This window comes from Motilimonas thetidivivens, from assembly GCF_046452435.1.
In the GTDB taxonomy this organism is placed as follows: domain Bacteria; phylum Pseudomonadota; class Gammaproteobacteria; order Enterobacterales; family CBDFNC01; genus Motilimonas.
In genome coordinates this window covers 173,014-403,699 of record NZ_JBKFDK010000001.1, presented here as the reverse complement: position 1 = coordinate 403,699, position 230,686 = coordinate 173,014, and the positions used below count along the sequence as shown (strand labels likewise).

At 44.5% G+C, this 230,686-nt stretch carries 216 protein-coding genes, 17 tRNA genes, 1 pseudogene and 1 other annotated feature (2 of these 235 running past the window's edge); of the genes and pseudogenes, 98 read left to right on the top strand and 136 right to left on the bottom strand.

Annotated elements, in window-relative coordinates:
- From ccoP to ttcA, 8 genes are all read left to right on the top strand, one after another.
- On the top strand, positions 1–225 hold the 3' portion of the coding sequence (gene ccoP / locus ACK8OT_RS02015) for a cytochrome-c oxidase, cbb3-type subunit III (RefSeq protein WP_410194825.1). 747 nt of this gene lie to the left of the window's left edge; 225 of the gene's 972 nt are visible here — the last part of the coding sequence; its start codon lies beyond the left edge, outside the window; its stop codon occupies positions 223–225.
- 92 nt (positions 226–317) lie between these two features.
- Positions 318–800: a FixH family protein gene (locus tag ACK8OT_RS02010; RefSeq protein ID WP_410194824.1), complete on the top strand. Its 483-nt coding sequence runs from the start codon at positions 318–320 to the stop codon at positions 798–800.
- Complete coding sequence (locus ACK8OT_RS02005) at positions 787–3,180, top strand: heavy metal translocating P-type ATPase (protein WP_410194823.1); 2,394 nt, start codon at positions 787–789, stop codon at positions 3,178–3,180. The genes ACK8OT_RS02010 and ACK8OT_RS02005 overlap by 14 nt, the downstream gene beginning before the upstream one ends.
- Entirely contained in the window at positions 3,177–3,386 is a 210-nt protein-coding gene (gene ccoS, locus ACK8OT_RS02000) for a cbb3-type cytochrome oxidase assembly protein CcoS (RefSeq protein ID WP_410194822.1), read from the top strand. The genes ACK8OT_RS02005 and ccoS overlap by 4 nt, the downstream gene beginning before the upstream one ends.
- Positions 3,383–4,063: a sulfite exporter TauE/SafE family protein gene (locus ACK8OT_RS01995; protein WP_410194821.1), complete on the top strand. Its 681-nt coding sequence runs from the start codon at positions 3,383–3,385 to the stop codon at positions 4,061–4,063. Before ccoS ends, ACK8OT_RS01995 begins: the two co-directional genes overlap by 4 nt.
- A 207-nt stretch (positions 4,064–4,270) precedes the next feature.
- Entirely contained in the window at positions 4,271–5,020 is a 750-nt protein-coding gene (fnr, locus tag ACK8OT_RS01990; protein WP_410194820.1) for a fumarate/nitrate reduction transcriptional regulator Fnr, read from the top strand.
- Positions 5,021–5,146: 126 nt separating this feature from the next.
- Entirely contained in the window at positions 5,147–6,079 is a 933-nt protein-coding gene (gene uspE / locus ACK8OT_RS01985) for a universal stress protein UspE (protein ID WP_410194819.1), read from the top strand.
- Between the two features lie 102 nt (positions 6,080–6,181).
- Positions 6,182–7,096, top strand: a complete 915-nt coding sequence (gene ttcA / locus ACK8OT_RS01980) for a tRNA 2-thiocytidine(32) synthetase TtcA (protein WP_410194818.1) — start codon at positions 6,182–6,184, stop codon at positions 7,094–7,096.
- 55 nt (positions 7,097–7,151) lie between these two features.
- On the opposite strand, the gene ACK8OT_RS01975 is transcribed toward ttcA, so the two are convergent.
- The 13 genes from ACK8OT_RS01975 to ACK8OT_RS01915 form a co-directional block, all read right to left on the bottom strand.
- The gene (locus ACK8OT_RS01975; RefSeq protein ID WP_410194817.1) at positions 7,152–7,826 is read right to left on the bottom strand and encodes a DUF2987 domain-containing protein; all 675 of its coding nucleotides are present in this window, start codon (positions 7,824–7,826) and stop codon (positions 7,152–7,154) included.
- The gene (locus ACK8OT_RS01970; RefSeq protein ID WP_410194816.1) at positions 7,801–8,607 is read right to left on the bottom strand and encodes a DUF2189 domain-containing protein; all 807 of its coding nucleotides are present in this window, start codon (positions 8,605–8,607) and stop codon (positions 7,801–7,803) included. The genes ACK8OT_RS01975 and ACK8OT_RS01970 overlap by 26 nt, the downstream gene beginning before the upstream one ends.
- Positions 8,608–8,784: 177 nt before the next feature.
- Positions 8,785–9,519, bottom strand: coding sequence for a Sir2 family NAD+-dependent deacetylase (gene cobB, locus ACK8OT_RS01965; RefSeq protein ID WP_410194815.1), 735 nt, complete (start codon positions 9,517–9,519; stop codon positions 8,785–8,787).
- 305 nt (positions 9,520–9,824) lie between these two features.
- On the bottom strand, positions 9,825–10,121 hold the full coding sequence (gene ihfA, locus ACK8OT_RS01960; protein ID WP_410194814.1) for an integration host factor subunit alpha: 297 nt from the start codon (positions 10,119–10,121) through the stop codon (positions 9,825–9,827).
- A gap of 3 nt (positions 10,122–10,124) precedes the next feature.
- The gene (gene pheT, locus ACK8OT_RS01955; RefSeq protein ID WP_410194813.1) at positions 10,125–12,512 is read right to left on the bottom strand and encodes a phenylalanine--tRNA ligase subunit beta; all 2,388 of its coding nucleotides are present in this window, start codon (positions 12,510–12,512) and stop codon (positions 10,125–10,127) included.
- A gap of 14 nt (positions 12,513–12,526) precedes the next feature.
- Positions 12,527–13,507, bottom strand: a complete 981-nt coding sequence (pheS, locus tag ACK8OT_RS01950; protein WP_410194812.1) for a phenylalanine--tRNA ligase subunit alpha — start codon at positions 13,505–13,507, stop codon at positions 12,527–12,529.
- Positions 13,508–13,713: 206 nt separating this feature from the next.
- Positions 13,714–16,611, bottom strand: coding sequence for an EAL domain-containing protein (locus ACK8OT_RS01945; RefSeq protein ID WP_410194811.1), 2,898 nt, complete (start codon positions 16,609–16,611; stop codon positions 13,714–13,716).
- Between the two features lie 252 nt (positions 16,612–16,863).
- Positions 16,864–17,223 (bottom strand): 50S ribosomal protein L20, encoded by a 360-nt coding sequence (rplT, locus tag ACK8OT_RS01940; RefSeq protein WP_233070151.1) that lies wholly within the window; start codon positions 17,221–17,223, stop codon positions 16,864–16,866.
- Positions 17,224–17,237: 14 nt separating this feature from the next.
- Complete coding sequence (gene rpmI, locus ACK8OT_RS01935) at positions 17,238–17,435, bottom strand: 50S ribosomal protein L35 (protein ID WP_410194810.1); 198 nt, start codon at positions 17,433–17,435, stop codon at positions 17,238–17,240.
- A 98-nt stretch (positions 17,436–17,533) separates the two neighbouring features.
- Complete coding sequence (gene infC / locus ACK8OT_RS01930; protein ID WP_410194861.1) at positions 17,534–18,076, bottom strand: translation initiation factor IF-3; 543 nt, start codon at positions 18,074–18,076, stop codon at positions 17,534–17,536.
- Positions 18,077–18,079: 3 nt separating this feature from the next.
- The gene (gene thrS / locus ACK8OT_RS01925) at positions 18,080–20,005 is read right to left on the bottom strand and encodes a threonine--tRNA ligase (protein WP_410194809.1); all 1,926 of its coding nucleotides are present in this window, start codon (positions 20,003–20,005) and stop codon (positions 18,080–18,082) included.
- 151 nt (positions 20,006–20,156) lie between these two features.
- Complete coding sequence (locus ACK8OT_RS01920; RefSeq protein ID WP_410194808.1) at positions 20,157–21,797, bottom strand: flagellar assembly protein A; 1,641 nt, start codon at positions 21,795–21,797, stop codon at positions 20,157–20,159.
- Positions 21,798–22,134: 337 nt separating this feature from the next.
- Positions 22,135–23,457: a DEAD/DEAH box helicase gene (locus ACK8OT_RS01915; RefSeq protein WP_410194807.1), complete on the bottom strand. Its 1,323-nt coding sequence runs from the start codon at positions 23,455–23,457 to the stop codon at positions 22,135–22,137.
- 162 nt (positions 23,458–23,619) lie between these two features.
- On the opposite strand from ACK8OT_RS01915, the gene ACK8OT_RS01910 reads away from it, so the two are divergent.
- The 4 genes from ACK8OT_RS01910 (at position 23,620) to fabA (ending at position 28,547) form a co-directional block, all read left to right on the top strand.
- On the top strand, positions 23,620–25,563 hold the full coding sequence (locus ACK8OT_RS01910; RefSeq protein WP_410194806.1) for an exoribonuclease II: 1,944 nt from the start codon (positions 23,620–23,622) through the stop codon (positions 25,561–25,563).
- Between the two features lie 199 nt (positions 25,564–25,762).
- Positions 25,763–26,155, top strand: coding sequence for a glycine zipper family protein (locus ACK8OT_RS01905; protein WP_410194805.1), 393 nt, complete (start codon positions 25,763–25,765; stop codon positions 26,153–26,155).
- A gap of 148 nt (positions 26,156–26,303) precedes the next feature.
- A complete protein-coding gene (locus ACK8OT_RS01900) occupies positions 26,304–27,932 on the top strand; it encodes a S16 family serine protease (protein WP_410194804.1) in 1,629 nt (542 codons plus the stop codon).
- An 84-nt stretch (positions 27,933–28,016) separates the two neighbouring features.
- Positions 28,017–28,547, top strand: coding sequence for a 3-hydroxyacyl-[acyl-carrier-protein] dehydratase FabA (gene fabA / locus ACK8OT_RS01895; protein ID WP_233070143.1), 531 nt, complete (start codon positions 28,017–28,019; stop codon positions 28,545–28,547).
- Positions 28,548–28,604: 57 nt separating this feature from the next.
- Here the strand turns inward: fabA and rmf are convergent, their stop codons facing one another.
- From rmf to rlmKL, 5 genes are all read right to left on the bottom strand, one after another.
- Complete coding sequence (rmf, locus tag ACK8OT_RS01890; protein WP_410194803.1) at positions 28,605–28,781, bottom strand: ribosome modulation factor; 177 nt, start codon at positions 28,779–28,781, stop codon at positions 28,605–28,607.
- Positions 28,782–28,942: 161 nt separating this feature from the next.
- Positions 28,943–30,781, bottom strand: coding sequence for a DUF3466 family protein (locus ACK8OT_RS01885; protein ID WP_410194802.1), 1,839 nt, complete (start codon positions 30,779–30,781; stop codon positions 28,943–28,945).
- A gap of 7 nt (positions 30,782–30,788) precedes the next feature.
- The gene (gene uup, locus ACK8OT_RS01880) at positions 30,789–32,705 is read right to left on the bottom strand and encodes an ATP-binding cassette ATPase Uup (protein WP_410194801.1); all 1,917 of its coding nucleotides are present in this window, start codon (positions 32,703–32,705) and stop codon (positions 30,789–30,791) included.
- Between the two features lie 3 nt (positions 32,706–32,708).
- On the bottom strand, positions 32,709–32,924 hold the full coding sequence (locus ACK8OT_RS01875; RefSeq protein ID WP_410194800.1) for a glutaredoxin family protein: 216 nt from the start codon (positions 32,922–32,924) through the stop codon (positions 32,709–32,711).
- Entirely contained in the window at positions 32,918–35,038 is a 2,121-nt protein-coding gene (gene rlmKL, locus ACK8OT_RS01870) for a bifunctional 23S rRNA (guanine(2069)-N(7))-methyltransferase RlmK/23S rRNA (guanine(2445)-N(2))-methyltransferase RlmL (protein ID WP_410194799.1), read from the bottom strand. Before rlmKL ends, ACK8OT_RS01875 begins: the two co-directional genes overlap by 7 nt.
- Before the next feature lie 340 nt (positions 35,039–35,378).
- Here rlmKL and ACK8OT_RS01865 point away from each other — a divergent pair.
- From ACK8OT_RS01865 to ACK8OT_RS01850, 4 genes are all read left to right on the top strand, one after another.
- Positions 35,379–35,455, top strand: a tRNA-Met gene (locus ACK8OT_RS01865).
- Positions 35,456–35,598: 143 nt separating this feature from the next.
- A tRNA-Met gene (locus ACK8OT_RS01860) sits at positions 35,599–35,675 on the top strand.
- Positions 35,676–35,790: 115 nt separating this feature from the next.
- Positions 35,791–35,867: transfer RNA gene (locus ACK8OT_RS01855), tRNA-Met, on the top strand.
- Positions 35,868–35,989: 122 nt separating this feature from the next.
- Positions 35,990–36,066 (top strand) — tRNA-Met (locus ACK8OT_RS01850).
- Positions 36,067–36,599: 533 nt separating this feature from the next.
- Here the strand turns inward: ACK8OT_RS01850 and ACK8OT_RS01845 are convergent.
- The 4 genes from ACK8OT_RS01845 to ACK8OT_RS01830 form a co-directional block, all read right to left on the bottom strand.
- The gene (locus tag ACK8OT_RS01845) at positions 36,600–37,160 is read right to left on the bottom strand and encodes a hypothetical protein (RefSeq protein WP_410194798.1); all 561 of its coding nucleotides are present in this window, start codon (positions 37,158–37,160) and stop codon (positions 36,600–36,602) included.
- 465 nt (positions 37,161–37,625) lie between these two features.
- Positions 37,626–38,093, bottom strand: coding sequence for a YcgN family cysteine cluster protein (locus ACK8OT_RS01840; RefSeq protein ID WP_410194797.1), 468 nt, complete (start codon positions 38,091–38,093; stop codon positions 37,626–37,628).
- An 88-nt stretch (positions 38,094–38,181) separates the two neighbouring features.
- Positions 38,182–39,138, bottom strand: a complete 957-nt coding sequence (locus ACK8OT_RS01835; protein WP_410194860.1) for a lytic murein transglycosylase — start codon at positions 39,136–39,138, stop codon at positions 38,182–38,184.
- Positions 39,139–39,153: 15 nt separating this feature from the next.
- The gene (locus ACK8OT_RS01830; protein WP_410194796.1) at positions 39,154–39,432 is read right to left on the bottom strand and encodes a YcgL domain-containing protein; all 279 of its coding nucleotides are present in this window, start codon (positions 39,430–39,432) and stop codon (positions 39,154–39,156) included.
- A gap of 111 nt (positions 39,433–39,543) precedes the next feature.
- On the opposite strand from ACK8OT_RS01830, the gene minC reads away from it, so the two are divergent.
- Genes minC through minE form a run of 3 tightly spaced genes read left to right on the top strand, consistent with a single transcriptional unit; the run spans position 39,544 to position 41,375 of the window.
- Positions 39,544–40,287: a septum site-determining protein MinC gene (gene minC, locus ACK8OT_RS01825; RefSeq protein WP_410194795.1), complete on the top strand. Its 744-nt coding sequence runs from the start codon at positions 39,544–39,546 to the stop codon at positions 40,285–40,287.
- Between the two features lie 19 nt (positions 40,288–40,306).
- On the top strand, positions 40,307–41,116 hold the full coding sequence (gene minD / locus ACK8OT_RS01820; protein ID WP_410194794.1) for a septum site-determining protein MinD: 810 nt from the start codon (positions 40,307–40,309) through the stop codon (positions 41,114–41,116).
- A gap of 1 nt (position 41,117) precedes the next feature.
- On the top strand, positions 41,118–41,375 hold the full coding sequence (gene minE / locus ACK8OT_RS01815; protein WP_410194793.1) for a cell division topological specificity factor MinE: 258 nt from the start codon (positions 41,118–41,120) through the stop codon (positions 41,373–41,375).
- A gap of 52 nt (positions 41,376–41,427) precedes the next feature.
- On the opposite strand, the gene rnd is transcribed toward minE, so the two are convergent.
- The 7 genes from rnd to ACK8OT_RS01780 form a co-directional block, all read right to left on the bottom strand.
- Complete coding sequence (gene rnd, locus ACK8OT_RS01810) at positions 41,428–42,540, bottom strand: ribonuclease D (RefSeq protein WP_410194792.1); 1,113 nt, start codon at positions 42,538–42,540, stop codon at positions 41,428–41,430.
- 65 nt (positions 42,541–42,605) lie between these two features.
- Positions 42,606–44,297, bottom strand: a complete 1,692-nt coding sequence (fadD, locus tag ACK8OT_RS01805; protein WP_410194791.1) for a long-chain-fatty-acid--CoA ligase FadD — start codon at positions 44,295–44,297, stop codon at positions 42,606–42,608.
- A gap of 93 nt (positions 44,298–44,390) precedes the next feature.
- Positions 44,391–45,263, bottom strand: a complete 873-nt coding sequence (locus tag ACK8OT_RS01800; RefSeq protein WP_410194790.1) for an alpha/beta fold hydrolase — start codon at positions 45,261–45,263, stop codon at positions 44,391–44,393.
- Positions 45,263–45,538, bottom strand: coding sequence for a hypothetical protein (locus tag ACK8OT_RS01795; protein ID WP_410194789.1), 276 nt, complete (start codon positions 45,536–45,538; stop codon positions 45,263–45,265). The genes ACK8OT_RS01800 and ACK8OT_RS01795 overlap by 1 nt, the downstream gene beginning before the upstream one ends.
- Before the next feature lie 176 nt (positions 45,539–45,714).
- A complete protein-coding gene (gene tsaB / locus ACK8OT_RS01790; protein WP_410194788.1) occupies positions 45,715–46,437 on the bottom strand; it encodes a tRNA (adenosine(37)-N6)-threonylcarbamoyltransferase complex dimerization subunit type 1 TsaB in 723 nt (240 codons plus the stop codon).
- Between the two features lie 2 nt (positions 46,438–46,439).
- Complete coding sequence (gene yoaA, locus ACK8OT_RS01785; protein WP_410194787.1) at positions 46,440–48,350, bottom strand: DNA repair helicase YoaA; 1,911 nt, start codon at positions 48,348–48,350, stop codon at positions 46,440–46,442.
- A 128-nt stretch (positions 48,351–48,478) separates the two neighbouring features.
- Positions 48,479–48,700 carry a hypothetical protein gene (locus ACK8OT_RS01780; protein WP_410194786.1) on the bottom strand — a complete coding sequence of 74 codons (222 nt, stop codon included), beginning with the start codon at positions 48,698–48,700 and terminating at the stop codon, positions 48,479–48,481.
- Between the two features lie 182 nt (positions 48,701–48,882).
- Positions 48,883–49,012: a sequence feature (His leader region), on the top strand.
- Positions 49,013–49,041: 29 nt separating this feature from the next.
- On the opposite strand from ACK8OT_RS01780, the gene hisG reads away from it, so the two are divergent.
- From hisG to hisIE, 8 genes are read left to right on the top strand one after another with little or no spacing between them, the layout of a single operon-like run.
- The gene (hisG, locus tag ACK8OT_RS01775) at positions 49,042–49,941 is read left to right on the top strand and encodes an ATP phosphoribosyltransferase (protein ID WP_410194785.1); all 900 of its coding nucleotides are present in this window, start codon (positions 49,042–49,044) and stop codon (positions 49,939–49,941) included.
- Positions 49,942–49,943: 2 nt separating this feature from the next.
- Entirely contained in the window at positions 49,944–51,254 is a 1,311-nt protein-coding gene (hisD, locus tag ACK8OT_RS01770; protein ID WP_410194784.1) for a histidinol dehydrogenase, read from the top strand.
- Entirely contained in the window at positions 51,251–52,306 is a 1,056-nt protein-coding gene (gene hisC / locus ACK8OT_RS01765; RefSeq protein WP_410194783.1) for a histidinol-phosphate transaminase, read from the top strand. The genes hisD and hisC overlap by 4 nt, the downstream gene beginning before the upstream one ends.
- A 58-nt stretch (positions 52,307–52,364) precedes the next feature.
- Positions 52,365–53,438, top strand: coding sequence for a bifunctional histidinol-phosphatase/imidazoleglycerol-phosphate dehydratase HisB (gene hisB, locus ACK8OT_RS01760; RefSeq protein WP_410194782.1), 1,074 nt, complete (start codon positions 52,365–52,367; stop codon positions 53,436–53,438).
- Positions 53,438–54,034: an imidazole glycerol phosphate synthase subunit HisH gene (gene hisH, locus ACK8OT_RS01755; RefSeq protein WP_410194781.1), complete on the top strand. Its 597-nt coding sequence runs from the start codon at positions 53,438–53,440 to the stop codon at positions 54,032–54,034. The genes hisB and hisH overlap by 1 nt, the downstream gene beginning before the upstream one ends.
- Positions 54,035–54,781 carry a 1-(5-phosphoribosyl)-5-[(5-phosphoribosylamino)methylideneamino]imidazole-4-carboxamide isomerase gene (hisA, locus tag ACK8OT_RS01750; RefSeq protein ID WP_410194780.1) on the top strand — a complete coding sequence of 249 codons (747 nt, stop codon included), beginning with the start codon at positions 54,035–54,037 and terminating at the stop codon, positions 54,779–54,781.
- A gap of 1 nt (position 54,782) precedes the next feature.
- Positions 54,783–55,556, top strand: coding sequence for an imidazole glycerol phosphate synthase subunit HisF (gene hisF / locus ACK8OT_RS01745; RefSeq protein WP_410194779.1), 774 nt, complete (start codon positions 54,783–54,785; stop codon positions 55,554–55,556).
- Positions 55,553–56,185, top strand: coding sequence for a bifunctional phosphoribosyl-AMP cyclohydrolase/phosphoribosyl-ATP diphosphatase HisIE (hisIE, locus tag ACK8OT_RS01740; protein WP_410194778.1), 633 nt, complete (start codon positions 55,553–55,555; stop codon positions 56,183–56,185). Before hisF ends, hisIE begins: the two co-directional genes overlap by 4 nt.
- A gap of 122 nt (positions 56,186–56,307) precedes the next feature.
- On the opposite strand, the gene ACK8OT_RS01735 is transcribed toward hisIE, so the two are convergent.
- The 14 genes from ACK8OT_RS01735 to yghU all read right to left on the bottom strand — a co-directional run bounded on the left by ACK8OT_RS01735 (position 56,308) and on the right by yghU (position 66,983).
- Positions 56,308–57,048 (bottom strand): hypothetical protein, encoded by a 741-nt coding sequence (locus ACK8OT_RS01735; protein ID WP_410194777.1) that lies wholly within the window; start codon positions 57,046–57,048, stop codon positions 56,308–56,310.
- 474 nt (positions 57,049–57,522) lie between these two features.
- Entirely contained in the window at positions 57,523–58,065 is a 543-nt protein-coding gene (locus tag ACK8OT_RS01730) for a hypothetical protein (RefSeq protein WP_410194776.1), read from the bottom strand.
- A 167-nt stretch (positions 58,066–58,232) separates the two neighbouring features.
- On the bottom strand, positions 58,233–59,195 hold the full coding sequence (locus ACK8OT_RS01725) for a hypothetical protein (RefSeq protein ID WP_410194775.1): 963 nt from the start codon (positions 59,193–59,195) through the stop codon (positions 58,233–58,235).
- Between the two features lie 125 nt (positions 59,196–59,320).
- Entirely contained in the window at positions 59,321–59,884 is a 564-nt protein-coding gene (locus ACK8OT_RS01720; protein ID WP_410194774.1) for a hypothetical protein, read from the bottom strand.
- Positions 59,885–59,996: 112 nt separating this feature from the next.
- A complete protein-coding gene (locus ACK8OT_RS01715) occupies positions 59,997–60,623 on the bottom strand; it encodes a hypothetical protein (RefSeq protein WP_410194773.1) in 627 nt (208 codons plus the stop codon).
- The gene (locus ACK8OT_RS01710; protein WP_410194772.1) at positions 60,613–61,185 is read right to left on the bottom strand and encodes a hypothetical protein; all 573 of its coding nucleotides are present in this window, start codon (positions 61,183–61,185) and stop codon (positions 60,613–60,615) included. Before ACK8OT_RS01710 ends, ACK8OT_RS01715 begins: the two co-directional genes overlap by 11 nt.
- A 116-nt stretch (positions 61,186–61,301) precedes the next feature.
- The gene (locus ACK8OT_RS01705; protein WP_410194771.1) at positions 61,302–61,526 is read right to left on the bottom strand and encodes a hypothetical protein; all 225 of its coding nucleotides are present in this window, start codon (positions 61,524–61,526) and stop codon (positions 61,302–61,304) included.
- Positions 61,516–62,088: a hypothetical protein gene (locus tag ACK8OT_RS01700; protein WP_410194770.1), complete on the bottom strand. Its 573-nt coding sequence runs from the start codon at positions 62,086–62,088 to the stop codon at positions 61,516–61,518. The genes ACK8OT_RS01705 and ACK8OT_RS01700 overlap by 11 nt, the downstream gene beginning before the upstream one ends.
- A 932-nt stretch (positions 62,089–63,020) precedes the next feature.
- Positions 63,021–63,308, bottom strand: a complete 288-nt coding sequence (locus ACK8OT_RS01695; protein WP_410194769.1) for a hypothetical protein — start codon at positions 63,306–63,308, stop codon at positions 63,021–63,023.
- A 93-nt stretch (positions 63,309–63,401) separates the two neighbouring features.
- Complete coding sequence (locus ACK8OT_RS01690; RefSeq protein WP_410194768.1) at positions 63,402–63,548, bottom strand: hypothetical protein; 147 nt, start codon at positions 63,546–63,548, stop codon at positions 63,402–63,404.
- Positions 63,549–63,822: 274 nt separating this feature from the next.
- Complete coding sequence (locus ACK8OT_RS01685; RefSeq protein WP_410194767.1) at positions 63,823–64,506, bottom strand: hypothetical protein; 684 nt, start codon at positions 64,504–64,506, stop codon at positions 63,823–63,825.
- 110 nt (positions 64,507–64,616) lie between these two features.
- On the bottom strand, positions 64,617–65,378 hold the full coding sequence (locus ACK8OT_RS01680) for a hypothetical protein (protein ID WP_410194766.1): 762 nt from the start codon (positions 65,376–65,378) through the stop codon (positions 64,617–64,619).
- Between the two features lie 162 nt (positions 65,379–65,540).
- Positions 65,541–65,966 (bottom strand): hypothetical protein, encoded by a 426-nt coding sequence (locus ACK8OT_RS01675; RefSeq protein WP_410194765.1) that lies wholly within the window; start codon positions 65,964–65,966, stop codon positions 65,541–65,543.
- A gap of 156 nt (positions 65,967–66,122) precedes the next feature.
- Complete coding sequence (yghU, locus tag ACK8OT_RS01670; protein WP_410194764.1) at positions 66,123–66,983, bottom strand: glutathione-dependent disulfide-bond oxidoreductase; 861 nt, start codon at positions 66,981–66,983, stop codon at positions 66,123–66,125.
- A gap of 202 nt (positions 66,984–67,185) precedes the next feature.
- On the opposite strand from yghU, the gene ACK8OT_RS01665 reads away from it, so the two are divergent.
- The 7 genes from ACK8OT_RS01665 (at position 67,186) to mnhG (ending at position 73,933) form a co-directional block, all read left to right on the top strand.
- A complete protein-coding gene (locus tag ACK8OT_RS01665) occupies positions 67,186–68,121 on the top strand; it encodes a universal stress protein (RefSeq protein ID WP_410194763.1) in 936 nt (311 codons plus the stop codon).
- Between the two features lie 235 nt (positions 68,122–68,356).
- Positions 68,357–71,023 carry a hydrogen gas-evolving membrane-bound hydrogenase subunit E gene (gene mbhE, locus ACK8OT_RS01660; RefSeq protein WP_410194762.1) on the top strand — a complete coding sequence of 889 codons (2,667 nt, stop codon included), beginning with the start codon at positions 68,357–68,359 and terminating at the stop codon, positions 71,021–71,023.
- The gene (locus ACK8OT_RS01655; protein WP_410194761.1) at positions 71,023–71,376 is read left to right on the top strand and encodes a Na+/H+ antiporter subunit C; all 354 of its coding nucleotides are present in this window, start codon (positions 71,023–71,025) and stop codon (positions 71,374–71,376) included. Before mbhE ends, ACK8OT_RS01655 begins: the two co-directional genes overlap by 1 nt.
- On the top strand, positions 71,373–72,872 hold the full coding sequence (locus ACK8OT_RS01650) for a proton-conducting transporter transmembrane domain-containing protein (RefSeq protein ID WP_410194760.1): 1,500 nt from the start codon (positions 71,373–71,375) through the stop codon (positions 72,870–72,872). The genes ACK8OT_RS01655 and ACK8OT_RS01650 overlap by 4 nt, the downstream gene beginning before the upstream one ends.
- A complete protein-coding gene (locus ACK8OT_RS01645) occupies positions 72,869–73,345 on the top strand; it encodes a Na+/H+ antiporter subunit E (RefSeq protein WP_410194759.1) in 477 nt (158 codons plus the stop codon). The genes ACK8OT_RS01650 and ACK8OT_RS01645 overlap by 4 nt, the downstream gene beginning before the upstream one ends.
- Complete coding sequence (locus ACK8OT_RS01640) at positions 73,338–73,622, top strand: cation:proton antiporter (protein WP_410194758.1); 285 nt, start codon at positions 73,338–73,340, stop codon at positions 73,620–73,622. The genes ACK8OT_RS01645 and ACK8OT_RS01640 overlap by 8 nt, the downstream gene beginning before the upstream one ends.
- On the top strand, positions 73,619–73,933 hold the full coding sequence (gene mnhG / locus ACK8OT_RS01635) for a monovalent cation/H(+) antiporter subunit G (protein WP_410194757.1): 315 nt from the start codon (positions 73,619–73,621) through the stop codon (positions 73,931–73,933). The genes ACK8OT_RS01640 and mnhG overlap by 4 nt, the downstream gene beginning before the upstream one ends.
- A 23-nt stretch (positions 73,934–73,956) precedes the next feature.
- Here the strand turns inward: mnhG and ACK8OT_RS01630 are convergent, their stop codons facing one another.
- From ACK8OT_RS01630 to ushA, 5 genes are all read right to left on the bottom strand, one after another.
- Complete coding sequence (locus tag ACK8OT_RS01630) at positions 73,957–74,529, bottom strand: MiaE family protein (protein ID WP_410194756.1); 573 nt, start codon at positions 74,527–74,529, stop codon at positions 73,957–73,959.
- A 102-nt stretch (positions 74,530–74,631) separates the two neighbouring features.
- A complete protein-coding gene (locus tag ACK8OT_RS01625; RefSeq protein ID WP_410194755.1) occupies positions 74,632–75,279 on the bottom strand; it encodes a sulfotransferase in 648 nt (215 codons plus the stop codon).
- A gap of 73 nt (positions 75,280–75,352) precedes the next feature.
- A complete protein-coding gene (locus ACK8OT_RS01620) occupies positions 75,353–75,904 on the bottom strand; it encodes a GNAT family N-acetyltransferase (RefSeq protein WP_410194754.1) in 552 nt (183 codons plus the stop codon).
- Between the two features lie 89 nt (positions 75,905–75,993).
- Positions 75,994–76,752: a substrate-binding periplasmic protein gene (locus ACK8OT_RS01615; RefSeq protein ID WP_410194753.1), complete on the bottom strand. Its 759-nt coding sequence runs from the start codon at positions 76,750–76,752 to the stop codon at positions 75,994–75,996.
- A 156-nt stretch (positions 76,753–76,908) separates the two neighbouring features.
- The gene (gene ushA, locus ACK8OT_RS01610) at positions 76,909–78,666 is read right to left on the bottom strand and encodes a bifunctional UDP-sugar hydrolase/5'-nucleotidase UshA (RefSeq protein ID WP_410194752.1); all 1,758 of its coding nucleotides are present in this window, start codon (positions 78,664–78,666) and stop codon (positions 76,909–76,911) included.
- Positions 78,667–78,980: 314 nt separating this feature from the next.
- On the opposite strand from ushA, the gene ACK8OT_RS01605 reads away from it, so the two are divergent.
- On the top strand, positions 78,981–81,344 hold the full coding sequence (locus ACK8OT_RS01605) for a fatty acid cis/trans isomerase (RefSeq protein WP_410194751.1): 2,364 nt from the start codon (positions 78,981–78,983) through the stop codon (positions 81,342–81,344).
- A 300-nt stretch (positions 81,345–81,644) separates the two neighbouring features.
- Here ACK8OT_RS01605 and ACK8OT_RS01600 read toward each other — a convergent pair whose 3' ends face one another.
- On the bottom strand, positions 81,645–82,082 hold the full coding sequence (locus ACK8OT_RS01600) for a GNAT family N-acetyltransferase (RefSeq protein ID WP_410194750.1): 438 nt from the start codon (positions 82,080–82,082) through the stop codon (positions 81,645–81,647).
- Positions 82,083–82,232: 150 nt separating this feature from the next.
- Here ACK8OT_RS01600 and ACK8OT_RS01595 point away from each other — a divergent pair, with 150 nt between their 5' ends.
- Together ACK8OT_RS01595 and ACK8OT_RS01590 are read left to right on the top strand one after the other, a co-directional pair.
- Positions 82,233–82,850: an SEC-C metal-binding domain-containing protein gene (locus ACK8OT_RS01595; RefSeq protein ID WP_410194749.1), complete on the top strand. Its 618-nt coding sequence runs from the start codon at positions 82,233–82,235 to the stop codon at positions 82,848–82,850.
- Positions 82,851–82,999: 149 nt separating this feature from the next.
- A pseudogene (locus tag ACK8OT_RS01590) lies at positions 83,000–83,275 on the top strand (fatty acid cis/trans isomerase); the annotation flags it as partial.
- A 55-nt stretch (positions 83,276–83,330) separates the two neighbouring features.
- On the opposite strand, the gene ACK8OT_RS01585 reads toward ACK8OT_RS01590, so the two are convergent.
- Positions 83,331–84,971 carry a methyl-accepting chemotaxis protein gene (locus ACK8OT_RS01585; protein ID WP_410194748.1) on the bottom strand — a complete coding sequence of 547 codons (1,641 nt, stop codon included), beginning with the start codon at positions 84,969–84,971 and terminating at the stop codon, positions 83,331–83,333.
- Positions 84,972–85,222: 251 nt separating this feature from the next.
- Here ACK8OT_RS01585 and ACK8OT_RS01580 point away from each other — a divergent pair, with 251 nt between their 5' ends.
- From ACK8OT_RS01580 to ACK8OT_RS01570, 3 genes are all read left to right on the top strand, one after another.
- A complete protein-coding gene (locus ACK8OT_RS01580) occupies positions 85,223–85,981 on the top strand; it encodes a transporter substrate-binding domain-containing protein (RefSeq protein ID WP_410194747.1) in 759 nt (252 codons plus the stop codon).
- A gap of 136 nt (positions 85,982–86,117) precedes the next feature.
- On the top strand, positions 86,118–86,753 hold the full coding sequence (locus ACK8OT_RS01575) for an SEC-C metal-binding domain-containing protein (protein WP_410194746.1): 636 nt from the start codon (positions 86,118–86,120) through the stop codon (positions 86,751–86,753).
- A complete protein-coding gene (locus tag ACK8OT_RS01570) occupies positions 86,750–87,970 on the top strand; it encodes a protein kinase domain-containing protein (protein WP_410194745.1) in 1,221 nt (406 codons plus the stop codon). Before ACK8OT_RS01575 ends, ACK8OT_RS01570 begins: the two co-directional genes overlap by 4 nt.
- Positions 87,971–88,122: 152 nt before the next feature.
- Here the strand turns inward: ACK8OT_RS01570 and mukB are convergent, their stop codons facing one another.
- The 3 genes from mukB to mukF are packed head-to-tail and all read right to left on the bottom strand — an operon-like array spanning position 88,123 to position 94,733.
- A complete protein-coding gene (gene mukB / locus ACK8OT_RS01565; RefSeq protein ID WP_410194744.1) occupies positions 88,123–92,586 on the bottom strand; it encodes a chromosome partition protein MukB in 4,464 nt (1,487 codons plus the stop codon).
- A 2-nt stretch (positions 92,587–92,588) separates the two neighbouring features.
- Positions 92,589–93,317: a chromosome partition protein MukE gene (mukE, locus tag ACK8OT_RS01560; protein WP_410194743.1), complete on the bottom strand. Its 729-nt coding sequence runs from the start codon at positions 93,315–93,317 to the stop codon at positions 92,589–92,591.
- A gap of 57 nt (positions 93,318–93,374) precedes the next feature.
- On the bottom strand, positions 93,375–94,733 hold the full coding sequence (mukF, locus tag ACK8OT_RS01555; RefSeq protein ID WP_410194742.1) for a chromosome partition protein MukF: 1,359 nt from the start codon (positions 94,731–94,733) through the stop codon (positions 93,375–93,377).
- 210 nt (positions 94,734–94,943) lie between these two features.
- On the opposite strand from mukF, the gene ACK8OT_RS01550 reads away from it, so the two are divergent.
- Entirely contained in the window at positions 94,944–95,675 is a 732-nt protein-coding gene (locus tag ACK8OT_RS01550; protein WP_410194741.1) for an ElyC/SanA/YdcF family protein, read from the top strand.
- Between the two features lie 154 nt (positions 95,676–95,829).
- Positions 95,830–96,585, top strand: coding sequence for a triose-phosphate isomerase (tpiA, locus tag ACK8OT_RS01545; protein ID WP_410194740.1), 756 nt, complete (start codon positions 95,830–95,832; stop codon positions 96,583–96,585).
- 165 nt (positions 96,586–96,750) lie between these two features.
- Here tpiA and ACK8OT_RS01540 read toward each other — a convergent pair whose 3' ends face one another.
- Together ACK8OT_RS01540 and ACK8OT_RS01535 are read right to left on the bottom strand one after the other, a co-directional pair.
- Positions 96,751–97,641 carry a fructose bisphosphate aldolase gene (locus tag ACK8OT_RS01540; protein ID WP_410194739.1) on the bottom strand — a complete coding sequence of 297 codons (891 nt, stop codon included), beginning with the start codon at positions 97,639–97,641 and terminating at the stop codon, positions 96,751–96,753.
- 329 nt (positions 97,642–97,970) lie between these two features.
- Positions 97,971–98,213 carry a DUF3297 family protein gene (locus ACK8OT_RS01535; protein WP_410194738.1) on the bottom strand — a complete coding sequence of 81 codons (243 nt, stop codon included), beginning with the start codon at positions 98,211–98,213 and terminating at the stop codon, positions 97,971–97,973.
- Between the two features lie 234 nt (positions 98,214–98,447).
- On the opposite strand from ACK8OT_RS01535, the gene ACK8OT_RS01530 reads away from it, so the two are divergent.
- The gene (locus ACK8OT_RS01530; RefSeq protein WP_410194737.1) at positions 98,448–98,579 is read left to right on the top strand and encodes a hypothetical protein; all 132 of its coding nucleotides are present in this window, start codon (positions 98,448–98,450) and stop codon (positions 98,577–98,579) included.
- Between the two features lie 28 nt (positions 98,580–98,607).
- Here the strand turns inward: ACK8OT_RS01530 and uvrB are convergent, their stop codons facing one another.
- Positions 98,608–100,602 (bottom strand): excinuclease ABC subunit UvrB, encoded by a 1,995-nt coding sequence (gene uvrB, locus ACK8OT_RS01525; protein WP_410194736.1) that lies wholly within the window; start codon positions 100,600–100,602, stop codon positions 98,608–98,610.
- Between the two features lie 994 nt (positions 100,603–101,596).
- On the opposite strand from uvrB, the gene ACK8OT_RS01520 reads away from it, so the two are divergent.
- From ACK8OT_RS01520 to gloA, 12 genes are all read left to right on the top strand, one after another.
- A tRNA-Asn gene (locus ACK8OT_RS01520) sits at positions 101,597–101,672 on the top strand.
- A 27-nt stretch (positions 101,673–101,699) separates the two neighbouring features.
- Positions 101,700–101,775: transfer RNA gene (locus ACK8OT_RS01515), tRNA-Asn, on the top strand.
- Positions 101,776–101,797: 22 nt separating this feature from the next.
- Positions 101,798–101,873: transfer RNA gene (locus tag ACK8OT_RS01510), tRNA-Asn, on the top strand.
- 161 nt (positions 101,874–102,034) lie between these two features.
- Positions 102,035–103,894, top strand: coding sequence for an EAL domain-containing protein (locus tag ACK8OT_RS01505; protein ID WP_410194735.1), 1,860 nt, complete (start codon positions 102,035–102,037; stop codon positions 103,892–103,894).
- Positions 103,895–104,052: 158 nt separating this feature from the next.
- On the top strand, positions 104,053–104,634 hold the full coding sequence (gene rsxA / locus ACK8OT_RS01500) for an electron transport complex subunit RsxA (RefSeq protein WP_410194734.1): 582 nt from the start codon (positions 104,053–104,055) through the stop codon (positions 104,632–104,634).
- Between the two features lie 17 nt (positions 104,635–104,651).
- On the top strand, positions 104,652–105,197 hold the full coding sequence (gene rsxB, locus ACK8OT_RS01495) for an electron transport complex subunit RsxB (protein ID WP_410194733.1): 546 nt from the start codon (positions 104,652–104,654) through the stop codon (positions 105,195–105,197).
- A gap of 1 nt (position 105,198) precedes the next feature.
- Entirely contained in the window at positions 105,199–107,691 is a 2,493-nt protein-coding gene (gene rsxC, locus ACK8OT_RS01490) for an electron transport complex subunit RsxC (RefSeq protein WP_410194732.1), read from the top strand.
- Positions 107,692–108,747 (top strand): electron transport complex subunit RsxD, encoded by a 1,056-nt coding sequence (gene rsxD, locus ACK8OT_RS01485; RefSeq protein WP_410194731.1) that lies wholly within the window; start codon positions 107,692–107,694, stop codon positions 108,745–108,747.
- A complete protein-coding gene (gene rsxG, locus ACK8OT_RS01480) occupies positions 108,744–109,391 on the top strand; it encodes an electron transport complex subunit RsxG (protein ID WP_410194730.1) in 648 nt (215 codons plus the stop codon). The genes rsxD and rsxG overlap by 4 nt, the downstream gene beginning before the upstream one ends.
- Positions 109,388–110,077, top strand: coding sequence for an electron transport complex subunit E (locus tag ACK8OT_RS01475; RefSeq protein WP_410194729.1), 690 nt, complete (start codon positions 109,388–109,390; stop codon positions 110,075–110,077). Before rsxG ends, ACK8OT_RS01475 begins: the two co-directional genes overlap by 4 nt.
- Before the next feature lie 6 nt (positions 110,078–110,083).
- Positions 110,084–110,722: an endonuclease III gene (gene nth / locus ACK8OT_RS01470; RefSeq protein ID WP_410194728.1), complete on the top strand. Its 639-nt coding sequence runs from the start codon at positions 110,084–110,086 to the stop codon at positions 110,720–110,722.
- 89 nt (positions 110,723–110,811) lie between these two features.
- Positions 110,812–111,222 (top strand): lactoylglutathione lyase, encoded by a 411-nt coding sequence (gene gloA, locus ACK8OT_RS01465; RefSeq protein WP_410194727.1) that lies wholly within the window; start codon positions 110,812–110,814, stop codon positions 111,220–111,222.
- A gap of 112 nt (positions 111,223–111,334) precedes the next feature.
- Here the strand turns inward: gloA and ACK8OT_RS01460 are convergent, their stop codons facing one another.
- The 4 genes from ACK8OT_RS01460 to ACK8OT_RS01445 all read right to left on the bottom strand — a co-directional run bounded on the left by ACK8OT_RS01460 (position 111,335) and on the right by ACK8OT_RS01445 (position 113,126).
- Entirely contained in the window at positions 111,335–111,580 is a 246-nt protein-coding gene (locus ACK8OT_RS01460) for a Rho-binding antiterminator (protein WP_410194726.1), read from the bottom strand.
- 85 nt (positions 111,581–111,665) lie between these two features.
- Positions 111,666–111,995 (bottom strand): hypothetical protein, encoded by a 330-nt coding sequence (locus tag ACK8OT_RS01455; RefSeq protein ID WP_410194725.1) that lies wholly within the window; start codon positions 111,993–111,995, stop codon positions 111,666–111,668.
- Between the two features lie 79 nt (positions 111,996–112,074).
- Positions 112,075–112,395, bottom strand: coding sequence for a hypothetical protein (locus tag ACK8OT_RS01450; RefSeq protein WP_410194724.1), 321 nt, complete (start codon positions 112,393–112,395; stop codon positions 112,075–112,077).
- Positions 112,396–112,571: 176 nt separating this feature from the next.
- Positions 112,572–113,126, bottom strand: coding sequence for a hypothetical protein (locus ACK8OT_RS01445; protein ID WP_410194723.1), 555 nt, complete (start codon positions 113,124–113,126; stop codon positions 112,572–112,574).
- A 686-nt stretch (positions 113,127–113,812) separates the two neighbouring features.
- Between ACK8OT_RS01445 and ACK8OT_RS01440 the strand changes: the two genes are divergently transcribed.
- Both ACK8OT_RS01440 and ACK8OT_RS01435 read left to right on the top strand, forming a co-directional pair.
- On the top strand, positions 113,813–114,787 hold the full coding sequence (locus ACK8OT_RS01440; RefSeq protein WP_410194722.1) for a DUF1852 domain-containing protein: 975 nt from the start codon (positions 113,813–113,815) through the stop codon (positions 114,785–114,787).
- Positions 114,788–114,815: 28 nt separating this feature from the next.
- The gene (locus ACK8OT_RS01435) at positions 114,816–115,847 is read left to right on the top strand and encodes a methionine synthase (RefSeq protein WP_410194721.1); all 1,032 of its coding nucleotides are present in this window, start codon (positions 114,816–114,818) and stop codon (positions 115,845–115,847) included.
- 161 nt (positions 115,848–116,008) lie between these two features.
- Here the strand turns inward: ACK8OT_RS01435 and ACK8OT_RS01430 are convergent, their stop codons facing one another.
- The 4 genes from ACK8OT_RS01430 to ACK8OT_RS01415 form a co-directional block, all read right to left on the bottom strand.
- Positions 116,009–116,839 carry a sulfite exporter TauE/SafE family protein gene (locus ACK8OT_RS01430; protein WP_410194720.1) on the bottom strand — a complete coding sequence of 277 codons (831 nt, stop codon included), beginning with the start codon at positions 116,837–116,839 and terminating at the stop codon, positions 116,009–116,011.
- A gap of 219 nt (positions 116,840–117,058) precedes the next feature.
- On the bottom strand, positions 117,059–117,793 hold the full coding sequence (locus tag ACK8OT_RS01425; RefSeq protein WP_410194719.1) for a hypothetical protein: 735 nt from the start codon (positions 117,791–117,793) through the stop codon (positions 117,059–117,061).
- Positions 117,756–117,932 carry a hypothetical protein gene (locus ACK8OT_RS01420; RefSeq protein WP_410194718.1) on the bottom strand — a complete coding sequence of 59 codons (177 nt, stop codon included), beginning with the start codon at positions 117,930–117,932 and terminating at the stop codon, positions 117,756–117,758. The genes ACK8OT_RS01425 and ACK8OT_RS01420 overlap by 38 nt, the downstream gene beginning before the upstream one ends.
- Before the next feature lie 208 nt (positions 117,933–118,140).
- On the bottom strand, positions 118,141–118,479 hold the full coding sequence (locus ACK8OT_RS01415; protein WP_410194717.1) for a zinc ribbon domain-containing protein YjdM: 339 nt from the start codon (positions 118,477–118,479) through the stop codon (positions 118,141–118,143).
- A 320-nt stretch (positions 118,480–118,799) separates the two neighbouring features.
- Between ACK8OT_RS01415 and ACK8OT_RS01410 the strand changes: the two genes are divergently transcribed.
- Both ACK8OT_RS01410 and ACK8OT_RS01405 read left to right on the top strand, forming a co-directional pair.
- Positions 118,800–120,155 (top strand): DEAD/DEAH box helicase, encoded by a 1,356-nt coding sequence (locus tag ACK8OT_RS01410; RefSeq protein ID WP_410194716.1) that lies wholly within the window; start codon positions 118,800–118,802, stop codon positions 120,153–120,155.
- Between the two features lie 199 nt (positions 120,156–120,354).
- Entirely contained in the window at positions 120,355–120,768 is a 414-nt protein-coding gene (locus tag ACK8OT_RS01405) for a BLUF domain-containing protein (RefSeq protein ID WP_410194715.1), read from the top strand.
- Here ACK8OT_RS01405 and ACK8OT_RS01400 read toward each other — a convergent pair.
- From ACK8OT_RS01400 to ACK8OT_RS01365, 8 genes are all read right to left on the bottom strand, one after another.
- A complete protein-coding gene (locus ACK8OT_RS01400; RefSeq protein WP_410194714.1) occupies positions 120,765–121,388 on the bottom strand; it encodes a fumarylacetoacetate hydrolase family protein in 624 nt (207 codons plus the stop codon). The two genes, ACK8OT_RS01405 and ACK8OT_RS01400, sit on opposite strands and share 4 nt — an antisense overlap.
- Before the next feature lie 51 nt (positions 121,389–121,439).
- Positions 121,440–121,733, bottom strand: coding sequence for a hypothetical protein (locus ACK8OT_RS01395; protein WP_410194713.1), 294 nt, complete (start codon positions 121,731–121,733; stop codon positions 121,440–121,442).
- A gap of 92 nt (positions 121,734–121,825) precedes the next feature.
- The gene (locus ACK8OT_RS01390; RefSeq protein ID WP_410194712.1) at positions 121,826–122,857 is read right to left on the bottom strand and encodes an extracellular solute-binding protein; all 1,032 of its coding nucleotides are present in this window, start codon (positions 122,855–122,857) and stop codon (positions 121,826–121,828) included.
- 47 nt (positions 122,858–122,904) lie between these two features.
- Positions 122,905–123,675 carry a spermidine/putrescine ABC transporter permease PotC gene (gene potC / locus ACK8OT_RS01385; protein ID WP_410194711.1) on the bottom strand — a complete coding sequence of 257 codons (771 nt, stop codon included), beginning with the start codon at positions 123,673–123,675 and terminating at the stop codon, positions 122,905–122,907.
- On the bottom strand, positions 123,659–124,531 hold the full coding sequence (gene potB, locus ACK8OT_RS01380) for a spermidine/putrescine ABC transporter permease PotB (protein WP_410194710.1): 873 nt from the start codon (positions 124,529–124,531) through the stop codon (positions 123,659–123,661). Before potB ends, potC begins: the two co-directional genes overlap by 17 nt.
- A complete protein-coding gene (gene potA / locus ACK8OT_RS01375) occupies positions 124,515–125,621 on the bottom strand; it encodes a spermidine/putrescine ABC transporter ATP-binding protein PotA (protein WP_410194709.1) in 1,107 nt (368 codons plus the stop codon). The genes potB and potA overlap by 17 nt, the downstream gene beginning before the upstream one ends.
- 330 nt (positions 125,622–125,951) lie before the next feature.
- Positions 125,952–127,034 carry a TFIIB-type zinc ribbon-containing protein gene (locus ACK8OT_RS01370; RefSeq protein WP_410194708.1) on the bottom strand — a complete coding sequence of 361 codons (1,083 nt, stop codon included), beginning with the start codon at positions 127,032–127,034 and terminating at the stop codon, positions 125,952–125,954.
- Positions 127,035–127,047: 13 nt separating this feature from the next.
- Positions 127,048–128,193 (bottom strand): SPFH domain-containing protein, encoded by a 1,146-nt coding sequence (locus tag ACK8OT_RS01365; protein ID WP_410194707.1) that lies wholly within the window; start codon positions 128,191–128,193, stop codon positions 127,048–127,050.
- A gap of 218 nt (positions 128,194–128,411) precedes the next feature.
- On the opposite strand from ACK8OT_RS01365, the gene ACK8OT_RS01360 reads away from it, so the two are divergent.
- The gene (locus ACK8OT_RS01360) at positions 128,412–128,858 is read left to right on the top strand and encodes a hypothetical protein (RefSeq protein ID WP_410194706.1); all 447 of its coding nucleotides are present in this window, start codon (positions 128,412–128,414) and stop codon (positions 128,856–128,858) included.
- A 101-nt stretch (positions 128,859–128,959) separates the two neighbouring features.
- On the opposite strand, the gene adk is transcribed toward ACK8OT_RS01360, so the two are convergent.
- The 18 genes from adk to ACK8OT_RS01270 all read right to left on the bottom strand — a co-directional run bounded on the left by adk (position 128,960) and on the right by ACK8OT_RS01270 (position 140,682).
- Positions 128,960–129,604, bottom strand: coding sequence for an adenylate kinase (gene adk, locus ACK8OT_RS01355; protein WP_410194705.1), 645 nt, complete (start codon positions 129,602–129,604; stop codon positions 128,960–128,962).
- A 118-nt stretch (positions 129,605–129,722) separates the two neighbouring features.
- On the bottom strand, positions 129,723–131,789 hold the full coding sequence (locus ACK8OT_RS01350; protein WP_410194704.1) for a sensor domain-containing diguanylate cyclase: 2,067 nt from the start codon (positions 131,787–131,789) through the stop codon (positions 129,723–129,725).
- A gap of 238 nt (positions 131,790–132,027) precedes the next feature.
- A complete protein-coding gene (gene htpG, locus ACK8OT_RS01345; RefSeq protein WP_410194703.1) occupies positions 132,028–133,938 on the bottom strand; it encodes a molecular chaperone HtpG in 1,911 nt (636 codons plus the stop codon).
- A 107-nt stretch (positions 133,939–134,045) separates the two neighbouring features.
- The gene (gene recR, locus ACK8OT_RS01340; protein WP_410194702.1) at positions 134,046–134,648 is read right to left on the bottom strand and encodes a recombination mediator RecR; all 603 of its coding nucleotides are present in this window, start codon (positions 134,646–134,648) and stop codon (positions 134,046–134,048) included.
- Between the two features lie 28 nt (positions 134,649–134,676).
- A complete protein-coding gene (locus tag ACK8OT_RS01335; RefSeq protein ID WP_410194701.1) occupies positions 134,677–135,606 on the bottom strand; it encodes an autotransporter domain-containing protein in 930 nt (309 codons plus the stop codon).
- Positions 135,607–135,702: 96 nt separating this feature from the next.
- Positions 135,703–135,778, bottom strand: a tRNA-Gly gene (locus ACK8OT_RS01330).
- Between the two features lie 147 nt (positions 135,779–135,925).
- Positions 135,926–136,012 (bottom strand) — tRNA-Leu (locus ACK8OT_RS01325).
- A 10-nt stretch (positions 136,013–136,022) separates the two neighbouring features.
- Positions 136,023–136,096 (bottom strand) — tRNA-Cys (locus ACK8OT_RS01320).
- 25 nt (positions 136,097–136,121) lie between these two features.
- Positions 136,122–136,197: transfer RNA gene (locus ACK8OT_RS01315), tRNA-Gly, on the bottom strand.
- A gap of 222 nt (positions 136,198–136,419) precedes the next feature.
- Positions 136,420–136,506 (bottom strand) — tRNA-Leu (locus tag ACK8OT_RS01310).
- A 10-nt stretch (positions 136,507–136,516) separates the two neighbouring features.
- Positions 136,517–136,590 (bottom strand) — tRNA-Cys (locus ACK8OT_RS01305).
- A 25-nt stretch (positions 136,591–136,615) separates the two neighbouring features.
- Positions 136,616–136,691: transfer RNA gene (locus tag ACK8OT_RS01300), tRNA-Gly, on the bottom strand.
- A 71-nt stretch (positions 136,692–136,762) separates the two neighbouring features.
- A tRNA-Leu gene (locus tag ACK8OT_RS01295) sits at positions 136,763–136,849 on the bottom strand.
- An 11-nt stretch (positions 136,850–136,860) separates the two neighbouring features.
- Positions 136,861–136,936, bottom strand: a tRNA-Gly gene (locus ACK8OT_RS01290).
- A 315-nt stretch (positions 136,937–137,251) separates the two neighbouring features.
- Entirely contained in the window at positions 137,252–137,794 is a 543-nt protein-coding gene (gene pgsA, locus ACK8OT_RS01285; protein WP_410194700.1) for a CDP-diacylglycerol--glycerol-3-phosphate 3-phosphatidyltransferase, read from the bottom strand.
- 36 nt (positions 137,795–137,830) lie between these two features.
- Positions 137,831–139,663 (bottom strand): excinuclease ABC subunit UvrC, encoded by a 1,833-nt coding sequence (gene uvrC / locus ACK8OT_RS01280; RefSeq protein WP_410194699.1) that lies wholly within the window; start codon positions 139,661–139,663, stop codon positions 137,831–137,833.
- 64 nt (positions 139,664–139,727) lie between these two features.
- Entirely contained in the window at positions 139,728–140,372 is a 645-nt protein-coding gene (gene uvrY, locus ACK8OT_RS01275; RefSeq protein ID WP_410194698.1) for a UvrY/SirA/GacA family response regulator transcription factor, read from the bottom strand.
- Between the two features lie 219 nt (positions 140,373–140,591).
- Positions 140,592–140,682: transfer RNA gene (locus ACK8OT_RS01270), tRNA-Ser, on the bottom strand.
- A gap of 417 nt (positions 140,683–141,099) precedes the next feature.
- Here ACK8OT_RS01270 and ACK8OT_RS01265 point away from each other — a divergent pair.
- The 4 genes from ACK8OT_RS01265 to ACK8OT_RS01250 all read left to right on the top strand — a co-directional run bounded on the left by ACK8OT_RS01265 (position 141,100) and on the right by ACK8OT_RS01250 (position 146,087).
- A complete protein-coding gene (locus ACK8OT_RS01265; protein ID WP_410194697.1) occupies positions 141,100–141,756 on the top strand; it encodes a Bax inhibitor-1/YccA family protein in 657 nt (218 codons plus the stop codon).
- A 98-nt stretch (positions 141,757–141,854) separates the two neighbouring features.
- Positions 141,855–144,056, top strand: a complete 2,202-nt coding sequence (gene yccS, locus ACK8OT_RS01260) for a YccS family putative transporter (protein WP_410194696.1) — start codon at positions 141,855–141,857, stop codon at positions 144,054–144,056.
- 9 nt (positions 144,057–144,065) lie between these two features.
- Positions 144,066–144,395, top strand: coding sequence for a TusE/DsrC/DsvC family sulfur relay protein (locus ACK8OT_RS01255; RefSeq protein ID WP_410194695.1), 330 nt, complete (start codon positions 144,066–144,068; stop codon positions 144,393–144,395).
- A gap of 36 nt (positions 144,396–144,431) precedes the next feature.
- Positions 144,432–146,087, top strand: coding sequence for a mechanosensitive ion channel family protein (locus ACK8OT_RS01250; RefSeq protein WP_410194694.1), 1,656 nt, complete (start codon positions 144,432–144,434; stop codon positions 146,085–146,087).
- Positions 146,088–146,156: 69 nt separating this feature from the next.
- Here the strand turns inward: ACK8OT_RS01250 and serS are convergent, their stop codons facing one another.
- The 6 genes from serS to lrp form a co-directional block, all read right to left on the bottom strand.
- Positions 146,157–147,443, bottom strand: coding sequence for a serine--tRNA ligase (serS, locus tag ACK8OT_RS01245; protein ID WP_410194693.1), 1,287 nt, complete (start codon positions 147,441–147,443; stop codon positions 146,157–146,159).
- 19 nt (positions 147,444–147,462) lie between these two features.
- Positions 147,463–147,846: a fluoride efflux transporter CrcB gene (gene crcB / locus ACK8OT_RS01240; protein ID WP_410194692.1), complete on the bottom strand. Its 384-nt coding sequence runs from the start codon at positions 147,844–147,846 to the stop codon at positions 147,463–147,465.
- Positions 147,839–149,167: a replication-associated recombination protein A gene (locus ACK8OT_RS01235; protein WP_410194691.1), complete on the bottom strand. Its 1,329-nt coding sequence runs from the start codon at positions 149,165–149,167 to the stop codon at positions 147,839–147,841. The genes crcB and ACK8OT_RS01235 overlap by 8 nt, the downstream gene beginning before the upstream one ends.
- On the bottom strand, positions 149,167–149,787 hold the full coding sequence (gene lolA, locus ACK8OT_RS01230) for an outer membrane lipoprotein periplasmic chaperone LolA (protein ID WP_410194690.1): 621 nt from the start codon (positions 149,785–149,787) through the stop codon (positions 149,167–149,169). Before lolA ends, ACK8OT_RS01235 begins: the two co-directional genes overlap by 1 nt.
- Before the next feature lies 1 nt (position 149,788).
- Positions 149,789–152,410, bottom strand: a complete 2,622-nt coding sequence (locus ACK8OT_RS01225; RefSeq protein ID WP_410194689.1) for a DNA translocase FtsK — start codon at positions 152,408–152,410, stop codon at positions 149,789–149,791.
- Between the two features lie 76 nt (positions 152,411–152,486).
- A complete protein-coding gene (gene lrp, locus ACK8OT_RS01220; protein WP_410194688.1) occupies positions 152,487–152,981 on the bottom strand; it encodes a leucine-responsive transcriptional regulator Lrp in 495 nt (164 codons plus the stop codon).
- Positions 152,982–153,135: 154 nt separating this feature from the next.
- On the opposite strand from lrp, the gene ald reads away from it, so the two are divergent.
- The 6 genes from ald to infA all read left to right on the top strand — a co-directional run bounded on the left by ald (position 153,136) and on the right by infA (position 158,449).
- Positions 153,136–154,254 (top strand): alanine dehydrogenase, encoded by a 1,119-nt coding sequence (gene ald, locus ACK8OT_RS01215; protein WP_410194687.1) that lies wholly within the window; start codon positions 153,136–153,138, stop codon positions 154,252–154,254.
- A 190-nt stretch (positions 154,255–154,444) separates the two neighbouring features.
- Positions 154,445–155,401: a thioredoxin-disulfide reductase gene (gene trxB, locus ACK8OT_RS01210; protein ID WP_410194686.1), complete on the top strand. Its 957-nt coding sequence runs from the start codon at positions 154,445–154,447 to the stop codon at positions 155,399–155,401.
- 13 nt (positions 155,402–155,414) lie between these two features.
- Complete coding sequence (locus ACK8OT_RS01205; RefSeq protein ID WP_410194685.1) at positions 155,415–156,677, top strand: diguanylate cyclase; 1,263 nt, start codon at positions 155,415–155,417, stop codon at positions 156,675–156,677.
- 86 nt (positions 156,678–156,763) lie between these two features.
- Complete coding sequence (gene aat, locus ACK8OT_RS01200) at positions 156,764–157,453, top strand: leucyl/phenylalanyl-tRNA--protein transferase (protein ID WP_410194684.1); 690 nt, start codon at positions 156,764–156,766, stop codon at positions 157,451–157,453.
- On the top strand, positions 157,417–158,145 hold the full coding sequence (locus tag ACK8OT_RS01195; RefSeq protein ID WP_410194683.1) for an arginyltransferase: 729 nt from the start codon (positions 157,417–157,419) through the stop codon (positions 158,143–158,145). Before aat ends, ACK8OT_RS01195 begins: the two co-directional genes overlap by 37 nt.
- Positions 158,146–158,230: 85 nt before the next feature.
- Entirely contained in the window at positions 158,231–158,449 is a 219-nt protein-coding gene (infA, locus tag ACK8OT_RS01190; RefSeq protein ID WP_119910160.1) for a translation initiation factor IF-1, read from the top strand.
- An 83-nt stretch (positions 158,450–158,532) separates the two neighbouring features.
- On the opposite strand, the gene clpA is transcribed toward infA, so the two are convergent.
- Together clpA and clpS are read right to left on the bottom strand one after the other, a co-directional pair.
- Entirely contained in the window at positions 158,533–160,791 is a 2,259-nt protein-coding gene (clpA, locus tag ACK8OT_RS01185) for an ATP-dependent Clp protease ATP-binding subunit ClpA (RefSeq protein WP_410194682.1), read from the bottom strand.
- A gap of 44 nt (positions 160,792–160,835) precedes the next feature.
- Entirely contained in the window at positions 160,836–161,153 is a 318-nt protein-coding gene (gene clpS / locus ACK8OT_RS01180; RefSeq protein ID WP_410194681.1) for an ATP-dependent Clp protease adapter ClpS, read from the bottom strand.
- 218 nt (positions 161,154–161,371) lie between these two features.
- On the opposite strand from clpS, the gene cspD reads away from it, so the two are divergent.
- The 7 genes from cspD (at position 161,372) to ACK8OT_RS01145 (ending at position 167,431) form a co-directional block, all read left to right on the top strand.
- The gene (gene cspD, locus ACK8OT_RS01175; RefSeq protein WP_233073133.1) at positions 161,372–161,584 is read left to right on the top strand and encodes a cold shock domain-containing protein CspD; all 213 of its coding nucleotides are present in this window, start codon (positions 161,372–161,374) and stop codon (positions 161,582–161,584) included.
- A 298-nt stretch (positions 161,585–161,882) separates the two neighbouring features.
- A complete protein-coding gene (locus ACK8OT_RS01170) occupies positions 161,883–162,449 on the top strand; it encodes a pseudouridine synthase (RefSeq protein WP_410194680.1) in 567 nt (188 codons plus the stop codon).
- A complete protein-coding gene (locus ACK8OT_RS01165) occupies positions 162,442–162,900 on the top strand; it encodes an NUDIX hydrolase (protein WP_410194679.1) in 459 nt (152 codons plus the stop codon). Before ACK8OT_RS01170 ends, ACK8OT_RS01165 begins: the two co-directional genes overlap by 8 nt.
- A gap of 142 nt (positions 162,901–163,042) precedes the next feature.
- The gene (gene mnmA, locus ACK8OT_RS01160; RefSeq protein WP_410194678.1) at positions 163,043–164,164 is read left to right on the top strand and encodes a tRNA 2-thiouridine(34) synthase MnmA; all 1,122 of its coding nucleotides are present in this window, start codon (positions 163,043–163,045) and stop codon (positions 164,162–164,164) included.
- Positions 164,157–164,780: a high frequency lysogenization protein HflD gene (gene hflD / locus ACK8OT_RS01155; RefSeq protein WP_410194677.1), complete on the top strand. Its 624-nt coding sequence runs from the start codon at positions 164,157–164,159 to the stop codon at positions 164,778–164,780. The genes mnmA and hflD overlap by 8 nt, the downstream gene beginning before the upstream one ends.
- 55 nt (positions 164,781–164,835) lie before the next feature.
- Entirely contained in the window at positions 164,836–166,203 is a 1,368-nt protein-coding gene (gene purB, locus ACK8OT_RS01150) for an adenylosuccinate lyase (protein WP_410194676.1), read from the top strand.
- Positions 166,204–166,297: 94 nt separating this feature from the next.
- Complete coding sequence (locus tag ACK8OT_RS01145) at positions 166,298–167,431, top strand: JmjC domain-containing protein (RefSeq protein ID WP_410194675.1); 1,134 nt, start codon at positions 166,298–166,300, stop codon at positions 167,429–167,431.
- A 1-nt stretch (position 167,432) separates the two neighbouring features.
- On the opposite strand, the gene ACK8OT_RS01140 is transcribed toward ACK8OT_RS01145, so the two are convergent.
- Entirely contained in the window at positions 167,433–168,284 is an 852-nt protein-coding gene (locus tag ACK8OT_RS01140; protein ID WP_410194674.1) for a PA4780 family RIO1-like protein kinase, read from the bottom strand.
- Positions 168,281–169,357, bottom strand: coding sequence for a peptidase M42 (locus ACK8OT_RS01135; protein WP_410194673.1), 1,077 nt, complete (start codon positions 169,355–169,357; stop codon positions 168,281–168,283). Before ACK8OT_RS01135 ends, ACK8OT_RS01140 begins: the two co-directional genes overlap by 4 nt.
- A gap of 519 nt (positions 169,358–169,876) precedes the next feature.
- On the opposite strand from ACK8OT_RS01135, the gene ACK8OT_RS01130 reads away from it, so the two are divergent.
- The 7 genes from ACK8OT_RS01130 (at position 169,877) to ACK8OT_RS01100 (ending at position 178,984) form a co-directional block, all read left to right on the top strand.
- On the top strand, positions 169,877–171,595 hold the full coding sequence (locus ACK8OT_RS01130; protein ID WP_410194672.1) for a dipeptide ABC transporter ATP-binding protein: 1,719 nt from the start codon (positions 169,877–169,879) through the stop codon (positions 171,593–171,595).
- A 241-nt stretch (positions 171,596–171,836) separates the two neighbouring features.
- The gene (locus ACK8OT_RS01125; protein ID WP_410194671.1) at positions 171,837–173,393 is read left to right on the top strand and encodes an ABC transporter substrate-binding protein; all 1,557 of its coding nucleotides are present in this window, start codon (positions 171,837–171,839) and stop codon (positions 173,391–173,393) included.
- A 145-nt stretch (positions 173,394–173,538) separates the two neighbouring features.
- The gene (locus ACK8OT_RS01120; protein ID WP_410194670.1) at positions 173,539–174,513 is read left to right on the top strand and encodes an ABC transporter permease; all 975 of its coding nucleotides are present in this window, start codon (positions 173,539–173,541) and stop codon (positions 174,511–174,513) included.
- 4 nt (positions 174,514–174,517) lie between these two features.
- Complete coding sequence (locus tag ACK8OT_RS01115) at positions 174,518–175,462, top strand: ABC transporter permease (RefSeq protein WP_410194669.1); 945 nt, start codon at positions 174,518–174,520, stop codon at positions 175,460–175,462.
- A 208-nt stretch (positions 175,463–175,670) separates the two neighbouring features.
- Positions 175,671–177,269: a methyl-accepting chemotaxis protein gene (locus ACK8OT_RS01110; protein WP_410194668.1), complete on the top strand. Its 1,599-nt coding sequence runs from the start codon at positions 175,671–175,673 to the stop codon at positions 177,267–177,269.
- A gap of 123 nt (positions 177,270–177,392) precedes the next feature.
- A complete protein-coding gene (locus ACK8OT_RS01105) occupies positions 177,393–178,145 on the top strand; it encodes a hypothetical protein (RefSeq protein WP_410194667.1) in 753 nt (250 codons plus the stop codon).
- A gap of 353 nt (positions 178,146–178,498) precedes the next feature.
- The gene (locus ACK8OT_RS01100) at positions 178,499–178,984 is read left to right on the top strand and encodes a hypothetical protein (RefSeq protein WP_410194666.1); all 486 of its coding nucleotides are present in this window, start codon (positions 178,499–178,501) and stop codon (positions 178,982–178,984) included.
- A 20-nt stretch (positions 178,985–179,004) separates the two neighbouring features.
- Here the strand turns inward: ACK8OT_RS01100 and ACK8OT_RS01095 are convergent, their stop codons facing one another.
- The 4 genes from ACK8OT_RS01095 to prmB all read right to left on the bottom strand — a co-directional run bounded on the left by ACK8OT_RS01095 (position 179,005) and on the right by prmB (position 184,783).
- Positions 179,005–179,448, bottom strand: a complete 444-nt coding sequence (locus ACK8OT_RS01095) for a hotdog fold thioesterase (RefSeq protein ID WP_410194665.1) — start codon at positions 179,446–179,448, stop codon at positions 179,005–179,007.
- A gap of 92 nt (positions 179,449–179,540) precedes the next feature.
- Positions 179,541–182,591 carry a D-2-hydroxyglutarate dehydrogenase YdiJ gene (ydiJ, locus tag ACK8OT_RS01090; RefSeq protein WP_410194664.1) on the bottom strand — a complete coding sequence of 1,017 codons (3,051 nt, stop codon included), beginning with the start codon at positions 182,589–182,591 and terminating at the stop codon, positions 179,541–179,543.
- A 161-nt stretch (positions 182,592–182,752) separates the two neighbouring features.
- A complete protein-coding gene (gene aroC, locus ACK8OT_RS01085) occupies positions 182,753–183,838 on the bottom strand; it encodes a chorismate synthase (RefSeq protein WP_410194663.1) in 1,086 nt (361 codons plus the stop codon).
- A 21-nt stretch (positions 183,839–183,859) separates the two neighbouring features.
- Complete coding sequence (gene prmB / locus ACK8OT_RS01080; protein WP_410194662.1) at positions 183,860–184,783, bottom strand: 50S ribosomal protein L3 N(5)-glutamine methyltransferase; 924 nt, start codon at positions 184,781–184,783, stop codon at positions 183,860–183,862.
- A 63-nt stretch (positions 184,784–184,846) separates the two neighbouring features.
- Between prmB and smrB the strand changes: the two genes are divergently transcribed.
- Positions 184,847–185,416 (top strand): endonuclease SmrB, encoded by a 570-nt coding sequence (gene smrB, locus ACK8OT_RS01075; RefSeq protein WP_410194661.1) that lies wholly within the window; start codon positions 184,847–184,849, stop codon positions 185,414–185,416.
- 264 nt (positions 185,417–185,680) lie between these two features.
- On the opposite strand, the gene ACK8OT_RS01070 is transcribed toward smrB, so the two are convergent.
- Entirely contained in the window at positions 185,681–185,890 is a 210-nt protein-coding gene (locus tag ACK8OT_RS01070; protein WP_410194660.1) for a DUF1107 family protein, read from the bottom strand.
- Between the two features lie 96 nt (positions 185,891–185,986).
- Positions 185,987–186,460: a phosphohistidine phosphatase SixA gene (gene sixA / locus ACK8OT_RS01065; RefSeq protein ID WP_410194659.1), complete on the bottom strand. Its 474-nt coding sequence runs from the start codon at positions 186,458–186,460 to the stop codon at positions 185,987–185,989.
- 222 nt (positions 186,461–186,682) lie between these two features.
- Here sixA and ACK8OT_RS01060 point away from each other — a divergent pair, with 222 nt between their 5' ends.
- A complete protein-coding gene (locus tag ACK8OT_RS01060) occupies positions 186,683–189,454 on the top strand; it encodes an insulinase family protein (protein WP_410194658.1) in 2,772 nt (923 codons plus the stop codon).
- Between the two features lie 410 nt (positions 189,455–189,864).
- On the opposite strand, the gene ACK8OT_RS01055 is transcribed toward ACK8OT_RS01060, so the two are convergent.
- The 5 genes from ACK8OT_RS01055 to dusC all read right to left on the bottom strand — a co-directional run bounded on the left by ACK8OT_RS01055 (position 189,865) and on the right by dusC (position 194,932).
- Positions 189,865–190,194, bottom strand: coding sequence for a YbaB/EbfC family nucleoid-associated protein (locus tag ACK8OT_RS01055; RefSeq protein WP_410194859.1), 330 nt, complete (start codon positions 190,192–190,194; stop codon positions 189,865–189,867).
- Positions 190,195–190,267: 73 nt separating this feature from the next.
- Complete coding sequence (gene dnaX / locus ACK8OT_RS01050; RefSeq protein WP_410194657.1) at positions 190,268–192,943, bottom strand: DNA polymerase III subunit gamma/tau; 2,676 nt, start codon at positions 192,941–192,943, stop codon at positions 190,268–190,270.
- 6 nt (positions 192,944–192,949) lie between these two features.
- Positions 192,950–193,495 (bottom strand): adenine phosphoribosyltransferase, encoded by a 546-nt coding sequence (gene apt / locus ACK8OT_RS01045; protein ID WP_410194656.1) that lies wholly within the window; start codon positions 193,493–193,495, stop codon positions 192,950–192,952.
- Between the two features lie 95 nt (positions 193,496–193,590).
- Positions 193,591–193,950, bottom strand: coding sequence for a YbaN family protein (locus ACK8OT_RS01040; RefSeq protein WP_410194655.1), 360 nt, complete (start codon positions 193,948–193,950; stop codon positions 193,591–193,593).
- A 28-nt stretch (positions 193,951–193,978) separates the two neighbouring features.
- A complete protein-coding gene (gene dusC / locus ACK8OT_RS01035; protein WP_410194654.1) occupies positions 193,979–194,932 on the bottom strand; it encodes a tRNA dihydrouridine(16) synthase DusC in 954 nt (317 codons plus the stop codon).
- Positions 194,933–195,132: 200 nt separating this feature from the next.
- On the opposite strand from dusC, the gene ACK8OT_RS01030 reads away from it, so the two are divergent.
- The 5 genes from ACK8OT_RS01030 (at position 195,133) to ACK8OT_RS01010 (ending at position 199,376) form a co-directional block, all read left to right on the top strand.
- The gene (locus ACK8OT_RS01030; protein ID WP_410194653.1) at positions 195,133–195,522 is read left to right on the top strand and encodes a TraR/DksA family transcriptional regulator; all 390 of its coding nucleotides are present in this window, start codon (positions 195,133–195,135) and stop codon (positions 195,520–195,522) included.
- A gap of 230 nt (positions 195,523–195,752) precedes the next feature.
- Positions 195,753–197,819 carry an ATP-dependent DNA helicase DinG gene (dinG, locus tag ACK8OT_RS01025; RefSeq protein WP_410194652.1) on the top strand — a complete coding sequence of 689 codons (2,067 nt, stop codon included), beginning with the start codon at positions 195,753–195,755 and terminating at the stop codon, positions 197,817–197,819.
- Entirely contained in the window at positions 197,819–198,604 is a 786-nt protein-coding gene (locus ACK8OT_RS01020) for a sulfite exporter TauE/SafE family protein (RefSeq protein ID WP_410194651.1), read from the top strand. The genes dinG and ACK8OT_RS01020 overlap by 1 nt, the downstream gene beginning before the upstream one ends.
- Positions 198,598–199,164 (top strand): primosomal replication protein PriC, encoded by a 567-nt coding sequence (priC, locus tag ACK8OT_RS01015; protein WP_410194650.1) that lies wholly within the window; start codon positions 198,598–198,600, stop codon positions 199,162–199,164. The genes ACK8OT_RS01020 and priC overlap by 7 nt, the downstream gene beginning before the upstream one ends.
- A 44-nt stretch (positions 199,165–199,208) precedes the next feature.
- Complete coding sequence (locus ACK8OT_RS01010) at positions 199,209–199,376, top strand: DUF2496 domain-containing protein (protein WP_410194649.1); 168 nt, start codon at positions 199,209–199,211, stop codon at positions 199,374–199,376.
- A gap of 9 nt (positions 199,377–199,385) precedes the next feature.
- On the opposite strand, the gene ACK8OT_RS01005 is transcribed toward ACK8OT_RS01010, so the two are convergent.
- The 17 genes from ACK8OT_RS01005 to ACK8OT_RS00925 form a co-directional block, all read right to left on the bottom strand.
- Positions 199,386–199,844: an HIT family protein gene (locus tag ACK8OT_RS01005; protein ID WP_410194648.1), complete on the bottom strand. Its 459-nt coding sequence runs from the start codon at positions 199,842–199,844 to the stop codon at positions 199,386–199,388.
- 264 nt (positions 199,845–200,108) lie between these two features.
- The gene (locus ACK8OT_RS01000; protein WP_410194647.1) at positions 200,109–200,567 is read right to left on the bottom strand and encodes a hypothetical protein; all 459 of its coding nucleotides are present in this window, start codon (positions 200,565–200,567) and stop codon (positions 200,109–200,111) included.
- Positions 200,568–200,771: 204 nt separating this feature from the next.
- Complete coding sequence (locus ACK8OT_RS00995; RefSeq protein WP_410194646.1) at positions 200,772–201,269, bottom strand: DNA topology modulation protein; 498 nt, start codon at positions 201,267–201,269, stop codon at positions 200,772–200,774.
- 208 nt (positions 201,270–201,477) lie between these two features.
- A complete protein-coding gene (locus tag ACK8OT_RS00990; protein WP_410194645.1) occupies positions 201,478–202,251 on the bottom strand; it encodes an NERD domain-containing protein in 774 nt (257 codons plus the stop codon).
- Positions 202,252–202,577: 326 nt separating this feature from the next.
- Positions 202,578–203,036 (bottom strand): GNAT family N-acetyltransferase, encoded by a 459-nt coding sequence (locus ACK8OT_RS00985; protein ID WP_410194644.1) that lies wholly within the window; start codon positions 203,034–203,036, stop codon positions 202,578–202,580.
- A gap of 93 nt (positions 203,037–203,129) precedes the next feature.
- Positions 203,130–204,254 (bottom strand): threonine ammonia-lyase, encoded by a 1,125-nt coding sequence (locus tag ACK8OT_RS00980; RefSeq protein ID WP_410194643.1) that lies wholly within the window; start codon positions 204,252–204,254, stop codon positions 203,130–203,132.
- Positions 204,251–204,574 carry a DUF1493 family protein gene (locus tag ACK8OT_RS00975; RefSeq protein WP_410194642.1) on the bottom strand — a complete coding sequence of 108 codons (324 nt, stop codon included), beginning with the start codon at positions 204,572–204,574 and terminating at the stop codon, positions 204,251–204,253. Before ACK8OT_RS00975 ends, ACK8OT_RS00980 begins: the two co-directional genes overlap by 4 nt.
- A gap of 123 nt (positions 204,575–204,697) precedes the next feature.
- Positions 204,698–205,087 (bottom strand): hypothetical protein, encoded by a 390-nt coding sequence (locus tag ACK8OT_RS00970; protein WP_410194641.1) that lies wholly within the window; start codon positions 205,085–205,087, stop codon positions 204,698–204,700.
- Positions 205,088–205,119: 32 nt separating this feature from the next.
- The gene (locus ACK8OT_RS00965; RefSeq protein ID WP_410194640.1) at positions 205,120–205,542 is read right to left on the bottom strand and encodes a hypothetical protein; all 423 of its coding nucleotides are present in this window, start codon (positions 205,540–205,542) and stop codon (positions 205,120–205,122) included.
- 107 nt (positions 205,543–205,649) lie between these two features.
- Positions 205,650–206,117 carry a hypothetical protein gene (locus tag ACK8OT_RS00960; protein ID WP_410194639.1) on the bottom strand — a complete coding sequence of 156 codons (468 nt, stop codon included), beginning with the start codon at positions 206,115–206,117 and terminating at the stop codon, positions 205,650–205,652.
- A 98-nt stretch (positions 206,118–206,215) separates the two neighbouring features.
- Positions 206,216–206,707 (bottom strand): hypothetical protein, encoded by a 492-nt coding sequence (locus ACK8OT_RS00955; protein ID WP_410194638.1) that lies wholly within the window; start codon positions 206,705–206,707, stop codon positions 206,216–206,218.
- A 127-nt stretch (positions 206,708–206,834) separates the two neighbouring features.
- Positions 206,835–207,278 (bottom strand): hypothetical protein, encoded by a 444-nt coding sequence (locus ACK8OT_RS00950; RefSeq protein ID WP_410194637.1) that lies wholly within the window; start codon positions 207,276–207,278, stop codon positions 206,835–206,837.
- Positions 207,279–207,829: 551 nt separating this feature from the next.
- Positions 207,830–208,699 carry a DUF6279 family lipoprotein gene (locus tag ACK8OT_RS00945; protein WP_410194636.1) on the bottom strand — a complete coding sequence of 290 codons (870 nt, stop codon included), beginning with the start codon at positions 208,697–208,699 and terminating at the stop codon, positions 207,830–207,832.
- A 319-nt stretch (positions 208,700–209,018) separates the two neighbouring features.
- On the bottom strand, positions 209,019–210,044 hold the full coding sequence (gene rluF / locus ACK8OT_RS00940; RefSeq protein WP_410194635.1) for a 23S rRNA pseudouridine(2604) synthase RluF: 1,026 nt from the start codon (positions 210,042–210,044) through the stop codon (positions 209,019–209,021).
- Between the two features lie 62 nt (positions 210,045–210,106).
- Positions 210,107–211,060 (bottom strand): 1-aminocyclopropane-1-carboxylate deaminase/D-cysteine desulfhydrase, encoded by a 954-nt coding sequence (locus ACK8OT_RS00935; protein WP_410194634.1) that lies wholly within the window; start codon positions 211,058–211,060, stop codon positions 210,107–210,109.
- Positions 211,051–211,347: a BolA family protein gene (locus ACK8OT_RS00930; RefSeq protein WP_410194633.1), complete on the bottom strand. Its 297-nt coding sequence runs from the start codon at positions 211,345–211,347 to the stop codon at positions 211,051–211,053. Before ACK8OT_RS00930 ends, ACK8OT_RS00935 begins: the two co-directional genes overlap by 10 nt.
- Before the next feature lie 89 nt (positions 211,348–211,436).
- Entirely contained in the window at positions 211,437–211,895 is a 459-nt protein-coding gene (locus ACK8OT_RS00925) for a methyltransferase family protein (RefSeq protein ID WP_410194632.1), read from the bottom strand.
- 396 nt (positions 211,896–212,291) lie between these two features.
- On the opposite strand from ACK8OT_RS00925, the gene purE reads away from it, so the two are divergent.
- The 4 genes from purE to pyk all read left to right on the top strand — a co-directional run bounded on the left by purE (position 212,292) and on the right by pyk (position 216,733).
- A complete protein-coding gene (gene purE / locus ACK8OT_RS00920; protein ID WP_410194631.1) occupies positions 212,292–212,777 on the top strand; it encodes a 5-(carboxyamino)imidazole ribonucleotide mutase in 486 nt (161 codons plus the stop codon).
- 1 nt (position 212,778) lies between these two features.
- Entirely contained in the window at positions 212,779–213,915 is a 1,137-nt protein-coding gene (locus tag ACK8OT_RS00915) for a 5-(carboxyamino)imidazole ribonucleotide synthase (protein ID WP_410194630.1), read from the top strand.
- Between the two features lie 448 nt (positions 213,916–214,363).
- The gene (locus ACK8OT_RS00910) at positions 214,364–215,215 is read left to right on the top strand and encodes a MurR/RpiR family transcriptional regulator (RefSeq protein WP_410194629.1); all 852 of its coding nucleotides are present in this window, start codon (positions 214,364–214,366) and stop codon (positions 215,213–215,215) included.
- A gap of 81 nt (positions 215,216–215,296) precedes the next feature.
- The gene (gene pyk / locus ACK8OT_RS00905; protein WP_410194628.1) at positions 215,297–216,733 is read left to right on the top strand and encodes a pyruvate kinase; all 1,437 of its coding nucleotides are present in this window, start codon (positions 215,297–215,299) and stop codon (positions 216,731–216,733) included.
- Between the two features lie 55 nt (positions 216,734–216,788).
- Here the strand turns inward: pyk and ACK8OT_RS00900 are convergent, their stop codons facing one another.
- The 5 genes from ACK8OT_RS00900 to ACK8OT_RS00880 form a co-directional block, all read right to left on the bottom strand.
- Complete coding sequence (locus ACK8OT_RS00900; RefSeq protein WP_410194627.1) at positions 216,789–219,062, bottom strand: acyl-CoA dehydrogenase; 2,274 nt, start codon at positions 219,060–219,062, stop codon at positions 216,789–216,791.
- A 225-nt stretch (positions 219,063–219,287) separates the two neighbouring features.
- A complete protein-coding gene (gene glgC / locus ACK8OT_RS00895) occupies positions 219,288–220,607 on the bottom strand; it encodes a glucose-1-phosphate adenylyltransferase (protein ID WP_410194626.1) in 1,320 nt (439 codons plus the stop codon).
- 242 nt (positions 220,608–220,849) lie between these two features.
- The gene (locus tag ACK8OT_RS00890) at positions 220,850–221,314 is read right to left on the bottom strand and encodes a hypothetical protein (RefSeq protein WP_410194625.1); all 465 of its coding nucleotides are present in this window, start codon (positions 221,312–221,314) and stop codon (positions 220,850–220,852) included.
- Between the two features lie 184 nt (positions 221,315–221,498).
- Positions 221,499–224,141 carry a type I DNA topoisomerase gene (topA, locus tag ACK8OT_RS00885; protein WP_410194624.1) on the bottom strand — a complete coding sequence of 881 codons (2,643 nt, stop codon included), beginning with the start codon at positions 224,139–224,141 and terminating at the stop codon, positions 221,499–221,501.
- Positions 224,142–224,308: 167 nt separating this feature from the next.
- Positions 224,309–224,539 carry a hypothetical protein gene (locus ACK8OT_RS00880; protein WP_410194623.1) on the bottom strand — a complete coding sequence of 77 codons (231 nt, stop codon included), beginning with the start codon at positions 224,537–224,539 and terminating at the stop codon, positions 224,309–224,311.
- A gap of 105 nt (positions 224,540–224,644) precedes the next feature.
- Between ACK8OT_RS00880 and astB the strand changes: the two genes are divergently transcribed.
- The gene (gene astB, locus ACK8OT_RS00875) at positions 224,645–225,973 is read left to right on the top strand and encodes an N-succinylarginine dihydrolase (protein WP_410194622.1); all 1,329 of its coding nucleotides are present in this window, start codon (positions 224,645–224,647) and stop codon (positions 225,971–225,973) included.
- Positions 225,974–226,021: 48 nt separating this feature from the next.
- Here astB and ACK8OT_RS00870 read toward each other — a convergent pair whose 3' ends face one another.
- The gene (locus ACK8OT_RS00870; protein WP_410194621.1) at positions 226,022–227,221 is read right to left on the bottom strand and encodes a methyltransferase; all 1,200 of its coding nucleotides are present in this window, start codon (positions 227,219–227,221) and stop codon (positions 226,022–226,024) included.
- Between the two features lie 73 nt (positions 227,222–227,294).
- On the bottom strand, positions 227,295–228,257 hold the full coding sequence (gene pfkA, locus ACK8OT_RS00865; protein ID WP_410194620.1) for a 6-phosphofructokinase: 963 nt from the start codon (positions 228,255–228,257) through the stop codon (positions 227,295–227,297).
- 654 nt (positions 228,258–228,911) lie between these two features.
- Between pfkA and ACK8OT_RS00860 the strand changes: the two genes are divergently transcribed.
- A complete protein-coding gene (locus tag ACK8OT_RS00860) occupies positions 228,912–229,037 on the top strand; it encodes a hypothetical protein (RefSeq protein WP_410194619.1) in 126 nt (41 codons plus the stop codon).
- A gap of 132 nt (positions 229,038–229,169) precedes the next feature.
- On the opposite strand, the gene ACK8OT_RS00855 is transcribed toward ACK8OT_RS00860, so the two are convergent.
- A complete protein-coding gene (locus tag ACK8OT_RS00855) occupies positions 229,170–230,048 on the bottom strand; it encodes an META domain-containing protein (RefSeq protein WP_410194618.1) in 879 nt (292 codons plus the stop codon).
- A gap of 188 nt (positions 230,049–230,236) precedes the next feature.
- Between ACK8OT_RS00855 and ACK8OT_RS00850 the strand changes: the two genes are divergently transcribed.
- On the top strand, positions 230,237–230,686 hold the 5' portion of the coding sequence (locus ACK8OT_RS00850) for a hypothetical protein (protein ID WP_410194617.1). The gene runs 192 nt beyond the window's last position; only the first 450 of its 642 coding nucleotides appear in the window; its start codon is at positions 230,237–230,239; its stop codon lies beyond the right edge, outside the window.

The following is a 230,686-nucleotide window of genomic DNA, read 5'->3' as shown; positions in this document are numbered from 1 at the left end:
GGTACCTGTATGGGCTGTCATGGCGCCGATGGTACGGGTATGCAAGCACTTGGCGCACCTAACCTAACTGATAACATTTGGTTATACGGTGGATCACGTAAAGCGGTTGAAGATACCTTACTTCACGGTCGTAACGGTGTGATGCCTGCTTGGAAAGACATTTTGGGTGAAGATAAAGTTCATATTATCGCAGCTTATGTTTACTCGCTGTCTAACCCACAATAATAAATATTAATTCTTACTCAAAACCCCGAATTTTCGGGGTTTTTTTTTGCCTTTTTGTTACAATTCGCAGGTTCACATTAAGGAGTAATGCAGTGAAAAATAAATGGTATCAACAAAGCTCGGTTTGGCTCATTATCCTCTTACCTATGGCGGCTGTGATTGCTGGTATCAGCACCGTTATGATTGCTCATGACAATAAAGTCGACCTCGTTGCCGAAGATTATTACAAGACAGGTAAGGCCATAAATGCCGACCTATCAAAATTAAATAATGCCCTTAATTTAGGCATTACCGTCTCATTAAATATGGATGGTGATAACGGCACCGTCGCCATTGCAAGTGGTGATGTTCCGGCAAATAAAGCCCTTAAAATCAGTTTTTACCATGCCACCTTATCTGGCCGCGACTTTACAACCATGCTCTCGGCTGATGCTTCTGGGAACTATCGATTTACTTTCCCAAGCCAGATCGAAGGAAAATGGGCAGTTAGAGTTGAGCCTTTTGATGCCAGTTGGCGCGTACAAGAAAATGTAACCTTCCCTATCACGCAGGTGATACTCGATGGCAAACAATAGTTTTTCTGGCTGCTTTCATTGTGGCGAGCCCATCCCGCCCAATAGCCAATTTTCTATTACCTTTAATGGTGAAAACAAACGTATGTGTTGCCCCGGCTGTGAAGCCGTGGCACAAACCATTATTGATAGCGGGTTAGCCTCTTATTACACCCACCGTACCGAGCCTGCACAAAAAGTTGAAGGACTGGTGCCCGCTGAGCTAAATTCCCTTAATTTGTATGATCTCGAAGAAATTCAAAATGATTTTGTACAGCACAATAAATCGCTGCAAGAGGTTATGGTGTCCATTGATGGCATCACCTGTGCAGCTTGCGCTTGGTTGATTGAACGTCAATTGCGGGTGTTGCCTGGACTGGCGTTTATCAATGTGAATACCACCTTGCACCGTGCAATTATTCGCTGGGATCCCGAGCAAATAAAACTCAGTGATATTTTAAAGGCCATTGCTCAAGTGGGCTATCGCGCCCTTCCCTTTCAAGCTGACGAGCAAGAAAAACAATATCGCGAACAAGTACGCAGTTACATGAAACGTGTGGGGCTGGCAGGTATTGCCACCATGCAAGTAATGATGTTTGCAGTCGCCTTGTATGCGGATCTCTTCACCGGTATGGAAGAGGAGTTTCGTCAATATTTCCGCTGGGTAAGTATGATTTTGGCAACGCCTGTATTGCTTTACAGCGCACAGCCTTTTTATTTTAACGCCCTTCGCAACATTCGAAACCGCACCTTGGGCATGGACATCCCAGTCTCCATTGCTTTATTAGGCGCTTATATTGCATCTACCTATGCCACCATCACGGGTACCGGTGAAGTCTTTTTTGAATCCATCTCCATGTTCACTTTCTTTTTGCTTATCGGACGCATGCTCGAGTTAAGAGCAAGGCGTAAAGCATCCGAGAGCGGCAACAATTTAGCAAAATTAATGCCCAAAATGGCTTGGCTAAAAGTAGGCGATTCGGTTGAGCATATACCGGCTAAACTACTGCGCGAAGAACAACTCGTGCTAGTAAAACCAGGTGAAACCATCCCAGCCGATGGCATTATCGTCAATGGTAAATCCTCCATTGAAGAGTCGATGTTAACAGGCGAGCATATGCCCGTTATTAAAGCTTTGGATGAGCCTGTTTACGCCGGAACAATCAATCTTGAAAGCCCAATTACGATGATCGTCAAACAGACGGGTCAAGCGACCTTAATTGCCGATATCATCCGAATGCAAGATCTGGCTCAAGCCGAAAAACCCCGAATTCAGGTTGTAGCAGATCATGTCTCGCGTTATTTTGTCGGTGCGCTACTCATTTTTTCGGCCATTACTTACACCGCTTGGCTTTATGTTGCGCCCGAGCATGCATTTTGGGTCACCTTATCGGTATTGGTAGCAACCTGCCCCTGTGCTCTGAGTTTAGCGACCCCAACGGCGCTGACCTGCTCCACGGCAACACTCAATAAACTAGGGATTTTAATCCGAAAAAACCACGTTTTGGAAACCTTGGCGAAAGCCAACTTGTTTGTGTTTGATAAAACAGGAACCTTAACTCAGGGCAAATTTTCGGTCGCTAATACTCATGTTTTTTCAGCACAAAATAAAGCTCAGTCCCTCGCACTGGCAGCCGCATTAGAGCAACACTCTGAACATCCCATTAGCCGCGCATTTGCGCCCTACAAGCAAGCAAATATTAAGGTCGATCAGGTCACTAATGTTCCTGGAGAAGGCTTATATGGCCAATTCCAAGGGCAAACTGTACGGTTAGGTAATCCTGACTATTGCGGCGTTTCTGTGCCAGTTGAATCGCGCTTACTCTTGATTGTCATGACTATCAATGACGAATTGGTGGCTGCGTTTGAACTCACCGATGAACTACGGGAAGATGCCAAAGCAACATTTAGCCACTTTAAACAACAAGGGGTTAATACCGCAATGTTGACCGGGGATGGCTCGGCTCAAGCGCAAATCGTTGCTGACCAATTAGGCATCAAAACCGTAATTTCTGGCGTTACACCTGAGCAAAAGCGCGAAGCGGTGCAACAATTCCAGCATGAAGGTAGTATTACCTTAATGGTCGGTGACGGTATTAACGATGCACCCGTTTTATCTCAAGCTCATGTGTCGGTCGCCATCGGCAGCGGCACCGATGTGGCAAAGAACTCAGCCGACGTGATTTTGATTGGTGATTCGTTACGCAAATTGGCGAAGGCGCGTCATCTTGCTAGACAGACACGCGATGTAATTAGGCAAAACTTAGCCATTTCCTTGGGTTATAATTTGTTTATTCTACCCTTGGCTGCCACCGGTCATGTGCCTCCCTATATGGCCGCACTGGGGATGTCATTAAGCTCGGTTGTGGTAGTAACCAACTCATTGAGGTTGTTAAAGAAATGAGCATAATTTTCATGCTAATACCTATCGCTATCTTGTTTGTAGCCATAGCGATTGGTCTGTTTTTTTGGGCAGTACGCTCCGATCAATTTGAAGATTTAGATCGCGAAGGCGTTAACATATTGTTTGATGAAGATGACTCGCAGGCTCGCAATCAAGCCAACTCAGCATCAGAAGTTCATTGCGATAAGCCTAATACGCCCAAATGACGGATTTCTATGCTGCTTTCTTCATTGGTCTACTAGGCGCAGGTCATTGCTTAGGTATGTGCGGTGGCGTTGCCAGTGCCATGACCTTCTCTGTCGACCCCAAGGCCGGCAAGTCTCAACAGTGGCTAACCTTGCTGCTCTATAATCTAGGACGTTGCTTGAGCTATGTTTTCGCTGGAGCTTTGATTGCAGGGGGAGCAGCGGCACTCAGTCAGCTATTTGATGTAAAACAAGCACTCATCTTACTTCGCTTGCTGGCCGCTATCATGATGTTGCTATTAGCCCTATATATCAGTCGCCTGTGGTTGGGTTTGCAAAGCATCGAAAAAGCGGGTCAACATATTTGGCGCAGGATCCAGCCCATCGCGCAGTTTTTTTTACCCCTCAAGCATCCGTTTTATGCTTTACCTCTTGGCATGGTATGGGGCTGGCTACCGTGTGGTTTGGTCTATTCAAGCCTTTCTTGGGCTGCAGTGAGCGGCAGTGCCGTAAATGGGGGGTTAATCATGGCTGGATTTGCCTTAGGCACCCTGCCCGCCATGGCCACCATTGGTTTACTCAGCCATTCAATTGGGCGAGTCATCCAATCTAACTGGTTTAGATATAGCGGCAGTGCATTATTGGCACTCTATGCCATTCACACTGGCTACATCGCAATTAAACAACTGATTTATTAATTATAAATCTATTTTTAATAGACATATAACTAGCCTTTCTCACTCTGACTCGACTTAATTTCATTGCTAAAGCAAGTTTATTTTCGCATTTTTAAGGCGTTATCACTTTTTGGCTTTCAATTCACCTTCTGCGGTTATTCTGCTATTTAAACTCAGGCAATAAATGTTACAATATTGATATATATCAAGTGGAGATTTCGGGTAAGTATGAAGTCCGAGAATAAAAATACCAGACGCATCCAGTCAGGTGGCTGTGAAATACACTGTCAAGATTGCAGTATCAGCCAACTTTGTATTCCTGTTAGCCTTAATGAAACTGAGCTTGATCAGCTCGACAACATCATAGAGCGAAAAAAGCCAATTCAAAAGGGTGAAGAGCTGTATAAAGCTGGCGAAGATATGCGAGCATTGTATGCCATTCGTTCTGGTACCGTTAAGTCCTATACCATTACCGAACAGGGCGACGAACAAATTACCGGTTTTCATCTAGCTGGCGATCTTGTTGGTTTTGATGCCATCAACACCGGCCGTCATCCAAGTTTCGCGCAGGCCCTCGAAACCTCGATGATTTGTGAAATCCCATACGATACCTTGGATGATTTATCGGGCAAGATGCCTAAGCTGCGTCAGCAAATCATGCGCATGATGAGTAATGAGATCGTTGGCGACCAAGAAATGATTTTATTATTGTCTAAGAAAAATGCGGAAGAACGTTTAGGCGCCTTTATTTATAGCCTGTCACAACGCTTCTCTGAACGTGGATTCTCACCTCGTGAGTTTCGTTTGTCGATGACTCGAGGCGATATCGGTAACTACTTAGGCCTTACCGTAGAAACCATCAGTCGTTTACTCGGTCGGTTCCAAAAAAGTGAAATGATCGCCGTTAAAGGTAAATACATTACCATTATCGATCATCAACAATTAGCTGAAGTTGCTGGCGCGACTAAAGCCGAATAACTACCAGCGCGGTGGAATTAATCAATTGAAAAATAAAATAATTGATCACCATCGCGCAATATCACATCATTTTGAGCTAAATTAAGACTAGGAACGTGGAATATTATCAGTAACCCGGAGGGGTGTATGGTTAAATATCGCAACATCTTAGTCGTCATTGATCCTACCAAAGAAGAACAAACGGCCCTTTCTCGCGCCGCCTACATATGTCAACGCGAAGAGCATGCCAAATTAAAGCTGTTTCTTTCTGTCTATGACTTTTCTTTTGAAATGACCACCATGCTTTCGCTTGAAGAGCGTGAAGCAATGCGCGCCAGCGTGATACAACAACAGACGGCATGGCTTGAAGAGCTGGCTGCCCCATATCGAAGCCAAGGTTTGTTTATTGATACCAAAGTGCTCTGGCATAACCGTCCATTTGAGAGCATTATTCAAGAAACCTTAGACTTTGGCCATGATCTCGTCGTCAAAGGCACCCATCATCATCCTAAGCTTCAATCCGTTATTTTCACTCCCACCGATTGGCATTTATTACGTAAATGTCCGGAGCCATTGTTGTTGGTTAAAAATCATGATTGGCCTGAAAACGGCACTATTTTGGCTGCTATTCATGCGACAGCCGAAGATGATGAACACATGGCGTTAAACGATAAGATCACCCATGAAGCCCTCGACATGGCTAAAATGATCAATGCTAATGTCAGTTTGATCAATGCCTTCCCCAGTACACCAGTGAATATTGCCTTAGAGCTTCCCGACTTTAACCCTATTGAATACAGTGATGCAGTACAAAAACGCCATGTCGATATGCTTACCGAACATGGCAACAAGCATGGGATTCCAGCAGAGCGGCAGCACGTGGTTGAAGGCTTAGCGGAAGACGTAATACCACAAGTCGCAAAAGAGCTTGATGCAGAGCTGGTTGTGCTTGGTACGGTTGGTCGAACCGGTATCAGCGCTGCACTCATCGGCAATACCGCCGAGCATTTGATTGACAGTCTGGATTGCGACCTACTTGCATTGAAACCGATAGATTACATTTCTCCCTTACAACAATAAGCATTATTGCGGCCAAGCAATTGGCCGCACTCCCACCGCCTTACTTGCTTGGAACATTCTTGACGCTATAATACGCAGACTTTTTTTGCTGTGGATAGAACTATGGGTACACCGACGGCTGAGGCCAAAGCACAATACAACCAGAATAAATTGCATAAACGTTTACGTCGTGAAACAGGTAAAGCCATTGCCGACTTTAATATGATTGAAGAAGGCGACAAGGTAATGGTTTGCTTAAGTGGCGGTAAAGACAGTTATGCCCTACTTGATATTCTGATGCACTTGAAAGCCCATGCACCTATCCAGTTTGATATTGTTGCGGTTAACCTTGACCAAAAACAGCCTGGCTTCCCCGAGCATGTTTTACCCCAATACTTAACCCAAATTGGCGTGGACTTTGAAATTGTCGAAGAAGATACCTACTCCATAGTGATGGACAAGATCCCAGCAGGAAAAACAACCTGTTCACTATGCTCTCGTCTGCGCCGTGGTATTTTGTATTCAACGGCGACACGTCTTGGCGCAACAAAAATTGCTTTAGGCCACCATCGTGATGATATTCTCGAGACCTTATTGCTAAATATGTTTCATGGCGGAAAACTAAAGTCTATGCCACCTAAACTAGTCAGTGATGATGGTAAACACGTGGTTATTCGCCCTCTTGCTTATTGTAAGGAAGCTGATCTGGAGAAATACGCCCAGATAAAAGAATTCCCGATCATTCCTTGTAACCTGTGTGGCAGCCAAGAAAACTTACAACGCAAAATGATCAAAGAAATGCTGCAAGGTTGGGAAAAACGCTATCCAGGCCGAATTGAAAGCATGTTCCGCAGCATCCAAAATGTTGTGCCTTCACATTTGATGGATCATGAACTATTTGATTTTAAATCAGTGGATCAACACAGCGGTGTGATTGATGGCGGAGACATTGCCTTTGACAAACCAGACTTTCCGTCCACTTCATCTGGGCAACAAATGGCTGATGAGCCAGAGCTGCAAATTATAGAGCTCACTTGATTTTTAAGCTTAAGCTAACATGACTGATGGCAAGTGCCATCAGTCAAAAAGTGAATTATTGCACCAACCAAGGCTTTATATCGATTACCGAATCAGCCAGTTGCACCGCTTTACCTTGATGCTCCGCTAACCATTGCTTTGATAAGTAAACATGTCCCTGCTCTACTGCAAAGTCGGTATTAGCAATACTGAAAACAGCCTGTTGATCAGTTGCGAAATCACCAGCCAAGGTGAGACTAATACCATTAAAGTCAGGTAAAAATAACTTACCCCAAAAGCCAGCTTGACCTAACATCAGCTTTTCTAATTCATCGGCGATTTTACTCAAACCATCGACATCTTGAATACCACTAATTGGCACCAACAGCTTGGTTTGTAACGACATAGCGCAATCTGTTTGTTCATGTGCAAACACTAACACGAGTTCCGCCTTTTCTTGTTTTAGCTTTACATCGTAAGGTACAAGAAGTTCACCCGAGGGGGTTTGTGTGATTGCGACTTGGCGGTTTGCTGTTTCCAGCACAGCCTTAGCGAGTTGACATGGCTGCTGAGCATTTTGATCCAACAAATAAAATGCTGGTGTCACCCTAGTCAAACCTTCCTTTTTTACTACCGCTAATCGTTTATAAAAATCACTATAGGAAAATTTTGTCTCAATGGCACTTGCCCAAGGAGCATATAATAAAATTAATAAAAATAATAATTTATGCACTGAACTCACCTTTATCATTGTCTTGATTTGAGCCGTCGCCATTGATTTCAACACTGAGTCTGATGCCACAGACTTCTCGGTAAATTACCGCTTGCAAGGTGAAAACAAATGGGATGACAAATGCTAAACCGACCACAGTGACCATACCGAATAGCATAAATAAGTTAATCAGAGCATGAATAATAAATAGGGAAATTAGCCCTTTATGTACCACGCGAATAGACATAGGTATCGCTTGGAAAACGGTCATTTTTCGCTCTAGCATCAACGGGATAACGAGTGAAAAAATGGCGCTAATATAGATAGTCGGCAAATAAGCAAACACACCTAAGCCCAAATTCATAAATGCCATTGAAAGTAGGTTTGGCACTGCAAAAGCGATAGCAAGCGGACCAAAAAATTTGAAGAAGTTAAAAACCATTAATGGTTTAGTCTTCAAACCAACCACATGATTTAAACTCATCATGATAAAGCCAGCTATGATGGAAGGAATGACAAATACCGACATCATTAAACCTATCGCTATCATTTCCTTGGTGATGATGACAGGGTTACCTTGTTCATCAACCACCTCTTTGATGTAGCCTAATAGCTCGCCACCATGTACCAATACGCTCGCTACCAACATCATAAACCCTAACGAAGCTAAACACGCCAGCATTAAGGTAGCGAGGTTTTTTAGGGTGATTTTAAATGCTTCAGAGAAAATATTGGCGAGATCAAGCCTAAAACCTTGCTCTAGGGACTGCTTGAGGTTGCCACCAATCTGTAACTGAGTTTTTTGTTCTTGCTCGTTCATTACCAAACCACTTTATTTGCATGAGTGTGCATTTTAAGAGGTTCGTCCCTAGATGTGAAAGACATTTACACCCAATATAGCGTTATTTAGTGAATTAATTTGCTGACCACGCAATCGGATGAAATTTAGGACCTCCAATCGAGTCACTTCTTTATTTCAGCGCTAAAGTCGTAAAAATTATGCCTTGATGGGCGACAGGAGTTGCTCGATCAGCTCCGGCACTAATAATCCTGCCGAGCCTTGCCTCACTTCTGCAAATTGATTGCTAATCTCACTTGGCTCAAGGTTTATCTCGATTGTATGAGCGCCGTGGCTCGCTGCCTCATGAACAAATCCGGCAGCAGGGTAAACGCTTCCTGAAGTTCCTATTGATATAAATAAATCGGCCTGTGATAAATGGCTATAAATACGATCTAAATACAGAGGCATTTCACCAAACCAAACCACGTGGGGGCGAAGTGGCTCGGGAAACTGACAACAATTACAGAGATCTTGTGCTGTGATATCTCCTTTCCATTCCAATGTTTGATTAGTATGAGGGCAGCGCGCTTTAAGTAACTCACCGTGCATATGAATGACATTCTGGGCACCGGCTCGCTCATGCAAATCATCAATATTTTGGGTCACTATAATTAGCTCACCGTTAAATTCTTGACTGAGTTTGGCAAGCGCATTATGGGCTGCATTGGGCTGAATATAGGGCTGTTGTAGCTGTGCACGTCGTTGATTATAAAAGCTGTTTACTAGCTCAGGGTTACGTTTAAAGCCTTCTGGGGTTGCGACATCATTGATATCATGATTTTCCCATAAGCCATCCGCGTCGCGAAAAGTACGTATGCCTGATTCAGCAGAAATACCCGCCCCTGTCAGGATCACTATGTGCTTGTAAGTTGGTTTGCTCTCTTGTTGCATGGGTTTTAACCCTGATTTTATTATTGATTTGATAACAAACTAGCAACAACGCAAAAAAAATAACATCACACTATGGTCGTAGTGTGAGGTAGGTAATTAAAAAAGCCAGTATTCTCACAAGTCAGCCGTGAGTTTACAAAGGCAACTTCAGCGGGTTCGCATATAGCCGATGCATATAGGCTATGCATATAAAGCTAATGCGCCGTGACATGGCTAATTACCTAATGGATTGATAGGTAATGCAATTACAGTAATCTCAGCCGAGCCACAATAAAGACAAAGCCGCCCAGTGGGCGGCTTTGCAATTATTTATTTGATTGGCTCTCTTCAACCCGAGATTTTAACTTCTGACCAGGTCTGAACGTGACTACGCGACGTGCAGAAATTGGAATATCTTCACCCGTTTTAGGGTTACGACCCGGCCTTTCATTTTTATCACGCAGATCAAAATTCCCAAAACCTGAAATTTTTACCTGTTCGCCAGATTCAAGTGACTTACGGATTTCTTCAAAGAATGATTCAACCATATCCTTTGAACCGCGTTTACTTAAACCTACGTCTGTAAACAGACGCTCTGCAATCTCGGCTTTTGTTAGCGCCATAGATCAATCCCTCAAGGAAGCGTTAAACTCTGATTTAACCCCTGCGACTATTTTATCAACCGCATCGGCTATCTCTTTTTCTTCCAGAGTACGCATGGTATCTTGAAGTACCAAATTAATGGCTAGGCTCTTAAACCCTTCGTCGATACCTTTACCCTGGTATACATCGAACAAGTTTACGCCAACTAACTGATTCCCGCCAATTTTTTGGATAAATTTTATAATTTTACCCGATTCCACTGACTCATCGACCACTAAAGCGATATCTCGGCTGTTCGCTGGGAACTTTGAGATAGCATTAGCTGCAGGTAGTTGACGATTAACAACTTTATCTAACTCTAGTTCAAAAACCAGGGTTCTACCATTTAAGCCGCATTTTTTCTCAAATTGTGGGTGGATTGCGCCTATATAGCCGACGACCTCGCCATGGTATTTGATCACCGCTGCTTGACCTGGGTGCAAGGCACTGTGCTCAGTTTGCTCAAAGCTAAAGTTGGCAAGATCTACGGTATGACTGAGTAGCGCTTCAACATCGCCTTTTAAGTCAAAGAAATCGGCTGCTCGTGAAGGCAAGTCCCAATGCTCTTCATGGGCTTTACCTGTGATGATACCCGCGATCATCGGCTCTTGACGCACACCATTCTCTGCCGTTTCGTCTTTGATGAAACGTAAACCAGACTCAAACAAACGTACGCGAGACTGCTGACGACTTTGGTTATAAGCAACCGCATCAATCAAACCCGTCCACAAGCTTACACGCATCGCTGACATTTCAGTTGAGATAGGGTTAGGTAAAATAAGCGCATCAGCATCAGGGAATAACAAGCTTTGGCGACTCGGGTCAACAAAACTATAAGTAATCGCTTCCTGATAGCCTAAATCTACCAAAGTATCGCGTAAACGGGCTAATGGCAGGCGTGATTCTTGATGATCAGCCATGGCTAACGCGCCAACAGGAGCCGTATTTGGGATATTGTTGTAACCAAAAACGCGAGCCACTTCTTCAATTAAATCTTCTTCAATGGCCATATCAAAACGGTATGTCGGTGTGCTGACAGACCAATCCGCGCCTTGTTTTTCTGCCGTAAAACCAAGACGGGCTAAAATTTCTTCTACCGTGTTGTCATCAATATGAATACCAATGATCTTGTCTAGCTTTGCACGGCGTAATGAAATTTCAGCTGGCTTTGGTAAGTTCTCAGCACTAACGGCTTCAACCACAGGGCCAGCTTCGCCACCACAAATCTCAACAATCAGAGCACTCGCTCGTGACATAGCACGCGCTTGAAGCTCAGGATCCACACCGCGCTCATAACGATGAGAAGCATCCGTATGTAAACCGTATTGACGTGCACGACCTGTGATCGCAAGAGGTGCAAAAAATGCACTTTCTAAAAAGATATCTTGCGTTTCATTGGTTACACCCGAATTTAGGCCACCAAAAATACCCGCCATCGCCAGCGCTTTTTGCTGGTCTGCAATCACTAGTGTGTCGGTTGATAAAGTGACTTCATTACCATCAAGTAAAGTTAGCTTTTCATCGGCTTTCGCTAGACGTACATCAATGTCACCTTGAATCTTCGCCAGATCAAAAGCATGCATTGGATGGCCAAGTTCAAGTAGAACATAGTTAGTGATATCAACCACAGGATCGATACTACGCACGCCACAACGACGCAATTTTTCAACCATCCATAATGGCGTTTCTGCGTCGAGATTAATGCCTTTAATTACACGACCTAAGTAGCGAGGACATGCTTGCGGTGCACTCAGTACAATCGCTTTGCTATCATCAATACTTGGGGTGACGTCTTGCCATTGTGGCTCGGTCACATCAAGATGGTTTAACACCCCTACTTCACGCGCTAAGCCTTTGATACCTAGACAGTCGGCGCGGTTAGGCGTCAAGTCTACATCAATCGTAACATCATCTAGGCTTAAATATTCACGAACACATTGGCCTACTGGAGCATCGGTTGGCAGCTCAATGATACCGTCTGCCGATTCCGCCATCCCCAGCTCAGAAAGTGAGCAAAGCATACCGTGAGAAGGCTGGCCGCGTAACTTGGCTTTTTTAATTTTAAAATCACCCGGTAACACAGCACCGACTTTTGCCACTGCAACTTTTAAGCCTTGGCGACAGTTAGCTGCACCACAAACGATATCTAATAGCTCTTCTTCGCCAACATCAACTTTTGTTACTTGTAATTTGTCAGCTTCAGGATGTCTGCCACACTCAACGACGTGGCCAACTACGACATTGCTAAATTCTTTGGCAACTGGGATAACGTCATCAACTTCTAGGCCCGCCATGGTAATTTGCTCGGCTAACGTAGCCGTATCGATAGCAGGGTTAACCCATTCTCTTAGCCAGGATTCACTGAATTTCATGATAGTCCTTTTATTTACTTAAACTGTTTTAAAAAGCGAAGGTCGTTTTCGAAGAATGAACGTAAATCGTTCACGCCGTAGCGCAACATAGTTAAACGCTCTACCCCGATACCAAAGGCAAAACCTGAATACACTTCAGGATCGATGCCGACAGATTTAAGTACATTTGGATGTACCATGCCGCAGCCTAAAATTTCCAACCAGCCATTTTTGCCCAGTACATCAACCTCTGCTGAAGGCTCGGTAAATGGAAAATAAGACGGTCTAAATCTTACTTGTAAGTCTTCTTCGAAGAAGTTACGAAGGAAGTCATGCAAGATGCCCTTTAACTCAGCGAAGCTGGTATTTTCTGCAACAAGCAGACCTTCAACTTGATGAAACATTGGCGTGTGCGTTTGGTCGTAGTCATTACGATAAACCCGCCCAGGAGAGATAATACGGATCGGCGGTTTTTCTACTTCCATGGTGCGGATTTGCACGCCCGAAGTTTGAGTGCGCAACACTAGCTTAGGGTTAAAGTAAAAGGTATCGTGATCGGCACGCGCTGGGTGATGCGCAGGAATATTTAGGGCATCAAAGTTATGATAGTCATCTTCAACTTCGGGACCTGTTTTAACCTCAAAGCCTAACTCACCAAAAAACTCACAAATGCGATCTATGGTACGGGTAACTGGATGAATGTTTCCAGGCAGCTGGGTGCGCCCTGGTAGGCTAACATCGATTTTCTCTGCTGCTAATTTTGCATTCAGCGCGGCTAGTTCAATGCTATTTTTGCGTTGACTTAGTGCTTGTTGGATTGCTTGTTTGGCATGGTTAATCGCTTGACCAGCAGCGGGCTTTTGATCATTTGGCAATGAGCCAAGCAATTTCATTTGCTCGGTCATAATGCCCTTTTTACCTAAATACTCGACGCGTATTTGCTCAAGCTCTGCGGCATCATTTACGGTTTCAATCGCTTTGGTTGCGGTTGCTATCAGTTCATCAAGGTGTTGCATTTGTCCCTCGTCACCCTAAGCTTGTTATGGATTATAAAAGGGCAAATACTACTTAAAACTGCTTGATATAGCTAGGGTCTGATGCCGTTTGATATCGGTTTTTAGCATCCTATTCATGGATCCTACACTCAAGATCCATCTTGCAACCGACAAGCGGCTAATTTAATAAGCCATCACCGCAAAATAATATAGTCTGTTAGCTGACTTTATTGCGGCACATTCAGCTTAAGATGAGTACTTACTAGGTTTTTATCCGATAATAAACAAGGCTTAGCAACACTATAGCCTTGTACATAATCAATACCAATTTGCTTGAGCTTGTTTTCAATCTCTTCGCTTTCAACATATTCCGCGATTGTTTCTACACCGACCGCTTTGGCAAGCTCCGAAAATGAACGCACCATGGCAAAATCGGTTTCATCCACTAAAATGTCTCGCACGAAAGAGCCATCAATTTTGAGATAATCGATGGGGAGACGCTTTAAGTAGGAGTACGAACAAAATCCAACACCAAAATCATCAAGAGCGAAACTACAGCCCAAAGCCCTAAAGGTTTCCATAAAGGAAATGGTGCGCTCGATATCTCGAATAGCTTGGCCTTCGGTTAATTCAAAGCAAATTTTACTCGGGGCAATGTGATATTTTTCAAAGCATGACAAAAGATGCGCTTTAACGTCTCTGTCAGCCATCGACTGGCCGCAAAGGTTAATACTGGCTTTACTTATCCCTTTATAAATTTCAGGATTTTGGTTTAACCAAATAAAGAAGTGCTCCACTACCCACTTATCAATTGATGAAATTAAATTATAGGTCTCTGCCGCCGGTAAAAATTCATTTGGCGCAATCAACTCACCGACTTCGTCTCTAAAACGTATTAAAACCTCAAAATGTTCGCCCTTACTTTCAGCCGTTAACGGCTTAATGCTTTGATAGGCAAGCTCAAACAAATCGTGCTCTAAGGCATCATTGAGCTTAGAGACCCAGCCCATTTCTTTTTGATAACGACTAACCACACTGTTGGTTTCGGTATAGAAATAAATGCGGTTACGGCCTTGCTCTTTCGCTGTATAACAAGCGGTATCAGCTAAACTCAGCACTTCGGCAAACGATTTCATGTTATTTTCAATCGCCACGATGCCGATACTAATCCCCAAGGTGAAGACTTGGTCACCCCAGACAAATCGGTACTCTTGTACAACTTTGCGTAAACGCTCAGCCAACTCAATCGCATCATTGACGAACGCGTTGGTAAGCATGACACCAAACTCATCGCCCCCCAAACGGGCCAATACTTGATCTTTGGGGATTTCAGCCACCAATAGCCGGGTTAAGCCTTGTAATAGTTTGTCTCCAACACTGTGTCCACAGGTATCATTGACCACCTTAAACTGGTCTAAATCCAAGTAAAACATGATGTTTTTACCTAAACTTGGGGTTTCGCTGTTGATTACCTGGGTCACGCACTCTTCAAACTTGCGACGGTTATACAAACCCGTTAGCTGGTCATGCTGCGCCATGTACCTTAATTTCAATTCTTGTTTTTTACGTTGGCTAATATCAACAATCGAACCATCAATAATTCGGTCATCATTGTGGTAGAAATGAGATAAACGCAGGTTTAACAATGCCCAGAAAATACTACCATCGGCGCGGACAACCTTGATTTCAACGTTGTTAACAAAGCCCATTTCAAGCATTTCCGCAATTAGATTATCTCGACTGTTTTCTTGATGGTAAAAGCGGCTCATGTTGCCGCCATAGTTCGCTTTCAGATCATCAAAATCTTTGTAGCCGAAACTGGCACATAAGGCCGCATTAGCAGATAAAACCTCACCCGATAAGGTACTGGTAAATAACCCTTCCGGTGCATTTTGAAAAATATCAAAGTAACGCGCATTGCTGATGTCGGCTTGTGCCTGTGCATCTTTTTTCTGCTGTTTTTCCTGAGAAGTACGGTGGGCTAAAGCCAAGGCAAGAAAAATCAGGCCCAGAAAAGCCGAATTCGCGACAAAATGCTCGGTAAAATCGTTGCGTGGGATCACCGCAAAACGATTCAGAAGTAGCATTCCCATGCCCATAATGAACAGCAGCCATGATGTAGCAAATAACCGCGCGAGATTATTACCTCTGAACCAATAATATACAGCTTCAATGAATGAGCTAAGGGACATAAATGCCACGACAACAGCCAAAAAATACAAGGCAAACTGAAAATCAATCACCAAGGGAGAAATAATCAAGGCCAAGCAAGCACCAAGCAAACTTTTATTCAGCAGGTCGATGATCCGGTTGCGCTTAAAGTGTTTGAGTCCTTCACCAAGTAAACTCAATACCAAACAGAGGGTGCCCACCGACATGATCAGTAAGTTGTCATGCCATTTATTCAAGCTGGTAAAGAAGAAGATGCTGGCGTAACCTTTTAAGATCCACATAGTGCTGACAAAGCACAAACAAAAGGCACTGTAAAAGAAAAACCGAGACTCTTTCAGCATGATAAACAAGAACAAGCTATAGCAGGACATAAGTAAAAATATGCCTGTTAACATGCCCGTGAACAACTTGCTGTTTAGCTGTTCACTAAAATACCACTTCAACTCCCATAGCGTGATTGGCAGCTGTAAAAAGCCATTATTTTCGGCCTTTATATATACAGTGATGTTACGTCCCGCAGGTATGTCTAAAGGAACACTAAATGCGCGACTAGGAAAAGGCTTATTAGCGTATGGTCGACTCGTACCCAAATCATATTGATACGCGAGTAAGTTATTCTCAACAATATAGATATCCAGTACATTGATTAAGGAATAACCCACTTCAAGCAAAGTCGAAATGTCGGTAATGGTGTGATTGCTTAAACTAAATTTAAACCAATATGGATGTGACACTAAGCCAAAGCTAAGTACGTCTTGTTCGCTTTCTAACCATTGGTCTTCATACTCACCTAATAATAGATCTTTGATATCGATGCGATCGCTCGAATCAGGTAAATACGATACATGCTCACCAATGGCAAATTGTTTGAAGGCAGGGGTAACATTATGATTGTTTGATTGAGCCAATGCTTGACAAGAGATCCAGCAAATAAAAAACAACAACCATCTCATTTAGAGGACACCTATTCCTTGTGAATGTACTGATGATGTGTAAATCGCTATTGACACACAAATCCATAAAGCCGAATTATGCCATGCCTTGAACAAAAATGTGATGAATATACATAAATTTTGCATATTCATTGAATCAATCGTCATACCTATGACAAAAATGACTGATTAATTTTGCCTTTGAACAAAAGTATCAACAAATGTCAGACCAAAAAAAAGGAGGCTAAGCCTCCTTTTTCATTGCCATTAGCCTTATTTAGCTAATGCACCTTTTGCTGTTTCAACTAGAACAGCAAATGTGTTTTTGTCGAAAACTGCGATGTCTGCAAGGATCTTACGATCGATTTCAACAGATGCTTTTTTCAGACCGTCGATAAAGCGGCTGTAAGACAGACCGTTTTGACGAGATGCAGCGTTGATACGCGCAATCCATAGTTGACGGAACTGACGCTTACGTTGACGACGGTCACGGTATGCGTATTGACCAGCTTTAGTTACCGCTTGAACCGCTACGCGATAAACACGTGAACGAGCACCGTAATAACCTTTAGCTTGCTTTAGAACTTTTTTGTGACGAGCGCGAGCTACGACACCACGTTTTACTCTTGGCATTTCTCAATCTCCCCTTATGCGAATGGCAACATGCGACGTACTTGTGCAACATCAGATGCTGCAACCATGCTCTTAGCACGTAAGTGACGTTTACGCTTGGTGCTCTTCTTCGTCAGAATGTGACGTAGGTGAGACTGTTTACATTTGAAACCGCCAGAAGCCGTTTTCTTAAAGCGCTTTGCAGCACCTTTGTTAGTTTTCATTTTTGGCATTGCGAACTCCGCATTGTTCAATGAATATAAAAAATAATAGAGGCGAATTAAAATGAGCTTGCCGAGGCAAGCTCAATCAATTACTTGTTGAGCCTTTATTATCGCTTTTTAGGGCCAAGTACCATGACCATTTGGCGACCTTCCAACTTAGGGAAAGACTCCACAACGCTGATCTCTTCTAAATCCGTTTTGATGCGGTTTAGTAGTTCAGCGCCAAGGTCTTGGTGTGCCATTTCACGGCCACGAAAACGTAGCGTTATTTTGGCCTTGTTGCCCTCTTCTAAGAAGCGAGTCAGGTTGCGCAGTTTTACCTGATAGTCGCCTATATCAGTTCCAGGACGGAATTTTATTTCCTTCACTTGGATCTGTTTCTGCTTCTTCCGCTGATCTTTAGCGGATTTGCTTTTTTCGTAAAGGAACTTGCCGTAGTCCATAAGACGACAAACAGGTGGCTCAGCATTTGGGCTGATTTCTACCAGGTCAAGTTGCTGCTCAGCAGCTTGAGCCATAGCTTCAGCTAATGAGACAATTCCGATGGGCTCGCCATCAACGTTAGCCAAACGAACTTCTGTTAGACCTGTGATCTCGTCATTAATACGATTCTTGTTGCCCGACTGTTGGGGCCTTCTTCCACCTTTTATAGCTTATTCCTCCAAAGTAATTTGAGTTCGGTTTTGGATTTCTAGTTGTAGCTTGTTAACTAAATCGTCAACTTTAATGCTACCTAAATCCTCACCTTTACGTGTTCTTACTGCCACTTCGCCAGCTTCGACTTCTTTGTCCCCAATGACGAGCATATAAGGTACACGTTTTAATGTATGCTCGCGGATTTTAAAGCCTATCTTCTCATTTCTCAAGTCCGCATTTGCTCTAATGCCCGATTTTTGCAATTTATCGACCACTTGATGGGCAAAATCCGCTTGTTTATCGGTAATGTTTATCACTACGGCTTGAACCGGCGCTAACCAAGTTGGGAAGAAACCGGCACAATCTTCGGTGATGATACCGATAAAACGCTCTAGCGAGCCTAAAATTGCACGGTGGATCATCACAGGAACATGGCGTTCATTGTCTTCACCAACATAAGAAGCACCTAAACGACCCGGCATAGAGAAGTCGAGCTGAACCGTACCACATTGCCATGCACGATCGAGACAATCGTACAAAGTAAATTCAATTTTCGGACCGTAGAAAGCGCCCTCGCCCGGAAGGTATTTAAATTCTAAGTTCTTAGAATTTAATGCATCAGCCAAGGCTTTTTCCGCTTTATCCCATACCGCATCTTCACCCACGCGTTTTTCTGGACGAGTAGATAGCTTGATTTCAATATCGTTAAAGCCAAACGTTTTATACGTTTCAAATACCATGTCGATACAGCTAGAAACTTCCGCTAAGATTTGATCTTCGGTACAGAAAATATGCGCATCATCTTGGGTAAAACCACGTACACGCATGAGACCATGCAATGAGCCTGATGGCTCGTTACGATGACAAGAGCCGAACTCAGCCATACGCAGTGGCAGGTCGCGGTATGATTTTAACCCCTGGTTAAAGATTTGGACGTGGCCAGGACAGTTCATTGGCTTAATCGCGTATTCACGGTTCTCACTACAAGTACAGAACATGCCGTCAGCGTATTTATCCCAGTGACCAGACTTTTCCCATAGGCTACGGTCTAAAATTTGCGGCGCTTTTACTTCTTGGTATTGGTATTTCACCAATTTTTCACGCACAAACGTTTCTAGCTCACGGAAGATGGTCCAACCATTGTGATGCCAGAACACCATACCTGGCGCTTCTTCTTGCATATGGTATAGATCAAGTTGCTTACCGATTTTACGGTGATCGCGCTTGGCCGCTTCTTCTAAACGTTTTAGATAGCTCTTAAGCTGCTTTTTATCTGCCCAAGCCGTGCCGTAAATGCGCTGTAACATTTTATTGTTTGAATCACCGCGCCAATATGCACCTGCTACTTTCATCAGTTTAAAGTGATGACAGAATTTCATGTTTGGTACGTGAGGACCACGACACATGTCGATGTATTCTTCATGATGATACAGACCTGGACGCGCATCTGCTTCAATACCCGCAATGATCTCTAACTTGTAGTCTTCGCCGCGATCACGAAATACTGCTGCGGCTTCTTCAACCGACACTTTCTTTTTGATAACAGCGTAATTTGTCTGAGCAAGCTCTAGCATGCGTTTTTCAAGCTTGGCTAAATCCTCTTCGCTTAACGGGTTTTCCATGTCAACGTCATAATAGAAACCGTTGTCTATGGTTGGACCGATTGCCATTTTAGTGTTTGGCCACAATTGCTTAATGGCGTGACCTAATAAATGCGCACACGAGTGGCGAAGAATTTCTAATCCTTCGTCATCTTTAGCGGTAATAATGGAAACATTGACATCTTTGTCAATCGGGTCACAAGCATCAACGAGAACACCATCAACGCGGCCAGCGATACAAGCTTTCGCTAAACCAGGGCCGATGTCTTGAGCAATTTCCATCACACTAGTTGTATTTTCAAACTGGCGTTGGCTACCATCAGGAAGAGTAATTAAAGGCATGAGCTTTCCTTGTTACAGTGGTGACGCATACCAAGCGCCACATGTCAGTTATCAAGACTGTAAAAAAACAGCCAAAAAAGAGCCCACATAGTAGAGAAAACACCTGCTCAAATCAACGTTAGGATAGTTTAATTGCTAAGCTATATTGGGTTTAGCTGTTTGGTTCAACAATCAATTGTTCATCTTCTAGGCAAATATGACTGTTCATATATTCACGCTCTGTGGTTAAGGTATACCTATCAAGGGTAACAAGGATGCCGCCATAAAGATGGCCTGCACAGGTTACCTGCGCTTCCTTAATGTAGGCTGCAATGAAGTTATCAATTAACTCAATTCGTTGCTTAGCGTCATCAATTCGCGCATGCTCGTGTTGAATATTTAGGTTAAGGCGATGCGCCAATGTGTCTTTTTTTTCTGAGTCGGGTAACAAATTAACTTTAGCATTCGCCTGAGCTAATTCAGTCAATTTGTGCTCTTCTTGTTCGATTTCTTGCTGCAGAAAACGTTTCTCTTTTCTCTTCGCATCTAATTCACCTAATAGATGAATTTCAGTTCGAGTATATGCCTCGGCGCCCAAGTTAACCGTACTCACCCCTTTAAGAGCGCGAATAACGCCCCCTAAAATAGCCCCTCGACGTCCGGTGCTATCAACTACCTCTACTCGATCAAAGCAGGTCACGTCACAATGACTCAATTGGTGATTGAAGTGCAACGGGCCATGACATTCAATCTTGGTGTACTGAGCAAATACCCCATTAATTTCACCGTGGGCCGTAAGTTGGCAGCTATATCCGTCTTCGGTTTGATGGCCTATTACGCCCTTTTCGATATGTAAATCGCCACCCGCTTCAACCTGAGCGGACTCGATTAAACCAGCAACACTAATATCACCACTGGCCTTTACTTTCATCCCTTCACAAATATCGCCCGTGATCATTATGCTGCCATCAAAATCGACATGGCCAAAACTCACATCCACATTATTAATCATCAGTACGTCATCAACGATCATACCTCGTTCAATCTCAATCGGGATGCCAGTATTGGTTGCCACCAAATAGCTGGGATTTTTACTGCTTATATCGGTATTTTTACCAATATTAAACTCTAATTCTTTGCCCTCTTTATGGCTAATCGCCTCCCCTGTTACCTTAAAGCCATCTTCTCCCTCAACCTTTGGATGTTTGCGCATCAATGGCTTACCTTTGGATACCGATATTAACGCGCCTAAGTCACGCATATCGACTTTGCCACCTTGCAATTCTTTGGGCTTCTTTACTCGCTCTTTTAAGGTTTCTACCAAACGCTCAAAACGCGTATCTTTACCGTCTACAGGGAGTTTACCTTTAGCTACTGGAGCTTGGATAAGTTGCCCCGGTCTTGATTTGTTTAACGTTGAAACTAAGGCTGCAATATTGTTCTGGCGAATGCCATAACTCACGCCAGCAGCTTTCACTGCCTCTATTAAGGTCTCTTCATCCAGTTTTTTGCCACCCCAAGGCGCAGTCACTCTTGCCAAGGCCGTCATTTTCTCTTTGTCTATTTCTATCGCCACGACAGCATCGAGACGCTGAGCAATGATCACGGGGTCGGTATTTTCAGTCGGCTCTTTGGCATTAAATCGGCTTAAGGCATCACTCATGCCAACAGAGCTGGGTTTGAATTCAGCGAAAGGACTGCCCGCTAACGCATCTAGGATGTCCGTTTCGGTCACAGGCTCAAGTATCTCAGGTATCTCGAGAAGTAAATCAACGTCATTTTCATGCAGAGTAAATAACTCAGGTGAAATCATGTCATAACTTCCTTAGCACAGTAGGTGAGCTGTGGGTTTGCATTATATCAACCGCGTTATTTTGCTTTAGAGGAAACCCATGATGCATAAACGATTAGCAAAATAACGTTGAATAGAATAAGGCATGGCCCAAACAACATTCACATTGACAACATTAGCAGGTTATTTATTCACCTTACTGATATGTGAGAACGGGCTCAATCATTTTTCTCCCTAAACGTGAGACATCTGACAGCGTCAGTTTAAAACCTCAATCAGCTTTATAATTCTAGACTAATCTGAGCGTTAGGTTTAAATACAACAAAGCAGCCAAGAGGCTGCTTTGAATGGGGCATCGTTACTCGTCGCTGGTCGGCGGTTTGGGTTTACGGCGCATTGGCGCATCCCCAACATCAATACCCTGTTGAAAGGTTTTATTAACACGCTTGATTGGTTTACGTTTGGTATGGGCCTTGCCTTGCTTAGATTGACTCGCTTTGCGCACCTTAGGCGCAGATGTGGTTTGGCTAAACCCTTTAAATTTCGCTTCCATACCCGCGATTCTGTCAAAACTGATAGCTTGATTAAGGTATGCCTCTACTGCTTGGAAGTTTAGCCAATCCTTTGGACCAACTAAGGACAGGGCACTGCCCTTAGCGCCAGCTCGGCCGGTACGACCAATACGATGTACGTATTCTTCTGCATGTTTTGGCATATCAAAATTGATAACATGGGAAACATTAACTAAATCTAGGCCACGAGACGCAATATCGGTTGTCACCAAAACCTGCTGCTGACCACGTGAAAAACCATCCATGATTTGATTTCGCTTGCCTTGGTTCATGTCACCACTTAAAGCCGCGCAACTTAAACCTTGCTCGGTAATATAGCCGGCCAAGGTTAATGTATCAGCTCGGGTGGCGGTAAACACGATCATCTGACTGATGGACTCACCCTTGATAACATGACTTAGCAGGGCTTTTTTATGATCTAAATTGTCACACAGTATAAAGCGTTGCTGAATATCTTTGTGTTCATCGTTAGCACCACCAATGGCGACTCTGACAGGCGCTTTAAGCAACTGTTTAGCGATGCTATTTACCTCGGTATTGTCCAAGGTAGCAGAAAACATTAAGGTTTGACGTAAGCGATGATCTGCAGCGCAGTTTATTTGCAATAACTGATCGGCAAAGCCCAGATCTAACATGCGATCCGCTTCATCTAAAATGAGCATTTCTAACCCATTAAGGTGGATCTGGCGTTGACTAAGATGATCCGCAATTCGCCCAGGCGTACCGACAATAAATTGTGGGTCTTTAACTAACTGTTTGGCTTGATCGTTAAAGTTCTCACCGCCCACAATGAGCGTTGCTTTTACACCCGTACCCGCAACCAATAACCGCAGCTGAGCGTAAACTTGCTTAGCGAGCTCTCGCGTCGGCGTTAAAATCAGTACTCGCGCATCACGTTTACTCAATGCCCTTTGCTTTAAAACACGCTGCATAGCAGGTAACAAAAATGCGAGTGTTTTACCCGAACCGGTTTTTGAAGACGCGATAATATCTTTGCCTTGCATGGCAATAGGAATAGCTTGACGCTGAATATCCGTGGCCCGAGTAAGGCCTTGATGAGACAACGGCGTAAGCAAACGACGATCGAGTGAAAATTCTTCAAAATCCAAGAGACGGCTCCAACTAGTGTAAATTTTTCACGTATTATACCTTGTTGTCATTATCTGGGCACTAACAATACCAAGATCTCGTTAGCTTCCATTTCAATATTACTTGGATTTACCTGCCTCAGCCCTTATATTGCCCTCATCTTTCACTCGGTATTCAACACTATGTTTCAAGATAATCCACTGCTTGCCCAGTTAAAACAGCAAATGCAATCTGAATTGACTAAAAAAGAAGGTCAAGTCAAAGCCAGCGAGAGAGGGTTCGGCTTTTTAGAAACCGACGATAAAGAAAGCTTTTTTATTGCGCCCAATGAAATGCGTAAAGTACTTCATGGCGATCGCATCACGGCCATCATACGTGAAGCCAATGACAAACAATCCGCAGAGCCAGAAACACTCATCAGTCAAGCTCACACCGACTTTGTCGGCAAATTGCAATCTTTTAAAGGGCAACTGCAATTCGTCAGTGAAAACCCCTTATTCAAATACCCCTTTGCGGCCAAATTAAATAACAGCCTAAAAGGTAAAGGGCTGCAAGAAGGCGATTGGGTTACGGCCAAACTCCAGCATCACTCATTGCGTGATGAAAAGCGCTTTAGCGTCACCATCAGAGCCTTGATAGCCAAAGCAGACGACCCCTACCTTGGCCGCTGGGTCACGCTAGCCAAGCTGGGATTACCCACTACGCCTCCTCCAGCTCCAGAAGCTTGGCCACAAGTAGATATGTCACAACGCCGTGATTATCGCGCATTGCCATTTGTCACCATAGATAACGCTTCAACTCAAGATATGGATGACGCGCTTTATATTGAAAAACAAGGTGATGGCTGGTTACTCTATGTGGCAATTGCCGATCCAGAAGCCTATGTAGATCTTGACTCTGAGTTAGATAAAGAAGCTGCGCAGCGTGGATTTACCATTTACATGCCTGAGTTTAACGTGCCTATGTTACCGCGCCAACTCAGCGATGAATTATGCTCATTACAACCTAACGTTGATCGACCTGCGCTAGTATGTAAGGTGCAATTGGCCGCTGATGGCTCCATCTTAGGGACCCCAGAATTTGAAATTGCTCAAATTCGCTCAGTGGCTAAACTCAGCTACGACGATGTTTCAGACTATATCGAAGGCATCGCCAGCGAATTTAAACCCGAGCCGCACATTGGCGAACAGTTGCAACTGCTCAATCACTTCAGTCAAGCTAGATTGACTTGGCGTGAACAAAACGCCCTCACCTTTGACGACAATCCAGATTACAAGTTTGTCCTTTCAGAGCAAGGCGAGCCGGTTGATATTCTATGCCTGCCTAGACGCAGCGGTCATCGTTTGGTCGAAGAAGCCATGGTATTAGCGAATATCTGCGGCGCTGATTTTCTGACTCAGCATCAAGTCGAAGGTGTGTTTAATAGCCAAGGCGGGATCCAAAGTGATCGTGTTGCTGAAGCCGCTAATTTACTCACAGAAAATGGCATCCCAGCAACCGAGCAAGCATTAACCGATTTAAACGGCTATTGCGCCATCCGTCGACAAATTAAGGCCAGCAATAACCAATATGTGGATTTCCGTTTGCGCCGAATGTTTGCTTACAGTGAGTTTAAACCTCAAGCGAGCCCTCATTTTGCAATGGGCTTACCAGCCTACGCAACTTGGACCTCGCCGATCAGAAAGTACAGTGACTTGATCAACCACAGACAGATCAAATCCATTTTAGCGCAGCAACCTGCCATGACCTTAGATGCCAACATGGGTAATCAATTTAATGAGAAGCGCAAAATCCAACGAATGGCTGAAAATGGTGCCAACGCTTGGTTATATGCTCAATATCTTGCTAAACAGCTTCAACTTGGCAGCGAGTTTAATGGTCAGATAATTGATGTGGTTCGCCAAGGTGTGCGCGTCAAGTTAACCGACATAGGCGCCCTGGTCTTCATTCCAGCTCAGTTGATTTGCAGTGATAAACAACGCATTGAGTGCAAAATGGACACGGGGCACGTCTTAATTGATGAACAAGTGGTGTTAACCCAAGGTGAGTCCTTGGTTGTGAAAATGCATGAAGTGAATACGGAAAGCAAAAATTTCATCGCAAAACCCGCTACACCCCTCATATAAATTGATGATACATCTACTTGGCCAGCTATGCTTGCTGAGCTTAAAGTGCTGAGCTTCTAAAACTTAGTTTCGGTTACTGAGATAGCCGAAACTAAGTATTACTTTATAGTTTAATCACCCCGTAATAGGGGGAAGCCGATATATTCAGAACCCTTGATTCCAGTAATACTAGCCTAAACAAACTTGAGGAATCAGGCAGATGAAATCAACTATCGCAATCGCAACTCTATTACTCGCCGCAGCACCTTTAAGCTTCGCCAATATCATCATAGACACCGATGGCGTGAATGAGAACACCTATCGTCAGGATATGTATCACTGTGAACAGCTTGCTTCACAAGTACAAACTAATCAACACAGCACAAGTATTGTGGGAACTACCGCAAAAGGGGCGTTGGCTGGGGCTGCCATTGGCGCCATTTCTGGAAATTCAGGCAGTAAAGGCGCAAAAACAGGCGCAGGCGTTGGTCTAGCAGCAGGCATTATTGGTAAAAGCTCATCTAAACATTCTGAGCGTCAAGCCAACAGCAATGAAAAACAAATGGTGATGCGTAATTGCATGACCAACCGAGGCTATACCGTATTGAACTAGAAAACAGTAAACGCGTTAATTTTCACGTTTATTGATAATAAAACAGCTCATCATAAGCAATTAGGTCGTCAGCCATTTTTATTTTACTGTCGACCTAGATGAGCCTAGCAGGCTATAATACCCCTTTTAAGATTAGACGGTACTGTCATTGCCTACATTAGCCCCGCTTTTACCTGCTTCATTGCAGCCAGACTTCAGCCAGCTTATTGATTCAGTCACCGATTCACCCGGATCGCCATGGAAAACCTTGTTTCCTTATGCCAGTCAGCAGGTCATTGACGCCATTTCATTGCCACAGCGTCTAATTACTTTGAGTATGAACGATTGGGCCACTGGCGTTGCATTCATTGAATCGACGCTAAGCAGTCTCGCTCAACCACCATCGAGTTGTTTTTTAAATAGCTACGGTCAACTTGAATTATTCGGCGAAGCCACGTTAGAAGACCAAGCGCTGGTGTTGAGTCCAGGGGCCATACTTCAGCAGCAAAACGGCATCTTGGGTATCAGTTTGCCGCCATTATTAGAAAACCCGCAATTATGGTATCAGGTAAAAGGCTACTTATTATCTGGTCAATTACGCTGGCATGATGCATACGGTGCCAAGCACATCAAAAAAATTAAGCTGCCATCGGGTGAAAAACCCAATTGTAAAATGATACTGCTCGGCAGTCGTAGTCAATTTGCTGAGCTAAATCAACTTGATCCTGAGTTCTCTGCCCTTTCACAACAATTTGCAGAGATAGCCGATGAAGCTAAAGTTACAGCCGATAGTATCAGCGCCATTCTCGCCTTTGTGACACAACAAGCCGCAGTGGCAGACATTACTGAGATCTCTGCACAAGCCAAAAATAAGCTACTGCAGCATCTCAGTGCCATACGTGATCATCAGCACTATGTGCAACTCAATGCCAGCTATTTAACTAAGTTATTCAGCTATTGTCGTTACCGCTTCGGAAAAGAGCTAACCCCTGCGGCGATCGCCGACTTCATCCTAACTCAACAACAATCGATGAAGTTACCGCAACATTACAGCGATGAATCCATTGCCGAGCTGCAAATTCCTATCACGCTCGAGGGCAAAGCCATTGGCCAAGTTAATGGCCTGTCTGTGGTGGAACTAGACGGTCACCCTATTGAGTTTGGAGAAGTGTTTCGAGTTACGGCCGCGGAATATTTAGGCGACGGTGAAGTCATTGATGTCGAGCGTAAAGCAGAAATGGCCGGCAACATTCACTCCAAAGCCATGATGATAGTTGAAAGCTACCTTAGCCAAGTATTTGGTAAAGAAGAGCATGTCCCCTTTTCAGCCAATATTGTATTTGAGCAAAGTTATAGCCATACCGATGGTGACAGCGCCGCGGTTGCAACTTATGTCGCGTTGATCTCCGCCCTATCGCAAATGTGTGTACGCCAAGACGTAGCCATGACGGGCTCGATGGATCAAGCCGGGAATGTATTAGCCGTTGGCGGCATTAATGAAAAAGTAGCGGCTATATACCGAACAGCGCAATTAAAACAACTCACTCACCCCGTGATTGTATTAATTCCTCAATCCAACTTAGTGAACTTAAGTTGCGATGATGCTCTTGTAAATGCAGTCAAACAAAAACAGTTGGTTATCTATCCTATTGAGCACGTAGAAGAAGCGATCAACCTTGCCATCGGCGACGTTGAACAAGTGTATGAAACAATTCGCACGCGCATCAAAGAACTGAACGGTCAAGATGAAGCCGAAGCATCTTGGCTGAAAAAATTAATGCGATGTTGGCAAGCCTAACATCGACACTTTCTTGCACCGTGACATGCTTTTCTATAAAGTGTGCCACTTTGCTTTTATATCAAACTATTAACGAGTTAGATTATGACCTCTCAAAAAGATTTGGGTAAGCACGCTTACACGAAAGAAGAGCTACAAGCTTGTGGCCGTGGTGAACTATTTGGCGAAACGAACTGCCAACTGCCTGTCGACAACATGCTGATGATGGATCGTATCATCAAGATCAACGACGTTGACGGTGAACACGGTAAAGGCGAGATCCTTGCTGAGCTAGATATTACACCTGATCTATGGTTTTTCGATTGTCACTTCCCGGGTGACCCAGTAATGCCTGGTTGTTTAGGCCTAGATGCGATGTGGCAACTGGTAGGTTTTTTCCTTGGTTGGAGCGGTGGTCCAGGTAAAGGCCGCGCACTCGGTGTAGGTGAAGTTAAATTCACCGGTCAGATCTTACCAACCTCAAGCAAAGTTAGTTACAAAATCACCATGAAGCGCGTGATCATGCGTAAATTAGTCATGGGTATTGCCGATGGCGAAGTATCTGTAGATGGCCGTGTTATTTACACAGCAAAAGATCTTAAAGTTGGTTTGTTTAAAGATACAGATAGCTTTTAATAACACGGCATAACTGAGTGTTGTGAAAACAAGAAAGCCCCAACTGGGGCTTTTTTGTTATTTGAGAAATAGACCGTGGCTCCTCTCTTCATAGGCATCCCGCCAGCCGCCTAACCAAGAGCTTTTAGCATCGACTTGTTGAAATGGACAAACTTCTTTCGCGCGGCCCATGATACCAGCGTGATAACCTTTAGCGTGCGCCCGTGCGATACGATCTCGTTTTTGTCTTTTCATCGAATTCCGACCTCATACTAAGCAAAAAAAAAGCACAAGGCGAAACGCCTTGTACTTTAGAATTAGATGAAATCTGGATCTACGTCAACGTCAATATTGCAACAATACCGCTAAAAAAATATTAAGCTATTGAAACAAAATTAGTTCGTTTTTTAATCGCTTTACATTTTTGTGAAGCGACGCAACAAGCCAAAGCCAGCCGTTATTGCCAATAACCAAAATGCATAACCACCTGAACGTTCAAATGGCTTATCCAAATCAGCGCCTTCATCCGCATCCCAACAATTAGGCTGCGCATTAATATCACCCGCCGCAAGATTTCGCGTTAGTTTTAACATAACTGGCTGAGGGTTCTTGATTTGTAGAAAGTCCTCTTTGCTTTCATAACGATAGCCAGTAGCTAAGATGGTGCCATCGTTGCTGATATCTTTAGCTTTTTCAACACGATAATACGGCAAGTTAATCTTTCCTGCTGCGTCTTTAGTACAAAGTAGATCGTTGATGAACCACGCATCCTTTGTTGCTAGGTCATAAACGAATGCGCTTTGACGGCGCGGGTTGCCTGACTCAACCGGTTGCGTTTCTCCCCATGCATCAGCCCAACCAATCACAGTACCTGCATCATTAATTGCACTAACCTGGCTGTTTGAGCCTGGCTTGTTGCTATTGGAGCCTTCAACACGTTCTTTTTTAGTACGAACATTCTTATCTTCGAGTGGAAACTCTATCGCTTTAGATTCTTTGTTAAATACAAAAAACTCTGTTGGATAGTTACGTCCCTTAATAGTGTCGTAGAAGCGGTTACCCACGATGATGCCATTATTGTTGATATCGACTGCCCAAGTGTGACGTAAGTTGTCATCGGGATCATCAATGCCTTGCTCTACTTGGGTGATTTCAATTGGCGCGCCAATATATGCACCATTGTTATCTGGCTCTAGATAGATAGCTCTAGCGCGGTCACCACGTTCACTACTGCGATAAGGTAAGGTAGAGAAGCCCACGGCAATGCCTTGGTCGTCTGCATTAAAGACATTAGCACTGTATTGCATGTTACGTCTTTCGCTACGGGGCTTATCTAACCATTGTTCAGTTGGGTTAGCTACCATCGCTTCCCCTTCTAACTCCCCTGTAGCACAGCCATCGGTAACATCCCAAACCCAAGGTTGAGTGTTAAAGCCTGGACAATAAACTAACTCGTTAAGATTATAACGATCATCATCTTTATTGCTGTCGAAGCAGCGATCGAGATATACGTTTTCGTCATTAGGGCGGTTTACACTCGCATGGCCAAACACCAAGGTGCGCGTTTGCCCGTTTGGCAAGGTAACGGTACTGATATTATATGCCGCGCTAAAACCACCACGGGTAAGATCTGTCGAAGGCTTTAATTGACAAAAAGCACCCGAGGCATCTTTATAAAATGCGTGACGATGAAATTCACGGCTAAATGGAGCACCGGTTGAATATTCTGCCGAGCCATAACCTACCATTGAGCCATCGTCAGCAATATCTGTAACCACTTGATCTGTTGTGCCGCTGTTGCTCAGATCAAAAGCCATTTCTTTTTCAGGCTGTCCGCTAGCATTAAGGGTAAAGGGAATAAACTGACTGCTATAAAGGCGCTCACCCGCTTCGTTTTGATCCATGCGCCATTGTTTGATCGCATTTTCGTAGGTCAGTTTGTCAGGATTGTCACTGCCTTTAAATAGCACGTCACATATTTCGTTTGAATAGTAACACTCTTTTTCATAAGTAAAGTGCAACCCATAATCCAGCATGCCGATAGACGACCGCGTGGTTACACCCGCAGCTTGTGTGCCATCTGGAGAAATAGCAATGGCATAAGGACCAAAATTAGCATCGGCAAAATCACCGCTACGGTCTACACTAATTTCTTCAATTTCATAATAGGCACCCGGGTTTACCGGTGCAGCGGTTGAGCCTGCGGCGTAAACCATTCCCAATGCCAAAGATAATGCGGATAATTTAACTTTCATCAAAGAGTTATTCCCCTGTTTGTAATGCTTCTAATTCTTCCCAACGCTCTAATGCGGTTTCAAGCTGTTGCTCTAACTCAGCCAATTTATTGAGCTTGGTGGACGTCTCATCACTAGGACGACTAAAAAATTCGGGATCATTTACTTGCGCTTGCAGCGCTTCCATCTCGGATTCGATATCCTCAAGCAAACTAGGTAACTGTTCTAGCTCTAGTTTTAGCTTGTATGATAACTTGTTCTTCTTCACGGGCGTAGGTTTTTTGTCAACCTGCACTGTTTCAGTTGGCTTAGCTACCTCAGGTTGCAGCTGTTTTTGCTGCTCAACACGCTGATCCAAAATAGCCCTAGCATCACTGTAACCACCCACAAAGGTTTCTACTTCACCTTCACCTTTAAACACCCAGCTATGGGTGGCCGTGTTATCAACAAAATAACGGTCGTGGCTAACCAGCAATAAGGTGCCCTTGTAATTGGCAAGTAATTCTTCTAAAAGTTCCAATGTTTCAACATCTAAATCATTGGTTGGCTCATCGAGGATCAGTAAGTTACTTGGTTTTAAGAAGATTTTCGCCAGTAATAGACGGTTTTTTTCACCGCCCGACAAGGCTTTAACCGGCGTTCTTGCTCGCTTAGGATGGAATAAGAAGTCTTGCAAGTAGCCTAACACGTGACGCATTTTGCCATTGACTTCAACTTCTTGCTTACCTTCGGCCAAGTTATCCATCACCGACTTTTCTGGATCTAACTTGTCGCGGTATTGATCGAAATAGGCCACCTCAAGCTTAGTACCACACTTAAGTTTTCCGCCTTGTACGGCCAGTTCACCCAGCATGATTTTTAATAAGGTACTTTTGCCGCAGCCGTTAGGGCCAATCAAAGCAATTTTGTCACCGCGCTGAATGGTAAAACTAAAATCATTCACTATTGGCTGTTGATCGAATTCATAGCGCAAGTGTTCAGCTTCAAACACTATCTTGCCTGAGCGCACCGCTTCATCAACATTGATTTTGGCCTTGCCCATCACGTTAATACGCTGTGACCGCTCTTGACGCATCGCTTTCAACGCTCGCACTCGGCCTTCGTTACGGGTACGTCTTGCCTTAATACCTTGACGGATCCACACTTCTTCTTGCGCCAAACGACGGTCAAATTCCGCATTTTGCTCTTCTTCAACCCGCAGCGCTTCTTCTTTACGCTCAAGGTAAAGCTCATAATCACCCGGCCAAGACGTTAAATTACCGCGGTCGATATCAACAATGCGTGTCGCAAGACGGCGAATAAATGCGCGGTCATGGCTGATAAATACAATACTGCCGGCAAAGTTAAGTAAAAATTGCTCTAACCACTCGATAGTTGCTACATCTAAATGGTTGGTCGGCTCATCTAAAAACAGCAGATCAGGCTCACTCACCATGGCTTTTGCTAATGCCACCTTACGCTGCCAACCGCCAGATAACTGATCTAAGGCAATATCTGGATCAATTTCCAGTAAGGCTAAGGTTTGGTTTATCTTGGTGTCGAGTTGCCAGCCGTTGTGCAAGTCTAGCTGCTCTTGTAACTGCTCTAGCCTTTTCAACTGTTGATCCGTCGGCGCATCACCCAGCTCATGGGATAAAATATGATACTCGGTCACCGCCTTACCCACTTCTTCCATGCCGCTGGCCACATACTCGTATGCGGTTACGCCTTCGACCTGAGGTGGGTCTTGCTCTAGTCGAGCAATTTTGACGTCATTGTTTTTCACAATACGCCCGTCATCTAATTGGATTTCACCACACAAGACTTTGAGTAAAGTGGATTTACCCGCACCATTACGGCCAACTAAACAAACCCGCTCACGGGGTTCAATCACTAAATCTGCGCGATCAAGCAGGGGATTATCGCCAAAAGCCAAATCCGCATTTTGCAATGTAATTAATGCCAAAATTTATTCCAAAAATTTACTAACGGCTTGGCTATCAAATGGCCAGCCTAATTCTTTACCGTCAAACGCAAGCACTGGGATCCTCACGCCATACTGTTCTACTAATTGCTCATCTAAAGCAATATCAACCAATTGATATTCAACCCCGAGTTGCAATAGCGTCTGCTGAGCCAGCTCACATAAGTGGCAGCCATCTGCGCTATATAAGGTGATTAACATTTTGTTAAGATCCAGCATTGGTGGATTTTATCGTTACGCTTAAAGTCCTCCGGAATAGATGCTTTACTGACATCCTCAATCCGATATCCCGCAGCAACGACACCCGCCTCATCTAACTTAAAACCGCGCTTATTGTTAGAAAACACCAATACGCCACCCGCTGTTAAGTTCTTGCTGGCATTGGTTAACAAGGCAACATGATCACGCTGCACATCAAAGGTACCATTCATGCGCTTAGAGTTAGAAAATGTCGGCGGATCTAAAAAGATTAAATCATATTGATGTTGGCAGTGATCAAGCCATTTCAGCACATCCGCTTGTTCAAAATGGTGCGCGCCTTTGATTTTGTTTAAAGCAAAGTTACGTTTACCCCAATCTAAATAAGTATGCGACATATCTACACTGGTGGTTGACGCGGCGCCGCCCAGCGCGGCATGCACAGAGGCGCTAGCGGTATAACAGAACAAGTTTAAGAAATGCTTGCCCTTGGCCATCTCGCCCAAGCGTTTACGCATGGGTCTATGATCTAAGAACAAACCTGTGTCTAAATAGTCACTTAAATTCACTTCAAACAATGCATTGTTTTCCGCCACGGTCAAAATGGTTTGTTTTTTGTTTAAAGCCTGATACTGATTCTTACCCTTTTGCACTTCACGTACTTTAAGGAACAACTTGTTCTCAGGAATAGCCATGACATAGCGCGTAGTGGCAACAATATCCAGTACCCTTCTTCTGGCTTTGGCAGGATCAACCTTCTTCGGCGCGGCGTATTCTTGGATCACCACGTTATCATCGTAAACATCAATCGCGACGTTGTATTCAGGTAAGTCTGCATCATAAACACGATAACAGCTGATATTTTCACGTTTTGCCCATTTGGTTCGTTGAGTTAAATTCTTTTTCAAACGGTTGGCAAAATCTTCCGCATAGATAGCAGGCTTGTCACTGCTTAATCCACGATCGCTGATTTGGTAGTTTTTCAGCACACACTCAAGGGGACCATTAAATAACTTGTAGGTTTTACTGGCGCGCAGTCCAATACAGCTTAATAGCTCAGTATCGGTCGAAAATAGCGAGGCTTGCCAGCCAGGGAAGGCTTTTTTGAACTGGTTCCCCAACTTAGAATACAGATCGATGGCTCCGCTCATATCGCCCATACGTTCACCATAAGGCGGGTTGGTAATGATCATACCGGTTTGGCCATCCAGTGGATTACCAAATTCTGTCGCGTCTTTAACACTAAATGTAATTAAATCCGCCACCCCTGCACGCTGCGCATTTCCTCTGGCAATTTCAATCAAGCGACGGCTTTTATCGGATGCAAAAAAACGGGTCTCACATGTATTTTGGTTGCGTTTATGCATCACACTCGCTTGCGCTAACATGCTGTTCCAACATTCGCTGTCATGACCTAGCCAATGTTCAAAAGCATACCCTTTACGCAATAAACCCGGTGCGCGGTTAGTCGCCATTAAAGCGGCTTCGATAACTAACGTGCCCGAACCACACATAGGATCGACCAAAGGTTGATCCGTTTGCCAACCACTGCGCTTAACAATCGCCGCTGCTAAGTTTTCTTTTAACGGCGCCGCGCCAGTTTCGGTTTTATAGCCTCGGTGATGCAACGGGCTGCCAACCATGTCTAAATACACATGGGCCTTATCTTTAAATAAGCGAACATTGATGCGAATTTGCGCATCGCTGCGTTCAACATCTGGGCGTTCATCTTGCTTTTTGCGAAAACGATCCACAATCGCATCTTTAACCTTTAATGCGCCGAATTGGGTATTTCGGATTTCATCATTGGTGCCCGAAAAATCGATGGCAAATGTCTTATCTACAGCAAAAATATCTTCCCACGGGATATAACTACAGCCAAGGTATAGATCCATCACGTCGTTTACCTTGAATTCGCTAAGGCGCATTAACACCCTAGATGCAAAGCGTGACCATAAACAGACCTGATAGCCCTGCTCTAACGATCCGGTAAAACTGACGCCCGAGCGCACGGCCTTGCCATTGGTAATACCAAAAGATTGCAATTCTTCTTCAACTAAAGGCTCTAGGCCTTGAGCTGTAGTAACGAAGTATTCATATAGCGTATTTGTAGACATTCAGATTTCCGAGATAAGAGACATAACAACAAGGCATCGCTGGATACCTTGCAAAACTTAAAGCTAAACAGCTTGCCGATCATTAAACCAAGACAATGTGCTAGCTTCACAGGTGCGCTAGTATAACGTATGCAATCAGGTTAAACATAAACAAATCGCCAATAACCCCGCTAAGAAACCCTGCTTAATTTGCCCCTATTGCCTCTCAAAGACCGTTTAACTTGATAAACCGCTTACTTGTTGGGCGAATTGTTTAACAAACAAACAAACAGTAATTATTTCACGATTACCCCTTGCATATCGCCAACCATATCTATAGTATTCGCCGCACTTAGACGGACGCGGGATGGAGCAGCTTGGTAGCTCGTCGGGCTCATAACCCGAAGGTCGTTGGTTCAAATCCAGCTCCCGCAACCAACTTGGTGTTTTAAAGAGCTTAGCTCGTAAGGCTCAACTCTTTATAACTGCGAAGGTCTTTGGTTTATAACCAGCCCCAGCAACCAATTCTAAAATGATTAAATATCATCTTGAATGGAATCCTCTAAGTAGCATTATACAGTCGCGGGATGGAGCAGCTTGGCAGCTCGTCGGGCTCATAACCCGAAGGTCGTTGGTTCAAATCCAGCTCCCGCAACCAATTTGGTGTTTAAAGAAAGTAGCTCTTCAGGCTCAACTCTTTATAAATGCGAAGGTCGTTTATTCAAATTCGCCTCACGCAACCAATTAATGCATAGTAAACATAGAAATACAGTCGCGGGATGGAGCAGCTTGGTAGCTCGTCGGGCTCATAACCCGAAGGTCGTTGGTTCAAATCCAGCTCCCGCAACCAATTTGGTAATATAAAGAAAGTAGCTCGTCGGGCTCAACTCTTTATAAATGCGAAGCTCGTTGGCTTAAGTCAGGCTCCCGCAACCAATTTCAAAATGCAACAATAGTACATAAAAATCCAGTCGCGGGATGGAGCAGTCTGGTAGCTCGTCGGGCTCATAACCCGAAGGTCGTTGGTTCAAATCCGGCTCCCGCAACCAATTCAAGTCACCCTACCTACTTAATATACTTAGTATTTTTTCTCCTAGGTTATATTAATCGTCTTTATAATAGCTACATAGCTTTAAAAATATCATTCTTGTCAGAATTGATGACACAAAGCAATTGAACTTATACTGAATATATTTTCCCTACTCCCCTGTTCATTATCAGTAGCATCTACTTGCTCAAAATAGCACTTTAGGGTTTTGTGACACCAGCGTGTCATTTCTGATTTTTTCCACAGTCTATAAAAGGCTTTTTATCGCAAAAATAATGCCAGCTGCCATTAGCTCTTGCGTCAATGTAATTTAAAAAGCGTGATAAAGTCGTCGCCAAGTCCTGCTTCCATTTCTTCATCGGATTTGAATTTTTTATCTAGCTCTACTAGTTCATTAGCTATATTGTTGAATGATTGAAGGTAATTCTTTAACTCATCGAAATTTGAGCCCTGAGACACGTAAACAAGCGATCTCAATTTTTCTAATTTTGCACTATCAAGAACTGAGCCCAGGACTTCAAATTCAAGCTCATCCTAGACATATTCATCATCTACTTTTTCATCGTTAAACATGTACATACTTGACTCGATGCCATACTGTTCAATTTCTTTAATAAACCCTTTAGGCAGTAAGTAACCAATAGGATGATCTTGACAGACAAACAAATAGTCACCTTCTAGCGCTTTATATGCCCATTTAGTGAATTGCTCTAAGAAAGGGTAGCTATTTCGTCTGGTAAAGTTCCAAGTGTAAACAATATCGTCATGCTTAAAGCAAATTTCCATTTCTGCATCATCTTCATCGACGCCATCAGATGCGACAGCGGGTTTAAGACCTAATCGCTTTACCTTTACTCTTCTTTTGGAACACTTGACTAAACCTTCAATGTTGCCATAAAAATCATCAACGAAACCCTCAATGCCTCCACCATCGGTCATGGAGTACCATAACACCCGATTCCCCGCAAAATCGGTGATCACTTGAAAAATGAAAAGCTCATCGTCACCTTCATATAGCTTTAGTGCCTTGCTGATATCCTTCTCTTTAATAAGCTCATAAGATTTGAATAACGACAATATTTCATGGGCACTCATATTTATTCCCTTTCCTTTAACTAAACTTGTTTGTCTCGTTCGTGTATAGCGCCATGTTAATGAGGCAAAAAGCGAACTAGCAGCGCGACAAAATACTTTCACAATTGCGCACAGTGGCTTTGCTATAAGCAAAGTCGGAAAATCAATGTTTCACAGAAACATAAAATAACCAACCTTTCGTAACGAACCCAGATTTTGTCGCCCGTTTGGCCAATGATAACCCACTGGCCGAATTTGATGCCGATGCAAGGCTGACCTTGTATGGCGGCTCACAAGAAGGCTATATCGACTATCCAACCTATCAGGCTTAATTCACTAGGCACCAAGGACAATGCTTTGGTGCCTATTTTTTTGTGCTTAGAGATAAATTTGCTACCACTTAACTATCTGCATTTTGCTAATTAAGCCAAAGCTGCCACACGGGTTGTTGAATTAATTACAAATTCTAAACGCTAAATAGACTTATCACTGCGCCGGCCATGTGGCTATATGATCTTGCAGGTCAATTTCATCAAACTCACTGATCACCCTACCCCGTACTGAGTGCCCGCCTGCGTGCATGGCACTGCGGCTGCCTGTAAGTAAGGGATGCCAATCGGGAAGATCTTTACCCTCGGCTAGACGGCGATAAGCGCAGCTAGCGGGCAAATACTGAAATTGGTCAATATTATCAAGGGAGACCTTGAGGCAGTCCGGCACATACTTAAAGCGTTTTTCGTACTTCTTGCATTGACAGCTTTTTGTGTTCAGTAGCTTACAAGCGACATTAGTGTAATGAAGCTCGTCGGTGTCGTCATCAATCAGTTTACTTAAACAACATTTTCCACAGCCATCGCACAAAAGCTCCCATTCGCGCTCTGTCATTTTAGCGAGAGTTTTCTCCTGCCAAAATGGCGTGGTTATTTGTTTTACTTTTATTTGTTTTGTTGTCATCACATTGCTCAAAAAAAAGGTGTGCTAAGCACACCTTGTCATTCTCTCAGACTGATTATACACACTTTAGCGCATCTTACTTAATGGTCTAGTAAGCAATGCTATCCGCTAGCGTGCCAACGGCAGCAACAAAGTAGTTGGAGCGATTCCACTTCATCAAAGTGGCGTAGTTGTCATACGCCAGATATGCGCGGCCGTCTTTATCATCAGGTAACACTAACCAAGCTGAGATTTCTCGCGTGGGTAAATCCGAGCCATCAGTTTTACGCACGCCTAAGGCTTGCCATTGTGCTAACGTTTTCTGTGGTTGCTTTAAGCCCGTGATGCTCAAGTCAAGGTCGGCAGGCACGTTAACTTGGCGACCCCAAGTTAAATCATCATTCCAGCCAGATTGGCTCAAATAGTTGGCCGCCGAAGCAAATACATCCACCTTAGTTTGCCAAATATCTTTACGCCCATCACCATCGTGATCAACGGCAAAAGTTAAAAATGAAGTCGGCATAAATTGACACTGTCCCATGGCACCCGCCCATGAGCCTTTCATTTTATCTAAACTGATATGCCCTTCATCTAGGATTTGCAAAGCCGCAAATAATTGCTCTTTGAAAAAAGCCTCACGGCGGCCATCGTATGCCAATGTCGCCAATGCAGACACCACATCGAAGTTACCGGTGTAACCACCAAAGTTGGTTTCGATTCCCCAAAGCGCCACAATAAAACGTGGTTGCACGCCGTATTTTTCGCCAATTTCGGTTAGTTCAGGTAAATGCTTTTGGTACAAATCACGAGCTTGCTTAATTTTCCACTTAGGTACGGCTTTGGGAAGATAGGTATCCAAGGTTAATTTAAATTCGGGCTGTGACTTATCTAACTTCACCGCGCGTTCAATAAAAGTCGCTTGTGATAATGCCTTATCAACCGTCGCTTGACTAATGCCTTGCTCAACGGCTTGACTCTTTATGGCTTGCAAATAACTGGTGTAATCCGGCTTCGGGGGACTTTGGGCAAATACAGCCGCGGAAAAAAATAAGCTGGTTAACATCATAGCGCGCATAGTTAATTAAATGTCCTTTTTCTGCTGAGCTTTGTGTTGCTCTAAATAGTTAACGGGAGGAGGCGGAAGTTGCAGGTAAAAACCATCCTCGTCTAAGGCCTTCTTTACCTTCTCTATATCTGCTCGAACAAGTTGTTTTTTCTGTGCCAAATTAATCACTAAGGCTAATTTCGGTTTACCGAACATTGCCATTAAGGCCTCGGGGACACGGGAAAAATCGTCTTTTTTCGCCAGATACAAATAGGTTTCTTCTTTCTTTAAACTTTTATATATCGCACACAACATAAGATGCTTCTTGGTGATTCCTTGCCTAACGTAAGCACAGACTATAACATGACGAACATTAGGCAAATAATAGAATTGTACGATTTTTTATTTATAGGAACTCGCCTCGGTATGGCCGAAAATAACATTGAATTAAAAGGCTCCAATTTTACCCTTTTTGTGCTGTCACTCATTAATAATGACCTCTCATCGGTACAACAAGCATTATTAGATAAAGTGCAGCAAGCTCCTGCTTTTTTTAGCGGCGCGCCTATTGTGATTAATGTCAGTCAATGTGAACAAGCGATTGATTTTCTTGGCTTAGCTGAAGTGGTTAAAAGCCAACAATTTGTCTTGGTGGGGATCACCGGATGTCAAGATGATAATATTAAACAAGCTGCGCGCCAAGCTGGTTTAGCGGTGTTAAAATCAGGCCCTCTCACCCCGATTGAAATACCAGCTACGCCAACCAACCAAAATGATGTTGCCGCCCCTGCAGAAACCACCAAGGTCAAAACTCAGATTAAAGTTCAGCATCAACAAACACCAGCAACGCAATTTCACCGTGGCCAACTAAGATCTGGTCAGCAAATATACGCAAAAGATAAAAACTTAGTCATTATTGGCTCAGTCAGTGCTGGAGCGGAAGTCATTGCAGATGGTAGTATTCATGTTTATGGCCATCTACGCGGCAGAGCCATTGCGGGTGCAAAAGGTGACAGCAATGCGCGTATTTTTTGCCGTAATTTGGAAGCAGAATTAATTTCTATCAACGGCAACTACAAGTTAAGCGAAACACTACAGGAAGAGTGCTGGCAACAACCAGCCACGATTTCCTTAGAAGATGATCAATTAATTATTTCAAGACTAGATTAAAGAGAAAGGAACATCGCGAATGGCAAGAATTATTGTCGTCACATCAGGTAAAGGCGGTGTGGGCAAAACCACCACCAGTGCAGCCATAGGTACCGGTTTAGCCCTAGCGGGTAAAAAAACGGTTATTGTCGATTTCGATATCGGCCTAAGAAACTTAGATCTAATCATGGGCTGTGAGCGCCGCGTAGTTTATGACTTTGTTAATGTCATCAATGATGAAGCTAACTTAAATCAGGCTTTGATTAAAGATAAGCGAGTGGAAGATTTATATATTCTTCCTGCTTCGCAAACGCGTGATAAAGATGCCCTAACTAAAGAAGGGGTTGAAAAAGTACTTAACGATTTAGCTGAGCGTTTTGATTACATTGTTTGTGATTCTCCAGCCGGCATTGAAAAAGGCGCTATGATGGCCTTGTATTTTGCTGATGAAGCTATCATCACCTCTAACCCTGAGGTATCGTCGGTGCGCGACTCGGACCGCATCATAGGTATGTTATCAAGTAAATCACGCCGCGCTGAGCAAGGATTAGAGCCTATTGTTGAGCACCTACTGATCACCCGTTATTCACCAAAACGCGTTAGCTCAGGCGATATGCTAAGTGTTGATGACATCAATGATATTTTGGCCGTTAAACTGTTAGGGGTTATTCCAGAATCACAAGCGGTGTTAAAAGCATCTAACTCAGGTGAGCCCGTTATCCTTGATAAAGACAGTGATGCAGGCATGGCCTACCAAGACGCGGTTGACCGTTTATTAGGTGAAAATCGTGATTTTCGTTTCATTCAAGAAGAAAAGAAAGGCCTACTGAGTCGCATATTTGGAGGATAGAATGTCTTTACTTGATTACTTTAGATCAAATAAGAACAACACAGCACAACTTGCTAAAGAGCGACTACAGATCATTGTTGCCCATGAGCGTGGCCAACGGGCGACTCCCGATTATTTGCCACAATTACGCAATGACATTCTCGAAGTGATCCGCAAGTACGTTGAAATTTCACCGGATCAGGTTTCGGTGCAGTTAGAGCAAAAAAATGGCAACTTATCCGTTCTTGAGTTGAACGTGATGTTGCCTGACGATAAGTAGTCAACAAAAAGCCACTGTTTCAGTGGCTTTTTGCTATGCGCCTTGTCCCATGTTAATCATCGGTCAGATGTTTCGCCATTAACTGAAAACGCCAACCCGACAATAAAGCTGGCTTGCTTGCGCTGGCTTTTTGCTCATCTGTTAATTGCCATAACCACGTCAAGTATTGGTGTATGGTTTTTTTCGATGCAATTAGCTCAACAGGTAATTCGTATTGCTGAGCGGCACTGGCAACCCCTTCCTTAAGACGCTTGAACTCTTTTTTGTAACCTGAATATTCATTGATTGGCTTAATTTTTTCGGGACATAAATCAGCTGCTGTCGCCAATCCTTGCTGAACTATTTTGAGCATTGCATTACCGTGGATGCGAATTTCTTGATCCGTCACGCCGATTTTGGCTAACTCAGCTTTGGTTTTGGGTGCATGTTTAGCAACTTCCCACAAGTGAGCTTCTTTCACTACAAAATTAAGGGCATAGTTGCGATTTTGCGCGGTTTGATATCGCCAGCTGGCAAGCGGCTTTAAGATAGCCAGACTGCGACGATTCAACTTAACCGCATTTTTAATATCCAGATACAGCTCATCGGGCTCAACCTGCTGTAGTCTTTTCTCTACCAGATTTTGACACTCTTCACGGAAAAAATCGGTCATGCCTTTTTGTGCTAACTTCTGCGCAAGTTGCTCATAGCACTGCTCTAAATACACCACATCTTTAATGGCATAATCAAGTTGTGCTGGCTGTAGTGGCCGCGCTAACCAATCGGTTCTTGCTTCTCCTTTGTCTAAAACAACACCGGTTAATTGCTCTACCATGGCCGCATACCCTAAGGAATGCCCCATATTGAGAAACGCACAAGCAACTTGGGTATCAAGGTACTCGCCGCTTAAGTCGCCCTTGTGGTTCAGTACAATTTCTAAGTCTTCGCCAAAGGAGTGCCATAAACTGGTTTTGCTCGATAATTGTTGCCAAAAAGGGCTGAGATCGCCGACGGCCAGAGGATCGATTAAATAATACTGCCCTTGGTGAGCGAGCTGAAGTAAACCGAGATTCGCATAAAAGGTGCGAGTTCTAACAAACTCAGTGTCTAATGCAAGTAATTCGTTGGAAAGGCCAGCACATAATTGCTGTAATTCTGACTGGCTATTAATAAATGTGAAATTCAAATTGGCACTCTCATGACCGCTGACGCGGCCACGATCCTAAATCAAAGAGTAAACTCCTCGTTGACTTATGCTGGATTGTCAGCTGACGCCAGTTTAGCTAATTCTTCTTCCCTTAATACCCGTCTTAAAATCTTACCGACATTGGTCTTAGGAAGTTCGTCCCTAAATTCTATCAGCTTTGGCACCTTATAGGCAGTTAACTCTTTACGACAAAACAGAATTAAATCGTCTTGCGTGAGTGACGTATCTTTTTTAACCACAAAGATTTTTACTGCCTCACCACATTCTTTATTGGGTACCCCAATGGCCGCTACTTCTAATACCTTAGGATGGCGTGCTACGACATCTTCCACTTCATTCGGGTAAACATTAAAACCGGAAACTAAAATCATGTCTTTTTTACGATCAACGATATAGATAAAGCCCTGCTCATCCATGCGGGCAATATCCCCGGTGCTTAACCAACCCTGCTCGTTTATTTCAGGGGTGTTTTCCATGCCCCAGTAACCCGCCATCACTTGCGGGCCACGCACTTGCATTTCGCCTATTTCACCTAAGCCAACGGGCTCACCACTATCATCTACAAACCGAACCTCGGTTGAAGGCATTGGCAGGCCGATACTGTGGTTATAGCCTTCTAGATCATAGGGGTTAACTGTCACTAAGGGCGCACACTCTGTTAAACCGTAGCCTTCTAACAATCGACACCCAGTAATAGATTGCCATTGCTCGGCGACGGCCTGTTGCACCGCCATCCCGCCGCCTATGGTTAGGCGCAGCGAACTAAAATCTAGCTGTTTAAAACCATCATTATTGGCCAGTGCGTTAAATAAGGTATTCACCCCGGTTAATGCGGTATAAGGCACAGTGGCGAGCTCTTTAACAAAGGCAGGAATATCACGAGGGTTGGTGATCAGTAGGTTAGTTGCACCCAAGCGCATAAATAACAAACAGTTAACCGTTAAAGCAAAGATATGATACAGCGGCAACGCAGTGACGATGATTTCTTTGCCTTCCTTAAGCACAGGTCCATATGCGGCCAAGGCTTGCAGCAAGTTAGCAATTATATTTCGGTTAGTGAGCATGGCTCCTTTCGATAAGCCCGTGGTGCCGCCAGTGTATTGCAAAAACGCCAGATCGTTTGGCTTGATTGTCGGTTTTACATACTGCAGATATTGGCCTTTTTTTAAGGCATGGCGGAATGAGCTGGCATTGGGTAAATGGTATTTGGGCACCATTTTCTTCACATACTTGACCACAAAGTTGACCAGTGTGCCCTTAATTGGGTTCAACTGATCACCTAAACGGGTCAATATAACGTGTTCAACCGGCGTCTCATGCACCACCTTTTCAAGGGTGTGAGCAAAGTTTGAAACAATGACGATGGCCTTAGCACCAGAATCCGTTAATTGATGCTTTAATTCGCGCGGTGTGTACAGAGGATTGACGTTCACCACTACCATACCGGCTCGAAGCACGCCAAACATGGCAATGGGATATTGCAATAGATTCGGCATCATCAAAGCGACCCTGTCGCCTTTGTTGAGTTTGAGCTCTTCTTGCAAATAGGCGGCAAAATTTCTAGATAATTCTTCAAGGCGGCGATAAGTCATGGCCTGCCCCATGTTAATGTAGGCAGCTTGGTCTGGGTATTTGTTAACACTTTCTTCAAGTAAATCAACCACAGAATCGTACTGGTCAACATCAATTTCAGGCGTTACATCGCTTGGGTAACGCTCTAGCCAAATTTTATCCATATCGGCGTCCTTTTATTAGGCAAGTCGCTGTTATTGCAATGGCTGTAGTATAAGAAGAGACTTTTACTTTACCAATCACTTGTGGCTAACAATTTAAAGTGTAACCAAAAATTCTTTTATTGCCGCAGCCACTTGTTGGTTATTTTGTAAATGAAGGTGATGATTACCCGCCAGCGTCTGCTGGGTTAATCGCTGGAACAATGCCATACGCTGTAATAATTGTTGCTTAATGTTGAGATAACCTTGCTCGCCTAAGATCACTAAAGTTGGGCATTGAATATCTTTAATGATCTGCTGCGCTTGAGGCTCAGCAAAGCGCACCGGCGACAGCCAAGTAAGCTTAGGATCATGAGACCACACCATACCGTACTCAGTGGGTTTCACGCCGCGACTTACTATTTCATGCACCTGGGCAACCGTTAGCCCCAATGCTTTTGCCTTAGCTTGTTGCAATTGGGACAAGGCTCTGGGTTTGACTGGTGCGTTTTTTTGTCGAGACAATATAGCTTGGCGCAAATGCGAGGTTGTGGTGCTGCTACTTTGAGTTAGCGGTCCCGCGCCTTCTAGCATGATCAACTGACTTACCCTTTCGGGGAATGCCGCCGCAACACAGCAAGCCACCAGCGCCCCCAGGGAATGCCCCAGTAAAATCACTGGCCTTGGCCCAAGTGCAACCAGCAGTTGATAAACATCATCTATCCAATCGGCAAAATGATACATCCCCGCTTTATGCTCAGACAGACCATGGCCGGGCAAATCAACAACCACAAAATGGTGTTGTTGGGTTAAACCAAGATCGCAAAAGCTTTGCATTAACGGGATAAAACTCCCAGCATTATCTAACCACCCATGTAGGCATAAGATCACAGGCGCAGTGGGTTCACCCAATGAAAAACCATGAACTAAGCCGTGATTAAGTGAGAAGGTAACAGCAGAATGGGCCAAAGAGGATTGAGGCTCAGGCATCAAGCGTAAAGGTCGATACCAAAGGTTTGCGATATTTGCTCACGCATCTGCGCTTTTTCGATATCTTGATAGGAAGCGAGGGCTTTATTGTTACGGCCATCGGGCTTGTCATAAGCCAATTTTACGGTTTCCATATCGCGATTAGTGAGTTGAGTTTGACGCGTTGCAATAGCTTGATCGGTCTGGGCAGGCGCAGAGACCGTATTGCTTTTAGCTTTAGGGCGAGGATACCCCGAGCTAATGGAATCTATGTTATGAGTAATTTGATTAATCATATGCCTACAATGTCAACTCATCAAAAACAACTGCTTAAAATTATAGCCAGTTGTCAGCCAAAGCACTAGTCGTGGTTTTATGGCCTAGCTCAAACTATCAATATCGACTCAGTTCAACCATCTGCATAAGCCATCTGCATCTTGAGCTAGGTATTAGATAAATGTTAGCCACGTATTTATTCACGGCCCGGCAGCTTCTTCCAAGTCACCTTATCGCGTAGATACACAGGCGTTGCTTGCTCGGCGGGCACAGTTTCACCATTCAAGAAATGTTCCAACGCGGCTGGCAACATAAATTCAGCACTTGGGAAACTCACTTTCACCTCATCTTTCACGGCAAACGCGGCGGCAAGCTCAGGATATGCCTCCCAGCCAGTGCCTACAGCGACAAAATCAAACGCCTTATCTTGATACTGTTCAATCACGGCAGTTGGTGACGCAACTTGCTCTTCGCCCACTAAGGCCATAATGCCCTTATCCGAACATTGGTATTCGCCCCAGTAAACTTCGCCCATGCGAGCATCAATGGCGGCTAGAACGCGATTTGCTCCCCATTGCGCATGAGCTTGTTGTGCCATCGCTTGTAAGGTTGACACGCCTATCATCGGCAAGTCAGCGCCAAAGGCTAAACCTTGCGCAATACCGATGCCAATGCGCACGCCGGTAAAACTGCCTGGACCACGACCATAAACCAGCGCATCGGTTTGGCTTAAGCTCAGTTTGCTTTGCTGCAAAATTGTATCAACCATAGGCAAAATTCGTTGCGTATGCTCGCGCGGGCTCAGGATAAAATCAGCCGTCACCGCGTCTGTTTGATCTTGGTGTTGTAGCACGGCTACTGAGCAGCCTTCGGTTGAAGTATCCATGGCGAGCAATGAAATAGTCTTAGCTGTGGTCATATTTAGTCCAAATGTTGCAGAAATTCGGTGACAGTATTCAGATCCCGTGTTCGGGGCATGCAAGGTAAACTATTCAAAAAGATATTGCCATAGTTTCGGGTGACTAATCGTGGGTCACAAATCACCACCGCCCCTTTATCATCGACATCGCGAATTAAGCGCCCCACCCCTTGTTTCAAGGTGATCACCGCTTGGGGTAATTGCACATGGGTAAAGGGATCTAACCCTTTTAGCTCAGCATCTTCCATTCTTGCTTTTAGCAGTGGATCATCGGGAGAAGCAAACGGGATCTTATCTATGATCACCAGCGACAAGGCTTTACCACGTACATCGATGCCTTCCCAAAAAGCCCCCGTGGCCACTAATAAGGCGCGGCCACTGGCGACAAAATCGCTCAATAGCGCTTGTTTACTGGCTTCACCTTGTACCAAGATGGGTAAGGTTAAACGCTCGCGAAACTGATGTGCTAACTCATTCATCATAAAATGGCTGGTACAAAGAAAGAAACAACCGCCCTTATTGGCTTCAATCACCGGCGCCAGTTTGGTCGCTAATGTGGCCGCTAATTGCTTGTTGCCCGGCTCAGGTAAGTAGCGAGGAACCGCTAAGATGCTTTGCGCGGCATAGTCAAACGGACTTTTTAGCAGCAGTGTTTGGGCAGCGGTTAACCCCAGTAAATTAGCAAAGTGTTCAAAAGATTGTGCCACCGCCAAGGTCGCACTGGTAAACACCCAAGCCGCTTCTCGCTTGGCCATTTCTTGCACAAATCGATTCGCCACACTCAGGGGCGTGATATGCAAACTAAAATTAAGTCGATTACAATCAAACCAATAACTGTAACCATGAGCATCAACGGCCAACATTTTTTCAAATAAGGCTTTGTAAGCAATCAGTTTTTCAAAACAATGGTCAAGCACTTCACTGCGGTTTAGTGCGATTTTGGCCACTTCATAAACTAAATCAAAGGCAGCCATAAAGCGCTCTATGGCTTGCTGGATGGGCTCTTCACGCAGTTTGTCACGCCAACTGCCACTGCCTTGCTCTAGGTTAAAAGCTAAACGCAGCTCTTGAATACTGCTACGCCAACGATCACAGGCTTTGCCCAGCTGTGCCATGTCCTTTAACTCGGAGCGATAAACATAATCGAGATCTTTGCATAAGTCGAAAAATTGACGACTAGAAATCGATTCGCCAAAGTACTGGCTTGCAATATCGGGGAGTAAATGCGCTTCATCAAATATGTACACCCCAGCATCAGGCATTAGCTCACCAAAACCTGTGTCCTTGACCGCCAAATCAGCGAAAAACAGATGGTGATTTACCACCACCAAATCCGCAGACATAGCGCGCTGACGCGCCTTCACTAAATAGCAGTCATCGTAACAAGGGCAATCTCGACCTAAGCAATTGTCATTGGTGCTGGTCACCATAGGGATGATCGCGGCATCTTCAGCCAACTCAGATAACTCACCAATGTCGCCATGCTCACTGCTGCTCGACCAGGTTTTGACCTTGGCTAAATCAGCCAATAAATGGGTATCTTGTTGGTGGCTTTGCAGCATAAAACGATTGAGCCGCTCTAAACACAAGTAGTTGCTTCGCCCTTTGAGCAGGGCTATTACCCCTGTAAAACCAGTCACTTTTAGCAGCAGAGGTAAATCACGTAAATAGAGCTGCTCTTGTAGGTTTTTACTGCCCGTTGAAATAATCGCGCGCTGACCACTGAGTAAAGCTGGCGCTAAATAAGCAAAGGTTTTGCCCGTTCCTGTTTCAGCTTCGACTAGCAGGGCTTGTTTGGACTTGATTGCATCGGCCACGGCTTGTGCCATGTCGATTTGCGGCTGACGGGGCTGATACCCCTTGACGGCATCCGCTATCGGGCCTGATTGAGAAAAAAACTGAGCTAGGGACATAGAAGAGCACAAAATGAAGCCATTATGGCAGAAAATTCGATGTTCCCCAACCAGCTAAAGCGCTTAGCTTGCCTTAAACCGCGATTGTAAACGAGCGCAGTGAGCGAATGCCACGTTTGTCGAAAACCCTAAACATAAAGATCAATTTCACCATCATGATCTTTCGCCTTAGTTTTATTCTCTGGCTCGGGATGCTGGGTTAGCTTAGGTTGCGTCTTTAGGTGTTTCTTATCTTGTTCAGATAATTTGCCTGTTGGCTGAGTTTTGTGCAAATCAATCGTGCTGTCTTTATCGACCACCCTTGGCAGCGGCTTGGCTACCACATCATTAACTAAGTTTTGACCTGACATAAATCACCCCCTACTTATCACTGTATCGGCATGATCTACTGTAATTTTAGCTCAAATATCGAATGTTCGACTATTTATGAAAAAACCATTTGCAATTTGAGCCTGCGTTGGTAATGTGTGCATGTTTTGTTTTCAACAATAAGAATTTAAATGAACTGTAAAACCACTGTTAAAGCTGTAATGCACCACCATCATCATCCGAAGTAAACTTCCGGAGGAGTGGTTCTGGAAGACTAATTGATGAGACTTCCAGCAGCGGTTTACACAAGATTTCAAACCCTCGGAAGGTAAAACTTCAGAGGGTTTTTTCGTTTTAGCGGGTAAAGGAAAGAGTGAAGGTTATGTTAGATAAAAATAGATTACGCATCGCAATACAAAAATCGGGCCGTTTAAGTAAAGACTCTCAGCAAATGCTGAAAGCGTGTGGCTTAAAAATCAATATGCGCGAGCAACGTCTGATCGCACATTGTGAAAACATGCCAATCGACCTACTGCGCGTTCGTGATGACGATATTCCCGGCCTAGTCATGGATGGTGTGGTAGACCTAGGTATTATTGGTGAAAACGTATTAGAAGAAGAAAGCTTATTACGCAGCCAAACCGAAGAGCCAGCACAGTTTGAATTACTAAAACGCCTTGATTTTGGTGGCTGTCGTTTATCCCTTGCCGTACCAGAAGACTTTGATTACCAAGGCCCTGAGTCACTACGCGACCTACGTATCGCCACCTCTTACCCAGGCATTCTAAAATCATTCATGGATAACGCGGGCGTACCATTTAGCTCTTGTATGTTAAATGGCTCGGTAGAAGTAGCGCCTCGCGCTGGCCTTGCTGATGCGATTTGTGATCTTGTTTCAACGGGTGCAACCCTTGAAGCAAACGGCCTAAAAGAAACCGAAGTGATTTACCGTTCTAAAGCCGTCCTGATCAAATCAGCAGGCAAGCTAGACGAAGAGAAACAAGCCCTCGTTGATAAGATCCTGACCCGCGTACAAGGTGTACAACAAGCTCGTGAAAGCAAGTACATCATGTTACACGCACCAAAAGCGCAATTAGATAAAGTGATTGACCTGATGCCAGGCTCAGAGAAGCCAACTGTACTACCACTAGCTGGTACCGATGACACGGTTGCGGTACATGTCGTAAGCACCGAAAACCTATTCTGGGAAACCATGGAAGAGCTAAAAGAACTAGGTGCTAGCTCAATTCTTGTATTACCAATTGAGAAAATGTTGGAGTAATCATGCTAACGGTCAACTGGCAAACGTTAAGTGAAAAGCAACAAACTCAGTTGCTTTCACGTCCCGCTATCAATTCTTCGGCCGATATTAGTGCGATTGTTACCGACATTATCGCTAACATTCGCAGCCGAGGTGACGAAGCTTTATTCGAATACACCAAAAAATTCGATAAGGTCGACTCAAATCAAATTCGTGTTTCTGCTGCGCAAGTGGATGCCGCTGAGCAGCGTTTAGGCAGTGATATTAAACAAGCCATTAATGTGGCTTACGAGCAAATTCGTCGCTTTCATCAGGCCCAAGTTCAAGACGTGGTCCGTGTTGAAACCATGCCCGGCGTAGTGTGTGAAATGCACACCCAAGCGATTGAATCAGTTGGCCTCTATATTCCAGGTGGCAGTGCGCCATTGCCGTCTACCGTGTTAATGGTCGGCGCGCCTGCACAATTAGCAGGCTGTAAACGCTTAGTGCTTTGCTCACCACCGCCATTAGCCGATGAAATTCTATACGCCGCTAAACTATGCGGTGTAGATGAAATATACACTGTAGGCGGCGCGCAAGCCGTGGCAGCCATGGCTTATGGCACCGAAACGATCAGCAAGGTAAACAAGATCTTTGGCCCGGGTAATGCCTTTGTTACCGAAGCAAAACGCCAAGTGAGCATGGACTTTGCGGGTGCCGCGATTGACATGCCAGCGGGTCCATCGGAAGTATTAGTGATTGCCGATGACAGTGCTGATGCCGGTTTTATCGCATCGGATTTATTGTCTCAAGCCGAGCACGGCCACGATTCACAATCCGTGCTTGTGACGACTTGCCCGATTGTGGCAGAGAAAACCGCACAAGCAGTGTTAGACCAACTTGAGCTACTCTCGCGTAAGGAAATTGCCGCGCAAGCACTGGGACACAGCATGATCATCATAGCTGATAGCCTAGAGCAAGCCGTTGAAATCTCAAACACTTATGCGCCTGAGCACTTGATTGTCCAAACCCGTGATGCGCGCAGCCTAGTCGGTAAACTGCAAAATGCAGGCTCTATCTTCTTAGGCGCCTGGACACCTGAATCTGTGGGTGATTATGCCAGTGGTACAAACCACGTATTGCCAACCTACGGATATACCAAGACCTATTCAAGCTTAGGCATGGCTGATTTTGTTAAACGTTACACCGTACAAGAGCTAAGCCAAGATGGTCTGCGCAATCTTGCCCCTACGGTTACCCGTTTAGCCGATGCAGAAGGTTTAACGGCTCACAAACGCGCCGTGACCATTAGACTCGATCAGTTAAGCCAAATGGAACAGGAAGCAAAGGCATGAGTATCGAACAATTAGCAAGACAAACGGTGCAAGACCTAGTGCCTTATGAAAGTGCACGTCGCATTGGCGGTAAAGGGGAAATTTGGATCAACGCCAACGAAGCCCCCGATTGCAGCGAGTACCAATTAAACTGCGATCGGATGAATCGTTACCCTGAATTTCAGCCGCCAGAGTTAATCAATGCTTATGCTTCTTATGCTGGCCTTAACGAAGAGCAAGTATTGGCCACCCGCGGCGCAGACGAAAGTATTGAGCTTTTGATCCGCACCTTCTGTGAGCCGGGCAAAGACAGCATTTTAATCTGTCCGCCAACTTACGGCATGTACAGCGTAAGCGCGAACACCTGCGGTGTTGATATCAAAACCGTTGCCTTAAAAGACAATTTCGATGTCGATTTTGATGCAGTGGCTGCCAACCTAGATGGCGTAAAAGTAGTTTTCTTATGTGCCCCGAACAACCCAACGGGTAACATGCTGGATCCTAAAGGTTTAAAACAGCTGCTTGAAACTGCAAAAGATCGCGCACTGATCGTGGTTGATGAAGCCTACATTGAATTTTGCATTGAGCAATCACAGGTTGAACTGATCGATAGCTACAACAACCTAGTTATCACGCGCACCCTGTCTAAGGCGTTTGCCTTGGCGTCGATTCGCTGCGGCTTTACCCTAGCGCAAAGCGCGGTGATTGAAATGCTGAAAAAAGTGATCCCGCCATACCCTGTGCCGGGCCCGGTAGCACAAATTGCCTGCCAAGCTCTTTCCACAGGTGGCCTAAACATCATGGAGCAACGTGTTACTACCCTAAATGCACTGCGCCGTGAAGCCTTAGCAACCTTGGGTGAACTCAATTGTGTCACTGAGCTATTTCCAGCAACAGGTAACTTTATCTTAGCGCGTTTTGTTGACTCTAAATTGGCCTTTAGCACCTTGGCAAAAGCAGGGATTATTGCCCGCGATTTTTCCAACAAGCCACGCTTAGAAAATTGCATCCGCTTGACCATAGGTAACAAAGCGGAAATGAAAGCGACACTGAAAGCGCTTGAATCATTATAATTTGATGGCCGCCTCTGTGCGGCCTTTTTGCTCTGCTAGGCAGAGGGAGAAGTAGTAAATGAGCAAACAGAAATTCCTTTTTATCGACCGTGACGGCACCTTAATTGATGAGCCAATCACCGACAAACAAGTCGATTCACTGGAAAAACTAAAACTTGAGCCAATGGTGATCCCTAACTTATTAAAGCTGCAAGACGCAGGCTATGTGTTAGTGATCGTTAGTAACCAAGATGGCTTAGGCACCGACAGTTACCCACAGCAAGATTTCGACATTCCACAAAATGCCATGATGGAAATCTTTGCTAGCCAAGGCGTTAAATTTGAATCCGTGCTGCTTTGCCCACACTTCCCTCATGAAAATTGCAGCTGTCGTAAGCCACACCTTGGCATGGTAAAAGAATACTTGGCATCAGGTCGCATCGACTTTAGTGACTCATACGTGATTGGCGATCGCATCACTGACGTGCAATTAGCCGAAAACATGGGTCTAGAAGGCATTCTTTACAACAAAGAAACCTTAGGCTGGGATGCCATTGCTGCCAAACTGTTAAACAAGGGCAACCGCACCGGCAGCGTTACACGCGTAACCAAAGAAACCTCCATTGAAGTGGCGGTGGATTTAGATCAAAGTGGCGGTAATGAGATCAGCACAGGTATCGACTTTTTCGATCACATGCTAGATCAAATCGCCACCCACGGCGGCATTCAGCTAAAAATGAAGGTTAAAGGCGATTTACACATCGACGATCACCACAGCGTAGAAGACACCGCCCTCGCCCTAGGCACCGCCCTGCGCGAAGCCATCGGTGACAAACGCGGCATTGGCCGTTTTGGTTTTGTATTACCAATGGATGAATCCGAAGCCAGCTGTTCAATGGACTTATCGGGTCGCCCCTATTTAACCTTTAAAGCGCAATTCCCACGCGACATGGTCGGCGCGATGGCCACCGAAATGGTTGAGCACTTCTTCTATTCATTAAGTCAAACCTTAGGCGCCACCTTAAACCTGAAAGTGGAAGGCGATAACACCCACCACATGGTAGAAGGTCTGTTTAAAGCCTTTGGTCGAACGCTGCGCCAATGCGTTAAAAAAGAAGGTAACGAACTGCCTTCGAGTAAAGGGGTGCTGTAATGTCTGAGCAAAAAGTCGTCATTATTGATACTGGCTGCGCCAACCTTTCATCGGTGCGCTTTGCCATTGAGCGCTTAGGTTACAGCGTCACCGTATCCAAAGACCCTGCTGTGCTCCAAGCTGCCGATAAGCTATTTTTACCCGGCGTCGGCACAGCCAAAGAAGCCATGAGCAACTTTGTTGAGCGTGACTTAGTTGAGCAAGTTCGCAACCTAACACAGCCTGTATTGGGTATTTGTTTGGGGATGCAGCTGATGGCGGAATACTCGCAAGAAGGCGAGCTAGCCACCTTAGGCGTGGTACCGGGCAGCGTGGATAAAATGCAAGTAGGCAATTTGCGCTTGCCACACATGGGCTGGAACCAAATCACCCCCGTTGATGGACACCCACTTTTTAAAGATATTCCAGCGGGCAGCTATTTCTACTTTGTGCACTCTTATGCCCTTGCTGTGAACGATTACACCATCGCCAGCTGTGAATACGGCCAGCCGTTTACCGCGGCCGTGGGTAAAGACAATTTCTATGGCGTGCAATTTCACCCAGAGCGCAGTGGTAAAGCCGGCGCACAACTGATTAAAAACTTTTTGGAGCTATAAATGATCATCCCAGCACTTGATTTAATCGATGGCAACATCGTCCGTTTATACCAAGGTGATTACGCCCAAAAAACCATTTATGGCGACGATCCACAAAGCCAGTTTAACGATTACAACCGCCAAGGTGCCGACTGGTTACACTTGGTTGATCTCGACGGCGCCAAAGACGTTACCAAACGTCAATTAGATGTGATTGCATCACTTATCAAAAACACCCCAGCCAAAATTCAAATTGGCGGCGGCGTGCGCAGCGAGCAAGACGTGATTGACTTGCTTGAAGCAGGCGCAGAGCGCGTGGTGATTGGCTCAACCGCGGTTAAGCAACCAGAAGTGGTAGTGGAGTGGATGAAAAAATACAGCGCAGAACACATCGTTCTTGCGCTGGATATCAACATCGACGCCGACGGCAACAAGATAGTGGCGATTGCTGGCTGGCAAGAAGCCAGTGGCCAAACCATCGAAAGCTTAATTGATATCTACTCTCCAGCTGGCTTAAAGCACGTGCTTTGCACCGATATTTCTCGTGACGGCACCCTAGCGGGCTCAAACGTAGAGCTTTACGCCGAGCTAAAACAGCAGTTCCCACAAATCTTGTGGCAAGCCTCGGGCGGTATTGGTGGCTTAGATGACATAGCTGCGGTCGCGCGCTCTGGCGCTGATGGCGTCATTGTTGGCCGAGCCCTGCTGGAAGGCAAATTCAACGTAGAGCAAGCCATTGCTTGTTGGAACGAGAACGTAGGAGCCTAACATGCTAGCAAGACGTATTATTCCATGTTTGGACGTTAAAGACGGCAAGGTAGTAAAAGGCGTTAAGTTTCGTAACCACGAAATCGTCGGTGATATCGTGCCCCTAGCCAAACGCTACGCCGAAGAAGGTGCAGACGAGCTGGTGTTTTATGATATTACCGCCAGCTCTGACGCGCGCGTAGTGGATAAATCTTGGGTTAGCCGCGTGGCTGAAGTGATAGACATTCCCTTTTGTGTGGCTGGCGGCATTAAAACCGAAGAAGACGCCAAACGGGTATTAGAATTTGGTGCCGATAAGGTATCAATCAACTCCCCTGCGTTAGCCGATCCAAGCCTTATCAACCGCTTAGCCGATAAATTTGGCGTGCAATGTATCGTGGTAGGCATCGACTCCTACTACTGCGACGAAACCAAAACTTATCAGGTTAAGCAGTTCACCGGTGATGAATCACGCACCGTGACCACCCGCTGGAACACCTTTGACTGGGTTAAAGAAGTGCAATCGCGCGGCGCAGGTGAAATCGTATTAAACGTGATGAACCAAGACGGCGTGCGCTGTGGTTATGATTTAGAGCAACTTGCTCGCGTACGTGAAATCTGTAACGTGCCGCTGATTGCCTCAGGCGGCGCTGGTGAAATGGTTCACTTTGCCGACGTATTTAATAAAGCCGATGTTGACGGTGCCCTTGCCGCCAGTGTATTCCATAAAGCCATCATTAATATTGGTGAGCTTAAAGCTTACTTGAACGCCCAAGGGGTTGATATAAGACTATGATAAACGAAGAAAAATTAAACGCCCTTGATTGGGATAAAGTAGACGGCTTAATGCCGGTGATAGTACAAGATGCGGTTTCAGCACAAGTGCTAATGCTAGGCTATGTAAACCAAGAAGCCCTAAGCGCCACTATCGAATCGGGCAATGTCACCTTCTTTAGCCGCACTAAATCGCGCCTATGGTGTAAAGGTGAAACCTCTGGCCACTTCTTAAAAGTGGTCGAAATCACCCCAGATTGCGATAACGACACTCTACTGATCACTGCCAACCCGATTGGCCCAACGTGTCATTTAGGCAATGTAAGCTGTTTTGAAAATGAGCAGCAGCCAGCCATGACCTTTATTGCTCACCTAGAGCAATTTTTAGCCGAGCGCAAAGCCGCTGATCCAAGCGAAAGCTACACAGCGGCGCTGTTTGCTAAAGGCACTAAACGCATCAGCCAAAAGGTCGGTGAAGAAGGTGTCGAAGTCGCCCTCGCAGCCATGGCCAAAGATCGCGAAGAGCTGATTTGTGAAAGCGCCGATTTGATATATCACCTAACGGTATTACTTCAAAACGAAGGCGTGGCACTAGAAGAAGTGGTTAACCAACTTAAATCACGTCACGGTAAAAAAGCCGTGCGTTTTTAATTGGTTAAAAATACAAACCTGCTAATTGACAAAAAACCGCCGTTGGCGGTTTTTTGTGGGCATTAAGCATTTTTCAATATTTGCAAAACTAATAAACACAAATCCTATTAGAATTAACAAAACTAAAGGTAAGGGTTCTTAAATTTAAACATATCATTGCTTGGCATATCATTTCTAAACAAACCTTCCACTACCAATACGAGCCTTTCTCTCATTGAACAAAGTGATTCATAGTCTAAATTTGATAAAGAAAAGAGATCGTTGTTATCAAAGTAGCAACCTAAGCTCTGCAACAAAGAGCTATATATTGAAAATACTGAAGTTTGTAAATTTAACATCTCTTCCTGACTTCCTCTCTTCGCTAATGAGTAAATAGCCAGGTCAAATTTCCAATACTCTTTGAAATCCCATATTTCATTTTCATGAAATATAGACACAAATGAAGACTCAGAAAACTCTTCGGGTGATTTTATATCATTTTTAAGAATTTCCTTACGGTAGTCGCAAGTATCTATTGAAAGATTATCCACGTTTTCTTTACTTTCAATATTTAGTGTTTGGTCTAATATTTCCTCCAAGTCCCCTGCCATCATTTTTGTTACAGCTGACACTTCTATCATTGACCATTTAAGTGAAACTAATGAATTACGAATATCAGCATCACTAGCATCGTTTTTCATATGCATTTCGAGGGTGTCGACTGATTTGATAAATCGGCTTAATTCGCCTTTTAGTGTGGAAGGGAAATGATCCCAGCCGCTTTCCATCTGCTCGAACAAATCACTTGAAGCCTCAGATTTGGGTAGTTTTTTTTCTGCATATTTAAATAACAGAGAGTATAAATCCAATATTCTATCTATCATGGTGTTCTCTTATTTTCGTTTAACGGCCTACTACCAGAAAGCTGGGACCCCCACCTAAATAATTAGGCAAACTTATACCAAGCCACCGCAACAATTACCAAATTTTGTTTGCTGATTTGCGACAAGCAAGTCCAGTGACGGTTCGTTTAAAACTGGAAATTGAACTGAAATGCTAAATTCTGAGCAGATTGATAAAATCAGGTATGACTCCAGCAGCTCATGGAAGCTGGCTAGATAGTTTGTTTATGCGGCAAGTTAGAATTATCCTTGCCCACTCAGTCGGTTACATGCTGCTTGCCCACGAGTCCAGCAATGCCTGCTCGAATGCTATGGCTGGTCAAGTACTCCCAACTGCCTGCGGCACTGCCAAAACTTCGGCCGAGGTGACTGACCAGTTGCCAAAAATAAGTGGATGTCCCGTTATTCTGAGTTAGTGAGTTAGCGCAAAAAGAGGTGGATGTCCCGTTATTTCCTTTATGCCTCAACTTCAATTTTAAAGATACATTTTATCGGCTCTTTAAAGTCACCCATGGGAATTGGCAAGAAAGTAATTCTCATTTTTTTTCCAAAGAAGTCTTCGATATTTCGTGATAAAACCATATCAAGACACCCTTCCCCGCCACTATATATTTTTGGCGAAACTCTATTAAAATAAAATTGCTCACCACTTTCCGACGTAAACGAATTGACCTCAATTCTATGTGAGTAGTCGCCCTCTATTTTTAAATCACTCATGTAAGAAATTTGTGAACTATTTAATATACCTTCAACACGATTCATTCCTCCTGAAAGGTAAAGTTCATACCTTTCATTTAAAATACCCCAGCTTTCGTAATGTTTATATAAAAAGATCGAAAAAGGAATAGCCATGATATATAACGGCCACTTTATTGGAAGATTGTCTTTATTCTGAAACGGTAGCGTTAACAACCAAATAACAAAAGCGCTCGAAAGAACCATAAAAAACAACATCTTAATCTTTGTGAAAAATGGGGAAACCTCATATATAATCTCCATACATATCCTTTCTTTATTTCGCTAGCGGAAAGCTGGGACACCCACCTAAATAATTAGGCAAACTTATACCAAGCCACCGCAACAATTGCCAAATTTTGTTTGCTAATTTGCGACAAAAAGCTGGGACAGCCACCTAAACAGTGTCCTGTTATTGTTATAACGGCTGGTTATTTAATTTGCTGCAAAATAAAAAATCGATCTTGTGATTTTTCAATCATTAGCTGCCGTTTTAAGGAACCATCGGTATCGGTTGAATCAAATTCGCCGAATAATTTTTTATTTTTTTGTTGGCAAAAGGTTAGCTGTGAAAACAGCATTGCGCTCCAAAACTTGGTTTTATCACCTAAGTTCAATGTGTTACAAGTCCACCCCCAACCTAGCCAGTAATCATCATTGTCAATAACTAAATCAGAGCAGGCGATAATTTTGCCAGCATGCAAAATAATAATGGAGTTTTCTTTTTCTGCATCTGACCTGTCGGTACTTGACCATAAAGGATTGTCTAACGAAATTGGTGGAGACCATTGATGTGTATTTACATAACCTTCACGTCTAAACTTTTGTAGCGCAGCACTTTCTATTGAATTTAACTGATTATAGTTAAGTATGCGGTAACTCTCACCTAAGATAGGTTGTTGCAACTTTGCTAAGCTTGCAGTGATGTCAATTTCTGGGCAATCCGAAGTAAGTGTAAGCCTAAAAAAATACTTTTCTAAGAACCAAGCCCATTGATTTTTAACACTCTCTTCGAGAGTAATCTGTAATGGTACTGCATCTGTTGGGCTAAGCTTGAGTAATTGATCCATTAACTCAACCATCAAGCTTTTTTTCTCATTAGCAATGGCAAAATTAAGATGATCAAATTTAGGGTGATAGCTATTATTATTGCGCGAGATAATGCCCTGTATTTCACCATTTTCTTCAGCATACAATGTTATACCTTTGCAAGAATAAGTGCTGTCTGCTCTGGTATATATTGTCAAGCCTTTTTCAACTAGCGGAATACGCTCAAAACCATTATCATCTTGCCATGCACGCAATCGCTCTAATTGATCTTCTGTAAATTGTTTTATTTTCATTATCTTTTTAGATGTTTTTAGTGTATTTAATAATTTGGTTTCTATCCACATAACGAACAATTACCAAGACAGCCATACCTATAAAAATGGACTACCGTACTTGGCATTTAAGCTAGCGGATGAAAATTAATGAAAAAGTGGTGGATGCGCAGTTATTATCCTGTTAAATAGCTTTCTTATGCTGGCTCTGGGCACGTTTCGGCCAATAAAATACAAATTGCAACTTCTGGGGTTAAAGCGTCACTACAAAACTCGACTTTTTTGTATGGATCTGGCCAAACAAAGCGGAAGTCTCGAACTAACGATATTAATGCATCATCTAACATCCCTCCATTGCTAAGCTTGACAACTATTTTTCCATTCATTTTGAAATCCCAAGACTGTGACGTGTCTATAATTTTCTCAGCATCATTGTCAAGCATCCAGCCATGGCTAAATCGACCAATGTCAACCTTATCAATAGCAATGACATCTGACTGAATATCAAAGTAATTAATTTTAGCTATACACTTACTACCTTTATACAGGCAATAAGAATCTCGAGAATGGGGGTTAATTATATAAAAATTTAACTCAACATCCGACTCAAGGTAGTATTCCCGACTTGATTGCGTGCGCCCTTTACTTTTATAAAAACACTTAATGAAATTCACCACTTCCTTCCTACTAAAGAAACCATATAACTGGAAGCCAGAAAATGCTTCATTGATCGGGACATTCACCTCAATAATTCGATGCATCCATTTAAATCAAAATAAAAAGTGATGAATATCCTTTTTTTCAAGGTTTCCGGTAATCCTACCATGTACGGCGTTTTTCAAGTTAGTTAACGATAGTCATCACTTTATCTAGCTAATATAAGCACGAAAAGTCATTGTTATTTGCCAATTCTGCAAACGCATGTTTCATCAACAACACAAACTCAGGGTCGTTAAACACCACCCCTTTTTTATCCGCATAAATCATATGCTCAAAATTATAAAAAAATTCTGAGGACACTCTTGGTGAACTTCTAATTTCATTGTCCAGAAAAAGAATAGGATAGGTTACAAACCCTCTTCTTAGCTCATCATTTTCTATGTAATTTATTTCCGGCTTTTCTCTAGGAACCAATGTAATTAGACACCTTGTAGCTAGGGTTTGTTTTATTGGAACTGGCTGAATTAACTTTCTCTCTTCAAGAAGTTGCTGAGACAAACTATTATAGGCAACAGAATCTTTTAATCTAACTTCTTCAAAATAAATAGAATTTTCATTTTTTCGATAAGATAAAACATATGATGACACCCCCCACTGTCTAAACTCTTTTGTAAAGACACTCTCATTATTAATAAAACCCTCCACACTTAACTCTGAACCTTTAGTTGAAAGAAAATGAGAAAAAGTGTATGAAAAAATAAAAAAAATAGAAAAACCAACCACTAATTCCATCATAAAAAAAACAATGTAATCTTGTACTTTCAGCTTTTCAACAATCATCTTTACTTATCCCGGCAATTTCTAACAAAAAATCTAAAGGCAGCATAATCACCTGATCCATTCGCTCATTAGCGTGGCGGCTACTAATAACATATTTATCACCAAAAGAAAAACTTCGCAAGCTCACATGATTTATGCCTTTGTTAAAATCTAATTCAACAAGACCTGATAACTGCACCTTGCTGAAAGGGTTATTTATGAGATTAATTACCACATTGCAGTATCTTGAACTATCTGGATGAATATCAAAAGAGGCTTTAGCATGCCTGTAACGGTTTTTAGCCCCAGCCTGTATACTGTCATTAAGCACTTTCAACTGCTCCGCAGTCAGAAATTTAATTAACTCCCCTTTTTTCTGCTTAACATAAACAACCCCTGTTAAAAAAACACTTTGTGGTTGACTGAGAAGCTTATTATCCGGAAAAGGTTTAAAATAACGACTCTGAACAATCCCAATGAAACCAATAGCCATAAAAATAACAACAAAGCGAAAATCAAACCCTCTTCGATACAACTTATATTTAGTTAAAAAACTCAAATTTAATCCTACATTGCTCTTCATAAGCAACCTTTTATTAGTTATTACGCGTTCGAAAGCTGGGACACCCACCTAAATAATAAGGAAAACTTATACCAAGCCACCACAATAATTAGAAAATAGGTGGATACCCCATTATTTTAAAAATAAATATAATGTCCATTTTCGCGATAAGTTAAAATATATGGTGAAACCCCCACTCCTCTAATATCCTTTGTAAAAACACTCTCATTATTTATAAAACGCTCCATACTTAACCCTGAACCTTTACTTGAAAAAATGAGAGAAAGTGTATAGAAAAACCAACCACTAATTCCATCATGAAAAACAATGTAATCTTGTACTTTCAGCTTTTCAACAATCATCTTTACTTATCCCGGCAATTTCTAACAAAAAACCTAAAGGCAGCATAATCACCTGATCCATTCGTTCATTAGCGTGGCGACTAATAGTAACATCTTCATGACCAAAAGATAATTCATGCAAACTAACATGATTTATGCCTTTGTTAAAATCTAATTCAACAAAACCAGATAACTGCACCTTGCTGAAAGGGTTATTTATTAGGTTGATCATTATATAGCAGTACCTTAATCCATCTCGGTGCTTGTCAAAAGAGGCTTTAGCATGCCTGTAACGGTTTTTAGCCCCAGCCTGTATACTGTCATTAATCACTTTCAACTGCTCCGCAGTCAGAAATTTAATTAACTCCCCTTTTTTCTGCTTAACATAAACAACCCCTGTTAAAAAAACACTTTGTGGTTGACTGAGAAGCTTATTATCCGGAAAAGGTTTAAAATAACGACTCTGAACAATCCCAATAAAACCAATAGCCATAAATATAACAACAAAGCGAAAATCAAACCCTCTTCGATACAACTTATATTTAGTTAAAAAACTCAAATTTAATTCTACATTGCTCTTCATAGGCAACCTTTTATTAGTTATTACGCATGCGAAAGCTGGAACACACCTAAATAATTAGACCAGAAGCGGCTGGTTAGCGCAAATAGATGGCTGTCCTGCTTACTTCCATAATTATTGAGATACACTCTCAAACCATTCATCTAGCATAACTCTGTCATTTTCGAGATTGTAATTGAAAGCTAGAAAGCTGGGACACCCACTTAAATAATAAGGCAAACTTATACCAAGCCACCGCAACAATTGCCAAATTTTGTTTGCTGATTTGCGACAAGCAAGTCTATTGACGGTTCGTTTAAAACTGAAAATTGAACTGAAATGCTAAATTCTGAGCAGATTGATAAAATCAGGTATGACTCCAGCAGCTCATGGAAGCCAGCTAGATAGTTTGTTTATGCAGCAAGTTAGAATTATCCCTACCCACTCAGTCGGTCGGTTACATTCTGCTTGCCCACGAGTCCAACAATGGCCAGCTCGAATGCTATGGCTGGTCAAGTACTCCCAACTGCCTGCGGCACTGCCAATACTTCGGCCGAGGTGTCTGACCAGTTGCAACCAGCTATCTTGATCAATGCCCAGATCGTGCAATAACTTGGGCTCATCAGCGGGAATATAACCGCGCTTATCGTCTCGAATGGTACGTCCTGTCCAGTCTACCAGTTGCAGGTATTCTTAAAAATAGAATGGAATATCATGAGGTTGGCTAATGTCGAATTGGCGCTCAAAGGGTAACAGCTCGGATTTCACTACTAAGCTTGGTCACCCACAGCAAAATAATTAGGCAAACTTATACGACAGCTCGAAGCTAGCACCTCCAATCTTTTACCGGTTCTGATCGGCACACTGGCTGTCCTACTATTATTTAAAAGTGGTGGCTGTCCTACTATTATTTAAAAGTGGTGGCTGTCCTGCCAGTGCTCTCTGTAATTGCAGAATTAACTACCGAGCTTTTTAAGTGCAGCCTCTGCTACCTTCTTTAACTGGTTTATTTCGGATTGCTTGTTATTTTCATCTCCCATAAATGGGCTAACCTTAAAAACAGCTTCGCGACCATCCAGTTTGACCACAAGCTCTGGTACATAAGCCATTGAGCCAGCCGGGTTGTGCAAATAGTTTGGATAACGGGTCTGGAGCAAGTTGTTTTCAATCGCGTCATCCAGCCCATAGTTATAGGCCCGCTTTTTGCCGAACGCAGTCAGTTCTGAGGTATCTATCAGGCTCAACTGGATCCCCCCGAAGGTACTATAATCGGCCAGTTTGTATTGGCAGGTATCACTTCGCGGTTTGTTGTCATCAATTTCAAGTGTCAGGCCCGTCTACGCATTCATCTCTTCAACGGTTAACAGGCAAGCATTCGCCGGTAGTGGTTTCGCAGATGCCGTTGTGATGCTTTCTTCACCGCAGGCTGTGATGCCCAGTGAGATCAGAGCCAGTGTAAGGGTGGTGAGTTTTTGCTGTTTCATAGCTGCTTCCTGAATATGTGTGAGACATACAACTTGATTGCAAATTCTGCTACCACTTGATGACATTTTTATGATTTTTTGGGGGAAGCCCAGCGTTTAGATAGCAAGAATATGGGGCATCCACTTAAATAGTTATTGCCAAGACAGCCATATCTATAAAATTGACTGCCGTAATTGGCATTTAAGCTAGCGGATGAAAATTAGTGCAAAAAGTGGTGAATGCTCTTTTATTTCCAGATATTTTGTAGTGCAACTATCTAGACACTAAATTAACCTATGCATTGAACAATAGGCGTGGCAACCACCAGTCTTCCCAAACAGTACCAATTTGCGAATCAATACCTTTTAGCTCGGCTAATGCTTCAGGCTTGTACTCATCATCCAGACCACTAATATTCCCCCCCCAGTCCAGGTATTCCTTAAGAAATATTAGGACTGACAAAAATGAAGATGCCAATTTCTTGTTTCTTACCGTCAAGCTTGGACGCTCATCATTTTTGTAAAATACTACTGCCTCCTCCTGACGAAGGTCTATACAGTAGTATCCGGTGCCAGATTTATCGTAAACAAACGGAACCAGCCCATACTCAATATAACGTCCAATATCAGATTTAATTTCACGTAAACCATCCTCAGGGTGCGTAGAAGGAAATGAGAATAACGGAACCTCAAGGTGCGTAGAAGGAAATGAGAATAACGGAACCTCAAGGTTTCGATAACTATATTCCGATAAAAATTCCAAATAATATTTTGGTATATCAGGATTATCTGAGAGCTTGAGAATATCATCACTCAACATGTCAGACTTAAATATGGCATACTCGTGTTCAATCAACTTATCCGCTTCAGAGCCTTTCATCAGATGCCCTTCTGGCAATTCAGGAAAAAGTTCCGTTATCCAGTCAATATAAGACTCAAAAAAACTGTTAATTTCACTATGGTTGTTGATTTCATTCATAATATCTCTTTTTTATCCATTTACACGAGGCCTGAGCATTAAATCATTATTTCATTAATCGTTAAGGAAAAAAATCTGGTATAACCACCTCAATAATTCAAGGCATCCATTTAAATCAATATTGGGTTATATCCTCTAAGAATATGACGCTTGCCCGCAGCAAAGAAAATGACTGATTCCTTGGTTGGCTCATCGCTAACAAATAAGCTCACTTCCATTGTGTCCCACGGATTAATGTTTTTACCTCCAAAACTCCATAAGAAGTCTTCAGGGCTGCCACTATCCAAGGTAAAAGTTGCGATGCAATAGTCGATCCGACAGTCAATATTATACGTGCTGGTTCGATTAGGCGCTTGAGCTATTAATTCAGCCACTTGCTGCTCAAGCAGCTCGCTGCTTTCTAATGGTTTATCCTGTACGCTGTAGTTGGCAAAAGTGCGATAGAAACGGCCATCACCGTATTTTTTTATCAATTCTAAAAAGACCGGCTCTACTGCTTCGTGAGGTTGGTTAAAGGTATCATAGACTGAGGTTTGAGCTGACTTCTGTTGATCCTGACTAGGCTCAGAAAGTACTTGCTCTGGTTGGCTTTGCTCATGATTATCTTCAACTATTGGCTTATCTATAGCCTGATGCTCACTAGAATCGTTTTCCTCATTGATCACGACAGTGTTTACCGTTTTTTCATCAGGTAATGCTTTTGTTTTAACCCCTGCCTCTGCTTTAGCCACTTCACTCGGGGTTGATTTGATTGAGTCGATGTCATTATTTGGTTCAGGCTTGTCTGCGCTAACAAAAAGATAGATAGCTAAAATAGCCGCAACGCAAACACTAATTATCCAAGGCATTTTTTTTCCCATTAAAATAAACAATTAGGATGATTATGCAGATTTGCATCACACCAAACAACAAAATTTTTATGTTTATTTCACAGAAAATTCAAGCGTGTAGGAATCTCGTCTTGGTCAATCGAAGCCAGCAAATAAGTGCGTTTTACAAAAAGAAAGGCCTCAGATACGATCATCGCGCATCAGTTAACGTTGCTTAGGCTGAACCATTAACAAGCTAAGCCGCATAGGCAAGACATCGCGTTCAACTTGAGCTAATACATAAGCATCACCATGTTCAAACTGGCATTGGCCGCCAATCATGCCTTGGTCTAATCTAATGTCATCGCCCGACGCGAGTTGATTTAAGGTACATTGGTGAAACCCACCCAGAGCGGCGGCTTGCTTTAACATAGTTTGATGTGCTTCCCGATTAAGCTCTGCACCCTCATAAGTTAAATACCCTTGCAAGGAAGATAACTGCCAATCTTTTGATACGTTATTGAGCACCGAGCCCAATAAGGTTAAATCTTCTACCGCCAATTTTGCCGTCTTGTATTTCGACCATCCCCAAGACCCGACAGTTAAGGCAATTAAACAACCAAGAGCCACAGTGAAGAGTAACTTCAACATCAAGGCGATCCTTTTAATATATGGTAATAATTATATTTTCTTCGAAGTGACGTGGTCGATATATGGGGGGTTGATAATCGCACCACAATATACCCAATCAACTTGAAGTGGCATGTTTCAAGCAGCTCCAGATTGATTGGGTATACACCATTCACATTAAGGCGCGAGTGCTAACACTCGATCAATATCAAAGCTACTATGACGCTCAGCTAGCTGCTCCCAAGGCTCACCGAAAGTACGATTAACAATACGTCCTCGTTTTACCGCTGGACGCTCAGCCATTTGCTTGGCCCAGCGCTTCACGTGTTTATAACTGTCTACCTGAAGAAATTCAGCAGCATCATATAATTTGCCTAATACTAAATTGCCATACCAAGGCCAAATTGCCATATCCGCTATGCTGTAATGCTCACCTGCGACATAGTTATTTTTACTCAGTTGTTTATCTAATACGTCTAATTGCCGCTTCACTTCCATGGCAAAACGATTAATTGGGTATTCTTGTTTCTCATCGGCATAGGCATAAAAGTGACCAAAACCACCGCCTAAAAATGGCGCTGAGCCCTGCGCCCAAAACAGCCAGTTAAAAGTTTGGGTACGCTCTGGACCAGAGGCTGGTAAGAAATGGCCAAAACGCTCGGCTAAGTGGACTAGAATCGAGGCCGACTCAAATACATTGAGGTCTTGCTCACCAGATTTATCGACTAAGGCCGGAATTTTTGAGTTAGGGTTAACGCCAACAAAGCCAGACGAGAATTGATCAGAATCGCCGATATTGATCAAAAAGGCATCATATTCAGCGTCTTTGATCTCAAGGGCTAGCAACTCCTCCAGCATGATAGTCACCTTTTGACCATTAGGCGTACCGAGAGAATACAGCTGTAAAGGATGCTCACCAACGGGTAACTCACGCTCAAACCGCGCACCCGATTCTGGGCTGTTGATATTGGCCCACTTGTTTGCGCCTTGATTGTTATTCACCCATACCTTAGGTGGTACATAACCTTGTTCGCTCATGATAACTCCGTTATTTAGACACAATGAATTGCTTATACATATTATATTTCAATGCCGTAATTACCAGTGTTTATGCTTTGCCAACAATATATTTAGTACATTTTTAATTTGATCCTTGTTCATTTTTTGTTCGTATATAACTGCTTTAAGGGCTACATTTATCTGCATCATTGACTCATTTTTAGTCATGACGGAGGTTAAAATGAAACACTTCGCCAACATTCTTTTTGCCACTCAGGGCTTACCCGGCCATACCCAAGCTCTCACTCAGGCTGCCCAGCTTGCTACCAATAATAACGTTCCGGTTAGAGGGGTCGTCGCATGCCCTCCTTTCCCAAAAGATCTTGCTCACTATCAGGCCAGTTATCAGCAGTCGTTAATCGATTCTATAAAATTAAACATTAATGAATTTCGCACTAATGTGGGGATCTCAGAGGCGCAGCTGCCCTTTCCAATGGCAGTGCTTAATCATGAACAGCCCGCCGTTGGCATTATCAAAACAATTATCGAGCATCACCATGATTTGCTGATCAAGGAAGCCGAGCCGCTAGGTAAATCTCAGATGGGCTTTAAAGCAATTGATATGACATTACTTAGAAAATGTCCTTGTCCCGTATGGCTTCACCGCCCCACTTCAAAATCTAAGCAGCAACAAAGGGTCGCCGTCGCTTTAGATCCAAATACTAACGACGATGTACAGTTTCATCTTGCAATGCGTTTAATCGAACTCGCTAAGTCGATAGCCGATACAACCGAGCAACCACTACAAATCCTTACTTGCTGGGAATATTTATCCCACAGCTATCTAGCCGATCAAGCGCGCCTAGATATTGACCGTGAGCAACTTGAATTTGAAGAGCAAACAGTAAGACAAAGTCACCAATCTAAACTAGAAGCATTGATTGATAAATCTGGTCTCACCGGCGATTTCGACGTTCATTATCTACATGGGAAACCCGACGAAATGATCCCAGATGCCGTAATGAAACAGCAAATAGATATTCTAGTAATGGGAACCTTAGCGCGCACGGGGATCTTAGGTTTTGTGATAGGCAACACGGCAGAAAACATACTGCAATCAGTAAATTGTTCGCTAGTTGCGCTCAAACCCAAAGGATTCGAATCACCGATTAAGTGAGTATGTTTATATTCAAACAACGGTTAAGCACCAGTTAATCCATTTGTTTTGGTTATTTTCGGAGCCATATTCACGACTGTTGGCTACGACGCAGACAATAAACTACTAACAAATCAACTTGATACATCATCTCTTATGATGGTGAAGGGAGAATGGGTAAACACTTATCAGCAGCAACAGTTCATCTTGTCAATTAAGGCTCAAGTGTCGCGAACGTAACAATAAGCGGTGATAAATGAATACAAAGACTGATCGCACCACAGCGTTAACCCAATCCATCAATAAACTTGACTATTTGCTTGTCTTCGCACTATTTCCATTGCTGCTGTTACTCTACCTGTTACATATTTATCAACCAACAGGGGTATATTGGCAGCTAACTTGGGTACCCAGCTTAGATCTTAACTTAAGTTTCTCGTTAGATGCTTTATCATTTTTGTTTGCAAGCTTGATCACTGGCATCGGCTTTCTTATTCAAATTTACGCATGGGACTATCTCAGAAAGCACCCAGCTCGCCTGTCTTTTCATCTCTACTTAACCTTATTTATGCTAGCCATGCTTGGCTTGGTGTGCAGTGATAACATTTTGCTGATGTTTATTTTTTGGGAGTTAACTACCCTAACCTCCTATTTTTTAATAGGTTTTAATCATAGCCAAGCGCAATCACGGCGCAATGCATTGCAATCTTTGGTGATTACCGGTGCAGGTGGCTTGGTATTGTTAGCAGGATTGATCCTATTAGGCGAGATGGCGGGCAGTTATCAGCTCAGTCTGATCATCAACCAAGCAAATAATATGACTTCTCATCCTTGGTTTACGGCCTCATTCATTTTGATTTTTATTGGCGCCATCACTAAATCGGCACAGTTTCCATTTCATTTCTGGTTACCTAATGCAATGGCGGCGCCGACTCCTGTCAGCGCGTACCTTCACTCGGCCACCATGGTAAAGGCCGGTATTTACTTACTCGCAAGATTATCCCCCGTTTACGCGTCTACCGAAATGTGGTTTTACACGCTTATTTTTTTCGGTGCTATCACGGCTATCTGGTGCTCAGTTCTGGCTCTGAAACAAACAGATCTCAAGTTAATGCTCGCCTACAGTACCAATGTCGCCTTAGCCAAAATGCTCATGTTACTTGGCTTAGGTACCGAACTCGCCATCACCGCACTGTTACTGTTTATTATGGCTCACGCCTTCTATAAAGCGGCATTGTTTATGGTGGTGGGTAACGTTGACAAAGCCACTGGCACGCGGGAGTTAGGGCAATTGCAAGGCTTGAATAAGGTGATGTTCGTTAGCTTTTTGATCGCCGTCATCGCCGCCTTGTCTAAATCAGGGCTTCCCCCTTTTATGGGGTTCTTAAGTAAAGAGTACATGTATAAATCTGCGCTTGATATCAGCTTAGGTCCAAGCATTATTTTTATGATTATCAATATATTAATGGTTGCCCTTGCGTTTAAATTTATTATTGTCCCTTTTCTTGCTGGGTCAGATAATCAAGTAACTCAGGCGAAAAAAATCGACTCTGTTGCTTTACTGGGCCCCCCTTTTATTCTCGCAACCTTGAGCTTTTTAGTCCCCCTCGTGGGGCTTAGTTGGCTCAATCATCACATTATCGTGCCGGGTTTAGTTGTGATTGCACAATCGAGCACAACAACCGGGGCTTTGTTATGGCAAGGCTTTAATCTCCCGCTTTTATTGAGTGTCCTAACGCTTGTATTAGGATTTGTCTGCTATCTATACTGGAGCAAGCTGGCTACCCTGTGGCAAGGCACTGGCATCCGGTTCATCAGTGCCGATAAAGTGTTTGATACCTGCCTGTCAGGGCTATTTAGCCTTGCATCAGCTTTAATCAACAAAATTCAAAAGCAGACAACCAGCCTTTATGTGCTGGCTTTTTGCGCTGTACTAGCGGGGTTATTATTAAGTCAGCTTAGCATGCCCTTGCCTGTCACTTGGCAGCACTTTAGTGAAATCAACTCATATGATGTGTTGATTGCTGTCTTGGTCGTCATCGCGGCCTTACTTTGTGCTATTACCGAGTCACGCCTGTTAGCCGTTCTGGCTCTTGGTATGATGGGCTTTATGACGACACTGGTATTTATGCTTTACAGCGCACCCGACGTGGCTAAAACCCTGTTGCTAGTTGAAACCTTGATGATGGTTTTTGTGGTGATCGTGCTGCGCCATATGCCTGCGTTATCGGCTGTGGTTAAACACACATTCAAGCGTCGACTCTTGCATGGCCTAATAGCGGGCATCATAGGTTTAAGTGTGACGCTATTACTGATTAATATCACCCAATCACCTTTTGATAATACCTTAACTGATTTCTTCGCCCAAAATAGCGTCCCCGGTGGTCATGGCCGAAACATTGTTAATGTCATATTGGTTGATTTTCGTGCCTTTGATACCTTAGGTGAGATTATTGTGGTCGTTATCTCTGCTTTCGTTGCCGTCAGTTTGTTACCCAAACGCACAGCTAAAGTCATTAATCCAAAATCACTCATCTTTACAACCACTGCCCACTTTGTTGCCACGTTAATGTTGGTGTTCTCTTTCTACTTACTGCTGCGAGGACATAACGCACCGGGAGGCGGTTTTATAGCGGCGTTGGTCGCGGTAATAGGCTTTGCACTTTTAACGCTCGCGGAATCAGTCAATCATGTACGCCAACGCTTGTACTTCTCCCCTAGCGTGATCGCCCTAACGGGTATTTTACTCAGTATTGGTGCGGGTTTGATTGGCGTGCTTCATCACACTCCATTTTTAACCGGTATTTGGTGGCCTGAAATATTGCCTATTGGCACCCCATTGATATTCGATGTGGGTATTTACCTCGCTATCATAGGCTCGGTGACGGGCATGGTGTTACATGTTAATGAGGAGCTAGATTAATGGATACCTTATGGAGTTTCGTCGTCGGGATACTTGTTGCCATAGGTGTGTATCTGATCCTTGAGCGCCATCTGATCCGGGTATTATTTGGTTTGATTATTATCAGTAGCGCGGTCAATTTAGCCATCTTCACCTCGGGGCGTTTAACCAGTGGCTCTCCGCCGCTTATTGCACCCGATGCGGTCTTACCTGTAAGTGATGCCGCTAATTCACTGCCTCAAGCGCTTATTTTAACGGCAATCGTGATTGGATTTGGCTTGTTGGTGTTTACCTTATTGCTGTTTTATCGTGCCTTCCTTGGAGCAAAAAATGCCGACATCGATGCAATGACCTTGTCAGAGGAAGACGAATGAGCAGCGATACCTTACTTACCTTACCAACGATACTGTCGCTTGTTACGGCAACCGCACTGTTTTTTTCTCCCCAGCGTCAAACTTGGGTATCGACGCTGAGCTTATTGTCTGCCTTGATTATTTTGTTGTGCAGCGCGATGCTGCTGATGCAGGTCATCCAAAACGGGCCACAGGCCGTCGCATTTGGCCAGTGGCAAGCCCCATTTGGGGTTATATTCGTTGCTGACTTATTTAGCGCAGCGATGGTTATGATCACCGCGATCATCGGCTTGGCAAGCCTATGTTATGCCTGCGCAGATTTATGCCATAAACCGTCTTATAAAAGCTATCATGCCCTCACTCATGTGTTGCTAGCGGGCGTGTATGGCGCATTTTTAACTGGCGATATATTCAATCTTTACGTTTGGTTTGAGGTCATGCTCATCGCCTCATTTGGCCTGATGACGTTAGATGCGCCGCGTAAACAAATAGATGGTGCAGTTAAATATGTGGTCCTAAATTTAATTGCTACTTTGGTGTTTTTGTTAGCTATCGGCCTAATTTATGGCGCCACGGGAACCCTTAATTTAGCCGACCTACACCAAAAAATGCCCTTAGTTGATTCAAACATCCAGCAATTGTTAGCGGCTTTACTGCTATTTTGTTTTGCAATCAAAGCCGCTTTGTTTCCTGTTTTTGCTTGGCTGCCAGCGTCTTACCCAACGCTGCCCTATGCCGTTGTTGGCTTATTTGCAGCACTTCTCACGAAAGTTGGGGTTTACGCGTTGGTAAGAACATTTACCTTACTGTTTCCTTTGGATCTGGGTCATTGGCAAGATTTATTGTTGTGGATTGCAGGGGCAACCATGCTGGTAGGCGTGCTGGGGGCGGTTAGCCAACAAAGCATCAAACACATATTAGCTTTTCATATCATTAGTCAAATAGGCTATATGATCATGGGGCTTGCCATATTTACGCCACTGGCTCTGGCTGGGATGATTTTTTACATCGTCCACCATATTTTGGTCAAAGCTAACTTATTCTTCATTGGCGGTGTTGTTGCGCGCTATCAAGGCAGTAGTCGTTTAGCGAATTTAGGTGGCTTGTATTTAGCTAAACCTGCCTTAGCTTTTGTCTTTATATTCAATGCTTTTTCCTTGGCAGGCTTGCCCCCACTGTCTGGGTTTTGGGGCAAATATCTTGTTATTAAAGCCAGCATAGATGCAAGCTTTTACTGGTTGGCCGCGGTTGCATTACTCGTTGGTTTATTAACCATTATTTCTATGACCAAGATTTGGAATCAAGCTTTTTGGGCAACCAACCCCAATCAAAGCGAGCCTCAGTCCCTACCATCACTCACGCGCTACTACTATGGCGGCGCTATCACCTTACTCACAACCATGAGTCTTGGCATGGTGATTTTCGTTGAGCCAATTTATCAATTTTCGTTGCAAGCTACGCAGCAATTGATGACTCCAACCCCCTATGTTAACGCCATATTTGGAGCCGGATCATGACCTACTTTTTGCTCAATTTATGCCTCGCCATGGCATGGATGTTGTTAAATGGAAACTATTCAAGTAGCCATTTCTTTATTGGCTTTATTATCGGATTTGTCGTGTTGCGTTTAGCGCAGCCCTTTGGCGTGCATGCTAGTTACTTCAAACGCTGTAAAGCCCTACTTTCGCTTATCAGTTATTTTAGTTATGAAATGGTGGTTTCGGTGGCTCGCGTTACTTGGGATGTGTTAACCCCAACTCATTTAAGTGAGCCAAGAATTGTCTATGTTCCACTTGATGTGAGCAGCGATCTTGAAATTACTTTACTCTCTAATATGGTCTCACTCACACCGGGCAGCCTTTGCCTAGATATTACCCCTGATCGGCGTTTTCTCATTCTCCACGTTATGTTTGCAGGTAAAAAGCAAACCGTGATCGACGAAATAAAGCATGGCTTAGAGCAAAGAATTCTGGAGGTTACCCGTGGATAATTGGTTAGCAATTGTTATCAGCTTATCTTATTTAGTCTTATTTTTAAGCTTGATGATGGCATTTATCAGAATGGCCTTAGGCCCAACCTTAGCCGACCGAGTTGTTGCGCTGGATTTGATCGCCTTCATCACCATAGGTTTTATTGCTGTTTACACCTTAGATTCAGGCCAACGCGCCTTTCTCGACGTGGCCATTACATTAGGGCTGGTCGCATTTTTGGGAACCGTTGTGTTTGCTCGCCTGATCGCTAAACGCGTAAGCGAAGAGAGGGAATGATGGCTGTGATCACCATAATGCTACTGTTATTGGGCTGTTTTTTTATCTTAGTTGCAAGCATCGGGGTGTTGCGCATGCCTGACGTTTTTACACGTATCCACACAGCAACCAAGGCAGGCACTGTCGGTTTAAGTGCCTTGCTGCTAGCGGTCGCTTTTTCCTTACCGGAATTAAGTGTTGTGTCACGGGTGATTGGCACCATGCTGTTTATCTTTATTACTGCTCCTGTTGCAGCCCATTTACTGGGTAAAGCAATGTTAAACAGTGGTTACCGGATTTGGCATAAGCCTTCAAAAAAGCAAAAGCGTTAACACACCACAACTCAAATGTATGATTAATGCAGCGCCGCACGAAACGGCAACTGGCTGCAAATTTCTGCTTCAGCGATCAGTATTTGCTCCAAACGTAGGTCTACGTCGTCCTTGGCAAAATACTCATAAGCAAGCTCGATAAATAAGTTTTTATGCTTTTCTTCCGATTTTGCGATGGCAACGTAAAAGTCTTTCTCTTTGCCTTCTGGTAGCGCTTGCGCCACCAGCGAAAAGCGCTCATGACCGCGCGCTTCGATAACACCAGCGACAATTAATCGGTCCATAAAAAAAGCGTCACTGCCGCGGCGAAATAAATCACGTATCGCTTTGATATAGGGATCTTTCTCATCTTTGGCAAGATGAACATCACGCGCTTGTAGCAATTTAACCACTTGCTTGAAATGGATCATTTCTTCAATCGCTAAATCGGCCATGGCCCGCACTAATGATTTACGATCAGGATAATGAGACAGCATTGCCATCGCCATGCCAGCCGCTTTTTTCTCAGCAGCAGCATGATCTTGTAAGAAAGCGTCAAAATCGGCAAGTACGGCTTGGGTCCAAGCAAACGGGGTTTGGTATTTTAGTTCAAACATAGTAAGGCCACAGGCTAAAAGCCGAGATTTTAACTGGCCTGATAGGCTTAAAGCAACCTAAGCCTATGACAACGTCAGCCTTACAAACGTATTTAGCCAAGCTTAAAGTTGATAAAAAAGCGGCTCAACTCTGCCTTGGTGGGTTGATTCTATTTTCAGCGGATGTTTCACCTGTTTCCAAGCGGTCACTTTTCCGCCTTGATTGATCATAGCGAAATTACCGTCTCGCTTGGCACTGTGAGACGGTTTCATAAAATCATACAGTGCTTGATAGCTGCCAAGTTGGCCTACTTCTATGATTAACAAGTCATTTGGCCGGTCTGCAAAATAAGCCAACACTTGCTTTTTATGGCGCTCATAGCAGTGCCATAGATGATCATCAGACATGATATTTTCATGGGTAATGGGGCCAAACACCGCTTGGTAACAACGTTTAATAACCGGATTAAAGCCGCCCTTTTCGCTGGTGAGATTAGTGTACATGCGCAGCAAGAGTTGCCTAATGGATTTTATCCAAGCTTCACGCTCTCGGTTTAAATAGATAAACTTAGCTTTTTTAAACTGTGTATCCAGCTTGCTGTAATCGGCAAAAATAGGCGTGTCAGCAATCACTTGGGCTTGCTCAAATGCATTATTGACATAAGCCGTGTGGGCGGTAGTAAAGCCAAGCTCTAAGGTCGCGAGGCAAACACTGGTGGTGGCCGTTCTTGGTAAGCCAACAATAAAGTATTTAGGCGTTCTTGCTATCACAGGCAACTAGCTAAGTAGAAAAAAAGCGATCTTAGCTTGCAAGTTCACCCATGGCAATGAACTCGTTAGCTCACTATTGGTTTGACCATGCCTCTTTATCGATAGCAAAAAGACAGTGCGGTGCTAATGGATGATCGGGCGTCAATTTAGGATGCAAGAAATCTTGCCCCGTGTTAACCATCCCCAGTTTTTGCATCACCTGCTGTGAAGGCTGATTGGATAACGCCGTAAAGGCATAAATGCGCGACTGCCCAAGTTGTTCAAAAGCAAAACGGATGGCGGCGCGAGCGGCCTCACTGGCATAACCTTGTCGCCAATGTGCCCTTGCGATCCGCCAGCCTACTTCAATAAATGGCGTGTTTGGGATCCCTTCTGTTTGCTGATGCAGGCCAACAAAGCCAATGAATTCACCGCTTTGTTTTAACTCGAGTGCCCAAAATCCCCAGCCGTTTTGCTCAATTAAGCCCTTAGCTTTATCTGCTAATGCGTTACTTTGCGCTTGGCTTAAGCATTCAGGAAAATAGCGCATTACCTGTGGATCAGCGCTCATCTGCGCAAATGGCTCATAATCTGCGGCTTGCCATTGCCTTAAAAGCAGCCTCGCAGTTGGTAATGTAGTGGCCATGTGCAATTAATCCTTAAAAATCAATTGCATTATTTTGCCCCGCCGCATTTTTAAGCACAAGCCTGAATGCAAGACTCGTTGACAGGGCTCTATTCGCTTGGTGCTTCCTCAGGTAAGAAAAAATATTTAACCAATAAGGAGCGATAGTCTGGCTTAGCCTTAAACTCATCTAACGCTTGTTGCCAGCGCTTCACTTCGCGCTCGGGGGTTCCTTTTGACATGGCAATATAGAGATCCACGCTAAACAGCTCTATGTTTGTCATTTGGATATGATAGGGGTTAAAACCGGCATGCTTGGCCATGTCCGCCACCACAGCACCGCCGCCAACAATCAGTGGGGTGCGCTGAGCCATTAAAAAGCTCACCATCATATCGGGGGATGTCACCACTTTAAGATTATCAAAGCCTTGTGAAACTAAAAATTGATGCTCGGGGTAATCGCGGGTAACGGTAATTGAGCTCGCCGCTTTGGCTTGATCTAGGGTATCGTATTGAGTTTCATCACTGCGGCGTTTAAACAATACCACGCGATCGGTCAAGATAGGGCCAACCCATTGGTATTTGTCTTCTCGGGCAGGCGTTCGCGCCATGGCAAATAAAACATGATCGGCGTGCGAGTCTAAATCTCTTACCGCTCTCGCCCAAGGTAATACGCGAATATCTCGCGAAATATCTAAGCTAGGCATTATTTGCTCGACAATCTCGACCGCTACTCCAACCAGTTCACCTTGATTATTGTAATAACCAAATGGGAAGAAATCTTCTGTCATCACGGTATAGTCAGGCGTTTTAGCCCAACTTGACAGGCTAAATAAGAGCGCTGAAACCAGCAGAGTTGACCTTAACATACACCCTCACCCTTGAGTTGCTTGAATGTTTAATGCAATCACTGTGATTATAGGTGCTGAGTGGAGAGATAGCTGAGGTTGGTAAAAAAAGGCTGAAAAATTGACTCAATAATCAAGGCAATCACAGCTTTCCTGCAATTGCCTTGATAGATTTACTTATTGCGCCACGGTACAACCCATAGGGCTGTCAGAGTTTAGGTAAACAATGTCACCCGTTGGTGCATAATCAGACGCCGCAATCGTGCCTTTGTTCTTGAAGTAAGAATAAAGTACATCGGCGTCTACATAACCACTTTGCACTGGATTTAGCTCAGGGTAGCCATCACCACCGGCAGCATTGTAACTAGGTACGCTAAAGGTGTAGGTATCGGTTTCACTGTAGGTTTTACCATTGATTTCGCTGATATCGACGGTTTTCGCCACACAGTCAACACTCATTTTAACGCCAACGATTTGTGCATAAGCACCCGAATCGCGCTGCATGCTCGCAACCACGCCCAAGTAATCACTGATTTGCGCACCCGTCATGGTGCTAAGCGTAATGGTGTTACCAAATGGCTGCACTGTTAATACGTCGCGATAAGAAATGTTGCCCGCTTCAATTGATGCACGTACACCACCTGAGTTCATTACACCGATGTCAGCATTAACTTGTTGTGCTTGTGCTGTGGCAATCAATCGACCTAGGTTCGTTTGCATAAAGCGAACATTGGCACGCTCACCATCTAACAGCGCATCGGTCGTTGCAATCACTTCATTAAGCTTTTCTTGGCCTTCATTTTGGAACTGTTGCAATGTTTCTTGTAATTCAGCATCTGGGGTAATTTCATCACCGATAAACACTTTTACTTTGTTACCCGATGGATCACGTACTACCTCACCACTTGCGTCAGTCAGGTCTTTTTTCAGGTTAACCGGGATCAGCTCGTAACGAGCTAATTTCAGCTGGCCTTCAATTACTTCAAAATCGGCACGGCCAACATACTTACCCCATTCGTGGGCTTGCATTATGTATGCACCATTTTGCTGATCTGGGGCACAAGCACCGCCTGGCTTAAAGTCAGCGTAATCATCAGAGCCTGGCTCCATACACACAGGGTTTTGTGAATGGCCGCCAATAATACCGTTGAGTAAGCCTGGCTCAAGTGAACGGGCAAGTGATACATCGCCCGGCGCATTGCTGCCGAATTGACCATTCACATAATGTCCCATGTGCGTGGCTGCAAAAATAAGATCGGCAGCATTAGCCGCTTTTATTTCGGCAATCACCTTAGCAATTTCAGTTTGTGGATCGGTAAAGGTTAACTCGCTGATAAATTCTGGATTACCAATTTTTGCAGTGTCTTTGGTAGTTAAGCCAATCACCGCCACTTTTAAACCATTTACTTCAAATACTTGGTAAGGTTCAAAATAACGTGTACCGTCGGCTTTGTAGATGTTAGCGGCTAACATTGGGAATTCAGCCAGCTCACGCTGCATATCCAGCACCGAAAGTGGGTTATCAAATTCGTGGTTACCCACCGCCATCGCATCATAACCAATGGCGTTCATGCCAATAAAGTCCGGCTTCGCGTCCAATAAATCTGATTCAGGCACACCGGTATTGATGTCACCGCCTGAAAGTAATAGCGAGTAGCTACCATCCGCTTCGATCTCGCTGCGCAAGCGATCAATTAACGCTTTACGCGCTGCCATACCGTACTCACCGTTGTTGTTATGCCAAAAACGGCCATGGTTATCATTGGTATGCAAAATAGTAAATTTTGTACAAGGCACTCCATCACAGGTATTGGGTGCCACAACAACCGGCGTCTCGCCTTTTGATGAGTCAGTTGAATTGTTATCACTGTTGCACCCAGTTAATGCTAACAGTAGTGCGCTAGCCACAAGCCCATGTTTAAAATTGAACGACATACTTAAAATTCCTTGTAGTAGTAATATTCTGTTGCTATGCCAACTCGCCCTCAAAGTGCGCTACCAAAACAGCAGCTTTCACTACAACAGCGACGAACACCGCGCTACTATGCCGTCCATATGTGACAGTTTTTATACGTTTGTTCACACTTTCTTAAAAAATCAGCATCAATTACATATGTATTAACCTAACAAGTTGGTTAAAAAGTGACGTCTATAACCGCCATTTAGCCAACAACATTGAATCTTTATTTTAATTTGAGTGAGTTAAATTCATACTTAGGGCTCTGGCTCAAGCCCTTTGAGGAATCCTTATGCATAATCGTGTGCTGTTTGCGTTTGTTATCACCTTATTCATTACTGGTTGCTCAAGTTTTGCTAAAAGCCACTTTGCACACTTATATGGGCCGAGCTCGGTACAAGAGCGCTGGGTTGCAAACGCTTCTCCCGAAGCAGATCTGTTTCATCAACAAGTTCAACCTTTGCTTAATCAGCGCTGCGTGGTGTGTCACGGCTGTTACGACGCGCCTTGTCAGCTCAAGTTAACCTCACCCGAAGCCATAGACAGGGGCATGACCAAAGCAAAAGTGTTCAGTGGTACGCGGTTGTTAGCTGCGCAGCCAACGCGGTTATATGAAGATGCCAACACCACAGCGCAATGGCGAGAAATGGGCTTTTATCCTGTCTTAAATGAACATCGACAGGACGAGTCGGTAAATTTGCAAGCCAGTCTGATTTATCAAGCATTGGCATTAAAGCAGCAGCATCCTTTAGTCGATACCCGTGAGCATGCCGATGCGTTTGATTTTTCACTGGATCGCAATCAAGAATGCAGCGCCATCGAAGATTATCAATCCTTTGCTCGCAACAACCCGTTAGCCGGTATGCCCTATGGTTTACCCGCTATTCAACCAAGTGAAATGCAAACCTTAACCGACTGGCTAAAAGGCGGGGCGAAAATGGCTCCCGTTAAGCCATTTTCCTTGGATGTTCTTAAGCAAATAGAACAATGGGAGAACTGGTTAAATCGCGATTCACTAAAATCTCAATTGGTATCTCGTTACATTTTTGAGCATTTGTATTTATCTCATTTGTATTTTGCAGAGCTCAGCAAAGAAGCTGAAACGCCGCTGTTTTTCAGCTTAGTGCGATCTGCCACGCCGCCCGGCCAAGCCATTAAACGTATCAGCACCTTGCGTCCCTATGATGATCCGAAAGTAAAACGGGTTTACTATCGCTTGCAGCAAGAGCGAGAAACTATCCTCGCCAAAACCCACATGCCCTACGCTCTATCCGATGAGCGAATGGAGCAGCTAAATAATTTGTTTTATCGCACCGATTATCGTGTGACCCAATTGCCCGATTACACCCCACAGGTTGCAGCAAACCCATTTATTGCTTTTGAGCAATTGCCGGTGGCAGCGCGCTATCACTTTATGAGAATGACGGCACAAAACACCATTATGGCATTCATTAAGGGGCCGGTTTGCCGTGGTCAAATGGCACTTAATGTGATTAACGATCATTTTTGGGTGTTCTTTTCTGAGGGGGATTGGGAACAAAGTGAAGGTTTAAGTGCCTTTTTGGCGCAGCAAAAAGATCACCTCAGGATCCCCTCAGAATCTGCCAGCAACGCAACTATTATCAGCGATTGGCTTAGTTACTCTAGCGCACAAAAGAAATACCTTAAAGCTAAGCAACAAGCCTTAGAGCATGCTTTTGCTGGCGGTAATCATTTAGATTTAAACTTGGTCTGGGACGGCGAACATACCAACCCAAATGCCGCCTTAACCGTGTTTCGCCACTTTGATAATGCATCCGTGGTCAAGGGCTTAGTGGGTCAGCCACCAAAAACAGCGTGGTTGATTGATTATCCTATTCTTGAGCGGATCCACTACCTTTTAGTCGCCGGCTTTGATATCTATGGCAACATCGGCCACCAGCTAAATACTCGCTTATACATGGACTTTTTACGCTTAGAAAGCGAGTTTAACTTCCTTGCGCTGCTGCCACCTGAAGCACGTAAAAGTGAGCGCGACTTTTGGTATCGCAACGCCGGACGTGATATCCGTAACTACATCAACAGCGAACAAAGCCAATTCAACACCCCGACAGGGATTGTTTATCACACTCAAGATCCGAAGTTAGAGCTTTATGGTTTACTCCAGCAGCACCTTAAAGGCGCTCTGCAAAATCCATATCAATTAGCGCAAGAAGATGCACCGTTAACCGAAGTAAACGCATTATCGCAATTACAACAAAATCCCAGCATGGCCGTGAATCAGCTCGCCGAAGTGACCGTGCTGGCAGTGCGTCAAGACAGCGAAACCCGCTTATACACCTTGCTAAAAAATTCAGCCTACAGCAACATGTCAAGTCTCCTACGTGACAATAACAACCGTTTACCCGCAGAAGATACACTCACCGTGGTGCGCGGCGTCGTTGGGGATTATCCCAATGTGTTTATTCAAGCTGATACCGAGCAACTATCGACTTTAGTTGATCAATTACTGGCCATCTCGTCACCTAATGATTACAGCCAATGGCTGGATCAGTTTGGTGTTAGGCGCTCAGACCCACGCTTTTGGCGCTTTAGCGACCGCGTGTTAGCACAAATATACCTAGATGATCCTATCGGGGCGGGCTTACTTGATTACAACCGACTGGAGAATCGTTAAGTGCTTGTTGTGACTGAGGCCTCTATGGGAGCGGTTTTTAAACCGCGAATAAGCAGTCATAACACACTTTCTTACCAAAATTCGCCGAGCAAGCTCGTCTCCCACAGATGTTCATATAAAGCGGGAGGGTTCTCAGTGGGGTTGCTCTCAAGGAGCGGTTTTTAAACCGCGAATAAGCAGTCATAACACACTTTCTCACCAGAATTCGTCGAGCAAGCTCGTCTCCCACGGGGTTGGATTAATATGACTTCAAAGTGCTAAGGCGAGCTGCACTTCTTGTGCCTTGATTTGTTCGTTGGTTTATGTGTTAGTGACATTAACTAAAGTAAAAAGCTCAGATTCAATCCGTTGCACTGGCCTAAATCTAAGAGCTTGGAATACGGCTGTGTTACCGGTTTGCTCGACGCACCATAAGCTAGCAAAGCGAGCATCCGCATAATAACGAGTAACGAAATCAACTAAGCTTCTGGCAATGCCCTGACGTCGACAATCCGTAGCAACAGCTAAACCACGGATATGAATTTCACTATTCAGACACTGAGTTTCAATTACTCCAACTAAGCGATCATTCTTATAATAACCAAAACAAGTCCATTCCCTCGCGGTAGCCGTTCTATTCTGCTTGGCTTGCTGTGTTGGCGTGTATATCTGGCGTAGCTCGGCAAAGCACTGCTTTGACAAGGCAACGACATCGGCATCGTTAACGTCGACGGGCTTGATCATACTGAACTGTTTCATAAGGCTTGTTCTTTAGGGGTAAGCATTTTTTCGACCTCTGCGGTAAGTTAAACGCGTAACGATCACAATGACTTGATGTAAACTTGATTATTTTTGATTGATAATGTCCAATAAGCCCCTTCTCACCTTATCTACAATGAGCACAATAAAATGAAGGGATACCGCTGCTGGTGCGGCTCTAATAAAGTCTATGAAGATTGCCATAAGCAGATACCTGATGGCATAGGTTTGAATCTTCACACCCCATTTAGCTATCCCACCTCTTGGGTGATTCGAAAAATCTTAGACGGGATCAAATGGTTTTTTAATGCCATCGAGCACCCGTTTTGGCTTATCTTATCCATTTGGCTGCAATTTAGTGTCGCTTTTCTTTATTTGACCCTTTTCTATGACCTTGCATGGGATTATTTTTTGGGATATCTATTAGTTATGATTCTCAGCCCCCTATACACTTTCCTAGGGTTATTTTATTTATGCGTATTGCTCAATGGCACTTTTGGTCGAACGAAGGAAAAAAGGGTGATATGCACTTGCGCTCTGTCAGTATTAACCTCGCTGTCATTTTTTTTACCATTTTTCTTTCTTCAAACCGATTTATCTCAAGGATTTGGACTTTTTTTAGTCTTAACATTTGTTATCAGCAACATAATTATTGCATTTAATATCAAACGTCATATCACTGCCCTTATCTATGGATATGCTGGGGCACTATTTCAGCTTCTCGGCATCACAAACTTAATCTACGTTTCTTACTTTATGCGTTCTTAGTTAGGCACCAGCAGATGAAAAAATACAGATTACATTTTTTATCGGGAGAGCAAGGGCTCATAAGCTTAAACAATACGCCGATGAGTCAGGGATAGGCAACATTTGGCTTTAAGCCATCACCCGCAGGTACTTTTAAAAGCAGTAATCGTTTACCCGAAGAAGATACCTTAACCCTAGCTCCAGGCGTGATTGGGGATTATCTCAATGTGTTTATCCAAGCGGACACTAGCCCGTTGCCCGATTTGGTGACAAGGTTAATGTCGATATGCTCGCCAGCGGATTACAGTCTATGGTTTGCTCAATTTGGTGTCAGGCGCTCCAATCTCCAGTTTTGGCGGTTTAGTGATAGCGTATTAGCGCAGATGCAGCGAGATGCGCCAATTAAAGCTGGATTACTGGATTACAATCGGCTTGAAAACCGTTAGCAGGCCAAAAATCAAACCTACTAACGAACCACAATAAATAACGAGCCAAGACCCGTTAACGGTTTTTGGCTACCTTAAACTCGGCAAGCCGTTGCTGCACCTTATCGGCGAGCAATTGCACATTTTGGCTGTTTTCTAAGGTGATTTTGCTGCCTTCATAGGTATCTTGAGATATATCATGAATTTTAACTACACTTTGCCCTACGTCTTCCGCCACCGCCGCTTGCTCCGTTGTTGAGGTTGCGATCTGGGCATTCATTTGATTCACCCGGTCAACCATCTCAACAATTTTGCTCAGGTTTTCCCCGGTTTCTTTTGCGATATCGACCGTTTGTCTTGTTTTCTGCTTGCCTTGTTCCATGGCATTAACCGCCGCAACCGTGAGTTTTTGTAAATTATCTATCATTGTCTGAATTTCTTTGGTGGAGTTTTGGGTGCTGTAAGCCAAATTTCTCACCTCATCAGCCACCACAGCAAACCCTCGGCCCGCTTCACCAGCCCGAGCAGCTTCGATCGCAGCATTTAATGCGAGCAAGTTGGTTTGCTCTGAAATACCCGATATCACGTTCAACACTTCCCCAATTTGAGTCGTGCCTTGCTCTAGGGCATTAATCGCCGTAACCGTTTCATCTACTTGTTTTGCAACACTGTTTATGGAGCTAATACATGAATTAACCAATTCACTGGACTCTTGCACTGTAGTTCGAAACTCATGGGTAGTATGAGAAGCGGTAACGGTTTGCGTTTCAATATCTCGGATAGCACAAGTCATTTGCTCAATCGCACTGGCCACACTTTCAAGCTCACGCGCTTGCTCTTGAACACCTGAATCCGTTTTAACCGCCAGGGATGATAGCGATTTTGCCGTTTGATGCAGTTCAGAAGATGAGTTCCCCAGCGTCGATACCATGGCATTTAAATGGCCAAGCATAATGTTAAATTGACGTGCCATTTGGCCTAGCTCATCCTTGGAGTTAATTTCGACTAGGCTTGAAATATCACCCGATGCCGCCTTTTGCATCGCCGCTTCCATGGCTTTAACGGGTTGCACTATGCTTTTGATCGTGAGTACAGCGACCGTCACCAACACACTCAAACAAATTAAAAAAGTAATGGCTTCGGTGATCACGCTGTCATAAAACTTTTGTTCAAGATCATCCAAATACACCCCAGTACCGACTATCACCCCCCAAGGTTTAAATTCCGTTGCGTACGATAATTTTTCAAGGGGCTCTCCACCTGACACTTTTGGAAAATAATAACTTAAAAAACGACTTGGACTGCTGGTCGCCGCTTTAAGCATTTCTTGATACACCAGCATACCGTTCGCATCTTTAATATCACTGACGTTTTTACCTATAGATGAAGATCCCGGTAATGAAGCCAGTAAGGTATAATTTTTGTCATACGCGAAGTAATAGCCATCGGGTTCATAATCCAGTAAGGTCAGCTGATTTAAGGCCCGTGCCATGGCTTCCTTGCGGTCAAAGTCACCATTTTGCTCCCTCGTGTGGTACTTCTCAAATACCCCCATAACTGAATCAACCGACGCCTTGATCCCATGTTTGCGTTGCTCAAGCATGGATTGTTTTAAACCCAGCGTGGCGACCGTTGCCGAGGCAATGAGGCCTATGGATGCAACTAAAATCAGAATGTAAAGTTTAGTGGCGATTGAAAAGTTATAAAACATTTGCATCGTTTCAGTCCCAGAGTGACAAGATTTGCAAAGTATAGGCAAGAAAATTAAAGTGAGCTAGATCACCTTATATCGTGTTCAAGATTGCTATCCCCAACCACAAGATTGAGGAAGATAGAACACATAATCAATGAATTAACTAAATCATCGCTAATAATAAAATCATTTATTTAGCTATTTAATTCGATAAATGTGCCCAACAGGCAAACCCTGCCATACTTGTGGTAACAGCTGCATAGGAAAAGGTGGCCATGAACAAGCTTTATCCATTTCTCTTAACCATCTTTGTACTACTAGGCAGTCAAGCCATGGCTGCCACAGTCAAAATGGGTTATTTCAATCTGCCTCCCCATATGTATTCTGATAGTCAAGGGGCCGCCCAAGGTGCCAGCGTTAACTTTGTTAATCAGATCTTCACGCAAATGGGCTACGAGGTGGAATGGATTGGGCCAATGCCGTATATGCGGTTATTGCATTACATAGAAGAAGCTAACATTGACGGCATGCCATTGATGCAAGAATCGGAAAAAGAGCCCTTGTTCTATTTCCCCAAGTATCCTTATTACCGTCCGCAACCCGTTTTGATTGTTAAAAAATCAAACCCCTTAACTGAAATTAAATCCATCGCCGACATCAAAAACTATCAAGTGGGTTTTATTGCCGGAGTTGAGCTTTCCCCTTTTATGAAAGCCCATCAAGATCAACTCAAAATCGAATACTTAAGCCAGCAAAATTGGTTAGAGCTGAACTTACTGAAATTGAAACGGGGCAGGATCGATGCCGTCTACGGATTAAACCAGATATCAACCCTAAGCCAAGGGATCAAGATGGGAATGCAGGATGAGATTAAGTTGCTTCCCCTGCCTGAGCCGCCGGGTGAAATGTTTATCGGTATTTCAAAAAAAGCGAGTCTGGGTAAGCAAATTATTCGAGATTACAATCGCTACCATGTTAGCTTCAAAGTGAAATATGAAGACTTGTTATTTCAGGAGCTGATGAAGGATGAGTAATCGATTGAAACCGGTTGCGCGTTGGTATTAGCCTGATTGTGATTTCAAGCTGAGATCACACAAGCTTTATTTGAACTTGATTATTTTGTGATAATAACATCCAATGCTGCCATGTAATGCTCTTAGTGGATGGTTAATGAAAGGATATCGCTGCTGGTGTGGCTCAAATAAAACCTACCAAGATTGCCATAAGCTTATACCAACAGGTACAGGTTTAAATTTACATACTGCATTTAGTTACCCCACCTCTTTTGTGATACGAAAAATTTTAGATGGGATCAAATGGTTGCTAGATTTTGTAAGCATTTGGCTTTGGTTAATCCTGTCGTTTTGGATTCAAGCTGGCATTGCCCTGACTTATTTAACCCTTTTCTACGACCTCAAAAGCATCTATTTAATTCAGTACATATTAGTTATTCCAATGCTCCCAGTCATCTCCTTTCTAGCTTTAGGCTATATCAGTGTGTTACTTAACGGCACCTTCGGTCGAACTAAAGAAAAAAGGGTTATCTGCACTTGTATATTGATGTTGATAGCTGCGCCATCCTTGTATGTAGTGCCTATCTTACGGACCACGTATATCACTGAAGAAATCATGCTCGCCCTATTCGCTCTTGTTTGGATAACTAACATTATTTTAGCCTTCAATATCAAGGGACATATTGGCGCTCTTATCTACGGCTATGCAGGGGGGATAATACAAGTTATTGGATTAATTAGTTTTATTAACGAAGCCTATTTTACCCCATCCTACTTAGACACAATCCGATGACAGAATATTCATTACATTATCTAACGGGCAAACAAGAGCCGATCCACTTAAATGATAAGCCCATTAGCCAAGGTGCCGATGGCGCTATTTTCATCTGCAAAGGAAAGCAACTTGCAGTCAAACTCTATCACGATGCAAACAAGGACGAGACGAGGCAACAAAAAATTTGGCAAATGATTAAGCATTCGCCTCAACAAGACACTAAAGCGGATTTTGCTTGGCCAATCGCTGTGGTGGCCAATAGCAAAGGCTCCTTTCTTGGTTATGCTATGCCTTTAATCAATATGCAGCAGCATACCGAACTAGAAAATATCCTGACCTTCAAGCTTCGACAACATTTAAAATTAAGCCACCAACCATCACTGCGCCTAAAAGCCGCCATCAGTTTAGCCAACCGTGTCGCCAGCTTACATCAAGCTGGGCATTACATTATCGATTTAAAGCCGATTAACTTAACGTTAAACAAAGAGACGGGGGCTATCACTGTTCTCGATTGCGATGGCTTTGCTATTTCAAGTCGTCATCAGTTCTTCCCTGCTCACCAATTTACTGCTGGCTATATTGCACCAGAAGCCTTTAGCCAAAACACAGGTCCAGATCAGCTTGATTTAAAGCAAGATCTATTTGCCCTTGCAGTCATCATTTTTCAATTAATAAACAATGGCATTCATCCATTTCAAGGTGTACCAGCGCAAGGCGTCCAATTACCCACAGACAACCAAGCTCGAATTGCTGAAGGGTTATTTGCATACCACCTAGACAAACATCCACTGATAAACCCATCACCTTGGAGTGTACATCATGATTTCCCTGACGAGCTGACCGCTGCATTCGCGCAAAGCTTAATCAGCACAGATAGATTAGATGCGAAACAGTGGGAAAAGTTATTAACCAAACACGCGATGAGCTATCGTATTTGCACGGAAAATACTGAACACGAATACTGGGGGAATCGATGTCCTTGGTGCCAACTTAACCAAGCTCGACAAGCTCAGATACGTATACAGTCGCTCAAAATTAATCGCAGCAAGCCTCGTGTCCACATCAAAACGTCAGCGATTGTAACGAGTACCACAAATGTTAACCCGGCCATACAACAGGGGCCTTACTTTCCGCATGTCTCTTGGTTAACAATCATATTAGTCAATATCATGATATTTGTGCTTTTCATCTCAGGAGCAACTTGGATAGGCGAGCACTTACTAAAAAACGGATAATCAAGCGAATTCATCCCCCCCTCTAGATCAATCGTTAGCCGTTGAAATAACGCAGATAAAGAGGCGGGAAAACCAAGCGCCCTTATCAAAGATGAAAAAAGGCGAGCTAATGAAACATTACCTCGCCCTTAATTGAGAAGAAAATACGCAAATTAGATCAGTACAGGGATCACGCTTTGCTCATTTTCCTGCGCGTCGGCTTTGCCATAACCAAAGCCGCGTAATCCCACCACGTGTACGTGTTCATTTTTACCGTGGGTTTTACGGATCAGCTTATAGGTAGTGCCGTTTTCTGGGCTGATGTTTTCCGGTGCCGCAATGATCAATTGCATATCTTGGCGCTCACACAATTCAAACAAGGTTGCAATTGAGCGAGCATCAAGGCGCGCCGCCTCATCAAGGAATAACAAGCGACAAGGCAGAATATCACGGGCGCGGAAACGGCGAGATTCTTCTTCCCAAGAGTGCAATACCATCAACAAGATGGCTTGACCTGTACCTATGGCTTCACCGGTTGATAGCGCGCCACTTTCAGCGCGCAGCCAGCCTTCGGTTCCGCGGCAAACCTCAATTTGCATTTCGAGGTAGTTGCGGTAATCCAACAAGGCTTCACCCAATACCTGATGGCTACGCTCGCCTTGGTCGATATGCGGGTTAAGGCGTTGGAATAGCTTGGCCATAGCTTCAGAGAAGCTGAGCTCGTTATTACCAAACAAGTCTTGGTGCTGTGAGCCTTGCTCTGCTAATGCGTTGAGTAAGGTAGAATAAGCTTCACGCAGCGACACATTTAAGCGCACGCCCGCCACTTGACCAAAGGCCACACTTTGTAGGCCTTGGTTTAGAGCGCGAATACGGTTTTGCTCGCGGCGAATGGTGTTGTGAATTTTACTGGCCACCTCATGCGCCGAAATCGATAGATGCGATTCGCGTTGTTTTAGCTCGTCCGTTAGGCGGGCTAATTCAATTTCCATTTCTTCGATGGCTTCAACCGGATCATCGCTGCGAATAATGTCATGGCGAATACGCTGCTTCAGGTATTGATACACAGCGACATAGAACATCACCTTGCGCTCAGGCTGACGATTATCTTCGGAGAAGCGCAGCGCATCACGCAACTCTTCATCGTGAGCCACCGCCGCACGAAGCGTACCTAAGGCTTTATCCGACATAGATTTAAGCTCATCGGCATCCAAGTACTTTAATTCTGCGCGATCAAGGCGTCGGGCCACATCGTTAGTTTGCGCGATGGCGTTTACTAGGCTCCAGCCCGCTTTTTGCTTCACTAGCGCAGCGCGCGCTTGTTGATAGCTTTGCTTAACGGCTTTTTCGCTCGTAGCCAAGGTCGCCACTTCTTTCTCGGTGACCTTAAGGTGCGAGTTGGTGCTGTTGCGTTTACCGCGCGTTTCCACCAAATCCGTTTGGATCTGCTCTTTATGCGCTTTCGCCTTGGCTTCACTGTCATGGCTTAGCACCACGCCCAAGGCCGCCAGCTCGGTATTAAGCTCTTGCAAGGTTTGCTGCTTAGCTTGCAGGCCAGCATTAAGAGCAACTTGGGTTTGTTGCTCTTGGTTTAAGCGCTCACGACATTGTTTTTCTTGCGCTTGGGCTTGGACGCGCGCCTTTTCGGCCAACACCAATTTGGCTTTCAGCTCATCGTTGATTTGGCTGGTTTGATCCAGTAACGCTTGGGCATCGGCATAGCCAAAGTGGGCTAAACGCGCTTGCACCTGCTCTAAATCGTAACATTGACGTTTTTTCGCGGTTAATTGCGCTTCCACTTGCTCAAGAGCTGCTTTAAGTAAATCAATATCTTGTGGATCGTATTGCAAGTAATCCACTTCTTTAGCCAGTCCCGCCAAAGCCGCCTTATGCTGCGCCAAAAACTGATTAGCTTGTTTTAACTCGGTCGCGGCAAGCTGCGCCTGCTCAAGGCGGGTGGCGATGCTGGTATCACCAATCAAGTAAGCTAACGGCTCAATTTTATCCAGCAGTTGTAGCTGCTGCTTAAGGGCTTTTAGGCTTTGCTGCAATTGACCTTGCTGCTGCTGCGCGGTTTGGGTTTGTTGCTCAATGTGTTTAATGGCTTGTTTATTTTCAGCCAATTGCGCTTGTGGATCGCTTTCAAATACCACAGACAAGTGCGCGGCAATAAAGTCATTAAAGTGATTATACAGGCGTAATTTCTTTTGCTGCTCAAACGATACCGAACCAAATTCTTCAATTAAGCCGTCACGGGCTTTATCTAGCTCGGCAATACGCGCTTCACGAGCGGCGCGGCCAAATAATGGCGTTTTGGGTAGCGGTGAGTAACGTACTTGACGTGCCCCTTCACGTACCAACACGGCATCGCCTAACTCGGTGGCATTAAATAAGGCTTCATCAAAGGCATCGGGATCGCCTTGAATTAGGTATAAGTCTTCTGGGCAATCGCTGATGGTGGCCAGCTTTTCAATGGCAGCATCAAGATCTCGCACCACTACGCCATAGCGCGCCGGACCATAAAGGGCGGAGAAGTAAGGCGCTTCTTCCAGCGTAATATCATCATACACATCACTGAGTAAGACCCCGCCTAAATCCAGCGCTATGCTGCCCAAGGTTTCGTCGGTTTCACCGCCGGCATTTTGTAAGCGGCGAATTTGCTGCTCTAATTGGGTTTTCTCTTGGTTGAGCTGCTCTTTGCGTTGCTTGAGTGCTTGCTCTTGTTGCAAGGTGTGTTGCATCGCAGCGCTAACACTGCTGGCATCGTCTAGGCTTTGCTCAGAGGCTTGCTCTAGCTTTTCTTTTTCGGCCTGTGCCACCAGCCATTTAGGTGCAAATTGAGTTAAACGCTGATTGCTAGCATTAAGTGACGCCAGTTTTTCTTTGTTGGTAGCCAGCACATCGGCCAACTCGGCTTGCTGCGCCGCTAGGGTTTCTTGCTCAACCAGTGCCAATTCTTGCTGCTCGGCCACTTGCTCGCCTTGACTCAGGGTCACATTGGTTTGGCCTGCATAATCGGCTAGCCAGTTATTTAACTGTTGCTGCTGCTGATGTTGGCGCTGGGCATCTTGCAAGCTGCGCTCAATCTCATTTTTGCGCTGCACCACGCCTAAGTAGCATTGTTCTTGTAGCAATACTTGTTTGGCTTGGCCATGGGCTTGCTGGCGCGAGGCCACAGGCTCGATTTGGCTTAAAAACCCGAGTGCTTTTTCAAATTTTTCCAGCGCGGCATTGGCCATTTCTAGACTATGTTTAGCCGCCAGCACTTGATGGGTCAGCTCTTCTTGTTCGGCCTTAAACAAGGCTAATTTATCCGCCGCTAGCTCAGGCACTAAGTCGGGCGCCTCGGCGCTGATTTTTGCTTGCTCAAGCGCAGCCACCGCTTGCTTGTATTGAATGGCACGGGTTTGCTGAATATCCAGCGCTTGTTGATAGTCACTTAATTGGGTTTTCAGTGAATCCACTTCGGCTTCGGCGGCCAGCTTGGCGGTTTCGGTTTCAAGGAACAAGATGTTTGCTTGTTCGAGTTTTTCTTGCTGCTCTTCCAATTGCGCCAAGGTGATGTCGATTTCACCTTGGTACTGAGTGATCTTGGTTTGCAGCGTAACGGCTTGCAGCACTTTTTGCAGCATGTCGCTGGCCAGCTCTAACTCTTGTTCTAGCATGCCTTCGCGCTGGGTTAATTTGTCTAACTCATGTTGTAAGTAAACAATACGCCCCTGCTCTTCTTTAAGCAGCTTTTGCGTGCCTTGCAACTTAGTACGCTGCGCCAATGCTTGCTCTGAATAAGCTTGACGCTGACTGCCTAAACGCACGTATTCCGCCGCCACATAATGCGTGGTTTCTGTGATCAGGTTTTTAAACAAATCACGATCAGACTGGGTTTGCTTGATCCGCTCTAGGGTGTGACGGTTTTCTTTGATTGCCGCTTCCATGTCTTGGAAGGCTTTACGTATACCGCTGTTTTCAGGTAATAAATAGTCACGTAATGAGCGCGTGATAGTGCTTGAAATACCGCCGTATAAAGACGCTTCAATTAGGCGATATAGCTTGCTGCGATCTTTTTGGTCGCGCATTTTTTTCGGGATCACGCCCATATCAAACATAAAGTTGTGATATTCGGTGATGGAGTTGTACTTAGTTACTCGTACGCCGCCAAATTCTGCCGCTGCCGCACGGATCTCGCTAAATTGGCGCACCCGTGACTGACCCTGAGTTAAGGTTTCCAATAACAGCTCGGTCGGTTTCACGTCTTCCGGCAGATCCGTTAAGGCAAACGGGGTGATGTTTACTTTTTTGTCGCGTCCAGCAATTTGCTCAAGGTGAACCCCTAACCAAATCAGTTGATCGTAGGAGTTTCTAACCTGTAATAAGCTATAACAAGGACCTGCTTTTAACTTACCGTACAAGCCTTTGTCACGTGACGCATTCGAGCTACCCGCTTCCGTGGTGTTACGAAAATGCAATAGCGTTTGGTCTGGGATCATAGCGGTGATAAACGCCGCCATGGTGGTGGATTTACCTGCGCCGTTACCGCCCGATAAGGTAGTGACCAGTTGATCCAATTCGAAGGTTCTGGCGAAAAAACCATTCCAGTTGACCATGGTTAAGGAAATAAATTTGCCGCGATTTGCCATGGTTACACCTCTAGCCCTAGTTGTTCTTCAGTATCTTCGTCGTCGTTTTGTTGCAGCTTTTCATCGGTGGGTAGATCATCATCGTGGACAATCGCTTCACCGTCACGAATTAAGCGCATTTGCACTTCTCTTGGGTCTTCATCGGTGCGCACATCGGCGCCAAAACGAAACACGGCTTCGTTTAAGGTAAATTTGTCGACACCGCCAATTAAGGTCAACATGCCAAGGCGGCGAAAACGACGTAAACAACCTTTTACGCGTTCTTTTAACTTTTGCTTATCTAAATCCGAGCCACCACTGCGCTGATTCACCATGCGCAGTAGCTGGGTTTCATCGGCGAGGTTACTTAACTCTTCCAATAATTCAATTAAGGTAAACACCCCTTCATTGGCTAAGCGCTCTGGACTTAAATACATGTAACACAATACTTTACCCACCAGCATGTCTAATTCAGATAACATGCTGCGACCCAATAGCGCATTGGATTTTGGCCTTAAGTAGAAAAAGCCTTCCGGCGCTTTGATCAGCTCAACCTGATAACGGCGATAAAATTGATCAAGAGCATCATAAGCATCGGCCAAGTAAGAATGAGCCTGAAAATCATCGCTGCTAATATGGCGGCCACTGCGCAATTGCGCATCAATTTGTGGAAACAGCGGATTGGCCACGGCACGGGCTAATTCCACTGAAAGGTAATGGTCGTTACTGTCGTTTAAGTCAGTTATTTGCATGTTTTGCTAACTCCTGCCGATAAGGGGCAAAAAGTAAAAATGTAAATCGCGCCGAGCTTAGTGGGGCTGGCTGTCATAGGTGTCAATGTTATGGGCTTGCACCTTAGCCCCGGTTTCGTTGATGGGTCGCCATGGCGCTTGTTGCCCGCTAAATTTAATTTCCGCGCTAGCAAGGCCTAGCTTACAGGCTTCATCTATCACTAAACGGGCAATGTCAAAGTGCTGCACGCTCGGGTAATCGGCCAAAAATTCGCGCAATACCGTTGCCAATTCTAGCGGCCGTTGGTTTTGTTTAAATTCGGCGAGATAACTTTCAACTCTGGCCGCCACTTCATTTTGAATATCAACCAGATCGTGATATTCCATCTCTTGCGGCACGTCACCGGTGACGTTTTCATCGCGAAAGCTTAAGGTTTCATCTCTTAATTCAAGTAACTTGGCTTCATCGGCTATGACTAAATGCCAGTTATGCTCACCGAAGTTTTGTACCGATTCGCGCAAGCGTTGACTAAAGGCACGGTTTTTATCCATGTCGATGGCCGTACGGATAAACTTATGCACATGGCGGTCATAGCGCGTCCACAAATCGATGGATTGTTGTCCCCACGCGATAATGCCATCAAGGCGCGCTTGTAGGTTAAACACCAAGGTCGCGATGTGCTCATGCTCTGCGTTACCGTGTACGGTTTCTTGGATGTTAAGTAATCCCGCTTGTAATTTATCACCCGCCGAGGTCAAGGTATCTTGCAGCTCGCGCAGATGACTACTGGTTTCGGCCAGCAGCTGCTCACACGCACTGATGGCTTGACTCCAGTTTTGATGCAATAACTTAGCGATATCGTCTTTGGCCGTTTGCTGCTGGCTATCCATGGCACGCTGGGTTAAGTCGATGCGCTCAAAAATATCCTCAACCGAGTATTTTAATACGCTATAAACCGCTTCATCCCAGTAACCTTCGTCACCACCGGCTTGCGCCGCTTGGTACACCTTCTCAATTTCTGCCGCCACTTGGGTCAACAAAATTGATAATTTCACATTTGAGTAAGTTTTTTGCTGCGCGTAAAAGTTCACTATACCCAAAGCTAACGGGGTTAGACGGTATAAACTGGCCGTATCCACCGTGTCGGCACCAAAACGGTTAAATAACTGCTGACGACAAAAATCATTGATCGCGTTATTGGCGCGCTCTGTTTGGGTTTCATCAACTTGAGAGAAAATATCGCTGACCAAACGAAACGCATCGTGCAGTTGTGCCTCGGTTAACTCTGCACCAACTTCTTGCTCTGCAATGACCGCAACCGCAATCAGAAAGGCAAGTCGGTCAGGCGACAAATTAAGGTTAAACCCTTCTTGTTTAACCCAGCCCACTAACTCCGGCAGGTTTTTTTGTGCATCTGTGGTGTTTTTTATGGCCATCTAAGTCCTACACATCACTGAAGTGAATTTGGTTTTATGCCTTTGTAGCCACGATTATACGCGACGTTAACATCAAATTTTTATGTCAAAGGCGGCTAAAAATAGCTGGCTATTCTGGCACAAGCCAAGCGCCCTGAAAACTGGTAAAATTTGCGCAATTTCGCAAACGGAGAGATTGCTGTGTTTTTGCTCAAAAAGTGGCTAGGCGGAATGCTCAAGCCGGTTCCATTTTCATTAACCTTAATCACCCTTGGCTTATTATTGTTGCTGTTTAGCCGGAAACAAAAGTTAGGCAAATGTGTCGCGGCCAGTGGACTGATTTGTTTTGCCCTATTTGCCAGTGAGCCGTTCAGTGGCTATTTGGTGGCAAACCTTGAACGCCAATACCCGGCGTTTAACACCGAGCAAAATGTCGACATGATCTTAGTGCTGGGATCATATGGCCTAGCCGATCCTGACTTAGCTATCACAGGCCAACTAAGTAACACAGCACTGGCGAGATTTAGCGAAGCCTTTCGCATTTGGCGCGCAAGCCCCAACGCAACTTGGGTAGTATCAGGCTCAGGCTTTGGCGATAGTCACTCTCACGCACAATTAATGGCCCAATTAGCCATCACTTATGGCGTGCCCGAGCAACAAATAATTCGCTTAAATGACACCAAAGATACCCCGCAAGAAGCCGCTGAAATGGCACAATTAATGACAGGTAAAACCGCCGCGTTGGTGACATCTGCCACGCATATGCCAAGAGCCAAAGCCTTATTCGATTTTCATCAAGTGAGCCCGATTGCAGCGCCGGCCAGTTACCACCAGCGCAATTCAACACAAGCAGAGCCACTGACCAGACAAATACCCTCTGCTTATTATTTGTACCGTTCTGAAGTCGCCATGCACGAATACATGGGTATTTGGTGGGCAAAATTACGACAATTAACACGATAAAAAGCGATTTAGATCACATTTATGGTAATTATGAAAATTTATTACACATTTATTTGTTCAAATCACTACTTATCACCCTAGGGGCTTTTTATAATCGAGCTCAATTAAACACAGTTTTACTTACATTCATTTGATTATCATTGGAGAAATGGACATGAGAACACCTCTAGTTATGGGTAACTGGAAACTAAACGGCACTAAAGCATCTGTTGCTGAACTACTTAACGGTCTAGCTGGCCCTGCTGCTAAAGCAAACGGTGTCGAAGTTGCAGTATGTCCACCTGCTATTTTCCTAGGTCTAACCGAAGAGCTAACCCAAGACGGCGCTATCAATTTTGGTGCACAAAACTGTGACCTAAACGTAGCTGGCGCTTTCACTGGCGAAACTTCTGCCGTTATGGTTAAAGAATTCGGTGCTAAATACAGCCTAGTTGGTCACAGCGAGCGTCGTACCCTACACAACGAAACTGACGAAGTGGTTGCAGCTAAATTCAAAGTGATCCAAGACAACGGCCTAGTACCTGTACTATGTATCGGTGAAACACTAGAAGAGCGTGAAGCAGATAAAACTAACTCTGTTGTTGAAACGCAACTAGCTGCTGTTATTGCTGCGCACGGCGTTGCTGCACTAGAAAACTCAGTAATCGCATACGAGCCAGTATGGGCTATCGGTACGGGTAAAGTGGCAACTAAAGAGCAAGCGCAAGAAGTTCACGCGCACATCCGTCAATGGCTAGCAGCGCAAGATGCTAACGTTGCGGCTAAAGTACAAATTCTTTACGGTGGTTCAGTAGGTCCTGCAACTGCAGCTGAGCTATTTGCACAGCCAGACATCGACGGCGGCCTAGTTGGCGGTGCTTCACTAAAAGTAGCTGACTTCACTGCTATCATCGAAGCGGCTCAAGCTTAATTAACCGGTAGGAGCGCTATTAAAACCGTGAAAAAGTAAGCCCGGTGCATGCTTTTTCGCGAAATACGTTCCGCTCCTACACAAAAAGTTGAGCAACAAAAAACGCGCTTAATAAGCGCGTTTTTTGTTGTCTAAAATTGCTTAGTTACCGCTAAACAAACAATATTAGGCTATCGATGCTGCATAGATACCCTGTACAGCCACTTTCATAACATTATCGTATTCATCATCTGTTTGATTAGCATTTAAATCCTGTGATAAAGCCCGTGAAAAGCTAGCTATTACACCGTGATTTTTAGCTAATTTTGCATTCGCCTCAGTTTGAGAAAATCCGCCTGACAATGCCACAATTCTCACCACGCGTGGATCATCAAGTAGATCTTGATATAAATTGTCCACCGTTGGGATACTCAGCTTAAGCATAACTTTAACGTTTTCATCTAACTCAGCCAGAGCCAATTGTAATTCTTGCTTTAATATTGCTTCGGCCTCGGCTTTAGTTGGGCTGTTAATGTCCACCTCTGGCTCAATAATGGGCACAAAACCTGCGTTAGCAATGATTTTTGCGGTAGTAAACTGTTGTTCAACTACACGTTTGATCCCAACAGGATTTGCCAGCTTGATCACTGAGCGCATTTTAGTACCAAATATGTGCCTTTGTTGAGCGCGGTTTAGCAACTCAGGTAAGGTATCATCGAATGGCTTCATCAATTGCACATCATCAACTTCACTTTGCAGACCTTTATCTACTTTAAGAAAAGGGACAATGCCCTTTTGTTGCCATAAATAGTCCGCCGTGTATAGGCCATCGATAGTTTTATCTATGGTGTTTTCAAACAAAATAGCACCAAGAATAAATTCACTGTCAAAAGCAGGACTTTTAATCATTCGGGTACGCATCTCATGAACCACATCAAACATCTCTTGATCGTTGCTGTAGGCTGATTCATCGATGCCATACGCCTGCAGTGCTTTTGGTGTGCTACCACCGCTTTGATCAAGCGCAGCAATAAACCCTTTACCTTGTTGCATTCTAGTTAACTGTTGTTGGTTCATAATGATTCCTCAAGGGGACTAAATGAATAAAAGTGCGTACTTAACGCCTTTATTTTAGTATTCGTTTGTTTCGAAAAAACGAAACCTAACAAGAAGCGAGATAGTGACTTAATCCTACAGATGCCAGATTAACATAGCTATCAATATAAACCTTTATACCCTAGCAACGCCCTAATCGAAGCAGATTAACCAATTGATTTATATTAATTACTGGGATTTTAAATTAACGCAGAACAGCGAGAAAAAGTGCAATAGACAATATCAGTAGAGGTATTTATATAGAAGAATTAGCCACGGTGACATAGAAACCACCGTGGCAAAAACAGTTATTAACAGTAGTAGGCTTCCACCACACCTTTTAACTTGATCGGTAATGGCTGGCCGCGACGATCAAGGGCTTTTGGTGAAGGCACCATCACCCACCCTTCGCTGATGCAGTATTCTTCAACGTCAAAGCGCTCTTTGCCGTTTAGTTTAATGCCAATATCGAACTCAAAAATCGCTTCAACGTGAAATGGACTGCGTGGATTTGCCGAAAGACGATCAGGTAACTCAGGTTTGTTTTCGCTCATTATATATAACCATTAACATCAAAAAGTGCCCCATTGTAGTCAAACTCCTAGTAGGCCTCAATCACCTAATTTTTTATATTTTGGCGGCCATCAAATTTGCCTTAAAAGGCTCAGCCATGAGCCAAAATAAGTAAAAACCCGTATAAAAAACAACCACTATCTGGGTATGTGTTAATTATTTGTTCAGTTTCGCCGTGAGATACTGCATTCAGGTTAACGACAGAGGCAACAGTTATGGCAGAAAAAATCATCGGCGTATTTGACAAGTCACTTAATCACATTAAGTTACCTTCAATGACCATGGCCGAATTTACCCAGCTGCTAGCTGAGATAAAACGTCAACGAGAGAAGCTAAAAAAGGCTTAATACATATCCCTTTAGCTTCTCCATTCGACTAGCTTAGGCTAATCAATTGCTGTTGCAAACGCGCTACCTCATCTCGCATGGCTGCAGCTTGCTCAAATTCCAAGTTTTTCGCATGTTCAAACATCTTCGCTTCACACTGGGCAATTTGTTTGAGTAAGCTTTGTGGGTCGAGCTTAGTGTAACTGGCTTTTTGCTCCGCCACTTTACTCACCTTACTGTTACCTGTGCCAAGCGCCATAATATCCAAAATAGCCTTGCTCACCCCTTTTGGTGTAATGCCATTTTCAAGATTAAATTGATGCTGTATCTCACGACGACGCTCGGTTACATCTATGGCTTTGCGCATGGATTTAGTAATGCTATCGGCATACAAAATTGCTTTACCTTTCACATTTCGTGCGGCGCGGCCGATGGTTTGAATTAATGAGCGCTCCGAGCGTAAAAAGCCTTCTTTATCCGCATCCAAAATAGCAACGAGGGATACCTCTGGCATATCTAACCCTTCACGCAATAAGTTAATCCCTACCAAGACATCAAATTCACCCAAACGCAGATCACGTATAATTTCCATCCGCTCAACGGTGTCTATGTCGGAATGTAAGTAGCGCACCTTGATCCCGTGATCGCTTAAATATTCTGACAAATCCTCCGCCATGCGCTTAGTCAAGGTGGTGGCAAGCACCCTTTCATTGTTAGCCGTTCTAAGTCGAATTTCAGATAGTAAATCATCGACTTGGGTAGCAACAGGTCGAACTTCTAACTCAGGATCAAGTAACCCCGTTGGGCGAATAATTTGCTCGATAAACTCACCGCCAGTTTGCTCAAGTTCATAAGCTCCCGGGGTTGCCGAAACATATAAGGTTTGCGGGGCAATGCGCTCAAACTCATCGAACTTGAGGGGGCGATTGTCCAAAGCCGAAGGCAAACGAAAACCATATTCGACCAAGGTTTCCTTGCGCGAGCGGTCGCCCTTAAACATGGCACCAATTTGCGGCACGGTAACATGGCTTTCATCAATGATCATTAAGCCATCGGCTGGCAAGTAGTCAATCAAGGTTGGCGGCGCATCACCTGGAGCACGCCCAGAAAGATAGCGCGAATAGTTTTCAATCCCTGAGCAATAGCCTAACTCTTGCATCATTTCGATATCGTACTGAGTACGTTGGCTGATCCTTTGCTCTTCGATGAGTTTATTGTTATCAAGTAACTGCTGCTTACGCTCGGCTAGCTCAACTTTAATATTTTCAATCGCATCCAAGATAGTTTGTCTTGGCGTAACATAATGGGTCTTAGGGTAAACCGTGATCCTAGGTACATCATTAATGCTCTGTCCGGTTAAAGGATCAAACAGGCTAAGTCGCTCTACTTCACCATCAAACAGTTCAATTCTCACAGCATGTTTATCGGATTCTGCGGGGAATACATCAATCACTTCACCCCGCACCCGAAAGGTACCTCGGCTAAATGCCATGTCATTTCGCGTATATTGAATTTCAGCTAACCGGCGTAAAATATCACGCTGATCAACCATGTCACCCGTAGTCAGGTGCAACATCATCGATAAGTAAGATTGAGGATCACCTAGACCGTAGATAGCTGACACCGAGGCCACAATAATCACATCTCGGCGCTCCATCAGTGCTTTGGTGGCAGACAAGCGCATTTGTTCTATGTGATCGTTTACCGATGCATCTTTATCGATAAAGGTATCGGTACTGGGCACATACGCTTCGGGCTGATAGTAGTCGTAGTAGGATACGAAGTACTCAACGGCGTTATTGGGGAAAAACTCTTTCATTTCACCATAAAGCTGCGCGGCGAGGGTTTTGTTGGGAGCCATAATTATAGTTGGCCGATCTAACTCGGTGATCAGATTCGCCACGGTAAAGGTTTTACCCGAGCCTGTAACCCCAAGCAGCACTTGATGAGCCAAACCATCATTAAACCCTTCCACTAAGGTTTTGATTGCCTCAGGCTGGTCTCCACTTGGCTTAAATGCTGATTCTAGTTGAAACGACTTCATCAGTATGACTCCTTGAGGATCTGACATAGATTAAAACGGATAGATTGCCAGTTTTTATTTTTCATTATCTTAACCTAGTAAAACAGCTTTCATCAGGTTTTTCTCACTTTCATGCGCTCAAACCCAGTAAACAAACTACTTCCTTAGCCCTACAATGTGCTTTTGGGTACTATTTAGAGTAAAAACTCAATAGTAGCAGGCAACATGGGCCTAACTAGAATATCGGGAGCATTCAAGCTTAAGCCAGCATTGCTCGCTATACCTTTCGAAACTCAAGTTCAAGCTAAAAAATATCGTTTTCTATGTTTTTTTTGGTTGACTATTCACACTAAATCAATTTCGGATAGTAAAATAATGCACAGTTGATAAATTAGCCAATCCGTTAGTTTTCAATTCTCGCTGCAAACATAAGATTACACTATTGACATAATTATGTTGTTGATTAAAAAGGATAATATTAAAAACCCAAGAATTCCATCAGTTTTCTCCAAGCCAAGTACAGCAAGGCTTTGACGCACTTAGCAGACCATAACTCACACACTTATCCACAAAAATAGTGGATAACTCAAGCCACGCCTTGTGTCATAGGCTTGCCAGCCTGTTGTGCATAACTCAAATTGATAATGGCCTAGAAGAGATAAAAAAAAATATGTGATGAAAGTTACATTTTTCATTTTTCGTTGATTTATTTTTTCATCAACACTCAGGGAAAAGTTGAAATATAGATGGTTCATTGCATTTTCATCATCAAGCTTGTGAAAATGAACATTTAGCAGCCGCATATTGGCTCAAAAATTGAGGCATAACTTCTTTATCGAACAAAGTTAGAACAGAAATTCATCAACTAACCACAGAATCCGTTTTTTCTGAGGTGAAGTGTTGACAGCATTAACTTCGGGTTTTAATATGCGCCCCGTTGTCGCAACGAGCCCTATACACTGTAGAACGGCTCAGCAAAATCATTAGATAAGCGAACAACATGATTTGTAATAGTTCCTCCTTAGCTCAGTTGGTAGAGCGACGGACTGTTAATCCGCAGGTCGCTGGTTCAAGCCCAGCAGGAGGAGCCACACAAATCCAGCACAAAATTGAATAATTCCTCCTTAGCTCAGTTGGTAGAGCGACGGACTGTTAATCCGCAGGTCGCTGGTTCAAGCCCAGCAGGAGGAGCCATTCAATCACAATTCTATATAGTTCCTCCTTAGCTCAGTTGGTAGAGCGACGGACTGTTAATCCGCAGGTCGCTGGTTCAAGCCCAGCAGGAGGAGCCAATTCTTTATACTGCTCTCTTTGTATTTTAACTGCCTGAGATAATTATATTTATGTCTCAATATTCAGATATGCTATTTTTGTAGTAATGGATACCGTGTTAGACTCACAAAAATAACTAAGGCTTAGTGCTAAATTGGCCTAAATCAAGCTTGGAAGCGATATGAAAGAGTATAAACATAGCCTAATTATCACCAATATCATCATATTGGTGGCCGCAATAGCGGTGCTATTAGCCATAAGACTTCATTTTTCGCCACTCATCACTGAGAAAAATGAAATAGTCACTTCAGAAATCACTCAGGCGATTACCAGCCAAGGACCCAGTCAGGCAACCGTCGATGATTTAGCAAGTAAATACAAACTTAGCCACGTACAGATCACGGATAAATCAGGTGATTTTACTTTTATCGCCAGCCATGAAGTCGGCTCTCCATTATTATTTAAACTATTTTTCCCAGGCACGAGTGAAGCCGTTGAACTGCAAACCGCGAATCTAAGTATTAACTTCGTCAATAGTTTTTCTGCTATCGCCGATGTTGCCGTTAAGCTTTTTTACCAATTGTTCATTTTATTTGTAATAACAGCTATTTTGGTAAACTGGGCATACTTTAGATTAATCAAAAACTTAGAGCTAAGCCTTGTGAAGGAAGTCAGCTCTGAAAACGGCGAAGTCAGTACTTTTAGTCAAGTAACCGAGCAATTACTTGAGCAAAGACAACGCTTCCATCAGGTAATGCAAGAGCAGCAACAAAAAATCCAAATGTTAGCCAAGCAAGTTAATATGGATAACTTGACGGGGTTAAATAACCGCCATGCGTTTCGTAAAGAGCTGACTCAGATTTTATCCGCAGACGGTGAAAGCAGCGCTGCGATCTTAGCGCTAGTTCGCGCTTCTGAATTAAACAACATCAACCAACAACGCGGCTATCAACAAGGTGACATCTACCTTGCCGATATTGGCCGTATGCTGGTGCAATTAATTAAGCGTTACCCTGAATGTCAGTGTTACCGTATTTCTGGCTCAGACTTTGCCCTACTCGCGCCCAACATGACCGTGAGTGAAGCGCAAAAACTAGCAAAATCGCTTAAACATCAATTTGATGAATATCAAGCTTTGCATAATCTTGAGAGTGTGGCTTACACAGGTTTATCGGCTATCTCATCGGGTCAGCTGCCTGAGCAGGTATTAGCACGTGCGGACATCGCCTTAGCGAAAGCGCAAACCGAAGGGTTAAATGCTTGGGCGTTTGAGCAAAATGACTCTAATGATACTAACCTAGGTCAGCTTCATTGGAAGAAGGTGATCGAAGAAGTCATTGAAAACCGCGCTGTGATGCTGTTACACCAACCGATCCAAGCTATTCATCGTAATATGAAGGGCTACCAAGAAATTTTCACCCGCTTTGTTGGCCAAAACAATGCCATGATCCCAACGGAAACCGTGTTTGCCATGGCGCAACGTATGGATCTGATTGTTAAGCTTGAGCAAGTGATCCTTGAAACCATGGTAAGTCAGTGTCGTCATAAAACCGATGGCTCTGCGCGTTGGGGAGTCAACATTTCGGCCACTTCACTGCAAAACAGTGCCTTTATTGTTTGGCTGGAGCGTTTATTACTGCGTGAGCCTAACATTGCAGCATCACTTATTTTCGAGTTTGATGAAGAAGTGCTCGATCGCAACTTGGTTGCCAGCAAACGTGTGTTTGATATGCTCAAACGTACCGGCAGTCGCAGTGCCATTAGTAAATTTGGTAAAGGTATTGGCTCATTCAGACTGTTTAAAGAGCTTAAACCTGATTTTGTTAAAGTAGATGCGGGTCTCATTAGCAACATTGAACGTGACAGCGCCAACCAACAATTCTTGCGCATGATTGTCGATGTCGCTCACCGTATGGGCTGTCAGGTTATTGCAGAAGGGGTTGAACACCTTGAGCAGAAACAACTGCTAGAAAATATGTATGTCGATGGGCTACAAGGCTTCTTAATTTCACGCCCTACTCCGTTGGCTAAAGTAAAATAGTCACTTCCCCTCTCTTTAACAAGGCCTTACATCACGTAAGGCCTTTTTCCAAAAGCGATTAGCACTTCACCTGTTGGATTAGAAAAGCGCTTTTTTTGCTTATTTCGAACGTTAAAACTTGTTAAACTGTGCGCTCAATGATCAAGTGAATGATAATAATGAGCGAATACCTACTGCTACTAGTCGCGACCGTACTAGTGAACAATTTTGTTCTGGTTAAATTTCTCGGCTTGTGCCCATTTATGGGCGTATCAAGTAAGATCAGCACGGCTGTTGGGATGTCGTTTGCGACAACGTTTGTACTTACCTTAACGGCGGCGGTTTCATATTTAGTCAATCAATACTTATTACTACCATTAGAGTTAGGCTATTTACGCACCTTAAGTTTTATCCTTGTAATTGCTGTTGTGGTGCAATTTACCGAAATGGTAGTGCATAAAACCAGCCCTAGCCTTTATCGCCTGTTAGGCATATTTTTACCCTTGATCACAACTAATTGTGCCGTACTGGGATTAGCCCTATTAAATGTCAATGAAGGCCATAACTTTGTTGAATCACTTATTTATGGCTTTGGTGCCGCGGTCGGTTTTTCGCTGGTATTGGTTTTATTTTCTGCGATGCGCGAGCGTCTTAGTGCAGCGGAAGTCCCCTTGCCGTTTAAAGGTGCATCCATTGCCATGATCACCGCAGGCCTGATGTCACTTGGTTTTATGGGCTTTTCCGGCCTAGTTAAGTTTTAATGGAGCAGTAACAGCGGATGGGAATTGGAATTGCAATCATCAGTCTTGGCCTACTTGCCTTAATTTTTGGCTTGATCTTAGGCTATGCCGCGATACGTTTTAAGGTTAAGTCTGACCCTATCGTTGAGCAAATTGATGCCATTTTACCGCAGACACAATGTGGTCAGTGTGGCTATCCGGGCTGTAAACCTTACGCTAACGCTATCGCCAATGGGGATGCTATCAACAAATGTCCACCCGGCGGTGAAGCGGTAATTATAAAGCTTGCTGATTTAATGGGCGTAGAGCCAACCAAATTAGAGGGTGAAGAAAAACCCAAGGCCGTGGCTTTTGTCCATGAAGACGAATGTATTGGTTGTACTAAGTGTATTCAAGCCTGCCCAGTCGATGCCATTTTAGGTGCTACAAGGCAAATGCACACGGTGATCGCCGATGAATGTACCGGTTGTGAGCTGTGCGTCGCGCCTTGTCCTACAGATTGTATTGAAATGATCCCAATAGATGAAACCACCAAAACATGGCAATGGGATCTGAAGTCTATTTCAATTAAAGAGGTTCAGTAGTTTGATTCAGTCGATTTTGGCCCATATTAAACAAGGGAAATTATGGCGTTTTGCCGGTGGCGTATTTCCATCGGAGCGCAAGGGACTGTCAAATCAACAGCCTATATTACCAGCACTGCTCCCAAGTGAACTTGTTATTCCCCTAAACCAACACATAGGTGAGCCAGCTGATTTATTGGTTCAAGTTGGCGAACAGGTACTCAAAGGACAAGCGTTAACCCGCCATAACAACTTTAGGTCACTGCCCGTGCACGCCAGTACCTCAGGAACGGTAACTGCCATTGAGGCAAGACCGAGCTGTCACCCATCTGGCATACCTGAAATTAGCGTGGTCATCACGCCCGATGGCAAAGACACTTGGATAACGCGCCATCCCATAACCGATATCAGCCAATTAGATCGCCATGCCATTATCGATAAAATTCACCTCGCGGGCATCGCCGGCAAAGGCGGAGCGGGTTTCCCTGCCCACTTAAAGCTTTCCGGCAAGGCCGATATTGAATTGCTCATTATCAACGGCATCGAATGTGAGCCCTATATCACGTCCGATGACATGCTAATGCGCGAATATGCCAATGAACTTATCCAAGGCATAGCGATCATTGAACGCATTACTCAGTGCAAACAAACCGTTATCGCCATCGAGAGCAACAAGCCAGAAGCCATCGCCGCATTAAGTGAGTTTAATAGCGAACATCGTCGCGTCACGGTTGTGCCTACCAAATACCCATCAGGGGGCGAAAAACAACTGATAGAGCTGATCACCGGCAAGCAGGTTCCCAACAAAGGCTACCCCATAGATATGGGGATTTTGATGCACAATGTCGGTACCGCCTACGCCATCAAACGGGCGGTTATCGATGACGAGCCACTTATTTCACGCATTGTCACCATTACCGGCGAAGCCTTCGAGCAGCGTGGTAACGTGCATGCATTAATTGGCACCCCGATTGAGCAGTTAATCGCACCTTTTAATTTACAGCCGCAAGCCAATCAAACGCGTTTGATTATTGGCGGGCCTATGATGGGGTTCACCTTACCCGATTCAAGTGCGCCAGTGATTAAAACCACCAACTGTATTTTGGCCCCAACCGAGCAAGAGCTGCCCTCACCGGGTCAAGAAATGGCTTGTATTCGCTGCGGTGAGTGCGCCGATGCGTGTCCTGCGTCCCTATTACCGCAGCAGCTCTATTGGTATGCCAAGGCAAACGATCACGAAAAACTACATGAATACAACCTATTTGATTGTATTGAATGTGGCAGTTGTGCTTATGTGTGCCCCAGTGAAATTCCACTAGTACAATATTACCGTATCGGTAAAGCCGACATTCGCCAACAAGAGCAAGAAGCGAAAAAAGCTGAGGTTGCCCGTATCCGCCATGAAGCGCGCCAAGCCCGTCTTGAGCGTGAAAAGGAAGAGCGAGAAGCACGGAATAAAGCGGCCGCTGAAAAACGTAAAGCGCAAATATTGGCAAACCAAGAAAAGCCAGCAGCCGAAACACCTGCTAAGCCAAGCAGCAAAGATGCAGTAGCCCAAGCATTAGCACGAGCTAAAGCTAAACGAACTGACTCATCTCAAGAGGATGATATTGCAACAGCGCGTAAAGCCCGTAAAGAGCAAGCGAGACTGGCCAAACTAGCAAAACAAGGACAACAGCAAACAGAGCCTGAGCAAGATGATGCACCAGAGCTAGCTCAAGATACTCCACCAGCAGGCAAAACCGCAAACCCAGCCGTTGCCGCCGCTCTTGCCCGTGCTAAAGCGAAAAAAGCCGCCCAGCAAGGCGAACAAGCTGAAACAGAAACAAATACTGAAACCGAGTCAGCAGACAAACCCGCGCCAACTAAAAATCCAGCCGTTGCCGCCGCTCTTGCTCGTGCTAAAGCGAAAAAAGCCGCGCAACAAGGCGAACAAGCTGAAACCGAAACAAACACAGAAACCGAGCCAGCAGGCAAACCAGCACCAACTAAAAACCCAGCCGTTGCCGCCGCTATCGCCCGCGCTAAAGCGAAAAAGGCCGCGCAACAAGGCGAACAAGCTGAGCCTCAAGCTGAAGCTGAAACCGAAACAAACACAGAAACCGAGCCAGCAGGCAAACCAGCGCCAACTAAAAATCCGGCCGTTGCCGCGGCTATTGCTCGTGCTAAAGCGAAAAAAGCAGCCCAACAAGGCGAACCAGCTGAGCAGCAAGCTGAAACCGAAACAAATACAGAAACAGAAACAGAAACCAAACCTGCGCCAACTAAAAATCCCGCCGTTGCTGCAGCTATCGCCCGCGCTAAAGCGAAAAAAGCCGCCCAGCAAGGCGAACAAGCTGAGCCGCAAACACAAGCTGACACCGAAACAAATACAGAAACCGAGCCAGCAGGCAAACCAGCGCCAACTAAAAATCCCGCCGTTGCCGCCGCTATCGCCCGCGCAAAAGCGAAAAAAGCCGCACAGCAAGCTCAAGCCGAGCTCGAACAAACCGACTCGCAAAAGGACAATAGCTAAATGAAACTCAACCTAGCCTCTTCGCCTTTTAGCCGTAAAGCCTTAAAGACGCCAGATCTAATGCGTTTGGTTATCTTATGCTTGATCCCTGGCGTGTTTGTTCAATGGTATGTATTTGGATGGGGTAATCTGATCCAAATTTTCATCGCCGGCGCGTTAGCTGTTGTTACCGAAGCCGCAGTGTTAGCTATCCGTAAAAAACCAATACTAAGAACCATTAAAGACAACAGCGCATTGCTTACAGGGGTGCTGCTGGGCATTAGTTTGCCGCCCTATACCCCATGGTGGATCACCGCCATCGGCATTGTTTTTGCCATTTTAGTGGTTAAGCATTTATATGGCGGTCTGGGCCAAAACCTATTTAACCCCGCGATGGTGGCTTACGTTTTACTGTTGATTTCGTTTCCGGTCCATATGACCAGCTGGGTACCGCCAGAAAGTTTGATGCAACATAGCGTCAGCTTTGCAGATGCATGGTCTTTAGTAGCTAGCGGCTTTTCGATTGATGGTTATAGCTTGCACCAAATCAAAACCGCCGTTGATGGCACCACAATGGCAACGCCACTGGATACCTTAAAAACCGACCTAGGCCATGGGCTAACCGTGAGTGAAAGCTTAAACAAGCCTATTTTTGGTACCTTTGCAGGCTTTGGCACCGAGTGGATCAACATAGCTTTTTTAGTGGGTGGCTTAGTGTTATTGAAACAAAAAGCCATCGGCTGGCAAATTCCGGCCAGTTTTCTTGGCGGTTTATTCGTCATCTCATTAGTGGGCTACTTGACCGATCCTGATACCATGGTGTCACCTATCATCCATCTGTTCTCCGGTGCGAGTTTATTTGCGGCCTTCTTTATTCTCACCGATCCGGTCTCGGCCTCCACCACACCCCGAGGTCGTATTATCTTTGGCTTACTGATTGCCTTGTTAACCTATGTCATTCGCACTTGGGGTGGCTATCCAGACGCCATCGCGTTCGCGGTGATCTTAGCCAACATGTGTGTGCCTTTAATTGATTACTACACTCAACCAAGTGTTTATGGGAGTCGCAAAGCATGAGCCAATCCATGACCCGATTCATGTCAAAAAACGGCCTGATTTTAGCTACTTTTGCGATCATCTCTACTGCGGTAGTGGCCATTACCTCTACCCTGACCAAACCCATAATTGACAAGCAAATTGAAGCCCAATTGATTGCCAATATCAGTGAGCTGATCCCCGCCGATCAATACAACAATGACCTCTTTGCCAGCTGTTTTTATAGCCAATCGGCTAACCTGCTCGGCACCACCGAGCCAGTACAAACTTGGCTAGCGCTGCAAGATGAACAGCCCGTTGGCCTTGCCATCGAGGCCGTCGCGCCCAATGGTTATAACGGTAACATACGTCTGCTTATTGGCATCTGGTATGATGGCTCGGTAGCGGGTGTACGTGTATTAGAGCACAAAGAAACACCGGGGCTAGGCGACAAAATTGAATTAACCAAATCCGATTGGATCACCAAGTTTAATGGCCTGCTAGTGGAATCAGAAGATGATCCGCGCTGGGCGGTGAAAAAAGACGGTGGCCAATTTGATGCCTTTACGGGTGCGACTATTACCCCACGTGCGATTGTGGGTGCCGTTAAAAATGCACTGATTTTTTACCAGCAAAACCATGACAACCTCTATCAACAAGCAGGCAATTGTGGAGCCAAATCATGAGCCAAGTAGACGATATCACCCCTTCTGAAGCCCAGCCAACTAGCTCGCCTTTGTTGTCTGATGAGAGCAAGGAAATCATAAAACAAGGCTTATGGAAAAATAACCCTGGCTTAGTCCAATTGCTGGGCTTATGTCCCTTGTTAGCCGTATCTTCAACTGTGATCAACGCCCTTGGCCTTGCCATTGCAACCACGGCAGTGCTAGTGCTGTCTAATTGGATAGTGTCTTTAGTGCGCCATCAAGTGCCCAAAGAAATTCGCATTCCGATTTTCGTGATGATCATTGCTTCTTTGGTCACCTGCATCGAACTTATCATGCATGCGTTTACCTATGATCTCTATTTGTCGCTGGGCATCTTCATTCCGCTGATTGTGACCAACTGTGCCATTATTGGGCGTGCTGAAGCCTTTGCATCAAAAAACGAGCCCGGCATTGCCGCCCTTGATGGCTTAATGATGGGCTTAGGCTTTAGCTTTGTGTTACTTGCCTTAGGTGCAATTCGCGAAGTGCTCGGCAACGGCACCTTATTCTCTGGTGCTCAGGCCCTGTTTGGTCAAGGTATTCCCGATCTGACCATTACCGTATTTAGCTCAGATACCTCATTTTTATTCGCTGTGCTACCACCGGGTGCCTTTGTGGTTATGGGATTCTTGATCGCCCTAAAAAACATTGCCGACAAAAAATAATTCAATATGAACAATACTAAACGCCGTGAAATATTAACGCGACTACGTGAACAAAACCCCAAGCCAGAAACCGAGCTTAATTTTAGTAGCCCGTTTGAACTGCTGGTTGCCGTCACCCTTTCTGCCCAAGCCACCGATGTCAGTGTAAATAAGGCAACGGATAAGCTGTTTCCCGTCGCCAACACCCCCCAAGCCATCTACGATCTTGGCGTTGACGGCCTTAAAGAATATATAAAAACCATTGGCCTATATAACAGCAAAGCCGAAAACGTCATTAAGGCCTGCCGTATGCTACTTGATTTGCACGGCGGCGAAGTCCCAGAAGACAGAGATGCGCTGGTAGCCCTCCCCGGCGTTGGCCGCAAGACAGCGAATGTGGTTTTAAATACCGCGTTTGGCTGGCCGACCATCGCTGTAGACACCCACATTTTTCGGGTGTCGAATCGCACCAAATTTGCCGTGGGTAAAAACGTCGACCAGGTAGAGGAAAAGCTTCTTAAAGTGGTGCCCGCAGAATTTAAAGTGGATGTGCATCATTGGCTGATTTTACATGGCCGCTATGTGTGCGTTGCTCGTAAACCTAAGTGCAACGCCTGTATTATCGAAGATCTCTGTGAATTCAAAGAAAAAACCAGTGAGAGCTAATGCCTCACGGCCTTGCTGTTACGCTGCATTCACCCGTACAATACATAAAAACAATATCAAACCATGTTTAACAACTTTTGGAGTCAGCAATGCGTTTACTACACACCATGCTCCGCGTGGGCAATTTAGATAAGTCTATCGAATTTTATACCCAAGTGTTGGGCATGAAGTTACTGAGAAAATCTGACAATGTTGAATATAAATATACCCTAGCCTTCTTAGGCTACGGCGAAGAAACCGAGCAAACCGTGATTGAGCTAACCTACAACTGGGGTACTGAAAGCTACGATCTGGGTAACGCTTATGGCCATATCGCCATCGAAACCCAAGATATCTATGCCACTTGTGACGCAATTCGCGCCGCTGGCGGCAATATAACCCGTGAGCCGGGCCCGGTAAAAGGCGGCACCACTGTGATTGCTTTTGTAAAAGATCCCGACGGCTATGCCATTGAATTAATCAATGCTAAAGACGCAGGTAAAGGCCTAGGAAACGACTAACTTACCTAAATGCTACATTCAAGGGGAAAGCAAGGCTTTCCCTTTTTTATCCCTGTGAACAAAAAAACAAAGCAAGAAAAGCTAAATGATTGGGTATCCAGTCTCTTCAGATTCAAGAAAAACAGACTACCTTAAAATGCGGATTAGCAACCAACACCTCTAACTTTGCAATGGTGTCTAACGCCACTAACTCGTGGTTATCTTCCACTTTGATCTTGATACATTCTTCGCGGTCAGCATTTTTGGCCGTATCTACAGCGGTGCCCACCTTCACGGCACCAGATTTCAAGGTCAGCGCGACGGGGTACTGAAACATGCAAACAATCTCTATGTAGTCATAGTCAGCGCAGCTAATCATGCCATGTCCTCCACGCTCATAAAGCATGCTAAAGCAGCATCACTCATATAAATGCTGTCCAATGTTTTTCCCTTGCCTTGTCGCTCTATTTCACAATGGCGAGCATAACAATAGTCAATAAAAGTGCCATGTCAAAGTAAGCAAAGTACTTATAGCGCACTAATAGTTTAATGGTTTGCATTGACGCATTATCTTTTTTGATATTACTCATCACATCAAAGTTAGAGCCAAAGCCAATGACTGACCATACAAATTCTTGACTACTAAACACATTTGGGCAGCCCATCTCATGCCAAATTTGGGCATGCTTTAGCTTCAATTCCTTAAGTACAAAATATTTAAAAATCAGCTGATCAATTAAGAAAATGGCCACCCAAAAATAAAGTAACGCATTAAATACAGTGTCAATATTCATATAAAATCGTGCTTATGGCGATTATCATGGACGTACTGTGACTGGTGTACACACTGAAACAACTTGTCCGTCTGTCATATTACTGCTTAATTAACTTATATTTAAATCCACCCATCACCGCCTCCATGTTTTCACCATCAAATTCAGTCACAGTAACTTTTGCGTAGCCAAGATCTATCACCCCCGGAGCAACCGTGTATGAATCTGCTGGCACTTTTAAACCGTCTAAATTTTGAATGAATTGCTCACCGTGAAACTGCCATAAGGTATTATCGTTATCGGGTTTATTTTGAAAATGGGTCACCAGCCAGTCACCTTGCAAAGCCGATTCCGACAGCTCAGCTGCAAAAGCCGAGAAGCTTAAAAATGCACCCAGCGTAAGTAATCCTAGTTTTTCCATTTTTCACTCCTTGTCAATGTGGCTGAATTTGATAATGGGTAGCAGCTACAGTAGCTGATTAACGAGCATTTTGCCTTGTTTGGCTTTATTGTCGCTGCGAATTCGTGACGCTAACGTATTATAATCATAAGTAATATAAAGTGGCTGTCCCGTAACTCGATTAATTTATTGGTGAATTATTGCCCTTGGTTAGTCAAGCGAATGTCGGCCAATTCACCATCCCAAAAACTAAATGCAATGCCCAATTGTTGGTATGACAAATACACCTCTGTGGCACCGGGTTTTTCCCCATACTGGGATACGATGGTTTCGCTTACTCTATCTGGCTCACCGTATTGGTTAATTACATCTAAAATAGTGCTGTTAATGCCAATACCTTGGTCGGTAACACCATAAAATGGCGAATAACCCTGATAGCGAAAGTAAAAAAAGATCGCTTGAATGCGATTACCCTGCAAGCGAAACGTCAGGCCTTGGGAATGATAGCTAATATATTTGCCAGTATCCTCGGAAGGCTGACCCAGTAGCCGCATAAGATCGCGTTTTTTATCGCCAAGGACAATACGCGAAAATCCTTGTCCCGGCTTAATAACCACCGACGCAGGCTGTTGCGTTTGCGCATAGCTAGTTATGCTAACCATATGCACAAAAAAGACAGCCAATAAGAGCGGCACTAACATCGCGCGCATAGCGCGAATATGAATATTGCTTAAATAGGCGAATTTTATCATCTGTGGGCTATCATTGGCGCAAAACATAGTGCGCAAAGTTAACAGAAAATGCGAATAGATACCACGCGGGTTGCATAGTGAACTATCGCTAAGCTGTTGCTTTATATCAAGAGATTTGCAATCTTGGTAGAGCGATCCATTACTGGGCCGACCCCACACAGAACCGGACGAGCCATAGAGAGGCTGGACACACACAACTAGCCAATTATACCCTTGCCCTTCCTAATCTAACTCGTCACTCACAGGAAAACAAAGCGAGCCTAGGCTTTACCTAGACCTAATTTGGCCACCATAAACCAATATGGTTGAAATTTTTGTGATTATATATCAATACGTTAAAGAACTCATGCGAACAAATCTAGGCTTTTGCATGTTGTATCACGCCTAAAATGGGCTGGATCAGCAAAATCTTGTTCAGGCGGTATCAATAACCAGTGTTAGCGACGGCGCAATAATTCCATTCTAAAGACCGGCCAGTAAAACCGCATTCAAGCAAATCAAGCTCAACTATGAATTTATCTCACTTTAACTCTGAAATTAAATCGTTTTTATTCATGCACGTTTACACGTATAAATCACATATCAAATATTGATGTAAGTCAATTTTAGGACTGGCTCGCAAGTCTGGCCCAACGAACTAAACAGGAATTGCCCGTGCAAAGGGCACAAACGGGACACGAAAAACGATGAACAAAGACTTCACTTTTACCATTAAAAGCATTCGCCTTGATGAGCATTATTGCCCATCAAGCAATACGCGGATCACCACCAACTTTGCCAATTTAGCACGCGGTGAGCACCGCCAACAAAATTTACGCAGTGCCTTGGCGATGATCAATAACGCTTTTAACGCCCTCGCCCATTGGGACAACCCCAAGGGTGAACGCTATAGCGTTGAGCTGGACATTATTTCTGTTGATATTGATGTGGCAGGTAGCGGTGAACATTTTCCGTCTATTGAAGTGCTCAAAACCAACATAGTGGATCATCAAACGGATACCCGTATTGAAGGCATCGTGGGCAACAATTTTTCATCTTATGTGCGTGATTATGACTTTAGTGTGCGCTTGCTTGAGCATAATAAAGACAAGGCTGGCTTTAGCGTGCCGGATGATTTTGGTGAGCTGCATGGTAAGTTGTTTCAGCACTTTGTTCGCTCTAACACTTACCAGCAGCGCTTTAACAAGCCGCCGGTGATCTGCCTGAGCGTGTCGGATACAAAAGTCTACCACCGAAGCGAAAACCAGCACCCAGTTTTAGGCTTTGAATATGTTGCCAATGAATCCTCATTAACCGAGCAATATTTTAAAAAGATGGGCTTGCAGGTGCGCTATTTTATGCCACCCAACAGTGTCGCGCCGTTTGCGTTTTATTTTGTCGGCGATCTACTAAACGATTACACCAACTTAGAGCTCATTAGCACCATTAGCACCATGGCGACGTTTCAAAGAATTTATCGCCCTGAAATTTACAATGCCAATGCCGTTGCGGGTAAGTGTTATCAGCCTAACTTAAACAATCCAGATCATTCATTGACGCAAATTGTTTATGACCGCGTTGAGCGCAGCCAGTTGGCAAAGCAGCAAGGTAAATTTGCTGAGCAGTACTTTATTAAACCGTATCAAAACATTCTTGAGCAATGGTCGGCCAATTACGCCTAACTTCTCACTTAATCAGGCAGCAAATATTATGAAAACATTATTACCTACCTCTACCGCCGGCAGCTTGCCAAAACCCACTTGGCTAGCACAGCCTGAAACGCTATGGTCACCTTGGAAATTGCAAGGTGATGAATTAATTAGCGGCAAGCAAGATGCGCTGCGTTTATCGCTGCAAGAGCAGCAACACGCAGGCGTTGATATTGTTAGCGATGGCGAGCAAACGCGCCAACATTTTGTCACCACCTTTATTGAGCACCTTGACGGCGTGGATTTTGAAAATCGCCATACCGTGACCATACGCAATCGCTATGAAGCCAGTGTGCCAACGGTAGTAGGCCCTGTGTCTCGCCCCAAATCTGTGTTTGTGGAAGACGCCAAGTTTTTACGCCAGCAAACCAATCAGCCAATCAAGTGGGCACTGCCTGGGCCCATGACCATGATCGATACCTTGTATGATGCCCATTATCAAAGCCGCGATAAGCTGGCATGGGAGTTTGCTAAAATTCTTAACCAAGAAGCCAAAGAGCTCGAAGCCGCTGGCGTGGATATTATCCAATTTGATGAGCCCGCATTTAACGTGTTCTTTGATGATGTTAACAATTGGGGTATTGCCTGCCTAGAGCGTGCCATTGAAGGCTTAAAATGTGAAACCGCAGTGCATATTTGCTACGGCTACGGCATTAAAGCGAACACGGATTGGAAGAAAACCTTGGGCACCGAATGGCGTCAATACGAAGCCGTGTTTCCGAAATTGCAGCAATCTAATATCGACATTATTTCCCTTGAGTGTCACAACTCCCATGTACCGATGGAGTTACTTGAGTTGATCCGCGGTAAAAAAGTCATGGTGGGAGCCATTGATGTGGCTCACAATGAGATAGAAACCCCAGAAGAGGTGGCCAACACCTTAAGAAAAGCGTTGCAATTTGTCGATGCCGACAAGCTCTATCCTTGTACCAACTGCGGCATGGCACCGTTATCGCGCCAAGTGGCCTCAGCTAAACTCAAGGCGTTAAGTGCTGGCGCCGCGATTGTGCGCAATGAGCTTATCAATAACTAAATTGTGTTTAATTTTGTGTGGGAGCGGATTTTAATCCGCGAATACATAACCCAGTACGGGCTAAATCGTGGCATCACTGCCACTCCCACAGCAGCCGCTCCCCTTCCCTGAGCAAGCTCAGCTCCCACAAAAAACCGAGTCCACAAAAGCCAAATCCACGTTTACAACATCAGCTGAGCCATCATTCTGCCCCCTGTTACGAGCAGTACCAAGGCAAAGATTTTCTTCAATTTAGCCCCGTCCAAATTAGCCGCTAACGATGCTCCCACAGGGGCAAACAGCACGGTGAGTGGCACGATGCAAATAAAGCCTATCAAATTAACCAAACCAACGGTGCCAACCGGGGCATCAATCGGCGCGGTGCCCAAGGTTAACAAGGTCATTGCGCCGGGCAAAGAGATGATCAAGCCGATGGCCGCGGCCGTGCCAACCGCTTTATGAGCAGGATAGTTATATAAGGTGAGTAGCGGCACCGAGATAGTCCCGCCGCCGATGCCGACCATAGCGCTAAAAAAACCAATAGCCGCGCCCATCAAGGTTTGCCCTTCTCTCCCCGGAAGCTCGGCAAACAAAGCAGATTTACCGGTGCGAAAAAGCATGTTTAACGCAGCAAGGAGCGCAATCACACCAAATAAAAACGCCAGCAGTTCACCACTCACTCGGGTAACTAGCCAGCTGCCCGCTAACACGCCAAGCAAAATAAACACCGACCAACGTTTGAGCAGCTCAATATCGACATTACCTTTTTTTAAGTGAGAGCGTATCGAGCTAATGGAGGTGGGAACTATGGTGGCCAACGACGTCGCGGTTGCAATGATCATGGCCGATTCGGCCGAGACGCCAAAACCTTGGAACAAGAAAAACAGCACAGGCACGATAACTATGCCACCGCCTACGCCCAATAAGCCTGCTAACAACCCGGCAAATATGCCCGTGGCCACCAGCGCTAATAAGGTGTATAGGTGATGTGATACAAACTCAATAATGTCCATTAACTCATTCTCTGTTGAATTGGCGATAGGCGCCCGCAGAAGTCTAATGGGTCTTATTAGGTGAAAAAAGTGATATATATTCAGGATAAAGCTGAATTGATTTCATATTTCGAGCCGTGCCAAGCACAAGTATGCTGATACCACGATCAGCATACTGGCTACACAAAGCTAACTATCGCTCCAGGTTATCTGATATTGAGCTTATAAATTGGCCATAGGTTAGTTGTTTATTTTTTCTTTTGGCTCTTGAGCACTGATTAAATCAATTGCCTTAACTGCTACACCTGCACCAGGGATAAAGCTACCAGCAAGCTCCCCTCCGAGTTCAAACAGCATTTCTCGGGTCATTACACGGTTAATTTTGTCTTTAAACCATTGGCCATTTTCTATCACTTCGCCAGTTAGGCCATCGACCTCAATGACGCCCTTTTTATCTGCCGTAGTCCATATGTATTCGAACGCAAACACTGGCCTAAAGAATAAATAAGCGCGATCAATGCTCAACATATCAGCAATAATATTATGAGCATTGATGGCTTCACTATGGAGATTTGCTGTTGCTTGTTGTAATACCGAAACTAGAGGAACTTGAGGGATCAAGGCATCTTCATTATTGACTTCTGCCACTTCAGTATATTTATAACGCTGGATATAACTCTGCAATACCAATGGCTTAATATCCCTACGCAGCCCATCTATATGCGCAGAGTACTCGATTTTACGATGGCATTTTTCACTAATCTGCAATTCAATTTTGGCTTTGTTTTGCTGACGTGTTACCTCATAGCTTTTTCCATCCATTTCAATTGATTGAGCGTAAGGGTTATTCACCGGGACCGGATAAGTCAGTTCACAATTATAATCCACTTCTCGGCGTGCACTGACATACCACATGGGCTCAAAACGCAATGCCTCTTTAGCGAGCAATACCGTGTCGGCCTTGGGTCGACTCAAGGGGTTTAGCTTTGCAAATATACCAAAGGCATTTAGTTTTTTTCTTTTCCGCTTGCTCTTGCGCTGCGCGATAAGGATAAACCTCATCAAACATAAATATTTTGTTCGCGATGCTATTTAGCTCAACACGACTGGGCATCGAATTTCCCTTCTATGATGGTATCAAGGACAGATTTGCTGGTGAGTATAGCGAGCGGGAAAAATTAAAAATATATTAAAGTGATGATTATGTGACTTAAATAGGCTATCAAGGGGACTCAGTTAAACTGATTCAAATTAACGCCTGTCTATCTGGCATCGAATACACAGTTTGTATTTGATGCCAGATAGACTATGGGTTTAGAGCACTACGCTTTTTTAACAAACTTCGCGGTGATCATCATTTCACCGGCGCCATCGACTTTGCAGTCTAGCTCGTGATCTTTGCCATCGACAATTTGTCTGATCAACGCCTTGGTACCAATTTTTAATACCATGGAGCTGCCTTTAACCTTAAGATCTTTTATGAAGGTTACCTTGTCACCCGGTTGTAACTGCGCACCATTGGCATCTTTGGCTGTTGGCGCTGCATCCTCTGCAGCCAAATCATCAGGATTCCATTCATAACCACACTCAGGGCAAATCAGTTGGGATTGGTCTGGATATACAAAAGCCGAATTACACTTAGGACATGGAGGTAAGGACATAATAATCACTCAATTAGTAGCAGTTAATTCAGGGCAAATTAAGTAGCTGACTTGGCAAAAAATTCAGATATAAAGCCAATACATGAAATTGTATACGCAGCCAAATTGCCCTGACTAGAAAAAGGGTTATTCTAAAACTAAATGACCGATATTACGAGTGAACATATTAAAGACTTAGATACCCATTAGGTAGACTAGGCCAATAAAGGAAACGATTTGCCATAAGCGAACTGCAGGGTTTCTGATATACTGCGCCCAACACGGTTATACTTATTCAATAAGTTGCGCTGTTTGCATTTTATCTATCGTTTGAGAGCACCATGCCTTTTTCAAAACTGGGATTAAGTAGCCCAATATTAAACGCCATTAGCGAACTAAATTACCCCGCGCCAACGCCTATCCAGCAGCAAGCTATTCCTGCTATTTTGGCCGGTAAAGACATTCTTGCTGGGGCGCAAACTGGCACAGGTAAAACCGCCAGCTTTGTGTTGCCGCTGCTGCAGCAATTTAAAGACTTACCCCCGATCCGACCTAAGCGTATTCGCGCGCTGATTTTAACCCCAACCCGCGAATTAGCAATCCAAGTCGAAGCCAGCATAGCAAAATACGGTAAATACCTATCGGTACGCTCTATGGCCATGTATGGCGGCGTGGACATAGCCCCGCAAAAGCAACGCTTAATTGAAGGGGTTGATATTTTGGTTGCCACGCCAGGGCGACTGCTTGATTTGTACGGCCAACGGGCGGTCCATTTTGATCAGGTTTCGGTATTAGTACTCGATGAAGCCGACCGCATGTTAGACATGGGCTTTATTGAAGCGATAAATAAGATCATTACCCGCTTGCCCGATGAGCGACAAAATTTGCTGTTCTCCGCCACCTTATCGCCTCAAGTGCGATTTTTGGCCAAAACCGCGATCCATGATCCGTTGGAAATCGCCATAGACCAACACCAAGCCAGTGCCGCATCGATTAATCAATGGCTGACGACGGTCGATAAAGACAAAAAGTCTGCCCTGCTTAGCCACTTGATTAAGGAGCACAATTGGCAACAAGCACTGATTTTTATTCAAACTAAACATGGCGCCGCCAAATTAGTCAGCCAATTGGCGAAACGAGAGATAAGTGCCGAAGCATTTCACAGCGGCCGTAGCCAAGCGGCGCGTGAACAGCTACTGGCAGATTTTAAAACAGGTAAGGTGCAATTCTTAATAGCAACGGGCGTTGCCTCGCGCGGCATTGATATCCAAGAGCTGACTCGCGTTGTCAATTATGATCTTCCCGATCAAGCAGATGAATATATCCATCGCATAGGCCGTACGGGGCGCGCAGGTAATGTTGGTGAAGCGATTTCATTTGTATCAAAAGATGATTTTCGTAATCTATGCGCGATTGAAAGTCGCTTAGGTCATTTGCTAGAGCGTAAAGAAATTGAAGGGTTTGCGCCAAATAAAGCCGTGCCTATTTCAATTTTGAATTATCAGCCAAAGACAAAACCACAGCCTAAACCAAAGCCAGCGTCAAAATCAAAGCCTGCCGCCAAGTCATCTTCTGGCGCAACTAAACAGGCTAAAGATACAAACAAGCAGTCAAAGAGCAAGCGTCCTGCAGCGAGTAAGGCAGATACCCAGTCTAACCAAGCTGATAACCCTTGGCTGAGTGGTAAATACAGCTAAATCAGAGTGTTGCTCGCCTGTGTTTGTGCCTAGGCGAGCCCTCTAGCAACCCAGCGCCCTTTTCCTCCTGATTGCGCACAAGAATAGAGCTTGTTAGATCAATTTATTGTCTAGACTAGTAATAGCGAGACTCATCTAAGCGCTGAGCTTGATTTCTCGTTTGACAACGTCATGGTTCCCCCAGCAAAAGGATGAATAAATGAACCTCTATCGCTTAGTCTACATTAGTCGACACAGTGAAAGTCTTTCAAGTGATGACATTGAAGCCATACTGAACGCTTCAAGAGAGCATAATCAGCGTCATGGTATTTCAGGTATGTTGCTGTTTTGTAAACATTACTTTTTGCAATGCCTCGAAGGCAGTCGCGAGCAGGTAAACCAAACCTATAACACCATAGTGAAAGATCAGCGCCACTGTGACGCCTTGATTTTAAGTTATGACAATATCGAACAACGCGCATTTGGTGATTGGGCGATGGCTTATGTGCCTGAAACAAAATTGACTAAAGCACAGCTATTTAAATATTGCGCCCATGCAACGTTTGACCCTTATACCTTATCAAGTAAGAGCGCGTTAGCCTTACTCATCAGTTTACAAGACGCAGCCCGTTAGGTATTTGCAGGCAAAACACGCCATTGCCCACTAACAAGCAACTGTTGCTGGTGATAAAGTTTTGCCGTAAATACATCGCCTAATTTAAGCTTACCCACCCCTTTTGGGGTGCCCGTTAACAGCAGGTCGCCATCATTCAAGGTCATAAACTGTTGAATATTTTCAAGCAGTTGGTGAGGTTTATAGATCATCAAGTCATAGCTTGCAAACTGAGTTAGCTGCTCATTAATATGCAGTTGTAAACTTAGCCCAGCAGGATCACCATCAAAAGGCACAATTTCGCTAAAGACAGCAGAGCGATCAAACGCTTTAGCTCGCTCCCAAGGCAAGCCTTTCGCTTTTAATTGAGTTTGAATATCGCGCTTGGTTAAATCAAAACCGATACCCACCGCGACTAACTTGTCACTATTAACCATAAAGGTGATTTCAGCTTCATAGTGAATCTCGTCCTGCGAGTCGAGCGTCAAATGTTCACTGATGGCCGAATTGGGTTTAACAAAGATCACCGGCTCAGTTGGAACTTCATTATCTAACTCTTTAATATGCTCAACATAATTACGCCCGATACAGACCAATTTTGAGGGCGTAATTTGGCTATTAGCGAACTTAACGGTATTCATGCTGACTCCTTGAAATCATCGACGGCCGCAAACTTGCGCCATAATCGTCAATTAACTGAGTTGTAGTATAAAAGCTAACATCAAACCAACCGTGGCCATCATCACGGAAAATAAACCACATGCGATCAATACGCCATAGAAGGTGCCAATGACTAAGGCAAGTTTAGGATTTTTCAGCAACCACAGTTGCACACGTTTTTTCATAAAGTAAATTGGATTTGTTAGACTTATTGGGAATCCAATATACTTATAATACGCACCTAAACGCAAGTGATAATCACTATCATTTAATGGTTTTCCTATAGCCTGCCCAAACGTCATGTTCTCTTTTGCATTAAACTGCACTCACTATCGCCGCTATACAGCGTTCAATCCCAGCATAAAAAAACCGGTCAATTGACCGGTTTAGTGATTTTTATTGCTAACAATGCAACAAATTAAGACTGCTTTTGCTTTAGCATCTGCCAGTATTTTTCATAAATGGCATTAGCTTCACCTAGGTCGGTGTGGAAACTGCCTTTTTGTAATACTTCAGCAGGTGGAACAACCATAGGGTTGTTACGTAGCTCTTCACTTAGTAGTGGTACGGTTGCTTTGTTTGGCGTTGAGTAACCGATTTCTTCGATGATGATCTTGCCAATTTCTGGGCGTAGTACAAAGTCGATAAACTTATGAGCGCCGTCTACGTTAGCCGCACCTTTTGGAATAACAAAGCTGTCTACCCAAAGGGTTGCACCCTCTTCTGGGTAAATGTACTCCACCGTTTCCATTTCAACTTGCGCCATGTAAGCTTCGCCGTTCCACATTACACCTAGTGGCACGTTACCTTGGATAAGTGGGCCTTTTGGTGAATCAGATAAGAACAGTTTTACGTTTGGCAGTAGTTCAACTAACAACTCGTAGGCTTGGCGAATTTCGTCTTCGTTACGGGTGTTGTTCTCAAAACCTTTGACCTTAAGTGCCATTAGGAAAATGTCACGTACGTCATCAAGTAATAAAATCTGGCCCTTAAACTCAGGTTTCCATAGATCCGCCCATTTAGTGATGGTTTTAGGATCGATTTCGTCTGTGTTTACGGTGATCGCCGTACTGCCCCATAGGTATGGGATGCTGTATTCGTTATTGGGATCATAAGGTTGATTTAATAGATTTGGTTCAATGTTACCAAAGTTTGTTAGCTTAGATTTGTCGATCGGTTGGATCAAATCCGCACGCTTCATACGCTCGATGAAAAACGTGGTTGGGATGGTTAAATCATAGCCTTTACCGTTAAGTAACTGCAGCTTAGCGAACATAGACTCGTTACTATCAAAGGTAGCTACCTCAACCTCGATGCCTGTTTCTTTAGTAAACTGCTCGATCACGGTATCGGGAAGATAGTCGGCCCAGTTATATAACACTACTTTTTCAGCAGATAGTGCAGAAAAACTCATCAGCGATGCCGCTGTAAGTGTTAACCATTTTTTCATTAGATTTTCCTTTTCACTAACAAAATATTGATTTCAAAGAGTTAAAATCATTTGCGTTTTATTCGAAGTAACAGCTGCGAAATAACAATTAATACTACCGAGCCAACAAACAACAAGGTAGAAATGGCATTCACCTCTGGTGACACACCGACCCTCACCATGGAGTACACTTTTAATGGCAGTACTTCATAGCCCGGACCTGTGACAAAGGCACTGACTATCACATCATCTATCGACAAAGTGAAACTGAGTAACCAACCCGACGCTACCGCTGGCAGGATCAAAGGCAGGATAATTTTGCTAAACACTTGCCACTCATTTGCGCCTAGATCTCGCGCCGCTTCAGTGACGGACATATCTAGCCCTTTTAGTCGTGAAAACACGCTGATAATGACAAAGGGCAAACAAAAAGTAATATGGGCTATCAATAACGAGATGTAACCTAGCTCAATGCCTAAGGTAATAAACAAGATCAATAGCGCAATCGCCATCACGATATCGGGTGTCAACATACTGACAAACACAAGTGATGACATGGCACCTTTGCCGTAAAAACGATACCGCTGCAGCGCCACCGCCGCTAGAGTGCCAATGATAGTTGCTGCTGTCGCACTGGTGACGCCCACAACAAGTGAATGCCATGCCGCTTGCATCAGGGCATCGTTATCAAATAACTTGTCGTACCATTTAAAGGTAAAGCCTTGCCACTTGTTGCCGTAACGCGATGCGTTCACCGAGTTTACAATCAACACCATGATTGGGCTGTAGACATAAAGCAGCACTAGGCCAACAAAACCGAGTTTAAAAATCCGAGTCATCTATGCCTCCCTTACGGGCCGACAATTTAGTGGCGCGATAATATAACCAAAGCATAAAGGTCAATAGCACGATCATTAACACACTCAAGGCGGCCCCAAACGGCCAATCTCGCGTTTGAATAAATTGGTTTTTGATGACGTTCCCTAATAGCGCGTGTTTCGAGCCACCTAATAAGTCAGCGACAAAGAACATGCCCATAGCGGGTAAAATAACCATCAAACTACCGGCTACTATCCCCGGCAATGTCAGAGGCAAGGTGATCCGCACTAAGCGCTGAAACGCATTGGCGCCGAGATCTTTAGCCGCATCTAATAACCGCAAGTCGAGTTTTTCCATTGCCGAATAGATAGGCAAAATCATAAATGGCAGCAAAATATAGCTTAAGCCAAAAATCACCGCGACTTGGGTATAGAGCAAGTCTAGCGGCTTATCTATCAAGCCTATCTCGAGTAATGCACTGTTAATTAATCCCTTTTTACCCAGCATATATTGCATTGCATAGATCCGGACCAAGGAGTTAGTCCAAAATGGCACGATCAATAGAAATAGGATGATCGGTCGCCATTTACTGGGAAAGCTCATTAAACACATCACAAACGGATACGCGATGGCTAAACAGATGGCCGCCGTGATCAATGACATGGACAGTGAATCCCAAAGTAAGCTGGCAAAGCTAGGATCAAATACACTGCGCCAGCCATCTAAGCTAAACTCGAACTGAACTAGAAAGTCGGCATCTCGGGTTAAAAAGCTGGTCACTAGAACCATTAAGCTTGGCACTAAAACAAATAGCGCCAGCCAACTGGTGGCTAAACCAATTGACCAAAACTTAAAGTGATTAAACTGCATCTTCATAAGGCAATACCACTTCCCAACCTGTCGTCCATTGCAAGGCAACTTTTTGCTCTAGGCGATAATCAAAATCAGGATCGTCTTCATCGAAGAACTCACTGGCAATCACCTTAGTTCCAGATTCAAGACGTATGTATGAGTCCAGTGTTTTACCTTTGTAGTTACACTCGTAAATGTGGCCTTCTACATGCACGGTATCTTGAGCAAGCTCAGGCTTGGTCAAACGCACATCTTCTGGGCGTAACAAGACGTGAACCTTATCGTTTGCCAAGAAGGGGTAATCTGTTTTTACCACCCAATCAGCCCCTTCGGCGATCACTTCAACATGATCGGCATCAATACGACGCACCACATGACCATCAAACTGGTTAATTTCACCAATGAAGCGCGCTACAAATAGGTTGGCGGGGTTTTCATAAATCTCACGCGGTGTGCCGATTTGTTGCACCTTACCCTTGTTTAATACCACGATACGATCAGACATAGACAAGGCTTCTTCCTGATCATGGGTAACATAAACAAAGGTAATGTTGAGCTGGCGCTGCAAGCGTTTTAGCTCAATTTGCATCTCTTGACGTAGTTTATAGTCAAGGGCACTTAATGATTCATCCAATAGCAACAGACGCGGACGATTAACCACCGCACGGGCAATTGCCACACGTTGCTGTTGACCGCCAGAAAGCTGGCTGGGTTTACGATTAGCAAAGCTTTCTAAACGCACCATGCGCAAAGCTTCATTAACCCTTGGGCCAATTTCAGCTTTAGGTACCTTGTGCATTTTCAGACCAAAGGCCACATTGTCATAGACCGACATATGCGGGAACAAGGCATAGCTTTGAAATACGGTATTAACTGGGCGTTGCTCGGCTTTTAATACGGCAATGTTTTGCTGATCTAGCATTACGCTGCCGCAGTCTTCTTGCTCAAAGCCTGCAATAATGCGCAACACCGTGGTTTTACCACAGCCAGATGGGCCTAAAAGGGTGAGAAACTCACCATCATAAATAGTGAGATCTAACGCGTCGAGCACCGTATTGTCGGCAAACGTTTTACTGACCCCAGAGAGTTGCAAAAGAGGTTGATACTCTGTCACAGTCTTCATTCCAATTGGGTAGCCAAAGTTGTAGTCCACTACATTGGCTGTCAAAATAACCTTGAAGTGCACCCACCTCAAGAATGGCAATTTGTCACATTCATTTGGAGCGGGAAAGCGCCCAAATGTTAGCCAAGGCCGTTTTATCCTTAGCTGGTTTTTACGTTATTTTGCCCTGAGTTAATGCCTCAGATTGGCATCAAGCAGCACGTTTGCACGGCGCTGATTTTCGCGAAATTTAAACTGGAAATGGGATTAACACAACAAATATATGCACAAAACGAAAAATATCTTTTTTCTACTTATTTTTCATAAGCTTAACAATCAATATTAAGTGCCAGAGAAAAACCGCCACATACCATAAGCAATTGTACTAGCTGAAATCACAGCCAGCAGTATTTTCGGCCAGCTATACGGTCTTTCACCTTGTACTTCTCCGGTTCGAGCGTTAACCAAGATTTGATACGACTTTCTGTTATAACGAAACACACCTAACCAAATCGGTAATAAGATGTATTTGTAGCTCAAATCAAAATAGCGAGGCTGCATATTCGTCACTCGTTGATCATCGCCACCGATTTGATAACAAATTGTGCGGCGAATTTCATTTGCCATTGCTTGCTTGGCATTTTCAAAGCCCCGCTTTAACGGCACATTGTAGCTTTGGGCCACATAACCGCGCAGGTAATCCTTGTCGTAAGGAACCAAACGATCAAGTAACCAAGGTGATAAAGCATCGAGTTTGGCTTCTGGTAAGGCGGTATTTGCCGCCACCAATACATCATCAAAGCTATTTTCTATTCGACCTGATACATTTTCCCAGCGGGTATGTTGTACACGCCGGGTACGGGTCACCGATTTGCCGTTTTCGGTCGTGGTGTAAGTTTCATTGGTGTAGTAATGGGTACCTCTTTGACCTTCATAATAGGTAGCGCTGTTAGCGTCAAAAGTCCAAAAAGGGTAATAGATACCTTTGAGTTTATCGTTAACCTTGGCGAGCCTGTTTAAGCCTGTCGGTGCAAACCATAAGCCATGTAACCATTTTTTCACCTCACGCTGTGCAGTCTCTTGGCTGATGGAAAAAGGCAGTAAGGCTTGAGGAGTAAGATGCTCGATAGATTGAACTTGATCTAAAACGTAGGGCGCATTGCAATATACGCAATGCCCCGCTGATTGATAGGCTTGGATCTGGTTATAACCACCGCATTGTTTACAGTCAAAACCATGAATGGGCTCAGCAGCCGCCACTTGGCTTTGTTGCTCTAAAGCAGCAATGAGGTTTTGCTCCAGCACAGGCTGCTGAGATTGTTTTATGTCTTGCTGATGCTGGCAATAAGGACAAATTAACCCCTGCGCCGTGACTTCAAAGTGCAACTGGGCGCCACACTGCTGACAACTGCAAGTTTGCTGCATGACGACTTCCATATTATTGCTTAGGTAACGGTGGCGGTGTTTGCTGTAACATTGACTGTACCTGAGGTATTTGGCCTGCAGCCTGCCAATCACTCATGCCGGGTTGCCACAGTAAGGTTGCAGCATTGACCTGACCTTGCCTAATTAGTTCACCCAATTGGGTCAAATCAAATGGCCCTGCACTTTTGCCATCAAGACCCACATGATACATCTCAGTTGCGGGTAATGGCGGAGGTGTTGATGGCGCTGTATTTTGCGTTAACGGCATTTGAGCTGTTGTTGTTTGGGTTTGGTTTGCCAATTGGCTAGCCATTTGATTCGCCATTTGATTGGCCATGGCCATGCCAACACCCAGTCCAATGCCTTCGCTAGCGCCGCCCGCCGGATTGGCTGCTGCCGCTTCCATACTTTGCGCAGCCTGAAACTGAGTGAACTTACCTAGATCGCCGATAATGCCCATACTGGTGCGCTTATCCAGTGCCTGTTCGACTTCAGGCGGTAACGAGATGTTCTCAATTAAAAAGGTAGTCAGAGTAAGGCCATATTGTTGGCACTGCTGATCTAAAGGCGAGCGGATCAATGAGCCTAACTCATGATAGTTTGCCGCCAAGTCCAACACGGGTATATTTGCTTCGCCTAGGGCATCACTGAAAAAGGTAATAATTAAATTACGTAGCTGATGGGAAATTTCATCGGTACTAAATTGACCATCAGTACCGGCAATTTCCTTGATAAAAACACAGGGATCACTAATACGAATACAATAGGTACCAAATGCTCTTAAACGACAAGGGCCAAACTCGGGATCGCGCAGCGTGATCGGATTTTTAGTCCCCCACTTTAAATCGGTAAACTGCTTGGTGCTAACGAAGTAGATTTCAGCCTTGAAAGGGCTGTTAAAGCCATGCTTCCAGCCGCGCAATGTACTTAAGATAGGCAAGTTTTCGGTGGTTAAGGTGTAGGTGCCAGGGCTAAAAACGTCGGCAATTTTGCCTTGCTCAATAAACACGGCAACTTGAGACTCTCTGACGATGAGCTTAGCGCCATTTTTTAGCTCATTTTGATAGCGTTCAAAACGGTAGATCATGGTGTGATGAGAGGCATCAAGCCACTCAACTATGTCAATAAACTCGCCAAATATCTTATCAAACAATCCCATAACACCACCTAATAATCATAAAATCATCAAAATAGTCTCTTAGATTACCGCAGTTAAGCCAGCGCATCTACTCCATATTGTCACGTTACAAACATCAAAGTGAACAGCTCACTTGCAACACCATAACTGTATTTTTTTTGCACGTTTGACTTGATCTTAAATCGAAAACAGAATACTGTTGATTTATACAGTATGTATTTTTAAACAGGACTTTGAACATGCAGCACGCTATTTCAACTATTTATGACCGTATTAACCCTATATCAATGCATTTGAACTCAGATGCCATAAGTACGGCTGAAACAGCTGAGCTATCTTGCGCTTCCCTAGATTTAGTCAATAAGCTGGCATATCACAGTCAACTTTCTGGTTGGCTGGTGTTTATCGATCCACCCGCGCAGTTAGATTGCACCTTGTTGAATGCGCAGGGCGTGGACTGTCGGAAGATACTGATTGTTCGCTCGAGTAAAACACGCAGCAAAGCGCGCTGTTTAGAGCTCGCACTTGAGTCTATTCATACTCGTTTGGTGGTATGTGATATTGAAGGTTTACAAGGCACCAGTTTGAAGACGTTAAAGCAGGCGGCCAAGATGGGCATGGGCAGCGCGATTTTACTCGATCATAAAGACATGACCAAAATCACTAAGACGCGTGTGCTTCACTAACGCTAAAATATACGGCGACTTCATTTGCCACCAGCTTGCCTCTTGGTCAAAAAAAAGCCTCCAAATTGGAGGCTTTTTGGTGAATACAGCTCGAGTTGCAATTAACCTAGGATAGCAGCTAACTCTTGGCTGATAACATCAACAGCTTGTGTACCGTCAAGCTTATAGTATTTACTCAAGCCTGCTTCAGCGTCTTTGGTGTAAAAGTCCACTAGCGGCTTAGTTTGCTCGTGGTAAATCGCTAAACGCTTGCGTACTGTTTCTTCCACATCGTCTGGACGAATAGCTAAGTCTTCACCCGTTACATCGTCCTTACCTTCCACTTTTGGTGGATTATAAACAACGTGATAAACGCGGCCTGAGCCAGGATGAACGCGACGACCACTCATGCGCTTAACGATTTCTTCATCAGGCACATCAAATTCTAAAGTGAAATCAACATCAATGCCGTTTTCTTTCATGGCATTGGCTTGTGGGATGGTGCGTGGGAAACCGTCTAAAAGAAAACCCGCTTTACAGTCATCTTGCGCGACACGCTCTTTTACTAAACCGATGATCAGGTCATCAGATACTAGCTGTCCGGCATCCATTACTTCTTTTGCTTTCAAACCAAGCTCGGTACCCGCTTTAATTGCTGCACGTAACATATCACCGGTAGAAATTTGCGGAATGTTGTACTTTTCCATAATGAATTGTGCTTGTGTACCCTTGCCTGCTCCTGGCGCGCCTAAAAGAATAATGCGCATAAATAACTCCCCTAATGATTGTGCTTATCTATGATTTTTTAAATTTGGAAGCAGCAATTTACACTGCTACCTAGGATTTCTCAAGTTTATGTGGATTTTTGCAACTTTGTGATCACCTCTAGCTTTGTCTCATGTGCTTGTAGTGATCTTTCTTAACGCTGTACATATTCTGATCAGCAACACTGTAAAGCATTGGAAATATGGTATTTTCGGTTGAGGCATAGCCAATACTACAACTGAACTTGTCATACCCACCTAACACATCAAAGGCAAAGTCCACTTTCGCTTGCTCTTTGAGTAAACGACGGTATAACTGTTGGCTCAATTGTAACTGTTCATTACTAAGGATAATTGCATATTCATCACCACCTAACCGATAGCAACGTTCAGTGATCCCTTGCGCGCACTGACGAATAAATTCAGCTACCTTTATCAGCAATTTGTCGCCAACTTCGTGGCCTTTGATGTCGTTCACTTGTTTTAAGCCATTGACATCAATAATAAACAGACCAACTTCAGCATCTAGTTGGGTTTCAAACGCCAGCATATCATCATCAAACGCTTTGCGATTACCCAACCCCGTTAGACTGTCAGTACTGGCCAAATAATCTAACTCTTGTGTTAACGCGCGGATCTCAAGGAAACTACTTAGCTCTTTGCTAAATAACAACAACCATTGTGAGTATTCCATCGCTGGCATTTTATCTACAGCAAGCCACCCTATGGGTTGCTTGATACTGCCTAATCTGAGCACCGGAATGCCATTTTCCAGCGAGCTGACCCCTTGATGCCAGGCTTCATCACCTAACTGTGCTATTTCATCTAGCATCGCGTCTAGTTCAAAATTTGCCGCCGTAGACTGCAATTTAATTTCACCATTACCTCGTCCTTGGGTTAGGTAAATGGCAAATTGTAAATGGTCGATGGTTCGCTCAAGGTTTTCTAGGGTTAAAATGGCAATTTCTTCATTTGAACTTACATTTTGCAATGCACGTCGATACATAATGACTCGCTCAAGTACTTCATTACCTTCTTTAACCAAGTGCAAGGTATGCTCTAGCTCTGCGGTGCGTTGATATACCTTATCTTCTAGCTCGCGGTTAAGCTCTTCTACCTTATTTACGTATTCTTGCCTGAGCTTGTCAGCATTGATCAACTCATCATTTTTCTTTTTTAAATGAATTACCTGCTGGCCAATTGTGCGTTTCATCTCACTAAACATTTTAAACACTTGGCCAAATTCTATAATGAAAAAGCTGTAACGCTGCGGGGTATTAGCATCAGATTGAAAGTCTCGAATAAGATTATTTAAGCGCCCGAGTGTCTTGGAAGTAAGGTGGGCAAATATCAAGGTTAAGATAAGTAAGATACCAATCAAAATAAGCTGGGTGCTAATAATTGGCGCCACCACAGTTTCGACTTCATTGCCTAAACGCTCGGTTGGCTCGGCTAATTTCACCGTTAATGAATAGGAATTACCAAAACCTTTGGGTTTAAGGGCAAGGCTAAACTCATAGAAATTATAACCGTTAGGATCGCTCCAATACTCGCCCCCGATCCATTTATCATCTAAGTAGAACGCGACATTGTATTCAGGAATCACTGAGCGCAAAATCTGACTTAGGTTTTCATTGGCAATCAAGGCCACTAAGTAGCCTTGCACTTCATCACCCGTTTTCAGTATTGGGGTCACAATTCCTAAACCGTAAGGAGTGATTGAATTTGGGAACAATTTGCCATCACTGATATGAATGAAACCACTTTGAGTTGCGGGCACATTCAGTTGTTTTAGTTGTGCATAGAAATTGGCTTTTTTGACATCTTCAATGCTAGCCCCAATCCCAGTTATAACCGCCCCTGCTGAATCAATAATATAAAGTGAATCGATGCCACTGTAAGTGTTCGAAAATTGCCTGAGGGCATTGTTGGTCAAGCGGATTGAGCTTTGCTTTATATCCTCCTGTCCTTTTTCTTTGGCAAAATAACTCAGACTAAGGGTCAGCGAGGCGATATGATTGCTTATCTTTTCATTAGCAAGTTTTGCATGCAAGGCCATATTAGCTTGAGCTGACTTTTCAATTACTTGATAAGTCTGTTTGTATTGCAACACAGCAACCAAACAAGCTGGAATGATGGCAACGGCAAATATCAGTAATACAGCAAATACTGGTAGCCTCATTTGCATAGCGTGGGTTTCCATCTCAGGGTTTGTATAACAAACATCAAAGCGCATCCGTGCTCAATTGTTAATTTCTCATAAGTCTAACACATCTGGCAAAATCCCTAATGCTTAACGGGATGAAAAATCTTATTTTATTGGCGCACCTCATACTTTTTCATCACCATAGTAACAGAATTAACATTAATGTTTTTCGGATAAAAAAAGGGGGCCTAAGCCCCCTTTATCAACTTAGAAGGTAGCGCTATTTCATCAATAACTCATTGATGCGACGAACAAACTCTGAAGGATCGTCTAGGCTTCCCTTCTCCGACAGTACGGCTTGATCTAATAACAGATTCAACCACTGGGTAAAGGTATCTTCATCTTGAATATCAGCCACATGCTTAACCATGTTGTGATCTGGGTTCAATTCAAAAATAGGCTTTTGCTCCGGCACAGTCTGACCTACCGACTGCATAAGCTTGATCATTTGTGTGCTCATATCATGGGCACCGGCAACAATACAAGATGGCGTGTCAGTTAGACGGTGGGTTAATTTAACATCGGCCACTTTATCGCCTAATGCCGTTTTGGCACGCTCAAGAAAACTCGCGAACTCGGTTTCTTGTTTTTCTTTTTGCTCTTTGGTCTCAGCATCTTCCAAGTCGCCTAAGTCTAAATCGCCTTTGGTAACCGAAACCAGCTGCTTGCCATCGAACTCGCTAAGATGACTGAGTAACCACTCATCAATGCGATCATACATCAAGAACACTTCAATGCCTTTTTTGCGGAAAATCTCAAGGTGAGGAGAATTCTTCGCCGCATTAAAGCTGTCCGCTGTGATGTAATAGATTTTCTCTTGACCTTCTTTCATCCGCTCGATATAAGCGTCAAAAGAAACATTCTGCGTCGCTTCGTCGGTATGAGTTGAAGCAAAGCGAAGTAACTTAGCGACTTTTTCTTTGTTGCTAAAGTCTTCGGCTGGACCTTCTTTTAGTACCTGACCAAATTCATTCCAGAAACCTTGGTATTTGTCTTCGTCTTTGGCCAGCTTTTCAAGCATAGACAGTACGCGTTTGCTACAGGCATTACGCAACTTAGCCGTTACTTTGGTGTCTTGCAGGATTTCACGAGATACGTTGAGTGGTAAATCGTTTGAATCTAATACGCCTTTTACAAAGCGTAGGTATGTTGGCATAAACTGATCAGCATCATCCATGATAAAGACACGCTGAACGTACAGTTTTAAGCCGTGCTGTTTTTCACGATTCCACAAATCAAACGGCGCGCGTGCTGGGATGTAAAGTAAGCTGGTGTATTCTTGCTCACCTTCTACGCGGTTATGCGACCATTTTAGCGGATCTTCAAAATCGTGAGAAATATGCTTGTAGAACTCGCAGTATTCTTCATCTGAAATATCCGATTTGCTACGTGTCCATAGCGCTGTGGCTTTGTTTACGGCTTCCCACTTACCGGGTACAGCAGGAATTTTTTCGCCATCTGGCCCTTCTGACTCAGGTACTTCAGCCTTGTACATTTCCACTGGAATGCTGATGTGATCAGAATATTTACTAACAATTTGACGTAGTTGCCAATCGTTAAGCAGATCTTCTTCACCTTCTCGTAAATGTAAAATAATTTCAGTACCACGATCTGCCTTGGTGATGTCAGCGACTGTGTAGTCACCCTCACCCGCTGATTGCCATTGTACCCCTTGCTCAGGCGCAACACCGGCTGCACGGGTATTGACGGTTACCTTATCCGCTACGATAAAAGCAGAGTAAAAACCCACACCAAATTGACCAATTAATTGCGAATCTCGCGCTTGATCACCCGATAATTGGTTAAAAAATTCTTTAGTGCCTGATTTAGCAATCGTACCTAGATGCTCGATCACTTCATCACGTGTCATCCCGATCCCGTTATCGGCGATAGTGATAGTCTTAGCATCTTTGTCATAACTTAGGCGTACTTTTAAGTCACCATCGTTTTCATAGAGTGAAGCATCAGACAATGCCTTAAAGCGAAGCTTATCGGAAGCATCCGCAGCATTAGATACCAACTCACGTAGGAAGATTTCTTTGTTACTGTACAAAGAGTGAATCATTAACTGTAATAATTGTTTTACTTCGGCTTGAAAGCCATGAGTTTCTGTATGAACGGCGTCTGTCATCTTACGTCTCTTATTCATAGGGTTTAACACTAGCAATTACAGTGGGGCTGGCAAGGAGGGGTTTCAAGGGAAAAAGCAAAATTTTTCCCTGTTTAATTATGAAATGATTACTTTAACGCCACTCGCCCTGCAAACGAATGGGATAAGGTGGTACCGTCTACCAACTCAAGTTCTCCGCCCACTGGAACGCCATGGGCAATGCGACTTACCTGAATATCATGATCTTTGGCTAGCTCAGCAATGTAGTACGCAGTCGCTTCCCCTTCAACGGTAGGGTTAGTTGCTAATATCAGCTCTTGGATCCCGTCTTGTGCTAATCGCTGCGCTAATATATCTAAGCCAATATCAGCTGGGCCAATACCATCTAACGGCGACAAGTGCCCCATCAAAACAAAATACGTCCCAGAAAACTGAGCGGTTTGTTCAATGGCTAATAAGTCTGCCGGACTTTCGACCACACATAGCTGCCCGCTTTGATGACGCTTAGGGTTTGCACATAACCGACAAATTTCATCTTCGGTAAATGTGCGACAGCTTTGGCAATGACCTATTTGGCTAATAGCGTTATCAATCGCCGAGCTTAGTTTGCTAGCTCCGGTGCGATTTTTATCCAGTAAGTAAAAAGCCATGCGCTGAGCCGACTTAGGCCCCACACCGGGCAAGCATTGTAAGCTTTTAATTAAATCATCCAATATCGGGCTAAAACTCATTTAAAACTCCATTGTTTAAAGCACATTGTTAAAAGCTCATTGCTAAACCAAACGAATAGCCATTGCTATTTTGGCCAAACATATACCGCAGCACCAACCGAGTTCGCGTTACAAAGACATCGTAAGCACTCGAGTCTAATTCTATCCCTACGCCTGTTGAACTCATATAGTCAAAGCCTAACTGGCCGCGTTGCTCACCTAGGTATTGGGTATGAGCCCCTTCCAGCACATAGCGCACTGGACGTTGCAGCAACTCATAGCCTGTGGGCACGCGGCGACGTAAATAAAGTGATACGTTTTCCGCATTTGCTTTCCCTTTGACCGCAGCTGACGTAGAGCCAAAGCTTTCAAGGCGGATGTAACTATATCTAAGCTCGAAATCAAGATCATGTTTAGGCGAGGCATGCTCATAATCCAACATCAAAGCACCACCGTAGCCAAACGCATTTAAGCGCCCACCATCAATAAATGAGAGGTCGAGGTCGAATTTCTCATTGATATACCACTGCGCAAGACGCAAATCACTGACCACACGACCTAATGCAATATTGGCTATCGGCCTGATAACCCAATCTTGGGCAATTTCAAAATCCCAACCTATGCCACCACTAACCGAAACACTGTTCCACTTTAAGGGAATCGATTGTGTGTGTTCCCCGTCAGTCAGCACAAAAGTTGGATCGAAACGACTGTAGGCAAAGTTACCTTCAAGATAAATCGGTACAGAATCCGATATGGTTGCGCCACCGCCGAGCTGAGTGAGCTTTAGAGAAGCATCATCATTGCTGTTATTCTTGATGCTTAAATTACTGGTTGTGACATCGGGTATAATACTAAAAGACATTAATGCAAGGGCTGCATTTGCTTTCTTAGCCATCAACTTTTCTGCATCTTTGGTAGCGGCTTGACTCTTTAACGTTAAATTAAACAAGAGTAAAGCAAGCAATATTTTCATCATCTGTTGATAGCGCCAATGTTAATTAGATAGTTTATCCGTTGATTTTACTTTTTCTCAGACAAAAAAAAACCTGACATTATGTCAGGCTTCTTAATTTGGAGCGGTACACGAGGTTCGAACTCGTGACCTCGACCTTGGCAAGGTCGCGCTCTACCAGCTGAGCTAGTACCGCTTCACTTTTAACTCTTTAGCGTAACTAACTCTCAAATAAGGTCGCGTCTCTTATAACGCAGCTGAGCTAGTACCGCTTCATTTTTAACTCTTTTACTTACTAACTTATAAGTACATCGCAGTCATTTTTGCTGCAGTGAGTTAGTAATGGTGCCCGGGGCCGGACTTGAACCGGCACGCTGTTACCAGCGAGGGATTTTAAATCCCTTGTGTCTACCAATTTCACCACCCGGGCGACACAAAAATGGAGGCGGAACCCGGAGTCGAACCGAGGTGGACTGATTTGCAATCAGCTGCATGGCCACTCTGCCATTCCGCCATTCTCTTACGAGATTCTTTTAAATTGGAGCGGTACACGAGGTTCGAACTCGTGACCTCGACCTTGGCAAGGTCGCGCTCTACCAGCTGAGCTAGTACCGCTTCATTTTTAACTCTTTAGCCTGACTAACTCTCAAATAAGGTCGCGTCTCTTATAACGCAGCTGAGCTAGTACCGCTTCACTTTTTACTCTTTAGCCTAACTAACTCTCAAATAAGGTCGCGTCTTATATAACGCAGCTGAGCTAGTGTCGCTTCATTTTTAACTCTTTTTCTTACTAACTCATAAGTGCATCGCAGTCATTTTGCTGCAGTGGGTTAGTAATGGTGCCCGGGGCCGGACTTGAACCGGCACGCTGTTACCAGCGAGGGATTTTAAATCCCTTGTGTCTACCAATTTCACCACCCGGGCGACACGAAAATGGAGGCGGAACCCGGAGTCGAACCGAGGTGGACTGATTTGCAATCAGCTGCATGGCCACTCTGCCATTCCGCCATTCTCTTATGAGAATCTTTTAAATTGGAGCGGTACACGAGGTTCGAACTCGTGACCTCGACCTTGGCAAGGTCGCGCTCTACCAGCTGAGCTAGTACCGCTTCATTCTTTACTCTTTTGCTTACTAACACATAACTACATCGCAGTCATTTTTGCTGCAGTGAGTTAGTAATGGTGCCCGGGGCCGGACTTGAACCGGCACGCTGTTACCAGCGAGGGATTTTAAATCCCTTGTGTCTACCAATTTCACCACCCGGGCGACACAATGTTTGGAGCGGTACACGAGGTTCGAACTCGTGACCTCGACCTTGGCAAGGTCGCGCTCTACCAGCTGAGCTAGTACCGCTTCACTTTTAACTCTTTAGCCTAACTAACTCTCAAATAAGGTCGCGTCTTTTATAACGCAGCTGAGTTAGTGCCGCTTCACTTTTTACTCTTTAACTTACCAGCTCAAAGCTAGGGTCGTATCTATTACGACGTGGTCGAGCTAGTTAGCATTTAATTCTTTTCAACCAGACAAGCTAATGTATTGCATCGCTGTCGCTGAATGTGCTGCGCATTCTAATGAATAATACGTGTCAGTCAACAGACTTTTTTAAAGTTTTTGATTGCTCGCCTATAAATTGCGCAAAGCGAATACTAAATAATCAAACTAGCTTGTTTAGGCGCGTAAATCACTCCACGCCGCTGATAAATAATTGAACATTGACCAAAATGTAAGTGCGGTAGCAACATACAACAATCCAAAACCAAGATATTCCATCCAAGGCGCTTGCTGCCAAATTAGCGCCACGAGCGCAAGCATCTGAGCAGTTGTCTTCCACTTACCCAAAGACGACACGGCCACATTAGCGCGTTTACCCAATTCAGCCATCCACTCTCTCAATGCCGAGATAATGATTTCTCGACCTATCATGGTCATTGCAGGGATAGTCACCCAAAGTGAGTTGTAGTGTTCAACAATGACAACCAGCGCAACCGCGACCATCACCTTGTCTGCCACCGGGTCAAGGAAAGCACCAAAAGGTGTTTGTTGTTTCAGCTTTCTTGCTAAGTAACCATCAAAATAATCGGTCACAGCAGCCAAACAAAAAAAGAAAGCGGCCCAAAACGCAGCGTGATCGATCGGCAAGTAATAGCAAATGACAAAAACAGGGATCAAGAAAACTCGAAATGCCGTTAAGATATTGGGAATATTAATCATTATTGTTACAACGTAAGTTAGCGCATGCTTGGTCAATTAATGGTGCAATGTATCATAGATTTTTTGTGCAAGCTCATGACTTATGCCCGGGACACGAGCAAGATCATCAACCGATGCATTTTTAACCTCTTGCAGACCACCTAGATAAGTCAAAAGTGCTTGGCGACGCTTAGGTCCCACTCCTGCTATTGATTCTAAGGTGCTTTGCTTTCTCGCCTTATCTCGACGGTATCGGTGACCTGCAATAGCAAAGCGATGTGATTCATCACGAATATGCTGGATCAAATGCAAGGCAGGTGAATCCGCTGGCATATCAAGCTCTTCATGGCTTTGCCCCATGATCAAGGTTTCTAAACCGGGTTTACGTGTCACCCCTTTGGCAATACCGACAAGAATGGGCATCTTGTCAGCAAAATTCTCACTGAGTTGTTCTAACACAGCCTCGGCTTGAGCAAGTTGCCCCAAGCCACCGTCAATAAACACAATATCAGGTGTTTTGTCTGCGTCTTGACGCTCTTTAAAGCGTCGGGTCAAGGCTTGCTTCATTGCAGCGTAGTCATCACCACCAGTAATGCCAGTAATATTAAATAGACGATACTGGGATTTTTGCGGTCCGTCTCGATCAAACACCACACACGAAGCCACTGTTTTTTCTCCCATGGTATGGGAAATATCGAAACACTCCATCCGCTTAATCGGCTGTTCAAAATCAAGGGCTTCTTGCAACAAATAAAATCTTTGTTGCATGGTGCTTTTATGGCTGAGCTGTGTGGTTAATGCCGACTGGGCATTAGTGCAAGCTAAGCGTAGAAAACCAGCGCGATCACTTCTTACTTTCTCCGTTAACGTCACCTTATAGGATGCATATTGGGAGAGAGCCTCACTTAAAGCCTGCTGTCCTTCAAAGGCGTGGCTGATCAATATTTGCTTAGGTACAATGCGGCCATTTGCCCCAGAGAAATAGAATTGACTGACAAAAGCACTAAACACTTCGTCGGGCGAACTTGCATTAGGAACTTTAGGGAAATAACTTCGGCTGCCAAGCACTTGACCCTGGCGTATAAACAAAACATGCACACAGGCTAAACCATTCTGATATGCAAAACCGATAGCATCGAGCTCTTCCCCTGCCCCTGTCACACTTTGCTGTTCAGATACCTTACGCAAGGCTTGGATCTGGTCGCGATAACGTGCGGCTTGCTCAAACTGCAATTGATCACTGGCCTGTTGCATTTTTTCAACCATTTGACCGATGACAGTTTGACTTTTACCCTGCAAAAATAACGTGGCAAGCTCTACCTGCTGCTGATACTCATCATCCGTCACCATATTTGTACACGGACCGAGACAACGCTTAAGCTGATATTGTAAACAGGGACGAGAGCGATTCTTGTAATAGCTATCTTCACATTGGCGCACCGGAAATAGCTTTTGCATCAAGTGTAGGCTTTCTCGCACAGCCCCACCGCTGGGGTAAGGTCCAAAAAACTGGCCTTTACCCTTATTGCTACCACGATGAACACTAATACGCGGGTGCTTATGATCTGAGATCTTGATATAGGGATAGGATTTATCATCGCGCAATAACACGTTGTACCTTGGCATGTATTTCTTGATGTAATTGTGCTCAAGGATCAATGCTTCGGTTTCGGTATGCGTCACGGTAACGTCGATGGCAGCGATGTGTTTGACTAGAACCCGCGTCTTTTCATTATCTAGCTGGCCGCGAAAATAGCTCGTTAGCCGATTTTTCAAGTTTTTAGCTTTGCCAACATAGATCACCGTTTGCTGGCTATCATACATGCGATAAACACCAGGCTCAGTCGTCACGGTTTTTAAAAAGGCTTTAGGGTCAAATTCTTGGTTCATAAATCAAACAAAAACAAAAAAGGTGCCAGTTGGCACCTGTTTAGACGATGATCCGCTATCGCTGTTATAAAGTATCCGCATCCAGCATACCATGGCGGATCGCCAAATGGGTAAGCTCAACATCTCCGCTGATATCAAGTTTGCTGAAAAGGCGATAACGGTAACTGTTAACGGTTTTAGGGCTCAAACTTAATTGCTCTGATATTTCGTTAACTTTTTGCCCTTTGGTGATCATTAACATGATCTGCAACTCGCGCTCTGACAAATTCTTAAATGGGTTTTCTTCATCAGGCGTAAAATGCGACAAGGCCATTTGTTGGGCAATTTCCGGTGATAAATAGCGCTGACCTGCATTAACAACACGAATGGCATTGAGTACTTCATCAGGCGCTGCGCCTTTTGTTAGATAACCTGCCGCCCCTGCTTGCATAACTTTAGTTGGGAATGGGTTTTCCGTATGCACGGTTAACACCACAATTTTAACGTCAGGATTGTACCTTAAGATTTTACGCGTGGCTTCCAAACCACCTATGCCCGGCATATTCATATCCATGAGAATTACATCTGGATTATTATCCCGACACCATTGCACCGCAGCTTCACCACTTTGGGCTTCACCCACTACTTTGATACCACGAATGTCTTCAAGAATACGTCGGATCCCTGTCCTTACCAACTCATGGTCATCAACAAGAAATACGTTAATCAAGAGAGTTACTCCGCAAAAACTGATCGCCAAGGTCGGAATTGACCTAGACTTTTCCCGATAATAACTAAACTAGCCCAATTAAAAAACATTAATGCTGCAGATATGAAATATAATTATATTTTTGCTACACAACGCAAAGAATTTACTAAAAATATATAGTAAGGCATTGTTGTAATTGAGTTTATTATCGAAGAAGTGCTGGAAACTTGATGCAGGAGATGGCGGAGGAGGAGAGATTTGAACTCTCGGAGAGCTATTAACCCTCGCCGGTTTTCAAGACCGGTGCATTCGGCCACTCTGCCACCCCTCCGCAGTGGGGCGCATATTAAAGGAATTGCGTCGTCATTTGCAACTCCAATCCCCAATTTTTTACGTGTTTTTACTAAAAACTGTCTTACCTTGGCAATAATTCATCTTTAGATGACTTTTTTGCTCAGTTTATGTATAACCTTTCTCATAACCTGTTGAGCTCAGGTTTAGGCGACCAGTTTAGTCATACACTTTATAAAGAAAACTGTGTTAACCTAGTCGAATAATAGTTAACGCCTTAAACTTGAAAAAGACGTTATATAACTACATATAGATAGGATGAAAAACAGATCGATACCGCCTTGTTATGCGTATAATCTGTGTCACATAACACGCAAGCTCAAACGCTTAAGCATGAATGTGAGCCTAACTGATATGATGCAAAGGTATTTTGAAACCAAACGAAGAGGATTCAGCAATGAACCAATTTAGTCACACTCAGTCGGTTGAACATGTCAGTGAAACCAACAAAGTATTACGTAACACTTATTTTTTACTGGGCATGACGCTGGCTTTCTCAGCGATTGTTACTGCCCTTTCAGTCGCCTTCATGGCACCGCCTGTTCATTGGGCCGTGTTTCTGATCGGCGCCTACGGTCTGATGTTTTTAACTGAGAAAAACCGTAACTCTAGCTTAGGTCTAGTGTTTGTTTTTCTATTTACTGGCTTTATGGGTTATACCCTTGCCCCTATGATTGGCATGTTCTTAGCAGCCGGTGCGGGTGAAACCGTATTAACTGCCTTAGGTGGTACCGCCCTTGCTTTCTTTGCCACTTCGGCATATGCACTAACCACAAAGCGCGATCTGTCTTTTCTTAACGGCATGATAGTCACAGGTTTTGTGGTACTAATTGTGGCCATGATTGCAAATATCTTCTTGCAAATGCCTGCACTGTCGTTAGCGCTTAGCTGTATGTTTATCTTGTTCTCATCGGCCGTGATCATGTTAACCACACAAAACATTATTCGTGGCGGCGAAACAAACTACATCTCGGCAACCGTGACCTTGTATGTGTCTATCTACAACATTTTTGTTAGCTTACTAAGCATTTTGGGCATAGGTGGCGATGATTAATCTATAGCCTAAGAGTTATTGTGGCTAACTTTAAAGCTGGATTTAATCTAAATCATTAAAACGTTAAAAAGCCCCTGATTGTAGGGGCTTTTGTTTTTATGATGGATTACACTGCTGACAGCTTAAATAACCTCCTGTTGACTATTTCCTATTCCATGCAAGCATTACTATCTTTACTTCATGAGCAGTTTCGCACCTTAATTACGCACACTTATTTTCATGCAGGTACGCGTGTCCTATGCGCTATCTGTTTTACCTTAGTTCCGGCCTTACTTTGGCAGCAAACCGAGTTATCGTTAACCTTAGCCTTAGGCGTTGTTGCTTGTGCAATTGCGGAAACCGATGATGCCAACAGCAATAAGCTCAAAAGTTTAACCATCACGCTAATCTGCTTTTTAGTTGCGTCATTCTCGGTAGAGCTACTTTATCAAACCCCATGGCTATTTGCGCTTGGCCTAGCCAGCTCCACCTTTATGTTTGTGATGTTGGGTTGCTTTGGTCAACGTTATGGACAAATTGCTTTTGGAGCCTTGCTGCTAGCCATCTATACCATGATTGGATTTCAGCCAGAGCAACCCTTTTATGTGCAGCCTTTATTACTGACAGCCGGAGCGCTTTGGTTTGGCTTATTTTCTCTTGTTTGGGCGTTGATCTCCCCTTACCGCTCCTTACATGAACAACTGGCTCAGCTCTATTTCAACTTAGGCCGTTATCAACAAGAAAAAGCGCGTTTTTTTGGTAATCAACAAGCGGATTGGTTAGCCGTTAGACAAAATTTAGTGATCCAAAATATCAGCGTGGTGAATAGTTTAAACACCTGCAAAGACACACTAAACAACCGTCTGCATGGCTCCGGAAAAAAAGAGCGCCTCGACTTATTGTTACAGTATTATCTTATCGCGCAACAAATCCATGAAAGGATCACGGCAACGCACTACCAATATAGCCAATTAGAAAATGCCTTTGCCGATACCGAGCTCACTCAAGGTTTTCACCAACTGATCACGCAACTTTCGCAGGCCAGCCAGCAACTTGGTAAAGCAATTCAAATGCGTAAAGCGTTCGATTTACCCACTTCACTGCGTTGGACTGTCAAAGCCTTACACGACCAGCTTGCCTATCAAGATAGCCAGCATCATTTTGATAAATCTTTGTTTACCCCGCTCTCTTTTGTATTGAAGAACTTATCGGGTATCCATCAATTATTAATTGAAGCGAGTGAAATAAGTCATACTGGCAGCCGCTTAACCGAGGACACCATTCTCGCCACTGAGCCCAAAATCAAGGCTTGGGATCGCCTTACTCATCATATAAAAAGCCGCTCTGTGGTGTTTCGTCATGCCGTGCGAATGAGCCTTTGCTTTGTTATCGGCTATGGCTTATTACAATATTTAACTTTAGATAAGGGCTACTGGGTATTACTGACCTGTTTATTCGTTTGTCAGCCCAGTTTTAGTGAAACCCGTAAGCGCTTAGTACAAAGAGTGGTAGGCACCTTGGTGGGGGTAGCGATAGGGTTTCCACTGCTATACTGGTTACCGAGTCTGTATGGTCAGTTCTTTGTTTTGGCCTTATCTGCCTTTTTCTTCTTCACCTATTTGAAGACCAATTACAGCGTTGCAGTTACCTTTATTACCTTGTTTGTGATGATGGTGTTCAACCTGCTCTCAGGCACTGGGCTAGAAGTGGTTGTGCCAAGGATCCAAGAAACCCTCTTAGGCTGCTTTTTAGCCGTACTGACGGTCAGTTTTATCTTGCCAGAATGGCAATATAAGCGGATCCCCAAATTATTGGCTTTGTCGCTAGAAGCTAACTTAAATTACTTCGAACACGTCATAGAGCAGTACCGTGACGGCAAGCAAGAGTCTTTGCCCTACCGAGTAGCTAGACGTGAAGCTCATATTGCCGATATCAATTTGGCCAGTGCATGGCAAAATATGTTGATAGATCCCGGCTCTAAGCGCAAGTTAGTCAAAGAAAGTTACGCCTTAACCAATCGTAATAACGCGCTATTAGCTTATATTTCTGCTTTAGCCGCGCACCGTTCACAGTTTAGTGAGCTAGAAACACGCCCCGATTTGGCACCGATTTTGGCGCTCACCCGCAAAGCCTTAAACAAGGCGTTACAAAGTATTACCACACCCGATTGTGAAAATACCGAAATCGAGGCACAATTACCGCCACTAAAAATCACTGAATTAACGCCTGAGCAGCTTGCTATCGTGCAGCAGTTGCAGTTGATTGCAAATACTGCCACGGATATTCAAGCGCTGGCGTGCCATATTGGCAAGGTAAAATAGGCCCGACAAATGTACACACTAAATAATCAAACCATTTTAGCCGACAAGCAAGGCTACTTACTCGACCTTAGCCAATGGACGCCTGAGCTAGCCGAGATCATCGCTGAGCAAGAAAACATCACTCTTACACCAGCCCATTGGGAAGTGGTGCTGTTTGTGCGCGAGTTTTACCTTGAATACAACACCTCACCAGCGGTGCGAGCGCTAGTAAAGGCCATGGCCAATAAGTTTGGGCCAGAAAAAGGCAACAGCCGCTACCTCTTCAAATTGTTTTCACAAGGCCCTGCTAAGCAAGCAACCAAAATCGCCGGTTTGCCAAAACCTGCTAAATGCTTGTAACCTAATAAGACTGTTCTGTATTTATTGAGGCTAGTTATGCTTGTTCTGCGCTTGTTTATCACGCTCATGTTGGTTTTTTCGGCTTCCTTGGTACACAGTGAGCCAGAAGTTGACCCCATCGCCACACTCACCTCACTGCAACAAACCTTAATTGAAGATCAAAAAGCGGTTGCCTCAAGTCAGGGGCAAGAGCGACTTTATTTCGAAGATGTTCTCCAACGCAAGGGCAAGCAGTTTCAGCAACAGTTGACTTTATTAGTACAACAACAGCAAGGGGATATCCCCCCCGCTCTGGTTGAGTTAGTGAACACCCAGATCCGTTTTCTAGTCAAAGCCCGTAAAATCAGCGAGGATGAAGTGAATCGCTTAATGGCTAAAGCTGAGCAAACAACGGGCGAGGAGATGACAAAGCAGTATGAAATGGCCTACGAAAACATGGCCATTGTTGATATCTACATCCTTGCTTATGCTGATACCTTAAATTTCGCCAACAAATTAAACATCAATACCGAGGCGCAACTAGAAGAATTCAAGCAGTCGCTTACCCAAAGAGCCGATTTACTCGCCAATATGCTGCGCTTTTTCAACAAGCGTTTTACGGACGCCAAAAGCAAATTAGCATTGGCATCAGAACAAGAAAAAAGCGTACTTAATCAAGAAATAGCACAGCTAGAAGAAAGCAGTAAATCACTGGTCACCAGTTTGGAAAACACCGTCTCTGTGATGGATCGTTATCAACTTGAAACCACCGAGTACAAAAAGCTCATTTTCAGCCTAACCGGGGCGATTACCGTCGATGTGTTAGATTTGAGCGTTGTTTCTGGACTAGCCAATGAATGGCTAGGTAACTTTAAGGATTGGGCTATAACGCATACCCCAACCTTGATTATGCGCATTTTGCTGTTCATCATCATCATGTTCATAACGCGCAGTGTTGCTCGTCTAGTCAAGCGTGCAATTAAGCGCAGCGTCAGCCATTCCAACATGAATTTCAGCATTTTAATGCAGGAGTTCTTTGTTAACCTATCTGGCAAAGTTGTGATTATCTTAGGCCTGTTGATCGCGATTTCTCAATTGGGTATTGATCTGGGGCCACTGTTAGCCGGCTTTGGGGTCGCGGGGATTGTTATCGGTTTAGCTTTGCAAGATACCTTATCAAACTTCGCATCCGGCATGATGATCTTAATTTATCGCCCCTTTGATGTGGGTGACTTTGTTGAAGTAGCAGGTGGGGTTCGAGGCAAAGTCAGTCATATGAGCTTAGTTTCTACCACTATCAAGACCATAGATCATCAGCGCCTCATTATTCCCAATAATAAGATTTGGGGAGATACCATCAACAATATTTCCGGGGAAGAGTTTCGTCGCGTGGATATGATTTTCGGAATTGGTTACGGCGATGACATTAAAAAAACGGAACAAGTGTTAAAAGAAATTTTGGATAGTCACCCCGCTATTCTGACCGATGAAGAGCATAAGTATATGATTAAGGTTCATGCATTGGGTGAATCATCGGTTGATTTTGCCGTGCGCCCTTGGGTAAAAAATGCGGATTACTGGGACGTTTATTGGGATGTAACACGCGCGGTGAAACTGCGCTTTGACGAAGAAGGTATTTCAATTCCCTTCCCGCAGCGAGATGTACACATATATCAACACAATCAAGCTCAGAAAGAGGCTGATGTAGGCTAAGCCCCTGAAAAAATGATGATAAAAAAAGCAGCGATTAACGCTGCTTTTTATTTTACGGTATGAATTAGCTTAACCTAAATGCGTTAAACCACCCATATACGGGACTAACGCTTCAGGTACTTGAATACGGCCATCGGCTAGTTGGTAGTTTTCTAATACCGCCACTAAGGTACGTCCTACCGCTAAACCAGAGCCATTTAATGTGTGGATCAACTCAGGCTTTTTAGCGCCCTCAGCACGAAAACGCGCTTGTAAACGTCGGGCTTGGAAATCACGCACATTTGAACAAGAAGAAATCTCGCGATACGTATTTTGCGCAGGTAACCATACTTCTAAATCAAAGGTTTTAGCCGCACCAAAGCCCATATCACCGGTACACAGAGCCATTACGCGATAAGGTAAGCCTAATTTTTGTAACACTGCTTCTGCATGGCCTGTTAATTCTTCAAGAGCCGCATCACTTTGCTCTGGATGAACCAGTTGCACCATTTCGACTTTATCAAATTGATGCTGACGAATAAGGCCACGGGTATCACGGCCATAAGAGCCCGCTTCACTTCTAAAACAAGGTGTATGCGCGGTCATCTTGATCGGCAGATCAGACTCGGCATAGATGGTGTCACGAGACAGGTTTGTTAATGGCACTTCAGCGGTTGGGATCAAAGACAAGCCTTGGCCTTCTTCTGTCGCTGGTTGAGTATGGAACAAGTCACCACCAAATTTTGGCAGTTGGCCAGTACCGTACAAGCTGTCTGCATTGACCAAGTAAGGCACGTACATTTCTGTGTAACCATGCTCATTGGTATGTAAATCAAGCATAAATTGCGCTAGTGCACGGTGCATACGGGCAATCTGACCTTGCATCACAATAAAACGTGAGCCCGTGATTTTAACCGCTGCAGGAAAATCTAGTCCGCCTAATGCCTCACCTAAATCAACGTGATCTTTCACTTCAAAATCGTAAGCCTTTGGCTCACCCCAACGACGGATTTCCACGTTTTCGTTTTCATCTTTACCAATTGGCGCAGACGCATCGGGTAAGTTAGGAATACTTAAAGCCAAGTTATTTAACTCGGCCATCAGCACGTTTAGCTGCTCTTTCGCCGCATCTAAGTCTTCACCTAATTGCGCCATTTCGGCACGCAGCGGCGCAATGTCTTCACCGCGCTTGGCCGCTTCACCAATGGATTTAGATCGACTGTTACGCTCAGCTTGTAGATTCTCAGTGCGAACTTGGATTTCTTTACGTTGATTTTCCAGCTCAGTAATTTTTTCCACATCAAGTTCATAGCCACGGGTGGCTAGTCGCGCGGCAACCTCGTTTAAATCACCACGCAAATATTTCGGATCTAACATGCTTAACCTTTAATGTATTTTAACTTTTAAATATTAACTGGGTGCCTAGCCATGCTGCGAAGATACAAATCACAACATTACAGGCCACATTGAATACGGCTTTAATTAACTCACCTTGTTGGATCAGCAATAAACTGTCCATCGAAAACGTTGAGAACGTGGTCAAAGCACCTAAAAAGCCCACGCTTATTAATGGCTTCCAAAAACTAGAGCTGATGATATTTTGCTCCAGTAGTGCAAACATTATCCCCATGATCAGTGAGCCAATCACATTGACCATGAGTGTACCAAAAGGAAAGCCCTTTCCAAAAGCAGAAAGCGCCCAATTACTAATAAGAAATCGCATGCAGGCACCCGTGGCACCGCCACATGCAACAAAAATCAGCGTAGTGAGATTAGTCATAGCGTTGTTGTTCACTTTGTTGGTCTTGACTGCGTAGCCAATTAAGTTTTTGTGAAATCTGTTTTTCCAAACCTCGCTCGGTTGGAAAATAGTAGCGTTGGTTAGCTAATTCGGTTGGGAAATAGTTTTCACCTGCGGCATATGCATTAGGCTCATCATGAGCATAACGATACTGAGCGCCATGGCCAAGCTCAGCCAATAAGCTAGTGGGAGCGTTACGTAAATGCAGCGGCACACTGGCATCACCATGCTCTTTAGCATCGCGTAACGCCGCTTTAAAGGCGGTGTACACCGCATTACTTTTAGGCGCACAAGCAAGATAGACAATGGCTTGGGCAATGGCACGTTCGCCTTCTGCAGGCCCGACCCGACTAAAACAATCCCAAGCGGCTATCGCCACTTGCATGGCACGGGGGTCGGCATTGCCAACATCTTCTGAGGCGATGGCCAAGCAGCGGCGCGCTATGTATAGCGGATCACAGCCGGCGGTTAACATACGGGCATACCAATAAAGCGCGGCATCGGGTGCTGAGCCACGAATCGATTTATGCAGGGCAGAAATCAGATCATAAAAGATATCCCCCTGCTTATCGATACTGCTGACACTGCGACCCGCAACAGCGGCTAGTAATTCACTGGTAAGTAACTTGTGATCCTCTTGCTCTGTTGCAAGATCAACCATTAACTCAATAAAATTAAGTACTTTACGTGCATCCCCTGCCGCAAGTTGAATTATGTTGTTGCTCACATCTGGCGCAAGTTTAACCTTAGTTTGAGCAAACCCAGTATTGATGGCGCGCTCAATCAAGCTTTGTAAATCTTTAGCTTCTAAAGGCTTTAACACATAAACACGCGTCCGTGACAATAAGGCGTTATTGAGCTCAAACGAAGGATTTTCGGTGGTGGCACCAATGAAGATAATGGTGCCATCTTCAATAAAGGGCAAAAAGCCGTCTTGCTGGCTCTTATTAAAACGATGAACTTCATCAACAAAAAGCAAGGTGCGTTGGCCTTGTTGCGCATTTTGCTGGGCGCGCTCAATAGCAGCGCGAATATCTTTAACCCCAGAGGTCACTGCCGATAGCCGTTCAACCTTGGCATCACAATATTTAGCGGCTAACTCAGCTAAGGTGGTTTTACCTGTGCCCGGTGGCCCCCATAAAATCATCGAATGGCAAAAACCGGCTTCTAAGGCTTTACGCAGTGGCTGATCTGGGCCAATGATATGTTGCTGACCCACATATTCAGCAAGATTTGTTGGCCGCATGCGCGCGGCCAAAGGACGAAAATCAGGCGAAAAATCAAGGCTGAGGTTATCCATTAGCGCTGGTCGTCGACCTCTACACCCGCTGGAATAACAAACTCAAAATCCGACTCAGTCACGGTGGGAGCCAAGTTAAGATTGCTTAATGTAAACTCACTACTTTGGCCTTGGCGCTCTTTAATTCGAAATCCGACTAATTGGTCTTTGTCATCAAAGTTCAGACTAAACTCAGCAATACTGGCTTCTTGATCTTTGGGTTTGACTAGATAACTGCCTTCAGCTTGAGATACATCATATTGTTGCCATACCTTGGCGTCGGTTGATGCCAGCAGCAGAAATGGCGTTCCCGCCACCGCTTCGGCTTGATCTAATAGGGTGACCTGTTCGACAAAAGGACTGTAAATCCATACCGTACTGCCGTTTGATACCACCAGCTCTTCATCGGGCTGTTTTACTTGCCAACGAAATTGATCCGGTTGAGCCAGCGTCATATCGCCACTGGCTTGTTGGATAACGGTGCCATCAACATCTAACACTTGCTGTGAAAAGCTGGCCGAAAACTTAGCTACTTTTTGTAATTTAACCTGTAACTCAGTTGCCGCATCGGCCCAGCTGGCTCCTGAAAATAACGCCAAAGACGCAATACCTGAAACAACAAGTTGGGAAATTTTATTCATCTTAATTCCTTGGTGGGGGTGGCGCTAACACTTCACGATTACCGTTATGTCCGGGTGCACTAACAATGCCTTGTTGCTCCATTTGCTCAACAATACGTGCTGCCCGGTTATAACCAATTTTAAATTTACGTTGCACTCCAGAAACAGAGCCTCGACGCGTTTCGGTGACAAAAGCAACCGCTTCGTCATACAGCGCATCAACGTCATCATCCGCTTCTGCTACTTCACCTGGCAGCATGTTCTCCGGCGTAGTGTCGCCCGATAGAATATCATCAATGTAATTAGGCTCACCACGTAATTTCCAGTCGGCTACCACTTTATGTACTTCATGATCATCGACAAATGCGCCATGCACCCGCTCCGGCACCGATGTGCCCGGTGGCAGATACAACATATCACCCATACCGAGTAAGGATTCTGCGCCTTGCTGATCTAAAATGGTACGCGAGTCAATTTTACTCGACACTTGGAAAGCCATTCGAGTAGGTACGTTGGCTTTAATTAAGCCTGTAATCACATCTACCGATGGGCGCTGGGTGGCAAGAATGAGGTGAATACCGGCTGCACGCGCTTTTTGTGCTATACGTGCGATCAGCTCTTCCACTTTTTTGCCCACTATCATCATCATGTCGGCAAATTCATCAACCACCACCACAATACTAGGCAGCTTAGTCAGCTCGGGCGCCATTTCGTCCATGCTGTCACCGGGCTTCCAAAGTGGGTCAACCATAGGGTTACCTGAATCGATGGCCGCTTTGACCTTAGCGTTATAACCTTTTAGATTACGCACACCAACGGCCGACATCAATTTATAACGTCGCTCCATTTCACCAACACACCAACGCAGCGCATTAGCGGCATCTTTCATGTCGGTTACAACTTCAGCTAGAAGGTGAGGAATGCCCTCATAAACTGAAAGCTCCAACATTTTAGGGTCAATCATGATCATGCGAACATCTTCTGGTGAGGACTTGTACAACAGGCTTACTATCATACAGTTAACACCAACCGATTTACCTGAGCCCGTCGTTCCCGCAACCAATAAGTGTGGCATTTTCGCCAAGTCAACCACCACAGGTTTACCCGCGATATCACTGCCTAGCACCATGGTTAACGGCGAAGAATTTTCTACAAATTGAGGGCAGTCCAATACTTCTCTTAAGTACACCGTTTCTCGGTATTTATTGGGTAGTTCAATACCTATGTAGGTTTTGTTGGGGATCACTTCAACAACTCGCACACTCATGGCCGAGAGTGCACGCGCTAGGTCTTTTGCTAATCCGGTGATCTTGCTGACCTTGATACCTGGTGCTAACTCAAGTTGAAATTGAGTGATCACAGGCCCAGGGTAAACTTCCATCACCTTAGCTTGCACATTAAAATCGAGTAGCTTAGCTTCCACTAAACGTGAAACCTGCTCAATATCTTCTTGGGTAATCGGATTTTGAGCTTTGTTTGGACGATCGAGTAAATCAATCGAAGGCAGCGGCGCCAAATTCGCTATCATGGCTTTCTTTTGCTGCAATTGCGCGACCGCATCGGCTAAAGCAGGGTCTTGACCACTTTGTTTAGCCAGCACTGGCGTGCTTTGAGGCTTGCTCGACTCGAGGCTTTCATCGGCAAATATGGCCGGAAAATCATCCTCGTCAGGATCGGGCATCCAAGGCATAGTTAATTCATCAGCATCAAGACTTTTAGGCTCTCGCGGCGAATTAGCCGCAACCGCACTAGTGGTTAGATCTCGAGATCCGGCGCTAAACTCAGGCTCGTTTTTCGGGTCATTGTTTACAATAGGTGTAATGGGATTAGGCTCAATGCGACCTTGACTGTCTGCCGCCATGGCGGATTCAAATTCAGGTAAGATTTTATCTAAACTTGGCAAAGGAGGATCGTTAGGATTAACTGCTTCGGCTGATTTTTTCGGCAACTCCTTGGCAAACAGCACCGAATCGCCATCCTGCTGATTCTTTTTTGCAGCGCGTTCGCTTTGATAATTGCGCCACGTGGTAGGTAAATTTATCAACGCGCGGCTAGCATGAATAGAGTATTCACCCAGTTTATCAATAAACATCAGCAGCGAAATACCGGTAAACAAGGTAAAGCCGGTGGCAATGAAACAGAGTAAAATCAAGGTAGAGCCAAGTAGGCCGAAATAACTTACCATGGCTTTAGATAAGATATCACCCACTACCCCGCCACTGGAAAAGTAATAGATATCATCAAAATTCAACGCAGCTAGAGCCGTAACCCCAAGTACGATGAAAATAAAGCCAATGATACGCAAACCCAGCGCTAAATAATCCAAAGATAGCAGCCCTTTCGGTTTCCAGAAAAGTAACCAAGCCAAAGCAACCGTAACAAACGGCATCAGATAAGCAGCAATACCGAAGGCAAATAACAAGATATCCGCAAGCCAAGCACCTGCGGCCCCTGCTGAATTGTGTATTTCCCCTTCCCAAGCTGTTTGCGTCCAACTCGGATCGGAGGGATGAAAAGTAATCAATGCCAACATCATGAAAATGGCAAAGGCATGGCAGATCACAAGGCTCACTTCCAGAATACGAGCCATACCCGATAACGAAGACATAGGTTTTGCTTGGTTCAAGCTAAGTTCCTTGTTCATTTCAAACGCCTGATAAGAAAAAAAAAGCGGCTCTAAGCCGCTCTTTATTGTATCTATTTCATTGCTAAGGTAAAGCTTAGCGGGTCTTTATCACTAAAGAATTAGACTGCTTCACTTCTTCCATGACCACGTAAGTGCGTGTGTCATTTACACCGGGTAAACGCAATAAGGTTTCACCAAGTAATTTACGGTACGCAGACATGTCACATACGCGTGTTTTTAGTAAGTAATCGAAATCACCAGACACAAGGTGACATTCTTGAATTTCTTCTAGCTCTTGAACCGCACCATTAAATTGTTCAAATACATCAGGTGCGCCGCGATTTAGGGTGATCTCAACAAATACCAGCAGTGATGCATCAAGGTAAAGTGGATTCAGGATCGCCGTGTAACCTTTAATGTAGCCTTGGCGTTCAAGACGACGTACACGTTCTAGGCAAGGTGTTGGGCTTAAGCCAACGCGTTTTGAGAGCTCAACATTTGAAATACGACCATCTTTTTGCAATTCGTTAAGAATATTGCGATCGATACGGTCAAGGTCTTTAAGCGGTCTAGTATTTACTTCCATCATTATTATATTCCATTCAATTACATCCCAGCAAAATAATATCACGCATTAAATATTATTATAGGTGCATAAGCAGTAAATTTACGCCTACACTAGCGTGATAGCCTATTATTTTTATACCTGTTTTTTTCAACATGTTGTATCTATGAGGTGAATTATGATCATTGGTGTACCAAAAGAAATCAAAAATCACGAATACCGCGTTGGCTTAGTTCCTTCCAGTGTAAAAGAACTGGTTCAGTTAGGTCACACTGTTTATGTAGAAACAAACGCCGGTGCAGGCATCGATCTCACCGATACCGAGTTTGAAGCAGCTGGTGCTAAAATTTTGCCCAGTGCCAGTGCACTATTCTCAAAATCTGAGATGATAGTCAAGGTAAAAGAACCACTCGCTCAAGAGCGCGCATTGCTAACCCCTGAACATGTGCTTTTTACCTATTTACATTTAGCGCCTGATCTGCTTCAAACTGAGGATCTTATCAAGAGTCAGGCAACATGTATAGCATATGAAACTGTTACTGATAAAAATGGCGGCTTACCATTACTCGCCCCCATGTCTGAAGTCGCCGGCAGAATGTCAATTCAAGCGGGAGCCATGGCATTGGAGAAATCTTGGGGCGGCCGCGGCCTGTTACTCGCTGGCGTACCTGGGGTTGCGCCCGCGAACGTGGTTATCATAGGCGGCGGTAAAGTAGGTCAAAACGCATTAAAAATCGCCGTAGGAATGGGCGCAAACGTCACTATATTAGATAAAAATATCAATGTGTTAGCAGCGCTTGACCAACACTATGGCAATACCATCACCACCCTGTATTCTAATGCTGAAAATTTGCAGCAATGCGTACTAGCCGCAGATTTAGTCGTCACCGCCGTACTCTTGCCCGGCGCAGCAGCTCCGAAACTGATCACCCGCGCCATGTTAAAACAAATGAAAACGGGCTCTGTCATTGTTGACGTCGCCATCGACCAAGGCGGTTGCTGTGAAACCTCTCGCCCAACCAGTCATGAAGACCCTATTTTTATTATCGATGAAGTAGTGCATTACTGCGTCGCGAACATGCCCGGCGCGGTAGCCCGAACGGCCACCTTTGCCCTTAATCATGCCACCCTGCCATACGTGATTAAACTTGCATCTTTGGGAGTGAAACAGGCCATGGCACAAGACGCTGGACTGCTCGCCGGATTAAATGTCTATCAAGGCCAACTAACCAATCAAGGTGTAGCAATTAGCCAAAATAAACCTTGGATAGCGCCAAAAGAGGTGTTGAATTTATAAAAAAGCTCAAATCAGACTAATATTTTCAGCTTTTTTAATTATAAATTATAACAATATATTCTGTAGAACTGGGCTAAATCTAACCTTTTAGCTCAGTCACCGAATTTTCTTCTAAGCCATCCGATCGCCGCTTTACCCCATATCAATATTTCCATACAATCTGGCCAAGCATTATCAGAAGAGACTAGAAATGAGCGAACCAAAACACTGTAAATTACTAATTTTAGGCTCCGGTCCAGCCGGATATACTGCCGCTGTTTACGCTGCACGAGCCAATTTAAATCCCGTGCTAGTGACAGGGATGCAGCAAGGTGGTCAGTTAACCACCACCACCGAAGTTGAAAACTGGCCGGGTGATGCTCATGGCCTGACAGGCCCTGCCTTGATGGATCGCATGAAAGAGCACGCTGAGCGTTTCGAAACTGAAATTATTTTTGACCATATTCACACGGTCGATGTGCAAAACCGCCCATTTACGCTAACGGGTGACAGCGGTGTATATACCTGTGATGCATTAATTATTGCTACAGGCGCTTCGGCACGCTACTTGGGCTTACCTTCAGAAGAAGCGTTCAAAGGCCGTGGCGTTTCTGCCTGTGCAACCTGTGACGGCTTTTTCTATCGTAATCAAAAAGTAGCGGTCATTGGTGGCGGTAATACGGCAGTTGAAGAAGCACTATACTTATCAAACATTGCCTCAGAAGTTCACCTAGTTCATCGCCGTGAAACGTTCCGCTCAGAAAAAATACTACTTGACCGTTTAATGGACAAAGTCGCTAACGGCAATATTACCCTGCATACCAATCGCACCTTAGATGAAGTATTAGGTGATGACATGGGTGTAACCGGCATGCGCCTTAAAGATACCCTATCGGATGCAACTGAAAACCTTGATGTAATGGGTGTGTTTGTTGCCATTGGTCATAGTCCAAACACCGATATTTTCAAAGGCCAACTTGAGATGAAAGATGGTTACTTAACTATCCAATCTGGTACTCAAGGCAATGCCACCCAAACCAGTGTTGAAGGTGTCTTTGCGGCGGGCGATGTTGCCGATCACATTTATCGTCAAGCAATTACCTCAGCAGGCAGTGGTTGTATGGCAGCATTGGACGCTGAGCGCTATCTTGATAATATAACAAAATAAAAATGAGGTCGGGATGAAGAAAATACTGGTGATTGAAGATAGCTCTACGGTTAGAAATATCTTATTGCAAGTGATTAAAAATAAACTTAACGTCCCGGTCGATTCAGCTGAAAGCATGGCGCAATGCCGTGCTTTGATTAAAGAGCACGGCAGTGATGCGTATTTTGCTGCCGTGGTCGATTTAAACCTACCCGATGCCGCTTCTGGTGAGGCCGTCGCCTATACCCTAGCCCATCAAATTCCGTCTATCGTTTTAACGGGTGACTACAACGAAACCATGCGCAGTAAACTGCTCAATATGGGCGTAGTCGACTATGTCATCAAAGACAGTACCTATTCGTTTAATTACGCCATTAGTTTATTGCAACGATTACACAAAAATCAGTTGATTGAAGTGTTAGTGGTGGAGGATTCTGCGGTCGCACGAGGCTACCTCGAAGGTTTGCTTAAACAGCATTTATTTCAAGTACACACAGCTAACGATGGCCAACACGCATTAGAAGTCCTCAATCAGCACCCCAATATTAAATTGCTGCTAACCGATTACAACATGCCGAATGTGGATGGATTTCAATTGGTACAACAGTTGCGCAAGCAATATGATAAAAACCAGCTCGCTATTATCGGCTTATCGTCCACCGATGATACATCGCTCTCGGCGCGCTTTATCAAGCATGGTGCCAATGATTTTCTAACCAAACCTTTTATTCATGAAGAGCTATATTGTCGCGTCAATCAAACACTAGATCATATGGAGCTGATCGCCGAAATCCAAGATGCGGCTAACCGCGACTACATGACTAAACTCTATAACCGCCGGTATTTGTTTAATTACGGCAGTGAAATCCATGCCATGGCTAAACAAGGTCATATAAGCCTTGCTGTGACAATTATGGACATAGACCACTTCAAAGAAGTCAATGACACTTATGGCCACGAAGCTGGAGACATAGTGTTAAAACATTTTGCGTCCATGCTAGCCACTTGCTTTCCCAAATCCCTAGTTGCACGTTTAGGTGGCGAGGAGTTCTGTATCTTGATGAAAGAAACAGACAATGAACAGGCGAGCTATCGTCTAAATAAATTCCGTGAGCGGCTGGCACAAAGCCCGATCACGGCAGGCGAACATGAGATTTGGGTCACCGCCAGTTTTGGGGTCAGTAACTTTGTTGGCGACTCCCTTGACTCGCAAATCAATCGCGCCGACAAGTTACTATACGAAGCCAAAAATGATGGTCGAAATCGGGTTTACAATGACAGTGATGCAAATTTTTAGTTTGCTTTAAGTTTGTTTACCATCGCTTAAACATCCTTTGCAGCACTTGCAATTATCAGGTTTTATTTATTGTGCTCACTTATTTAATGTCCCAAAATCAGGCCTTCCCTGCCCCTAGCCAAGCTTTAGTCGACCCCGATGGCTTGCTTGCTGTTGGCGGCGACCTTAGCCCTGAGCGATTGCTCAGCGCTTATCGCCAGGGTATTTTTCCTTGGTTTAGCCAAGGCGAGCCGATTATGTGGTGGAGCCCCAGTACTCGCGCCACCATTGCGCCACATCAAGTTCACATTGGCCGCACCATGAAACGCATCATCAATCAGCATGAATTTGAAATTAGCGTTAATCTTGCCTTTAATCAGGTAATAGCCGCCTGCGCTAATGAGCGTAGCGATACGGGCACTTGGATCACCGATGAAATGCAACAAGCATATGGCGAGTTGCATCGTTTGGGCCATGCCCATTCTGTTGAAGTGTGGCAGCATGGGCAATTAGTCGGAGGAATATACGGGATTGGGCTAGGCAAACTGTTTTGTGGGGAGTCGATGTTTCACCGTGTTACTAATGCATCTAAGATTGCTTTCATTGCCCTGTGCCAACATTTTGAGCAACATGGCGGCGCACTTATTGATGCACAAATTCCGAATCCTCACTTAACCACCCTAGGGGTAAGGTCACAACCTCGCGTTGATTTTTTGGCGCAAGCCGCTAACTTATGTCAACAAACAATAGGAGCAGACTGTTGGATAAATCAAAACATACACCTCAACAGGAAGTGATCCTTAAAGTGGGGCTCACCCCAGAGCACCCCTGCAGCTACCTCCCTGAAAAAAAAGAACAATTGCTAGTGATGATGGATCCCGGCATGTTCAACAGCAGCGATTATGAACGCTTACTCAGTCTCGGCTTTCGTCGCAGTGGCAAAGATATCTATCGACCACACTGCCCTCAATGTCAAGCCTGTCAGTCGATTCGATTAGCTGTCAACGAGATCAACCTAAGTCACAGCCAAAAGCGCATTTTGAAAAAAAATGCCGATTTAACCATACAAATTAGTCAACGTGACAAACCCGAGTACTTTAACCTTTATCAAGCTTATATTAACAACAAGCATCAGCAAGGCTCGATGTATCCCGCTAATCTTGAACAATACCAACATTTTATTTTGTCGCCTTGGTTAAGCCCGCATTTTATCGAGATATACCATCAAACTAAGCTGATCGCCGTTGCCGTTTCCGACGTGGGTAGCGCCAGCTTAAGTGCCATGTATACTTTTTACGATCCCGACTATGAAGCCCGCTCCTTGGGCACCTTTGCTATTTTGCAGCAAATTCAATATGCACAAAGCCTCAGCCTGCCATGGTTATACTTAGGCTATCAAGTTGATCAATGCCGTAAGATGAATTACAAGACCCGATTTCGTCCACATCAGCGCCTGATCCGAGGTGAATGGCAGATTTTCACGAATTAAATTCACTACGCTGCTTTACCCTTCACATCAAATCTGGCATTATTCGGCGGTCAAAAAATAGCTTAAATTGCAAACCGAGGATTCGATGGCGAAAGAAGACAATATTGAAATGCAGGGAACTGTGTTAGACACATTACCAAATACCATGTTTCGTGTAGAGCTAGAAAATGGTCATGTTGTAACAGCACATATTTCTGGAAAAATGCGTAAAAACTACATCCGTATTTTAACTGGAGATAAGGTGACTGTTGCTTTAACACCTTATGATTTATCCAAAGGACGCATTGTGTTCCGCGCAAGATAATCTTCGCCAAAAAAAAACCAGCAAACGCTGGTTTTTTTTGGTCAAGAATAAGGCAGCAATGCCACCTTACTCAATCACATCATTTATGCTACTGGCTCACCGACTTCTGAAAAATTAAATTTCAGCTCGTCATCTTTAAGCGTTACCACCACATCACCGCCAGAAGTTAATCCACCAAACAGAATTTCGTTAGCTAATGGCTTTTTCAAATGCTCTTGGATCACTCGCGACATCGGTCTTGCGCCCATCGCTTTGTCATAGCCTTTATTTGCTAACCATTCTCTTGCTTCTTGCTCGACAATTAAAGAGACGCCTTTATTATCAAGCTGGGCTTGTAATTCCACAATAAACTTGTCTACCACTTGATAGATCACTTCCATATCCAAGTGGTTGAACCAAATTATGTTATCCAAGCGGTTTCTAAACTCGGGTGAGAAGGTTCGGTTTATTTCATCAAACGCATCATAGCTTTGATCTTGTGCTTTAAAGCCGATGCTATTGCGCACCGTCTCTTTAACACCCGCATTGGTTGTCATCACTAAGATCACATTTCTGAAATCTGCCTTGCGGCCATTGTTATCGGTTAAAGTGCCATGGTCCATCACCTGCAACAGCAGGTTAAACACATCAGAATGGGCTTTTTCAATCTCATCAAGTAGCACCACACTGTGAGGGTGTTTGATCACCGCATCGGTTAGCATGCCGCCTTGGTCATATCCAACATAACCTGGAGGTGCACCAATTAAGCGTGACACGGCGTGGCGCTCCATGTATTCAGACATATCAAAGCGAATTAGCTCAACGCCCATCACCTTAGCTATTTGCTGGGTCACCTCGGTCTTACCGACTCCTGTGGGGCCTGCAAACAAGAAGGAGCCAACCGGCTTCACCTCATTACCTAAACCTGAGCGGCTTAGCCTGATCGCATCGGTAAGAGCTTCTATGGCTTGATCTTGACCAAATACCACCATCTTCAAATTACGCGATAGATTCTTCAAGATGTCCTTATCGGAGGCCGATACGGATTTTTTCGGGATCCGCGCCATTTTAGACACGATGGCTTCAATATCACTGACATTAATCGTTTTACGGCGTTTACTGGCGGGTAACAAACGCACGCTCGCACCCGCTTCGTCGATAACATCGATGGCTTTATCGGGTAAGTGACGTTCATTGATGTATTTCGCACTTAATTCGGCTGCTGCGCGCAGCGCCTTAGCCGTATAACGCACATCATGATGTTGCTCGTAACGCGGTTTCAGCCCCATCAAGATACGGGTTGTGTCATCCACTGAAGGCTCAACAATATCAATTTTTTGGAAACGTCGTGCTAATGCCCGATCCTTTTCAAAAATTTGGTTATATTCTTGGTAGGTCGTAGAGCCAATACAACGCAATAGGCCATTGCTTAAAAGTGGTTTAATTAAGTTGGCTGCATCCATCTGGCCACCTGACGCCGCCCCCGCGCCTATGATGGTATGAATTTCATCAATGAACAGGATGGCATTGTCTTTTTTCTCTATTTGTTTCAATAGATTTTTAAAGCGTTTTTCAAAATCACCGCGGTATTTTGTGCCCGCCAGTAACGCGCCCATATCCAGAGAATAGATAGTACTTTGCGCGATAACCTCAGGCACCTCAGCATGCACAATGCGATAGGCAAGCCCCTCGGCAATGGCGGTTTTACCCACCCCGGCCTCACCCACTAGCAAGGGGTTATTTTTACGGCGACGGCACAGTACTTGAATACAGCGATTTAACTCTTCATCACGGCCAATCAAGGGGTCGATTCGCCCTTCCAACACAAGTTGGTTTAGATTAGTAGCATAGTTTTCAAGTTTGACACTGCCCTCTTCGCCGTCATCCATGATAGAAGAATCTGGGCCAGAGTTATGTTCGTCGTTTTCGTTTTTACGGATGCCGTGAGACAAGTAATTAACCACATCAAGTCGAGACATGTCGGCTTTTTTCAAAAAGTAAACCGCCTGAGACTCTTGCTCACTAAAAATGGCAACCAACACATTAGCGCCAGACACCTCGGTGTTGCCTGAAGACTGCACGTGAAACACCGCACGCTGCAACACACGCTGGAAGCCTAAGGTTGGCTGCGTTTCTCGGTCAATATCATCGACCGGGATCAGCGGCGTGGTTTGTTCAATAAATTCGGTAATTTCTTTGCGTAATGCATCTATATCTGCATTGCATGCTTTAAATGCTTCACTGGCCGAAGGGTTGTCTAATAAAGCGAGTAACAAATGCTCCACCGTCATAAATTCGTGGCGGTTTAATCTAGCTCTTTTAAACGCGTCGTTAAGTGTGTGCTCTAGCTCTTTGTTTAACATATGACACTCCCAAAAATACTACGACGTTAAGACAAACGTTAAAATCAATCCTTTTCCATAGTGCACAACAAAGGATGTTCATTGTCTCGTGCATAGGTGTTGACTTGAACTACTTTTGTTTCTGCAATCTCTGCAGTATATATGCCACAAATTCCCTTTCCTTGGTGATGAACGCTCAACATGATTTGTGTGGCCTTCTCAATGTCAGCATTAAAAAACCGTTGTAACACTTCTATCACAAAATCCATCGGTGTGTAATCGTCATTGTTCAATATTACCTTATATAACGACGGTGGCTGTATTTTGGTTTTAACGTCGTCAAGTAACTGATTATCGTAGTTAGGTTCGTTTAATTTACTCATATTAAAATACTAGTATCTCTGCTGGCCGAATGCTAAATAGTTTTTTGTCACGATGTATGTCACAAACAAGCCTAATGTTTTCATCGAATACCTTGACTCTGCGAGAATATTTACTAAATTGACTTATTGATGATATTTATCATTATACGTTGATATCAAGACGACGTAACTGACAAATTTTTCGGGTTAATTTCAATCAACAATAAGGATGCAGAAGTATGGCAACCGGTACGGTTAAATGGTTCAACAACGCAAAAGGTTTTGGTTTCATTTGTGCTGAAGAAGGCGGTGAGGACATTTTTGCTCATTATTCAACCATACAAATGGAAGGCTATCGCACACTCAAAGCAGGACAACAAGTGCAGTTCGAAACGCACTCAGGTCCTAAAGGCTCACACGCCACCGAAATTTGCCCGCTAGAGCAAAAATAAGGTTTATCAACATAAAGCAGGTTAACCCCATTAACCTGCTTTTTATTTTACGCTGTTTGTCTCAGAAATGCAGCCACGGCAAAATCAACCCAGCTCATGTTTTCACTTTTTAATCATGTCGAGTCTGATATTATTCCACCTAAACATTTGCTGCGAGAAAATATAGTCCATGAAGGCTGCGCCAAGTCATTCCAAATTTCGAACCTCCTCAAACAAGGCTGCGGCCAAAGCAAGAGGAAAAGCAAATTCAAACCGAAGTCACCTATCTAAGTCTAATCAATCTAAATCTAATCAACGCATGCCCAAACGTCACACCGGCAAAACGCGGGTTATTTTATTTAATAAGCCCTTTGATGTGCTAAGCCAATTTTCCGATGATGCCAATCGGGCAACGTTAAAAGATTTCATAGACATTCCCGATGTCTATGCCGCTGGACGCTTGGATAGAGACAGTGAAGGCCTGCTTGTGTTAACCAATAATGGCAAGCTACAAGCCCAAATTACCTCTCCCAAAGCCAACACCAGTAAAACCTATTGGGTTCAGGTTGAAGGTGAGCCCACCGAGGCCGCACTTGAGCAGCTACGCCAAGGCGTCGAGTTAAAAGACGGCATGACCTTGCCGGCCGAGGTGGACATCATGGCAGAGCCCAGCATTTGGCCGCGTACCCCGCCCATTCGAGAGCGCAAAAACATCCCCACTACTTGGCTTAGTTTTTCAATTCGTGAAGGCCGTAACCGGCAAGTAAGAAGAATGACTGCCCATATCGGCCACCCAACATTGCGGTTAATTCGCTATCGTGTTGGCAACTGGACACTTGATAACATTGCATCAGGACAATATCAGGAGATTGCAACGAATGTTTAGCCCCCATGTCACCGTGGCTTGTGTGATCCAATACAAGCAAAAATACTTAGTTGTTGAAGAGCAAGACCATGGCAGGATTGTATTCAACCAACCGGCAGGCCACCTTGAAGCAAATGAATCACTGATCAGCGCAGTGAAACGTGAGGTAAAAGAAGAAACCGGGCTTGAAATCGAACCCCAAGGTTTTATCGGCAGCTATTTATTTACCAGCCCGGTTAATCAAGTTACCTACCTTAGGTTTTGCTTTTATTATCAATTTGAGCAGGCTCCTCCCGCTTGTAAACCACAGGATGCCGATATCATCAACTGTCACTGGCTAACCTTAGATGAGCTAAAACAACAACAAACAAAATTACGCAGCGCATTAGTACTGGAAGTAATAGAGGATTATGTTGCTGGCCAACAAGGTGATTTGTCTTTAATTAAGCATTTTCCCCTCGCCACGGTTTAGCAACAGGTTTAGCGAAAACTGTTTAATTTACTCTGCCAATCTAGGGCGATAAAGAAATAACTGTGGTCTAACTCACAAAGCTGTTTTAGGCCGCTAAATTCTGCTAGAATCACGCCCGTTTTTGCCCAGAGAATAAATTAATATGACAGACAATAGTCAAACTAAAGTGATCGTAGGCATGTCCGGCGGTGTCGATTCTTCCGTTTCTGCGTATTTACTACTTGAACAAGGCTACCAAGTGGAAGGTTTGTTCATGAAAAACTGGGAAGAAGACGACAACGAAGAATACTGCGCCGCAGCCGAAGACTTAAAAGATGCCCAAGCCGTTTGTGACAAATTAGGCATCCACCTTCACACCATCAATTTTGCCGCAGAATATTGGGATAACGTATTTGAACACTTCCTTGCCGAATACAAGGCAGGACGCACCCCTAACCCTGATATTCTCTGTAACAAAGAAATCAAGTTTAAGGCCTTTCTCGAATTTACTTGTGAAGAGCTAGGCGCTGATTATATTGCGATGGGCCACTACGTGCGTAATCGCTGTGTTGATGGCGAGTGGCAAATGCTACGAGGCCTTGATAACAACAAAGATCAAAGCTACTTCTTGTATACCCTAAGTGCGGAGCAAGTGGGTAAAACCCTGTTTCCCGTTGGTAACATTGAAAAACCGCGCGTGCGCGAAATAGCCGAACAACAAGGCTTAGTCACCCACAATAAAAAAGACAGCACCGGCATTTGTTTTATCGGAGAGCGTAAATTTACCGACTTTCTACAGCAGTATTTACCTGCGCAGCCGGGCAATATCGAAACCTATGAAGGCGAAGTCATCGGCCAACATCAAGGGTTGATGTATCACACCTTAGGCCAACGTAAAGGCTTACACATTGGCGGACTTCAAGACGGCAGCGGTGAGCCTTGGTATGTGGTCGAGAAAGATCTTAAGCGCAATGTACTAGTGGTGGGCCAAGGTGCAAACCACCCTGCGCTATTTTCCTATGGCTTTGATGCCACCCAAGTCCACTGGGTCAATCGTCGACCGTTAACAGCACCATTGAAATGTACGGTGAAAACCCGTTATCGCCAACATGACGTCCCTTGTGTCGTGACCCAAACCGGCCCAGATAGTTTAGCGGTAATTTTTGACCAGCCTGAAAAGGCCGTGACACCGGGACAATCTGCTGTGTTTTATCTTGACGAAGTTTGCCTTGGCGGCGCTGTCATTGATCACCAATATCGTGAGAAACCAAATCACCATGAGTAAAGAATTAACCGAACGCACCCTCGCATTTGCCGGCATTTGGCAAGCGGCATCTTTGGTTGAAGAAGTCGCTCGAACTGGCCAATGTCGCCAAGATGAACTCGGCCAAACCCTCAATGCTCTATTAGAGACCGATCCCAGTTCAACCTTAGCTGTGTATGGTGAACTGGCTAATCTAGAGCGTGGTTTTAAGGTGTTAATCGAGCAGCTCGACAAACAAGCCGATCCAAAAAATATCGCTATCACTCGCTACGTGATTGGCCTACTTGCATTAGAAAAGAAACTCGCCAAACGTCATGATGCCATGAACGCGTTAGCCGAGCGTATTAATCAAGTAAAACGTCAAACCGCGCATTTTGCTCTGACCGATGAACAAGTGCTAGGCAACCTTGCTGATATTTACAGTGACATCATTAGCCCATTAGGTCCAAGGATCCAAGTTCAAGGCAGCCCAGATCAACTGCGTCAACCTCGTGTACAACAAACCATACGCGCCCTGTTGTTAACGGGGATCCGCAGCTGCGTGCTGTGGCGTCAGGTGGGGGGTAAACGCCGTCACATTATTTTCTCACGCAAGAAAATGGTCGAACAAGCGAAAATCAATTTAGCCAAAATTTAATTGTAAACATAACAATCCTGTCAGCTTGACTGACATTTGCACACAGGAGTAAGCAATGGAACTTTCAGCACTAACGGCTGTCTCTCCGGTCGATGGCCGTTACGGCAGTAAAACTGCACTTTTACGCTCAATTTTCAGTGAGTTTGGTTTAATTAAATACCGAGTGCAGGTAGAAGTTCGCTGGTTACAAAAATTAGCTGCTACCCAAGGTATCGAAGAAGTACCAGCATTTAGCGAACAAGCCAATGCCCTACTTGATAGCATAGTGGCTAATTTCTCTGAGCAAGATGCATTGCGCGTTAAAACTATCGAAGCGACGACCAACCATGACGTTAAAGCGGTTGAGTACTTCTTAAAAGAAAAAGTAGCGCAAAACGCAGAGCTAGAAGCCGTTTCTGAGTTTATTCACTTTGCTTGTACCTCAGAAGACATCAACAACACGTCTCACGGTTTAATGCTTACCGAAGCACGTGAGCAAGTCGTATTGCCATATTGTGACAAAATTGTGCAAGCCATCCGTGGTTTAGCGCAAACATACCGTGACACCCCTATGCTTTCTCGTACCCATGGTCAGCCTGCGTCACCGACTACCCTAGGTAAAGAAATGGCCAACGTGGTAGCACGTTTAGAGCGCCAAGTTAAGCAAATCAAAGCGGTTGAATTTCTAGGTAAAACCAACGGCGCTGTGGGTAACTACAACGCTCACCTAAGTGCTTACCCTGAAGTAAACTGGGAGCAGTTTGCGCAGGAGTTTGTGACCGGCCTAGGGCTAACCTTTAACCCATACACCACTCAAATTGAGCCGCACGATTACATCGCGGAATTCTTTGATGCTATCGCCCGTTTTAACACCATCTTGCTCGACTTCGACCGCGACATCTGGGGTTACATCTGTTTAGGTCACTTTAAACAAAAAACCATCGCGGGTGAAATTGGCTCTTCTACCATGCCGCACAAAGTAAACCCAATCGACTTTGAAAACTCGGAAGGTAACTTAGGCCTAGCAAACGCGATCTTTGATCACCTAGCGGCGAAACTACCTGTTTCTCGTTGGCAGCGTGACCTAACCGACTCAACCGTATTACGTAACCTAGGTGTTGCGATTGGTTACTCAGTCATCGCTTACGAAGCTAGCCTAAAAGGTATCAGCAAGCTAGAAGCAAACGAGAAAAACCTAGCAGACGATCTCAACAACAACTGGGAAGTATTGGCTGAGCCTATCCAAACCGTGATGCGTCGTTACGGCATTGAGAAGCCATACGAAAAACTAAAAGAGCTAACACGTGGTAAGCGTGTTGATGCACAAGGCATTGCAGATTTCATTGATACTCTGGAATTGCCTGAATCAGTTAAAGCTGAGCTAAAACAGCTCACACCAGCAAATTACATTGGTATCGCGGTTAAACTAACCGATCAGCTATAATCTTAATTGATAAATAGCCTAAGCCGTAACCCGCATTGGCGATAAGTCCTGCTGGTTGCGGCTTTTTTCTAACTCGCTCCGAATAGATTTCATTATGTCGATGCAACTGCAACTTGATATTACTCACTTTTTAACCACCTATTGGCAACGTAAACCTTTGTTTATTAAAAAAGGCATTGCCAATTTCAGCGACCCCATTAGCCCCGAAGAAATGGCCGGTTTGGCAATGGAAAACGAAGTGCAATCGCGCATGGTGCTGCGAAATGAGGACGAGTGGCAGGCGTCATGTGGTCCCTTTAGCGACTTTAGTCCCCTGACTAAAAATGGCGCGACCCTACTTAACCAAGCGGTCAATCATTGGCACCCAGCCAGCGCGGATCTCGTTGAGTTGTTTAACTTTATTCCCAATTGGCGGTTTGACGATTTAATGATCAGTTATTCCACCCCAGAAGGCGGCGTCGGGCCTCACATTGACCAATACTGTGTATTTATTATCCAAGGCCAAGGTAAGCGTCATTGGCGTGTAGGTGAGCAACAAACGCTAACCGAGTTTACCTCGGGGCAAGCGCTGCGTCATTGCGGCCCGTTTAGCGCATGTATTGATGTGGTAATGGAGCCTGGTGATATCCTTTACATTCCACCAGGCTGCCCTCACGAAGGCTACGCCGTTGAACACGCACTTAATTATTCGGTTGGCTTTCGCGCTCCCGATCAAAAAGAATTACTCAACGATTTTACCGATCATATATTACAGCAGCAGATAAGCTTTCAACGCTATAGCGATCCTGAGTTGACCAGTGACAACCATTACGGCGAAATTTCACGCCATGAGACCAACAAACTGGGTCAATTACTTGCCGACTTAGTGCAGCAACCCGAGTTTTTATTACCTTTTCTCGGTCAGCATTTTTCCAGCTCAAACCATGAAATCGATATTTTAGCCCTAGAGCAAGAGCAGCAATGGCAACAACACGATTTATTGGCGGCATTGGAAGACGGAGAATACGCAGAAAAAGTGGCTGGACTTAAGTTTCTCTATTTAGCGGGACTGCCTAACACGGTATTTGTGAATGGTGAAACCTTTACTATCCCTGCGCCAGCCTACAGTGATTACCAACAGCTAACCTCAGCTGGTTGTAACCAAATGATCATACAAAAAATATTAAAGAGCCCACACCATCAAGTCCTATTAGATTGGTTTAATGCGGGCTATCTCTATTTACTGTAAGTTAATCAAACTCCTGCTCTGCGCGTAACTGACGCGTTTCGGCTTCCAGTTGCGCGGCAAAAATTTCATCCAGTACCGCAGAAATATTTGCCGCTTGTTCAGGCTCTTTAAACATCCCCGTTAGCGGTGTCTCAGGTGTAAGATCACCGGCGATATATAAGGCCCACATTTCTTTGGCGTATTGCGAGCTAAGTAGCGCCGGAGCAAACTGGCCATAATAAGCACGCATGTTGTTAACATCGCGCTCAAACATCCACTTGGCATTATTATTGGCTGCGGCATTCACAGCTTGGGGTAAGTCGATGATCACTGGACCATAGTCATCCACCAGCACATTGAATTCAGATAAGTCGCCATGAACGATACCGATGCAAAGCATTTTTTGAATGTATTGCAGCATGACTTGATGATCTTCAATTGCCTGCTCTGGCGACATAGTGACATCGTTAAGTCGTGATGCGACACTGCCATCTTCTTCGCAAACTAACTCCATTAACAACACACCGTCAAAACAGCCATAAGGCTCAGGAACTCGCACTCCGGCTTGCTGCAACGCATACAGGGCGTCTATCTCAGCGTTTTGCCAAATTTTTTCTTGCTCACTGCGGCCAAATTGCGATCCTTTAGCCATCGCCCGAGCGCGGCGACTGTTGCGCACATTGCGCCCTTCACGATATTGTGCTGCTTGTTTAAAACTGCGCTTAGCGGCCTCTTTATAAACCTTGGCGCAGCGCAATTGATCACCACAGCGAACCACGTAAACGGCGGCTTCTTTACCGCTCATTAATTGGCTCACTACTTCATCGATTACACCGTCTTCAACTAAGGAAACAAGCTGAGCTGGGATCTTCATGATAATTGTTGCTCCTTAGGCACAACGCCTGCAAGTTGGATCAACAAAGTCAAAAATGCATCGCTCGCACTGAGTAAAGCGGATTCTTCCATGGTGTGATAACCCATGGTCGGGACTTGTAAGGTCGTCCCCTGAACAAAGCCATTAGATGCCGCGGTGATCCGGCCTAGCTCGGTACTGCCTAAAGAAGCAGGCTCACGACCTTCAGCCAATGCTTGGACATTTTGCTGCTCGATGTAGGCATCCTTAAACACATAACTAATGCCGGCCTCTTTACATAAGTTTTCCAGTTTATCGGTCAATTCATCATTAAAGCTGGCGTTGGCATCGCGTCGGCGCAGCACAACCTGTTGATGTTCAAGGCTTTCCCGATTAGGAAATGGACTGGTATCCACCACGATCAATTTATCCGTTGCACCATTAAAACGGCGAAACCATTCCAATAAATAACGCCAGCTACTACCCGATTCTTCTTCGGCAGTAAAAAAGGCCGTGCCTTGGAAGCCCAGTTCAAACAAATAAACCAAAGCGGCCGCGGTCATCACGTTATCAAGCTGGCCTGTCAACATATCATCTTTGGTCTTTAGGCTATCGGTAAAAGCAACCGGCGTTCCGGCAACAAGATGCTCCAAACCCGCCACTTCAAAGATTAAGTTGTTACGAAATTCGCAAATATGGGCATCATTAATTATTCCTGAGCCACGATACGAGCCGGACCAAGGCTCATAAGCCATTACAGGTATGTGGCGAAAGCGATCCACTATTTTAGTCATTAGCTTTTCAGAAACCGAATTACCCAGCAAATCAGAACGACGACCCGTTACAAACGCGGCATATTGAAATTCATTAGGACCGGTACACACCAAACCATGACGATCGATATGAGCCGAAAACATCACACTATCGGGTTGTGAGCCTTGTGCAACCAACAGACCTTCGTACCAAGTGACCTTAGCACCACGCTCCTCCAGTTCACGTTGTAACACGCGAAAAAAAGAATGCTCGGCACCAACGACGCTAGGTTGACGCACCAGCACGCGTAATAAATCAAAAAAATCTTGAAACTGGCTCAATGGGGTTCTCCATTTTTAACTATATGCTCGCACAATAGAGCTAAACTCACTTATACACCATGCATATCTCGCAAAATATAAAAAAATGCAGTGGTTCATCAAAATCATAAGGAATTAACAAATCAGAAAATAGAATCAAAACACGAAAAATAAACCAGATGAAGATTTTCACACTAAATATTGACTATATTGCAGATATAAATACCAGCAAAATTATGACAAAAGGTGAAAACATGAAACCATTAAGCATAAAGGCAAATATTTACGCTACAAAAAAGAATAGGCATTCGCAGATATCAGCATAATTAACTGCATAAATAGACACGAAAAAAGCAGAAAAAATTAACATATTCGACTTTTTATACATTTAAATTAGGTTTTTATGCCGCAAATATGTGACAGGCTAGCTTTACATATTATTTCATTAGGATTAAGTTTATCTGCTGCCAGTAGGGCTATTGACTGTTTTTTAGCAATTAGACAACAACAAAGGACTTAGGCTTGACTCAAGATAAGAATATGTCACTTCTCGAAGTGCAGCATTTGCAAATTGAATATCCATCGCGCCATGGCGTCATGATTGCCGTTAACGATTTATCCCTCAGCATCAATGCGGGTGAAATTGTGGGGATTGTGGGTGAGTCAGGTGCGGGTAAGTCCACCATAGGTAATGCCATTATTGACTTACTGAGTCCGCCTGGGGTAATAGCTCAAGGTGAGGTGTTTCTCAATGGCAATAAAATTTCCGGTTTGTCACGCGAACAAATGCGCCAAGTACGTGGCTCTAAGATAGGTTTTATCTTTCAAGATCCCATGACCTCCCTCAATAGCTTGTTCACCATTGAGCAACAAATGGTTGAAACCGTGCTAGCTAATTTGGATGTGACGCGCGAGCAAGCCTATCAGCGCGCCCTTGATATGCTGGCAGCCGTGGGTATCCCAGAGCCAGAATTGCGTATCAAACAATACCCTCATCAGTTTTCCGGCGGCATGCGCCAGCGCGTAGTCATCGCCATTGCCTTGATTTGTGAGCCAGAATTAATCATCGCCGATGAGCCAACCACTGCCCTTGATGTGTCGATTCAAGATCAAATCCTAGAATTGATTAAAAAACTGTGTAAAGAGCGTCAAGTGGGCTGCATGTTAGTCACCCATGATATGGGCGTAGTGGCCAGCGTGACCGACAAAGTAGCGGTGATGTATCGCGGTCAGTTAGTTGAAATGGGCAGCACCGAACAAGTGTTGGGCTCTCCCAATCATGAATACACCAAAAGTTTGATCTCCGCCGTGCCGCGCAGCGATCTCAAGTTGGTGCGCTTTCCTTTGGTCAATTACATTGAAGCCGCCGAAGAAATACATCAACTGGATATCGCTAACCACTGGCTGGGGCAATCTCAAGATCAAAAACAATATCAAGGCCCGCTGCTCAAAGTCGAAAACGTAAACCTGCGCTTTACCACCAAAGACTCTATCTTTGCCAGCCGACGTGAATATGTGCAGGCATCGAATAATGTTTCATTTGAAATAATTGAAGGTGAAACCTTTGGCTTAGTGGGTGAAAGTGGCAGTGGCAAGTCGACCATCGCCCGCGCCATCGCCGGTTTATATACTCCCCAGTCGGGCCGTATTACCTTCGAAGGCGTTGATCTGACTCAGCTCAAAAATGAGCAAGCCAGAAGACCGCTGCGCAGACAAATGCAGATGGTGTTTCAAAACCCTTACACCTCAATGAACCCAAGGATGAAAGTAGCCGACATTATCGCCGAGCCGATCCGCTTTCATCGTCTTGCCGAGAAACATCAGGTCGATCAAATCGTATCGGATCTATTAGATCACGTCGGCTTAGGCCGCAAAGCGGGTTTGAAATACCCACACGAGTTTTCCGGTGGCCAGCGCCAACGTATTTCTATCGCCAGGGCGCTGGCTACTAGGCCGCGCTTATTGATCTGTGATGAACCGACCTCGGCACTTGACGTCTCGGTTCAGGCGCAAATTTTAAACTTACTCAAAGATCTACAAGACGAGCTAAACCTCACTATGCTGTTTATTAGTCATGACTTACCTGTGATCAGACAAATGTGCGATCGCGTCGGCGTGATGAAGCATGGCCAGTTAGTAGAGGTCGGGGACAGTGAACAAATATTCACGGCACCGCAGCATCAATACAGTAAAAATCTAATCAGCTTAATGCCGTCGTTTGCGGCATTCAGTACCCAAAATTTACAAATCGCAAAATAGCGATGATTAATTGCACAATGCAAACACAAGTTACAAATCGCAACATAGCGATATTGAAATACACAATGCAAAGACAACAACAACGTTAAAGCGAACAAAGAAATACGGATTGACAATAAGTACAGCAAACATCAAATCCGCTTAAGGACAGGCTTGCTGACCTTAAGCAAAGACAAGTTACAAATCGCAATATAGCGATATTGAAATACACAATGCAAAGACAACAACATTGGAGCGTACAATGAAATACGGATTGACAAAAATTGCAGGGGCGCTACTGGCGGCCGGTTTCGCATTTAATGCTGCAGCAGCAGACATCACCATCGCCTACCCATCAGATCCTATCTCGATGGATATCCACGAACAGCTATCGGGCGGCATGATGCAGTTATCGCACATGACTTTTGACCCGCTGGTGCGCTGGACCCAAGATCTGCAATTTGAAGGTCGCCTCGCCGAAAAATGGGAGCGTATCGATCCCTTAACCGTACGCTTTACCCTACGCAAAGGGGTTAAGTTCCACTCAGGTAATGATTTTACCGCTAATGATATCGCATGGACTTTAGACAGACTTAAAACCAGCACCGACTACAAAGGCCTATTTGAAGCCTTTGCCAGTGCCAAGGTGATTGATGACTACACCATAGATCTGGTCACTACTGAGCCCTATCCATTACTACTGCCTATGGCAACCTATATCTTTGCGATGGACTCAAAGTTTTACTCTGGCGTTGATGAAAACAACAAAGACAAATCCGCCATCATTAAATTTGGCAACACCTTTGCGTCAAATAACATGTCAGGCACCGGCCCGTTTAAAGTTAAAAGCCGTGAGCAAGGCATCAAATGGGAATTTGAACGCTTTAATGGTTACTGGGATAAGCAATCGCCGGGTAATGTTGACAACCTGACCTTAGTGGCAATTAAAGAAGATGCCACACGTGTTGCGGCGCTGCTCTCTGGCGATGTCGATATGATTTCACCGGTCGCACCTAATGACCATAAGCGCGTACAAGAAAACAACAAGTTAGAGCTGGTTACCCTACCAGGCACACGTATCATTACCTTCCAGATGAACCAAAAGAGCAACCCAGCATTACAAGATGTGCGCGTTCGTCAAGCCATCGTTCACGCCATCAACAATGAAGGCATAGTGAAAAAAATCATGAAAGACTTTGCCACCGTTGCTTCTCAGCAAAGTCCGCAAGGCTACCTAGGGCATGCTCCTGAACTGGAAGTGCGCTACGATCTAAAACGTGCCAAACAGTTAATGAAAGAAGCAGGCTACGAGAACGGCTTTAAACTGTCGATGATAGCACCAAGTGATCGCTACATTAATGATGCCAAAATTGCCCAAGCTGCGGCATCTATGCTGGCTAAAATCGGTATTAAGGTTGATCTAAAAACCATGCCTAAAGCGCAGTACTGGCCTGAGTTTGATAAATGTGCGGCAGATATGTTGATGATTGGCTGGCACTCAGACACCGAAGACAGTGCTAACTTCACCGAGTTTTTAACCATGACCCGTGATGAAAAAACCGGTATGGGACAATACAACTGTGGTTACTACTCAAATCCTAAGGTCGACAAGCTAGTTAATGACGCGAACGTTGAAACCGACACGGCAAAACGCACGGCCATGTTAAAAGAGGTAGAAACCATCCTTTATAATGAAGCCGCGTTTGTACCACTACACTGGCAAAACCTATCTTGGGGTGCCAATAAAAAACTCGACATGAAACCTGTTATCAACGTGATGGAGTTTCCTTACCTTGGTGACCTTGTCGTCGCTGAATAAAACCTGTACTAAGCCCAATATCTGGGCTTAGTGATAGTAGGTTGGGGCTACATCGCTAGCCCCCTGAGTTGTTTCTTTTCTAAACCATCAAGCATCTATGCTTCATCTTTCGCGTGATGGTTTTAAATAGTTGTTAGGAAGTTATATGTTTACCTTTTTAATGAAAAGGTTAGTGCAAGCCACCCTAGTGATGCTGGTGATTAGCTTGGTGGCCTTCGCGGTTAAGGATAACCTTGGCGATCCCCTGCGTGAACTGACGGGCCAATCTGTTTCTGAAGCAGAGCGGCAAAAAATGCGTACCGAAATGGGCTTAAATGACCCGTTTTTTGTGCAGTATAAGCGATTCTTAATTAATGCCGTACAGGGCGATTTTGGTACTTCCTACACCTTTAACCGCCCCGCCCTTGAGGTGATCTTGGACCGACTGGTTGCCACCTTAGAGCTGGTGTTTGCCGCTACCTTGATCATTATCGGGTTATCAATCCCCTTGGGGGTTTACTGCGCCATCAACCCCAAACATTGGTTTAGTAAACTGGTGATGGCAATATCCAGTATCGGCATCTCAATTCCCGTCTTTTTAACGGCCATTCTATTAATGTATGTTTTCTCGATTGAGCTTGGTTGGTTACCTGCCTATGGCCGTGGCGAGACAGCAAACTGGCTAGGTTGGGAGTCTGGCTTTTTCACCTTAGATGGCTTGTCGCATTTAATTTTGCCTGCCTTTGCCCTTGCTTCCATCATGTTGCCGCTGTTTATTCGCTTGGTACGCAGCGAAATGATAGAGCAGCTAAGCTCAGAATACGTTAAGTTTGCTTATGCCAAAGGCTTACCACAGCGCCGCGTCTGGTATGTTCACGCCTTAAAAAATACCTTATTGCCGGTATTAACCGTGGGCGGGGTACAAATTGGTACCATGGTGGCCTACACCATCTTAACGGAAAAGGTGTTTCAATGGCCGGGTACGGGATTTTTATTCCTTGATTCCATCCAGCGCACCGACACCCCGGTGATCACCGCTTACGTTATCGTTGTTGGTCTGATCTTCGTTATCACCAATACCGTGGTGGACTTACTTTACGGATTGATTAATCCCACTGTGAACTTAACGGCAAAGGGCTAACCTCATGAGCACCAATGTAGCTGCCAGCCCAAGCCGCTGGCAAAAAATTAAACAATCTGATTTTATTTACTATTTCAGCCGCGATAAGGTGGCAATGCTGAGCTTTGCGGTATTTTTAAGCTGCGCTATCGTCGCCTTAACCGCACCTTGGATTGCTCCCCACGATCCTTATGCCCTTGAGAGCATCGATATCATGGACTCTGAGCTACCGCCCATGATGTTTAGTGATGAAGGCGATGAACGCTTTTTCCTAGGTACAGATAACCAAGGACGCGATATTTTAAGCACCATCATGTATGGCATGCGCGTGTCGTTAACCATAGGTATCTTAGCCGTTGGCCTGCAGTTGTTTTTGGGTATCGTTATCGGTCTGAGTGCGGGCTATTTTGGCGGTAAAATCGACAGCTTATTGATGCGTATCGCTGATGTGCAATTGTCGTTTTCAACCATGATGGTCGCCATTATCGTTTCAGCGATATTCCAAGGTGCGATGGGCTCGGAAATGTACAGCCAATATGCCATTTTAATGCTAGTGCTGATTATTGGTATTGCCGAATGGCCGCAATACGCACGCACCATTCGCGCGTCCGTGCTAGCTGAAAAGAAAAAAGAATATGTCGAAGCATCCTTGGTCATGGGATTAAGGGCGCCGCGCATCATGTTTCGTCACATTCTGCCAAACTGTTTATCGCCTATCTTGGTTATTTCTACGGTACAAATTGCCAATGCCATTATGAGTGAGGCTGCCCTGTCATTTTTAGGCTTAGGCATGCCGGTTACTCAGCCATCTTTGGGCTCATTAATCAGTATCGGATTTGAATATATCTTTTCAGGCTCTTGGTGGATCACCGTCTTTCCAGGCATAGTGCTGGTCACCTTGATCTTAGTGATCAACCTATTAGGTGATTGGTTACGCGACTTTTTCAACCCAAAAGTTTACCAAGATTAATCTCCCCCCATGATCTAGGGCACGACTGTGCCCTAGTCTTTTCTCGCCATGACTAAGTTCACAACTCATAAATTAAATTTCGCTATTTACGTTAAAGCCAGTTAAATCTACTTAAGTAACGGTATTTTCTGCCGATTAGTAATCATATTTACTTAAAAATCATCGAATTAATTAGCATCCCTAAGCGAGAGATAATATGAACCTAAAAATGTCACATACCCTGTACCTTGCATTTGGTGCCATCCTTTTATTGATGATAGCGATGAGCACGGTCGCAAGTTTTAAAGTAAACCATGCCGTTGATGTTGCGGATGAAGTTTCAAACGATGATGTCCCCGGCGCTATCGCCGGCTTAAAACTGCTTAACATGTTAAGCCAAATGCAATTAGCTGCATTTGAATATCTCAGTGGCGAAGCAGAAGAGCGCGCCGTCTATAACCAAGTCAAAGAACGGTTTTTACCAACCTTCGAGCAACTTAAACAACTGGAAGCCAATTCAGCCGCCAATCGAGAAAAAATGGCAAAAATGGCTCAATTACTTGAAAAATATAGTCAAGCCATGGAAGCGGATGTTTTCGGCGCGACCACAAAAACCCTCGACGAGCGCTACCAAGCACTCAATACCATCGAAAACGAATACTTTAAGCCCCTTGAAGCCATGTTAAATAAAACCACGGATGAAGAGGTCGCCGATGCCATACAAGGCTTAGCATCTCAATCTGACTCTCTGGCGGAAATGAAAACGGGGCAAGTTGTCACCACACTGATCTCGGTCTTTATTGGTGTGGGTATCGCTTTCGTATTAGCTCGCTCGATTGGCCAACGCTTAACGCAATTGATGAGCATCGCCAATGAAATAGCAACGGGCAACTTATCACAGCAACTCACCATCAGTGACAAAAAAGACGAGATTAGTCAGGTTGCGAATTCCATCTGTCAAATGCAGCAATCGTTAAAAGAATTAATTAGCGCCATTAGTGATGTATCAGAGCAAGTTAAAGAAACCAGCATTGAATTAGAAAAAGGCAGTGAAGAAGTTCAAAAAGGCAGTCAGGAGCAATCAAATAAAGCCGATCAAATTGCTACCGCAGCTGAAGAAATGAGCGTCACGGTTGAAGAAGTCGCGCAGCAAAGTGCGATCGCCAGCGATGAAGCGAAAGCCGCAGGCGCACTCGCCCAATCTGGTAGTAAGGTGATGGATCAAATGGTGAGCAGCTCAAAATCCACCGCCATCCGCATCAAGGATATGTCCAATGGCATTCTTGAGCTTGGCAAACGCAGTGACGAAATTGGCAATGTGATCCGCGTGATCACCGATATTGCCGATCAAACCAACCTACTGGCGCTCAATGCGGCGATAGAAGCGGCGCGAGCCGGCGAGTTAGGACGCGGATTCTCTGTGGTTGCCGAGGAAGTGCGCCACTTAGCAGAGCGCACCACCAAAGCAACCAAAGAGGTCGCCGAAATTATCAGCGCGATTCAAAGTGAGACCAAATCGGCAGTGCAAAACTCACAGCAAAGTTGTGAGCTTGTAGAGCAAGGTGCCATATTAAGTGAGGAGTCTCGCCAAGCGCTTGAAGAAATTGTTGCTAAGGCACATCAGGTAGAATCGATGATCATGTCTATCGCCACCGCCACCGAGCAGCAAACCTCGGTTACCCGTGAAATTGCCAGCGATATCACCCATGTCAGCGATGTGGCGACTCAAAGTGTCGCGTTAAGTAATCGCAGCGCTGCGCAAAGCCGTCAATTGGCTGAAAACGTGCAAGCCCTCAAAGCAATGTTAGGTCAATTTCGCTTGCAGTAACGTTAAATATTATCAGTAATATCTGCCCGCCATAACCAAGGCCGCTCAGAAGCGGCCTTGATCAAAATCAATTTCTCATACTATGCTTTCTTTACAACTTGAAGTGGCTTGTATGACAAAATAATGAAGCTGTATTGCCTATTTGCCTTAGCGGCGCTTAGTTATTGTAACGCGAGTCTTGCGCAGGATCTTATACTCAATAAAGCCTGCCCAGTGACGTATAACAATACTGCCATCGGGATACTGACCTTTTCTCAGCCTTGGTATCATAATGCCAGAATGCAAGCTTCATATACTTCCTTTGACAACGCCACTGGCGTGGGTGTGGAGATCCACTTTTTCAGCAACAGCCAAGGCGAGATAAAAGAAACCAACCTAGCTCAGTGTGACCGTTACCGCTTACTGCAAATTCGTAGTTCAAATTTAAAACTCAACCCAGATGAATCAGCCATACAAATCGACGTACCTGAACAATTTAACGAGCCATTCTACGATAACCCGCCCCTTGAGCATGGCAGTGGCATGCACCTCACCCCGGTTGATGTTGACGATAAGCCATGGCAAACCAGAACCATGCGAGCTTCTACCGTCGCCCTCTATGATACCCCTTATGCCTCTGATCATTACGGACGAGACGGTAAACCCATCAAGGTCGAGTTTGAAACCTGCGTGGTATGTCAACGGGATAACCAATTCGATACCCTATTGAGTTGCGGGCAATGGGGCTATCAGCGTGATTATATGGGCGGCTATGTTGGCTGGTCTGAGCCAGAATTTATTGGCCCACGTTGTTTGAATCAAGCCAGTGCCAGCTTTAAAACCACCCTTGAGCAGCAAAACCAGTTTGAATATCGCTATTGGCTCGATTGGCGCTAAGCATAGACCCAGCCCAGCTTAGCCTTATTTTTTAACATTTTAGCTAAGCTCAGCATAAAACTAATTCGCTAGTATCAATTATCAATGTCAAATCTTTCTAACTAATCACAGCTAATTCCTTTGTTTACTTGAATTCATTATATTCCCAGCCCACAATATAGAAATGATTTGGTTAGCCCCTTACAAGCGGTCTTATAGGTGTTAACGTTGCATCAGCAATCATTGCCTTGATCCCCAAAAGGCTCCACGTTTACCAAATCAAAGGTAACTAATTAGGCCTTATCTCCCCTTGTGCCTAAGGTTAGTGCCAAAGGTTATTTTCGATTTACTTGTACTTTTAAAAAGAAAACTATATGTCAGTTGTTCTAAGAGAATTAGAAGGTCGAAGCTACATCCATGTCCGACGCAAGGTTAATAAAGTCCAAAAACAGCGCTTTATTAACATTGATGGCATGAGTCGACAAGAAATTGCCCTTGCTAAACATGAAGCCAAAAAGTTAGACGAGCAATGGCGTGATGAGCAAGGCGAATTACATCAAGAAACCTTTCTCAAACACTTCTACGAAGAAGGCCAGTTTAAACATATCAAGGTAAGGGCGCCGGATCATAAAAACGGTTGGCGTATCGGCTTTATAGTTAATCCCAAGAATGAAAAAGCAACCACCTGCTCTCGCAGCATAGAGCGCAATGGCTTTGACAAGGCGTTTAAGCAGGTTTATGAATCTTTGCTGGATTACTTTAAACTATCACCAAAAAGCTTTCATGCCCGTATTATTGGTGATATCTGGCGACAAGACTTACACCGTCAATATTTAGAAATGCAGCGTGAGCTAGGCTAGCTCCCCCTGCAAGGCTAGCCCTACTGCTCTTGCGCCTTACTTGGGTCAGCAATCACAGCTAGGGTTAGCCTTGAACAACAAACTAAACGCTGTTGCTCGTCTTTGATCTGGATGTCCCACACTTGACTGCGGCCACCAAGGTAAACAGGTGTTGCCTTGCCTGTCACCACCCCGTTACGCACACTGCGCAAATGATTGGCGTTTATCTCTTGACCAACGCAAACTCGGCCCATAGGCACCGCCAAATTGCCCGCCACACTGCCAAGGGTTTCCGCAAGCACCACACTTGCTCCACCATGTAACAAACCATAGGGCTGTTTAGTGATGGCTTTAACCGGCATGGTAGCCACTAAATAGTCGTCACCCAGCTCGGTGTATTTTATCTCTAGATGGGAAACTAAAGTGTTATCGCTTAATTGATTAAGCTTGGTTAAATCACTTGCTTTACGCCAAATCGATGTCATTTATCAGCCCTTTAAAACAACGGCAGTCAGCTTAAGTCACCTAAATCACCTAAGTCACTGCCGTTGGATGATAATGAAACGCTAAGGAAATATTAGAGTAAACTTAGCAGAGCTTGCACTGGATGCTTCAGCTTTTCACCTTCAAAACGCTTCACTTGGCTACGACAAGAATAGCCCGTGGCCAAACACTGGGCCATATCATGCTTAGCCAGCTCCTGCTGCCAACTCAGACTATAGATACCTTTTGAATTTTCATATTGCATAGCATCGTGACCATAGGTTCCCGCCATACCACAACAGCCGACATTCACGGATTTTAGCTCGGCACCAAATGCGCTAAAAATACGCTGCCAATCCGCTGTTGAATTCGGCAAATTGGTTTTTTCGGTACAATGCCCAAACAAGAAGAAGGTCATATTACTTGTAGCCAATGGGCCAAGTTCAGCTAAGCGCGGCGTTAACCACTCTTGGAATAACTCAACCTTGAACTGACCACGAGCATCACCTAACGCCTTGTCGTACTCATCGCGATAACACAGTACCAACGCAGGATCGGTGCCGATCATCGGAATGTTAAGCTGAGCAATTTGATTTAAAAAGTCAGCGGCATTTTTGGCTGTTTTAGCAAAGTCGCGCAGGAAGCCTTTGATATGCTGTGGCTTGCCATTTGGCTTAAACGGTAAAATAACGGGCTTAAAGCCCAGCTTCTCGGTTAGCAACACAAGGTCGCGCACCACATCAGCATCGTAGTAGCTAGTGAACGGATCTTGTACAATCAGCACGGTTTTATTGCGCTGCTCAACGCTCATTTCATTCAAAGCATCAAGATCAAACGTCAGCGCACTGTGCCCCGACAAAGAGCGCGCTAAGGTAGGCTGACTCAAGACCGGAATATCCACCATACCTGTGGTTTTGGTGGCCAGTTTTTGCACCCAATTTTGCTTTAAGAACACATTAAACAGGCCTGGCGCTTTAGCCATTAACGGCGTGTAGACTTCTGAATAGCCTACTAAATAATCTTTTAGTGAACGCTGATAACGGCTGTAGTACAAGAACATAAAACGCGAACGGAAGGTAGGCACATCCACCTTAATTGGGCACTGACTTGAACAGGCCTTACAGGCTAAACAGCCTTCCATTGCTTCCATCACTTCGGCAGAAAAGTCATATTGACCGCGCTTTTTAGACCAAGAGTTAGCAAAACGCTTTACTAAACTCACGTCATTTTTACCCGCCAACAGCTCTTTCTCTAGCGCAATGATATCGACATTGTTGTTAACCAATTGGCGCAGCCATTCACGCATTAAGCCAGCACGGCCCTTTGGCGAATGACGGCGATCTTGAGTAATTTTACTCGAAGGACACATCGGCGATGCAGCGTCATAGTTAAAACATAAACCATTACCGTTACAATCTAGGGCTTCGGTAAAGCTGTCGCGCACTTGTACTGGGATTTGACGATCGTAAAAACCACGCTTAACCGCATCGACACTAACCAGCTGATCGGTTGAAGCAAACGGCGTACAAATTTTACCAGGGTTAACGCGGTTATACGGGTCAAATGCGGCCTTGATTTTGCGCAGTTCATTAAATAAGGTTTCGCCAAAAAACGCCGGACCATATTCAGAACGAAATCCCTTACCGTGCTCGCCCCACATCAAGCCTTTGTACTTAGCGGTTAGCGCCACGACTTTATCGGAAACCTCACGCATTAAGGTTTCTTGTAATGGATCGCACATATCAAGCGCGGGACGCACGTGTAATACACCCGCATCAACGTGGCCAAACATGCCGTAATTCAACCCCTTGCCATCAAGCAAAGCGCGAAACTCCATGATGAAGTCGGCTAAGTTTTCAGGTGGCACACAGGTATCTTCAGCAAACGCAACCGGCTTAGCGCGCCCTTTCGCTGCGCCAAGTAATCCCACAGCCTTTTTACGCATGGTGTAGATACGATTCAACCCAGCCAGATCATCACAGACTTGATAACCTATGATGCCATCTTCACCATTGGCAATTTTTTCATCTAACAGCTGACACAGACTGGCGATTTTTTGCTGCTGTTTGGCCTCATCTTGTTCGGCGTATTCCACCATGTTCAAGCCGTCCATTTCTTTATTAGGCACGTCTTGAATTAAATCCGATACGCTATGCCAAACAATATCTTGCTTAGCGAGGTTGAGCACTTTTGAGTCAACGGTTTCAACACTTAAGGCATTGGCTTTGACCAAAAACGGCGCATTGCGCAACGCTGATTCAAAGCTATCGTATTTTACGTTGATCAGCGCGCGATACTTAGGAATAGGCGTGATGTTTAATTTGGCTTCGGTAATAAAACCGAGCGAGCCTTCCGAGCCACACAAAATACGGCTTAAATCCACCGCGCCGGTGTCTACATCATACACATGCTTTAAATCGTAGCCGGTTAAAAAGCGGTTTAATTTGGGAAAACGCTGCTCGATTTCCTGCTGCATGTTTTCACACGTTTCCAGCACTTGGCGGTAAATATTACCCACAGTGCCGCCTTGATCGGCAAGTTGCTTGGCAGCTTGATTACTTTGCGGGGTTGATTCAAGCACAGTGCCATCAACCAAAACGGTGGTTAATTCAAGCACATGATCACTGGTTTTACCGTATTTAAGTGAGCCTTGGCCCGACGCATCGGTGTTAATCATGCCGCCGATGGTGGCGCGGTTACTGGTTGATAAGTCCGGTGAAAAGAAGAAACCGTGAGGGCGCAGGGCATCATTAAGCTGATCTTTGATCACGCCTGTTTGTACTCGAACCCAACCTTCTGCGGCATTAACCTCTAGCACTTGATTCATATAGCGGGATAAATCCACTACGATATCTTGCGTCAGGGACTGACCATTGGTGCCGGTACCACCGCCACGAGGAGAAAAGCGAACTTGGGCATAAGCTGGCTGACTGGCCAACTGCGTCATGATCACTATGTCTTGCTGATGTTTAGGCAGCACAACGGCCTGTGGCAAGCTTTGATAAACCGAGTTATCGGTCGCAACAGCAAGGCGACTGGCATAGGATTTTTCAATATCACCGGCAAAGCCTGCTTGGGCTAATGCATCTAAAAATGATAAAGCGGTTGGATCAATGTTTTCTTGGTGGCTAAGAATGGGGATCATCTGCTCACTGTCCCTGTAATACACACATAAAAATAGTGCGCCGATTATACCAAAAAAGCCTTAGAAATCCTGTTTAACTCACAGTTTTAACTTGTTTAAAAACAAAAAATGCTGCTTTTATAAAAAAGCAGCATTTCATAGTAATTAGAGCTGAAACAACCTTATATTTTCGGTGTTTGCGTCACGACATCGTTATTTTGTGCACGGTGGCGCAAGTAATGATCCATCAAGGTAATGGCCATCATGGCTTCGGCAATCGGCACCGCGCGAATACCCACACAAGGATCGTGGCGGCCCTTAGTGATCATTTCCGTAGGCTCACCGTCCACCGTAATGGTTTTACCCGGAATGGTAATACTTGAAGTCGGTTTCAATGCAATGTGCGCAATAATATCTTGCCCAGTTGAAATGCCGCCAAGTACGCCACCAGCATGATTAGAGGTAAAACCTTCTGGCGTCAGTTCATCGCGATGCTCGGTACCCTTTTGGTTAACCACATCAAAACCATCACCAATCTCAACGCCTTTCACCGCATTGATGCTCATAAGCGCATGGGCGATATCAGCATCTAGGCGATCAAATACCGGCTCACCTAACCCGACAGGTACATGCTGGGCAACCACAGTGATTTTCGCGCCGATTGAGTCACCTTGTTTTTTCAGGTCACGCATATATTGATCTAGCTGATCAAGTTTACTCGCATCAGGGAAGAAGAACGGGTTTTGTTCAACCTGATCCCAATCGATGGTTTCCGCTTTAATATCAGCCAATTGACTCATGTAAGCACGCACGGTAATGCCGTGTTTTTCAAACAAGTATTTCTTTGCAATGGCACCAGCGGCAACGCGCATCGCTGTTTCACGGGCACTTGAGCGACCGCCACCGCGATAATCTCTGTGTCCGTATTTTTGGTGGTAGGTGTAGTCAGCATGACCCGGGCGAAATAACCCTGAGATAGCAGAGTAATCCTTAGAGCGCTGATCGGTGTTTTCAATCAACAAACCTATGCTACAACCTGTGGTTTTGCCTTCAAAAACACCAGACAAAATACGCACTTGGTCAGGCTCACGGCGCTGCGTGGTATAGCGCGACGTGCCCGGCTTACGGCGATCTAAATCGGCCTGTAAGTCTTCTTCGGTTATGTTTAAGCCCGGTGGCACACCATCTACCACACAGCCAAGCGCAACCCCATGGCTTTCACCAAAGGTTGAAATTCTAAAAAGTTGTCCGAAACTGTTCCCTGCCATACCTTCTACATCCCAAATAAATTAAGAGGAAAACACCTGCTGATATTGCTTTAATTGTGCTTGTGTCAACATAAACACCCCATGGCCACCATGCTCAAAGTTGAGCCAAGTAAATGGCACCTGCGGGTACGCCTGCTCAAGGTGAATTTGCGAATTCCCCACTTCTACAATCAATATGCCATTCTCTGTTAGCATATCCGCTGCTTGCGCCAACATACGGCGCACTATATCTAAACCATCAAACCCTGCGACCAAACCTAGCTCGGGCTCATGAGTAAACTCATCAGGCAAGCTGGCCATGTCTTCTTCATCCACATAGGGTGGATTGGATACGATCAAATCGTACTTTTGGCCTTTTAGTTCATCAAATAAATCTGACTGAATAGGAAATACTTGTTGCTCTAAACCATGATCACAAATGTTGATCTGCGCGACATCAAGGGCATCAATCGAGATATCAACCGCATCAACTTCCGCTTCAGGAAATGCATAAGCACAGGCGATGGCGATACACGCACTGCCCGTACACAAATCCAAAACTCGCTGCGGCTCAGTTGTTAGCCAAGGCGCAAAGTGCTGGCCAATTAACTCAGCAAATGGAGAGCGCGGCACTAATACGCGTTCATCAACATAAAACTCAAGGCCCGCAAACCACGCGCGATTGGTTAAATATGCCGTTGGCACACGCTCGATAATGCGCCGAGCCACTAAACTGACAAGGGCATCACGCTCACTGGTCAATAACTTGGCGCTAAACACGGCCTCCCCCATGTTAAGGGGCAAGTGTAAACTTGGCAAAATTAATTGCACCGCTTCATCCCACGCATTGTCACTACCATGGCCATAAAATAGGCCATTTGCACTAAATTGTGAGGCACTCCAACGGATCATATCGCCAATCGTGCTCAATTCGGCAACGGCTTCGGCTCGCAAATTCTTGTCCAAATTTAACTCCAACTCGGTTAGTATTGCTGACTTTGTTTTTTTGATTCAGTTTCAGGTGCCGATATGAGCAACAAAGAGATATCGCAAGATAAGTCGATAAACCCCATGTCAGACGAGTTTGATGACTTAGCCTTGTTTAAACAAGCCATCTCTGGCACCCGTAAAATAAAGCAGGATACCATAAAACCGGATAAACCTAGGATCAAGGAAAAAATTCAGCGCAATGAAATAAAACAAGAAGCGCTAGAGAAAGATTATTTTTCTGATTTGTACGAGCCGCTGCTCGATGAACAAGGCCCAACTCGCTATATTCGCCAAGACGCCGATAAGTACGAGCTAAAAAAATTACGCCGTGGTGATTATGCGCCGGAGATATTTCTTGATCTGCATGGTCTCACTCAACAGCAAGCAAAAGAAGAATTGGCAGCGCTTATTCATGAATGTAAAAAGCGCCATTATCAAACTTGCTGCGTCATGCATGGTCTTGGTAAACACGTGCTCAAGCGCAAAACCCCACTTTGGCTTGCTCAACATCCCGATGTGGTGGCCTTTCATCAAGCGCCGTTAGAATATGGCGGCAATGGGGCTTTATTGGTATTGATTGAAATTGAAGCACAATATCTACGCCGATAAATCTACGCCAATAAGCAAGCTCTAAGCGATAGTGACTAAATAATAGTTAACCTCAATTCCGGTTAATAGAACCAGCCAATGAATATCGGATGAATAAATAGCAAAACTTCGTTTTCAGGGATGAAAACGCAGAGCGTATAGGGACATATTCACCGCGTTTTTGCGGATTGTTCATACGATATAACTTATCCAAAGCTCAGGCTAGTTACTAAACAATAGTGACTAAACAATAGTTACTAAGTAATCGTGACTAGGCAATGCTCACTACGCGACAGCAGCAACACGCATGGCTTTGATCAACTTATTGATTTCAGAGGCAATCTGTTTGTAGTGTAAGGGAGCATGTTGCGAAATCGCAACTTTGCCTTGATAGAATTCAAAGCGCCCTACCCCTTGTATAAACAATTGGCCGGTGAAATAACTCTTAACGTATTTTGCAACTTTGACTGGGTTATATATTTTAAACTCTTTCATTGTCTGCTCGATATGACTATTAAGAAACACGAGCAGCTTAGTCAGGGTATGTGACAGTTTGATATCAAATAATGAACAAAACAATGAAACTCAGGTTTACCTATTCAAACTGTGCGGGGCATGCAAATAGTGCAGCTGGCCTTGATATTCCTCATCAATTTCAACACACGCGATGCCACTGGTAGCAAAAATGGGCGCACCTTCACTGGGGCATAGCTCTCCCACCAAATAGCCAACTAAAGGTAAGTGAGACACGATTAACACGTGGCGCGTGCCCTGTTGTGCAAGCTGAAATAAATGATTGACCACCGCAGTGACATTGCCGGAAGGGGTTAACAGGGGCAACTCTTCAAAAAAATCTGCCTGAGGCAAATAAGGCTCAATGGCTTTAAGTGTTTGCTGGGCACGTAAATATGGGCTGCAAAGAATACCATCAAGGGCGCTGATTTGTGGAGCCAACCAACGGGCCATCATCACTGAGTCAGCCGCACCTTGTTGGGTCAACGGTCGCAGCGCATCTGTCGCTGCCATCATTTCAGCCTGACCATGGCGCATTATATAAACCAACATGCTAAATCCCTAAATTGAGCTCAATTAACTTGGTGGGCTAGTTTACGTTGCAATCAGATTCGGTAAAAGGTTTTAACGCAAAATAAGTGAGATTTGTTTGCAACTAAAAATTTGAACCATAATAATGAAATAACTTAGTTTTTACCTTTATATACGCCACCCCATTGTGGAGCCATTGCGGCGACTAAACTAAAGGATGGCGGCGCTAGTTTGGAGCCTATCTTGCTAAAAAGTCCTAATGACAGCAAAGAATATCAATTTCTTACCTTACCAAACCAGCTGCGGGTATTGCTGATCCATGATGCCAAGGCCAGTAATGGCGCCGCCTCATTGGCCGTCAATGTAGGGCATTTTCACGACCCAATAGAGCGTCAAGGGATGGCGCATTTTTTAGAGCATATGCTGTTTTTAGGCACCGAGAAATTCCCTCAAAGCGGCGAATACCAACACTATATCAATCAACACGGCGGCAGCAACAATGCGTGGACAGGCACCGAGTTCACCAACTTCTTTTTCGATATCGAAGCGCCCTTTTTTGAGCCCGCGCTGGATCGCTTTAGCCAATTTTTTATCGCGCCTCTATTTACCCCAGAGCTGGTGGACAAAGAGCGCCAAGCCATCGAATCGGAATATCAGTTAAAGCTCAATGACGATATCAGAAGACAATATCAAGTTCATAAAGAAACGGTCAACCCGGCGCACCCGTTTGCTAAATTTTCTGTGGGTAATAGCCAAACCTTAGCCGATACCGAACAAGGCTTAGCGCGTGACGATCTATTACGCTTCTATCAGCAGCACTATTGTGCGTCAAAAATGACGCTGGTGCTGTTAAGCTCACATACATTGGCGCACATGGCCCAATGGGCGGCGCTTTATTTCGGCGCAATCGCTTATAAGGCGCTCCCCTCTTGGCACATTGACCAGCCTTTATATACCGACAGCGAACTGGCATTAGAAATTTATGTTGAGCCGGTAAAAGATCATAAGAAGCTGTTTGTCGCTTTTGCTTTACCTTGTGTTGATCATTTTTATCAAACCAAACCATTAACTTACATCAGTCATATTTTAGGTAATGAATACCCTGCGAGTTTATTCTCACAACTAAAAAGCCAAGGCCTGATCAACAGTTTGAGTGCGGGCGGAGGGGTTAGCGGATCCAATTTCAAAGATTTTAATATTTCTTTTGGCTTAACAGACAAGGGATTAGCCCAGCGCGATGACATTATTAGCCAATTATTTGCCTACATAGCGCAGATCAAGCAAACCGGACTCAATCCTTGGCGCTACCAAGAAAAACAAGCCATCACCGAGCAAGCATACCAGTTTCAGGAAACCAGCCGCGCCCTTGATATCGTGTCGCACCTGAGTATTAACATGCATCATTATGAGCCAGAGCACATCATTTATGGTGATTACATGATGGCCGGCTTTGATAGTGATGAATTAAGCTACTTTCTTGATTTTTTTACCCCCGATAATATGCGCATCTTAGTGAGCGCCAAGGGGCTCACCACCGATAAAACAGCCAAATGGTACTTTACGCCTTACTCGGTCAATAAAATCAAGCCCGAGCTACTCGCCCGTTGGCGCGAGCAACAGCTAGATCCCGCACTTAAATTGCCACCTCCCAACCCGTTTATCGTGATGGGACAAATGCTGCCACAATCCGGGCCAGAAACCCCTTATCCCAGCATCATTCGCGACCAAGCGGGCTTTCGGGTTTGGTATAAAAAAGACAATGATTTCAACGTGCCCAAAGGCAGCTTATACATAGCGGTGGATTCTGAGCACGCGGTAAAAAGTATCCGCCACATTGCGATGACGCGACTGGCGGTGGAGCTGTTTCTCGACATTCTCACCGAAATCACCTATCCGGCAGAAATTGCTGGGTTGGGTTATCGCATCTATGCTCATCAAGGCGGTTTTACCGTTAACCTGAGTGGCTTTACCGCCAAACAATATTTGCTGTTACAGCTTATCTTAGGTACGCGTAAGTTTGGCCATGTTGATCCCGAGCGCTTTGAGCATATTAAACAAAATATGATCCGCAGCTGGAAGAACCAAAAGCAAGGCAAACCGATTTCGCAGCTCTTTAGCCAATTAACCTCATTACTACAGCCTGCCAACCCACCCGTTGCCTTAATGGCTAAGGCCCTAGCCGATGTTCGCGCCGATGAAATGCCGGGGTTTGTTGAACAACTTTATAAACAAGTGCATATCGAAGTATTGGCGCACGGTGATTGGTCTAAAGAAGAAATTGAAACGATTGCGGACTACTTACAGCGTGAATTAGCGCCAAACAGCACGCCCAGCGCTGAAACCAAGCGGCGTCTGGTTGATATTTCAAACAAAGGCACCTTAGTTCGCGAGGTCAATTGCGATCATAATGACTCGGCCATGATAGTGTATTATCAATCCATGCATACTACGCCAACCCACGTAGCGCGTTACACATTAGCTAATCACATCATGTCGACCACCTTTTTTCATGAACTAAGAACCCGTAAACAACTGGGTTATGTGGTAGGCAGTGGCAACTTGCCACTCAATCGCCATCCCGGCATTATCTTTTACATTCAAAGCCCAGTCGCAGGCCCACAATACTTACTGGCTTGCATTGATGAGTTTATTGATACCTTTGCCTTAGTGTTAATGGAGCTAAGCCAAGAGCAATGGCAAATCAGCAAACAAGGATTAATCAGTCAAATACGCCAGCCCGACGCTAACTTAAAAAGTCGTAGCCAACGCTATTGGGCCAGTATAGGCAATAAGGATTGGCATTTTGATCAACGCGAGCAGGTTGCCCTTGCCCTAGAGCAAATGACCCGAGCCGATTTGATCCGCTTTATCACTCAATTAAAATCACGTATTTCAGATCGCATCATTATGTGCAGCTATGGCTCTGCGCATGGAGGCAAAGATAAGCTTAACCAAGGCAATTTTATTTGGGATCCCGGCGAGTTTAAATTGATGGCGCCAAAATTTATTAATTAACTTCAGTTCTGGTTAAGGGCAGGGCAAACGCATGAATGTTTTTTGAACGTTTAGTGGTATTTTCTTAGACGAATATCTGCCGCAAGGATGCGGCAGTTAAGCCATCAGGGATGATTTCACGGCGTTTCGTATAAGAAAATTCCACTTTGTTCGCTTGGTTGATTGTATTTTGTACACTTATGCGCTCGCCCTAGGGTTAAAGGCATGCCAAATAGATACCGTTTGAATAAGTAGCAAAACTTCGTTTTCAGGGATGAAAACGCAGAGCGTATAGGGATATTTTTTGCGGATTGTTCATACGATATAACTTATCCAACGTTCAGTTTAATTCACTTCAGCTCAAGTCATTTAAGCATAAAAAAAGCCAAGCTTGGCGGCTTGGCTTTTTCGTTTGCATCCAATAACCAGTATTAGAATGGCATTTTCATACCTGGTGGTAGTTGCATACCGCCGGTCACTTCAGCCATTTTCTCTTTGCTGGTTTCTTCAACGCGGCGCACGGCATCATTGATGGCTGCAGCCATTAAGTCTTCCAACATTTCTTTGTCGTCTTCCATCAGGCTAGGATCGATTTCAATGCGGCGCACATTGTGGTTACCTAACATGGTTACTTTTACCATGCCCGCACCCGCTTCACCGATCACTTCCATCTTCGCAATATCTTCTTGCGCTTTTTGCATACGATCTTGCATTTGTTGGGCTTGTTTCATCAAGCCAGACATTCCGCCTTTACCAAACATAATCTTTCTCTCATTTAGGTTTATTGATTGTAATGTTGGGGTCAGCCAACATTTTTCAAGGGTTTTAATGGCTTTATTTTGGCTTGATTGACGCTTCATCAACCGTCGCGCCAAAACGCGCAATAAAAAAGTTCACTGCTTCATCTTGTTGTATATCGATTTTAGCTTGCGCTAGCCTAGCTAAGTAAATTTGCTGCTCGATTTCTATCGGTGTGGCCAAGTTGGCATCTTGACCGATTTGGATCTCAACAGATTGAATTTGCGGCAACACCTTTTGCACCGCTTGGAGCAGTTGCTGATAATTTTTGTCATTATCTAAGTGGGCACTGGTAGGCTGTAATAATAACCTTAACTGACTGGCTTGCGCCAAGTTAGCGTCAAGCAACACACTATTTAATGCCAGCTGGCGCAAGATACCGCCCAGTCCCATTTTATCGATCAGTCGACACCAAGGGTCATTGTTTTGCGGCGAAAAACCACTGGGTATTTCAAACTCAGCCATGGCTAGTGATGTGGGCAAAGCGCTAGTCGCATTTGCGACAGCCCCTTGGTCAGCATTTGACTGACGCGGCATATCAGCTGGCGCTAATGGCTCAGGGGCTTGGCGGCTTTGCTGGGCAGTGCTGGGCGCTATTTCTGCCCTAGTATTAAGCTCACCTCTTGGCTCTGAAAAGTTTGGCTCTGCATGAAGGTCTTGATTTGGACTTTGTGCAATATCTTGAGCGAGCATAGGCTCGCCCTGTCCAGCAGGCTCAAAATCTGCTCTGGCGTCCATTTCATGCGGATAGCTGTAGTCAGGTGTTTCAAAATACTGCGCATAATCATTACCGTATGCCTCGATTGGCGGCAGGTCGCCGTAATCAGGCGGGCCTTGCTCCACGGCACTTGATGGCGCCGGATTTAACGCGGTCATCGTGGTAGGTGCACTGACCTGTTTAGGCTCATCGGTTTCCCAAGGTAAATCAACCTCAGTGGTTGGCGCTGCGGTATTTGCCGCGGTATTCTGCGCAGAATTAGGCGTGGTAATCGGCGTAGTATTAGGCGCGATATTTGGCTGCGCCATTGGCGAAACAGGTGTCGGCTGAGGCGCCATCTGTTGTGCTTGAGCAGGCTCAGCTTGCGGCGCTGGTGCAGCACTTGGATTTTCGGCACTGGGATTTTCGGCAATAGGGGCTGCGACAATGGGTTTGGCTTTCGCCTTACCCGATTCAAGGGCAAGTTTGCGACTCCTTAACATGTTGCGCTTTTCGAGCACACCAGTTAAGCCCGTGGCCGCTGTTGTAACAGGCTCGTTAGATGTATTAGTTGTTACAGCCGACGCGGTAGTCATCGCTGGGCTAGCTTCAATGACATTGGCAGCCTCTGCGTATGCAGTCTCGGCATGTAACGGTTCAGGGGATTGAGCTTGGTTCAAAGGTTCAACAGCATCATCACGCCTTAGCGCCGGCGTATCTGGCTGTGTTTGCGTTTGTTCTTGTGTTTGTGCCATAGCCTGATTCGCGTTTGGTTGCGGCGCGGCAATCACGGCATTATCGGTCGTAACGGCGGGCGAAACGATGTCTTGCACCTTAGGCGTTGTCGTCGCGATCGGTGCCGTCGCGTCAACCTTTACTGGGTTATTTTGTACTCTTTGCCCAGCGGCTGCATGAGCGGCCCTTGCCGATGTAGTCAAAGGATGAAACGCGAGCATACGCAATAAGGTCATCTCAAGACCAATGCGTGGCTCAGGTGCTAATGGCAAGTCTTGTTTGCCTTTAATGGCAATTTGATAATAAAGCTGCACTTGCTCGGGGGATAACTGCTCGCTCAAAACACGAATCGGCTCGCTGTCATCCAAAGCATTGAGTGTAGAAGGCAACATATGCGCCAGTGCTACCTGATGCAAGGTGGCTGCCAACTCATTGTGTACTAGCGCAAAATCGGGTCCTAAACTGACCAGCTCAGCCACTTTTTGTAAACATTTTGCAGCATCACCTGCGGCGACAAAATGCAGCAACTGGATCACTTGATGATGGTCTAAGGTACCCAGCATGGCCAGCACCGGCTGATAGTTTACCACACCGTTACCAAACGCAATGGCTTGATCCGTTAAGCTTAACGCATCACGCATACTGCCCTGAGCTGCTTTCGCTAGCGCCTGCAGTGCGCCTTGCTCATAACTGTGTTGCTCTTGATCGAGAATATAAGCTAACTGCTGATGAATGGCTTCGCTGTTTAAGCTCTTTAAATGAAACTGCAAACAACGCGACAAAATAGTGATCGGCAGCTTTTGTGGATCTGTGGTCGCGAGCAAGAATTTAACGTATTCAGGTGGCTCTTCAAGAGTCTTGAGTAAGGCATTAAAACTGCTTTTAGACAGCATGTGCACTTCGTCAATCAGGTAAACCTTGTAACGACCTTGCGCTGGCTTGTACTGCACATTATCGAGTAGCTCACGAGTATCTTCGACTTTAGTGCGTGACGCGGCATCGATTTCAAGTAAGTCAACAAAGCGACCTTCATCGATAGCTTGGCAATGATGGCAAACACCACAAGGGGTAGATGTTACCCCTTCTTCACAGTTCAAGCTTTTCGCTAAGATCCGCGCAATACTGGTTTTACCTACGCCTCGCGTGCCGCTAAATAAATACGCATGGTGTAAGCGGTTTTGATCAAGGGCATTGATCAAGGCGGTCAGCACATGCTGTTGCCCTACAACTTGGCTAAAATTATGCGGACGCCATTTACGCGCTAACACCTGATAACTCATAGGAAGTTACTCACCTTCAAACTGGATCAAGCTAAACAACTCAACTTGCTGGGCATCTAATTTAGCTTTACCTTTTAAATCAGGTAATTCAATCACCACCCCTGCGCCAACCACGTCACCTTTTAGCTCTTTGATTAGCTTAATGGTTGCTTCTAGGGTGCCGCCCGTTGCCAATAGATCATCAATCACAACCACTTTGTCACCCGCTTCAATGGCATCTTTGTGAATTTGTAGCATATCGGTGCCGTATTCAAGATCGTAAACTTGCACCACAGTGGCTCTAGGCAATTTACCCGGCTTGCGAGCAGGCACAAAACCCGCCCCAATAGCGGCCGCTACCGGCGCACCAAAAATAAAACCACGTGCTTCGGTGCCAACCACCTTAGTGATGCCCTTGTCGCGGTAATGCGCGGCAAGAAGTTCAATAGACTTAGCAAACGCCTCTGCATTTTCGATCAAGCTAGTGATATCACGAAAAGTGATGCCGGCTTTAGGGTAATCTGCAATCGATTTAATACTGTCAGTGAGTAATTTTTGAGTGGCCGAATCCATCAGAGGGTCCTATTTTGAAGTGTCGTAAACATTAAAGAAGGTAAGCTTATTCACTTGATACCTTGCTTTCAAGGCATAGGCCTTTAAATTGAGGTTTAAGTTTCTTTTAACTGATACATCCACGTGAATAAGCATAAAAAACACACAAGTAATAATGCCTTTATCCATATCAGTGGCACTATATAGATAGAAATGGCAAAGGCCAGGCTCATTAACACTAATGCCCGTTGTTTGGTTTTTTTAGCGATGGCGCGCTTAGCCTGCCAATCCCTGATCATAGGGCCAAACCAAGGATGATTGAGCAAGGCTTGATGAAACCGCTCTGAGCTTTTAGCAAAACAAAAAGCGGCCAATAAGATAAATGGGGTGGTAGGTAAAACCGGTAAAGGAATGCCAATTAACCCAAGCAAAAATGCAAGGCAACCACAAACAAAGTAAAAAGGTCGTTTTATCATAAACTTGGTTCAACTCCCTTTTTTAATTTTACGCTGACTGCTGAGCGAGTGCGTGATGGCGTTGTAAAATCAACAAAATTTCATCGGTTTGCCGACACGGACGAATTTCTTCAAACAAGGCTTGTGCCTGCGGATAACTGCACACCACATATTTAAGCCATTGCTTGATGCGATTACCAAAGTATAAATGCTTATCGCCACTGCATTCTAACCCAGAATAGCGCAGCAGTAAGTTCACCACCTCCGCCCAAGGCATGGGCTGATGGCCCAGCTTAATCACATTGGCCAAATTGGGCATCGCCAATGCACCGCGCCCCAACATAATATCGTCGCAGCCACTTTGTTCAAGGCAGCGTTTCGCATCTTCAGCCTGCCAAACCTCACCATTGGCAATAACCGGAATGTTAATGGCTTGGCGCATATCGTTAATGGCCGCCCAATCAATACGCTCGGCGCGATAGCCATCTGCGCGGGTGCGCCCGTGCACGGTCAGCTCGGTTGCTCCGCCTTGATAAGCGGCATCGGCAATCTCTAAACGCTGACTTTTACATTCCCAGCCCAAGCGTACCTTAACCGACACAGGCTTATCTGGGACAGCTTGACGCATGGCTTTAACCGCTTGATAAATCACCTCTGGCTCTTTAAGCAAAGCCGCGCCGCCATTGGAGCCATTGACGGTTTTAGACGGGCAACCACAGTTTAAATCAATCCCTTTAGAGCCAAGCTCAACAGCCCGATAAGCATTTTCTGCCAACCATTGCGGCGCTTGCCCCAATAATTGCACGCGTACATCGGTACCCGCGTCAGTTTTACCGCCTTGATGTAATTCTGGGCATAATCGATAAAACACCTTTTTAGGCAGGCGCATATCCACCACACGAATAAATTCGGTGACACACAAATCATATTGATTGATACCGGTTAATACTTGTCGCATTAACGGATCGACAACCCCTTCCATCGGAGCTAAAACAACGCGCATAACAGGCCTCTTACAATTGAAGCGCGGATTTTAGGGTGTCACCGACATTTTGTCACCCATTGCTCAAGTTTTAGTAAGATGATCTGCATCAAATCAAGGGCTGCATTTAGCTTAAATCATGCTGTAATTGACCTATATCAGCACCTTAGCCCTGTTTGCTCACTATGATGTCAGCCTGACAATTTTTCCCAGAGTGCACAATGACTGAGCATCAAATCGCTGACTTAACCCATTTTCAAACAGAGTTAATGACGCAACTAAATGAACAAAAAAATAGGATAATCGCTTTTTTGGAGCAAGCGGAGCAACCAAGCCATCGCATGGCAGCAGCACGCTTGATGCAACTCACCAATGCAGAGTTTATTGAGTACGCCATCCACTTGGATGAACCGAAATTTAAGCCCGCCATCGCCATGATCAAGCGAATCGATGCTGCCCTATGCCAAATCGATTTAGGTTTGTATGGCTTGTGTTCGGATTGCGAAGAGCCAATCGAAATGGCCTTGCTATCACAAGATCCGACTGAGCAACGTTGTTTTCGCTGTAAAGAGAAATACCAAAAGCGTAAAACAGGCGTGATTGCGCTTTAGATTAAACAATACTGCGTCAGCATCATGTCAGGGGCGAACTTCAAGGATGAAAGCCCGCTCTGCCCCATTGCAATGCCATACCTAACCTTAAACACACCCACCTGTAATTAGTCATTCTATTTTCCGCCAGCCCGTCAAAGGCCGCAGCCGTACAACAAAACCAGCAATCCTGCTTGGGCAAATGTCGATAACTTGTTACAATCCGTTCACCTTCATCTTTCGACTCAGCCATGCTAAAGCCAGAAGTAAAACAGCTTATTCGTGAAACGTACCAAAATATCAGTCAATCTCTACCTGACTATCAAGTACGTAAAGAGCAAAACTACTTAGTGGCCGAAATCGCTAAAACCTTGGCGGGCGAATATCATCCTCAGCGCCGTATGCTGGTGGCGGAGGCAGGCACCGGAATTGGTAAATCCCTGGCGTATTTACTTGGCGGCTTAGCCGTTGCGTTGAATCTGAATAAAAAACTGATTATTTCTACCGCAACGGTGACCTTGCAAGAACAATTGATCAATAAAGATCTGCCGTTTTTCCTGCGCCATAGCAGCCTCTCGTTTACCTTCACCTTAGTCAAAGGCCGCGGCCGCTATTGCTGCGAACATAAACTACGCGCCCTGGCCGATCCACAAGATGGACAAATTGCCCTGTGGGATGAAAAGCCAAAAGCCAAAGACATTGAATTAGTTAAACGCCTATACAAAGCCTATCAAGCCGGTAAATGGCAAGGCGATCGTGACACTTGGCCCACCCCCATTGCCGACCATGTTTGGCAACAGATCATCGCCGATAAACACAGCTGTAGCCGCGCTCTTTCCCATCACCATCAGTGCCCGTTTCACAAAGCCCGTGATGAATTAGAAAAAGCCGACGTGTTGGTGGTCAATCATGCCTTATTGCTCGCCGATACCGAGTTAGGCGGTGGCATTATTTTACCTGTGCCCGATAGCTGTTTTTATGTGATGGATGAAGCTCATCATTTACCCAGTATTGCCCGTGATTTTGCCAGTGCCCATATTGCCATCAACGCCAGCATTAATTGGCTCGGCAAGCTTGAGCTACTTAATCGAAAAATTGCCCAGCAGCTCAGTGGCACCTCGACCTTAAGTGTCGGCAGTGAAATGGTGGCCAATGCGCTCACCATCAAACAAGAGCTCGGCCATGTGGCGCAATTTTTTAACCATAACACCTCGCTGTTTAACAACGATGGCAGCTATCGGTTTGCCATGGGCGAACTGCCCGACCCTTTGCCACAACATGCCAGAACCATCAGAGATGAAAGCCGCACCTGTTTAAAGGCGCTAAATAAACTCCTTAGCACCATCGCCGAGCAGCTCAAGCAAGGTGATATTAAAACCAAGGTCGCCGAGCCACTGATGGCCGATGTGGGCAATAATGTGCAGCGGTTGGAAACCTTTTTGCAGCTGTGGACCATGTTAGCCAAGGAGCCAACGGGCAAACATGCGCCTCTGGCCTGCTGGGCAAAACAGCTCGACCAAGGTGACAAAGACATCATGCTGGCGGCCTCACCGATTGAGGTAGGCGGCCTATTAGAGCAACAACTGTGGTCACAAGCGGCTGGGGTATTTTTATGCTCTGCTACGCTAACGGCCTTAAATAGCTTTGATTTTTTTCGCCATCAAAGTGGCCTAAAACAAGATGACGGCACCCAATATCTGCGCCTGCGCTCACCTTTTGACTATGACAAAATCACCCTTGCCCTGCCGGCGATGCAATTTGAGCCCGGCAGTGACAATTTTGATAATGAACTATGTGAAAAGGTGCCCAAGCTGATTGCCAAAGAGCAAGGTAACTTGGTGCTGTTTGCTTCCTATTGGCAAATGCGGTTAGTCGCCGAAAAAATAAAAAGCAAAGTAGATACGCCAATTTTACTGCAAGGTGAACTGTCTCGCAGTCAGCTATTGGCTGATTACAAGGCGCGTTGTGACAAAGGCGAAACCGCCATTTTGTTTGGCACCGGCAGTTTATCGGAAGGTTTAGACTTACCCGGACATTACCTGACCAATTTGATCATCACTAAACTGCCCTTTGCCGTGCCCACCTCCCCCGTAGAAGAAGCGCACGCGGAGTGGATTGAAAGCCGCGGCGGTAATCCTTTTTTACAAATTACCATTCCCGAGGCCAGTAAAAAATTAATCCAATCTTGTGGTCGCCTAGTCAGAAAAGAAAACGACTGGGGCCAAATTACCATTCTTGATCGTCGCCTTGTCACGCGCCGTTACGGCAAGGGCTTACTCGATTCCTTGCCGCCATTTAAACGAGATATTCAATATTAATGTTTGATTTCAGTTTTGCATTGCCCCTTGAACCCAGTTTATTTCTGCTTATTTGCGGCGTGGGTCTGATCGCGGGCTTTATTGACGCCGTGGTTGGCGGCGGCGGGATGCTCACCATTCCCGCATTACTCAGCGCAGGCTTGCCTCCCCATATGGCGCTGGGCACCAATAAACTGGCCGCCACCTTTGCTTCCTCAACCGCGGCGTGGACCTACTATAAAAAACAACTATTTGATCCGGTATTTTGGCGCAAATCATTTTATGCCACCGGTATAGGCGCAATTAGTGGCACCTTAGCGGTCAACTTTATCAGTACCGAATTTTTAGATAAGGCGCTGCCCATCGTTATCTTAGCCACGGCGATTTATACGGTGTTTAATCGCTTTCCTTCAGACAGCCAAAACGACCTGCCTAAAACGGGCCCAAAACTGGTCAAAAAGCAATGGATCCAAGGCTTAAGCCTTGGCTTTTACGATGGCATTGCAGGGCCCGGCACCGGCGCATTTTGGACCGTCTCGGCAGCAGCGCTTTATAAGGTCAACATCTTGCTGGCTTCGGGTTTGGCCAAATCCATGAACTTCACCAGTAATTTCTTATCCTTAACCACCTTTATTATACTTGGCCATATCAACTGGGTATTAGGCTTAAGCATGGGCATGTGTTTAATGGTGGGGGCTTATTTAGGCGCTCATTCCGCCATTCGTTTTGGCGGTAAATTTATTCGCCCTATCTTTGTCTTAGTGGTGGTAGTGATGGCGGTAAAACTGGCGATTGAAGCATGGTAGATATTTCACAATTAATGCAGCGGATAAATCAACTCAAGCAGCAATGTGAGCATTTGGATAATCGGCTTACGGCTAAGCAGCGCGAGCATTTTCACTTCAATAAAAACTTATTCGCCAAGCCAGAAAAAAGCCTAACGGGCTATTGCCTGCAAGTAGAAAAGAAAATCATCGATTTACAGCAAGCCATTGAAAATAAAGTTTCATCACAGCTCATCAACCATAGATGTGAAGCTTTAACCGATCAATTTTCTGCGCTGCTTAAATTAGTAAGCCAAGCCGAGCAAGGCAACGGTCATATTTTTTCTCATCACCCCAGCCAGCAAGAAAAGCAGCTTTACCAAAAGCTACAGAAACAATATGAATATGAACGGCGCTTAGAGCAAATGATCGCCCACAGTAAGCAGCAAGCAGCGCAATTGTATGGCAACGATAAACGCCAAGCCCAAATAGCGACCCAAACCTTAGAAGAAAGGCTAGCACGCTGTAAAAGCGCCACCTTTGAGGTTGAGCTGGCCGTGCGCGAGTTTGAAGGCTCCAATGCCTTTATCGGTAACTTTTAACTAAGCCATAACTTAGCCATCACCTAGCCAACCAAGGAGTAATAATGAGCCTAGCCAACGCCCCTAAACACATTCAACTCGCCGTCGATTTGATTCAAATTCTTGAAGAAAATGAAATTGAAATTGACACAGCCATCGCGGCGCTGGAAATTGTGCTTAAGGATTGTAAGCAAAAGCAAGTCGCGCAAGCGGCGACTGATGCTGATAAATAACTGGCTGGTCTAAATAAATGAGCGAATATGCGCAGCAATTTGCACTAATTCATTATCGTCAGCTCGTTTATAATCATGAGAGGAAAGGTAACCTTCATAGCAGTCAAAAAACTTATCCACTTTTGATTCCACCAGCTTAAACTCGGGATTATTTCCCGTCCCATGCATCGGAAACAGCTTACTATGGAGATGGTCTACCCCATAGCCTTCAAAGAACATTCCTGTTCTGGCCACATTATCAAATGCACGATCAAGTAAATTGGCTACCTTCTTGGTTGCAATCACTAACTCAGACAAGACCTCATCTGTTTGTGCAAAGGCATAGCTTGAATAATGCGCTTTAGGGATCACCACGGTAAAACCTTTCGTATTAGGAAAAATAGAAAGAAAGGCTAAATGCTTTTCGTCTTCCCAAACTTTATGACAAGGTAAGCTTCCTGACACTATTTCACAAAAAATACACTTCATATCGACTTTCCTTTCGTACTGCCTCTGCCCAACAAGCTATAACAAACTGATAATAAAGGCGTATACATTATGTTCGCCCCTTGCATCCATCCCGCTCGCCTTGAAAAAAGGACTCAGGCTAAGCGCGGCAAATGCTGAATAGCGAAATTTGCTTAATGAAAGAGGGAAATCGAGCTTATCGAGGATCCGGGGATAATCCGAGCCTGTCCAATAACCGAATATAGGGGGTCGGCTGCGCGACACCTATTCTTATTAGTTAGGTGCTTACTGTACACTTTTATTTACACTGTTAAGTGACTCTGTAACTACTAACTTGAGTAATTCTTTTGACCTATTTTCCATGCTATCGCCTACTCTTTTCTGCATTTTAGTCATTTTTTCTGCATATTTAGAGTTACGTTTTTCGTAGAAAATTGAGTTTAACTCTGCCACTGAAAAGTACTCAAGATATGAGTTAGCCAAATTATCATTCCATTTTCCCTGATGAATTTTCACTTTTTTGAAAAGTTCTTTTTCTAAGCGAGTTGAGGCTTCATTTTCACCAAGATTTTTGGCAAGCAACCGAAACGTTTGCGTATTCTTGGAAACTTTAAAACTTAGACTAAATAGATTATCGCCAAGTTTCATTTTCTCCACAAATTCTACAGCGGTGATTTCAGGTTGATGCTTTGAACAAGCTACTAGAATCATTAAGAGTGTGCAAATAATAACATTCTTGAACATAGCACGATTTCCTTCAGCACCATCGTGGTAGAGCGACCCATTAGGGAAAGCTGTGACACCCACCTAAATGATTAGACAATTATACATTGGATGTCCCGCTATACGTTTTACATTAGGCCGTTTACGCATGTCAATCATCTCGCTCCTAACACGAAAAAAATGGAACAGGTTTTGTCACCCCAGTAAAGAAAAAGCGAACTAGGGTTAACTGGATTTGCAAAGGCGAAGCGCTTGCTCGCCAGATTTGGCAATAATTACACGTTTTTTGCTTGCCAGTGCTTTGAGCTTGTCCATGATTACGGGTTTCGAGTTATTCGGGTACTCCCAGAGGAACTTGATGAACTCGATATCGAACCGTTCATCACAACCTTGGGCTAAATCAGGGCGATCACGGCTTAATAATATTCTCTTTAGCGCTCGATAAATACAGGTATATCGGTTTACATCCAAAAATATCACTGTATCACAAGCCTCAAACCTTATATCAAGGGTGCTTTGGTAATTTCCATCTATAATCCAATGCTCGCTTTCACAAAGACCTTGTTGAATTTTGAGCCAATCATCTTTTGGCGTTTTAACCCAATTTGGTTTCCAATATAGCTGATCGAGATGATAAACAGGCAAATTCAATTCTTTACCTAATAACGCTGAAAATGTCGATTTCCCTGAACCGCCAGAGCCAATGACTGCAATCCTTTTCATCGTACTCACCATCAATCCTGTTAAAAGTAATAGAACATCCACCTATATGCTTGGTCACATTGGTTTTAACATTGCGGCGCTGTTCAAGCAAAATAACAAGAACACCTTTTTTGTCAATTCTACCGCCTTGAAAAGCGTTCAAACGAGAACTATACAGCAACGCTCCATTGACACTTCAGCATTAGCTATTGATTCTAAATTCGGTTTTTTAGTTGAATTTTTCCACTGACCTACATTTAGGGAAAGAGGAGCAACCCCAAAACGGTTTACCCTTATTTTCGCCACGCTTTGTTTCACGCACAACCATTACAGAGCCACAACGTGAACATTGCTTTCTGTTTTCTTTTGAAGCGACCATCTCTTTTACGTGTTGTATGTGCCTTAGATCTGTAACCACACCTTTCTTTAGCTTAACTTCATTGATGGCTTCGATAACTTGACCGTACTCCGCCTCTGAAAATACAGGCTGTATGAACTGTTTTATGTAATCCAAACAACCTCGTGCGTGAGTAACATTGTTAGGCATATCCGTTTTAAACGTACTATCACCAATAAAAACGATGACAGAGTGCAACTTAGATGAATCTAAGCCCAATAATGATTCAAGGGTTTTGACGTGTTTGTAATTTTGATGAAGAGGATTCTGAAATTTAGAAGTATGGCGATAGATTTTTTGAGTCCAGTATTTTTGACTTTTTGAGCCAAAGATCCAACCTTTCATGTTTTTCGTTTCAACAATGAAAATACCAAACTTAGACACAACAACGTGGTCGATTTGTGTTGTGCCACCTTCTGTGGGTAAGGTTACATCCTTTATCAACTTGTAATCTGACTCGGGCAACTGTGACAGCAGTTTGTTTACCAAAAACTCGCCAAACATACCTTTAAACCATCGACTCTTGAATATCGAAACGAGAAGTAGCAAAGGTAGAAAGTACCAAACTTGAGCTAAAGCACCTGAGAGTAATCCAAATATATCCACGTAACTTCCTTATTCAACTAACGCTCGGCTTTCGCACAAACAACCAGTGCGAGGTTTGAGTCAAAATTGGCGCTCGCGGCATGGGCACAAATAGTGAGCACTTGGAGCCGTTTGTTGAACGAAGCCACTTCGCAGCGGAGTTTAGTTGTTCTTTCATACTCAAGTTACTCCTCACTTTGATGGAGCTTACTGAAGTAAAGTCATGTACACCCACGAACAACAACGCTTTGAAATCCTTTACCAACAAAATCTTACAAACTTAAGCTTGCAAGGCAAGCAGCATGCGACCATTGACGAAGAAAAATAGTGCAGCCATCTAAATAGCCCTATAGCTCGCTACGGGCGGGCTCAGTTTGTAGTTCCATTTGAAACTTTAGTTTTAACTCATTCCCACGATCTTGGAATGTACCTACAATTCTCATGCCCGTCTTCAAATTCACAAGTTGCATGGGCAGGTTGTCATTTGAAGTGACTGTTTCGAGAAAGCGATAGCCTTTTCCCCTAAGTGTCTCTTGTAAAGCCAAAGCTAATTTCTTTGCTATTCCTTGTGATCGATAGTCTGTATGAACACCCCCGATCCAACTTTCAAAATACCCTAGCCTAGGGCTAAAGCCAATCTTACAGCCTACGAGTAGATCATTTTCGTATGCATAAACACAAATAATACCAACCCTGTTTCTAAGGGAGTGCTCTAAAACTTTTTCGTTGAAATCACCAAAACTTCGAAATAGCGCCTCAATCCCCTTTAGCTGATCGGGGTAACCTTCGACAATTTCAAGTTTCATTAAAACTCCTAAACTTAACGCCAAAATTTGGGGCGAGCGCAAGCGAGAACATGGCCCGCAGTGACGCTATTTACGGGACAGCCCAACATTGCACTATTCAACTGATTCTAAAATTATTTTTCCATCACGAAAGCTAGACAGCTCACAAGCTTTAGTTAACTCATCAGGTGATGCATTAGAGCCACTAAACTGAAGCACAACTTTCTTTCCTACCAATTTTTCCCTTAACTTCCATGCAGCCATAATTGTTGAACTTCCTGCGCCTTCTACTAAATTTTTTGTGTGATGAGCCGCTAAAGCGATACCTTGTAGAATTTCTTGCTCTGAAAGAAGGATAAAGTCATCTAATTTGTCACGATAAATGTTAAAAGTAGTGTCATAAGCTGTTCCAGTAGCAAAGCCACCTGCAAAGGTTTGATTACTGCTTTCAACAATTTTCTTACTGCACCATGACTGATAAGCAGCTGACGATAGCTCTGCTTGAACAGCGTAAATGCTAATTTGAGGTGATATTGATTTTAAAACACTAATCCCTGAAGCGACTTCACTACCACCACCTAAGGGTAAAATTACAGTATCAACGTCTGGAATCTCTTCAATGATTTCAAGAAACTCTGTACCAACGCCATTTACTACAAGGGGTTCATTAGCAGGGTGAACGTAGTAATAGCCTTTCGTTTCATTAATATCAGCCACAACCTTAGCCGCTTCATCGAAGTTTTCACCAGCTTCAATGACTTCAGCACCCGCGCGTTTTATTAACTCAATTTTTACAGGGTTAGAGCCAACTGGCACTACTACAATTGCCGGTATATCAAATAGTTTTGCTGACGTGGCAACAGATAAGCCGTGATTACCTGTTGAGAAGGTAACAACACCGTTCACTTTAGCTTTTTTGAGGTGTGACATAATGTTTATACCACCTCTGATTTTAAAACTTCCCGTGATATTTTGATTCTCATGCTTCACGTAAACCTCACAACCAAGTAATCGGGATAAACTATCATACTTAATTAGAGGGGATGGTTTCATGTAAGCTGAAACCACCTTTTTAGCCTTATATATCTCGTGAAGTGAAATGGGGTATTCCTTTAAATTTTCCACTGTGTCTCCATGTAATTTAACGCCGCGCTCAGCGGAAGACAAAATGGCGCTTGTTTTGCGGATTTTTGCAAAACGAGTGACACTTTTGGCTGTAGGTTGCAGCGCCTTGTTCAATTCTCACTCTTCGGTGTAAACCACTCTCCTCTTTGGGCGACCAAAATTAAGTGATTTACTGTTATTGGATGAGCCTTGATACTTCTCATCCTTTCTTTGTTTATTGCGCTCCAAATAAAACCTGCGCACTCAGGATAAAAGAAATATGAGAAATCTGTGTCTTTCCAATTTATCTCAAACTCTTTATCCATGTCTTCTAACAATTCCCACAGATCATCGCCAGTAACGCCAAGGTCTTTTTCTAACCTAGCATCATCGTAAATCCTTTCTGGCTTAATGCCGCCGTGATAGGAAATCAATTCGATTATCTTGTTACGCATGCTCTCTCTCAAGGAATTGAACGCCCACATTAAGCGGACTAAAATTATTGGTTGGAATGTGGAGCGAAGCTAACCTAACCAACTGTTTTAGTTGTATTTAAATTGACTAGCATGTAACGATTTTTATAAGTAAAAAGGCATAAATGGTTTTAAAATAAATACCATAACAAAGCTAATTGTAAATAATGCTAGTACAACACCAGCATACCCAAATACAATACATGTTCTTTCAACATATTTATAATCACGTAACCAATGCTGAAGAAGTATGCCAATTAAAGCATGAAATACTGCACACCAAAATAAACTCGTTACCAGGTATTTATTAATGAACTGAACGCCCACGACATATTCGATTAAATAAGGCTTAGAAAGAACATCATATTTAGATAGTATTCCACTGTATACATCAAAAGCATTCGTTATATAAGTTCCGATCCATAACGCAAATAAGAGTGCAAAACTTCCAATTAACAGATAATTTATATGTAATAGCGATTTAACTGAATTCATGAAATTACCACCGTTTCATAACGCTTTAGAATTTATACGGGATCATGGAATGACATAATATAATGAAATTCATCAACCCCATCTAAACGAAGCCCTTTACTGATAAACTCACAAGGCTTATCACTTTGCTTCAAACCATGCCCCATGTAGCCAAAGTTTACAGTTTCATTTTCTGTAAATGCATTCTCCAAATATGCCACCGATTTTTGCGTATCGGTAGATGCTGGATGGCTAGAATGAACAAATGGTAACCAAGAGTACCAAGGTACTCTCTTATACTTTACCTGTACTTTTAGTACATCACAGATTTCATTAAACTTACGATCATTCACAAATTCAATTGTAAAATCGGCTCTGGCTCCGCTCCCATAAAATTCATTAATACGAACTTCACTGTAGTCTCCTCCAGCAAAGCACAAAGTTGGAAACAATAATAGAATTAGAATGCGAACCATATACACCTTACTTCTAACGCCCATATAATAAGCAAGCAAACCGCTCGCCTATACTTGCCGAAGGCACCAAAATGGCGAGCGGTTTGACTGTCCACTTGATGTGATTGTTAAGTTTTCCAGTTTTCAATTGCTTCATCAAAATAATCATCATAGCATCCGTAAACAAGGTGTTCATCACGAAAGTTGAGTCCTTTTAGTAGCAAAAATGTCCTGTATATGTAGTTCCTCTGCTCATAGCCCAAAAGAGAAAAGCGTTCATGGTCTACTGGGTCACCTATGACTAAAGTAAACAAATTAAAGAATGGCTCATCAGCTTTGTCATTAAGCCCCAGCAATGCAAATTCAATAAGTTTAGGCATATAGTAAGCAATAGCTTCAGCGCCTAGAGCACTCAACGGCCCCCAACAAATATGCCCTAGGTGATTCATTTCTAGATCATCAAGCATTACACCAGTCAAACTTTTCTCGTATTCCAGATACTCAAAATCGCCCTGGTGATCTATGCACTGCTCTGGCTTTTCATAGCATGAGAATAACTCGTAGCCTTGTTTAATAAATTTGTCTAAAGGATTCATTGTTTGATACTTAACGTCCTTGAACACCGACAAAATTGAACGCCAGTGAAATTTTTTCCATAGCGCGGAACGCGCGGGTGCTTCACCTTGTTAGGTGATCAATGCCTGTAAACTTCAATAATTTCCGGATTCTGTGCATCCATAAACATAAAAGATCTTCCATAGAGTGCTTTCATGCCAAATTCGTCAAATACATTATTACCAGATGGTGTAATTAGAACCTCATCGGTCGCAAGACCCTTCAAATGTAGTTTTCGGATCTCTTCCATGTGCCCAGCGACAAACTCTTCTAAAACAACATTGAATGCAGGATGGTTATATTGAACGACCAAATTTCCATCCTTCATCGGTGTTGGATTCATATCAGGATGATAATTGTAAATATCGGAGAGTACTTTCAATGCGAATTCATGCGCTTCTTGAACGCTAAGGTTGTCAGGGATAATTACTATCGTGCCGTGTTTAAATTGAACCAGGTCTTTCTGATTGTTTGTATAAAAAACCATCTTCTCCAATAGTGCTTCTGGACTAGAAAAGAAGTCTGGCTGCCACTCAGGAACCGGAGGGAATTGTTTTTCAGCAAAACTCACTGTTGTGCTTACTCCAATTATTAGTACTAACCAAAGTCTCAAAATCAATTTATACACCTAACGCCCGCCAGCAGCGGCCGAGCTTGCGAGGTCCAGTGAGCGCAGCGAACGTTGCTGCCTGGAATTGTTAAGGGTTATTGCCAGCATATGCTACAAACCTCCAGCCATTTTTTCCTTTATAAGCATGCACATACTGCTTAGATTGACCACCACCGGGAAATTTACATATCTCAACAAAGCGAACGACGTTATTCTTTAGTGTTTCTTTGTCTTTAAGAACACATTCAACGCCAGAGAAATCAGGCAAGCCATTTTTCATTTCAGTTTGAAAGCCGAGCTTTAACACTTTCTCTGTTTCAAGCATTATTTCCGGGTCGCTCAAATATTCCTTGTTAACATCAGCGATCATTAAATAGGCTTCAGCGTGAAAATCTCGGGCTTCCATCGCTTTCTGCATATCCTGATTGGCGTATGCTGCCTCCAGTGACTTAATTGCACTTTCCGGGCTGCTAAAGTCACCTGCAGTAGCGCTAATGGAAGCAAATAATAGTAGATATAGTAAACGATTCATCTTAACCCTTAACAGTGTATTATACGGTTTTCTTGGTAAACCCACACGTTACCGCCTAGGCCAACCCCATTAAAATAATTACTAATCAACAACTTAACCTCATTAATTAACGGCTAACTCTGATCCCAGAGGAAAACAAACCGAGACTAAAAATTACCGAGGCCTAATTTGGCCCCCGTAAATCGGTGAGCAGATGTTTTTTGTGATTATATATCAATGAATTAATAACTCGATGTGAACAAAGCGAGACTTTTGCAATTATTTACCGCGCCAACACTTGGTAAAACCAGCCAAACGCCATGACACCTGTATAAAAACACAAGCACGGAGGTAGTCGTTAGTTCATGGCTAGCTCAGCCTTGATTATATTGAGCAACGCTTGATTAAAGCCCTGTGTAGCTTAAGCATATTGCAAGTTGTTAGCCTACAAACAGCTAACAAAACTGACTTTCAAGAATGAAAGCCCCCGTTACAAGAGCATAGGAATCGTTATATTGGGATTAAGCGCTCTATAAGGCTTGACCAGTTTTAAGGGTTATTAGCTGACCACGTCAATTAAGCGCCAAGGCATTAAAGTCATTGTGATATTTCATTATTTTCGCGCTTAAATGCTGGCGCTGTGTTGGCGTTAGGCTTTGTCCTAACTCGACTAAAAACTGGTGGTAAACCTTTACGTTATAGCTATGTTGCTGTTGCAATGGCTGGCCGCGCAAGGGTTCTGGTTTTAATAATAATTGTGTGAGCCGGGCTTGTAGTACATCACTATTACCCGCCGAACTAAAGGCGTTTTTAAGCTCGTTTTGATAGCGAGCGCGATATTGAAGCCAAAGCAGTCGATTATCAAAATAGTCTTGATTGGCTTGGCTCACTAATAACTTTTGCTGTGGGCTTAGCTTACCAACCCATTCACTTATTCCCTCAAGGCGCTCATCCAGCATAACCTGCAGCTGTTTATCCTTGGCGGCTGATTGCAGTTTAACTATTTCGTCGGTTCGCTCGTGGTTCTTTTTCGTCAATGCAGCAAACAGTTGATCAACCTGCTGCTGGCTTAGCATGGGGGCCATCGCGACGAGTTCGGGGACGGCCTTTTGCTTTAGCCGCTGCCAATGATCAATAAATGCTTGGTGATGATATTCAATGCGCGCCAGTGTTAATGGGCCTTTGTTTACATCCTTGATGAGTTCATCTAGGTGGCTTTGATAGCGTGGCAGCTCGTTATAGCGGTGCCATAGTTGAAATGCGTAAAGTTTTTGATCAAAAACCTTTCTTTGCTCGCTAGTCAGCTCTACATAATCATCTAGATACCAGTAAACCAGCCAGCTTAGGTTGTTGTAGGTAAATTGGGTGGAGCAGCCAACGAGAAATAAAGCCAAGATTAGGCTGATGAGATAACGGGTGACTTTGCGCCCTTTTGGCTCCATTAGTTAACGTCCTTCAAACTTATCACTGTTATTATCTACGTGATAAGTTTGAGTTTCGTTCATTTGTGCAGCCAAAGGCAAGTCAAATGCGATATTTTGCGGCTTTACACCGCATCACTAAACTTTTATTAACCTCAATTCGGGTTAATACAGCCAGCTAAGAAATCGTATGAATAAGTAGCAAAACTTCGTTTTTAGGGATGAAAACGCAGAGCGTATAAGGACATATTCACTGCGTTTTTGCGGATTATTGATACGATTTAGCTAATTCAAAGCTCAGGTTATATTAGTTTAGGTGTGTTTCCCAACGTTATAGAAACTAGGATTTGCGCGGCTTTTTATTAAAACCGGCATAGGGATTATTATCACTCCCTTGTTGGTCGTTCCTGTTGGCGTCGTTTCTTTTTGAATCCTTTCTTTTTGTATCCTTTCTAGGGGGATGACTGGGTTTATTACGTTGGCCATGATGGCTATGCGGCCCTTCCCCTTCTGATATTGCTTGCTGGCGTTTGGCTGAGTTAACACCTCGGGTCGAAAATTTACGCTGGCCCAGTTTCACTTGGCCTTGTTTGAGGGCTTTTTGTTGCTGCTGCTTCGACACCTGAGTAGACGCTTGCTCGGCATTACTAGAATCGGCCAGCATGCCCGTAATTTGTTGCATTTCTTGTTCGGTTAGCTCGCGCCACTGACCCTTGTGAAGTTTATCTAAGGTTACACTCATGATGCGAATGCGTTTTAACTTAGTTACGTTGTAGCCTAAGTATTCACACATTCTTCTAATTTGTTGGTTAAGGCCTTGAGTCAAAATGATGTTAAACACAAACTGACTTTTTCTTTGTACCTTACAGCGCTGAGTAATGGTGCCTAATATGGGCACGCCTTGCGCCATGCGACGCAAAAATTCATCGGTGATCGGCTTGTCCACCGTCACGACATATTCTTTTTCGTGCTGGTTGCCGGCACGTAATATTTTATTAACGATATCGCCGTCACTGGTTAAAAAGATCAAGCCCTCAGATGGCTTATCTAAACGGCCAATTGGAAAGATACGCAGCGGATGATTAATCGCATCGACAATATTGCCATGAACATGGCGCTCGGTCGTACAGGTAATGCCAACGGGTTTGTGGTAAGCCAAATAGACCGCTTTTTGCTTCGCTTTAACAGGCTTGCCATTCACTAACACGGTATCTTGGCTGGTGACTTTCACACCAACTCCAGCAACTTGTCCGTTCACCTGCACTTGACCGGTTTCAATCAAGCGGTCGGCTTCTCGGCGCGAGCAAAAACCAGTTTCACTGATGTATTTATTTAACCGTTTTGGCTCGTTTTCTGGCTGGCTCATGCGTTTGTCCCACAAAAAAAGGCAAATTTTAGGGTGATTATGTCAGTACTGCAATTAAAAGCTTAAAACAAATCCGGATACTTACGGCGATAGCGCGCAAGCATGGTCTCGTTTCCCAATACCCCGCCTTGATGTAAATACATGATTGGCTCGCCTTGGCGATGCTCCGCGAGCCATGGCATGATGGTTAACCAAGCGATGGGATCGTAAAGTAGCTCAAACTCAACTTGAGTTTGTTGTAATAATAATTGCCAAATTTCAATGCATTGGCGATAAAGCTTACCAAAGTGATACTTTTTAGTCGGCGTCACTATCTGTGGAAAATCGGCCTCATCAGTGGATAAAGAGCGAAATTGTTGCACTAGGTAATCGACCGAGCCAACACAAGGGCAAGTAAACACCTCAATGTTCACGTCGCCCTGCGAGGATAAACGCTCACGCAAAGATTGCTGTAAAAACAAGGCAGTGGTGCCTGTACCCGAAGGCAATACCAGATTTAATTGGCATAGGTTTTGCTGTTTAGCCCATAGATAGATTTCATCAGCCAATTGAGCGACGCCATACTTGGCCTCTGCCATGCGCCCTCCTTCGCTGATCAATACGCTGTCTGGCTCGTTTTGCTTAAGCATTGCACGCAGATAGGGCTCAATTTGCTCGCCCTTAATTTCAGCGGGTAAACATTTTATCTTCGCCCCTAAGGCCAGCGCATGCTGATAATTACCACTGGGATTGGCCACTAACAAGCTAGGTAAATGTTGTACATAGAAATCCAGCTGCGCCTGTTTAAGCTTGGCAAGCGCGGCAAGGCTCAGCAAAGAATTAGCCTGCGCCGAGCCATAACCCACGATTTTACCGCCTTGCAGCTGTTCGCCCTGCAAAAAGTAAGCAAACTTACGCGCTTTATTCCCCGAGAAGTAAGTATCAAGTAAATCGTCGCGTTTAAGCCAAAGTTCAAGCCCATTTACCTGTATCGATTGAACAGGGCTAGTTTGAAATGGCAGTGGGCTTATCGACATGCCGGAGAGCGGTTAGCTTGTTGACCTTTGGCTTGCCATTCTGCTGGGGTAAAGGTGTGTAAGGCTAAGGCGTGGATCTGATTAGCTAACTCATCGGCTAATAATTCATTAACCGCGCGGTGGCGGGCAATTAAGCGCATGCCTTCAAACGCCGCTGAGACGAGCACAACTCTAAAATGGCTTTCTGCCCCATGATCTGAGCGATGTTTATGGCTTTCGTTTTCCACTTCGATTAATTCAGGCGTAAAGGCCGTTTGTAGTTTTTGAGTAATTTGTTCTTGGATCATAAGGTTGTTTTCTCACTGAATTGCACTGAACTATGGTGTGCTAGTTTACCCTGCTGCTATGTCGTAAACCAGTTCATTAAATGAGTGCCTTAAAGCCAGCGCCTTACCTTGGCGCAATACGCCTGATACTGCTGACCAAACAAACGCGTTAGCACTTGCTCTTCAGGGATGATTTGAAACAAGTTCATGTAAATCACAAACAAAGGAGCGCAGATAAACGCAGCAAGGGATCCTAAGTAACTCGTCCACGCTAACAAACAAAACAGTAGCCCTAGATACATAGGATTACGGCTATAACGGTAAATACCCGAGGTGACTAAGGTGGTCGCTTGTTCAGGGTTAACCGGGTTGACTGTGGTTTTAAAGCGGCGAAATAAGCCTACGCCCGACAAACCAAACACTAAACCCAATAACACCAATACGATGACCAGAGGTAAAACAGCTTGAGTGGGGATAAACGAGCCCGGTAACCAAACGGCCACCAGCTTGGCCAGTACCATAGCGACAACAAATACGCCTACTGGCAGCACTTTTAACGATAAGGACATGGTCATACCTCCGTTTACCTGACATTGTTTAAACCTATCATAGCTTGCCTTGGCCTTGCTATAGCGCATTTTTCTAGCAGCTTAAAGTAAGGTGCTCTCAGAGTGTCCGCTATCAACCTAGCTGTTATCTAGTTATTATCTAGTCGCTAACGAGTAGTTATTTTTTTTGCAACATTAACTTATTAATATTTATTGGTTTATTGAATTTACTTCAAGACAAATAGCTCGGGCTCAGTTTGACTATTGGGGCACCAAAGTAGTATAAATGGCGCCATTTTTACCACTCGGCTAAATTCTATCCACTTCTCCTATTCACTTAAGCGATTAACTTAAGCTTAGGTTAGGTGTTTTTTGGCATTGAGGGGTGTTGGACGTTAAAGCTTGGAAGGAAGTAACATGAAAGTTGGCATCATCATGGGGTCAAAATCAGATTGGCCGACAATGCAACATGCAGCGGCTATGCTAGATCAATTTGGTATCGCTTATGAAACCAAAGTAGTTTCGGCTCACCGTACACCTCAGCTATTAGCTGATTACGCTGGCGCAGCTGCAAGTCGTGGCTTAAAAGTCATTATCGCAGGTGCTGGCGGCGCAGCCCATTTACCGGGTATGGCGGCTGCATTTACTAGCCTTCCGGTATTAGGTGTGCCCGTTAAGTCAAAGGCGCTAAATGGCGTCGATTCACTACTTTCTATCGCGCAAATGCCAAAAGGCGTCGCGGTGGGCACTCTGGCTATTGGCGATCCTGGTGCAGCCAACGCAGGTTTACTTGCGGCGCAAATTCTGGCAACCAGCGATGACGAACTGATGGCCAAAATTGACAGTTTCAGAAAAGCGCAAACCGATACCGTATTGGCTAACCCTGATCCATCAGAGGACTAATATGAAAGTCTTAGTGCTTGGCTCAGGCCAACTTGCTCGTATGATGTGCTTGGCTGCCGAGCCACTCAACATACGCATTATTGCCTATGATGTTAACCAAGACCGCATAGTGCACCCTATTACGCAACAGCCAGAAGCGCTGAGCTATCAGCAAGCTATCGAGTTAGTTGATGTTATTACTGCTGAGTTTGAGCATATTCCCGCCCCTGTTCTCGCCCTTGCCCAGCAAAGCGGTAAGCTCAAACCTGGTGCCAATGCAATTCAAGCAGGTGGCGATCGCCGTCTTGAAAAGGCATTGCTCGATCAAGCCAGTGTGAGTAACGCTAAATACCACGTGGTAACAGACCAAGCCAGCTTTGAAGCGGCTATTGCTAAATTGGGCTTACCCATCGTATTTAAAACCGCAAAAGACGGTTATGACGGAAAAGGCCAATGGCGTTTAAAAGAAGCGGCTCAAGCGGGTGTGATTTGGCAGCAAATGGCATCGGTTTTAGCCAGTAGCGATGCCTCGCAAGCGATTGTGGCTGAGCAGTTTATTCCATTCCAACGCGAAGTTTCGATGATCGGTGCTCGTAATGCCAATGGTGAGGTTAAAACTTACCCACTAACAGAAAACCACCATGAAAATGGGGTACTGAGTGTTTCGTTGGCGTTGGGTGAAAGTGACGTTTTACAGCAGCAGGCTGATCAAATGTTTACGGCTATCGCCGAGGCGCTGGATTATGTTGGCGTGTTGGCCGTGGAGTTCTTTGATCTTGATGGCAAGCTGCTGGTTAATGAAATCGCCCCACGTGTACATAACTCGGGTCATTGGACTCAGCAAGGCTGTTATTCAAGTCAGTTTGAAAACCATATTCGCGCGGTGTGTAATCTGCCATTAGGTGACACAGAATTGATCCGTCCAAGCTTGATGGTTAATTTACTCGGCGAAGCCCAAGTAGATGATCAAGTGTTGGCTATTCCTAGTGTTGCTATCCATTGGTACAACAAAGAGAATAAACCCGGCCGCAAGATGGGACATATCAACGTGAGTGCTCATGACAAACAAGCCCTAAAGCAAAAACTGCTGGATTTACAGCAATTGCTACCAAGCAGTACCCATCAAGGGATCAGTGCTGTTTTAACTAAGTTCGATTAAGCACAACTTCATTTTTAAACACCAAAACCAGCTTGGGTCGACACCTTAGCTGGTTTTTTTATTTTTCTAAGAAAAATACGGTGTCATATCAAAGTAAATAAATAAACTAGTTATAAAATTACAACGATTAGTAAGCAGTCGATTTGTAATTATCGGGCTCAACAAATACTTTAACCGTGCGCCATTTAGGCATTCTAATGCTGATTTTAGCCACCATAATTTTGCATTTTTGTAACAAAAAAACAATTTAATGGCCAATAAAACCCGTATTAACCCGATATATGTAGCAAAATTACAGTATTTCTGAAATTTTTTTAGACTCGTATCATAGTTTTGTGAGATAAGATACGAATGAAGCCAACAATTTCAGTATAGTGACCCAATAATATCAAGGCTTATTCTGCATTTCGTATAAGCCCAATAAGCGAGCATCAGGTAATAAAGAGCAATGAATACACTCGAAAAAATCCAAAAAAGCCTCGACAGCTTCAGTAAATCTGAACGCAAAGTGGCAGAAGTTATTTTAGCTTCCCCGCAAACCGCCATTCATTCCAGTATTGCTGCTTTAGCAAAAATGGCCGATGTCAGTGAGCCAACGGTGAATCGCTTTTGTCGCCGCCTTGATACTAAGGGCTTTCCCGATTTTAAATTGCATCTGGCGCAAAGTTTGGCCAATGGCACGCCCTATGTAAATCGCCACGTTGATGAAGACGATGGCCCTGATGCTTACACGGCAAAAATTTTTGAATCTTCGATGGCTTGCTTAGATGCCGCGAAAAGCTCGCTAGATACACAAACAGTAAACAAAGCGGTTGATGTATTGACCCAAGCTAATAAGATTTCGTTCTTTGGCTTAGGTGCTTCCTCTTCTGTTGCCCATGATGCCCTAAACAAGTTTTTCCGCTTTAACATTCCGGTGCAATGTTTTGACGATATCTTAATGCAACGTATGAGCTGTATTAACAGCGGCGAAGGCGATGTGATCGTATTAATTTCACATACCGGTCGTACCAAGTCCTTGGTGGAGATAGCGACCCTAGCCCGTGAAAATGATGCCACCGTTATCAGCTTAACCGCAAAAGATTCACCTTTAGCACGTGAGTCAAACTTAGTGCTATCAATGGATGTACCCGAAGACACCGACATCTATATGCCTATGGCTTCACGTTTAGCCCAGCTAGTGTTGGTTGATGTGCTTGCAACTGGCTTTACTTTGCGCCGCGGCATTAAATTCAGAGAGAATTTAAAGAAAGTAAAAGAGAGTATTAAAGACTCTCGCTTTGAAAAACCAAATTATTAATCAAGGGCTCTGACGAGCCCTTTTTTTTCGTTTTAATTTGTCATCGGCTTTGCACAGCCACAAAAATATACGGAGTTAAACATGACGAGACGTACCAAAATTGTCACTACCCTAGGTCCTGCAACAGACAGAGATAATAACCTAGAGAAAATTATCGTTGCCGGCGCCAATGTTGTGCGTATGAATTTTTCCCATGGCAGCCCAGAAGATCATGTTAAGCGTGCTCAAGAAGTACGTGACATCGCCAAAAAGCACAACCGCGAAGTGGCTATTTTAGGTGATTTACAAGGCCCTAAAATCCGTATATCGACGTTTAAAGACAAAAAAATCCAGCTTGCCGTGGGCGATAAGTTCTGTCTCGACAGTGACTTTCCAAAAGGTGAAGGTAACCAAGAAAAAGTCGGCTTAGATTACAAAGAGCTACCGAAAGATGTGATTGCGGGTGATATCCTGTTACTTGATGATGGTCGAGTACAACTTCAGGTCGAGCGCGTTGAAGGTAACTGCGTTCATACCGAGGTGATCATTGGCGGCCCATTATCAAACAACAAAGGCATCAACAAAAAAGGCGGCGGCCTAAGCGCGGCGGCGCTGACTCCAAAAGATAAAGAAGACATTAAAACCGCAGCCTTGATTGATGTAGATTACTTAGCCGTTTCATTCCCTCGCAACGGCGAAGATATGCGCTATGCCAGAGAGCTAGCTAAAGAAGCCGGTTGTAATGCCAAATTAGTGGCCAAGGTTGAGCGCGCTGAAGCTGTGGCCACCGACGAAGCGTTAGAAGACATCATCATGGCATCGGATGCGGTTATGGTAGCCCGTGGTGACTTAGGGGTAGAAATTGGCGATGCGAATCTGGTTGGTGTTCAGAAGAAGATGATCCGCCTAACCCGTAAGCTTAATCGTGTGGTGATCACAGCAACCCAAATGATGGAGTCAATGATTAGTGCACCAATGCCAACGCGTGCAGAAGTCATGGACGTCGCCAATGCCGTACTTGATGGTACCGATGCGGTGATGCTATCTGGTGAAACGGCCGCAGGTGATTACCCTGTAGAAACCGTAAAAGCCATGGTTGAGGTTTGTTTAGGCGCTGAGAAACACCCAAGTATCAATGTTTCTAAGCACCGCATGAACTACACCTTTACCTCGGTTGATGAAACCATTGCGATGTCGACCATGTATGCGGCTAACCACATGAAAGGCGTGAAAGCTATCGTGGCATTAACCGAATCTGGCTCAACGCCAAGATTAATGTCACGTATCAGCTCGGGCCTACCTATTTATGCCCTTTCTCGCAATCAAAAGACCTTGAGCCTATGTGCTTTATATCGCGGTGTTACCCCAATTAACTTCTGCAGTGGTGAAACGACAGATAGCCTTCAAATTACTCAACTTGCCATTGAGCACTTAAAAGAACAGGGTCGCTTAAGTAAAGGTGATCAAGTGCTTTTCACTCATGGTGATCGTTACAATAGCGGTAATACTAATACTTGTAAGATCTTAACGGTCGAGTAACCTTGCCTAACATCAATTAGATTAAAAGCCCTCGTTGAGGGCTTTTTTGTCTGGTTTAAAGCTTATCAAATACGTCAACCGCAACGGCTTTGTCGGTCAGCTCAATGGCTTTAATTAATTGAGCTTGCTCCGTATCTGTCAATATGCCCTGTGCGACGGCTTGTTCAATTTGTCCGATTAGGGAATCCGCGTTTAACTGGCCTTGCTTGATCGCACTAAACAACTTCTGCTCGGCTGCTAATGCGGCTAATCGCGCCTTAAAACTGCGCTCCACAATGGCGGTCGCATCATCTTCGCCATCACCGATGAAACACAAGTGGGTGATAGCATCACGTAGCTCACAATCAGACATCATAATTTGGCTGATCTGATTGGCTAGCTTATCGGTTGGCAATTGATACCTTACCCCCCAAGGAAACAGCAAAGTTTTCAATACTCGCGCGACAATGGGCTGAGTAAAATTAACAAAGAAGCCATTAAAAGCCTGACCTATCTGATAGAGGTTATATTGCAAATTGTAGTGCACAAATGGCTTGTCACTGTCAGGCTCACCCCGTTCGTGGAACCACTTTAACGTTGCCGATGCCAGATAAAGATGACTGAGCACATCACCTAAGCGCGCCGACAGCAGCTCTCTGCGTTTTAGATCGCCGCCTAGCATGAGCATAGAAACATCTGCAGTTAAGGCAAGCGCGCGACTCATTCGGCTTAATTGGCGATAATAACCCGCCATTTCCCCCGCTTCTGGGGCTTTAATCAAACGACCTGAAGTGAGACCTTGTAATGTTCCCATCAGCACATTTGAGCAGGCAAAACCGATGTGCTTTATTAGTTCCTGATCAAAACAAGCCAGACCTTGCACAGGATCTGGGTTATCCGCTGCTGCCAGCTCTTTTAGCACATACGGGTGACAGCGCGTTGCCCCTTGGCCAAAAATCATCAAGCTGCGGGTTAAAATGTTAGCTCCCTCAACGGTGATCGCAATGGGAATTCCTAAATAGGCATGGCCTAAATAATTTTGTGGGCCCAATTGAATGGCTTTGCCGGCGTGAATATCCATGGCATCACTGAGTAAGGTACGTCCCATCTCTGTCATATGATATTTGGCGATGGCAGTAATAATGGCAGGCCGCTCACCTAAGTCCAGCGCGGTTGTTGTCAATACTCGACTGGCTTCAAGCTGATAGGTAAATGCGCCAATCCGTGCCATGGTGCCCTGCACACCTTCAAATTTGCCTATGGGTAAACCAAATTGCTTGCGCACAAAAGCATAGGCTCCCGTCATTCTGGTAGATAAATGGCCACACGCTGCACCTAGGGCTGGTAATGAAATGCCCCGTCCAGCGGACAAACATTCAACCAACATACGCCAGCCCTTGCCAGCGTATTCTTGGCCGCCAATAACCCAATCCATAGGAATAAATACATCGTTACCTTGGGTCGTCCCATTTTGAAAGGCGAGTCCCATTGGGTAGTGACGTTTACCGATGATCACTCCGGGATGTGATGTTGGGATCAAGGCGCAAGTAATGCCTAGCGCTTGTTTTTCACCTATTAACCCATCTGGATCATACAGCTTGAAAGCAAGCCCAAGTACGCTGGCCACCGGAGCTAGGGTAATGTAACGTTTGTCCCACGTCAGACGAATACCTAACACCGATTCGCCGTTGTAGTCGCCATAACAAACTATGCCTTTATCGGGAATACTGCCCGCATCTGAGCCTGAATTTGGGCCTGTTAATGCAAAGCATGGCACTTCTTCGCCTTTTGCTAATCTGGGTAGCCAATATTGCTTTTGCGCTAACGTACCATAATGACTAAGTAACTCCCCCGGCCCTAATGAGTTGGGCACCATGACGGTCACGGCCACCGACAAACTGCGTGTTGCAATGCGACTGACAATGGTGGAGTTGGCAAATGCAGAAAACCCTTTACCGCCGTAAGCAGGGTCAATAATTAAGGCAAAAAAGCCCTGCTCACGTAAATATTGCCAAACGGCTTCGGGTAAGCGGTGATCGTGTTGCACGATTTGATAATCATCAACCATGGCCAACAAAGTGTTGACTTGGTTATCCAAAAATTCTTGCTCGGCTTGCGTTAGTTTGGTCAGCCGATAACCATGTAGTTTTTGCCAGTCCGGCTTGCCGGCAAATAATTCACCATCCCACCATACTGTACCCGCTTTCATCGCTTCTTGTTCGGTTGCCGAAAGCGGCGGTAGAATTTGCTTAAAATAACCAAAAATGGGTCCGCTAATGAGTTTTAAACGCACAGGTTTGACGTAAAACACCACCAAGATACAACCACAGATAACGAGTAACAGTTCCATACAGCCCCCTCAAACAGCCTATAAAGCTATGGGTACGCATCCTTTGCGGTCGCGTATTAAGGTCAATTAGAAAACTAAGTATGATTACGATCTGGCCATATACTTGGCTCAAAACATATCTTAGCCAATTGAGTTAAAAGTGAATTATTAGAAGCGGGACAGATTCTCTGCCACCTGAACCAAGTATAGGTGGCAGAAAATCAAATCAGCAAATTTAGTGAGAGCTTAGTGAGTGAGTTGTGACGAGTTGAGCCAAGCTTTGGATAAATGGTTATCTAAGCCGGCTGAATGAGGCGCGCTATGCTGACAAAGCATTTCTGGTGTGACTAATAAAATACCTTTGTCTGATACGCAGTATTTTTTGGCATCTTCGACGGGGTCATAACCAATCACTGTACCCGATGGCACTTGGCAACCTTCGGCCAAAATAGCCCCTCGGATCTTACAATCTCGGCCGATAGTAACCGACGGCAGTACAATACATGCTTCGATATTACTGCGTTTTTCTACCCTAACGCGAGAGAACAGCAATGAGTTTTTCACTCGCGCACCGGAAATAATACAACCTGCCGAAACCACTGAATCTAACGCTTCACCGCGACAACCATCGTCATCAAAAACGAATTTAGCCCCCGGTAACTGCTCTTGGCAGGTGTAAATAGGCCAGCGTTCGTCATATAAATTCAGCTCAGGACTGACGCTCACTAGGTCCATGTTTGCTTGGTAATACTCATCTAAGTTACCCACGTCTTTCCAGTAATGCTGGATACCGTCGGATACCGAGTTAAACACATAGGCGTAAACATTATGATGCTTGATTGCTTCGGGGATGATGTTGTAGCCAAAATCATGATCCGATTGCGGCTCCTCTGCATCAGCTATCAGCATTCTTTCCAGTACATCAATATCAAATATGTAAATACCCATTGAACATAAGGCATGATTGTCATCACCGGGAATACGAGAGGGAGAGGCAGGTTTTTCTTCAAATGCGGTAATGCGTTGCGCTTCGTTTATTTCACAAACCCCAAATGATTTGGCGCGTTCAACATCAGCGCATATTGTGGCGACCGTTAACTCCGCACCACGGCGAACGTGCTCAGCTAACATCAAGCTGTAATCCATTTTGTAGATATGGTCGCCGCCCAAAATCAATACATGCTTGCAGCCTTGGCGTCTTAGTAAATCCAAGTTTTGAAATACCGCATCCGCTGTGCCTTTGTACCAGTCATCCCCTTTTTGCTGCTGAGCGGGTACGATGCCGACATATTCTCCTAACTCCCAGCGCATATGTCCCCAGGCACGCTGAATATGAAACACTAAATCGCATGCCTTATATTGGGTGAGTACATCAACACGACGAATGCCTGAGTTAACGCAGTTTGAGAGGGTGAAATCAATAATCCGGTATTTGCCACCAAAGGGAATGCCAGGCTTGGCTCGATTATGGGTAAGATGCTTTAGTCGCTTACCTTTTCCACCCGCTAAAATAATCGCTACGGTATCTCTTAATTGGGCGCTTGCAGCATAAGTTGCATTAAACATGTGTTAACTTCTCCTAACTATATGACAGCAAAATAATGGGAATGAATATTATTTTATGCGTCTACTAGGTATGGGAAAGGAGTGCAATTCTGTCAAATTTAAAAGTAACATTTTTGTCATTAATCGCATTTATTTTGATGCTAGTCAACTTGGCAAAATTGAGGCCAAGCTGGCAACTAGATAGATTAAGGGCTCGCGCTATAAAGCAATTAAATCAGTGGATTAGGTTGAAAAATTAGAGACTAGCAAAGCTTGAAAATTTTTAGATAACTGCTTAGCACGCCATCTTCAAATTCAACTGCCGAGTGCATTCCGGACTCTTCATTACCAACAATATCAAACTCATATAGGTGTTTATCAGCCTTGATGCTGACCCTCACTACGCCATTATCTAAATGCCATTTACCGCTTAATGTGGCGCGATCAAACAGGGCAATATCTCGAAGCGTACCGTTGCCATAAAAGTGCATTTCGGTGGTATAACCACTGGGGTTGGTTTTGACCCAAACCGTGTTAATGATTTCTTCTGTAGTTATCGGGCGTTTGCTTTGTAACCAAAGTACGTATTCCCCTTTAGTGGTAACAAACGTTTTCAGATCTTCGTCAAAAGGTGAGCGTGTGTTCCAAAACGGCGATGTATGGCCCTCAACCTCTCGAGAATACAGCAATATTTTTTTATCCAGCTCAGACCATTGTTGACTTAACATGGAGCTCTCTCTATGCCATTCGTTGTCACGCCCACACTTGATAAGATATGAGCAACTTATATTTCCTGTTAAAAAGAATAGAAAAAGTGGCAAAAAATGCCGTTACACAGAGAAAATCTGCGAGCTAAAGCAATAAAAAAGCAGCCCTAATGGCTGCTTTTTCGATCAATATCCAATTTTGACTTTATTCAGCCTTTTTTGCTGTCGGTCGTTTCTTGGTTTGCTCTTCAACCCATTTACCATCGACGTATTTCGCTATCCAACCTGTCGGTTTTTTATCGACTTCTGTCATCACATATTGCTCTTTGGTTTTACGGCTATATCTCACAACCGCATCTAAACCTTCGGGATCCTGCTGCGGGGCATGGGTTAGATATTCAAATTTAGGTGATAGTCTGTCTTTGAATCGAACCAACTCAGAAACCAATGGCGCTCTGGTTTCACGCGATTTAGGGAAGGTACTGGCCGCAAGGAAGATACCCGATGCACCATCACGCAAAATAAAGTAAGCATCACTGTTAGCACAAGGCAATTCAGGTAGATGAACCGGATCTTCTTTTGGTGGTGCAACTTCACCATTTTTAAGTATTTTACGGGTGTTCTTACATTCTTCGTTAGTACATCCCATGTATTTACCAAAGCGGCCATTTTTTAGCTGCATGTCATGACCACAGCGATCACATTCAACCACGGGACCATCATAGCCTTTGATCTTGAACTTGCCTTGCTCTACTTCATAACCATCACACGCAGGATTATTACCACACACATGCAGTTTGCGCGTTTCATCAATCAGGTAGCTGTCCATGGCTGTGCCACACTTGCCACAGCGACGTTTGGCCATGAGCGCTTCGGTTTCGGCATTTTCCCCTTCAGGAACCGCTTCTTCACCCGGGGTTAAGTTAATGGTTGTCTTACAGCGCTCTTTTGGCGGTAAATTGTAACCAGAACAACCCAAGAACACACCTGTGCTTGCGGTTCTGATGCCCATTTCACGGCCACAAGTTGGACATTGGATATCCGTCACCACCATTTCATTAGGTGGCATGCCCCCTTCTTCTTCAGGCAATTCAGCGGTAATTAACTTGTCTTTAAAATCAAGATAGAAAGAGTTAAGCAGCTGCTTCCAGTTCTCTTCACCGTTGGCCACGCGGTCTAGTTCCGCTTCCATTTCAGCGGTAAAGTCATAGCTCATTAATTTTTCAAAGCTACCGACCAAACGATCGGCGACAATTTCACCCATCTTTTCGGCGTAGAAGCGTCGATTCTCGACCTTGACATAACCTCGGTCTTGAATTGTTGAAATAATACTGGCGTAGGTTGAAGGTCGACCTATGCCTCTTTTTTCAAGCTCTTTTACCAAAGATGCTTCACTGTATCTCGCAGGGGGTTTAGTAAAGTGTTGCTGAGGATCCAGTTTCACTAAATCAAGTACATCACCTTTGACTAAATCCGGTAAATGAATGTCTTCACTGTTTTTACGCACGGCCGTTTGCACACGAGTCCAACCGTCAAAACGCAAAATACGCCCTTTAGCTTTTAAGTGATAATCACCCGCTGCCACGGTTAAGGTTGAAGAGTCATACTTAGCTGGAACCATCTGACAAGATACAAACTGACGCCAAATAAGCTCGTATAGGCGCTGTGCGTCACGGTCAAGCCCTTGAATATCATTTTGCGACACATTTACATCTGAAGGGCGGATCGCCTCGTGAGCCTCTTGTGCGCCTTCTTTGCTGCCGTATTTATTTGGCTGCTCAGGTAAATACTTTTTACCATAATGATCCAGGATGTAATCACGGGCTGAAGCCACCGCATCTTGGCTCAAATTGGTCGAGTCGGTACGCATATAGGTAATGTAGCCCGACTCATATAAGCGTTGCGCCAACATCATGGTTTTTTTCACACCAAAACCAAGACGAGTACTGGCTGCCTGTTGCAATGTTGACGTAATAAAAGGCGCCGAAGGCTTACTGGTGGTAGGCCTGTCTTCACGGCTGTATAAGCTATATTCACTGCCCTTTAGTGCATTAACTGCCGCCATCGCTTGGGCTTCGTTGGTCGGTTTAAAGGCGTTACCTTCAAACTTAGTCACTTCCATGCGCAGCGCATCACCCTTAGGTGTGGTTAAATCGGCATGAACGTCCCAAAACTCTTCGGGGTTAAAGGCTTTAATTTCCCTTTCTTTGTCAACAACCAAACGCACTGCAACCGACTGTACCCGCCCGGCCGATAATCCTCTGGCGACTTTTTTCCAAAGCAGTGGCGAAGCCATATAGCCAACAACACGGTCTAGGAAGCGACGCGTTTGCTGTGCGTTAACGCGGTCAATATTGAGTTCAGTCGGCTCACTAAAGGCATCTTGAATGGCCGATTTGGTAATTTCATTGAACACAACACGCTGGTATCTGTCATCATCACCGCCAAGAACTTCGCGTAGATGCCACGCGATTGCTTCTCCTTCGCGGTCCAAATCCGTTGCCAGATAAACCATGTCGGCTTTTTCAGCTAAGGCCTTGAGTTCGTTTACGACTTTTTCTTTGCCTGGCAATATTTCATAGTGAGCTTGCCAATCGTTGTCGGGGTCTACCCCCATACGCGAAACAAGCGCAGCGTGGTCTTTTACCTTTTTGATTTTTGCCTTTTCTTCAGCAGACAAACCTTTTGTAGTGGTTTTAGCCTTAGAGGTCGTTTTATTTGCACTGCCACTGGTTGGCAGATCTCGGATATGCCCGACGCTCGACTTAACAACAAAATCCTTCCCTAGGTATTTGTTGATTGTTTTCGCTTTGGCTGGTGATTCTACAATTACTAGCGATTTGCCCATAAATTCCGCTTTACTCTGGTAATAGTGATTAACTGTCTGGATCCCCGTTAGGTATCCTGCGCTGCGCTATCTTTATTATTAAATAATCTGATGTTTGATTGCTAACTCAGCTGAAAAATTGGCCGTCATTAAGACTAAACCTAGTTGCACCGGATTGTAGCCGCGAGTTAACGCAATGCAACCCTATAAATATGAAAATGCGTTGGAATGCTGCTTTCTGTCAAGAAAAAAATACTTTTTATTTTTTCAATCACTTCGCCAACTCGCTCCCAAACAGGGTGAAATTGCACTAAATTTACATCAAGATGAGGGCAAATTTTGCACTTTTCTAGTGCATTTAATCTATCACTAAACAGGCTGATTTTAACCGCATGAGTAGCCAATGTGATTAGCATCATTTGGCGTTAATCACTCGCCATTTTCTGGTTAACGTTGAACCATCAAAGCGCCCGACTAAGGGGAATTAGACCACCGCGTTCAATCAAAATACCAAGGGGTAAAATATGGAATCAGTAGAAGTGAATTTTGACGGCTTGATTGGTCCGAGCCACAACTTCGCCGGCTTAGCCTTTGGTAATTTAGCGTCCACCCGATTCGCTCATCGCCCTTCAAGTCCGAAACAAGGTGCCTTGCAAGGCCTAGAGAAAATGAAGCTGCTACATCAACTTGGTGTACCACAAGGCATCTTACCTCCGTTGCGCCGGCCTGACTTTAATACACTGAAACAATTAGGCTTTAGTGGTACTCACAAGGACATTATTGAGCAAGCCGCAGCAACTGACATGGCATTGCTAGCCAGTTGTTACTCCGCCTCAAGCATGTGGACGGCGAATGCTGCCACAGTAACCCCCAGCGTCGATAGCCAAGACAATCGGGTACACTTCACCGCAGCCAACCTGATCAGCCAGTTTCATCGCTCAATTGAACCTCCTGCGACGACCAAGATGCTAAAAGCAGTGTTCGGCGATCCTCGTTATTTTTGCCATCATCCTAGTTTACCAGCTCACCCAGATTGGGCCGATGAAGGGGCGGCCAATCACACTCGCTTGTGCCACAATAATCGCGACAAAGGCATCAGCATCTTTGTTTATGGTAAGGCAAAGCAAAGCAAGGTTATGCCAACCACTTTCCCCGCTCGCCAAAGCTTAGAAGCCTGTCAGGCCATCGCTCGAAGCCATGGTTTAGCGCCCAATCACACCCTGTTTTTGCAGCAAGCCCCCGAGGCTATCGATCAAGGCGTTTTTCACAATGACGTTATCTGTGTCGGTCATCAGCAGGTTTTGTTTTATCATCAAGACGCATTCTATGATGAAGCTGAGCTGGTTGAATTTATTGCCCAGCACACTCAAACCCAGCCATACCATCTTATTCGAGTCGAAACAGGCCAAGTCAGCCTAAAAAATGCTGTGTCTAGCTACCTGTTTAATAGTCAAATTGTTATCAATCAGGCGGGGGAGTATGTCTTGATTGCACCACACAATTGCGCAATTAACGAACAAGTTAATCATTACATTAATCAGCTAATAAAAGACGCCAGCAACCCAATCAATCAAGTTCATTTTGTCAACTTAGATCAAAGTATGAATAATGGTGGTGGGCCAGCTTGTCTTAGACTTAGAGTTAGGCTAACCCCAGAAGAAATTCAAGCAACCAACCCTAACTGCATGTTTAATGAAGATAAATATCTAGAATTAAAAGCATGCATTGAGCAGTATTACCCTGATGAGTTAACTGAGGCTAAGTTAAAAGATCCACGGCTATTATCACAACTCGATTTAGCTTATACCCAAATAGGGAAAATCCTCGGCGTTGCTGAGCTCTATGACCATTAATATGACCATTAAACTGTCGAAATAGGATCCGCCCGAAGCAGAAGCAATCTAAACTAGCTCGGCCTTAATTAGCAAGTTTCTCGGTGTCACAGAAAAATCACAAAACGGCATGACTGTGACACGATAACCAGCCTCTTCCAAAAAGCAGACTCGGTCTAATACTAACCAAAACTCTAGGATCCTGCGAAAACGCTGGCGCACTAACTCAATTTTATTGACTAAAGCTAATTGGTTTTGACCGCGAGCAAGGGATGCCTCCAATAAACTGGGGTCAAAATCGATCGCTTTGGTTTCACAAACCCAACGGCAAAAAGCCGCAAAATCTTGACTTAGTAGCGCCTTAGCAAAATTGGGCAAAGGTGTGTATTGACGGCTACCTGTTAACAACTGTACGTACTGAGAAAAGCTCAAGCGCCAATGTAGCTCGGTATCTCTTAACCGCCGTCCTCGCTGACCGGTGGTAACCAGTTGTTGCAATGGCAATTTTAAATCTCTTTTTGATAAAACTAACCCCGTAGTTTTAGCCTGTTCACTGAGCCCGACATACTGATCATCATTGATCAAATGATAACAACAAGGGCAAACCAAAATATGTTGCACCTGATGCTGGCGAGCTTGTTTCAACAACTGCAAATGTAACTCACCACAAGCATGTAACGCCATCACGCCCTGAGCCGCTGTGAAGCAGTTTGATAAGTCTTCTGTTAATACATTTGCTTGCACAAAATGCTGCTGGCAATGCAATTGATCTGCGATAGCTTGGCCTGCACAACAAAGCGCTTGCTGCCATTCAATTGAGGTAATCTGGCGGTGAGTTTGGTATTGGGCAACCCGACCCAAGTGCCCCTTCCCCGCACACCATTCAAGCCATTGCGTTGGCGCTGACGGCAGTTGAGCACTAAAAGCCACTATTTGCTCGGATTTGCGCCCCTTAACCCCATTTAGCAGCCAAAACGGCGGCTCAATAGGCGGTTGCGGCTCTGTTAACCATTCAGGTGTAAATGCAGGAGCTAATCCAAGCGCTGAACTGGGTATTTCACCAATATGGTTAGCAAACCAGTGCTGCGCAGCTGCCTCATCTTGCATTAACCTCGTCAATTCGCTGTCAGTTAACTGATTGAGGCCTTGCTCTAGTTCAGGGTATTCATCCTGCCAAGGTAACTGTTGGCACTCAAACGGGGCAATCTGCCACAATGGGCGGTGCGCAGCTAAATAAGACGAAAGTTGCAAAAACACTGAGCGATGCACAATTAACTCCAAACAAAAAAGCCAGCGGCGGTTGCCCGCGCTGGCTTAGGACACTAACAACTGTTAAAAAATATTAGAACAGACGGTTAGATAAATCGTATAAGTCTTGACGGAAAGGACGACGCATTGTTGTCAAACATTCAATAATGTCGTGATGCACTAGCTGGCCTCTTTGAATACCAACACAACGTGCACTTTCACCTTTCAGTAGTAGTTCTACCGCGTAACCACCCATGCGGCTTGCTTGCACGCGATCCCATGCATTTGGTGAACCACCACGCTGAATGTGACCTAAGATAGTCGCACGTGTTTCACGGCCAGTTGCCGCTTCAATGCGCTTAGCCATTTGATTAACATCTGTCATCAATTCGGTAATAGCAATGATGGCATGCTTCTTACCTTTGGCTTCACCGTCTTTAATTTGTTTTAGCAATTCATCTTCATCAAAGTCCACTTCTGGCACTATGATGTACTCTGAACCACCCGCAACCGATGCCCACAGAGCCAAGTCACCACAATGACGACCCATGATCTCAACGATAGAGATACGGTTATGTGATGAAGAGGTATCACGTAAACGGTCAATTGCATCAACAACCGTATCTAAAGCTGTCATGAAACCGATAGTGTAATCCGTACCCGAGATATCGTTATCGATAGTGCCCGGTAAACCAATACATGGGAAACCCATTTCGCTTAACTTCATCGCGCCCATGTAAGAGCCGTCACCGCCGATAACCACAAGAGCATCAATACCGTGTTTTTCAAGGTTTTTGATGGCTTCGCGGCGAACGCTCTCTTCTTTAAATTCTGGAAAACGCGCAGAGCCAAGTACAGTACCACCACGGTTGATCACATCAGAAACATCATGGCGACCCATTGGCTTAATCTTGTCGTGATAAAGTCCGTAATAACCGCCATAGATACCATATACTTCTAAGCCTTCAGACAAGCCAGCTCTTACCACTGCTCGTACTGCTGCATTCATACCTGGAGCATCGCCACCGCTAGTTAGTACGCCTATTTTTTTAATCACTTGCTACCTCGACCAATTTCTATCAAAAATTTTCTTTAACAGCCCGACATTATGCCCAACTGTTCCCTGCATTCATGGAGCCTAGCACTCGCTTTAAATCACATACGAAGAAAACAACGTTAGTGTACCTATTTTTTCTTTTCTTGTAGTTAGTAGATCAATTTTTATTTTTAAAAATGCTTAAATTAACGTGATTCAAACACAATTTTGCGAAAATTATCAACGCTCAGGCTGTTGTTTTGCCATTATGATGTAAGAAATTTACTTTTTCTTTGTTCTTTCGCAAAAACCGATGCAGCTAGGCATATTTTTGCACAGACCTTCAGCTCTAAAGAGAAAAATACTTCATTATATAGGGTTTCCCTACTTGCTATTCTGGCAAAAACAGCAGATAGTGGGGATATCTAGCACGACAAACCAGCGGCTAGAGGACAATCCAAAACGGTTTATAGCTAACATTGAGCAATATCGAGTACCCGCAATAACAGACAATATAGGTGATCTACGTTTTGTTGCGGATCACATCACACAGTGAACTCTCCTACTCGAACTACTCAGGCGAATAATTAACCAGATTGTCATATTTTTGCCCCAGCAGTGTCATACGACAAGGGCAAGTTATAAAGCGATAAGAAAAGAAGAAGGAATTATACTATGCAAACAAAAAAGCGTAACTTAAGAAATCGACATCTATGGTTCAGTGTATGGAACCCGAAACAGCAAGATTTGCCACACGCTTGTGACGGCCAAATCAAACCAATTCGTAACAGCGGTCGTTAATAACGACTCATTAGTGATAAGGTAACTCAGAACTCAACAGAAGCCTATGTCGAATGACGCCAATGAGTTACCACGATTGATAAGCCCGAACCAATTGTTCGGGCTTTTTTATGGTTAAGGCTTTTAACTCGCTTAATTCATATAGCGAGATTCAAACGCCAGTAAAGTTTCTCCCGCTGCATTTTGTAACTTGAGCTGTTCGCCTTCAATTTGATAGCCCACCACATCGGTAAAAGCTTGCAAGAATGCTTGCTCTTGGTCCATGCCACTTGGACACATTTTCCGGGTGCCAGCCATAGGAGTGAGTTGTAAGGTGTTACCATCAACTTGATAAGAGCCCATAAAGTTATTACAACCAGCAAAACCCCTGACTTGGTTCTCTTCGAGCATAAATTGAACAAACAACTCCCTCGCCCCCACGATAGTTTCAACCGCATTATCCCCAATGCTCATCAACTTCCAATAAGTGTTTGAAAATTCAGCTTGTGCTGTTGGCTCAGGTAGTTTTTTAACCACTATTTCAATGTCGCCAGTGAGCGCTGGGTTAAATGGGTCAAGATAGTCTGTGTTTTGATACAGCACTTTGTCAGCCAACTTGATTGTTGCAGCAAGGCCATAACGGTGATTGGCTTGAAGCTGATTTTGATCATATTCAAGGGTTAAGGCATAAGGAGGTCCACCTTGTACGGTGACAATTTGCTCCGCTAAGGTTAATGGCTCTGCGCCAACAATTGAAACATCAAGCAAGCTCACACTAACCTGTGCCCCTTCTGGTAACATACTGCGATCTAAATACAAGACTTGAGTCGATAAACTAGCCATGCTGGTAGCCTCTTGTTGATCCAAAGCCTGCTCTGCTTGCTCTGAAACAGGTGTAGCCTTCTCTGTCGAAACATTAGATTCACTCGGAGCAACGGATGTCGGCTCAGGTGCTTTAGAGCACCCTTGCAGAGCTCCAACCGCTAACAACACAGAGGAAACGATCATTGCTTTGCGAAAATGTGACTTCATATAAACCCTATTTGATGTTAGTTATTTGATATTAGTTAACTGAATGGTCCATTGACGGTGTGCTACATGGCACCGCTAATATGTAAATTTATCATCAATTTCTTCATTAATAACAACTTAATTTTATTTTACTGTTATTAAGTAGCTAAAAATGTTGTACTGCGGTCTTTTTCCTTTGCGCTATCAATATGCTTGACTATCAACTCATCGACATTCCATTCAACTTTCGCCACCTTTGCTGGTTTTGCGGTGAGCCCTGCCATCGCGAATTCAAGTTTCCAGCTGATTTACAAGATGCGCCGCAATGCGAACACCTTCCCCTGACGTTGCCGTGTTGCCAAGAGTGTTTGGGCTTGAGTAAAAAAGTTCGCAATGCGAATAATCACATTGCTGAGTTTAGAGCTCAGTATAAAAAAGTCTTTTCTCGTCAATACCAAAGTCATTTGGCTATCGGTAAAAACTGGACCAAACAAGAGCTAGAGCAAAGTGAATTATCAGGCAAAGCCTTTGCGGGATTTAAAAAAAGTGCGTGGATGATGTTTGAAATAGCCCAACAACGCCTTTTGTTTCAAGGCTGGCCCATTCAAATTGATGGCCAAGCTATGGTGTGCCAGCAAATCACTGGTTTCACTTTTGAC

Excerpts from the sequence above, each read along its gene's own strand:
- tsaB (WP_410194788.1), bottom strand. The coding sequence starts at position 46,437 with ATGACCACAGCTAAGACTATTTCATTGCTCGCCATGGATACTTCAACC.
- priC (WP_410194650.1), top strand. The coding sequence starts at position 198,598 with ATGGTAGATATTTCACAATTAATGCAGCGGATAAATCAACTCAAGCAG.
- rluF (WP_410194635.1), bottom strand. The coding sequence starts at position 210,044 with ATGAGCCAGCCAGAAAACGAGCCAAAACGGTTAAATAAATACATCAGT.
- potC (WP_410194711.1), bottom strand. The coding sequence starts at position 123,675 with ATGACTCGGATTTTTAAACTCGGTTTTGTTGGCCTAGTGCTGCTTTAT.
- ACK8OT_RS01440 (WP_410194722.1), top strand. The coding sequence starts at position 113,813 with ATGAACAAAGACTTCACTTTTACCATTAAAAGCATTCGCCTTGATGAG.
- ACK8OT_RS01250 (WP_410194694.1), top strand. The coding sequence starts at position 144,432 with ATGCTTGTTCTGCGCTTGTTTATCACGCTCATGTTGGTTTTTTCGGCT.
- ACK8OT_RS01370 (WP_410194708.1), bottom strand. The coding sequence starts at position 127,034 with ATGCAGCAAACTTGCAGTTGTCAGCAGTGTGGCGCCCAGTTGCACTTT.
- ACK8OT_RS01235 (WP_410194691.1), bottom strand. The coding sequence starts at position 149,167 with ATGGATAACCTCAGCCTTGATTTTTCGCCTGATTTTCGTCCTTTGGCC.
- ACK8OT_RS01835 (WP_410194860.1), bottom strand. The coding sequence starts at position 39,138 with ATGATGTTAACCAGCTTATTTTTTTCCGCGGCTGTATTTGCCCAAAGT.
- rsxD (WP_410194731.1), top strand. The coding sequence starts at position 107,692 with ATGAAACTCAACCTAGCCTCTTCGCCTTTTAGCCGTAAAGCCTTAAAG.
- ACK8OT_RS01335 (WP_410194701.1), bottom strand. The coding sequence starts at position 135,606 with ATGATGAAAATATTGCTTGCTTTACTCTTGTTTAATTTAACGTTAAAG.
- ACK8OT_RS01450 (WP_410194724.1), bottom strand. The coding sequence starts at position 112,395 with ATGGAAAAACTAGGATTACTTACGCTGGGTGCATTTTTAAGCTTCTCG.
- hisIE (WP_410194778.1), top strand. The coding sequence starts at position 55,553 with ATGATAAACGAAGAAAAATTAAACGCCCTTGATTGGGATAAAGTAGAC.
- ACK8OT_RS01455 (WP_410194725.1), bottom strand. The coding sequence starts at position 111,995 with ATGAATATTGACACTGTATTTAATGCGTTACTTTATTTTTGGGTGGCC.
- ACK8OT_RS01595 (WP_410194749.1), top strand. The coding sequence starts at position 82,233 with ATGAAGGGATACCGCTGCTGGTGCGGCTCTAATAAAGTCTATGAAGAT.
- ACK8OT_RS01435 (WP_410194721.1), top strand. The coding sequence starts at position 114,816 with ATGAAAACATTATTACCTACCTCTACCGCCGGCAGCTTGCCAAAACCC.
- uspE (WP_410194819.1), top strand. The coding sequence starts at position 5,147 with ATGGTTAAATATCGCAACATCTTAGTCGTCATTGATCCTACCAAAGAA.
- dinG (WP_410194652.1), top strand. The coding sequence starts at position 195,753 with ATGCTAAAGCCAGAAGTAAAACAGCTTATTCGTGAAACGTACCAAAAT.
- rsxG (WP_410194730.1), top strand. The coding sequence starts at position 108,744 with ATGAGCCAATCCATGACCCGATTCATGTCAAAAAACGGCCTGATTTTA.
- hflD (WP_410194677.1), top strand. The coding sequence starts at position 164,157 with ATGAGTAAAGAATTAACCGAACGCACCCTCGCATTTGCCGGCATTTGG.
- topA (WP_410194624.1), bottom strand. The coding sequence starts at position 224,141 with ATGGGCAAATCGCTAGTAATTGTAGAATCACCAGCCAAAGCGAAAACA.
- ACK8OT_RS00880 (WP_410194623.1), bottom strand. The coding sequence starts at position 224,539 with ATGATGCTAATCACATTGGCTACTCATGCGGTTAAAATCAGCCTGTTT.
- ald (WP_410194687.1), top strand. The coding sequence starts at position 153,136 with ATGATCATTGGTGTACCAAAAGAAATCAAAAATCACGAATACCGCGTT.
- trxB (WP_410194686.1), top strand. The coding sequence starts at position 154,445 with ATGAGCGAACCAAAACACTGTAAATTACTAATTTTAGGCTCCGGTCCA.
- ACK8OT_RS01975 (WP_410194817.1), bottom strand. The coding sequence starts at position 7,826 with ATGATAAAGGTGAGTTCAGTGCATAAATTATTATTTTTATTAATTTTA.
- ACK8OT_RS01460 (WP_410194726.1), bottom strand. The coding sequence starts at position 111,580 with ATGATTAGCTGCGCTGACTATGACTACATAGAGATTGTTTGCATGTTT.
- ACK8OT_RS01705 (WP_410194771.1), bottom strand. The coding sequence starts at position 61,526 with ATGATTGTTGAAAAGCTGAAAGTACAAGATTACATTGTTTTTCATGAT.
- dnaX (WP_410194657.1), bottom strand. The coding sequence starts at position 192,943 with ATGAGTTATCAGGTGTTAGCGCGTAAATGGCGTCCGCATAATTTTAGC.
- mbhE (WP_410194762.1), top strand. The coding sequence starts at position 68,357 with ATGAATACAAAGACTGATCGCACCACAGCGTTAACCCAATCCATCAAT.
- lolA (WP_410194690.1), bottom strand. The coding sequence starts at position 149,787 with ATGAATAAAATTTCCCAACTTGTTGTTTCAGGTATTGCGTCTTTGGCG.
- ACK8OT_RS01130 (WP_410194672.1), top strand. The coding sequence starts at position 169,877 with ATGTCACTTCTCGAAGTGCAGCATTTGCAAATTGAATATCCATCGCGC.
- ACK8OT_RS01920 (WP_410194808.1), bottom strand. The coding sequence starts at position 21,797 with ATGATTTCACCTGAGTTATTTACTCTGCATGAAAATGACGTTGATTTA.
- mukE (WP_410194743.1), bottom strand. The coding sequence starts at position 93,317 with ATGCAAATAACTGACTTAAACGACAGTAACGACCATTACCTTTCAGTG.
- pgsA (WP_410194700.1), bottom strand. The coding sequence starts at position 137,794 with ATGATTAATATTCCCAATATCTTAACGGCATTTCGAGTTTTCTTGATC.
- ACK8OT_RS00925 (WP_410194632.1), bottom strand. The coding sequence starts at position 211,895 with ATGTCCTTATCGTTAAAAGTGCTGCCAGTAGGCGTATTTGTTGTCGCT.
- ACK8OT_RS01800 (WP_410194790.1), bottom strand. The coding sequence starts at position 45,263 with ATGCCTGAGCCTCAATCCTCTTTGGCCCATTCTGCTGTTACCTTCTCA.
- ACK8OT_RS01445 (WP_410194723.1), bottom strand. The coding sequence starts at position 113,126 with ATGATAAAATTCGCCTATTTAAGCAATATTCATATTCGCGCTATGCGC.
- mnmA (WP_410194678.1), top strand. The coding sequence starts at position 163,043 with ATGACAGACAATAGTCAAACTAAAGTGATCGTAGGCATGTCCGGCGGT.
- uvrB (WP_410194736.1), bottom strand. The coding sequence starts at position 100,602 with ATGAAGTCGTTTCAACTAGAATCAGCATTTAAGCCAAGTGGAGACCAG.
- ACK8OT_RS01115 (WP_410194669.1), top strand. The coding sequence starts at position 174,518 with ATGAGCACCAATGTAGCTGCCAGCCCAAGCCGCTGGCAAAAAATTAAA.
- adk (WP_410194705.1), bottom strand. The coding sequence starts at position 129,604 with ATGCGCATTATTCTTTTAGGCGCGCCAGGAGCAGGCAAGGGTACACAA.
- ACK8OT_RS01405 (WP_410194715.1), top strand. The coding sequence starts at position 120,355 with ATGAACCTCTATCGCTTAGTCTACATTAGTCGACACAGTGAAAGTCTT.
- tpiA (WP_410194740.1), top strand. The coding sequence starts at position 95,830 with ATGAGAACACCTCTAGTTATGGGTAACTGGAAACTAAACGGCACTAAA.
- ACK8OT_RS01715 (WP_410194773.1), bottom strand. The coding sequence starts at position 60,623 with ATGATTGTTGAAAAGCTGAAAGTACAAGATTACATTGTTTTTTTTATG.
- ACK8OT_RS01420 (WP_410194718.1), bottom strand. The coding sequence starts at position 117,932 with ATGCCCAGTCGTGTTGAGCTAAATAGCATCGCGAACAAAATATTTATG.
- ACK8OT_RS01675 (WP_410194765.1), bottom strand. The coding sequence starts at position 65,966 with ATGTTGAAGTTACTCTTCACTGTGGCTCTTGGTTGTTTAATTGCCTTA.
- minE (WP_410194793.1), top strand. The coding sequence starts at position 41,118 with ATGTCTTTACTTGATTACTTTAGATCAAATAAGAACAACACAGCACAA.
- ACK8OT_RS01475 (WP_410194729.1), top strand. The coding sequence starts at position 109,388 with ATGAGCCAAGTAGACGATATCACCCCTTCTGAAGCCCAGCCAACTAGC.
- rpmI (WP_410194810.1), bottom strand. The coding sequence starts at position 17,435 with ATGCCAAAAATGAAAACTAACAAAGGTGCTGCAAAGCGCTTTAAGAAA.
- crcB (WP_410194692.1), bottom strand. The coding sequence starts at position 147,846 with ATGACTAATCTCACTACGCTGATTTTTGTTGCATGTGGCGGTGCCACG.
- rsxB (WP_410194733.1), top strand. The coding sequence starts at position 104,652 with ATGGGAATTGGAATTGCAATCATCAGTCTTGGCCTACTTGCCTTAATT.
- pheS (WP_410194812.1), bottom strand. The coding sequence starts at position 13,507 with ATGCAACACCTTGATGAACTGATAGCAACCGCAACCAAAGCGATTGAA.
- ACK8OT_RS00975 (WP_410194642.1), bottom strand. The coding sequence starts at position 204,574 with ATGCGTAACAAGATAATCGAATTGATTTCCTATCACGGCGGCATTAAG.
- rplT (WP_233070151.1), bottom strand. The coding sequence starts at position 17,223 with ATGCCAAGAGTAAAACGTGGTGTCGTAGCTCGCGCTCGTCACAAAAAA.
- ushA (WP_410194752.1), bottom strand. The coding sequence starts at position 78,666 with ATGTCGTTCAATTTTAAACATGGGCTTGTGGCTAGCGCACTACTGTTA.
- ACK8OT_RS01020 (WP_410194651.1), top strand. The coding sequence starts at position 197,819 with ATGTTTGATTTCAGTTTTGCATTGCCCCTTGAACCCAGTTTATTTCTG.
- ACK8OT_RS00860 (WP_410194619.1), top strand. The coding sequence starts at position 228,912 with ATGCAAACAAAAAAGCGTAACTTAAGAAATCGACATCTATGGTTCAGT.
- pyk (WP_410194628.1), top strand. The coding sequence starts at position 215,297 with ATGACGAGACGTACCAAAATTGTCACTACCCTAGGTCCTGCAACAGAC.
- ACK8OT_RS01575 (WP_410194746.1), top strand. The coding sequence starts at position 86,118 with ATGAAAGGATATCGCTGCTGGTGTGGCTCAAATAAAACCTACCAAGAT.
- smrB (WP_410194661.1), top strand. The coding sequence starts at position 184,847 with ATGAGCAACAAAGAGATATCGCAAGATAAGTCGATAAACCCCATGTCA.
- ACK8OT_RS01700 (WP_410194770.1), bottom strand. The coding sequence starts at position 62,088 with ATGAAGAGCAATGTAGAATTAAATTTGAGTTTTTTAACTAAATATAAG.
- hisB (WP_410194782.1), top strand. The coding sequence starts at position 52,365 with ATGAGCAAACAGAAATTCCTTTTTATCGACCGTGACGGCACCTTAATT.
- ACK8OT_RS01600 (WP_410194750.1), bottom strand. The coding sequence starts at position 82,082 with ATGAAACAGTTCAGTATGATCAAGCCCGTCGACGTTAACGATGCCGAT.
- ACK8OT_RS00890 (WP_410194625.1), bottom strand. The coding sequence starts at position 221,314 with ATGTTAAGTCAACAATGGTCTGAGCTGGATAAAAAAATATTGCTGTAT.
- rmf (WP_410194803.1), bottom strand. The coding sequence starts at position 28,781 with ATGAAAAGACAAAAACGAGATCGTATCGCACGGGCGCACGCTAAAGGT.
- ACK8OT_RS01010 (WP_410194649.1), top strand. The coding sequence starts at position 199,209 with ATGAGCCTAGCCAACGCCCCTAAACACATTCAACTCGCCGTCGATTTG.
- potB (WP_410194710.1), bottom strand. The coding sequence starts at position 124,531 with ATGAAGATGCAGTTTAATCACTTTAAGTTTTGGTCAATTGGTTTAGCC.
- fnr (WP_410194820.1), top strand. The coding sequence starts at position 4,271 with ATGAAGTCCGAGAATAAAAATACCAGACGCATCCAGTCAGGTGGCTGT.
- ydiJ (WP_410194664.1), bottom strand. The coding sequence starts at position 182,591 with ATGATCCCCATTCTTAGCCACCAAGAAAACATTGATCCAACCGCTTTA.
- clpA (WP_410194682.1), bottom strand. The coding sequence starts at position 160,791 with ATGTTAAACAAAGAGCTAGAGCACACACTTAACGACGCGTTTAAAAGA.
- cobB (WP_410194815.1), bottom strand. The coding sequence starts at position 9,519 with ATGCAACAAGAGAGCAAACCAACTTACAAGCACATAGTGATCCTGACA.
- ACK8OT_RS01725 (WP_410194775.1), bottom strand. The coding sequence starts at position 59,195 with ATGTGGATAGAAACCAAATTATTAAATACACTAAAAACATCTAAAAAG.
- ACK8OT_RS01905 (WP_410194805.1), top strand. The coding sequence starts at position 25,763 with ATGAAATCAACTATCGCAATCGCAACTCTATTACTCGCCGCAGCACCT.
- nth (WP_410194728.1), top strand. The coding sequence starts at position 110,084 with ATGAACAATACTAAACGCCGTGAAATATTAACGCGACTACGTGAACAA.
- ACK8OT_RS01205 (WP_410194685.1), top strand. The coding sequence starts at position 155,415 with ATGAAGAAAATACTGGTGATTGAAGATAGCTCTACGGTTAGAAATATC.
- rsxA (WP_410194734.1), top strand. The coding sequence starts at position 104,053 with ATGAGCGAATACCTACTGCTACTAGTCGCGACCGTACTAGTGAACAAT.
- ACK8OT_RS01580 (WP_410194747.1), top strand. The coding sequence starts at position 85,223 with ATGAACAAGCTTTATCCATTTCTCTTAACCATCTTTGTACTACTAGGC.
- ACK8OT_RS02005 (WP_410194823.1), top strand. The coding sequence starts at position 787 with ATGGCAAACAATAGTTTTTCTGGCTGCTTTCATTGTGGCGAGCCCATC.
- hisF (WP_410194779.1), top strand. The coding sequence starts at position 54,783 with ATGCTAGCAAGACGTATTATTCCATGTTTGGACGTTAAAGACGGCAAG.
- uvrC (WP_410194699.1), bottom strand. The coding sequence starts at position 139,663 with ATGAACCAAGAATTTGACCCTAAAGCCTTTTTAAAAACCGTGACGACT.
- ACK8OT_RS01570 (WP_410194745.1), top strand. The coding sequence starts at position 86,750 with ATGACAGAATATTCATTACATTATCTAACGGGCAAACAAGAGCCGATC.
- ACK8OT_RS01995 (WP_410194821.1), top strand. The coding sequence starts at position 3,383 with ATGACGGATTTCTATGCTGCTTTCTTCATTGGTCTACTAGGCGCAGGT.
- ACK8OT_RS01630 (WP_410194756.1), bottom strand. The coding sequence starts at position 74,529 with ATGTTTGAACTAAAATACCAAACCCCGTTTGCTTGGACCCAAGCCGTA.
- ACK8OT_RS00930 (WP_410194633.1), bottom strand. The coding sequence starts at position 211,347 with ATGATCCAAGAACAAATTACTCAAAAACTACAAACGGCCTTTACGCCT.
- ACK8OT_RS00985 (WP_410194644.1), bottom strand. The coding sequence starts at position 203,036 with ATGAAACTTGAAATTGTCGAAGGTTACCCCGATCAGCTAAAGGGGATT.
- ACK8OT_RS01170 (WP_410194680.1), top strand. The coding sequence starts at position 161,883 with ATGCCCAAACGTCACACCGGCAAAACGCGGGTTATTTTATTTAATAAG.
- ACK8OT_RS01005 (WP_410194648.1), bottom strand. The coding sequence starts at position 199,844 with ATGAAGTGTATTTTTTGTGAAATAGTGTCAGGAAGCTTACCTTGTCAT.
- serS (WP_410194693.1), bottom strand. The coding sequence starts at position 147,443 with ATGTTAGATCCGAAATATTTGCGTGGTGATTTAAACGAGGTTGCCGCG.
- apt (WP_410194656.1), bottom strand. The coding sequence starts at position 193,495 with ATGGATTCGGCCACTCAAAAATTACTCACTGACAGTATTAAATCGATT.
- ACK8OT_RS01255 (WP_410194695.1), top strand. The coding sequence starts at position 144,066 with ATGTACACACTAAATAATCAAACCATTTTAGCCGACAAGCAAGGCTAC.
- ACK8OT_RS00900 (WP_410194627.1), bottom strand. The coding sequence starts at position 219,062 with ATGGAACTGTTACTCGTTATCTGTGGTTGTATCTTGGTGGTGTTTTAC.
- rlmKL (WP_410194799.1), bottom strand. The coding sequence starts at position 35,038 with ATGTCTACAAATACGCTATATGAATACTTCGTTACTACAGCTCAAGGC.
- gloA (WP_410194727.1), top strand. The coding sequence starts at position 110,812 with ATGCGTTTACTACACACCATGCTCCGCGTGGGCAATTTAGATAAGTCT.
- pheT (WP_410194813.1), bottom strand. The coding sequence starts at position 12,512 with ATGAAATTCAGTGAATCCTGGCTAAGAGAATGGGTTAACCCTGCTATC.
- aroC (WP_410194663.1), bottom strand. The coding sequence starts at position 183,838 with ATGGCAGGGAACAGTTTCGGACAACTTTTTAGAATTTCAACCTTTGGT.
- ACK8OT_RS01125 (WP_410194671.1), top strand. The coding sequence starts at position 171,837 with ATGAAATACGGATTGACAAAAATTGCAGGGGCGCTACTGGCGGCCGGT.
- ACK8OT_RS01970 (WP_410194816.1), bottom strand. The coding sequence starts at position 8,607 with ATGAACGAGCAAGAACAAAAAACTCAGTTACAGATTGGTGGCAACCTC.
- ihfA (WP_410194814.1), bottom strand. The coding sequence starts at position 10,121 with ATGGCGCTAACAAAAGCCGAGATTGCAGAGCGTCTGTTTACAGACGTA.
- ACK8OT_RS01735 (WP_410194777.1), bottom strand. The coding sequence starts at position 57,048 with ATGATAGATAGAATATTGGATTTATACTCTCTGTTATTTAAATATGCA.
- ACK8OT_RS01620 (WP_410194754.1), bottom strand. The coding sequence starts at position 75,904 with ATGGCCACTACATTACCAACTGCGAGGCTGCTTTTAAGGCAATGGCAA.
- ACK8OT_RS01945 (WP_410194811.1), bottom strand. The coding sequence starts at position 16,611 with ATGAGATGGTTGTTGTTTTTTATTTGCTGGATCTCTTGTCAAGCATTG.
- yghU (WP_410194764.1), bottom strand. The coding sequence starts at position 66,983 with ATGAGCGAACAAGGTTATGTACCACCTAAGGTATGGGTGAATAACAAT.
- ACK8OT_RS00915 (WP_410194630.1), top strand. The coding sequence starts at position 212,779 with ATGAAAGTCTTAGTGCTTGGCTCAGGCCAACTTGCTCGTATGATGTGC.
- yccS (WP_410194696.1), top strand. The coding sequence starts at position 141,855 with ATGATGGATTACACTGCTGACAGCTTAAATAACCTCCTGTTGACTATT.
- ACK8OT_RS01070 (WP_410194660.1), bottom strand. The coding sequence starts at position 185,890 with ATGAAAGAGTTTAAAATATATAACCCAGTCAAAGTTGCAAAATACGTT.
- ACK8OT_RS01105 (WP_410194667.1), top strand. The coding sequence starts at position 177,393 with ATGAAGCTGTATTGCCTATTTGCCTTAGCGGCGCTTAGTTATTGTAAC.
- astB (WP_410194622.1), top strand. The coding sequence starts at position 224,645 with ATGGAATCAGTAGAAGTGAATTTTGACGGCTTGATTGGTCCGAGCCAC.
- ACK8OT_RS01910 (WP_410194806.1), top strand. The coding sequence starts at position 23,620 with ATGTTTCAAGATAATCCACTGCTTGCCCAGTTAAAACAGCAAATGCAA.
- ACK8OT_RS01410 (WP_410194716.1), top strand. The coding sequence starts at position 118,800 with ATGCCTTTTTCAAAACTGGGATTAAGTAGCCCAATATTAAACGCCATT.
- ACK8OT_RS01885 (WP_410194802.1), bottom strand. The coding sequence starts at position 30,781 with ATGAAAGTTAAATTATCCGCATTATCTTTGGCATTGGGAATGGTTTAC.
- clpS (WP_410194681.1), bottom strand. The coding sequence starts at position 161,153 with ATGAGTAAATTAAACGAACCTAACTACGATAATCAGTTACTTGACGAC.
- ACK8OT_RS01030 (WP_410194653.1), top strand. The coding sequence starts at position 195,133 with ATGACTGAGCATCAAATCGCTGACTTAACCCATTTTCAAACAGAGTTA.
- ACK8OT_RS01505 (WP_410194735.1), top strand. The coding sequence starts at position 102,035 with ATGAAAGAGTATAAACATAGCCTAATTATCACCAATATCATCATATTG.
- ACK8OT_RS01875 (WP_410194800.1), bottom strand. The coding sequence starts at position 32,924 with ATGTTAATCACCTTATATAGCGCAGATGGCTGCCACTTATGTGAGCTG.
- aat (WP_410194684.1), top strand. The coding sequence starts at position 156,764 with ATGTCCCAAAATCAGGCCTTCCCTGCCCCTAGCCAAGCTTTAGTCGAC.
- fabA (WP_233070143.1), top strand. The coding sequence starts at position 28,017 with ATGACCTCTCAAAAAGATTTGGGTAAGCACGCTTACACGAAAGAAGAG.
- recR (WP_410194702.1), bottom strand. The coding sequence starts at position 134,648 with ATGAGTTTTAGCCCGATATTGGATGATTTAATTAAAAGCTTACAATGC.
- htpG (WP_410194703.1), bottom strand. The coding sequence starts at position 133,938 with ATGACAGACGCCGTTCATACAGAAACTCATGGCTTTCAAGCCGAAGTA.
- hisA (WP_410194780.1), top strand. The coding sequence starts at position 54,035 with ATGATCATCCCAGCACTTGATTTAATCGATGGCAACATCGTCCGTTTA.
- ACK8OT_RS01650 (WP_410194760.1), top strand. The coding sequence starts at position 71,373 with ATGAGCAGCGATACCTTACTTACCTTACCAACGATACTGTCGCTTGTT.
- ccoS (WP_410194822.1), top strand. The coding sequence starts at position 3,177 with ATGAGCATAATTTTCATGCTAATACCTATCGCTATCTTGTTTGTAGCC.
- ACK8OT_RS01535 (WP_410194738.1), bottom strand. The coding sequence starts at position 98,213 with ATGAGCGAAAACAAACCTGAGTTACCTGATCGTCTTTCGGCAAATCCA.
- ACK8OT_RS01095 (WP_410194665.1), bottom strand. The coding sequence starts at position 179,448 with ATGACATCGATTTGGCGTAAAGCAAGTGATTTAACCAAGCTTAATCAA.
- hisC (WP_410194783.1), top strand. The coding sequence starts at position 51,251 with ATGAGTATCGAACAATTAGCAAGACAAACGGTGCAAGACCTAGTGCCT.
- ACK8OT_RS01140 (WP_410194674.1), bottom strand. The coding sequence starts at position 168,284 with ATGAAGATCCCAGCTCAGCTTGTTTCCTTAGTTGAAGACGGTGTAATC.
- ACK8OT_RS01530 (WP_410194737.1), top strand. The coding sequence starts at position 98,448 with ATGGCAGAAAAAATCATCGGCGTATTTGACAAGTCACTTAATCACATT.
- ACK8OT_RS01120 (WP_410194670.1), top strand. The coding sequence starts at position 173,539 with ATGTTTACCTTTTTAATGAAAAGGTTAGTGCAAGCCACCCTAGTGATG.
- ACK8OT_RS01655 (WP_410194761.1), top strand. The coding sequence starts at position 71,023 with ATGGATACCTTATGGAGTTTCGTCGTCGGGATACTTGTTGCCATAGGT.
- ACK8OT_RS01690 (WP_410194768.1), bottom strand. The coding sequence starts at position 63,548 with ATGAAACAGCAAAAACTCACCACCCTTACACTGGCTCTGATCTCACTG.
- ACK8OT_RS00945 (WP_410194636.1), bottom strand. The coding sequence starts at position 208,699 with ATGGAGCCAAAAGGGCGCAAAGTCACCCGTTATCTCATCAGCCTAATC.
- ACK8OT_RS01390 (WP_410194712.1), bottom strand. The coding sequence starts at position 122,857 with ATGAAAAAATGGTTAACACTTACAGCGGCATCGCTGATGAGTTTTTCT.
- fadD (WP_410194791.1), bottom strand. The coding sequence starts at position 44,297 with ATGGATAAAATTTGGCTAGAGCGTTACCCAAGCGATGTAACGCCTGAA.
- infA (WP_119910160.1), top strand. The coding sequence starts at position 158,231 with ATGGCGAAAGAAGACAATATTGAAATGCAGGGAACTGTGTTAGACACA.
- ACK8OT_RS01685 (WP_410194767.1), bottom strand. The coding sequence starts at position 64,506 with ATGAATGAAATCAACAACCATAGTGAAATTAACAGTTTTTTTGAGTCT.
- ACK8OT_RS01145 (WP_410194675.1), top strand. The coding sequence starts at position 166,298 with ATGTCGATGCAACTGCAACTTGATATTACTCACTTTTTAACCACCTAT.
- ACK8OT_RS01550 (WP_410194741.1), top strand. The coding sequence starts at position 94,944 with ATGCTCAAGCCGGTTCCATTTTCATTAACCTTAATCACCCTTGGCTTA.
- ACK8OT_RS01840 (WP_410194797.1), bottom strand. The coding sequence starts at position 38,093 with ATGACAACAAAACAAATAAAAGTAAAACAAATAACCACGCCATTTTGG.
- ACK8OT_RS01350 (WP_410194704.1), bottom strand. The coding sequence starts at position 131,789 with ATGCAAATGAGGCTACCAGTATTTGCTGTATTACTGATATTTGCCGTT.
- ACK8OT_RS01415 (WP_410194717.1), bottom strand. The coding sequence starts at position 118,479 with ATGTCCTTACCTCCATGTCCTAAGTGTAATTCGGCTTTTGTATATCCA.
- hisG (WP_410194785.1), top strand. The coding sequence starts at position 49,042 with ATGTTAGATAAAAATAGATTACGCATCGCAATACAAAAATCGGGCCGT.
- ACK8OT_RS01100 (WP_410194666.1), top strand. The coding sequence starts at position 178,499 with ATGTCAGTTGTTCTAAGAGAATTAGAAGGTCGAAGCTACATCCATGTC.
- ACK8OT_RS01110 (WP_410194668.1), top strand. The coding sequence starts at position 175,671 with ATGTCACATACCCTGTACCTTGCATTTGGTGCCATCCTTTTATTGATG.
- ACK8OT_RS01165 (WP_410194679.1), top strand. The coding sequence starts at position 162,442 with ATGTTTAGCCCCCATGTCACCGTGGCTTGTGTGATCCAATACAAGCAA.
- ACK8OT_RS01645 (WP_410194759.1), top strand. The coding sequence starts at position 72,869 with ATGACCTACTTTTTGCTCAATTTATGCCTCGCCATGGCATGGATGTTG.
- glgC (WP_410194626.1), bottom strand. The coding sequence starts at position 220,607 with ATGTTTAATGCAACTTATGCTGCAAGCGCCCAATTAAGAGATACCGTA.
- ACK8OT_RS01615 (WP_410194753.1), bottom strand. The coding sequence starts at position 76,752 with ATGTTAAGGTCAACTCTGCTGGTTTCAGCGCTCTTATTTAGCCTGTCA.
- ACK8OT_RS01710 (WP_410194772.1), bottom strand. The coding sequence starts at position 61,185 with ATGAAGAGCAATGTAGGATTAAATTTGAGTTTTTTAACTAAATATAAG.
- ACK8OT_RS01730 (WP_410194776.1), bottom strand. The coding sequence starts at position 58,065 with ATGGAGATTATATATGAGGTTTCCCCATTTTTCACAAAGATTAAGATG.
- ACK8OT_RS01365 (WP_410194707.1), bottom strand. The coding sequence starts at position 128,193 with ATGGGATTGTTTGATAAGATATTTGGCGAGTTTATTGACATAGTTGAG.
- hisD (WP_410194784.1), top strand. The coding sequence starts at position 49,944 with ATGCTAACGGTCAACTGGCAAACGTTAAGTGAAAAGCAACAAACTCAG.
- ACK8OT_RS00855 (WP_410194618.1), bottom strand. The coding sequence starts at position 230,048 with ATGAAGTCACATTTTCGCAAAGCAATGATCGTTTCCTCTGTGTTGTTA.
- cspD (WP_233073133.1), top strand. The coding sequence starts at position 161,372 with ATGGCAACCGGTACGGTTAAATGGTTCAACAACGCAAAAGGTTTTGGT.
- purE (WP_410194631.1), top strand. The coding sequence starts at position 212,292 with ATGAAAGTTGGCATCATCATGGGGTCAAAATCAGATTGGCCGACAATG.
- mukB (WP_410194744.1), bottom strand. The coding sequence starts at position 92,586 with ATGGCAAATCGCGGCAAATTTATTTCCTTAACCATGGTCAACTGGAAT.
- ACK8OT_RS01040 (WP_410194655.1), bottom strand. The coding sequence starts at position 193,950 with ATGATAAAACGACCTTTTTACTTTGTTTGTGGTTGCCTTGCATTTTTG.
- ACK8OT_RS00995 (WP_410194646.1), bottom strand. The coding sequence starts at position 201,269 with ATGAAAAGGATTGCAGTCATTGGCTCTGGCGGTTCAGGGAAATCGACA.
- ACK8OT_RS01540 (WP_410194739.1), bottom strand. The coding sequence starts at position 97,641 with ATGAACCAACAACAGTTAACTAGAATGCAACAAGGTAAAGGGTTTATT.
- ACK8OT_RS01430 (WP_410194720.1), bottom strand. The coding sequence starts at position 116,839 with ATGGACATTATTGAGTTTGTATCACATCACCTATACACCTTATTAGCG.
- ACK8OT_RS01605 (WP_410194751.1), top strand. The coding sequence starts at position 78,981 with ATGCATAATCGTGTGCTGTTTGCGTTTGTTATCACCTTATTCATTACT.
- ACK8OT_RS00960 (WP_410194639.1), bottom strand. The coding sequence starts at position 206,117 with ATGAATCCTTTAGACAAATTTATTAAACAAGGCTACGAGTTATTCTCA.
- ACK8OT_RS01780 (WP_410194786.1), bottom strand. The coding sequence starts at position 48,700 with ATGTCAGGTCAAAACTTAGTTAATGATGTGGTAGCCAAGCCGCTGCCA.
- purB (WP_410194676.1), top strand. The coding sequence starts at position 164,836 with ATGGAACTTTCAGCACTAACGGCTGTCTCTCCGGTCGATGGCCGTTAC.
- mnhG (WP_410194757.1), top strand. The coding sequence starts at position 73,619 with ATGATGGCTGTGATCACCATAATGCTACTGTTATTGGGCTGTTTTTTT.
- ACK8OT_RS00950 (WP_410194637.1), bottom strand. The coding sequence starts at position 207,278 with ATGAATCGTTTACTATATCTACTATTATTTGCTTCCATTAGCGCTACT.
- sixA (WP_410194659.1), bottom strand. The coding sequence starts at position 186,460 with ATGTTGGTTTATATAATGCGCCATGGTCAGGCTGAAATGATGGCAGCG.
- lrp (WP_410194688.1), bottom strand. The coding sequence starts at position 152,981 with ATGATGGAAGTAAATACTAGACCGCTTAAAGACCTTGACCGTATCGAT.
- ACK8OT_RS01225 (WP_410194689.1), bottom strand. The coding sequence starts at position 152,410 with ATGAACAAGGAACTTAGCTTGAACCAAGCAAAACCTATGTCTTCGTTA.
- thrS (WP_410194809.1), bottom strand. The coding sequence starts at position 20,005 with ATGCCTTTAATTACTCTTCCTGATGGTAGCCAACGCCAGTTTGAAAAT.
- ACK8OT_RS01830 (WP_410194796.1), bottom strand. The coding sequence starts at position 39,432 with ATGTTGTGTGCGATATATAAAAGTTTAAAGAAAGAAGAAACCTATTTG.
- ACK8OT_RS01845 (WP_410194798.1), bottom strand. The coding sequence starts at position 37,160 with ATGAGTGCCCATGAAATATTGTCGTTATTCAAATCTTATGAGCTTATT.
- mukF (WP_410194742.1), bottom strand. The coding sequence starts at position 94,733 with ATGGCCATAAAAAACACCACAGATGCACAAAAAAACCTGCCGGAGTTA.
- ACK8OT_RS00910 (WP_410194629.1), top strand. The coding sequence starts at position 214,364 with ATGAATACACTCGAAAAAATCCAAAAAAGCCTCGACAGCTTCAGTAAA.
- ACK8OT_RS00965 (WP_410194640.1), bottom strand. The coding sequence starts at position 205,542 with ATGGTTCGCATTCTAATTCTATTATTGTTTCCAACTTTGTGCTTTGCT.
- ACK8OT_RS01720 (WP_410194774.1), bottom strand. The coding sequence starts at position 59,884 with ATGCATCGAATTATTGAGGTGAATGTCCCGATCAATGAAGCATTTTCT.
- ACK8OT_RS00935 (WP_410194634.1), bottom strand. The coding sequence starts at position 211,060 with ATGTCGATAAGCCCACTGCCATTTCAAACTAGCCCTGTTCAATCGATA.
- ACK8OT_RS01400 (WP_410194714.1), bottom strand. The coding sequence starts at position 121,388 with ATGAATACCGTTAAGTTCGCTAATAGCCAAATTACGCCCTCAAAATTG.
- minC (WP_410194795.1), top strand. The coding sequence starts at position 39,544 with ATGGCCGAAAATAACATTGAATTAAAAGGCTCCAATTTTACCCTTTTT.
- ACK8OT_RS01795 (WP_410194789.1), bottom strand. The coding sequence starts at position 45,538 with ATGATTAATCAAATTACTCATAACATAGATTCCATTAGCTCGGGGTAT.
- dusC (WP_410194654.1), bottom strand. The coding sequence starts at position 194,932 with ATGCGCGTTGTTTTAGCTCCGATGGAAGGGGTTGTCGATCCGTTAATG.
- hisH (WP_410194781.1), top strand. The coding sequence starts at position 53,438 with ATGTCTGAGCAAAAAGTCGTCATTATTGATACTGGCTGCGCCAACCTT.
- ttcA (WP_410194818.1), top strand. The coding sequence starts at position 6,182 with ATGGGTACACCGACGGCTGAGGCCAAAGCACAATACAACCAGAATAAA.
- ACK8OT_RS01585 (WP_410194748.1), bottom strand. The coding sequence starts at position 84,971 with ATGCAAATGTTTTATAACTTTTCAATCGCCACTAAACTTTACATTCTG.
- ACK8OT_RS01665 (WP_410194763.1), top strand. The coding sequence starts at position 67,186 with ATGAAACACTTCGCCAACATTCTTTTTGCCACTCAGGGCTTACCCGGC.
- yoaA (WP_410194787.1), bottom strand. The coding sequence starts at position 48,350 with ATGTCCCTAGCTCAGTTTTTTTCTCAATCAGGCCCGATAGCGGATGCC.
- ACK8OT_RS01265 (WP_410194697.1), top strand. The coding sequence starts at position 141,100 with ATGAACCAATTTAGTCACACTCAGTCGGTTGAACATGTCAGTGAAACC.
- ACK8OT_RS01000 (WP_410194647.1), bottom strand. The coding sequence starts at position 200,567 with ATGTTCAAGAATGTTATTATTTGCACACTCTTAATGATTCTAGTAGCT.
- ACK8OT_RS01360 (WP_410194706.1), top strand. The coding sequence starts at position 128,412 with ATGCAGCACGCTATTTCAACTATTTATGACCGTATTAACCCTATATCA.
- ACK8OT_RS01055 (WP_410194859.1), bottom strand. The coding sequence starts at position 190,194 with ATGTTTGGTAAAGGCGGAATGTCTGGCTTGATGAAACAAGCCCAACAA.
- minD (WP_410194794.1), top strand. The coding sequence starts at position 40,307 with ATGGCAAGAATTATTGTCGTCACATCAGGTAAAGGCGGTGTGGGCAAA.
- ACK8OT_RS00970 (WP_410194641.1), bottom strand. The coding sequence starts at position 205,087 with ATGAATTCAGTTAAATCGCTATTACATATAAATTATCTGTTAATTGGA.